We start from the raw sequence: 230,686 nt of genomic DNA, 5'->3' as shown, positions 1-230,686 counted from the left end.
CCGGACAATGCGTAGGGGAGGGCATTGTGGTGGATGTGAGCCGACACTTCACCAAAATCATCCATTTGAACAAGGAGAAAAAGCAAGTGACCGTTCAGCCTGGGGTGGTACGTGACGAGCTCAATCAGTACCTACAACCTTTTGGTCTCTTTTTTGGGCCAAACACCTCCACGTCAAACCGATGTATGATCGGTGGCATGGTAGGCAACAATTCTTCGGGAACCACTTCCATACAATACGGCGTTACCCGCGATAAGGTGGTTGCCATGCAATGCATTCTGTCCGATGGGAGCGATGCACACTTTACGGATATATCCAAAGAAATATTTGACCAAAAGCGGATTGGGGATTCTTTGGAAGCTAACATATACCAAAAACTTTACGAAGAACTTTCCAATCCGGAAACGCAGCAACAGATTGCCGATGAATTCCCGAAACCGAGCATTCACAGACGCAATACGGGTTATGCGGTGGACGAACTATTGAAGAACCGGATTTTTGGGGATGAAAAGGAGGACTTCAATTTGTGCAAGCTTTTATCGGGCAGTGAGGGAACTTTGGCCTTTACCACCGAAGTGACCCTTCAGCTTGATGATGTACCGCCTCCCTTTGCGGCCATGGTGGCTACCCATTACCATACCTTGGAGGATTGCTTGAGCGATGTGGCTCCCGTGATGCAGCACAGCCTGCACCTATGCGAGATGATGGATAAGGTAATTCTGGACTGTACCAAGAACAATCGTGCACAATTGGCCAATCGTTTTTTCGTGGAGGGCGACCCAGCCGGAATTTTGATGTTGGAGGTCAAGGCAACTACCACGGAAGATCTGGAAAAGCAGTTGGAAGCCCTGCTCAAAACCATTGAAAAGTCGGGATTGAGCTATGCCAGTCCTGTTTTGTACGGGGAAGACATCAACAAGGCCATCGAACTTCGTAAGGCCGGATTGGGATTGCTAGGCAATATGGTGGGAGACCGTAAAGCGGTAGCCTGTATCGAAGACACCGCAGTGGCCTTGGAAGACCTGAAGGATTTTATCGGGGAGTTTACCCAGATCATGAAAGAATATGGGCAGGATGCCGTGTACTACGCCCATGCAGGGGCTGGAGAATTGCATTTGAGGCCCATTCTGAATCTAAAAAAGGCAGAAGATGTGGTCTTGTTCCGGCGTATCACCACCGATGTGGCCCAACTCACCAAAAAATACCGAGGCAGTTTTAGTGGCGAACATGGAGATGGTATCGTCCGCGCTGAATTCATTCCATTGATGATCGGAGAGGCCAATTATGAACTCCTGAAACGCGTAAAAACGATTTTCGACCCCAATGGAGTCCTGAATCCGGGAAAGATAGTGGATGCCTACCCCATGGATGAGTCCTTGCGATACGAGGTAGACCGAAAAGAGCCCGAAGTTTCTACTGCTATGGATTTTTCGGATAGTGAGGGTATTTTAAAGGCTGCGGAAAAATGCAACGGAAGTGGTGATTGCCGCAAAAGCCACCACATGAGCGGTGCCATGTGCCCCAGTTATCAGGCGACCAAAAATGAGAAAGATACGACAAGGGCCAGGGCCAATGCGCTGCGGGAGTTTTTGACGCATTCCGAAAAACCGAACCGCTTCGACCATGAAGAGCTAAAGCAGGTCTTTGACCTTTGTTTGAGTTGCAAGGCCTGTGCCAGTGAGTGCCCGAGCAATGTGGACGTGGCCACCTTGAAGGCGGAGTTTCTGTACCATTATCAGGAAGCGAACGGCTATTCCTTGCGCAGCAAGCTGTTTGCCCACAATACCCAACTGAATGCCTTGGGCAGCAAGGTTTCAGGAGTAACCAATTGGATGTACGAATCCAAAACCATTGGGAATTTCATCAAAAAAGCTACTGGAGTGGCGCCTGAAAGGAGTTTACCACAAGTAGGACGCTTTAATTTTAACAATCACCTTAAAAAGCAGCGTGCAGCGCGTACGGAGCTTTCCAAAAAGCAGGTGGTGCTATATATCGATGAGTTTGTCCAATATTTGGATATCCAGATCGGTAAGGATGCCATCGAATTGCTGTGCAAATTGGGTTACGATGTGGAACTATTTTATGGGGAGAGCGGGAGAACCTATCTATCGAAGGGATTTTTAAAACAGGCCAAAAAATTGGTCGCCCGTAATTTGGAACGCCTCAAGCCCATTTTGGATGCCGGAACTTCCATTGTGGGACTGGAGCCTTCGGCCATACTCTCTTTTAGGGACGAATACCAACGGTTGCACGAGGATAAGGGCCAATTGACCAAACTGGCTTCGCAATCCTTTTTGATCGAGGAATTTTTGGCTTCGGAAATAGCAGTAAAACAAATTACTTCGGAAAGTTTCACCAAAGAAGAGCGGACCATAAAAATCCACGGACATTGCCATCAAAAAGCATTGAGCAACCAAAAAGTGACCTTTGATATGCTCAACCTGCCCGAAAATTACAAAGTAACCATCATCCCGTCGGGTTGTTGTGGCATGGCGGGTTCCTTTGGGTACGAAAAGGAACATTATGAGGTGAGTATGCAGGTTGGGGAGCTCAAATTATTTCCAGCAGTGAAGAAAAGTTCAACGGACACCATTATTGCGGCCAATGGAACCAGTTGTAGGCATCAAATCAAGGATGGGACGAAAAGGGAGGCATTGCACCCGGTCTCAATCTTGAGACAGGCCCTTGTTGTCTAAGAAATCAGGGTCGATATGCTCTTCGCTCTCACTGAATTGTTGTTCGGTAAGGTCTTCCATCTTCACTTCCTTGTCCGTAATGGATGCAATAAGGTCGTTCATATCCATTTCCTTTAGGTCTTCGTCCATAAAGAAAGGGGAGAGCCGGTCGTGATTGTAGTGGTAAATTTTCCAACGCTTAAAGGAATATTCCAGAGCGGTAAGGTTTTCCACCCAATCCCCGGAATTTAGATAGGTGCATCGACCATATTTGTTTTCGTAGATCTCTTTTTTAGGTTGATGGATGTGTCCGCAGACCACATAATCGTACTCGTTTTCTATCGCGAGTTCTGCAGCGGTTTTTTCAAAGTCATTGATATATTTGACCGCGCCCTTTACGCTGTTCTTTATTTTTTTGGACAAGGAATATTTTTCCCGTCCCATTTTGGCCAAGCACCAATTAAGGAAACTATTGATCAAAATAAGTAGGTCATAGCCATATCCTCCCAATTTGGCCAACCATTTGGCATTTTGAATAGAAACATCGAACACATCACCATGAAAGATCCATGCTTTTTTACCGTCGAGGTTCAACACCAATTTGTTCATGATCTTAAAGTTGCCCATTGAAGTATCACTGAACTTACGGAGCATTTCATCGTGATTTCCAGTAATATAGTACACTTCGGTACCCCTGGAGGCCATTCCAATGATCTTTCTTAACACTTTTAAATGGGAAGGAGGGAAGTATCGCTTGCTAAACTGCCAAATATCGATAATGTCCCCGTTTAAAATCAGTTTTTTGGGCTGAATGCTGTTGAGGTATGTGATCAGTTCGTCCGCATGGCAGCCATAGGTTCCTAGGTGAACATCCGAGATAACTGCCAATTCTATCTTCCTTCTTTTCAATCGAATAAGGTTTAGTACAAAATAAACTGGTAGGAATAAATTAGAAATCAATTCCAAATCATTAATTCATGAGGATATTGTTAAAATAATATCACCTTAAAGTGAATTATGTTACAATAACATTAAGCCAAAAGCCTGTTTTTGAATTAGCTTTGTATCCGCTACCTTTGGGGGCAATCTAATTTTATACCGAATGGCAGGAAATTCCTTTGGACAACTTTTTAGGCTCACCACCTTTGGTGAATCCCATGGAAAGGCTCTGGGCGGCATTATCGATGGTTGTCCCGCTGGGATAACGTTGGACCTCGAGAAGGTACAAGAAGAACTGAACCGCAGAAAGCCGGGGCAATCTGCCATCGTCACGCAACGCAAGGAGCCGGATACCGTGGAGATCTATTCCGGTGTATTCGAAGGAAAAACTACGGGAACGCCCATTGGTTTTGCCATTCACAATACCAATCAGAAGTCAAAGGACTATTCCCATATCAAGGATTCGTACCGACCTTCCCATGCGGACTATGTGTACGATAAAAAGTACGGTTTCCGTGATTACCGAGGAGGAGGCAGGAGTTCCGCACGGGAAACGGCAAGTCGAGTGGTGGCGGGAGCCATCGCCAAACAGTTTCTGAACGATATCAAAATCAACGCCTTTGTTTCGCAAGTGGGGGAGATGAAATTGGATAAACCGTATCAAGAATTGGACTTTTCCAAGATAGAATCCAATGCAGTGCGCTGTCCGGATCCTGAAATGGCCCAACAGATGGAGGCATACATCAAATCCATTAAAAAAGAAGGGGATACCATTGGTGGTGTTATCACCTGTGTGGCCCAAAATGTACCCATCGGTCTCGGAGAACCGGTTTTTGATAAGCTGCACGCCCGTTTGGGTGAAGCCATGCTTTCCATCAATGCCGTTAAGGGTTTTGAGTATGGAAGCGGCTTTGCAGGGGTTGCCATGAAGGGCAGTGAGCACAACGATGCCTTTAACCCCGATGGCACCACAAAGACCAATCGCAGTGGAGGTATCCAAGGGGGTATCAGCAATGGTATGGACATTTATTTTAGTGTTGCCTTTAAGCCTGTGGCCACTGTTCTGCAAGCCTACGACACCATCAACAAAGAAGGGGAGCAGGTGACCACCCAAGGCAAGGGAAGGCACGATCCCTGTGTGGTACCAAGGGCCGTGCCCATTGTGGAGGCCATGACGGCATTGGTGTTGGCAGACTATACGTTGCTGGCCCGTACCAACAAAATCTGATGAGCCGTTAGGTGGTTTCCATGCAATAAAGTATCTTTCCGTCCATAATTTTATTTTATGAAGAAATTGGAATTACACTGGCAAATCCTCATCGGGATGGCCTTGGGTGTTTTGTTTGCGTTGTTAATGGTTCAATTTGATTGGGGTCCCAAAATTGTTTCGGATTGGATCAAACCTTTTGGTAATATTTTCATCAACTCACTAAAATTGATTGCGGTGCCCTTGATTTTGGCATCGTTGATCAAGGGAGTGTCCGACCTAAAGGACATTTCGAAGCTCTCCAAAATGGGCGGTCGGACGATAGGGATTTACATCGTCACCACCATTATTGCGGTAACCATAGGTTTACTGGTCGTGAACGTGGTAAAGCCCGGTGGTTCCATTACAGAGGATACCCGGAACGAGCTTGTGGAGAACTACAAAGGCGATGCTGACAACATCAAAACTGCCGCCGACAAACAAAAGGAGGCGGGCCCCTTGCAGGCGCTGGAAGATTTGGTTCCGAGCAACATATTTAAGGCCGCGAGCGACAATGGAAACATGCTTCAGGTGATTTTCTTTGCCATATTCTTTGGGATTGGGCTCATTTTGATTCCAGAGAAAACCGCAGAACCCGTCAAAAAATTCTTCGATGGCTTTAACGAGGTCATTTTAAAATTGATAGATATTATTATGTTGGCCGCACCTTATGGTGTATTTGCGCTGTTGGCGGCCTTGGTGGTGGAGTCGCCAAGTTTGGACCTTTTCCAAGCCCTGGCATGGTATGCCTTCTGTGTACTGCTTGGTTTGGCGCTTATGCTATGTGTATATCTGCTGATTGCATGGATTTTCACCAAAACCAACCCCGCCTTTTTTATGAAAGGAATGTCCCCTGCACAATTATTGGCTTTTTCGACCAGTTCGAGTGCCGCTACCTTGCCAGTGACCATGGAAAGGGTAGAGGAGCATTTGGGCGTTGAGGAAGAGGTGACCAGTTTTGTGCTGCCCATTGGTGCCACTATCAATATGGACGGAACCAGTTTGTATCAAGCGGTAGCCGCCGTTTTTATCGCCCAAGCCTTTGGTATGGACCTGAGTCTTTCCGCTCAGTTGGGCATCATTGTTACGGCAACCTTGGCTTCCATAGGTAGTGCAGCTGTTCCCGGTGCCGGAATGGTAATGTTGGTCATCGTATTGGCACAGGCTGGGATTCCTGAGGCAGGACTTGCACTGATTTTTGCGGTGGATAGACCTTTGGATATGTGCCGTACCGTGGTGAATGTTTCCGGTGATGCCACCGTTTCTTTATTGGTTGCTAAATCCGTAGATAAATTGGGAGAGCCCAAGGTGAAGAATTGGGACGACAACTATCGGAAACAAAAAGAGAGTTAATCCAAAAACTTGGCTTTAAGTTCTGGGGTGGGTATCATGCAGGCGTCCTGCTTGCCGAACCATTTGTACCGATTTTTGGCCACAACGTCATAGATCCGATCGCGGATGGAGGAGGGAATCCAAGTAAAAATGGCCGAAAGCTTCCAGATGCCACCTAAATCTTGGGCAATTTCCAAGGCGGCATCCGATTTGGTAAAATAGGCTACTCCGGGCTCAATCAAAATAATGGAATCGATTTTGCTGGTATCGATTTGGCGTTGGGCCACCAACTCCTGTCCAATCTCACTTTGGAGCGCCGCGTAACGAAAAATATCCTTTTTGTCCCTTTTGATGACAAATTGGACCGCGTTGTTGCACAAATTGCAAACGCCATCGAACAGGATTATCTTTTTATCTTCCATAGTGCTGTCATTCCCGCGTAGGCGGGAATCCAATTTCTTTGCTACAAAGATACGCAGCAGTCCCCTCAAAGCCTAGCGATTTCTAATAGCCGGCCAATGTTAAAATCTCGTTGGGAGGGAGCTCGCTCAGTTCAAGGATGTTCTTGCCCGATGCTGCCAAGGCCTTGCGCACGATATAATTCCCCGTTCGGTAACCCACGGATTCCCTGCCGTCGGGATGCTGGAACATCCAGTGCTGGTAATTGGCATTGATGGGCAGGGCCAATATTTCGGTAGCCCATTCCTCGGCCACTGTGGCTTCGGGAGGGCTATCGGCTTCCATGGCGACGGTGTACACTTCCGAAAACACCACGGCAAGCCCCTCGTTCACCGACGCGATATCGATACCTGGTCCAAATTTATTGTCCTGTATGGCCCAACCTCGGTAAAGGTGGTGAAATTCATGAAAAATGGTATGCTCCAAGGCCGTTTCGGCCGCTTTGGCAACCCCACCGGGGTAGGTCTCGGATATTTGGATCACCACTTGGGGAGGGGAGTTGGTCTCCGTTCGGCCGGTAACCCCGCCGACCACATCGATGTTCCAATCCACAATCTCCACCGCTACGTTGATGCTGTCGGGCAGGTTGGGCAACAGTTTCCTAACCTTTAGTTCCGATGTGTGGACAATGTCTTGGATAAGTTCTTCCTGTGCGGGCGTAAAGCGCGATTTACTTTCGGTAAAGGTTACTACCGAGCTGGCTTGGACTGTTTTGCCGGGAGAAGGGTTGCAACTGGCAATGACGCTATATAATGCAAATAGCGCTAGGATTTTGATGGATTTCATGAATGTTCGTTTTTTTAAAGACTGATGAAATCCAAAATTGTTACATGAATAGAAAAGAGGTGTGGGTGGTTTTGACTAAGGAGTGTGAGTGGCACTATGGATTATAAGTGTATCCCGGTATTATTATTCTGCTATCTCTTTTAATAATTCCGCTGTTTTTGGTTCAATTTCCCCATTAAACTTTAGTTTAGAAGCTTTTTTACCCGTTAGCATTTGATAAAAAACGCACGCGTTTAAAAAAGCTCCATAGACATTGGGATGGATATTGTCTTCGTATACGTTGACTTCTGGATACTCCGTCAAAATTTGGTAGAATTTGTTCCCATTGTCCGATGCTGTGAGTCCATACTTCTGGGCCACCAAATCATACGATTCGTTGATCAAAGCAAACTCCTGTTCTAAATTCGCTATTTCTGGAGAGCAGTACTCATCATTTTCCAAGCTATGATCAATGGCCCATTTGGAATAGCAGTATTGTTTAGGATATTCCTTTTTTGAAGGCCAAGTTTTAAATAAAATGAACTTACAATCTTTATTTGAAATTCGATTCTTGATTTCTTCAATTGCGGTTTCAACTTTGTATTTTTTGGCCTCCGGAATTAATAGTCTGACGGTGCCTTCCTGCAGAATTATGACATCCCAATCCTTTTCGGATAGTTTAACCTCTGTTTTGGTTTTTTCACCATCTTCCTTTCTTCGCGTATTGATTTGATCCTCGGTTCTTAATTCAATGATGTTGTTCAAATGCGCATCCAATGACATTCCGGGAAATGTACTATGTTCAATGTTAAAATTAGAGGAAGTCTCGTTCAACATTTGTTGTAAAGTTTCCGGCATATCATGGTAATAGGTCAAACTATTTCCAATAAACAGTACGTCGATTTTTTCGGTTTCCTTTGTTTCCTGAGATTTACAATTAACAGCAATGAATAATAATAATGGTAATAGAATATGTTTCATGAATTATAGCTAATGGTCTCGGTTTTTCGTGTTTAGTCTTTTAAAAATAGGGAATTTAATTTAGGGGAGGAGGGAACAATGAATTATGGCCAGTATTGTGAGTAGTTTTTAATCTAACAGTATTTTGTCCATAACGAATGTCAAAATGATAAGTCCAACTGCTATCCACGAATTAGATGTCGGCTTATATTTTAATCTAATGGGTTTTGACAATAGTAACGAAGCAAAAATTAAGAATACGAATACAATAGACAGAATTATTGTATAATGAGTTTGACTTTCAATAAGTAATTTGCCACTCTGGTTCCCTTTCCAATAAACTATGATAATTCCAACCGCGTAAGAAATCCATGAAGCTAGGTTTGAAATCCAACCGCTTCTTTTGTTTTTTAATAGTAAAATTCCAGAAATAAGACCTAGAATGCCTAAGAACATGAAAAAGTGAGTGTTCTTGAAAATTTTAAAAAGGGACAAGTTGTCCCAAGTTGTTAATCCCGTGTCGAAATATCTCGATAGTATTACTTCCCAAGTATAAAATACCAGCAGGATAACTAATATTCCGAATACAATTGATAAAATGCTAAGCGATTTTTCAATTAATTTCCAGTTAAAATTCACATTTTTTAAGTTGCTTACAACGGTCTTGTGTATGAAAAGCAGCGGATTTTTAAGCACTAACTTTTCAGTTGATTACTGACCTTTCTTTTATTGTTTCTCTTTCGTTTAAACACCCAAACCGCTATTTTTTATATACGTTGTTGTGTGCAGTTATTTTATTCTTTCTTCAAATAATTTGTAACGAGTTATAGGAGCAAGTTCTTCTCTTGACTTTACTTTATTTCCCATCATGTCTTCATATTTGTCAATTATCGGTTTGTATGATTTACTTGAAATATATTTAGCAGATATTGTTTCAAGTATTAAAGAGCTTATCCAAACGATATTCTTAAGTGAATTATGGAAATCTTGTGAATGTGAATCAGGAATTGTTGAGAATATAAAAGTGTCCGCGTTTTCATAATTAGCACGTATTCGCAGTCTGTAAAGACAGTCGTAGATCGAAGTTGGCGGTGTGGATTCTATTATTTCAATTCTAGCGGCAGGAGATATTCGCTTTTTCTTATTTTCTTCTTTCCATTCTTTACATTTCCTTTCAATTTCTTTTTTTCGAGTCGTTTTTAGGAATTTGGCAAAATTGTCAATTGGGTTAAGTTTTGCTTCATTAGAAAGTTGATGCACGTCTCTGAAAGGTTCAGCTTTATTAACGAAGATGTTTTGCTCAGGGTCTTTGTCACATAGAATTCTCCAAGGTGAAGGGAAAAGTTGTCTTCTTCTTTTCAATTCTTCTGAGAATTGTCTCAATGTTGTCCTGTGTTTTGGATTGACATTTTGATTCTGGCTAATTAAATAAACTCTTATTTGTAGATAGCAACTATAATAGGCATATACTTGTCCCCAATGCAAGGAAAACCCTGCAAAATCAGAAGTAATGGATAGATTATTTAATTGAAATTCTGTGTACCAAGCATTACGAAGCAACTTGGAAATTTTATCAATGTCAACATCACTCTTGGCTTGTATTTTTCTGAAGGCTCTGTTTTTGGTTATCTCATCAAGAAAGTCGTCAATTGCTTCAACAGATGATTCAATACTTTTCGATATTCCTGTCAAATAACTTAAATAAGTATCGAAAGCTACTTGTTCTTTGTTGTCAAATCGATTTGTATTATTTGTACTGAACATCATTTTTTAATTGAACATGACTTGTTCGTGTAAACACAAAACACATCGCTATACCCCAAAATGGCTTATAACCGATGTATTTTACCATCGATCACTAATTTCACTGAAATTTCCTTCAAAAACAATAAAGTAATCTTCCTAGTTGTAAGAAAGTTATCAACTTGTCCAGTTTTCTATTTCGGAAAATAGGTGGGTGGACTATTCGGCTGTAATCATTTTTAAATGCTCCTTGGAGCCCGTCATCTGCCAATGGGTCAGTGATATAGGAATACAGCCCATGCTATTTAGGGTATCAAAAAAGTCCTGTAGTACAAAGTCCTCCCCGTTGGCCTCCTTTTGATGGGCGTATGCGGCCATGGCACTTTCCAATAGGTACTTTCCAGTAATGTAGCTGGTGCCATACCCGGGTTGGCGCAAATAGAGGTGCTGCTCAAAAATGAGCAGTTCCTTTTCGGTTTTCATCCAGCCCCTTGGGGTGTATTCGCTATGGATGCCACCGGCTTCTTCCATGGTCATTTCGTTGGCGTGGGCGTAAAGGGAGCCCAAGCCCCGTGCGGCACGTTGCGCAATCATGATGTACACGATCTCACGCGCCCTCGGACTGTCTTCGTACAGGCCCGCCTGCATAAACATTTCTTCCACGGCGGTTGCCGTACCTTCATTTCGGGAATCCCAAATGTTGTACAACAAAGGTCCTTTCCGGATTTCACTGGGGTGTGGCTCCGTATCCATACGCGCCAGTTCAAACCAATGGTAAAAATGGGAGTAGAGCGGTCTGGGGTCGTAATGTTCCCCTATGGTGAAGAAATTGCGCTTTTCCTCGGGGATGAACTCGCCCAAGTGCTCGCGAAGGGCGGTGTCAAAATAGGGTTTTACGGTTACGATGTCCTGTTGGTCCAGAAAAGTGATCAAACTTTTGGCGGCTTCATCGGCCATGGCATCATAGGCTTCGGGGGAATCCGCAGCGACCAGTTCGGGCAGGTTTCTGTTTTTGTGCTCCTCCAGTTTTAGGGAGGCCCACGCGCGGTCGAGTTCCCGCTTTAGGATCATGACCTCATCTTCCCAGGTCAAGGGCACCAAGTGGACATTTTGCAAATACCAGGTATAATTGTCCTTGCCAATGCCCGAGGGACCTGTTTTGGTCTCCGCTTCGGCGCGTAACCAAGTGGCAAATTCGTTGGTGGATGCAATGGCTTCATCGATTACGGAAACCAGTTCCGCATCATTGGCAAGACTTGGCCGCTGCTTTAGTTCGGACAACACCTCGCTTTGCGTTTCAATATCCCGAATCCCGGCAATCCATAAATCCTTGGCGTTTCCTGTCAGGTTTTTTTGTGCCTGTGCGTTCAGTGGCGCAATCACTTTTAAGTCATTTAAAAGTCTTTCCCTTTCCTCTTTTGAGAGGGGAAACCTGTAGGTCCATAGCTCCGTGGTGCCATGATGGGTGGGTCCTTCGTGGGCGGGCACATCGCTTCGGGCGGTCCAAACCGATTTGTAATAGGCGGGGTCGCGCACCCAAGGCTTCAAAATTCGATGGTTAAAGTCATAACCGTTCATTTCGGCCCATACGATCATCCAATCCACTTGGTTTTCCACCGACCAGTTGGTGGTGTCGATAGCTTGCAGTTTGGACTGTAACTCTTTAAATGTAGGCCAGCGCTTTTCAAAAGTTTCGGCGGTATAATCGGGAGCCCCGTCCAAAAGCGGAGGGGTTTCGAAGGCTCTCCATTCCTTGAACAGGGCAACGAGGTCCCCATAATCGTTGGAGGTGAATACGGTTTGGGTCTGATTCTCTTCTGAACCGTTTTTCTTTTCGGTCTGGCAGCCGACACAAAGTAAGGTCAATAACGTTAGGGTGATGGTTGTTTTCAAGAGGTTGCTATTTAGTAGGTCTCTAAGTTCGTTGAAATAGGGCTTAAAAACAACAACTAAAGGAGCGGATGGTGAATTTGACCTACAATGAGCTTAAGAACGCTACCAAATCCGTCTCCTTATCCAGTTCCAATTTCTTTTTTAGTCGATACTTTGATTTCAAGATACTGTCGGGCAACACATTCAGTGTGGCCGCAATTTCCTTGGTGGTCAGGTTCATACGCAAAAAGGCAGCCAACCGGATTTCTTTTTCGGAAATGTCCGGGTAAATGGTCTTTAGTTTCTGGTCAAAGTCATTATGTACTTCGGCAAAGTAGGTTTTGAACACTTCCCAGTCCTTATCGGAGGCATTTTCCTTTTTTAACAGCATCACGATACGCCGAAATTCCATTTTGAACTTTTCCGGGGAGTTTTTAATGTTCTCCAGGTTGTCCATCAACTCTTGGATAAAGGTGTTTTTCTGCACCAAATGCAGGGTCTGGCTGGCGAGTTCCTTTTTCTTGTGCTCAATTTCCTGTTTGTAGATTTCCTCCTGCTTTTCGCGAGCGATCTTGTTTTTCTTCATTTTCTGGCGGTAACCGAACACCAGAAGACCGGAAAGGGCTAGGGCAGAGGCCATACCTCCGGCATACAGACCTTTGGTGAGTCGGTTCACCTTGGCCTGTGCGTTCAAGGTGTTGATTTCCTCTTCTTGAAGGGCGATTTCAGCTTCTTTTTTTTCGGTTTCGTAAATGGTTTTGAGTTCTTCTATTTGCTGGGACTTTCTACTGTTGAAAATACTATCGTTTATGATTTGATATGTTCTTAGGTCCGCTATGGCATTGGTGTATTTGCCCAAGCTTTCGTGGATTTGACTGCGTTCCCTGTAGGATTGTCCAAGGATGGAAACGGCACCAATGCTTTCGGCCATTTCTATTACTCGGTCCATTTTTTTAAGGGCTTCGCTAAACTCATTGGATTGGTAATCAACTTGTGCAAGTTCTTTGAGCGAAGAAGCGATGTCCAGTTGTATGCCAGTACTTTCCGATACCTTATAAGATTCTTCCAAAAATGTTCTTGCATCATTCAAGAGCCCCTTTTTGGCATGGATTCGACCCAAATCCCGCAGCGCAGTGGATAAAGCTGATTTTACGCCCACTTCTTGTGCCAATGTCATGGCTGCTCTTTGGTACTCCTCGGCCTTTTGCATATCCCCAAGCGCTTCAGCGGCCAAGCCCGCATGGTTGGCGGCATAGGATTGGTATACCTTATCATCTTCATCGCGATAAATGGCAAAGGCTTCCTCCTCATAAGCAAGGGAAGCATTGAAATTCCCAAGCTTGTATTCAATCTGCCCCAATTGCAACAATGCATCTCCCTTTCGTACCTTGTCTCCCACCTCTTCAAAAAAACGTAGCGCATTTAGGGTTTCATTTAGGGCCAGGGTATAATTGCCCTTGTCCATGTAAACGCTTCCCAAAACTTCATATTCTGCACCGATCAGATTGAATTCCTTTAAATCGGTCTCGTTTCTGTTTTGATCATTGTAAAGTGCGATGTTTCGATTGGTAATTTCAATGGCCCTGTCGTAATTTCCTTTTTCACGTTCAATTCCGGCTAGGGAGTGGTTGGCGAAAATTTGTCCCCTTATGGACTTTATTTCCTTGAATTTCTCCAATGAAAGCTCATAGAAATAGGTAGCTGAGTCGTTCTCAGTTCGGTTGGAAAAATAATTCCCAAATTGAAGATAGCCATTGGCAATTCCCTTTTTGTAGTCCAGTTTTTCCGAAAGGTCAAACGCTTGTTGTGCGTAGTCTCGAGCCTTATCTGGGTCCGTGAACATCATCCTTTCATGTATTCGGGAAAGCACTTGGGCTTTTTCAATGGCTTCTGGAAGTTGTTCGGCGCGGGTGATCAAACTGTCCAATTCTTTTTCCCGGCCTTGGGCGTTTATGGATTGCCAAAAAAGGGAAAGCAAGCTTAAAATGACGATGTAGTGTTTCACGAGGTTATCCTTTATGCTTTCTAAAGTAATAAATAATCCAGAGCGCTGTAACCTCCCAATATATGGGCCCAAACCCCCTTGTCCATTCATTGTCCATGGATTTGAATGGGGCTTACTTCTTTATTTATGACATAAAACATTGATTATCAAATAAATATAATATTTATAAACATCCTGAGTACAATCAATGTCCATCTCCCTTTAACCGTATTAAATCCTTGTGTGTCCATACTTTGTCCATATCAGTAAATAGGTTGGTGACGGTTTGAAGTCTAATTTCGACAACGTTGAACCCTTTAAACCAATTAGTTATGAAATCAATTTCAAAAAAAATCAACTTATGGACCTTGTTGATATGGTCCATGACATTATGCCTCGCTGTTTCGTGCAGCAAGGATGAAGGAACGGATCCTCCCATTGACAAAGGGGGCGAAAATGGCGGTGAGGAAAATGATGACCTGGAGGCCATCAACGCATATATTGAAAATCTATCTTACAATCCCGATGAACTTTTAAATGTTCAAGATACGGGCGGAAGCGCCACGGAACGTACCGTAACCAATGATAATACCATAAATACAGGCCCCACATTGGGACAGCTTTTCGAATGCAGGACACAAGATTACAATTTGGAGTCCAATTTTGACGATGTGGCCATTTTGCGTCCGACCAATGGTATTGTTTTTCCCGGGGCCTTGGTCGTGGGCAACCAAGGTATGCTGGATGGCGCTCCAGACCCTTTGACCTTGGGTAGGGCTCCGGTAACGCTTCGGTTGGACCTACCGGGAATTGGATCGCAAGGGAACATTGTGGTGGACAATCCCACAAACTCCTCCGTACAGTCCAGTATTGACAATGCTTTGGAGTGGTGGAATGCCAATGCCTACCAAGAGGGGTATGTGAACGCTTCCAATTCTTCGTATCAAGCTTCCACTTCCTACTCTTCAAAGCAATTTAGTTTGGATGTTGGCCTGAATGTGGAATGGGCCACGGGATCATTGGCCTCACAATTTGATTATGAAAGCACAACGGAGAAGCGATATGCCGGGGTAGTGTTCAAACAAGTTTTCTACACGGTGACGATGGACACCCCAAGCTCCCCGGGCAGTGTTTTTGATACCTCTGTAAGCCAAGCCGCTGTTGCATCTGCCATGGATTCCGATACGCCGCCAGCCTATGTGAGTTCCGTTTCGTACGGACGCATCATTATGGTGCGTATGGAAACCACCAATACGAATACGTCGGTTGAGTTGGATGCAGTTTTGGAATACGCTGGAGGCGTTAGTGGTGTGGGAACGGTCAACTCGACCTATGATGAAATCTTAAAAACGTCCAACATAACGGTGGTTACCATTGGCGGAAATGCCGAAGCAGCCTCCGAAGCCATTAATTTAGCGGATATTGAATCGGGCTATGGTTCTTTGAACAGTGTCATTACGGGAGAGAATGCGGTATACAGTAGGGATAATCCGGGAGTACCCATTGCCTATACCATCCGATACTTAAAAGACAATACGCTGGCCAAAATGGGGTATACCACGGATTATCGCGTGGAAAGTTGCCAAACGTTTAGGTATGACCACGCCAGTGTTGACGTGGACAACAATTCAATTTTTGATGTGCGGTACAGGTTTATTTATAAAACCGCCGGAACCAACAATACGGTAATTGGTGGCTATAACACCGTAAACAATGGACAGCGCTCCGTGAAAAGTCCACCGGATGGAGCGCACGATGTGGAAGTGGAATTCCAGTTTCAGGATGCCTTTGTTTGGAGGGCATTGGGAAGTCCTAGGCCTTATGGGTATCTGAGCAGTCAAAAGTGCTTCGAAGTGACCAATAATCTACTCCTTCAGATTACACTTTCACCCATTAGCTGTAATTAATTAGTGCTGACAGTCGGCCGCTCAAGTGGGGTTCAACCATTTGATGCCGGCTGTTTTTATTCCCATCAAAGAGATTGACATAACCATTTCTCGTCGCTACGCTCACTCGAAATGACAGATAACCAGCTATTTTGGACAGTTGCTAAAACCCATGACCTAGTCCGGTGAATCCTTACATCTCCCAACCTTCCCGATAGGTACGGGTCACAAACTGGTTGGCATCCTCAAAATTGGTAATCTCCATGTTTTCCCCGTCCCACAATAGCTTTTTACGACCGTAGAACTCCATGTTGCCCTTGTCATTTTCCCTGCGCAACATATAGCTTCGTATGGCCAAGTTGCCCATCAGTACGGTTTCGGTCATAGGGCCGGCATAATCAAAGGAGGAGGTAAGGTTTTGGTGTTCGGTACTGCCAAATCCTGCTTTGCAGGCGTCCACCCATTGTCTTTGGTGACCATATTCAGGTTCGGTCATGTCCTCCACTTCGGAACCAAATTCGGTAACGCCATTGCTCATGTACAGCTTGGGCGTTAAGGGGGAACTGTCGTTGATATTGGTTGAGATGACCCCATGCTCCCCATGGATAAGCACACCATTATAGCTACCTGGTCCGCCAATATCGCTATCGGCCGGAATGATATCGGGATGCGAGGGACGGATACCGCCATCGCTCCACGTCATGACCAAGGGAGCGGCCGTTTTGTCCGTAGCCTCATAGTTCAAGGTAATGAAGGAGGAGGGCGGGCAGCCTTCGGGGTGGTAATCGGGATTCCACATTTGGGAGAAAACGGTGCCCACGCTGCACTCTGCGGCGGTAGGATAGCCCAATTTGAGGGTACGGTAGGGAATATCGATCAAATGACAGCCCACATCGCCCAGTGCACCAGTGCCATAATCCCACCACCCTCTCCAGTTGAACGGATGCAGATTAGGGGTGTAGGGGCGCATGGGTGCAGGGCCCAGCCATAGGTCCCAGTTCAAATCGTTGGGCTTGCCGGACGGGTCCGCTTGGGGCATGGCATTGCCTTGGGGCCATACGGGACGGTTGGTCCATATTTCCACCTTGGTGATGCGGCCCAGCGCACCGGAATCCACCCATTTTTGCACCAAGCCCAAGAGGGGGTTGGATGCGCCTTGGTTGCCCATTTGGGTCACCACTTTTTGGTCGCGGGCCATTTGGGTGAGCATACGGGCCTCGCGGATGTTGTGTGTCATCGGTTTTTGCACATATACGTGCTTGCCGCGCTCCATGGCATAGGCCGCAGCGGGTCCGTGGACATGGTCGGGCGTACTGATGGTTACCGCATCGATGTCTTTCACCGTATCCAGCATTTCGCGGTAGTCGGCAAACAACTGCGCTTTGGGAAAGCGCTTCACCGAGCGTTTGGCGGAGCCGGAAAAATCCACATCACAAAGTGCAACTACATTTTCACGTCCGTTGACGGAGGCATTGGCAATATCGCTCGCTCCTTTGCCGCCTGCGCCTATGGCGGCGATGTTCAAACGGTCGGATGGGGCCAAAAAGCCCTTACCGCCCAGCACATGGCGCGGGACAATAAAAATACTGGAGGCCAGTGCGGTGTTTTTTACGAAATTTCTTCTACTGGAAGAGGTTGGTGTTTTTTTCATTGTTTGTTTAGGTTGGCTTATTATTTAATTGCTAAACAAGATAGGGAAAATAACAAGTTTTCTCTACTTCTACGTATTAACTTTGAGCCCCAATTTTTGGCAGTTTTTGAGTTTGGAGTTTACATTTTTGTATGGGCGAAAGACTTATGTTGCATTTCTTTGAATGTATTTAAGAACTTAATTGCTTCGTAGTACTTCAATCTTATTTTTCATCTGTTCATTATAATTCCATTCATTGTCTTTATTTAAGAGTATGGCTTTTTGGTAATTTTTAATAGCACTGATGTTCTCGTTTTTTACTTCATGGATTTCTGCCAAACTCGCCAATGCAACCCACCAGTCTGGATTTGCCTCCGCATTGAATTTAAATACCTCAAATGCCTTTTCAGGGTTGTTCCCACTGTATAGATAAGCATTGCCTAAACTGTTGATATTCCATTTTAAATTGTCAAAATCCGAATCCTGGTTTTTTTCCTTCAGATTTTCAAATGCTAATGCAGCTTTATCAAATTCACTGTTTAAGACGAGCCTCATGACATCTTCTTCTAGGGTGGAACCTTTTAATTCAGGGATTATAATTCTAGCAATATCATTGACAATGATGTCATAGGCTGGAATTTCATATCCATTCGATAATAATATGATAGTTGTTTGTTGGTCCACGAACTTTCTAAAGGCAGCTAAGTTTCCGCCTGAAAACCCATAAGACGACAAGCTGTTAACAGGATAATTCCCCCATCCGTACAAAAAACTCTCTTTGTTATTGGTAAAATTGAATGGGGTCCACATTTTGGATTTGGTAGCTTCATCCAGTAGAGCATTCTTGTCCAATTGCCTGTTCCATTCAGTAAATTCACGGAGGGTAATATTCAATCCATTGCCAGAATGTCCTCTGGTCCCATTATTGTTGGTATCTTTTTCAAACACTTTGGCTTCGTCATTATATAAATATCTAGTGGCCCTGTTGGGAATAACCTCTTGTGAATTTGAAGAAAACAGAACACCTTTTTTGGAATTTTTAAATTGATTTTGAAGAATAAACTCATCAAAACTTAATCCGGTTATTTTCTCAATAATTTGGGCAAGCAACCAATAATTGGTTTGGTTGTACCTGAATTGATTTCCTGCAACAAATTCCATTTTGTCTTTGGACAGTTTATCCATTAACTCTTGGTCGGTAAGCGTGCTATTATATTTTACAATATCTGGTAATCCCGAAGAATGGCTCAAGAGGTTTCCTATTTTGATTTCTTGCCATTGTAGGGGTAAATCATTTAGATACTTTGAAATTTTATCCTCTAAACGTAGTTTTTCGTCTTGAATAAGTTGGAATACCCCCGTTGCGGTTATAAGTTTTGTTAGCGAGAAAACTCTGAACAATGTGTTCTTGTCAACAGCAACCTTACTATCTAAAGTAGCTTTCCCGAAGTAACCTTCATAAATAATGTTATCACCCTCAACAACGGCCAAGGCCAATCCGGGTATATTGTGGACCTCCATGGTTTTGGTCAGATAACGGTCGATTTCGTTTTTTAATTCGGCTGAATCAGTTTTCTTATCTGGGTTGGTACAAGAAATCGTAAAAAGAAAAAGAAATAGTACGGTCGGAAATTTGAATGTCTTCATTAGTTTGAATGTTCGTTTTAATAAAGACTGTTCCTATTGTTGGATGTGGCAACTATGATGCGATTTTAAACGATAGGGGTGTGGCTATGCTCGTTCTAAATGAAGGCCTTTTTACTTCTTCGCCTCCACCAGTTCCAGTTGGTCCACGCTCACATTGGTGGTGAACATTCCGTAGTTGACCACGGCCTTGCCTTTTTCCAAGGTATCGATACTGCCCACTGCCTTGCCATCCTGTAAGCGAACGCGGTCGCCCACCTTAAATACAGGTCGCGGTTTGTTCTTTTCGGCCTGGATTTCTTTCTTCTTTTTGATCTTTTTCTCTACCCGCACCTTTTTAATCTGCTGCTCCAGTTCTTGGGCTACCTGCTGTTGCTCCTGTTGCTTCTCCTTGGCTTTTTTGGCCGTAGTCTTTCTGCGTTTGCTGTTCTCAGTTTCCACAATGCGTAGCATTTCAGAGATCAAAGGGCGCTTTTTCTTGTCGATAAAGTATTTTTCGGCGACGGTATTCACCTTGTTGCCCAATTGGATCATACGTTGGTTATGGTCGTACATCTCCTGATAGCTCTCCAACTTGGACTTGATCTTGGAATTCAGCTTTTCCAAACGCTCGTTTTCTTCACGCGCCTTGATTTCCTCTTCCTTGAGCTTGGAGCCCGTCTCCACCATTTTGCTGCGCTCTTTCTGCAATTTGGCAATGGTGGCATCAAACCGGACCTTGCCGCGTTCAATTTTCTTCTTCGCCTTGTTGATCAAGGAATAGGGGATACCATTCTTTTGGGCCACTTCAAACGTAAAGGAACTGCCTGCTTCGCCCAAGACGAGTTGAAAAGTCGGTTCCAGCGTTTTGGCGTTGAACAGCATATTGGCATTGGTGGCATGGGGCAACTCGTTGGCCAAGGCCTTGAGGTTGGCGTAGTGGGTGGTGATTACCCCATAGGCTTCGCGCTCGTAAAAGACCTCCAAAAAGGCTTCCGCCAAAGCACCGCCCAATTCAGGGTCGCTACCCGTTCCAAATTCATCGATAAGGAACAAGGTGCGTTCGTTGCACTTTCGCAGAAAGCGATTCATGTTTTTTAGTCGATAACTGTATGTACTTAGATGATTTTCAATGGATTGATTATCGCCAATATCCGTTAAGATTTGATCAAAAAAGCAGACAGAGCTACGTTCATGCACGGGTATCAGCATCCCGCTTTGAAGCATGACTTGAAGCAGTCCAATCGTCTTTAACGTGATACTTTTTCCACCCGCATTGGGTCCGGAAATCACGATAATACGGTTTTCCGTATGCAGCTTAATGGTCTGTGGCCAGGTTTTTTCGTTCTTTCGTTTGTTGGACAGATAGAGCAGGGGGTGGAAGGCGTCCCTTAAGTACAGTTCGCGCTCCTCGTTGATGTCGGGCAGCATACCGTTCATTTCGTTGGCATACTTGGCCTTGGCTGCAGTAATGTCGGTTTCCGCCAAATAGGATTGGTAGGTCTTCAACAGTTCCAAATAGGGCCGAATCTGGTCGGTTAGCTGGTTGAGGATACGTTGGATCTCTTCCTTTTCCTCAAATTCCAGATTGCTCAGCTCGCGGGTGTACGAAAGCGTAGCTTCCGGCACTATGTAAACAATGCTTCCGGTTTTGGAGGTGCCCATCACCGTGCCTTTCACCTTTTTGCGGTGCATGGCTTTTACGGCCAACACCCTACGGTTTTCCATGACGGATTCCCGGATTTCATCCAAAAAGTCCAAGGATTGGTAACGGCCCAAGGCACTGCTAAAACTTTGATTGATCTTGCTCCGTACTTCGTTGATCTGCATTCGAATCAAACGGAGGTCGTTGGAAGCGGAATCCTTGACTTCACCGAATTTGTCGATCACCGCATCTATGGCATCCGGAATCTCGGGATGCAGCTCCAGTCCATTGACCTTATCAAAAAGCAAAGGATAGTATTCCTTGAATTTTTTAAAAAATTTCTGGTGGATTTCCACGGTTTTGCAAATCCCCCCGATTTTTCGGAAACCAGTGATTTCCAAAGTGCTGTTGTCAATTTTTAACAGGCCCAGTTCACTATTGATGTGGTCAAAACCATGATTGGGAATGCGGTTGTCGTTCGAAAAAGAGGCCAAATACTCAGAGGTTTGCCCCAATACGGCCATCAGTTCCTCTTTTTTTCGATAGGGTTGGATGTCCAACGCCCTTTCCTTGCCCAATTCGGTATTGCAGCGCGCAGCAAGTTGGGTCAATACGGTCGGGAATTCGAGGTCTTGAAGTGTTTTGGAGTGAATGTTTCGCATCTTTTTCTACTAGCAGCGCAAAGATAGGATTTTGAAGTGTTTTGTAACCGTAGTGCCTGTAAAAACAATCGGCATTACGTACTTTTGACATCCACTGAAAACGAATCAACCCATTACAAAGTGATGAGAGGCGATAACACGGTAATCTATATTATTGCAGCGGTGATTTTGTTGCATTTTGTAGCCGGCATTGGCTATTTGATCTATAAATTGACCAAAAAGAAGTAAGAAACGGCATGAACGTGAACATTGAACCCAGTTGGAAAGCGCAGTTGGACCGGGAATTTGAACAAGCCTATTTTCAGGATTTGGCAACATTCGTGAAGCAGGAATATCAAAATCATACCTGTTACCCAAAGGGTAAGGACATTTTTTCTGCTTTTGACCATTGTCCGTTCCAAGAAACCAAGGTGGTGATCATAGGGCAGGACCCGTACCATGGGCCCAATCAGGCCAATGGCCTGTGTTTTTCCGTGAAGGATGGCATCCCACACCCACCATCCTTGGTGAATATTTTTAAGGAAATCAAAGTGGATGTACAAAAACCTTATCCGAAAAGCGGCAATTTGGAACGCTGGGCGGAGCAGGGGGTACTGTTGCTCAATGCTACGCTAACGGTGCGGGCCCATGAAGCGGGCAGTCATCAAAATAAAGGCTGGGAACGCTTTACGGACGCGGTCATTCAAACGGTTTCCACCGAACTGGAAGGAGTGGTGTTTTTGCTTTGGGGCGGATTCGCGAAGAAAAAAGCAAAGCTTATCGACAAAACCAAGCATCACATCCTCACATCGGGACACCCGAGTCCTTTGAGTGCCAACCGGGGTCTATGGTTTGGCAATCAGCATTTTAGCGCTACGAACAAATTGTTGGCCCAAATGGGGAAAGAGCCGATTGATTGGTGACATCTGTCACCTCGTGCCTTTCGACTCCGATGGACCTGACATCACTTTTTGAAAAACTATTTCCAAAGGAAGTATGATGCATCCTGAATCTTCGCTATCAAATTCAGGTCGTGCAGTCTGGCCTGTACTTCATTGATGGTCTTTTCGGAGAGTTGTTCCTGTCCCCAGTGGGTTTTGGAAAGCCATTGTTGTATATACTCCAATTGCTGTTCGTAGCGGTTGGCCAAGGTTCTGTCGATACTGGGAATTTGTTTGAATTCCACGGTATAGGTATTGATCACTTCCAAAATGTGTTTTACCAAGCCCTCATTCGCTTGTAAAAAGCTATTGTTTGCTGCAATCACAAAGCAGGGCCATGGAGTAGGGCAGTCGCCAACGCGTTTGAAGATTCCTTTGTCCACCAACGGCTTTGTGGTAAAATGTTCCCACATAAAATAAGCGCCGGAACCCTGAGTTAAGCTTTCCACGGCACCATCGAGGTTGTTGATGATCTCAAATTGAAGGTTTCCTGTGTCCCAACCTTGGTTTTGCGCATTGATGTAGGCCATGAGATGGCTTCCACTTCCCATGCGGCTGATGGCTACTTTATCATGTTGCAATGAAGCAATCGAAGTTCTGTCGCTGTTGGCGGCTACATGAATACCCCAAAGCAAGGGGGACGACACGTAGGTTTGCACAATTTTACTTGGATTGCCTTGGGAGATGCTCTTGATGATGCCTTCGGTGAGAATAATGCCCATATCGGCTTCCCCATCTTGAAGCATTTGGGTCATTTTACCCGTTCCTTCGGGTATATCGGTCCATTGGAGCTCAATTCCCCTGTCTTCGAAAGCGTTGTCTTCCATAGCTAAATGCCAAGGCAGATTAAAATGCTCTGGAACCCCAATGATGCGTACCTTTTTCATATAGTTTTGTGCTTAGAAATTTAAAAATAGGATGCCGTTTGGTATCTGTCAAAAAAATCCATCCAAAAAATTATACCAGTTGACTTTTGGAGAGGTGTTCCAAGGTAAACTGTATCAGCTCATCAATGGTTCGATGTCCATTTTTGGAAAACTCCCCAGTGGCCCTGTTGGCCAAGATAGCATTGAGCGAAACAGCACGGTGTCCATGTAATTTAGCGAGGCCATACATACCGGATGTCTCCATTTCCAGGTTAGTAATCTGTCTCCCGTCATATGAAAAACCAGCTAATTTCTCATTGAAGTCTTTGATGGCGGGTGCTAGTCGCAACGACCTTCCTTGCGGACCATAAAAACCTGAATTAGTTGCAGTTATTCCAAATCGTATACGATTATCAATAAATTGATTGGCTAAATCTTGATCAAAATCAACGGCATAGGGGTGGATTTGGTAATGGCTCCAGCCCAAGTAATCGCTCAAGGCCTTTTCCAAGGCTTGGTTTTTGATGTGTCCACCATCGTAGAAGTGTAGTAAATTATCAAACCCGACACCTGTGCTGCTCATCAAAAAGGAGTCTACGGGAATATTGGCCTGCAGGGAACCAGATGTACCGACCCGTATAAAATTCAGTGTTCTTTTCTGTGGTTTGATTTCCCTTGACTTGAAATCGATATTGGCTAGCGCATCCAATTCATTAAAAACGATGTCAATATTGTCCGTGCCAATGCCTGTGGAGATCGCTGTAATACGTTTGCCGGCATAGGTACCCGTGTGAGTTACAAATTCCCGCTTTTGTTTCTTGATTTCTACCGTATCAAAGTATTTGGAAACCGCTTTCACGCGATCGGGATCTCCGACGGTGATAATGGTGTCCGCAATATCCTCTGGAAGAAGATTGAGATGGTAAATGCTCCCATCAGCATTCAGAATCAGCTCTGAATTGCCCAGTGAAGCATCCATAAATTAAAGTTTCAGGATTCGTTCGGTGTCCGTGTTGTATAGGAAGTTATACTTTAAGGAGCCGCCCAAATACATTTGATTATCACGTAGTTCCGAATAGTAGTTTGTCTCCTGTTTGAGTACATGCAATCCTTTTTTGGTCAACTTGACCGGATTAAAGGAGCTGAACAATGGCTTTAGGGAGGTAATCATTCGGTCGTATTGGGTGTCTCCAAATCCGTAATAGCCTTGGTTGGCCAAAAGGTTGCCCATCAATTCCTTTTTGGATTTTGGTTTTTGTTCCTTGGCTACTTCCAAGATGTGATTTTCCAAGTCGTTCAATCCATTTTTGATGGTAGGGAAGCGTTTTAAATGGGTTTTAAGCGCCTCTGAGAGGTATTCAAACTGGAAATCGTTGTTGGCCATTTGGTTTTCCAAACGGATTGGATTATCGCTGCAATAGAGTTGCCAAATGTAGTCGGCGTATTCAATATCGTCCTGGGAAAGCACCTTTCTGTTGTCGTACAGCTCCATCAATTTGGCATCACTAAGTTCGTTTAGGCCATATAGTTTAGTGGAGCCTTCCACTTTACCACTACAAACCAAGGATACTTCGGCATGTCTACGGTGGGTTTTGAGCCAACTGAGCACCGCCAGCATGTTTATCTGGCAAAAAAGGTCGTACTCGAACCACAGTACAATATGATCTTGCTGCTTGTGATTACAAAGTGATCGATATTCTTTGAGGGTTTTTTCGATGAACCACGATTTGGAAATCTTGTAGTTCTTGTTCAAAAATTCGAACCTAGTCTTCCAGAAGGATTCGCTACCTACTGTGGAGAGGGTCTTGCCTTCGCAAAGCATTTCCCTCCAGGTGATTACATCTCCCTTAAATTGCAAAGATTGTAACCTAGACGTGAAACTGTCCCCGTTGGTTATGTGCAACAGTGATTTCATTTTCAGTTTAGTTTTCGTTGGTTAGGAAGAATAAAAGTAATGTTTAAAGCAGGAATTCAAAAATTTTTTCACAAAACATTGGTCTGTAACGCAAGTTTTTAACATGAATTAAAAATGTAATCGTTTTTTTGTTAAATCCTTTGCTTATCCGCCCACGCGCTTCACCAAGAAGCCATTTTCCTTTAGAAAATCCATGATTTTGTCCCGATAATCCCCTTGAATGATGATGGATTCATTTTTGAAACTACCGCCCACACCTAGCAGTGTTTTTAGGTCTTTGGCCAGTTTTTTGAAATCGCTATCGGCCCCATTGTACCCTTCGATGATGGTGACGGGCTTCCCTTTGCGTTTTTCGTATTTACAGATAATCGGATCGTCCTGAAGCCAATAGGTAGACTTCTCTTCGTTGGTTTCCGGCGTTTCTTCCGGTTCGTGATCGGGAAAAAGGTTTTTTAACTGGTCTTTAAAGTCCATGCTTACTTTTTTACGAGTCCTAATTCAATCAAGCGCTCGTGCAAATACTCCCCAGCGGTAATATCTGCAAACCCTTTGGGGTTGTCCTCGTCAATGCAGTTTTCAAGACAATTTAAGGGCATATCGCTCACCGGATGCATAAAAAACGGCACAGAGTAACGGGAGGTGCCCCACAATTCTTTGGGAGGATTTACCACTTGGTGTATGGTCGATTTCAATTTATTGTTGGAAAGTCGTGACAGCATATCGCCAACATTGATCATCAATTGGTCCGGTTGCGCAATGGCATCCACCCAGTTGCCTTGGTGGTCCTTTACTTGTAATCCCTTCCCGTGGGCGCCCATCAGCAACGTAATCAGGTTAATGTCGCCGTGCGCTGCCGCTCTCACGGCATTTTTGGGCTCTTCGGTAATGGGCGGATAGTGGATGGGCCTCAAAATGGAGTTGCCATTTTTGATGTAGTCGTCAAAATAGGTTTCCTCCAAGTCTAAATGCAGCGCCAAGGCCCGGAGCACGTACTTGGCGGTTTTTTCCAGCATTTTATAAGTTTCTTTGCCTACTTCATTAAAATCGGGAAGCTCCTCCACGATGACGTTGTCCGGGTATTCCTCTTTTAATTGTGGATTATCCTCTACATATTGGCCAAAATGCCAAAACTCCTTGAGGTCACCCTCTTTTTTTCCTTTGGCATGCTCCTTTCCGAAGGAAGTGTAGCCGCGTTGCCCTCCAATACCTTCAATCTCGTATTTGTCCTTTACCTCTTGCGGAAGATGGAAGAACTTTTTGATTTCCGTGTACAGGTTGTCGACCAGCTCGTCCGATAAAAAATGTCCGCTTAGTGCCACAAAGCCAATATCTTCAAAAGCGGCGCCTATTTCTTTGACAAACTTTTCTTTTCTTTTGGGGTCGCCCGAGACAAAATCGCTCAGGTCTACGCTTGGAATCGCACTCATATCGTCATCTTTGATGTAGCGTCAAAAATAAGGAATTAAGCCGAGGGTTTTGGAATTTTTGAATGGTTTTGAACGCCTTTTTACTACTTTTAACCAACCTAATTTTTAAATATGAGGTATCATGTAGGCAACTTGGAACAAGAGAAGTTGCTGGAACTGTACAAAGGAATGTTGAAACCTCGAATGATCGAGGAAAAAATGTTGATTCTCCTCCGTCAGGGCAAAATATCCAAATGGTTTAGCGGTATCGGCCAAGAGGCCATTTCCGTTGGCGTGACCAACGCCCTAAAGACCAGTGAATATATTCTGCCCATGCACCGAAACTTAGGGGTGTTCACTTCCCGTAACATTCCATTGCACCGACTCTTTGCGCAATGGCAGGGCAAGCAAAGCGGCTTTACGAAAGGCCGGGACCGAAGTTTTCATTTCGGTACCCAGGAATATAAGATCGTGGGGATGATCTCCCACTTGGGGCCACAATTGGGAGTGGCCGATGGCATTGCCCTGGCCGATATGCTACGCAGGAAAAAGCGGGTGACCGCCGTGTTTACCGGGGAAGGAGCTACCAGTGAGGGGGATTTCCACGAAGCGCTCAACGTTGCCTCTGTTTGGAACCTTCCTGTGCTTTTTTGTATCGAGAACAATGGCTATGGACTGTCCACGCCCACCAACGAACAGTACAATTGTGAGCATTTGGCGGATAGGGCCAAAGGCTACGGTATTGAATCACGGATCATTGACGGCAACAATATATTGGAGGTGTATGCCAAGGTGGATGAGCTCTGCAAAGCTATCCGAAGAAGACCACGGCCAGTGCTCTTGGAATTCAAGACCTTCCGGATGCGTGGGCACGAGGAGGCCAGCGGCACCAAATATGTCCCGGATAAGTTGATGAAAGAATGGGCCAAAAAGGATCCCATTGCCAATTATGAAAGCTTTTTGTTGGAACAAGGTTTGATTTCCCAAGAGGATATCGATAGCATCAAGGAGGAAATCAGCGAGGAAATCAATTCAAATTTACAATTGGCGTTTGATGAACCTGAGATTTCATCAGATGAAAGTAAAGAATTAGAAGATGTCTATCAAAAATTTGAATATCAACCTATTGAACCTAAATCAAACACCAAGGAAGAACTGCGGTTTGTCGATGCCATTTCACAAGGTTTGGAGCAGTCCATGTACCGCCATAACGAACTCATCATCATGGGACAGGATGTGGCGGAATACGGCGGGGTTTTTAAAATAACGGAAGGATTTGTGCCCAAGTTTGGACGGAGCCGTGTTCGGAACACGCCCATTTGTGAATCCGCGATTGTCTCTACTGCCATGGGACTATCCATTAATGGGATGAAGGCCGTTGTGGAAATGCAGTTTGCAGATTTTGTGAGCTCTGGGTTCAATCCGATTGTCAATTATTTGGCCAAAACGCATTACCGTTGGAACGAAAAAGCGGATGTGGTGATACGAATGCCCTGCGGAGGTGGTGTAGGTGCGGGTCCGTTCCATTCCCAGACCAACGAGGCGTGGTTTACCAAAACCCCGGGGCTTAAGGTAGTCTATCCTGCCTTCCCCGATGATGCCAAGGGCCTTTTGAATACCGCGATCAATGATCCCAATCCCGTGTTGTTCTTTGAACATAAAGGTTTGTACCGTAGCGTAAAGGGAGAGGTGCCCACCGATTATTATACCTTGCCGTTTGGTAAGGCGAGGTTGCTCCAGAAGGGCGATTCCATTACCGTGGTGACCTACGGTGCAGGGGTACATTGGGCCTTAGAGGTCATGGACAAGCATCCCGAAATCGATGCTGACCTGCTAGATCTGCGCACACTTCAACCATTGGACACCGAAGCGATTTATGCTTCCGTGAAGAAAACAGGGAAACTCATCATACTGCAAGAGGATACCCTATTTGGCGGAATTGCCAGTGATATTTCGGCCATGGTCATGGAGCATTGTTTTGAATATTTGGATGCGCCTGTAAAGCGGGTAGGGAGTCTTGAAACACCTGTTCCGTTTGCCAAGTCGCTGGAATCCAATTACTTGCCTAAAAATAGGTTTGAGCAGGAATTACTCGAATTATATCGGTATTAAAATGAGCGACTTAGCTTTTTTTTTTATACTTTAACAACTATTCATACGTCCCCAATCGTATATTTTTTGAACATTAACTTAATTACTTATGATGAAACGATCACTTTTATTGATGACCTTGATGGGCTTATTGCTCTCATCGTGTTCCGTTTCCAAAAGTGCTAGAACGCAACGCAATCTGTTCAGCGGTTCTTGGAATTTGGACAATGTGTATTACCAAAACAATTCAGGAAACTTTAAATCCACCTTATTCAACGATGCAGAGGATATCTGCTTCGAAGGCAGTCAATGGTTTTTCCGGGACAACAACAGTACTGGGCGTTACACCATTGCCCAAAGTTCGCTCTGCCAAGGCGGAGACCGTTTTTTTAGATGGTCCGTGGTGGAACCGGAGCAAAACTATCAGAGCCAACTTCAGTTTAAATTTATCGATGAAAACCGGAAGGATATTTCAGGTGGTTATGGCTACCGTTTGAACATTGTTAGCCTGTCCGAGCAATCCATGACCTTGAACTCCAATGTCTCTGTGGATGGTCAGCCTGTGACCATTGTTTACGAATTCTCAAAAAGATAATTAGATGAAAAATATAGTTTTAAAAGGAGCAGCGGCTTTTATGGCGCTGTCCATGATCATTAGTTGCGACGCCGTCAAAAATGCAAACAACACCCAAAAAGGAGCTGCCATCGGCGCCGGAAGTGGCGCAGTGATCGGTGGTGTTATCGGCAATAATGTAGGAAAGGGCAATACCGCTTTGGGCGCCATAATCGGTGCTGTTGTAGGTGGTGCTGCCGGAGGTTATATCGGTAACCGAATGGACCGTCAGGCCGAGCGTATCGAGGAAGAAATCCCAGGCGCAGAGGTACAACGTGTCGGTGAAGGAATCAACGTGACCTTTAGTGGAGAAAACGGTGTCTATTTTGATACCAATAAAGCCGATATCAAGGGAGCCTCTGCCGCTACTTTAGATAAATTGGCAGGAATCTTTAAAGAGTATCCCAAAACCAATATTTTGGTGGAAGGCCATACCGATAGCGATGGGGCTGCGGAATACAATATGAGCCTATCCCAACGTAGGGCACAATCCGTAACCTCCTATTTGATTTCAAAGGGAATTTCCAGCGGACGCTTTACCACCAAGTGGTATGGGGAGGAACAACCTGTGGAAAGCAATGAGACCGCTGCGGGTAAAGCGGCAAACCGTCGCGTGGAGTTGGCCATTATTGCCAGCGAGGAGCTTAAGGAAGAAGCCCGCGAGCAAACTGGTAATTAAACAATTTCACCACATACAAATTGAGAAAGGTCCGGAAAATCCGGGCCTTTTTTTATGAATGTTAAATAAACCATTAAATGTTAGTTAAGTCCAGCAAGATTTAACGGATTTTGTTTAACTTAAAGGTTGTCAATTCATTAATGTTAAAATTTCAACCCCTATATGAGCCACTTGACCCACTATAGCACCAAAGAACAACAAGCATTGGTGATGCGGGTGGAACGCAATCATAGAATGGTGCAGCGACTCAACGAAAAGTTGAAATCCTATACCCACGAGCCCAAATGCCCCAAAAGGTTCGAAAAGTTTTACGAATTGAACAAAAGCATTCAGAACTTCAAAAAATACGATGCCCGTATCATGACCATCATTCGCCAGCGACATCTTGATTTTAGCGACCTCGACCAAAGCGAAGTGGAAAACCACATCAGACGCTTTAAAAAGTTGGAGAGTGATTTCGCCTCGTATTTGTTGGAGCTGGACAAGCCCCTTTAAAAATCTCCGATTTATTTTTGACCCAATTCGCCGTGCCATAGTAGTTTCTTTTTGAAACATGCGTAATATTGCAGCGCAGTTAAACCAGCTTGCTATGGGAAAATCCTCAAATTCCGCCTTGGTGATACTGGCATTTTTTGCCATTTACGTCATTTGGGGCTCTACCTATTTGTTGAACAAGATTGCGGTATTGGAACTGGAGCCATTTATGCTGGCGGGTTGCCGCTTTACCGTGGCAGGGCTTTGCATTTTCCTTTTGGCAAAAATCATGGGAATCAGCCTTAGCATCACCAAAAAACAACTCTGGAATACCATTATTGCGGGCGTACTTTTTTTAAGCATTGGAAACGGCTTTGTCGTTTGGGCATTGCGGTATGTGGATACCGGTTTTGCCGCTTTGGAAATCTCCGCTCAACCTCTGATTATTCTGTTATTGATGCGCATCTTGCAAGGTAAAAAGATACAGCCTATGTCCATGGTCGGGGTACTCCTGGGGATTTTGGGCATTTACCTTTTGGTAAGTCAAAAACAGATCATTGCGCAAGAAGAATCCATTTTGGGGATGGTGACCATCTTCTTTTGTTTGGTCTGTTGGGCCTATGCCAGTCTTTTTGTGGCCAAAGCGGACCTTCCCACCAATTATTTTGTGAACACCGGCTATCAGATGTTCTTTGCAGGCATCATTTTGGGGCTGATGAGCCTTGCCTTCGGCGAGGAATGGTCATCACCCTTGGGCTGGAGTACCGAAGTCCAAGTCTCCATGCTCTTATTGGTTTTTTTGGGAAGCATCGTGGCCTTTACCTCTTTTAACTACTTGCTCAAGGCCGTTTCCCCGGAAAAGGTGGCTACTTCCACCTACGTAAATCCCATTGTGGCCCTTTTGTTGGGATGGTATTTTTTGGATGAACAGATTACCCTGCAGTCCATAGTGGCGGCCGTGATCCTGTTAACGGGGGTGTACTTCATCAACACCAAGAAAACACTGGCCATCTTCGAGCGCTTCAAACGTTAAGACTGCGTTATTTTTTGAGGGATTGACACCGCTTTTTTGTATTTTCTATGGACTAAAAACCATAATGATGAAGACTACAGCAAAAATCGGGGCTTTTATGCTACTGCTGATGACCCTTGCCTGTGCATCCAACAAGAATAGTGCAACCCCAGAAGAAATAGCCGCACTGGACGATATGATAGAGAATCGAAATTTTGAAATTCAGGCCCTATGGGCACAGCCCATGCCGAGCCAAGGGATGAACAATATTACCAATGCCGGATTGCTGCCTTTTGGCAGTACGGCCAATCGTATCGATATTACCACAACGGGTGGATATTTCCGCATGGTAGGAGATACCGTTAAGGCCAATCTACCCTATTTTGGTGAACGGCAAATTGGTGGACATTATAACCCAAAAAAAGGCGGGAATCCGGTTTGATGGCGTGCCCAAGGAGCTTTCCTTTTCATCCAATAAAAGGGAGACCGGAAAAATTATGCGGTTTACCATTAATGACGATTTGGAGAACTACCAAGTGTACGCGCAGCTCTTCCCCAATGGAAATGCCTTGTTGACCATCTCAAGTTCACATCGCAGGAATATCGGGTATCAGGGGAACGTCTCCAAGTACGAGAAAAAAGAGTAGGAGGCTAAGTGCGTGGTAGCCATATTGGTGTACTGCATCAATATTTTAAATGCACCCATTCAATATCCAAATCCAAACCGCTTCCGCTTTCCATGATTTTATCATAGCTTTAAGCTTTCAGAAACCAAAACACCTAAAAAATCAAAATGAAAATGAATCAATTGACCTTCAGGTCTTTGTTGCTACTGATGTTTTCCGTAGTTATTCTTTCCTGTAAAGGCAACTCGGAAAACAAAGAAGAAGCTTCGGAAGAGAATGCCGAAACCACTACGGAAACAGAATACACGGGAAATTTACCATTGGATAGACTCAACCTTCCCGAAGGTTTCCATATTGACACTTATGTCGAAAACTTGGAGGGCGCCCGTTCCATGGCCATGGGGCCTGATGGCACCTTGTTCGTAGGAACCCGCAACGAAGGAAAGGTTTATGCCGTAAAGGATACCGATGGGGATTACAAGGCCGATAAAACCTACACCATTGCCACCGATTTGGAACAGCCCAATGGCGTAGCGGTGAAAGATGGCGCTCTTTATGTGGCCGCCGTAAGCCGTCTCTTCAAATACTCGGATATTGAATCCCAGCTGGAGAATCCACAAGAACCCGAATTGATTTACGATGACTATCCCACCGAATTTCATCATGGTTGGAAGTACATTGCCTTTGGACCCGATGATAAATTGTACGTGCCCGTAGGCGCTCCCTGCAATATTTGCGACAGTGCAACGGTGGACAAGCGTTACGCCTCCATCACCCGAATGGACCCCGACGGCAGCAATCGTGAAATAGTGGCCCATGGGGTTCGAAACACTGTTGGCTTTACCTGGCATCCCGAAACCCAAGAACTTTGGTTTACCGATAATGGTCGGGATATGATGGGTGATGATATACCACCTTGCGAATTGAACAAATTGACCGAAGTGGGCCAACACTTCGGCTATCCCTTCTGCCATGGCGGCACCATAAAAGATCCCGAATATGGGGACCAGCGTCCCTGTTCCGATTTTGTGCCACCAGTACAGCCCTTGGGTCCGCACGTAGCCCCCTTGGCGGTTAAATTTGCCAAAGGTCCCATGTTCCCCGAAGCGTACCGAGGACATGCGCTAATTGCAGAACATGGCTCTTGGAACCGTTCGTCGAAAATCGGCTACAGGATTACTATGGTAAAATTGGAAAATGGAAAAGCCGTAAGCTATGAACCCTTTATTGATGGTTGGTTGGACGAGGAGGCCCAAGAAGCCTTTGGGCGTCCGGTAGACCTGTTGTTCTTGGAAGATGGCTCCTTGCTCATCTCGGATGATGAGGGCAATGCCATTTACAGGGTCACCTATAAAGGATAAAACATAACGATTTTAGAGAAGGTACTTGGGAATGGACATTTGCTCCATTTTCCAAGTACTTTTTTTTTGGTCTGGGTCGGTCACCTCTACAAAGAACAAATCTGATCGGCCGTCGTCCGAACGAAGGTGCTCTACGGTATAGATGCATCCCCTGTAATGGAATACGTATTCAGCGCCAGCACCGTCCTCATTTTCAGTAATGGTTCCCTGGCGAAGAATCAAATTAGGTTTGGCCAAAATGCTGTTGCTCTTGTGCCAGCACAAATAACGGACTTCACCCGAGCACATAAGGTCGATACGAATGGTGAACTGATCATCGCCACAATAGGCCAAAATACGTTCAATGCTAGTGTCTCTCCAATAGATGGCTCAGTAGGTTTTAATAAGGTTTGGAGTCTTCTCGAACGGTCAAAAAATGACTGTATTGCTTCAAACGGGGTATTTTTTGGTAAAGATGGCCCCGAACATCCAACCGATCATGAAGATGATACAGCCCAACAGAATCAAACAAATAATTTGTAAGGTATTTATGGTATCAATTATAGTCATACTCTTTAAATTTTTATAAGCAAGCTACACAATATGCAATAATTTTTCGCAGCCAATTGACGGATGCCCCTTTTGATCTGACGAATGGCCCTTCCCGATCCATGGATGCGATTTTTGCCTCTTTCCAAAAGTGCTGAAAAAGGGAAAATTGTCCATTCACTAGCGAAGTCCGTCCATTTTTTCGAAACTGCGATTGCCCCAACTTTGTTCCATCAAAAATTAAGTTGAATCAGTAAAATAAAATACCATGAAAAATTTGATGCGAACAGTAACATTGTTCCTATTTACCATTACGGGTGTGTTTGCCCAATTACCAGAACCTGGATTCACTATTGACGGTTCCACCGCCATTGTAATCACCGACCCACAAAACGATTTCCTGAGTCCCGATGGTGTGGCCTGGGGTGCCGTGGGGCAAAGCGTGCAGGAAAACAACACCATTGAGAACTTGGAGACCATTTTTAAATTAGGGGAACAGTACAACATCCCCGTTTTTATCTCTCCCCATTATTATTATGAGCACGACCATGTGTGGAAGTTCGAGGGAACCCTCGAAAAATTGATGCACAACATCAGCATGTTCGATCGTGGGGACCAACTCAATGTGGAAGGTTTTGAAGGTTCCGGTGCCGATTGGTTGCCCCGCTACAAAAAATACATTGAAAAGGATAGGGTAGTGGTCACCAGCCCGCACAAAGTGTTCGGTTCCGAGTCCAACGATTTGGCCCTACAATTGCGCAAACAAGGCGTGGACAAGGTGATCTTGGCCGGAATGTCCGGTAACCTGTGTGCCGAATCGCACATGAGGGAATTGGTGGAGAACGGTTTTGAAGTGGCCGTGGTGGGCGATGCCACCGCTTCTGCCAAATTGCCCGGATTGGATGGCGACCAAGCTGCCCAAACCAATTATAAAATGATTTCCAGCCGGGTGTTTACCACCGACGAATTGGTGAAAGAGCTCAAAATGCATCCGGTAAAATAAGTTTTCATGTGGTTGATGTTGAAGTGGAGTGGCAAGGGGCCGGACCGTAGGTTCGGTCCTTTGTTTTTTTGTTGAAATACCTCATTCTGAATCCCATCCATTTTTGCAAATCGTTATGAGAAGCTGAAACCTACTTTTGCCGGCAGGCAGGCAAGTTCGGGTCGACGGAAACCAACTTTTTGCCCATGTAGGGAAAATTGTCCACGGACTTGCGCCATCTGTCCATTTTATCCCAGCGCACAGCGCCCCACCTTTGTCATGTCAAAAGTTGACAAGCAAATCATAAATCAAAAACAGAAAGTTATGACACGATTACAAGCATTAGATCCAAAGGAAGCAACTGGAAGATCCAAAGAATTATTTGAAGGTATCCAAGGCAAATTGGGCATGGTTCCCAATATGATGCGTACCATGGGGAACTCCCCAGCCGTTTTGGAAGGCTATTTGAACTTGAGCGAAGCCTTGGGCAAAGGGTCCTTGGGCGGTAGATTGGGCGAGCTCATCGCCTTGGCCGTTGCCGAGTCCAACGCCTGTAACTACTGCCTTTCCGCACACTCCTTTATCGGGGAAAAGTTGGTGGGCATCGACACCAGTACGCTCCAATCCGCTAGGGACGGCATCAACTCCGACCCTAAGGTGGCCGCAGCGCTTCAGCTTGCCAAGACCTTGATCTCCAAAAACGGACGGGTATCCTCCGAAGATGTGGAAACCGTAAAGGCTGCCGGTTTTTCCGATGGGGCCGTCGGCGAGATCGTAGCGCACGTAGCCTTGAACATATTGACCAATTATTTCAACAATACGGCCAATACCGATATCGACTTTCCCGTAGTGGAAGCCGCAACGGTCTAATCAGTAACAATTAAAAATCAGAAAAGATGAAAACAATCAAAAATGTAGTACTTCTAGGATTGATGTTCTTGGCTGTCATCAGCGTGAATGCCCAGACCCCTCCGGTAGATGATAACGGCCTTGCCATTGGCGGGTACGATGTGGTCGCTTATTTTTCCGGCGCAGCCCAAAAAGGGAGCAAGAGCTATGCGGTTAAGCACCATGGTGCTACCTATTATTTTGCCAGCAAGGCGAACCAAAGCGCCTTTAAACAATCGCCTAACCAGTATTTGCCCCAGTTCGATGGCTACTGTGCTTGGGGCGTAGGGGCCAAAGAGGCCAAGTTTCCCATCAACCCCGAAACCTATACGGTGATCGATGGCAAATTGTACCTCTTCTTCAATGGCCCGTTCAACGGGGAACCGTTCAACACATACGAAGATTGGGGGCAACGTACCACGGAGCTTAAAACGGCAGCACATGCCAATTGGCCCAAAGTAAAGAACAGTAAGTAGTTTTAATTAGCAGTAAGGGTAGGGTCCCGCCATAGGTCCTGCCCTTTTTTAATGCAAAAAAATAACAAGATGGACATCGAGAAAAAATATCCGCTGCCTCCCTTTACCGAGGCCAGCGCACGAGAAAAAGTACAATTGGCGGAAGATGCCTGGAACAGTCAAGACCCCGAAAAGGTGAGCCAGGCCTATACGGTGGACACCGAATGGCGCAACCGTTCCCAGTTTATCAACGGGCGCGAGGAAGTGGTCGCTTTTTTGACGGAAAAGTGGCAAAAAGAAAAAAATTACAAATTGAGAAAGGAACTATGGGCCTTTTCCGACAATAAGATTGCAGTTCGGTTTGAATACGAATACCAGAATGCCGAAGGAGCGTGGATACGCGCGTATGGAAACGAGAATTGGGAGTTCAACGAGCATGGGCTGATGCAGAAGCGCTATGCCAGCATCAACGATTTGCCGATAGCCGAATCGGAGCGAAGACTTTAGTCATTTTTGGAGTTATGTCACTTCGAGTCTTTCGACTTCGCTCAAGATAAACTAAAGTCGAGACCGCTTAAAAGTAATCGCGACAAAAGACTTCTCGACTGCGCTCGAAGTGACACAGCATTTTGAAACCCGTCAGTTCGAGTTTTTTCCGAAGGAAAAAGTATCGAGAACTAGGTTTTGTACGCAAGAAGGATTTCTCGATACAATTTTTGGACCCCGGTCCAAAAACCACTCGAAATGACATAGGATTGTAGATTGCAAAATGCAGACAATTGAAAACTGATTACTGACAACTGCCAACTGATAACTGATAACTAAACAAACATGGACATCTACAACACCAACACGCTCATCGACGAACAGACTGGAAACCTGGCCTTTAAGCTCTCCGAATTTGAGGATGGCTGCCAGTTTTGCGATCTGCACCGGTTGAATCAGTATTCCTTGATTTGGATCAAAAAGGGGAGGGGTACCGCCCAAGTGGACTTTTCGGAGTACACGTTTACGCCAAACACCCTAGTTGCCGTAACGCCCTATCAACCTTTTGCGCTAACCGAGGAAGAACCGTTGGAGGGCGTGGTGTTGCAGTTCCATCCCGATTTTTTCTGTATCCACAAGCACCACGAGCAGGTGGCCTGCCACGGAGTACTGTTCAACAATATTTACAGTCCGCCCATGCTGCAGGTTACGGCCGATATCCAAAACGAGCTCGAGCTGCTCATCCAGCAGATGTATGCCGAGGTACAAAAACCAGAACTGGCACAGTACGAATTGCTCGTCTCCTACCTAAAGATCTTTTTGATCACCACCTCCCGCGCCAAGGCCAAGCAACAGCCGGAGGCCTTGGAGGGAAGCCCCGACGAAAAGGAGCCCTTTATCCTGCAAAAGCTCAAAAACCTGATTGAGACGCACTACAAGACCATGCACTCTGCCGGGGAGTATGCCGATCTGCTCAACATAAGCCCCAAAGCCTTGGCGAAAATGACCAAGAACCACTTTAACAAGACCATGACCAACCTGATCAGCGAGCGGATCATTATCGAGGCGAAGCGCGAGCTGTACCTCACCAACAAGACCGTAAAGGAGATTGCCTACGATCTGGGGTATGACGATGAGCACTACTTTAGCCGCTTTTTTAAGAACAATGCAGATATCTCGCCCAGTACCTACCGCGAAAATGTGGGCTTTGCCCGCGCCATGGCCTAACCCCACCGCCCTATGAAAGCCCATGTGGAACACCAATTGCTGCCGCTGCCCTTTGGGCAGGTGTACGGCACCCTAAAGCAACGGATTACCGAACACGGCTTTTTGCTGCTGCACGAGATCGACACCCAGACCATAGTGGCCAAGCACGGGATTACCATACCGCCCTTGCGGCAATTGCTCTTTTTTGAGCCCAAATACATTGCCCAGATCATGGCGAACGATCCTTTGGCCATTAACGATATCCCCTTAAAACTGGTATTGCAAGAAATTGACGCCCATACCACCCAATTAAGCTTTAAAAACCCGGTGGGCAGCTTACAGGATTATGGATTGGAACCAGAAATGGCGGAGGAGTTGTTGGAACGGGTGCGGGGTATAGTGGCGTTTTAGGAGGGTTGGATTTTTAGACATTTTGGATGATTGATAAAGCCCTTTAGGGCTTTTTTTATTTTTTAGGTGATAATTGTAGTTGGTTTAAGTTGTTTTATAGACTATTTAGGGTTTAATATATTGCACTAAAATATATAATAATGACACATATAATACAAAATAAAGTATACATTATTTGTTATATAGTATATTTTTTCTATTTTTAACAAATCAAAAATATTTTAATATGAAAACATCCCCGAGAAGAGAAAGATTTGAAAGGATAGCGGCAAATAGAGTTGCGGGTGTATTAAAAGGTCTGGATAGTTTGGAAAAATGCTCCAATAGGAATAATTATGAATATAATGATGATGATGTAAAAAAAATGGAGCGTGCCTTAAAAGAAAAGGTGGCTGAGGTAATTAGGTCGTTTTCAAAAGAGCTAGACAGGGGGAAGGATATAGAATTTAAATTTTAACAATTTAAAGGTATAGAAGTACATAATTAAAAATATAACAAATTGATATTCAAATAATACTATAACACTCCATGAAAAAACATGACCCAATACTGGTGTTTCTTTTAGAAAAGGGAGTAATGTCAAACTTTATTTTTAAAAATTTATGAATAACAAAGATTTAGCTTTAAGCCTTGTTCATGCTGATACTGAAAATGAAATAATAAATATTCTTAAGAAAGAAGGTTATTGGGATAAGTCTGATGATTGGCAATTATATGGAGGTAAGGAAAATAATTTTGCAACAATTGGGAATCAAAAAAGCAGAGCTGAAGATGCTCTGGTTGAGAAAATAGTTAATTCTGTTGATGCGGTTTTGATGGCCGAATGTCTTAAAAGGGGTTTTAAGACAGATAGTAAAGAAGCACCTACTAGTATTGCTGATGCTTTAGAGAAATTTTATAACATCCATAATGGTAAACTATCGAATATAACACCAAATGAAAGAACCAAACTTGCCGAAAATATAGCACTTGTTTCTACGGGTTCAAAGTCTAATCCATGTTATTCTATTATAGATAAAGGTGAAGGACAATCACCAAATAGGTTACCTGACACAATTTTGTCGATAGATAAAAACAACAAATTAAGAACTCCTTTTGTTCAAGGCAAATTTAATATGGGTGGAACTGCAGTTTTACGTTTTTGTGGTCGAGAAAATTTGCAACTTATTATTTCTAAAAGGAATCCAAAAATTAAGATTCAAGATGCATCTGATGATTCAATCAATTATTGGGGAGTGACTATTGTACGAAGAGAAAATCCACCTCAAGGCGTTCGAAGTTCGATTTATAAATATTTGGCTCCAAATAATAAAATATTACGTTTTGAAAGTGATTCACTTAAGTTGATGCCTGGTAATTACCCGAATGCTTATCAAAATGAATTGTCATACGGAACTTTTATCAAGTTGTATGAATATCAAATGACAGGATTGAAAACAAATATATTGTTTGACCTTAATTATAAACTTTCCTTATTAATGCCAAGTATAGCTCTTCCTGTTCGGCTTTATGAACGTAGGAAAGGATACAAAGGACATACTCTGGAAACAACACTATCGGGTCTCTCTGTTAGACTTGATGAGGACAAAAAGGAGAATTTGGAAAGCGGGTTTCCCGTATCAGGTCCAATTACTGCTTTAGGTCAAAAAATGCGTGCTTCTATTTTCGCATTTAAAAGAGGTAGGTCAACTAATTACACGAGGGACGAAGGAATTATTTTTGTAATTAATGGACAAACACATGGCACACTTTCTAAATCATTTTTTACTCGAAATGCAGTGCGCCATAGTTATATAGCCGATTCCCTATTGGTGGTTGTAGACTGCTCTGAATTGGATGGAAGGGCAAGAGAAGATTTGTTTTTAAATAGTAGAGATCGTTTAGCCTCAGGTGAATTACGTTCTCAAATTGAAAGGGAATTGGAAATCTTATTGAGAGAGCATAAAGGTTTGAACCAATTAAGAGAAAGAAGAAGAAGGGAGGATATAGAGGATAAACTGGAAGATTCAAAACCACTTGCAGATGTTATTCAGGATATTCTAAAAAAGTCCCCAACTCTGTCAAAACTTTTTATTAAAGGAGTTAGGCTGCCAAACCCTTTTAATATAGTTAATGGTAAAAGAGAGGAGCAATATGAGGGAAAAAAATTCCCTACATTTTTCACTTTAATTAAGGAGTATCCAGAAATTGCTCCAAAAGATTGCCCTAAAAATGTTAGGTTCAGAGTACAATACAAGACAGATGCTGTTAATGATTATTTCGATAGAGATAATGATCCAGGTAAATTCTCGCTTTATGTAAATGGAACGGAAGTAGAGAATAAACAAATTAACCCATGGAATGGATATATTAACTTAAACGTTTTACTTCCTGATAATGTAACTGTTGGAGATGTTTTATGCTTTGAAAGTAAAGTTGAGGATGTAAGTCTAATTGAACCTTTTGTAAGTAGGTTTTATATTAGAGTTACTGATGCAGAAAAAAAGAATAATTCATCAAATGAAAAAAACAGGAAAAATCCCTCAACAGATAACAAAGGAAACGAAGGCGAGAATACTTCGCATCTAGATTTGCCAAATGTTATAGAAGTTTTCAAGAACGATAAAAACTGGGTTTCTAAAGAATTTGAAAACGAAACTGCATTGCATGTATTTGAAGATGGGCAAGGTGGCTATGATTTTTTCATAAATATGAATAATATTCATTTGTTGTCAGAGCAAAAATCAAATGGTAGTATAGATTCCAAACTATTGAATGCTAGGTATAAATATGGAATGGTGCTAATCGGTATTGCTCTTCTAAAAGAAAACAATGATAATACCGAAAAGTCAATTGAAGATTCCAAAAATCAAGTAGGAAATATTTTTACTCATATTAAATTTACCACAAAAGTCTTGTCTCCAATTCTTTTACCAATGATTGGAAGTCTAGGAAGCCTTAAGTTAGATGATGTTGAAATAGCTTTGGAACCTGAAGTAAATTGATTATTTAATTCATTTCAAATCCCCCCAATCTCCTTCTTACTTAACCCCGTAGCTTTTTTAATAATCTCAGTGTCTACACCTTGAGCCTTTAAATTTTTGGCAATTTCAAGCGAATTTTCTTTTTTGGCCCTTTTCCGTTCCGTTTCCAATTTAAAGGCTTCGAGCTCCTTTTTTTCGGGCCCGGTAACCTCGTAAAAGCCGCTTTTGCGCAATTGGTTCATGATTCCACGGTCCTCAAAACTGGTATAACTGGTTTCGGTGATCACCAAATGGTCCAGCACTTCCACATGGACCAGTTTGCCCACTTTTAGCATGTGGTCGGTAAAGTTAAGGTCGGCATCGGTCACCTCGTGCGAGCCGCTGGGGTGGTTGTGCACCAAGATCAACTTGCTGGCCAGTTTGTAGATCGCCATCCGGAAGACATCGGGCGGGTCGGCGTTTACCCGGTTGCTGGCCCCGAGGCCAATAAGCTCCACAAACAAGATCTTATTGTTGTTATTGAGCCCCACCACCCAAAAGTGCTCTTGGTTGCGGCGAATCTTGTTTTCGCGCAACAGAACCTGCTGCATGATCGCATATATGTCCGCAGAGTTGAGCACCTTGATCTTTTGTTCTTTGGTAAGCCGTACGTTCATGGTAGGTAAGTTATGTATTGGGATAGGAAATTTAGGCGAAGCACGCCAATAATGCAAACGGTGCCACAAAAGAAACCGATCGCCCCGCCCATGGTTTCCTAAAAAAGCAACATAAGCAACCCTAAAGTTTCGTACATTTAAAAAACTCAACTAAAACACACATTATGGACACTATAGCCGTTAAGGCCTTTGGAACCCAGTCTGCCGAAGCCGATTTAAAACAAATGCAGATCGACCGAAGAACGGTCCTCGAAAAGGATATTGAAATTGATATTATGTACTGCGGGGTCTGCCATTCCGACCTTCATTTTGCCCGCAACGATTGGGGCATGACCCAATACCCGGTGGTTCCCGGCCACGAGATTGTGGGCAAGGTTACCCAAGTGGGTTCCAAGGTTTCCAAGCACCAAGTAGGCGATATTGTCGCCGTAGGCTGTTTGGTGGATTCGTGCCGCAGCTGCCAAAGCTGTAAAAACGATGAGGAACAGTACTGCCCCGAGTGGGTGGGTACCTACGGGGGCTTCGACAAGCATTTGAACAGCCCCACCCATGGCGGCTATTCCGAAAAAATTGTAGTGGACGAGAACTTCGTGCTCCGCGTACCCAAAAATCTGGACCTGGCAGGTATCGCTCCGGTGCTCTGTGCGGGCATTACCACATGGTCTCCGCTGCGCCACTGGAAAGTGGGCAAGGGCAGCAAGGTGGCCGTGGTAGGCTTGGGCGGCTTGGGACACATGGCGTTGAAATTGGCGTCGGCCTTGGGTGCCGAGGTGACCTTGTTTTCGCGATCCACCAATAAAATGGACGATGCCAAGGCCTTGGGAGCGGACCATGTGGTGATATCTACGGACGAAGCCCAAATGGAACAGGCCGCAGGCCAGTTCGACCTGATCATCGATACCGTACCCTACGAGCACGATCTTAACCCTTACGTGGCCACTTTGGCCACCAACGGAACCTTGGTCGTGGTAGGCTATTTGGGGCCATTGGACCCCATGCTGGTCACCGTGCCCATGATCATGGGCCGAAAAAGCGTGGCAGGTTCTTTGATCGGGGGCATTGCCGAAACCCAAGAACTGTTGGATTTCTGTGGCGAGCACAATATTACTTCGGATGTGGAAGTGATCAACATCCAAGACATCAACACCGCCTACGAACGCATGCTCAAAAGCGATGTCAAATATCGTTTTGTCATCGATATGAAATCATTGAAGGAGTAGTTGGCACGGTACGATAAAATCAATAGGCCCACTGTAGGTAATCTTATATAAAAAACCGCCCTTTGCAAATGGTTTGCAAAGGGCGGTTTTGGTTTTGTAATCCCCCAATGATTACTTCTTCATTCCAGGCACACCAGCAGGTTTTTGGGTCTGCCAAGGAAACGGCTTCGCTGCTTTTTTCACAGGGGCCACTTCGTTCAAGCTCTCGGCATCATACACCCTTCCATTTTTGACCACATGGGTCAAAGTATTGGTGTTGCGGATATCTTCCAACGGATTTTGGTCCATAATCAGGATATCGGCCAATTTGCCTTCCTCAATACTGCCCAAATCACCGTCCAAACCAAGGGCTTCGGCCCCCAGAATAGTGGCGGTTTTTAAGGCATCCATATTCTTCATGCCGCCGCTGGCCACCGACCACAGTTCCCAGTGGTAACCCAATCCCTGCAACTGGCCATGGCTTCCTACGCCGCCAATACCATCAGCTTCTACCAAATCCTTCATAAACTCGGCGTGCTTTTGGAATACGTGCTCTTCGGGCATAAACCAGGCGGCTCTTCTGCGGGATTTCTGCGCCAACTCTTCGTAAGGCGTAAAATACTGCAGCTTTTGGTCGTGGTATACATCCTCGGTAGCATAATAGTAGTTTTCCGCCCAAGGTCCGCCATAGGACACCAAAAGGGTAGGGGTCACTGCCATTTTGGATTCTGCAACGGATTGCACCACATCCCTATAAATGGGATAAATGGGGAAGGAGTGCTCGTGCCCCGGGTAGCCGTCCAACAACTGGGTCATGTTGAGTTTAAAGTCCAATCCACCTTCTGTGGTGGGCATCAATTCCAGTTCTTTGGCTGCCATGATCACCCATTGGCGCATTTGGCGATTGCCTACCAGATACATTTTGATGCTCTTGGTGTTATAGTACTCACTGTACTGTTTGAGTACATCCTTCGCGTGCTCCAACGATTTGAGTTTGTACGACCAGTAGCCAACACCGGGACCTGTGCTGTACACACGGGGTCCGTGCATCATTCCGGCATCTACCATATCGGCATAGGTGAGCACATCGGTGGTTGCCGTTTGTGGGTCGCGCGTAGTGGTGACGCCATAGGCGAGGTTGGCGGAATAGATCCAGATCTGGTTTTTATGGATGCCCCAGTTGGGCCACATATGGGCGTGGGTATCCACAAAGCCAGGGGTAATCGTCTTTCCGCTGGCATCGATTTCCACGGTGCCTTTGGGCACTTCCAAACTACCTGAGGCTCCAACGCCTTTGATGCGGTTGTTCACGATCAGGATATCGCCATTCTCGATGACCTCGTCACCTTTCATGGTAATGATCCTGGCACCTTTGAGCAACACACTGCCTTCGGGAATATCCTTGGTATAATTGACCTTTACCTTGATTTCATCCGCTTCAAAGACCTTGTTCTCTTCCTTGTCCTTTTTATCCCCCTCTTTATCCTTGTCTTCTTCTTTTTGTTTCTCCTTTAGCGCTTCCGCTTCTTTTTTGGCTAAGGCCACACTATCTGCATAGGCTTCTGCCGCTGGAATATTGTAGATAAAATGACTGGCTCCGAGCGACCAGTGCACATTTTTACTATCGCTTCGCCACGCGGGAAACTCACCACCCATTACCGTTAGTTTTTTGGCAGGGAAAGCCGCTTTGTCGGCGTCGGCCACCGATATTTTCGGGGTCTGCCCGAATTTGGGAAGGGTCACGGTGTAAATATCATTGTTGATTTTGGCCAGTGCCGTAGTTCCGTCAGGCGATATTTTGATTTCTGAAGGTGCGGACGATTTATCCTCTGGAGCCTGATACTGTTCCGAACCGGGCAGGATATTGTGACCTCCGTTGTGATCATGGAATCCGAAGGAAGAAGAACCAAACGTAGTGATACCGCTCAATTTCAAATGCTCCTTTTGGTCGGTACCGTCCCAACGAATGGACAGCAACGATTTATCCTTGCTCAGGTAAATGCGCTCATCCACTTTGGTGAAATGTGGGCCGGAACGTCCTTCCGCCTTGTCGATGACAGTAATTTTTCCGCCCTCAGCGGGAATCCACGCCAAATCCTCTTCGGCACCACTGGCCCTTGGACCGATGGCATTACGGTATACCTGTGCAGGACCTTTTAGGAAAACAATCCTATTGCTGCTGTACGACCATGCTGGATTGCTGTAAATGGCAGCCTCATCCGTCAATTTTTGAACACCGCCACGCCCGTTGGCACTGACTTTGTACAAATGCCCGCCATTCGTCTCCCAAGTGGCAAACACGATACTTTTGCCATCGGGCGACCAAGCAGGTTGGGCTTCGGTAAAGTCGTTTTTGGTGAGCCTTTTTGGGGTTCCATTGGGCAAATCCATTACATAGAGCCTGTTCAATGCGGTAAAGGCCAACTGACTTCCATCCGGGGAAGGCACGCCATCACGGATTTGGGTGACCAAGGCTTCGGGTGTATCCTTGATGGGATATTTAAACTTGAGCTGTGGTCCCAGTTCCAAGTTCACATCCACTTCAAACGGTATTTCGGAAGCGGAATTGGAGGCAATGTCGATACTGTAGATTTTTCCACCGTAACTGGTCACTAAATTTTTACTGTCGGGCGTAAAGGCCATCCCCGGCAACACGCCCAAAGGGGCAATGGATTCCTGCTCATCACGTTGTACCGGATAGGCCAACCAACGTTCGTCCCCGTTTTCCAGATTACGTAGCACCAATCCGGTTTCGGTTTCAAAACGGCTACCGTACACCAACCATTTGCCGTTGGGCGAAAGGGTGGGGGTAAATGCGGAGCCGTAGCGGGAGGTAATGGTCGCCAAATCGCCATCTTCCATGTCGTACGTTCCCAATTGGTATTGTGGCAACTGCGCGTTGTAGTTCCAAGCACGCATTCTTCGGGAAAAATAAATCAGCTTTCCGTCGGGTGCGAATTCGGGGTCAATGGTCTTAAGGTTTTCAGGTTCATCGATCAATTGGGCGCCGCCGCCACCATCCTTATGGTACAGGTGCAGTTTGATGTTCCTTCGGCCACGGGCACCAACAATGTATTCCCCATCAGGACTCCAATCGGCCGAAAAGAAGTTCTGATTGTCGTCTTTTGTGATCTGTTTGGTTTCTTCGGAAGCCAATTCCATGGTCCAAATATTGTCAGAACCACTTTTATCAGAAATAAAGACGATGGATTTTCCATCGGGACTGAACCTGGGATGGACATCATACGCCATTCCCTCCGTAATTTGGGTGGCCTTGCCGCCTTGGATGGGAATCGTGTAGAGGTCGCCCATCATATCAAATATAATGGTCTTTCCATCGGGGCTCACATCAAGAGATAGCCATGTACCTTCCTTGGCGGTAAAGGAGATGCTGCGTTCCGGCTCCAAGGGCAGTTCTTTGGTTGCTTTTTTGGTAGTGTCGGCCTCCTTTTCCCCATTCTGTGCATTGAGGGACGAGAGCGCCATACATAGGGCCAGAGCCCAGAGATACTGATTTTTTTTCATATTCTTAGTTTATGCTTGACAGTAGCTAACAAGGTATGAAAAATCGGGATATGGCTTCTGTTTTTTTGAATAAGGAATTCTTGCGTTTTATTGGTGAACACTTGCAGTATTACAAACTGAGGCAGCCCAATGTTGAAAACCTCCAAACAAAAGAAGCAAATCAAAACAAATTCCATAAAACAAGGGGTTTTATAGTCCGCAAAGGGGAATTGGCTCGTACATAGCTATAAATATCAACCTCATGTTCCAGCCTTGTAAACAATGGCTTTTCTCGGTTTTTTTAGTGTTGGCGGTTATACTGCCATCTCTTGGGCAAGACCCAAAAACCTATGAAGGCCCACTTCAAGTGGGTGATTACTCCGGTCAGGCCGTTTATCAGTACATCATATCGGATTTGGACACCATTTATAATGGTGATTTTTTATGGCAACAATCCAACTTGGAGACCTTGGTGGAAAACGAGGATGCTTCCTTTCGTATTTCCGGTGCTTTTGACCAAGGCATAGCCCATGGCCCATGGCAATTTGAGTTTGGGGAGTATCAAACCAATAGTCAAAGTCAGGTAGTGGGCTATGAATACCGTGTTTTGGTGAGCGGGACCCAAGAAAAAGGGGAGGGGCGGCTCTCGGAGGGAAAGCCCGACGGAAACTGGACCTACACCATCAACCAAATCAAGGACTCCGAAATACAGCAGATTCTTTTTAAAAGTGATATCACATACGATAAGGGCGTTCCCCAACAAAATTTTCAGATAGAAAACGACAGCAGTGTCTTGGTCGGGAGGTTTTTACGTGATGGCTTGGCCCACGATGAATGGTCCTACTACGGCACCGAGCGCGTGGAGGATATGGAGGATTGGTTTTTTGATGACGGATTGCTGCGCAACATTCGGTTGACCACCGACCAAGTTTCCAAGGAAATTCAGGTTTTTGACACCAACGCGCCTAATTACAAGACCATCCCTTTGCATATGGGCTATATCGCGCTCCTGGAGGCAGTTTTACAAGAGCAAGAAGTGGAAAGTGGTATCGCCGGCATACTGTCCCAAAATCTTAGTTATTACCAAAAGATAGATAAGGTGCTGAGGCAATTGGGGTCTGATGGTTTTCAAATGGAAGCCAAAGTAAAAGTCCCATTTTATCCGCTGGATTCCCTTCAAACTAAGACCTTGGAGCAGATTGCTTCGGATTACCAAGTCGCTGCCAATTTGAGCCGGACCATTTTGCGAAACAGCCATTTGAATATCGTCAAACGGACCGACCCCGAAGCTTATTTCTACTACAATGTGGCCCAAAAAATCAGTACGGATTTTCTGGAGCCCTTAAAGGCATTGGTCAGTTACCAAGAAAATGACATTGTGGCCTATCAGGAAATTCCGGTGATGCTGCAACGGTTGTGGCCCAATGGAAAACCAGGCACCGAAATCACGGTAGCGGCCAACGAAGCTGGCGCATTACGGAGTTTTAGACTTCCCAGTTCGGAGGAGTTTGGATATGAGAGCAACGATTTGCTTTCCGTGGCTGCATTGGGTACCTACGCCCGAATGAGCTTGGAGTACATTAAAGGTTCTTTGGCATCCAGATTGACCAATGAGGAACAACTGCAAATGCTCAATGGTCTTGAAGAGGAGCTTATTCAATTGAACAATTTGTTGGAGCGTGAGGTGGACTCTGTTGACGGACTCGCCAACGATTACAAAAACGCACTTGCCCATCTGCAACAATTGGCGGATAGCTCACTGACTACCTATGCCGATATGAAGAACCCCAACGAGAAGTTGACGTATGGTAAGAGTATTAAAATCTGTTTGATGGAGCTGACCGACCTGGCCCAAAGCTTGAAAAATATACCCCAGCAGCAGGAAACCATCAAAAAGGAATATACCAATGCCGTTTGGAACCCCTTTATGGCCAATGTAATGGCAGAACAGGTCAAAAAACGAATCACCGAGAGCTACGAGGAGGTGCTGATACCCTATTTCCTGAAAGCCACATCATCCTTGGAGTGCGTAAATGTAAAGGCATTGAACGAACAAATCATTCAGACCCATAAAACCATTCTTGGCTTGCGGAACAAGGACACCCGAAAATTGGAACGTAAACTGCGAAGTGAAAAGCGGCCCATGGAAGTGCTACAACTTTTACAGGTGACATCAACCCCCAAAAACCAATAGGCATGACAGTAGTTGAAAAGAGCCTTTGGAGGGTCATGATGGTATGCATGTTTTGGGTTGGTGCCATTGGCCATGCCCAACAAGAAGACCCTCAGGTGTTACCGGAAACCTCCCAGTACAAGGAGCCCAAAACCAAGGTGTGGTTCAATACCTACGGTAATATTAGGATTGGAAAGCGTTTCTTTTGGGACGCACAGACGCATTTAAGGCTTGAGGAAACCAAAAACACTGCTTTTTTTGGGCAAGTGGGTCAGATCTACAATAGGCACGCCATTGGTTACATCTTCAACAAGAAGACCGATGTTCGATTGGGTGGGGTAGTGCGTATCAATTTTAACACTGACGAGGATTCGGTAGACCGAAATGTGGTTCCGGAATGGCGGATTTGGCACCAGTACCAATTTGCCATGCCCTTTTACTCGGCCATGCTCTATCACCGCATTCGAATAGAACACCGATGGACCCAAGGCTTTGCTGAAAACAGCGAGTATATTTTTAGAAACCGTTGGCGTTATATGTTCCGCGCCAAGATTCCGCTGAACGACACCAAATTACAGCCCAAAACATGGTATGTTTCCCCAGAGGCCGAGTTAATCATGCAAAGCGGTAAAGAAGTGGTGGCTAGCCCTATGGAGGACTTGCGTTTGACCACTACGCTTGGGTATATCGTAACCCCCAGATTGACCTTTGCCGCAGGGGTGATGTACTCCCAGGGTCAGGAAAGGCTTAATGGCGGATTTTACCAGCAGGGTTGGACATTGCGCTTCCACATGTACTTTTCCCCAGACTTTAGGAGGGTGAAAAACAAACTGCCCGACGTCCATTTAACGGATTGATACGTACCTATTAACGAACCATGTGATTGAAAATGAAACTTAAAAAATACACATTCTTCATATTATTGGCAGTCTTAGCGGTTGGAACGGTTTTCTTCGTTGCCAAATCCCTCAAATTAAAAAAAGAACTTGCCCTCACGAAGCAGCAAAATCAAACATTGACCAAAAAGCTGGAATCACACGAGCAATTGGCCAAGATAGATTCACTTTTATTGGAAGGCGATTACGATGGAGCCATTGCATCCTATCAAACCAACTTGCAAACCGCGGGCAAGGAAAACAATATGGTAATTCCGTTGCGCATTGCCCTGGCGGAAAAACTACGGAACAAGGATATAAGCTTAAACACGGCCGTGGTAGACGAAACGAAAAGGCAGGATTCTTTACCTGTTTCCCGTTGGTCCGAAGAGACGGCCATTAGAAAATACGATTCCCTTAATTTTTCGTTGGAAAAAACAAAAGTACAGTTGGCACGGTTGAAAAAGCAACTTCAGCAAAAATCCTATGGGGAATATTTGACCTTTACCAGCCAAAAAGGAAACCAGTTGCACTACATTGGCCAGGTTAAGAATGGAAAAGCCCATGGTTTTGGTGTGGCCTTGCTGGAAACGGGCAGCCGGTACGAAGGGGAATGGAAAAACAATCAGCGCCATGGCGAAGGTACCTTTTATTGGCCTGATGGTGAATACTACGTGGGCACCTATCAAAACGATAAACGCAGCGGTTACGGCACGTATTACTGGCCCAATGGTGAAAAATATACCGGGCAGTGGAAAGATGATAAGCGCAGCGGTACCGGGAAATTCTACGATGCCGAAGGCGAAATTGTGGCCGGTGGCGAATGGAGCGATGACAAACTGGTCGAGGTCAACGAAAAATAGGAAGCTAAATCACGTTGCCCCCCTTATCTTGCCCATCTTCCATCGTAATATGCATTATATCGAGGTTTTGTGAAATGCATCGTGATATCTGAAAGATTTTGTTAAATTTAGGGGAAACCAGTTATTGGTTTAAACTACATTAACTTAAAAATTGAGAACACGATTATGAAAAACCTCACAAGAACTCGACGCCATTCCCTTTGGATGGCAGCCGTGCTCGGTGCAATTGCATTTACCTCTTGTTCGGACGAAACAATTACCCAAGATGATGCCAATGCCATTTTAGAAACGGAGACAAGCTCATTATCATTGGTGGATCATGGTGACAAAATGATCATGCTTGATGACTTGATCGTAGGTGATGACCTGCTTACCGCCCGTGCAACAAATGCCGCTGGCAACGATCGAGGCCGTTTTAACATTACCCTTAATTTTTTATTGCCACCCACAGAACGGCAGGAACAGGTATTCAATGATGCCGCTGCCCGTTGGGAGCGTATCATTATCAAAGATGTACCTTCCATTACAGGTACTATCCCATCTGCATTTGAGGGGTTCCCTCCAGCTTCTGAAGGAACCTTGGACGATGTGGTGATTGAAGTCGCTTTGGCACCCATTGATGGCCCGGGCGGAATTTTGGGACAAGCAGGACCACGTTTTGTACGCACCAGCGATTACTTGACCATTTCAGGTATCATGTTCTTTGATGTGGACGATTTAGCCTTTTTGGAGAGTCTCGGACTCTTCGAAGATGTGATCGTACACGAAATGGGTCACGTTTTGGGAATAGGCACATTATGGAATATCTCAACACCTGATTTTGAACGTAATCTACTTTTGGGCGGAACAACCAATCCATATTTTGGAGGACGCAAGGCCAATGTATTTTGGAATGCCGAAGGAGGTACGGGAGAGCTACCCATTGAGAGCATGTTTGGACCAGGTACCGCTTTTGGCCACTGGCAAGAGTCTACTTTGAACAATGAGCTAATGACCGGCTTTTTGAATTTGGGAGAAAACCCGTTGAGTAGAATAACCGCAGGTTCCATGTCCGATTTGGGCTACGGAGCAGCCAGCGTAGGAGAGTCGTATGATTTACCACGAGGCACACCGGGTGTTAATTTGAGCACTTTGGAAGAGGCCGGTACAGCAGAAGGATTGAACATTGCCGCTATGGAAGAATTGTTGATGCCCATAGGCTTTATCAATACCGATAAAAAATAAAATCACGCTCTTTCAAAAATAATAAGCCTGCTTCCTTTGGGAGCAGGCTTATTTTTGTTCATGGACTAAAATTTTTCGGCAATAACGGCCTATGGCTAGAGTAATCCTTTGGCTTCCAGAGTTTTTTCCAAACGGTCATGGTTTTCCCAAAAACGATCGACTATTTTCTGCATCACCGCTTCATAGCCGGGGTGTGTTTCAAGTTTTTGGAATACGGGGTCTAATCCCATGAACAGCACAATCCAATACTGAAAGTGGTCTTTGGCCGCAAAAGCTTCCAATTGGGCAATGCCTTCGTCCAATTTGCCTTCGTAGGCATAAAGTACCGCCATGCTGGCTGGTTGATAGATGGACTGATCATGTTCGCAATAGTCGGCGTAAGCAGCAAATAGCTGGTCCGCTTCCTCCTGAAACCCCATTTTTTCATACGTGTAGCCTATTTTTATGTCCTCTTGCGGATATATGCCCAACCCCATTGCTTTCCTGATGTCGTTGAACGATTTATAATACTGATAGGCACTATCATATTCTTTTTGAAAATAGTGCAATTTGGCTACTTCCTGCAAAATGTCGAGTCGGGTGGTGTCCTTTATCAGTTCGCGTTTCAAACTGTTCAATGTTTGTTTGATGTCCTTGTTTTTGGCATATCGGATATACGCCTTTAAATAGGGAGCGTATTCATTGTCCGGATTGGTTTCGAGCGACTTGTTGATGTATAACAAGGCTTCATCCGTAAAACCGGATTGAGCAAGTGCATTGCTAAGGTGGAGATAGGTATAGCTTTGCGTAATATTGTTTTCCGACACATCCAACTGAATGCCCTTTAGGGCATATTCCAAATATTTTCCGGTATTGGGGAGGGCATTGGAGTAAATGGAAGATAAAATATTGATTACACCTGAAGCATTGGGGTTGTATTCCAAAGCTTTTTCCAAATGTGGGACCGCCAACCGATAATCCCCAATGTGCATATAATACAAGGCCTTTGCAATTAAGCTTTCTGTTAGTTTGGAATCATGTAGCAGGGCCTTGTCTGCATAATTATTAATGGTCTCTGTATATTGTTTTTGTTTTTTATACAGGTCGAGATAGTAATAAGCTATGGCCAAATCTGCATAAACCAAGGCAAATTCAGGGTCCTCTTCAACGGCTTTTTCAAATAGGGGAATGGCCTCCAGAAGACCTTCTACGGTTCCTCTGTTAAACGGCTCTTGTGCCTTTAGGTAATAATCGTAAGCCACCAAGTTCTCCGTAGGTTTTTTGTCAATCTGCTCCAACTCCGAAGGTGTTACTTGCGCTTTGATGGCATCTACTATTTTTTTGGCCACTTCATTTTGTATTGCGAAAATATCCACCAATTGATGGGTATATTGTTCGCCCCAAACCTGTGTGTCGGTTACCGCATCGATCAATTGGATGTTGAGCATGACTTGGTCGCCTATCTTCTGACCACTACCTTCCACAATATAATTCACGTTGAGCTCAGCGGCGATTTCTCCAATGTTCTGATTGGTATTCCGGTATTTTTCCACTGATGTACGGCTAATGACCCGTAAATCCTCAATTTTTTGAAGATTGCCCAAAGAGGCTTCCATCAAACCATTGACAAAATAAAGGTTGGTGGAATCACTGCTCTCATTTTTAAAGGGGAGTACGGCAATGGACTTTTCCAGCGAAACTGTTTCCACCCTTTTTTGGGAAGAAGAGGAGGGAATCAGTAACCAAATAAGACCGCCACCAATCACAAGTACCATGGCAAGGAGGGCCCAACGGTATCTTCTAAAAAAGGAGGGAGCGGCTATTTCGGTCCCTGCGTCCTGAAATCCATGTTTGCCAACTTCGCCCGGGGGATGACCGTAATGTTCGCGAAAACACTTGATGAAATAGGAGACACTTCCAAAACCTACTTGATATGAAATCTCGGAAACCGTCTGATCGTTTTCTTGTAGCAATCCCATTGCCTCTTCCAGTCTGATTTTTCGAATAAACTGGCTGGCCGATAACTGGGTCTGTTTTTTGCATTTCCGCAGCAAACTGGAACGGCTCATGTGCATGGCTTTGGCCAATTCCGAAACACCAAAGTGCTCATCGCTCAAATGCTCGAGTATGATGGCCTTGGCCTCATCGGTAAATTTCTGCCCTTTGGGTTTGTCTAGCATTTTGGTTTGCAGATTGATAGCTGCGCGGTCTGTACAAATATAAACGTTTCCTCCCCACGGGAAAAATGCCCCTTTTGCCGCATAGTTTATATCCATGCGCCATAATTTTTATGGACAGTGCAGGGGTTATATATATCGCAGCATAGGTGATTGGTACTGCATCAGGCTTTGGGGAATCTTTGTAATGTAAAAATTATTGTTCAACACTTAAAACGAAAAGTCATGAAAAATTTTAAAAACAATTCCATGAAACATCTAATGTATGCACTACTTATTGTATCGATAAGTTTATCTGCCTGCGGACAGCAAAAATCCAAACCGGAACAACAGGGTTCCATGAAAACACAAGTAAAGGCTCCCAAAACACCATTGTCGGCGGCTGTGGTTACTGGCGATTTGGAAGCCGTGAGACAGCATATCGAGGCAGGAACCGATATCAATGAAAAGGACCCACTTAGCGGGTCGACCCCATTGATTACCGCAATCACTTTTGACAAAAAGGATATCGCGAAAAGTCTGATCGATGCTGGAGCTGATTTATCCATCAAAAACAATGACGGTTCCACGGCACTGCACGTAGCTGCCTTCTTTTGTAAAGTGGAAGCGGTCCAAATGTTGTTGGATGCGGGTGCCGACAAGAATTTGAAGAACAATTATGGGGCCACCCCCCGAGAAACTATTGTGGGTTCTTTTGCCGAGGTGAAGCCTATCTATGAAATGATGCAGCAACAATTGGGACCTATAGGCCTTCAGTTGGACCTGGAAGAAGTGGAAGCCACCCGTCCCACCATCGCCGTAATGCTTCAATAATCCATCAAAAAAACGATAAGTCATGAAAACAGCACGTAGACACGATATTGATTGGTTGCGGGTAATCACAATTGCCTTGCTATTGATCTATCACATTGCCATTATATTTCAGCCTTGGGCCATGTTCGTAGGCTTTGTACGAAGCGAGCAATCTTTGGAAAGTTTGTGGACCCCGATGACCATGCTCAATGTTTGGCGTATTCCTATCCTATTCTTCGTATCGGGCATGGGGCTTTATTTTGCCATGCGAAAACGAAACTGGAAACAGTTGATCGGAGAGCGGACCAGAAGGATTTTGTTGCCGTTGCTTTTTGGTATTGTAGCTATTGCTCCTTTGCATATGTTCCTCTTCCAAAAATTCTACAAACTGCCTTTGGGATATTATCCACATATGGGCCACCTGTGGTTTTTGGGCAATATTTTTGTTTATGTGCTGATGTTTTTGCCCGTTTTCTACGTGTTGAAAGGTAACACAGAAGGTAGATTCCACCGATTTTTGAATCGAATGATGTCCCATCCCGGTGGACCCCTGTTGGTCTCCCTCTTTTTTATGCTCGAGGCCATTTGGGTCAAACCGCAGATATATTCCCTGTATGCGGAGACGTGGCATGGATTTGCCCTCGGAGCTTTGGCCTTCTTTTTTGGTTATCTGTTCGTTTACAGCGGGCGTGGATTTTGGGAAACCGTAAAAAAATGGAGATGGGCCTATATCGCTTTGGCCGCAGCATTATACCTATTGAGATATGTGGAGTTTCAATTGGAAGCTCCGGGATATCTGATGGCATTGGAATCCAATTGCTGGATATTTGGGGTGTTCGGTCTTGGTTATCGTTATCTGAATAAACCAAGTGCCTTATTGGTTTATTTGAGTCAAGCAGCGTATCCCGTTTATATCATCCATATGTTTGTGATGTATGGGGCGGCTTGGTTGATCTTGCCTATGGAGATGCATCCATTAGTACAATTTGTGGCCATTACCGTACTCACCTTTGCAATCTGCTACATCCTGTATGAGTTTGTGATCAGAAGAATAGGTTTCTTACGGCCATTATTTGGACTGAAAGGAAAGCAAATCCCTAAGATAACATCCAAAATGATGATAAATGAGGGCTAAGGTACGATTTTAACCTCCTTTTTGGAAAACCAATACGCCAGTCCTTCGTTTAACCATTTTATACCCTGTATATTTGCAACGTTTTGATTTTAAAACTATAAACAAAAATTATGAGTACAGTAAAAGAGAATGACACTGTAAAAGTGCACTACACGGGTAAATTGACCAATGGACAGGTGTTTGACAGTTCTTTGGAGCGTGAGCCTATGGAAGTAGCCTTGGGACAGGGTCAGCTTATACCTGGATTTGAAAAAGGGCTTATCGATATGGCCGTGAACGAAAAAAAGACCATTACCATCGATAAAAAAGATGCGTACGGCGAAGTGAATGAGTCCCTTTTCCAGAAAATATCAAAGTCCCAACTACCTGAGGACCTAAAGCCCGAAGTGGGCATGGGCTTGGTAGGTTCCAACGCTGAGGGACAGCAACAACAGTTTAGGGTGGCCAAAGTAGAGGAAAACGACATCATTTTGGATGCCAATCACCCGTTGGCCGGACACGATTTGGTGTTTGACCTTGAAGTGGTAGAGATTCTGTAAGCAAGAATTTCAAATAGCATATAAAAGCCTCGTCTGTTTGACGGGGCTTTTTTGTTTTGAGACAATAATCCGTAGTCTTTCAAAAAAGTTTTTCGGGTAACAAGCTATAAAATGTGGTACTTTAGGATAGGCGTCAAAAAAATGATATGAAAAGAAACCGCTTCCTATTCCTATTGCTGCTATTTTTGGGTTTACAATCCATACTGGCCCAGAAAAGAACATTTCAGCCAGGATATATCATCGAATTGGACGGCGATACCATCCAGGGACTCCTTAAAGACCGGTCTCCAGAGCCTTTTGTGTCCTTGTACAACAAGGTCAGGTTTAAAAAAGAGGGGAAGGGGAGGACCTTTAGGTACAGCCCTGATGATATTTTGGGATATGGATTTCAGGGCGAGCATTTTATTTCGATGCCGTTTCGGGAAGAAAGTCGCTTTTTTACCTTTCGATACTACGCAGATAAATCGTCACCACGAACCTTTTTGAAAGTCGTTCGCAGATCAGAGGAGTTGATGTATCTGGAACAGTATTTTGTTCATGACGATAATTCCTATTTGGACTTCATTCCCTTTTTTTACAAACCAGGATCCACACGATTGGTGAGAGTAACCCAAGGTATTCTCGGATTTAGAAAGAAGGCGTTGGCATCCTATTTTTCAGATTGCCCTGAAGTGGTAGAAGAACTTTATTCGGAAACCTCAGTAATACAAAGCGTTCCAGAGCTGTATGAGTTTTGTGTTGTCCATTGCACTCCATAGTCGGTTCAGCATGTCCCGTTTATGGGTCCAGGGCGGCATTATTGCCTTCAAATGAGTTGTAAACGTTCAATTTCCATATGGATTGGACACACAATCCTTATCTTTAGGGATGTAAACCAGTAATCAACCCAATGTCGCCTTTTGGATGATGTTGACCCACCAAATGACGGCGTCCTAAAAAAATGAAAATGAAATTTTTGTCATCCCTCATGCTCGTGGTCCTCATGGGCACCTGGGCACAAGCCCAAGACCGACTAACCGGCGAAACCTTTACCACCCGTTCCGAAATTTTGGCACAAAATGGCATGGCGGCCACAAGTCAGCCATTGGCCACCCAAGTTGCTTTGGATATTTTAAAAAAGGGGGGTAGCGCCATGGATGCCGCCATAGCGGCCAACGCTGTGCTCGGACTTGTGGAACCGGCTAGTTGTGGTATCGGCGGAGATGTATTTGCCATCGTTTGGTCGGCCAAAGAACAGAAATTATATGGCTTAAACGGAAGTGGGAGGGCGCCCCAATCCTTGACCATCGATTATTTTATGGATAAAGGCTTGTCCTACGTTCCTTTTTATGGCCCACTCCCAGTATCGGTTCCGGGCTGTGTAGACGGATGGTTCACCTTGCACGAAAAGTTTGGACGCTTACCCATGGAGGATATCCTGCAACCCGCCATCGATTATGGTAACAACGGATTTCCGGTATCCGAAGTGATCGCTTACGAGATGGCATCTAGCTATGAAGCGCTTAAAGACCAACCCGGCTTTGCCCAAACCTATATGCCCAAGGGAAGGCCGCCCGTAAAAGGCGAGGTATTTGTCAATAAAGATTTGGCCAATACCTACGAAATCATTGCCAAAAAAGGACGTGATGCCTTCTATAAAGGTTCCATTGCCAAGACCATTGATAGCTACATGAAAAAACACGGTGGATTTTTAAGCTATGAAGACTTGGCCAGTCACACCTCGAATTGGGTAACGCCGGTTTCCATAAACTATCGTGGGTACGATGTTTGGGAATTGCCGCCCAACGGACAGGGTACCGCTGCCTTACAGATGTTGAACATTCTCGAAGGCTTTGATATTGCCAAAATGGGTTTTGGTAGCGCTGAATATTTGCATGTACTCACCGAGGCCAAAAAGTTGGCCTATGAAGATCGGGCCAAGTTTTACGCCGACCCTGAATTCAACAATATTCCTTTGGAAACACTTTTGTCGGATGCCTATGCTGCTGAGCGGAGGAACCTCATAGACCTCAACAAGGCGGCTGATAGTTATCCGGCTGGCGATATGGAAATAGAAACGGGCAACACCACGTATTTGACCGTGGCCGATAAAGACGGCAATATGGTTTCCTTAATACAAAGTATTTATTCCGAATTTGCATCGGGTATGGTACCGGACGGATTGGGCTTTGTGCTTCAGAATCGTGGGCAAATGTTCAATGTGCAGGATAGAAGCCATGCGAATGCCTTGGAACCGGGCAAACGTCCGTTCCACACCATTATTCCAGCATTTATCACCAAAGATGGCAAGCCTTGGGTCAGTTTTGGGCTCATGGGAGGGGCAGTTCAGCCGCAGGGCCATGCACAAATTGTGGTCAATGTGGTTGATTTTGGCATGAACTTGCAAGAAGCAGGGGATGCACCACGAATGCGCCACCGTGGTAGCTCGCAACCCACGGGTTCCGTCATGACCAATGGCGGTACTTTGTACCTTGAAAGCGGTTTTACACCCGAAACCCTGAGGGAATTGAGCGAAAAAGGACATCGTATCGGCTTTGGTGTCGGGATGTTCGGTGGTTATCAGGCCATTGGGGTGGATTTGGAAAACAAAGTGTATACCGGGGCTTCGGAGTCCAGAAAGGACGGTCAGGCTGCCGGGTATTAATTCAAAAATATGTTCAGAAGTAAGTCAACCATAGTAGCAATGGTCACAGGACTGTTCTTGCTGTGCTCCTGTAACGGGCAAACCAAGAACGATTCCCAAGACTATGTGTATAAAAAAGGGGACCCAAACGGTATCGGAAAGTGGTATATGGGTCGTGAAATAGCCTATGTGATGGGCTACCAAGGGATGAACTGGTTGGAGCGACCAGAACGCGAAGAAGAGGAAAACACCGCTACGCTATTGAAAAACATGGACATACAGCCCACGGATCACATTGCCGATATCGGGGCAGGTTCGGGTTACCACGTTTTTAAAATGGCGCCCATGGCTCATCAAGGAACCATCTTTGCGGTGGATATTCAAGAGGAGATGTTGGCTGCGATACAGGAAAAAATGGAAGCAAAAAACGTTCAGAACATCCAAATCGTGAAGGGTGGCGAGCAAAGTGTGAACCTTCCCGAAAATTCGATGGACAAGGTGTTGATGGTGGATGTCTACCACGAATTCAACTTCCCGAAGGAAATGATCGCTTCCATCAAAAAGGCATTAAAACCGAAGGGTGAATTGTTTTTGATCGAATATCGTGGGGAAGATAGGTCGGTGCCCATTAAGGAATTACACAAAATGACCGAGGCGCAGGCCGTTAAGGAAATGAACGCGGCGGGCTTCATTTTGGAGCGAAATGTAGGTAACTTACCATGGCAACATTGCATGGTATTCATTAAACAGTAAGGCCGTCTGTGCCGAACATTGATTTTCCTTTGCTCAATAAACCCCACAAGTAACCCCTACGCTATCTTTTCTAATAGCTATGAACCACAAATCTTTAACCGAACACGTCAAATCACAGGTAAACCCCAGACCGGAGGACCTGCATCTGTTCACTTCAAAACTGCGGGAGGTCACGGTGGCCAAAGGCAAGTTTTTGCTGTATCCCAACACTTATGTCAAGCATGAGTATTTTGTGGTGAAAGGCTGTTTAACGGCCTATTATTTAGACAAAAAGGGAAATAAGAACATTGTGCAATTCGCCATAGAGAACTGGTGGTTGGGAGATTTTGACGCCTTTTACAATGGGGTGCCCTCCAAATTATACATTGAAGCCTTGGAGGATTCCACTTTGTTGGCCATCAATCATGATGATCTACAAAGGCTATTGGAAGAGGCTCCCATATTTGAACGCTATTTTAGGTTATTGGTCACCAGTGCCTTTATTTCGCTCCGCAAACGGATTTTGTCCTCCTTGGGAAAAACCGTAAAGGAGCGGTATCTGGAATTTTGCGAAGGCTATCCGAATATCGATGGCCGTGTTCCCAACTATCAAATTGCGAATTATTTGGGGATTTCTGCGGAGAGTTTGAGCCGTACGCGTAGAAAATTGCGAGCGTTAAAAAAAACCTAATTGATTTAGGTCAATCATTTTAGCCTTTCCAAATGGTATATTTCTGTAAATCAAAAACAGATATATGCAACAATTACTTACATCGTACAACAAGAACATTAGCCTAAGAAACCGAATCGTAATGGCACCCATGACGCGAAGTAGGGCCGCCAACGAGGACAACAAACCTACAGATGAACTTCATGGCTTGTATTATGAGCAACGTGCCTCCGCAGGTTTGATCATCACCGAAGGTTCCCAAGTTTCAGAACGTGCGGTAGGATACGTGAACACCCCGGGAATACACACCAAAGCCCAAGTGGAGGGCTGGAAAAAAGTGACCCAACGGGTACACGACAAGGGCGGAAAAATATTTATCCAATTGTGGCACGTGGGTCGGATTTCACATCCTGATTTCCATGATGGAGAATTGCCGTTGGCGCCTTCAGCGCTGAACCCGAACGAGCAATCGTACACGCCTGATGGTTTCAAGGATACCGTCACCCCAAAGGAAATGACCAAGGAGGATATCAAAACCACAGTGGAAGATTTCAAAAATGCCGCCAAAAATGCGGTGGAAGCTGGATTCGACGGCGTGGAAATCCATTCCTCCAACGGCTATCTGTTCCATCAATTTTTTAATAGCACATCCAATAAAAGAACGGATGAGTATGGTGGAAGCCATGAAAACAAAGCACGTTTCTTTTTTGAAGTCTTGGATGCGGTCAAAGAAGTGATTCCAGAAGAAAAAATAGGGGCCCGTTTCAATCCATCATTGCACGGCGTGTTCGGGATGACCATGGATGAAGATACCATCCCCACCTTTGAATACATCATCAAAAAATTGAACGATTACAATTTGGCCTACATCCATCTATCCGAACCCTTTACGGATGTGTCCGATATTCCTTTTGCGGTAACGGAAATTGCCAAACACTTTAGGCCGCTATATAATGGTACGTTGATGATCAATGGCGGATTTGACCAAGATTCCGGTAATAGGGTCATTGAGTCTGGAAATGCAGATTTGGTGGCCTATGGTAAGCCCTATGTCTCCAATCCTGACTTAGTAGAGCGTTTTGAACATAATTTGGAACTGGCCGATTGGGACAAGGATACGTTTTATACTCCCGGCAAAGAGGGGTATACCGATTATCCCAAGGCCGATATCAAGCAAGAGGCCTAATTAAAAATTCCAGAGGCTAAAACTATCAGTTCGATTTTCGATGGTTGAGCGTAGTCGAAACCGAAGAAAACTTTACTTGCCTGCCAGCAAACCGGGGGAGTAACTAAAAACCATCAGTTCGAGCGCAGTCGAGAACCAATTTTAGACTTGAAATTAAAGTTTTCGACCTGTCCGAAGATAGACAGACATAATTTTCATTCGGAAAATTCCTCGAGCTGACAAGTTTTAGTCACCACACACAACGAATTACAAACACAAAAAACAGCATACATGAAATTTACAAGAAAAGCAGAAGCCCAGTGGAAAGGCTCGGGCAAAGAAGGAAAAGGAACCCTAAGAACCGCCAGTGGCGTATTGGACGGTACACCTTACTCGTTCCATACCCGTTTTGAGGACGGCAAAAAAGGCACCAACCCCGAAGAATTGGTAGGAGCGGCCCATGCCGGTTGCTTTGCCATGCAGTTGAGTTTTTTACTGGGCGAGGAAGGATTTACACCCGATAGTTTGGATACCGCTGCTACCGTAACGTTTGAGGATGGAGCCGTTACCCAAGTGGCCTTGGACTTAAAAGGGGATATCCCCAATATCGATGCCGAGCAATTTCAGCAAATAGCGCACAAGGCCAAAGAAGTATGCCCCATTTCAAAACTATTGGATACAAAAATTGAACTCAAGGTAACCTTGAAAAAATAGGTCGGCGAAAGCCAATAGCTAAAAGCTATTGCAGAAATAAATCAAATCACAAAATTTTAAAAACAGTACATGCCACATCAAGTAAAGATTCAAGAAATAGGTTTTATCACACACGACGTGCTTCAAATACAAACGGAGCGACCTGCCGATTATCATTTTGAGCCCGGTCAGGCCACCGAAGTTGCCCTCGATAAGGAAGATTGGCGGGACGAAAAACGCCCGTTTACCTTTACGGGACTTCCCGAAGATGGCTTTTTACAGTTTACCATAAAGGTGTATCCCGACCACAACGGGGTAACCGATACCCTGCAAACCTTGGAGCAGGGCGACCATTTATTGTTGGAAGACGTTTGGGGCGCCATATCTTACCAAGGTCCCGGCGTATTTTTGGCCGGTGGGGCGGGAGTAACCCCCTTTATTGCAATATTTAGGCATTTGGCTGAGCAGGGCAAGCTCGAAGGCAATCGGTTGTTGTTTGCCAACAAGCGCGAAAAGGATATTATCATGCAATCCCAGTTTGAAAAATGGTTGGGCAAGGACTTTATCAATATTCTTTCTGAAGAGCAAAACAGCAAGTATGCGCATGGTATGATGGATTCCGAATTTTTAAAGGAACATATCCCAGATACAAATGCCAAATTTTATCTCTGTGGACCGCCACCTATGATGGAATCGGTACAAAAGGATTTGGAAAACCTAGGCATTTCCAAAGAACAAATGGTTGCTGAGGAACTCTCCTAAATGCTCAGTGATGTTTTTGTTTAGGTAAATTGTTCATTATCAAAAGGATATGAACACCTTCAAAAACAACATATTTACAATGCGATATCCCTTAATACACGTTAAAACCCCATTCTTTAAAAGGCAAACCTCTTTTTTGTTTAATATTTTGTTATATTAGTTAAACAATATGAGCGTTTTAGCACTACTATTATTTTTTACCGTCATGTCCCAAGACCGTTCATCCCTTATTTATGATTTTACCCAAAATGATAATAAGGGTCAATGGTTTATTGTGGATGACGGCGTTATGGGAGGTTTATCCCAAGGAAACATCAGCATCAACAGTAACGGCCATGGCGTTTTTAAAGGGTACGTTACTACAGAAAACAATGGCGGTTTTTCTTCCGTACATTATAAGTTGGACAATAAAGATGTCATGCCATTTTCCACTGTCGTTATCAAATTAAAAGGAGATGGTAAAAGGTACCAGTTCCGAATAAAGAGCAATCCTTATCAACGCTTTTCCTATATCAACAGTTTTGAAACGTCAGGAGATTGGGAAACTATAAAGTTAGCTTTTAATGATTTTGTACCGATGTTTAGGGGCTACAAGTTGAACGAACCCAATTATGCTGGTGAAGTAATTGCCGAAATTGCTTTTTTGATCGGAAATAAGCGTAATGAGTCATTCTCTCTGGAAATTGAAAGAATCTACTTGGAGTAACCAAGAATGAATTATAACTTATTTATTTAAAAGCATTTAAAAGCATTTAAAAGCATTTAAAAGAAATCACATGGATTATATTGCCATTATTTTACAATGTATTGTTGCCATCAGTATACTCAATGTTTGGCTGGTACAAAATAAAAAGCCCACACAATGGCGGGGAGGAAACGCTACCACGATTATTGAAGAATTTAAAGTGTACGGACTTCCCGTTTGGATGTGCTACCTTGTGGGTACGCTTAAAGTCATTTTGGCATTGGGACTTATAGCGGCCATTTGGTATCCGGTACTGCGTCAACCTGCTGCACTTGGCTTGGCCATTTTACTATCTGGCTCCGTGGCCATGCATTTTAAGATTAACGACCCTCTCAAGAAATCGTTTCCGGCATTCTTGTTTCTGTTGATGTGTTTGTACATCGCTTTCCCATTTTTATAACAGCGGCCAACAAGAAGTTTAAAATAGTTGGTAACAGATAAACGCATTCAACAATGCGTAGGCTAGGGAAGGGGTGGAAGGTAGAATGCCATCCCTGATTTTCAGCCGTACCAAAAAGCCCAAAAACATCAAAATGGATAACCCCAAGGCAGCAGAAAACTGTAGGGTAGTAGAATAGGTCAGACCAACGAGCAGCCCCAAGCCACCCAATTATTGAAGTGCCCCGATCAATTTTCGGTAGGTGGGCAGGCCGTATCTTTCAAATTCCACTTTCATTTTCTTCGACACAAAACAACCTAGACCAAAAAACAAAAAAGAAATTCCTGAGATGATGGTGGGAGACTCAATCAAAAGTAGCTTACCTGTTAAAGGTATGCTTGTAAAATCTCGTTGTGCGAACGTCTTCGCAACATTCGGATGGCTTTTTCCCTAATTTGTCGTACGCGTTCCCTAGTGATATCAAATAGTTCACCTATCTCACTTAAACTTTTTGGGCTTCGTTCACCAAGACCATAATGAAGACGTATAATTTCGCTTTCACGCTCCGGGAGGGTCTTTAAAGCTTGGTCAATATCGGCACTCAAGGAATCCTGAATCATTTTATCGTCGGGGCGCATACTGTCTTTTGATGCGACCACATGGTAAAGGTTGCCGGATTCACCTTGCTTAAAAGGCGCATCCATGGACAGGTGTCTTGCGGAGTTTTTCATGGCCAATTTCACTTTAGCAGAAGTCATATCGAGCTCTTTTGCTATTTCGGCAGCGCTGGGAGGCCTTTGGTGGGTTTGTTCCAAGGCCGAAAAGACTTTCTTTATTTTACTTATTTCACCAATTTTATTGAGCGGCAACCGGACCATACGGGAGTTTTGTGAAATGGCCTGTAATATGGATTGTCTGATCCACCAAACCGCATAGGAGATAAATTTAAAACCCCTAGTTTCATCAAAGCGTTTGGCAGCTTTTACCAAACCTATGTTCCCTTCATTGATCAAGTCGGAGAGCCGTAAGCCGCTTCCCTGGTATTGTTTTGCGGTAGATACGACAAAACGTAGATTCGCATTGACCAATTTGGTAAGGGCAGCTTGATCACCTTCACGAATTCTTCTTGCCAGTTCTACTTCCTCGTCCGCAGTGATCAATTCAATTTTGGAGATTTCTTGAAAATACTTTTCTAATGATTTGGTATCCCTGGTTGTAATTTGTTTGGTAATCTTTAGTTGCCTCATATATTATTTTTAGTGTAACATTCTTATTTACAATAAATTAAACATTTTTTGCAAAAATCCTAGTAAAAGTGGATTTTCTTTAAATAAAATATATAAAAAGACGTTTTTTTATCCTTTTTGGTGTTGATAATCAAGAAAACATACCATTTTATTAAAAATACACTGAATATTGACATCATCTGTTTTGAGGTATAAGGCTAATAAAATTATCTGGCAGATGATTTTATTTGACGGCGAAATGCTACTGTGGAAATAAAACAACGAATGTGTAAAGCAAATGGCTTTAACATAAAATCGGTATCGTTATGACGCTAAAGCATCAGAACTGATTTTATATCAAATAGCACAGCTATACGTAATTTGCTTTGATATTATCTGTACTATAATTTATATTATGTAAAATAGAATATTTCAAACCCTCCAGAATACTATAAAATAACCCCGCTCCCCATCTTTCCGTATAATTTATTTTTTTGTGTAATTAGGCCAAGGTTTCATCAAAACATATGCTTAATTTTCTTCGCGAGCTTTAAGGAAATCGAATACGGCGCGTAGCGCAATGGCACATCCAACCAAGTCGCACGTTTTACCATGGATTTTTTGTGGGAAAACAAATCGAACGTATGCCTGCCATGGTAACCACCAATCCCGGACTGGCCCACGCCACCAAATGGCAATTCCTTATTGCTGATATGTACCACGGTATCGTTTATGGTTCCGCCGCCGAAGGAATAGTGTCCCATCAAACGTTTCTGAAACTTTTTGTCCCTGGAAAACACATAGAACGCCAACGGATTCGGGTATTTGGAAATATAGGTGTCCAATTCGTCCTCTTCGGTATACGAAATCAAGGGTAAAATGGGGCCAAAAATCTCCCCTTCCATAATGGTACTGTCCAGCGCCGGCTCGTCCACCAATGTCGGCGCTATAAATAGGTCCTCATCCGTATAGCTGCCCCCAAACAGACAGGTCTGCCCTTCGAGCATGGATTTCAGCTCGTTGTAATGTTTTTCAGTAGCAATACGGGCAAAATCCGGTGATTTTTCCAATTCTGTACCATAAAATTCGGTAATCCGTTGCTGCAAGGCATCCACCAATGCCTGTTTTACAGAGGCGTGTACCAAAATATAGTCCGGCGCAATACAGGTTTGCCCCGCATTGATGAACTTCCCCCAGGCAATACGTTTGGCTGCCAGCGATATGTTGGCCGTAGCATCCACAATACAGGGATTTTTTCCGCTAAGTTCCAAAGTCACAGGGGTAAGATGTTCGGCAGCGCTTTTGTACACAATCCTGCCTACGTGGGTGCTCCCCGTGAAGAAGATATACTCCCATTTCTCGGACAATAATTGGGTGGAAACCTCTACTCCGCCCTCAACCACCGTTACATATTCGGGCTGGAACACCTTACGGATGATTTGTGAAATTATTCGAGAGGTATGCACACTGAACTCGGAGGGTTTCAGCAAGGCAGTGTTGCCCGCTGCCAAGGCACCAATCAATGGCGAAATGGCCAATAAAAACGGATAGTTCCATGGCGAAATGATGAGCACCTTCCCGTAGGGTTCGGGCTGTATCCACTCTTTGGACGGGAAATTAACCCATGCCCCCCCTACCCGTTCCGGCTCGCTCCATGAGCCCACATTTTTAATGGCATGTTTGAGCTCTGCCAAGGCCAATTGGGTTTCCGTGGCCAGACTTTCAAAAACCGGTTTTTTAAAATCGGCATACAGCGCGTCGCAAATGGCATCCTCCTGCTCCAAAATTTCTTGGTGCAGTTTTTTCAGATAGTGTTTCCGAAAGGTGACATCCTTGGTTTTTTGGGTATCAAAAAATTCCTGTTGCGCCTGTATCAGCTGTTTGACCATAGAAGTTTTGTTTCGCTAAATATAAGTAAACTCCGTAGCATGTAAACAAATAAGCACCGACATCAAATCGGTGCTTTTCTTTTTCATGCCCTGTGCTTAGGTAGTTTCTTATCGCAAAACCATCAATTCGAGTTAAATTCCAAAGGAATTTGGCCTGCCTGCGGTAGGCAGGTATCGAGAAATCGAAGATTCAGCGCAGCTAATCGGTTTTGGCTTGAAATATGGGTTCTCGCTACAATTTTTCTTCCGAAAAATCACTCGAACTGACAAGTTTCTTTACAGGCTAATCTCCTCGGTCGCTCCGTTCGGATAGATGATGGTGGCCACATCGTCACAGACTCCTTCACCAAAATCCACGATAACGGACAATCCGTTTTTGGAAACGCTCATGCTACCGGAGGTCAAATACTCACAGGCGGCACTTCCTTGCAAATCTTCCAAGGTTTCAACCGCGTAGGTATTGCCATCCGCAGCAACGGTCCAGTTGCCGGAAATGGAAATTTGTGTAGTTTCCAAGCTATCGCCAAATGCAATGATAAAGGTTTTGGTCCCGTTTTCGGAAATCACGGACTCGTCCTCCATTTCCACGGTCATGTCACTGACCACGGTAAAGGAAACACTGCTCTGTTCACCGTTTCCAGTAATTTCGAAGGTTCGTGTTCCGTTGATCTTTACGGTACCCACATAAAAATCTTGATAGGTGGCCGTAAAGGACGATGCCTCTTCCCCTACTTCGTAGGTTACGGTCACTGTTCCGTTTACATTGTCCGTTCCGTTGAGCACACAATTGTTAAAGGTTGCCACAAATCCGGTATCGGAATATTCGGCGCTGTAGCACTCCCCTTCTTTGGCAGTGGCTCCTTTTGCGACGGTCTCCCCGGCAAAAAGCTCAGCCAAGGCGGTGTCGGCGGCCCCGGCAATGTCATCGGTGCTCAAAATGGTCTGTAGTTCTTCCTGTGTAAGGGCCTCCCCTTCGTTGGGCATGCCATCCTCACTACACGATTGAAATCCGATCAAGGCTATCGCTATAAAAGCGGTCGATACAAATTTTAAGGTAAGTTTCTTCATGGTATTGGGTTATAAGATGTGTTAGCAAAACGTCGCACCCTAGGGTTTAGTGTAAAAAGGGGCTTCAAATCGATGAATTGCCCGCCCGGGCCACCATTATTCTTCAAATTGTGTTATTTTCAACCTATAAAAGCATAAAACGCATGAAAAAGACAACGAATTTCCTTTTGGGCCTAGCGAGTATGGTGTTGTTGACAGCCTGTAGTGATGACGATGGCAATGGCTCCGGCTTTTCCGCCGATGCACTCATTGGCACTTGGGATTTGACCGCAGTAAATGTCAGCAGCCAACTGGATTTGGATGATGATGGCACTTCCTCTGCCAATCTCATTGATGAACAGGACTGTATTTCTGGCACCATTACTTTCAATGCCGATAATACCTATCAATTCCAACAATCCAACTTTACCATTACCACCATTACCAACGGGCAGTATTTTGTGGACTGCAACGGTTCCATTCAGGCTACCGGTGCATGGGCCAGTGATGGTACACAGGTCGTTTTTCAAGGAAGCACAACGTTGGGCACCCTACAATTGAACGGCAACCAAATGACCCTGAACGAAGGACAGGATTTGCCGGATGTTCGGAGCTATGTGTATGTAAAGCGATAGGCTTTTCTTACTTCAAATAGGTAACAAAACACCATTATGGGACGACCATCCATTTTGCGGGACCGCATCAAGGACCATTTGCTGGAGCAAATCCAAAATGGCGGACTGCAAGTGGGCAAGACCATCAATTTGGCGGCACTATCCCGGGATACCGGTGTTAGTGTGACGCCCATTCGGGAGGCGTTGAGCCAATTGGAGCAAGCACAGGTACTCAAAGCGATTCCCAATCGTGGTTTTGTGGTAGCTCCCCTATCCAAGTCCGAAGTCAAGAATCTGATTGAAATTGTGGCTCAACTTGAAGTGATGGCCCTAGAAAACACTTCTTTTGGGACAGCTGATGTACAACGGTTGATGGCATTACAGAAACAAATGGAAAATGTGGGGAGTTTGACGGAAGGACTGGGCGTGCGCTTCCATTTTCACAACCACTTGGTGAAGGAGTGCTCCAATAAAGTGTTATTGAACATCTTGACGGATTTGAAGCTCAGGCTGCATTTTTACGAGCATGATTTTATCCAAGAGGGTGGGTTTTTCAAGAAATTGGCGGTACAGACCCGCTCCGTGGTCGAAGCCATTCAAGAAGATAACGTACCCACGGCCGCTTTGATCCTTCGGATGCATTGGATGTCCATTTTGGAGCATATCGAAGCGCAAATACGCTAAGCTACTGATTATCAAAATAAATTCATTGGGGTTTCGTTTTAAATCAAATTTGTCGCCATGAACTTTTTAAATAAGGAAATCGAATTCCGTGTCAAAAGAAAAAACGAACGATCCCTAGTGAAAAAACAGGTTTCCTGTGGTATTCTTCAGGATTTACAGTTGATGGATTTGGACCATCAAAAACGTCAAAGCCCCAAAAACTAGCTTCCCTCCCGCCCTTTCAAACGGTCTTTTGCCCATTGGTAATCTTCCACAGCATTCGCATTGAACAATAGCTGCTCATTGGATGGGAGAACCGTTTTAACATCAACTTCCAAAAGAAATCGTGATGGACTCTGCTTCCCCTTCGCCGATAAGTAGTTTTTAGCCTGTCGCAGTCCCTCAGGTTCCCAGATACAGGCCAAAGGTTCGGGATAAGCAGCATCTTTTCCCATAAAGGCCGTGGCATGTTTGGTTGTGTCCCGTTGCTGAACCAGAAATTGCAAAGCCTCCGTATCCATAAAGGGAAGGTCACAGGCTAACACCAACCAAGCGGCTTCTGGATATGTTTCGTGGGCACTCATGATCCCATTAAACGGCCCTTTATATGTGTTTTGATCCATAATAGAGGAAAATTCCTTTGGAATAGACCCCAATTGTTGCTCCTGTATTCCCAAAAATACGTTTTCGCAAACCTTGTTCAGAAGCTGGTAAACATAGTCCCGTTGCGGCATGCCGTGATACGCCAACGCCCCCTTGTCATGCCCCATCCGGAAACTGGAACCACCCGCCAATACCAAACCAAAAAGTTGGGGAGGATTGCTAGCGGATGATTCAGATTTTGTTTTCACGGACAATGGATGGTTTTAGACATTTGGTGGCGGAATCAACGCAATTTCGTCATACGAATTGATATTGTCGTGGTCCGAAGCATAATTTTGGTTCACGGCAACCGTCACTTTGGATATTTTTTTAAGCTCGGGATAGGTGCTTTCCAGAAATTTTTTGAGTTCCCCTACGGTGTTCGGTATTTTTTTCCCACTCAAACTGGCAGTAGGAACGGATAAGGTAGGTGTACCAATAATATCTTTGGTGGCACCAAACAAAAGGATAGTCATACAAATCAACCTGTTAGTGTTATTGTTTATTTGGGTCTTTGGTTAGATAGGCTGGTAGGTTTATGAGCGGTGAAAATATTAAAATTAGATGGGAACGGAACGATTTTAACACAGGCCTATTTCTTTTAACTTTTCTTTAATTGATTTTTGCAGGGAATACATACTTTTAGCTGCATTTCCACGTTGTGCATGCAGGACCTTAACTTATTAGAAAATGAAAAAAATACTTCAGCTTACCTTGCTTTTATCTATTGGCCTTACCTTGTTTTCTTGCGGAAACGCAGATGATGACGTGAGTTTGGACATCAACGACCGCGAATTGGGACTTGGCCAAGAACCGGATGATTGCTTGGGCTTTGGCGAAAACGAACTGCTACTTTCTATCCAAGATGAATTCACCACCCTGCCCGGAAAGGTTTCGGTGCTTTTCAGGGTTTCCGATTTAATGGGAAATCCCATTTCAGGGCTTTCGGCGGACCAGTTTTCCATATATGAGCAAGGCAGGAACGATGATTGTTTCAATTCCATTTCCTCTTCGGAGTCCTTTGCACGGATTTCGCCCAATTCGCAGGTATTTAACAACAATACCCTCTTGGTGCTGGATTTGAGCAATAGTGTTTTGGAAAGCAGCTTGGATGAACTAAAGGCTGCCACCACAAGCTTCATCAATAATGTGATGCCGGTTCCGGCAACGGATTCCTTCAAAATGGCCATTTATTGGTTTGATGGGGAGGATGAGCTCCACCTTCTAAATCCATTGACAACATCTGCAACGGAGCTGACCGCTTCCGTAGATGGAATTACTACCGATATCAGCAATGATCCTTCAACCGATTTGTACGGAGCGGTGATCAAGTCGACCGATATTGCCGAGAATTTGCTTCGTGAGAATTCCGAGGTTATCAATGCTGCATCTGTGGTACTGTTTACCGATGGAACCGACCAAGCATCGCGTTATCGGGAATCCGATGCCCTGCGTGCCGTTGCGGAAGCAGATAGGAACATTTCTTTCTTCACTATTGGACTTGGCGCGGAAATCGATACCGAAGTGTTGACCGAAATCGGGAAAACAGCCAGTGTTTTTGCCAGTAATTCCGAAGAGTTGGAAAATACCTTTAATGATATATCCCAACGTGTGGAAGAGCAGGCCGGCAGTTATTATCTTTTCGAATATTGTACACCCAAACGTGATGGCAGTGGCGAAAGCAATTTGGTAATCCGACTTTCCCACAATGGCCTTCAAGGCGCGGTACAGACCAAATTCAACGCCAAAGGTTTTACCGGAGGATGTGAGTAAACCAAGCATTTTGGAATAATACGTATCTTGGACTGCAACAAAACTAAACATACGTATGATTACCCAAAGAAAAACGATTTACACGCTTATTTGCACCCTGATGTTAGGGTTTGCCAGTAACATTTATGCACAGGATATCAGTCCGTTGGAAGGCAGGTGGGACCTGGAAATGGACTTTATGGGAAAGACCTCCCCTTCTTGGCTGGAAATACGCCATTCGGGGACCGCTACCTTGGTGGGACGCTTTGTATTTGCCTTTGGTAGTGCACGGCCTGTGTCAGAAGTGGAAACCTTTGGCGATAATCAATTCACTTTTAGCATTCCCAACCAATGGGAACCCAAGGGTAGTGACATGGTTTTTCATGGCCAATTGGAGGATGAAACCTTAAAAGGTACCTTGATCTATACCGATGGCTCCCTTATAGAATGGACTGGCGTTCGTGCTCCAAAATTGGAGTACACCGAAAATCCGAAATGGGGCAAAACAATCGATTTGTTCAATGGAAAAGACCTTTCGGGTTGGCATGTGGATGGAGAAAAGAACCAATGGGTCGTTAAAGATGGTATTTTGACCAGTCCAGAATCGGGTTCCAATCTCATCTCAGACAAAACTTTCCAGGATTTTAAGCTGCATGCCGAATTTCGTTTTCCCGAAGGAAGCAACAGTGGTATCTATCTCAGAGGGCGTTACGAAATTCAGATTGTGGACAGCGAAGGCTACGAACCTTCGGATATTTATATGGGAGGCATCTACGGATTTGTGGAGCCTAATGAGAATGCTTCCAAACCTGCTGGAGAATGGCAAACCTATGATATTACCTTTATTGGTAGAAGGGTCACTATTGTCTTGAACGGAAAAACAGTGATTTCCGATACTACGATTCCTGGAATCACAGGTGGTGCATTGGACAGCAAGGAAGGCGAGCCAGGCCCCTTTATGATTCAGGGAGACCATGGCCCGATTGAATTCCGGAGCTTTGTGGTGACTCCGCTAAAGAAATAATGTAACTATCAAAATAATGCAGTGGTCAGTGCTAAGGCGTTGTCATTCCGAACTTGTTACGGAATCTCATCCTACTGATAGAATTATAGTTGGCGTGCATTTAAAGCAACACTAAATTGAAGATTGTAACTTGGAATTGTAATGGAGCATTTAGAAACAAGTTTGAACACATTTCAGACTTCAATGCCGACATTTACATTATCCAAGAATGTGAAAACCCAGCTGAATGTAGACACCCTAAATATCAGGAATGGGCTGAAAACTACATTTGGATTGGCGACACCAAAAACAAAGGACTTGCAATTTTTGCCCGGCCAGAAATTGAATTAAAAAAACTCGATTGGTCCAACAAGTTTAAGGACCATTTTGTAAAACACTTTTTGCCTTGTAAAGTAAATCAAGACTTTGACCTGCTTGCTGTTTGGACTCACAGAAATAACTCACCAAACTTCGGCTATATTGGACAATTATGGAAATACTTGCAAGTCAATAAAGACAAACTCAATACAACAATTATCGCAGGAGATTTTAATAGCAATAAGAAATGGGACGAATGGGATAGGTGGTGGAATCACTCTGACGTTGTAGAAGAATTGAGAGACCTAGGCATAGAAAGCCTTTACCATAAATACAAAGGTGAACAACAAGGTGCTGAAACGGAACCGACTTTGTATTTCCAACGAAAACTTGAAAGACCATATCATATTGACTATGTTTTTGGTTCTAAAAGGTTTTCTGACCGAATAAAAAAAATTGAAATTGGAGACCCAGTTGAATGGTTGAAAATAAGTGACCATATGCCTATTATTTGTGATATTGACGAATAAAAAATAAAAAAATGACACGTCAAGATTAGATATAAAATATTAGTTATCATATGGTTGCGATAATTTAAACAAACTAAATCAGGTTTTAGTGGCAGGATAGTTTCGCTGCTTCCTATCCCCTAAAGTTTCTTAGCCGTAACCCGTTGTAAGAACCTTAAACCTGCCTTTGCCGCAGGCAGGCTAGTTCAGGTTGACGTAAATCAGCTTTGAGATGACTCCGCTAAAGAAATAAACAAAACCTTTTAAACTAAAAAAGCCCGATTCTAAAAATCGGGCTTTTTTGTGTTATTAATCCAAAGGAATCAGTTCAATGTTTCTCCATTTTACCTTTATGCCCCCACCATCGTGGATTTGTAACGCAATGGCACCTTCACCCTCTCCTATTTTTTCATCTTCCAGGTGCACCATTTCCGTTCCATTGAGCCAAGAGGTCACCTTGGGACCTTCCACCCGAATTTTCATGGTGTTCCACTCCCCCATTTTTAAGGCTTGATCTTTCTCGGGGTCTGGTTTTATAAGCCAACCACGTCCGTAGGATTCGTATATGCCGCCAGTATCCTTTCCGGGAGGTGCCACTTCCACTTGCCAGCCGCTGACCTTGGTCCCATCAAAAGTGGAGCGAATAAAAACGCCACTGTTGCCATCAGCCTCCTGTTTAAATTCTAGGGTAAGCTCGAAGTCCTTATAATTTTTTTCAGTACTCAAATAGCCGTATTCACCTTTGGGGCCACTTTCACAGATCAGTTCTCCATCTTCAACGTACCATTTCTCTTCGCCATGGTTGATCCAACCATCGAGATTTTTTCCGTTGAACAGTGAAATGGATTCTTGTGCAAAGGTCAATTGTGCCACAAAAAGGCATGCTACTACTACAATTTGTTTCTTCATTGGTATGTGCTATATAGGGTTAAATAGTTTGTTTACGATAGGTTATCGGGCAGTTTTGAGAATAAGTCCGTTGCCTGTTTTTTGTTCATCCAAGGGTTTGGACAGGTCAATCAAAAACCCATTGATAACGGCATGGGTCAACTTTTCTTCTTTCTTTAAAAAGAAAGTAGGATTCATGCCTGGTTGAAGCGTAAAGTTTTTGAGTTCGAATTTATCATCCACCAATAGCAATGGAAAACGGACAAAAGCACTTTTATCCTGTTGCTGTGTCTTTACATACGCCACGCCTTGTTTTAGTACCTGCATAGGGTTGTCGATACGTTCCATTTTTGCCACTTTTGGCGGCACAATGGTATATCCTTCAGCATCAAAGGTGTCGTAGCCGTAGTAAGTGGATAAATCCCCTTGGTCGCCTATGGTACTTTTGTAATAGAATTCATCATGGTCTTTTAGGTCCACTTCTTGGTTAAAAATCCCCAAATCCAAGATATAGTCATTGCCCATAAGTTCATAGGTCACGTTCTCAATCTTCAAATCGAAAAGTTTGCGGTCGTTTCGAGGGATTTTTTCATAATCTTCAATCGGAATATCATTGTAGGAGCCGTTGGCAATGGTGTACAATGCGGATAGGATGGAAACATAATTGAGTTTTCGGATTTCCTGTTTTTCGGGATCATCCGGGAAGCCTCCGGATTCTATCAAAATAAGGCTTGTTCCCCATTTAGCGATATTGTCGCCAAAGGCACGAGGTTCAAAATCATCGCTGTACCGTCCTACCTGCCCAGGTGCATAATTTTGGATGATGTTGTTCATGTACACAATCACTTTCATGGCGTTGGCACGGACTTCATTGATATCCTTCTCGTAATTGTAGGCCGTTGCCAAATAGGAAATCGTGGCCGGTTTTTCGGTACGCTCAGCATTATAATAGGTACTCTGGTCGTGCAGATTGAAGCCGAAATCGGCATCCAAACTGTCCCGAAGCCGTTTTAAGGTTTGCCCTTCGGGTGACTGAAGCCGCAGCGCATCCCGGTTGATATCGATTCCCAAGGCATTTCTTCTGGTGAAGACCTCTGCGCCATCGGGATTGAGCATCGGCAAAAAATGAAGTTTTAACTTGGAAAGGATGGCTTCTTTTTCGGCCTTAAAATCGGGGGCATCCAAGAAGTTCAAAATGTCAAAGATGGCTTGCGTAGCGGTAGGCTCATCCCCGTGCATTTGGGACCAAAGGAAAATATTCGACTCCCCTTCCCCTATACTTATCAGATGCAAGTCCCGTCCTTGAATCGACTCACCCACTTTTTGTACCTCAAATTTTGGGTTGGCCTTAAATTTTTGAAATCAATGGCTGGATATCGCCATGCTTTATGCGCCGTTCCCCCAAACTGGATTCTTTAAATTCCTCGTAGGTGTCATATAGTTGTGAGGTCAGTTTGTCTTGCGCCTGAAGGGAAAAGGTAAGTAAGGTGAATATAAAAAGTGGTATTCGTTTCATGTATTTTATGGTTTTGATGGAACGGGCTTAAAGTTAAATTTTTTGGTGGCTTTTCGGACTTTTTCTACAAAATCCATTCCCGGGTCCGTTTTTTCGGTACGGTATCCATCATCCACCTCCAACCAAAGCGGATGATTTTCAAAAAGGGTATATTCTTGATGCCCGATAACGTAGTCGATGTCGTATTTGGATGCCAAATAATTCACCAAATAAATATTCGAACGCAACTGCGCCTTGGTCAGGGGCATGCCTTCCGTGCCACCCACATTTTCAATGCCAATGGCGCAATGGTTGAGGCCAATGGTATGGCGTGCCATAAGGGTTTCGGGCATTAAACGGTAAATGGTGCCATCTTGGTCCACCAAAAAATGGGAGGATACATTTAATCCGCTTACATTCTCCAAATCGGGCCGCCAATTGGGCAGTGTGGAACGGTTGAAGGCTTCAAAGGATTTTTTCAGGGAAGGAATGGCTGTCCAGTGCAACACCACCATTTTCGGAGTAATTTCTGGGGTTTCTTGGTCCAGATTGTACCGATTGAGCAAATATTCCTTGGTCAGTTCCATCCGTTGTTCATCAAAAATAATGGGGATGTCCACAATTTCCCGCTGAACGGAACAGGCCACAAAAAGTGCTGCCAGAACTAAAAGTAAACTAGTTTTTTTCATTGTTGGTGTTTAAAACAGTGTCCAAAGGAACAGCATAGCAAATAATCAATTTCTTCTTACCCCACTCCCTTGCTTTTTTTACATCCTTACCCATGTAGATATCGATTCTATTCCTCCAACGCCAGTGCATTTTGTCCTTAACATAAAATGTATCGGGAAAGGTATCAATTTTTACCATGGTATTGTGCGTCAGTCCCATTTTGATAAGATCTCGGGACACCGCGATACTTTTCATCTCCGGTTTCAAGGTGTCTCCCCAAGCTGCGACTGCAGGGCTTATGCTGTCCGTTTGCCAAAATACCGAATTGTAGGCCGATGCCGTAACCTCATGGCCAAACCATTTGTATTTGGATGATGGCTCTTTGGGTTGTTCTTTCGTAGAACAACCCAAAACGACAGCGCATACTATGAAAGCCAATTTTTTCAATGCAATAGGTTTTCCAATAAAAGAAGGTCCACATTATTGGTATTCCATCTTTCGGTCAATATTTCGGGAACAGGTGTAAATCCAAAAGTTAAGGAACTTAGCACAATATCTTCGTCACCATCATTATCCACATCCGAAGCATCCATCAAAAACCATCGGGCCAAGGAAGGGTCTTCCAAAATGTTGGTGGTAAAATCGAAGTCAGCGCTATTGTTGTTTTCCAGGTAGACAAAACTTCGCTCGGGAAAGGTCGAATAATCCGGAAAGGTGCTGATTACGGCAAAATCGATGTCCCCATCCTGGTCAAAATCACGGGAGAGTACTCTTGTGGCACCATAAAGTGGGTAAAAATAGGCTTCTTCATATACATTGCCACCCTTATTCAGAAAGATGCGCATTCCATGATATGGTTTGTGCACATAGGAAATATCGGCGTTGTCGCCATGTACGGTGATAATATCGTCCAAGCCATCTCCGTTGTAATCCACCAACTCAAACCAACTGGTTCCATAAATGGGACTAAATTCCAAAATATTTCTCGGTTCAAAAACCAAATCTGCGGTCTGATAAAAAACAGTGATGCTTTCCCTGCTTTGGGTCATTAAGGCAACAATATCCAATTTCCCATCATTATCCATATCCTTTGCCACGGTTTTGATAGCTCCTGGTAAATTCAGCAGCACCTCTTTTTCGTATGCTCCACTCTTATTCAGCTTGAATAGGGACAGTTTACCGGTTTTGTTTCCAAATTCGCTCACGACCAATTCTTGATGTCCATCTCCATTTAAATCTTCCATCAAGGCGTGTACGGGTCGATGCAGGTCCTTGGTTATCGTTGTGGTGTCCGAAGGGATCTTCCGAAACAATATACCTTTTTTCTGTTCGGACGGATGAATGATACCAACTTCATTGATAAATTGGATAGAATCCTTTTCGTTAAACCATGTTACAGGACTTGCTCCTTGAAACATTTGGGTCACTTTTTTGGTGGTAAAATCAAAATAACCCAACCTACCCTCCAAATCCCCAAAATACACTTGATTTGGTTCATTTTTAAACTCTAGATAGGTTACCATCCCCCCATTTAGGGAATCTACCATAAAAGGTTGGGAAGCAAATTGCATTAGCGTATCGGCCTTGGGCATTGGTATGCTTTCCAATTGTTCAGGGGCGTTCGCCAAGATATAACGCTGTAGTTTGGCCCAGTCGCCCAAGCTTATTTGAGGCCGAAAACCCGTTGGCTCCCATTCCGGGTCTTGGTACATGCCCTCCACGTCCATGAGCTCCATCATGGCGGGCAACACCGAGTTTTTCCACATGTGCTTGGGCAATGCATCTATTTTGGGCGGCAGATGGCAGCTGGCACAGTAGGTTTGGTATAGCTGCTCTTCTTGACTTATAGGTCTCTCCTTTTTGCAGGACCCCAGCAATAAAACAAGAATCAAGCTTACAAGTTGATAAAATAAAGAATGGTTTGGCATTGGATGGTTTTGGTCTAGAGGTTGTGGCAATGGCACTAATTGGGCAAAGGGACGTAGGTGTCATCGTTTTCCATCATCGGAAAGGTTTTATTGGCCCATGCCTGTTTGGCCTGCTCCAATTTTTCCTTACTGGAAGAAACAAAGTTCCAATAGATGTGGCGTTCCTCTGGAAAAGGTTCACCCCCAAAAAGTAACAGGTGCGTGTTCGGATATAGTTTGATATTGCAAGTATCTTCCACTTTGGACACCAAAATATTGCCCTGGCCCACACGTTCACCGCAGGCTTCTATGCTTCCTTCTACAATGCAAATACCGATTTCTCCTTTCAGATGCCCATTGACATTGAGGGTATAGCTTTCTGGAGCTTTGACTTCGACCATAAATAGGTTGGAATGAACGGGAACAGGAGACTTTTTATCATAACCTTCTCCAGCTACCAGTTTGAACTCCGTTTGGCCATCCGTCCATTTAGGAATATCCTTCCCATCGATATGGTGGAATTGTGGTTCCATGTCCTCAAGTTCCTTGGGCAAGGCCACCCAAATTTGATAGCCATGGGCGGTGAAAGTGTTCCCATCCCTAAGGTCTTTTGGAGTTCGTTCGGTATGGGTTACCCCCTTGCCTGCCGTCATCCAGTTCACGGAACCCGGCCTAATTCTTTGGTGTGTTCCCAAACTGTCCTCATGGATAATCTCCCCTTCGAGCATAAAGGTCAAGGTAGAGAGTCCCATATGCGGATGTTGGTCTACATCCATATATTTTTTGGGTCCCAATTGCGTTGGGCCCATATGGTCAATAAAAATAAACGGGCCGATCATTCTTTTTTTGCGGAAGGGAATCAAGCGCCCGACCAAAAAATCACCGATATCCCTGCTGCGTTCCTCGATGATCAATCCGATGTTGGACATACATTTAATGTTTATATTTAGATGCAGAAAGTTACAAATACATCTGATAACCATGAAACTACTTAAGCGTGTTTTATTGCTCCTGATCATTGCCATCGGAGTGATTGTGTACCTGAATTATCCCAAATTGAATATGATTTCCGGCTATGCCGCCAAAAATGTGGCCTCCGGGGTGTATGTGGCGCACCGTTCGGCGGCCAGCATGAACCAAATTGACAACAAGGCCCCGCTGGTGGAACTGGCTTCCACCGAGGTTAAGGAAACTGAACGTTCGGCCACGGCTACTGTGTATGGCCTGATGGAGCGTACCGCTGTTTATCGCGATGGACTGGGTGCGGTATTGATCAACGAAGATTATGACCCGGAAGCCATGACCCTTCGTCCCAACCGAAATCAAGTTATGGATACTATTCCCTATCCTTATGGTCAGGCTGCGCCGAAGGACACCGTTTTTCCAGAGGTGGACATGGACCAAATCAACAAGGCCATTGCCATGGCGTTTGCTGAGCCCGAGACCCAAAAAACGCGCACCATGCTCATTCTGTACAAAGGACACCTGATTGCAGAACGCTACGTGGACAGTTTTGATCAAGACACACCCATATTGGGATGGTCTATGACCAAAAGTGTATTGGCCACCTGCTACGGAATATTGGAGCATCAAGGGAAACTGGAGATGGACTGGCCCGCCCCTATTCCCGAATGGAAGGATGATGAGCGAAAAAATATTACCCTGAACCATCTGCTGCGCATGCAAAGTGGATTGGAATGGGAGGAGGATTATACCAAGATTTCGGATGTTACCAAGATGCTGTTTCTGGACAGTGATATGACACAGCAGCCCAAAAAGAAAAAAGCAATCGCCAAGCCAACAGAGGTCTGGAATTATTCTTCGGGAACCACAAATTTATTATCGGGTATTCTTCGTCAGCAGTTTAGAACCCATCAAGAGTATCTGGATTTCCCATATTCCGCCTTAATTGATAAAATTGGAATGTACTCTATGGTGTTGGAAGCGGATATTGCCGGAAACTACGTGGGCTCTTCCTACGCCTGGGCCAGTACCCGTGACTGGGCGCGCTTTGGCCAATTGTATTTGGATAAGGGGAATTGGAACGGGGAACAATTGTTCGGTTCGGATTGGGTGGATTACATCACCACCCCGACCATTAACTCCGATGGTACCTATGGCGCCCATTTTTGGTTGAACGCAGAGGGCAAGTACCCCGATGTGCCTACGGACCTATTTTCATGCAATGGTTATGAAGGGCAATATGTGTTTATGATTCCATCAAAGGACTTGGTGGTGGTACGCACGGGATTGGCAGAAGAACCTCTATTTGATGTGAACGGGGTGTTGTCAAACATCGTAAAAGCAGTACCTTAAATCGATATGATATACTAAAATGCCCGAAAAACCACAGAATACGGGCACTTCACAACAATAATTTCATTTACGGTAACAGTGGTGGTACTTTTACTATGTAATAAAAAACGAAAGTAATTTTTTCATTTTCATATAGTGTTCTCGTAAAAGAGTCCTGACCCAAGTGGCAGGGCTCTTTTCAATTTTAGGCCATCCTGAAAGCTTTGTCTGCTTCCCTACAACTTGGTTGCACCAATCGCTGCAACCTCTTATGCTTCTTGAAGAGCATTGATTTTAATCCCATTATCAATCCTTGAATTACAAGAATCACATAGATGACAACAGCAAAAGGCTACTTGACAACAATAATTTCTTTTATGGGAACAGTGGTGGTACTTTTACTATGTAATAAAAAACGAAAGTAATTTTTTCATTTTCATATAGTGTTCTCGTAAAAGAGTCCTGACCCAAGTGGCAGGGCTCTTTTCAATTTTAGGCCATCCTGAATAATCCAAGACGCATCTCGACTTCGCTCGATGTGACAACTACAGTTGTTCATTTCTTGTCATTTCGAGCACAATCGAGAAATATAGATGTCTCAACCATTTCACTCCCTCAGAAAATGACAATGGGTAACTATAAATTGTTTGTTGGTAGCTGTAAATTGCCTTATGGAATCCACTTATCCTTGCCAAAATCGGGCTTGCGCTTTTCCAAAAAGGCATTCCTGCCCTCTTTGGCCTCGTCGGTCATGTACGCCAGTCGCGTGGCTTCTCCCGCGAACACTTGTTGACCCACCATACCATCATCGGTAAGGTTCATGGCAAATTTGAGCATTTTAATGGATGTTGGGGACTTGGCCAAAATTTCTTGGGCCCATTGGTAGGCGGTATCCTCCAATTCATCGTGCGGGATAACGGCATTCACCATTCCCATTTCATACGCTTCTTGTGCCGAGTAGTTCCTTCCCAAAAAGAAAATCTCCCGTGCTTTTTTCTGTCCGACCATTTTGGCCAGATAGGCAGAACCATACCCCCCGTCAAAACTGGTCACATCGGCATCAGTCTGTTTAAAAATGGCGTGTTCCTTGCTGGCAAGGGTCATATCACAGACCACATGAAGGCTATGCCCTCCCCCAACGGCCCAACCTGGCACCACGGCAATGACCACCTTGGGCATAAAACGAATCAATCGCTGGACTTCTAAAATATTCAACCTGTGGTAGCCATCCTCGCCAACATATCCTTTATGGCCCCTAGCTTTTTGGTCGCCACCACTGCAAAAGGCCCATTTACCATCCTTGGACGATGGCCCTTCCCCAGAAAGGAGCACAACCCCAATGGAGGTGTCCTCTTGGGCATCATAAAAGGCTTTGTAAAGTTCACTGGTCGTTTTGGGGCGGAATGCATTGCGTACATCGGGGCGGTTAAAAGCAATCCGGGCTACGCCATTATATTTTTTATAGGTGATATCCTCAAATTCCATGGCTGTCTGCCAGTTGGGTGATTCCATAAATGTCTGTTTTGTTTATCACAAAATAACGGAAATTCTACGTTATGACCGATTCTGATTTGGTTAATCAAACCTCTATTGTTTAAGATGTACAAAAAAGCTTGGATTTGGATGAATTTTGGCCAAATCACTTCATTCGTCAGATCAAACGGGGCATCCGTCAATTGGCAGCATTGTGTTTTAGGATTTCCATATACATTTACCACATGATGCGATTTAAAACTTTGGGAATACTCCTAGCTGTAGTATTCGGTTTGATAGTTCTGGGATATTTGGTGCTCAAACGGCATATCAATCCAGACCGTTACTTTGTAAAAAGGACTCCTTCACTATCTTTTGACCATATTCAAGTACAGAATTTTATAGGGGGCATTAACTTGAAACCTATTTTGGAAGAAACGACCTTTAATGTAGGGACTACTTATGATTTGGATGACCAATCATTTGGTTTTGAGGTGGATTCCAATGGTTTTTTTATTTTGACCGAAATCCCGACAGGTGTCACTTTTGTCTTGGGTAAGGTGGAAAACAGCATATTTGACGATAACATCAATGCGGAACGGTACACGATTGCGATACCGCGAAGCTACATCACAAAACATGAAGGTGTGCGTGGCCGAATCCCATTTTATGAATCTTCTCAATTTACCATGATGAGTAGCGGCGGATCAAAATACAGTTGGGCATATAAAACCATCATCCAAAACCCCAAAAGTGAATCACTTCTGCTGTATGCTGCCTCCAAATACATGCACGATGGCACCACCACAGGGATTGTGAGTATGGAGTAATTGATTTTTACCGGTTAAAGGAATTGCGTTAATTTTAGGTCAAAATCAACTTAAAGCATGCAAAACGACTGGCTTGAAATGTGGAATACCCGATTTGGGCAGCAAGAATACGTTTATGGAACCGCTCCCAATGCCTATTTGAAGGAAAAACTGAAAAATTTACAGCCTGGTTCCATATTATTTCCTGCCGAGGGTGAAGGTAGAAATGCGGTTTATGCCGCACAATTGGGCTGGAAGGTATCTGCTTTTGATATAAGCGAGGCAGGACAACGAAAAGCACTCCAATTAGCCGAAAAGAAAGGTGTTGAATTGGATTATGTGGTCGGTGAACTTCCGATGCTTCACTATCAACCCGAACAATTTGATGCCATAGCGTTGATATATGCCCATTTTCCGCCCCATATCCGCTCTAGGTATCATAAGTTGCTGAACAATTATCTAAAAAAAGGCGGCACCGTGATTTTTGAAGGCTTCAGCAAAGACCATCTAGCGTTTAAAAAGAAAAATCCGAAAGTAGGTGGTCCCAATAATGTGGATTATCTGTTTTCGTTGGAAGAATTGGAAACCGATTTCGCCAATTTTGAATTTTTGGAACTTAAAAAAATGACCATGACGTTGAACGAAGGAGATGGTCACGTGGGCAAAGGTTCGGTAATCCGTTTTTTAGGTCAAAAAAAATAAGGGACGCCACGTTTTGGTAAAACAGGCATCCCTCATCTAAACACACTATCCATGAATCAAGCGGTCCCACGATGTAAATGAGAACCAATTAAACTTATAATTCAATTTTTGTTGCCTTTTTGATGTCACGCGAAGAAGCGGCTGCCTGTATGGTGTAGCTTCCCGGTTCCAGCGACCATTGCGATTGATTCTTGTTCCAATACCTCAGATAGTTCACAGGAATGTTGACGCGAAGCGTATCTGTTGCTCCTGCACCGAGTAATTTTGTTTTGGCAAAGGCCTTAAGTTCTTGCTCGGGTCTATCGATTTGAGTGGAATCCTTGGAAACGTAGAATTGAACAATCTCTTTCCCTGCTGATTCCCCCATATTGGTTACGGGAACAGATACTTTAATGGTATCATTTTCTTGCCACATTTCCATATCGCCGTATTCAAAACTGGTATAGGAAAGCCCATAACCAAAGGGGTAGGAAACCTCCACACCTGCTTTGTCAAAATGACGGTAGCCCACATAAATCCCCTCCTCATAATTGGTATAATCGACATCCTTTACCATTTCATCTTCCGGAACTTCATCCTTGCCAAACAACATATCCGTTATTTGCATGGGCAAACCGTTTTGCGGGAAATTTGCATTGCTGGCATGATCTGCCACATCAACAGGGAAGGTCATGGTCAATTTTCCACTGGGGTTAACGTCTCCGCTCAAAATATCCGCTACGGCGTTACCACCTTCTTGCCCGCCTTGCCATGCGAGTACAATGGCATCCGGTTGGTTTTTCCACGAAGCTGTTTCGATGACACCACCAATGTTCAACACCACAATAACCTTTTTTCCTGCTTTTTGAAAGACCTCACAAGTCGTGCTCAGCATCTCCTTTTCCTTGTCGGACAACAGAAAATCGTTCGCAACGACCCTGTCACCGCCCTCACCGCTGTTTCGGCCAATGGTGATGATGGCCAAATCACTTTCTGCAGCGATGGTTTTCATTAAATCATTATCGTAGCTGATCTCGGGAGGAAGATATGGATTGAACATGGCCGACATGCCTTCGGGTTTTTCAAAGGCCTCTTCATTGGCTGCCCTGTGTTTTTGATAAGCCTGCTTTGCAGTGGGGCTCACACGGAATCCGGCATTGATGAGTCCCTCTTCCAAAGAAATCGTATAGGCTTCGTTTACATCGCCGGAACCTGTGCCTCCAGCAATAAAATCGTACGAATACACTCCGAGCAATGCTACATTCTGTCCTTTTTCCAAGGGAAGTGCATCATCATTTTTCAACAATACCATTCCTTCCGATGCTGATTTTCGCGTAATGGCCGCATGGGCTTCCAAATCGGGATTTTCACCAAAGGTAAAATCGGTCATTTTTTTACTCTTGAAAATCAATGTCAAAATACGTTTTACCGAAGTATCTACGGCATCCATATTCAAAGAACCGTCCTCGTAACCTGCCGTTAGGGCTTTCCATTGTTTTTTGGTGCCAGGCTCCAATAGGTCGTTCCCGGCATTGACCATAGCCACTGCATCGTTCCCTCCAAACCAATCGGACATCACCAATCCTTCAAATCCCCAATCGTTTCGTAATACATCGGTCAATAAATGCTTGCTCTCTGAGGTATAGGTGCCATTTACCTTGTTGTAAGATGACATAATGGTCCACGGTTGTGCATCTTCCACGATGATTTCAAATCCTTTAAGATAGATTTCACGCATGGCCCTGTCGGAAACCCTTGTGTCATTATAGTTTCTATTGGTCTCTTGGTTGTTGGCCACAAAATGCTTCACGGAAGTTCCAACACCGTTGGATTCTATGCCATTGACCATGGCAGCCCCAATTTTCCCGGTCACTAGTGGGTCTTCGGAATAGTATTCAAAATTTCGTCCACAAAACGGGTGTCGGTGAATGTTTGCTCCCGGGCCCAATATGACATCGATACCATATTCAAGTGCTTCATTGCCCATGGCATTGCCCACATTTTCCACTAATTCGGTGTTCCATGTTGATGCCAACAGCGTAGCTATAGGGAATGCGGTGCAGTAAAATGTTCGATCTATACCATCACGTTTAGGTTCTATTCTGAGCCCCGCCGGCCCATCGGAGAGATTGATACTCGGAATGCCGAGCCGTGGTGTGGACACAATGGTACCCACCACTCCGGGAATGCCTTCTCCCGGTTCCACCATTCCCATGCCGGAAGCCATTCCAGAACCCTTCAATAAGTGGATTTTCTCCTCCACAGTCATTTGGGAAAGTACATTCGCTACCCTAGCCTCAATAGGTTGACGGCTGTCTTCGTATACATCCAACTGGCCATTTCCATTTCGGTCCAGAAACGTGTAACCATCAATAGTCACTGACGGTATTTCTGTCCTTTCCGTGTAGTCATCCTCAAAATCCAGGAATTGTGAGCGTAAATACCACCATCCTAACAGTCCTCCTACTAAAACTAATAACAGAAGAACACCGATGGTTTTCAACGAAATACGGAGTGCTTTTTTCATAATATATAGTTTGTGTCAACTTGACACAAATATAAAAAAGATTTAATTGTGGCAAAATGACACAAATCATTATTTTTGCTGTATGGACATCAATACTTTTATCGAAAACGGTCAACAAGATTATTTGCCCAATCTTTCGGTGGACATGGTCATCATCGGATTTCATGAAGACCAACTCAAGTGTTTGTTGCTTCAGATTGGGGATAAGTGGCTATTGCCCGGTGGGTATATCCTACGTTCGGAATCTGTGGAAGCGGCCACGGTGCGTATCCTAAGGGAACGAACCGGGTTGGAAGACCCCCACTTTAAGTTTTTGTCCGTTTTTGGCGGTGAAGACCGTAAGTTTACAGAGGAATGGCAGCAATTTTTTAAGGAATTGGACTTTCCCTTTGAAGAAAATTCTTGGTTGAACGACCGTTTTGTGACCCTCGCCCACTATTCCTTGGTCAATTTTGAAGAGACCCGACCGGTAATCGGTAATTTGGACTCGGCTTTTGGTTGGTTCAACATGAATGACCTCCCTCCTATGTGGATGGACCATCGGGATATTGTACTAGAGGCCAAGGAGCGGCTGAAGGAAGATGTACAACAAGAACCATTGACCTATAATTTATTGCCTACGGAATTTACGATGCCACAATTGCACCAATTGCACCAAACCATTTTGGAGGAAACCTTGGACCGTAGCCGTTTTCAAAAGAAGATGATAGGTTCCGGTTTTTTTGAGCGTTTGCCGAAGCTCCAAACAGATGCACCTGGCCGGAAACCTTACCAATATCGGGTGAAAAAGGTATAGTGCAGGCAGGTTCTTTTTGGTTTGACATGGAAATGCTCTAATTTGGCGGCAACACTAAACCTCCATGTCATGAAAAGCCCTCTTTCTTTATTTTATAAACTACAGTTCAAAACGCTTTGGATTGTGGCCGTTCTTTTCCTTTTTACCGCTTCGTTATGGTCCCAAGAGTTTGATACCGTCAAATTGGATCAATACTTCGATCTTTTGGAAGAGAACAATAAGTTCATGGGCAGTGTTGCCGTTTCCCAAGCAGGTGAGTTGATCTATACACGTTCGGTGGGGTATTGTGACGTCACTTCCGAATCCAAAGCAACGGTGGCTTCCAGATATCGCATTGGTTCCATTACCAAAACATTTACAGCAGTATTGGCTTTTAAGGCCATATCGGCAGGAAAACTGTCTTTAGACCAGACCTTGGACCAGTTTTTTCCAGAGGTTCCAAAATCGGAAAATATTACCATCAAACAACTGTTGGGCAACCGAAGCGGTATTCACAATTTTACGGATGACCCTGCTTATGCCACCTATATGACCCAGCCAAAATCTGCATCAGAAATGGTGGAAATCATTGTAAAGGCGGGAAGTGATTTTGAGCCCGATAGCAAATTCCAATACAGTAATTCCAATTTTGTGTTGCTGACCTACATTCTGGAAAAAAGCATGGGAAAACCCTATCCCGAACTGCTTGAAGAATTCATTGCCAGACCCTTAGGGCTTGCCGATACCTATGTCGGTGAAAAAATTGGCACAAAGGCCAACGAATGTAAATCGTACATGTACCTGGATAAATGGCAAGAACATCCAGAAACCGATATGTCCATCCCTGTTGGTGCAGGCGCCATAGTTTCCAATCCAACAGATATTGTCAAATTTAGTGATGCCCTTTTTGGAGGCAAATTGCTTGATTTGGAGTATGTAGAAGCCATGAAAAAGATTACGGACGGCTATGGATTGGGATTGTTCAGCTTTCCTTTTCATGAGCGAACCAGTTATGGTCACACAGGAGGGATAGATGGATTCTCTTCTTTATTCGGTCATTTTGATGACGGCAATGTATCCTTTGCCCTTACCTCAAATGGCAACAATATGAATACCAACGACATTGCCATTGCCGTTTTGAGCACGGTCTACAATGAGCCTTTTGAATTGCCAAAATTCAATACTTACGAAGTATCACCCGAACAATTGGAGGTTTATGTGGGCAACTATACCGCCCCTGATTTTCCTTTGGACATAAGTATTTTCATTGAGGATGGGGTGCTTAAGGGCAGAGCTACGGGTCAGCCAGCATTTACTTTGGACCCTGTGGACAAGCATCAATTTGAATTTGTCTCCGCAGGCATCGAAATGACCTTTGATCCCGAAGAGAACACCCTACTTTTTAAACAACGAGGGGCAAGGGTAAATTTTACAAAGGAGTAACATCAACTTAACATGAGAAAGAAGAATAAATCTATCTTTAAGCTAAAAAAGCGATGAAAAAAGTATTTTTATTGATGCTCTTCCCATTTTTGATGTCATTTCAATGTGAGGACGATTTCGAAAACGCTGGATTTGAAACATCATACAAAATTCAAAACAACTCCAATGTGGATCTGTTCTACATTGATGAATCCAACCAAATTTCGCAAATAGCCAAACAGTCATCCAGTATCATTGGCTCTACACTGAACAATGAGACGATAGCGGTCATGCCAACAGCTTCTTTACGCTTTGAGGCCATTAAACTGTATGCTTCGGAAAATGGAGATTACGTATTGCGGTATCAGCAAACTCCTGTTGATGACGAATTGTGGGTGTTATCGGAACCTTTGGAAAATGTTTTTGAATACACTTTGATCATTACGGACCAGTTGCTGGATTAATATACTTTGGGCAGCATTAAAGGGTTTGATCTTTATGCTTCTCCTCAATCCATTTGGCCATATACTTGATAGTTGCTTTGCATACCTTCCAATTTCCATTTGGGAAATAATGCTTAGAATTCATGTACAGCTTCTTCTATTTTGGTTTCGCCTGTTAAAATTTCGAACGCTTGATTTGTGGCAATACCATCTTCAAGGCTTTTTACCAGGGTTCTGGCTACATCCCATCTTGGGATTTCACCCCGTTCGTTCATTTTTTCCGCAAGTTTGATATTTCCAGTTCCCTCCTCATTGTTCAATGTGCCTGGCCTCACTATTGTGAAGGTTAAACCGCTGATGTCTAAATATTGATCTGCATTTTGCTTGGCTTGTAGATATTCCTTGAGTTCACCGCGTGGATTATCCACGCCCATAGAACTTAGCATAACAAATTTACGAACACGTTCCTTTTTCGATGCGTCTATAAGCTTTTTGGCACCTTCTTGGTCCACATCGACTACGTTTTTGCCTCCAGAGCCTGCAGCAAAAACTACTTTATCTATACCCTTGGTGGTATGCGATACATCCTTGGTTAGGTCTCCCATTACAGTTTCTACCCCTTGGGACTCCCATTGCTCCTTTTGCTCTTTGTTACGTACCAAGGCTACCGCGCGATAATTTTCAGATTGGTTTACTAATTTGACAACTTTTTCTCCTGTTGCGCCAGTGGCACCTGCGACTAAAATACATTCCATAATTCATAAAATAAAACTATTTGGGAGCTATCCAAGATGCTTAACTCAGTTTTAACGCCTCTCATTATTTGGAACATTTTAAGGTCAAATGCGCAGAGAAGCTCATCTATTCATAGCCTTAATTATTTACGTTACTTCTCCTTATGCTTCTCCTCTATCCATTTGGCCATATATTTGGTGCTGCTCATGGTTTGATGCTGTAACAGTTTTCCAATGAAATTTTGTGAGCGATGGGCTTCCAGGTCCATAATCAAATATTCCAATCGTTCTTCCAAACTACTTTGTAGGCTTTGCCTATCATACAACTGTTGGAGCAATGCATTACCGTTGTATTGGGCACTTTCCCAACTTTTTTGGTCTTGATGCAATTTCACGGCAGCTTGGGCAAATGCTTCCCAATCGTCGGCAATAAATCCGTTCCATGCCAAGTCAGCATGCATGCCCTCGGCACCTATGGTGGTGGTTACACTTGGGGTTCCGGTTTGCATGGCATCCAACAACTTTCCTTTGATTCCTGCTCCAAATCGAAGTGGAGCCAACAACACCCTGGCAATTTGGAGCACCCTGAACGCATCTTCCGCCCATCCCTTAACGTAAAAACCTGTTATGGGATCGTGCATTTCGTTGACCTGTTGCGGTAGATATGCGCCATAAACTTGGATTTCAGCATTGGGCAGTTGATGGCGAATTCGGGGCCAAATTTCATTTTTCAAGACCTTTAGTGCATCCACATTGGGTGCGTGTTTGCCATTTCCGATACTGATGAAACCATTTCTGGCATCGAATGGAGGGTTTTTTGCAGCAGATATACTTCCAACATCTACCATAAACGGAATACACAGCAGCAAATCCGTAGGGACCTTCAACTTATGCTGTAAAATTTCCATTTCGTAGCTGGAAATCATAAACGTAAGATCACAGCGATAGATGCTCGCAATTTCCCGTAAGGTTGTTGGATGGTTTTTCCAATCTTCAATCTTAAAGACTTGGTTCTTTTTAAGTGCCTCTTCCCTACTCTTGCGCAGGGCATGTAAATCTTCGGTATTGATTATGCGCAAGGCACTTGGTGCGTGTTCCGCTACGCGCCACCCAAATTGTTCCTCTACCATAAAACGGTCGAACATCACCACATTGGGCTTCAATTGCTGTATAAAATCATCAAAACTCGAATGGTTGAGTTGGATGTGGACCATTGCAATGTCCATGGCTTCCAAATCCAGACTGTACTCGGTTTTACTTGCCGTGCTGGCAAATGTGATCTGATAACCAAATGTCAAAAATGCCTCCAACAATTGTTGCATACGACTTCCGGCCGCAGTTGTTGAGGGTTCTGGCCATACATAACCAATTACAAGTAGTTTTTTGGACATGGAGGTAAAAATACAAAGATGGCCGTATACTATTGGGGATTAAAACTCAAACTCAACTATCAAGTTCAAGCTCAAATCTCAAATGCAATGGTAAGTGTAAGTTGAAGCTCAAATCCAAAAAACGGAGCTACCAGCATTCCTGCCAACTTGATCTACATCCTGGCCGCAAACATTTTGGAGATACTGGAACGGAGTTTACGCTCATAATCTTCCTCCAGCCACTCCTTGTAGTTCTTGGTATTGTTCATGATGCAATAGGAATATTGCTTTACACGATACGAAATCTCATCCTTGAGCTCCTTGGCCAAGATTCGGGCATCAAAAACATCTTCACTGTTTTCCACACAGATTTTCGCGTGCTGTTCAATACTCTTCTCCAGTACAATTTTTGATTTTTTCCCCTGTGCAAATATCTTTTTGTACTCTTCCTTCACATCAAAGGTGATGTTCTCCGACTTGCTGAATTTGGCGCGAAGTTCTTCGGGCATCTCATAGACAAAATCCCGCTCGATTTCCTCATCATTTTTGATGTTTTCTAGGTAAAAATCAGGGAAATGAAAGATTTCTTGCCAGTCCACAGGTGCATCCCAAGGTCCGAAACGGGCAATATTATTTCCCATATCGATTACATTGAACTCATCTTTGTCAGGAAGCACCCTAGATCCCCTTCCGATCATCTGGAAATACAACGTGAGCGATCGTGTAGCCCTGTTCAAAATAATGGTTTCCACCGTAGGTTCATCAAAACCCGTGGTCAATATACTCACCGAGGTGAGAATGGCATCGGGTGTTTTGGCAAACCAATCCAGAATGTCCTTGCGTTCGGAGGCCGTGTTCTTGTTGTCGAGGTGCCGAACATTATACCCAGCCTTTTTAAACGTCTCGTATACATAAAGCGATGTATTGATTCCGTTGTTGAAGATCAGCGTTTTGGTCCCCTTGGCAATTTCCTCGTAGGCAGAGAGCAATTTCCCGAGCATGCTGTGTGCACTGTAAAACTCGTCCGAGGATTTTACGGTATAGTCACCATTAATGCCCAATTTAAGGGTGCGTAGGCTAACATCATAATTATACAGGTTGGCCCTGGCCAAAAAGTTCTTTTCAATTAATGATTTTATCGACTCCCCAATGATCAGGTGCTTGTAATTGTCCTTCATGGGAAGTTTGATGTTGGAGCTCAACGGAGTGGCCGTTACACCCAAGATGGTGGACTTCTCGAAATATTTGAACAGCTTTCGGAACGAGTTGTAGTGGGCCTCATCAATGATTACCAGGCCTACATTATTGATTTTTACTTTTTCTTCCTGAAGGCGGTTGTTCAAGGTTTCCACCATAGCCACAAAGCACATATAATCATCCTGGTCGTAGAGTTCCTTCACTTCACTATTGATGACTTTGTTGGCCACGCCAAACCCTTTGAGCATTTTGGAGGTTTGCTTGCTCAGCTCGATACGGTGGGTAAGTACCATCACCTTTTTTCCGGTCTGTTGGATAAACCTTCGTGTAATCTCCGAAAACACAACGGTTTTTCCTCCTCCCGTGGGCAATTGGTACAAGATATTACTGCCCGCAGGAAGCTTGTCCAGTTGCTCGAAGATTTTGTTCAGGTCTTCCTCCTGATAGCCGTAAAGCGTTTTCTTTTTGATTGAGTTGTTTACTTCCAAAGGGAAAATGGCATTTTGGATTCTTAAATAAAAAACCCTACAAAATTAGGGGTTTTTTGTACTTGTGACCAATCCCAGAGGTTAATTCTATCAAAATAGTATCAACAATTACCATTTGGCCCACAATTCAACTTTTTCGATGATTTACTCATAACATTTTGATAACAATAACAATTTCGACTTGGAAAAATGGAGATTATAATGTATAATAATAGCTTGTAACACTAGTAAACCAGATATAAGAATGAGGCAGCTTAAAATTATCAAACAGGTCACGAACCGCGAATCCAAATCTCTCGACAAATACTTGCAGGACATCAGCAAAATCGATTTGATCACCGCACAGGAAGAAGTTGAGCTAGCACAGAAGATCAGGGCCGGAGACCAAGCTGCTTTGGAAAAGTTGACCAATGCCAACCTCAGGTTTGTGGTCTCCGTGGCAAAACAATACCAAAATCAGGGCCTTAAACTCCCAGATTTGATCAATGAAGGAAACGTGGGTCTGGTAAAGGCCGCCAAACGCTTTGATGAAACCCGGGGGTTTAAGTTTATCTCCTACGCGGTTTGGTGGATCCGACAATCCATTCTGCAGGCCTTGGCAGAACAGTCACGTGTGGTACGATTGCCATTGAACAAAATTGGTTCCATCAACAAGATAAAAAAGACCTTTTCCTATTTGGAACAGGCACATGAGCGCCCACCATCGCCAGAAGAAATTGCCAAGGAGCTGGACATGACCGTTTCCGAAGTGAAGCAATCCCTCAAGAACACAGGGCGGCACGTATCTATGGATGCACCTTTAAAAGAAGGGGAAACCTCCAATTTATATGATGTATTGAACGCTGGGGATTCGCCAAAACCAGATAAGGGCCTTATGCACCAATCCCTGAACACGGAAATCAACCGAGCCTTGGATACGCTCTCCCCGCGGGAAGCCGATGTGGTTCGCCTGTATTACGGTATTGGAGACCAACCCTCCATGACTTTGGAAGAAATCGGCAGTACATTTGATTTGACCCGCGAACGCGTAAGACAAATACGGGAAAAGGCCATTAGAAAATTGCGACATACCTCCAAAAGCAAGATCTTAAAATCTTATTTGGGATAGGTTACCTCAAAAATATGTAATAGAAAAGGGGATGCTGATTTTATCAACATCCCCTTTTCCATGATAATCACTTAAATAATTAGGATCTGCTCAACAGACTGATATCAAAGTCCGTAAGCAAGTCTTTCAAATCTTGAATAAAATTCAAGTAGGCGGTGTTTTCTTTGTTCTGGTTGTTCATGGCAACAAATTTTGGGTTTGTTTGTTAACTATAGGTAATCAAGTTCAGCAAGTTGGTTTACTGTCAAAATTTCGTTGAGTTCTTGCAAAAAAGCCAAGTATTCCTCACCGTAGGTGTCGTACAACATCGTAATCTCAATTTAAGTTTGGGTCTTTGTATAACGTGATTTCATTTCAAAGATTATGTGCTTTCCTCAAATTGTGGTGAAACACCTGCTTCGGGTGGTGAAATCCTTTTTTATCTCATATTCAAAATGTCCAATGCTATCTCAAAATCCAACTCCTTGTCCACTTTACTGGGACGAATGTTGAACTCGTCGTAAATAAAGCAAAGGTTCATGGGCAATCTTCTTCGTTCGGTTTCTGTCATCAATCCCAATTTTTCCTGCAGTTCATTCTTAATTTGAAAGGCCTTGCTGCTAATTTTGGGATTGTCATGCGACTCCAGTTCCTTCAAAAAGGGTATTTCCTTATGGTCCCCTACTTCCAACATTTCATCCAACAGCAATAATTGGCACTCAAGGTCCGTAGTATGCTGAAACAAAGGGTAAAAAACACTTTGCAAGTATTTGGGAAGCTCATGGGTCGCCATCTTCACTTTTTCACAAGGTTCTGAATATCTCCATTTCAAAATCTATCTGCTCTTGAATCTTGGGATATTCCTGCAGAAATTGGTCGTATAAAAAATTCAAATGTCTTTCATCCCTATCCGTTTTGCAAAGCTTTGAAATCTGTTGGGCAACTTCCAGCAGCCCAAAAGTTTTCATCATGCGCAGGGATGGCATTATTTTTTGACAGGAAAGCTCCAGTTCCACAAAGTTTTTGTTGATTAGATTGACCTTGGCACTTCCGATAAACTCAAAAACATGCTGTTGGAACATGCGAACCAATTCTTCCAAAAGCTCCATTTGGCCCATGCAGTCTTCCAAAACAGGCTGAAGGTCAATTTTTTGGGAAGAGAAACCAGCTTGCAAGCTCTTTTCTATAAATTCAAAATCGGTGGACATACCGTCTACATTTTTATGTTGATTTTGTGTGCTTTTCTTCGGATGTTGGACCAGTTTTTTAAGTTCATTCACAAGTTCCTTTTGCTCTTGGGACAGTATTGTGGCTTCAAGTGCGCCAACAAGGGAAATCAATTTGTCCGGATTCACCTCGTTAAATTCCCTTTTGTCCAAGCTTTGGATACCCACTTTTTCGTAGATGTTTTCGAGCTGTTTCATTTCTGAGGCCCCAAAAACTTTGTTTTCCAGCCCCATTTTAAATACCTCAAAGGATTTTTTAAGCTTTCCAGCCTCTACCACGCCCAACTCTTCGTAGGAGAATGAGCTCAATCCGATTTCCAACTTTTCCAGATACGTTAATAGTTCTCGTGTTCCCAATGTCTTGTGCTAATGGTTATTATTACACTTAAAAGTGTTGATTATAGCCAGGTATTACAATTTATTGTTCCGTAGCATTCGGATTTTGTTGTCAAATTGCGTTATTTGTATGTGTAAAAAAACCAACCATGAAATATTTAAGTTTACTATTGACCCTTGCCTTACTTGTCTCCTGTGCGGAGAAAAAACCTGAAAAAACAGAAAGCTTGGAAGAAAAAGCACAACGGATTCATGATTCCGTGATCACTATCGATACGCATGACGATATCAACGTGCAAAACTTTACGGATAGCATTAACTACACCCAACGACTGGAAACCCAAGTCAACCTTCCCAAAATGAAGGAAGGTGGATTGGATGCCGTCTTTTTGATTGTGTACACAGGTCAGGATACGTTGACCACCGAAGGATATGCCAAGGCATCAGAAAATGCCATGGCCAAGTTCGATGCCATTCACCGACTCTGTGAAGAGATAGCACCGGACCAGATAGAATTGGCTTTAACTTCGGACGACGTAAGACGTATTGCCGCATCTGGCAAAAAAGTGGCCATGATCGGAGTTGAAAATGCTTATCCCATCGGTGAAGATCTATCCAAAATAGAGGAATACCAAAAAAGAGGAGCGCTTTACATGTCGCTTTCCCATAACGGTCACAGCCAATTCAGTGATTCGAACACAGGGGAAAGAGATAGCGTTTGGTTGCATAACGGCCTAAGCGAATTGGGCAAGAAAGCGGTAGCAGAAATGAACCGTGTAGGAATCATGATCGATGTATCCCATCCCTCCAAAGAAGCTATGAAACAAATGATAGCGCTGTCCAAGGCCCCCATCATTGCCTCGCATTCTTCTGCTAGGGCACTTTGCGACCACAGCCGAAACTTGGACGATGAACAGCTGATGCTGATGAAAGAAAATGGCGGTGTGGTGCAAACGGTGGCCTTTAGCTCCTATTTGAACACCGAAAAGCACGAAGCCCGATCTGCCTACATGACCGAAGTGTATAAAAAAGTAGCGGATTCCTTAGGGGTTGCGTGGTACGAGCGCTCACAATTTGCTACACTGACCGATGCGCAACGGGAGGAGTTTTTCGCAAACTATCGAAAAGTGATGAATATTGGCGAGGAATGGGCCGAAACAGATGCTTCTGCCCCACCAGCTGTCAATGTTGCCGACTTTGTGGACCACATTGACTATATGGTAGAGTTGATCGGTGTTGATCACGTTGGTATCAGTTCCGATTTTGATGGAGGTGGCGGTATCGAAGGCTGGTCCGATGCTTCGGAAACCTTCAATGTTACCTTGGAACTGGTCAAAAGAGGGTATACGGAGGAAGAAATTGCCAAATTATGGGGCGGTAACCTTTTGCGTGTCTTGGACGAAGTTCAGGCCGTGGCCCAAACCATGGATTAGGAAGCGGCTTTATCCTCTTCTTTTTCTTTTTTCGCCAATCGGTCCTTTACGTATTCGATCTTGGTTTTTCCATGGGCCTTCGGATTCCCGTTTTCGTCCAGGTTGACCATGATAATATTGTCTACGGTAACAATACTTTCGTGGGTCATCTTGTTTCGTACTTCACAGTTGAGTGAAATTGAGGTGACCCCGAACTTTATGACTTCTATCCCGATTTCAATGATATCTCCCTCATGGGCGGTACTCATAAAATTGATTTCGGACATATATTTGGTTACGATTTTCTTGTTCTCCAATTGAATGATGCTGTACAATACCGCTTCTTCGTCTATCCAGGCCAGCACCTTGCCCCCGAAAAGCGTTCCATTGGCGTTCAAATCTTCTGGTTTAACCCATTTTCTTGTATGAAATCGCATAGTTGAAATATTTTGAATTCCATTGCAAAGTTAGTCCAATCCCTATAAGAATATGCTGGCCAACCCTTTAAATTCGTGTGAATTGTGAATTTGAAACTTTTGGGTGGGAACAACTGTTGAGTGTGTAATTTTTGCCGTTTGGGATTTTTGACTTGATGAATTCGGCGATTTTTAATCGAACAGCCCTTTCTGCGGCGGCAGTGTCGTTTTGGGAATATGTAGGTCAAAACCCAATTTGGAGTTTAGTTGTTTTATAAAATAAGCCGATAAGAGGGGTGATTCTACCTCCATGTTTTGATGCACAAAAAAGTGAATGTGTTCAAGCCCCATGGCTATCCACGAAGACAATCGATCTATCCAGTCACCCAAACGGGGATAATCCGAAGGATGGTTGGCTCCTACATAACGAATAAAGGCCTCGTTAGTGGTCAATCGCATATGCATAAGGTCTCGCCTGCCTGCGGTATCCACCAAAACATTGGTGATGTTGTTTTCTTCCAATAAATGGAAAAGTTCCTGTGCCACTTTTTCATCATTGAACCAATCGGTGTGTCGAAATTCCATGGCCAGCGGAAATTCCTTGGGCCAATATTCCACAAACCGCACTACCCTATCCCAGTTTTTGGGGCCAAAGTTATTGTGCATTTGTAAAAAGATGGTGCCGAGTTTGTCCCCAAGCAAAGGGGTTATGGCCAAATACCGGTCCACCGCCTCGAGCGCCTTATCGTTCATACGGCGCAAATGGCTGACCTCATTGGTCATTTTTGGGAAGAATTTGAAGTCCTCCGGGGTTTTGTTGCGCCATTTTTCATAAGTATCCGTAGGAAAGATGCGGTAAAAGGTCGCATTCAGTTCAATACTGTTGAATTGGGTCGAGTAGTATTCCAGTTCATCTTTTGTGCCCCTTGGGTAAAAATTCTTCAGATCTTGCCTGTTCCATTTGGCACAGCCCACATATACCTTGGTTTTAGTGCCAGTCTTGGTTTTGGACAAAACAACTTGGGTGTCAGGATGGTCAGGAGGAATGGTAAAATCGACGTTTTCAGGATGGTCTACTTTTCCGAATTTCATGCTTGTAACTTTTACTCGCCCTAAAATAATCATTTAAAAGGGTGTTCATAACATCGTTGACAACTATTGCCCTATTTAAAAGTGTGCGGTGGTTGATTCTGTAATTTTATTAAAAATCACAGCAATGGATTCAACATCCGACCGCCGATTGGACATTCGTCCCACTATTTCATCCACACATTTTAACAGCCAAATGGGTTTTGACGAGCATTTTCAGAACAAGACTCTTCGCCCGGTGCTCAAACTCCAAAATTATTTGTTGGTAGAGGCCTTCAAAAATTATGCGAACAAGCATAAAGGTGTTTTCTACGAACTTTCCTTGGAGAAAAAGTTCCAGTATATTGAGCGGGCCATCCAAAAGGACATCAAGTTCCGAAATTCCCTAAAGGGAATGGTTATTGGCCAGTTTACGGTGGAAGAATATCGCGACTACATCACCAATTCCTCTGCGTTAAACAAGCGTATGATGAACATGGTGGTGGAGCGTCTCAAGGACCAAATACAGCTTTTAGAGGAAGAAACGTTATTCCAGAATTGACTCGCCGTTTAAATTAGTGGTGAGAATTTCGCTCATTAGATCAAAATAAGGGCGAATGGCCTTGTAGGACCTGTCCACTTCATCCAAAAAAGTGGGCGACAACACCTCCGAATCCTTGAAATTCCGCATAAAAACGAATTGCTTTTTTCGGATAAGGTCAATATCGGGGTGTTCTTTGTCAAATCCCTTGGGAGCCGTTTTCACTTCGTCGCCCTGTAGCTCGCCCCAAATCAATTTTAATTCGGGCTGGTTGATAACCTTGCGAAATTCATCCGCGTCCATCTCCAATTCTTTGCGTATACGAAAAAGATCTTCCTTCTCCGGAGCCCAAAACCCAACACCCAAAAAGGATTGACCAGGCTTTAGATGAATGTAGTATCCTCCTCGTAAATGTGCGCCCAATCGGGAAAAGAAACCAGCAAAATGAGCTTTATACGGACTTTTATCCTTGGAAAAACGTACATCCCTGTAAATCCGGAACAACTTCATTTTTTCAATCTCATCATGATGGCTCAAATTAAGTTTGGCCGCTTCCAGAAAATTTTTGACCTCCGATTGCCGTTTTTTGAAGGTTTTCTTGTTTGCTTCAAACCAATCCCGGTCATTATTTTTCTCCAATTCGGTCAAAAAATCAAAAACTTCCTTAGAGATGGTTACATTGGATGCCATATATCGGTAATATGTTATTTTTACTCTAAAGTTAGCCTTTTATACCGTTGGTTGGTAAGGTTTTGTCTAATTTTAGACTATAAACCGCAGTATGGACAAGGAGAGAATTATAGCCGAACTCATCAGGCACAAAAAGCTGCCTTACCTGGATTTTCGTTTGAAACAAGAGACCGAGGATTTCACGGATACGCTTTTTCACACCTTATTTGACGCCAATACCCCTGTAGCGGTCAATCTGGAATTATTGGAAAAAAAGTTCAATCGGCTGATGGACATGGCCTGTTGGGACTTAGAAAAGCCCAGTGAGGAACTCTGGAACGAATACGTGGAACATTTACCGCAGATTCTGGAAAACCTGATTTTGGATGCCGAGGCCATCTTAAATTGTGACCCAGCCTCCCTTTCCATCCAAGAAATCTACATGGCCTACCCAGGTTTTTATGCCATTGCCATCTATCGCTTGGCGCACGAGCTTTATGCGGAGGGTGTCCCTTTGATTCCACGAATGATGACGGAATATGCGCATAGACAAACCGGGGTCGACATCAACCCTGGAGCCACCATTGGTAAATCCTTTTTTATCGATCATGCCACAGGTGTGGTCATCGGGGAAACTGCCGTAATCCATGACAACGTTAAAATTTATCAAGGGGTGACCTTAGGTGCCTTGTATGTGGCGAAGAATTTGGAAAAAACAAAACGTCATCCGACCATTGAAAACAATGTGACCATATATGCCAACGCTACCATTTTAGGCGGTGAAACCGTAGTGGGGGCCAATTCCGTCATTGGTGGTAATGCATGGATTACTTCCTCCGTGCCGCCCAACTCAACTGTTTATCACAAGCCAGAAATTAAAATAAAGACAACCCCAAATGTCTAACAGCATACTAGACCTTATCGGAAACACCCCCATGGTGGAATCCAAAGTATTGAATACCAATCCTGACGTAAGACTTTTTTTTAAACTTGAGGGAAACAATCCCGGTGGAAGCGTTAAAGACCGTCCCGCCTACAACATGATCAAAAGTGGTCTGGAGCGCGGTGATTTTACCAAAGAAACCAAATTGATTGAGGCCACTAGCGGCAACACCGGTATTGCCTTGGCCATGATAGCTAGCCTTTTTGGCCTTGACATTGAATTGGTGATGCCCGAAAACTCTACAAAAGAACGGGTTCAGACCATGCGTGCCTATGGCGCAAAGGTGACCTTGACTTCTGCCGATGTGGGTATTGAAGGTGCCCGCGATTATGCCGAAACCAAGGTAAAGGAAGAAGGCTTTAAGATGCTCAATCAATTCTCGAACAACGATAATTGGAAAGCGCACTACAAAACAACGGGACCTGAAATTTGGAAGGATACCGATGGTCAAGTCACCCATTTTGTTTCCAGTATGGGAACTACGGGGACCATTATGGGCACTTCTACTTATCTGAAGGAACAGAATCCGGACATACAAATTGTGGGCGTACAACCCACGGATGACGCTAAGATTCCGGGCATACGAAAATGGCCCGAAGCATACCTGCCAAAAATCTTTAATCCTGAAAAAGTGGATACCGTAATGGAAGTCAGTGAGCAGGAAGCGATTGAAATGGCCAAGCGTTTGGCGCGAGAGGAAGGCATATTTTCCGGAATGAGCAGCGGAGGAGCCGCTACTGTCGCTTTGCGATTGGCAAACGCTTTGGAAAGTGGCACCATCGTTTCCATTGTTTGTGACCGCGGGGACCGGTATCTGTCATCAGACTTGTTTGACTGATTTCTTCAGGATGTTTTTATATCCATTTTTGTGCGTTTCATGACGGATTTTTCGCATTATCCAACATTGTTTGCGGGTCATCGATTTCTTTGAAATAGTACTCCAAAAACCCCGTTCTTTAAACTAGTATTAGTCCCAAATCGAAGTTAGACATGCATACAATATCAAAAATCATCACTTGGAAAAGGAATATCTTGGCCAGTGTAGCTGTTTTGGCAAGCCTTATAGTGTTGAGCTTTTATGGAGTGTACACCAATCAATTTTATTTTTTAAAGCCGGACAACTACATATTCCCACTATTGGCCTCCGTTCATTTTCTATACCTCTACGTGGTTTGGTTTAAAATTACCGAAGATGAACTTCCCGATCCGAAGATGCGCAATATCGAATATGTGCTCTATGCCATAATGATCGTATACCTTTTTAAAATATATGATAGCGTAGCTGTTTTAAATTCCATAGAACTCTACGGACAACACGTAATCCCAACTACTTTTAAGCCCATCGCGAAACTCTCCGTGGTACTCTACAGTATTTTACCGATTCTGACGCTTTACACCTTTTGGTTAAGGAAACGATTTGTGGGTGTCTATAATTTTGAGAACTACAACGACAACCTAAACATTTGGCAATAGCTTACAGGCCTCGGATATAGCTTCCATAAAGGTCCTTAAACTGATAACCTTGCTGAAAGCGGTGTTTGCTCAATTTTTTATAGGCCACCAAGCCCCAAAGCAGTAACTCTTTCAAGAAATATGCGTCCTCTCTTGAGGCATCGGGCTGGTACTCCTTTATCAGTTGGTTTAATGGGCCGATGGAATCCAATTTTGATTTATAATTGTGGTCTTTTTCATCATCCAATAAATCGAAACCTTCGCCGTCAAAGAACCAGCTCACCAATTCATCATATTCATTTTCTTCTTCCTTGCGCTGAAGCTTGTCGATTTTCGGGAAGTAATTTGGAAACAAGGATTTTATGGCATCTTCAATGAGGTTTTCGGCCACTGAGCCGGCTCCCTCCTGCTCTCCTTCATACACCAGTTCTATTTTTCCAGTAATTGAGGGCACCACACCCATAAAATCGCTCAAACGCAGTGTGGTCTTTTGGTCTCCAGCCATAATGGCCCTGCGTTCGGCAGTACTCAATAAATTTTCAAAAGCGGTGATGCTCATACGTGCACTTACGCCACTTTTAGCATCTACGTACTCACTTTTTCTAGCTTCAAAACTGATTTGTTCCAGCAAATCCATGGCGATTTCGGGAACATACACAAAATCAGACTGACGCTTATCTAGTTTTGCTTCCTGCTTAGTGATTTTTTTTGCCACCTCAATATTTTCAGGATAATGGGTCAATATTTGGGAACCAATCCTATCCTTCAATGGGGTGACAATACTGCCCCTGTTGGTATAATCTTCGGGGTTGGCCGTAAACACAAATTGAATATCCAAATGTAATCTAAGCTTGAAGCCTCTAATTTGTATGTCACCTTCTTGCAAGATATTGAACAACGCTACTTGAATCCTTGCTTGAAGGTCAGGAAGCTCGTTGATGACAAAAATACAACGGTTGGCCCTCGGTATCATTCCAAAGTGAATCACCCTGTCATCGGCGTAAGATAATTTTAGATTGGCCGCTTTAATGGGGTCTACATCTCCAATCAAATCCGCTACGGTTACGTCAGGAGTGGCCAATTTTTCATAGAAGCGCTCACTGCGATGCACCCAACTGATTGGCGTTTCATCCCCTTTTTCATTTATCAATTCGGTTGCAAATCGGGATATGGGCGCCAAGGGGTCGTCATGGATTTCGGAACCCTTCACAATGGGCATCCATTCATCCAAAAGCTGCACCATCAAGCGGGCCAAGCGTGTTTTGGCCTGCCCTCGTAGTCCCAATAAGTTGATATTGTGACGGGATAAAATCGCTCTTTCCAATTCTGGGATAACGGAATTCTCATATCCCCAAACCCCTTCGAAGACTTGTTCCTTTTTGGCTATCTTTTCCAAAAGGTTATCCCGAAGTTCATCCTTAATACTTTTACTGGTATAACCCGCCGCTTTTAGTTCGCCAAGCGTATTGATTTTGGTATGGTCCAAGTTCATATATTGTTTTATCCTTTTATTCTTCGTTTTCTATTCTGTTCGTAATCTTCAAAAATCATTTCGCCCAAACCTTTAAGGCCCGTGTAAAAGGCCTTTCCCTTGTTGGCTTTGGTAAATTCCCGTACAAACTGCATCAAATAAGGGTCTTCTGCGATCATAAAGGTAGTTATGGGAATATGGAGTTTTCGGGCCTGTTGTGCCATGGCATAGCATTTTTCAACAATGTATTCGTCCAATCCAACGCTATTTTTATAGTAGTCACCATTGGGAAGCCGCAGGCATGAAGGCTTTCCATCTGTAATCATAAATATTTGTTTGTTGGTGTTCCGTTTTCTGCGGAGCATATCCATAGCTAGCTGTAAACCGGCAACCGTATTGGTATGGTAAGGTCCCACCCTCAAATACGGCAAATCCTTGATGGGGATGGGCCATGCATCATTTCCGAACACCAAAATATCCAAGGTATCCTTTGGATATCGGGTTGTAATCAGTTCTGCCAGAGCCATCGCCACTTTTTTGGCGGGGGTAATGCGGTCCTCGCCATACAGAATCATACTATGGCTGATATCGATCATCAATACAGTACTCATCTGGGCCTTGTGCTGTGTGTCTTCTACCACCAAATCCTCCTCGCTCAAAGAAAAATTATCCAAACCGTGATTGACCTGGGCGTTTTTAAGGCTTTCCGTCATGCTAATATGTTCCAACGAATCCCCAAAACGGTACTCCCGGAACTCACCTGTATGCTCGTCGCCTTTACCGGATTTTCCTGTTTTATGGTTTCCGGAACCACTTCGTTTAATTTTTCCGAAGATTTGGTCCAAGGCCCGTTGACGCAGCATTCGCTCCAGTTTGGCGGTAATGGAAAGATTACCACCGCGACCACCGTTTTCCTCACCTTCTTCACCTTCGCCGCCTTGGGGATTATCCATATCGAATTCTTCACGGATATACCCCTTGGACTTCAAATCTTCTATAAAATCGTCGATGGTATAATCGTCGTCGGTAAGCTCGTATTCCTTGTCGAGTTCACGCAACCAGTCCAAAGCCTCCTCCACATCGCCCGAAGTATGGGTGACGAGTTCTTGGAAAATCTCAAATAGTTTTTCGAACGGAGTTTGGTCCGGAGCCTCGTATTTGGTAAAACGGAACCCTTTTCTTGTGTTCATAGCCATCACATAAATTTACGGTATTTCGCTGTAAAGGCTAAACGTTTAGAAAAAACTTAACGGATTTGTTTAATGCCGTTTTTCGAGGACTTGGGCGATATCGTTGAGCGAATAGCCCTTCGCCTGCAAAAGAATAAGGTAGTGAAACAACAAATCGGCACTCTCGTTTAAGAATAGCTCCTCGTTGTCGTCTTTGGCCTCTATTACGGTTTCCACAGCTTCTTCCCCCACTTTTTGGGCGATTTTATTGATGCCTTTTCGGAACAATGACGCTACATAGCTATCCGGATTCTCTTGGTCATTTTTCCTTGATTCGATCACAGCTTCCAAGGTGGATAAAAAACCATAACCTTGAACATTTTCCTCGGCCCAGCAGGTATCGGTTCCTTTATGGCAGGTAGGACCAACTGGATTCACCTTAACCAGAAGCGTATCGTTATCGCAATCCACTTGCATATCCACTAGGTTCAAAAAGTTCCCGCTTTCCTCACCTTTGGTCCATAATCGCTGTTTGGAACGGCTAAAAAATGTGACTTTCTGTGTTTCTTGGGTTTTTTCAAACGCTTCTTGATTCATGTAGCCGAGCATCAAAACATTTTTGGTTGTTGCATCTTGAACAATGGCCGGCACAAGTCCGTCTGAATTTTTATTGAAGTCTATTTGCATTTTGTATGTATTGTACGTGTCATATCGAGATGTCATCCTGAGCGCAGTCGAAGGAGCAGTCGAGATATGACAAACCTAATTTATATCCTTACCGGAATTCCTTCCTCCTTTAATTCTTGTTTGAGCGTATTGATTTCGATTTCCTTAAAATGAAAAACACTGGCAGCCAAAGCAGCATCAGCTTTCCCATCTTTGAAAGTGTCCGTAAAGTGTGAAATGGTTCCTGCCCCACCTGAAGCGATTACCGGAATATTAACCAATTCGGACAATTTGGCCAATGCGTGATTTGCGAAGCCATTTTTGGTACCGTCGTGGTCCATGGAAGTGAACAAAATTTCGCCTGCACCACGCTTTTCTACTTCCTTTGCCCATTCAAAAAGGTCCAATTCCGTGGGAACCTTCCCCCCTACCAAATGTACTTTCCATTGTCCGTTTATTTGTTTGGCATCAATGGCAACAACGATACATTGAGAACCGAATTTGGCGACCAATTCATTGATCAATTCGGGCCGTTTTACCGCTGATGAGTTGATGGAAACCTTATCGGCACCGTTTTTCAGCAGAATATCCACATCCTCTACAGATGAAATACCGCCACCTACCGTGAAGGGAATATTAATGGTCTCAGCTACATGATAGACCAGCTCTGCCAAGGTTTTTCTTTTCTCTTCGGTGGCCGAAATATCTAAAAAAACCAACTCGTCGGCACCTTCTTGGGCATAAATGGACGCCAGTTCCACAGGATCGCCCGCATCGCGTAAGTCCACAAAGTTGATTCCTTTTACAGTTCGTCCGTTTTTAATATCCAGACAGGGTATAATTCTTTTGGTGAGCATTTATTTTATATTTTTCACTATTATGAAAGGCTTGTCGTCACCCTGAACTTGTTTCAGGGTCTCACAGGTCATATATTAATGTGATGCTGAAACCTGCCTGCGGCAAAGGCAGGCGAGTTCAGCATGACGTGACGTTATTTATAATCAATAGTTTCTAAAGTTGGATTTTGTTCTTTAATCAAATTCATTTTCCAATCGTGATGCCAATTCTTCAACTGTTTTTCCCTTGCAATGGCTTGATTAATATCTGTATGAAGTTCAAAATAAACTAAATCAGTCAACTGATATTTGGCTGTAAACTTTGAACCCAAGCCTTCATAATGTTCTACAATTCTTTTCTTTAGGTTTGATGTTATGCCAATATAAAATGTGGTTCTGTATTTGTTGGTCATTATGTAAACATAACTATGTCTCATAGCATATCAGATTCCGAAACAAGTTCGGAATGACACTTTTTAAAGATATCGTCACCCTGAACTTGATTCAGGGTCTCACTTATATTTTTGATGAGATGCTGAAATGAATTCAGCATGACGTAATTCATCATTATATATTTTTAGTTTCATTCTTGGCATTTAGGTTGACACCTCCATAAAATGCCAAATCCTTATTTTTTAAAATCTTTGTCCAAAGCGCTATTTGCCCAGTGTGATAGGATAAATGTTCCGTGACGTGGATGATGTTCCCCACCCCGGAAAAGTTAAAGCCCTGAACATTGCGTTTGCGCAATAATTCATTGATGGGAGCATCATAAAACGCCCTTTTGGCATCGGACAACGTATCTTCCAATTTTTTCAACAATTCCGCTTTTGTGTAGCCCGATTCCGTTGAAAATTCCTCATCCCGTTTGCGCTCATCTTCCAAATTTTGAATGGACGCTATCCCATATTGGGTAATGTTTCCACACAAATGAAGGATAAGATTGGCAATACTGTTGCTCGATTCGTTCGGTTTTTCCCAAACCTGCTCTTCCGACAGTTGTTCCAAACAAATTTTGATCATGCGAAGGCTCTCGTTCATTCGATACCCTGCATTCCAAACCAATTCTTCCTGGAGTTCTTTTTCCTTATCCATTTTCAAGAATATAATGTTCCAATTGCTTTAAACTGATCTTGCCTTCATAAATGGCTTTGCCAATGATTGTGCCTTCACAACCAAGATCGGCAAGTTTGGGGAGTTCGTCAAAGGTGGAGATACCACCACTGGCAATTAAATTTAATCCTTTTTTGGTTTCGGACAGCATTTTTTGATACAAGTCAAAAGCAGGACCTTGCAACATGCCATCTTTGCTGATATCGGTACAGATTACATATTCAATTCCTTCGGATTGGTACTCTTGTACAAAAGGAATCAGCTCCAAGTCCGATTCTTCCTGCCAGCCCGATACGGCAACTTTTCCATGGTTCGCATCGGCTCCCAGAATAATTTTTCTGGCTCCGTAGGTCGACAACCAGCTCAAAAAGGTATCCCTATCCTTTACTGCAATGCTTCCACCTGTGATTTGATGTGCCCCGCTTTCAAAAGCGACGTGTAAATCATCTCCAGATTTTAGCCCACCCCCAAAATCAATTTGCAAATTGGTCTTTAGGGCAATGGTTTCCAGTACTTTGTAATTGACGATATGTTTGGACTTGGCCCCATCCAAATCCACCAAATGTAAATATTGGATTCCGTGGGCCTCAAATTCCTTGGCCACTTCCAACGGATTTTCATTGTACACTTTTTTGGTGCTATAATCACCTTTGGAAAGGCGAACGCATTTTCCATCAATGATGTCTATGGCCGGAATAATTCTCATACTTATATTTTTAGAAAATTTTGGAGAATCCCACTCCCCACCTCACTGCTCTTTTCTGGGTGGAACTGAACCCCATAAAAATTATCTTTCTGCAGCGCTGCACTGTATTCCACATCATATTCCGAAGTGGCAATGGTTTCCTTCCCAATCGGAGCATAAAAACTATGCACCAAATAGATATAGGATTTCTCTGGAATATTGGTGAACAATTTGCTGTTTAGATTTGAAATCTGGTTCCAACCAATTTGGGGCACTTTTACCTTGTTGGAAAATTTCACCACATCCAAATCAAAAATGCCCAAACCTTCGGTATTTCCTTCTTCAGAGGAGTGGCACATCAACTGCATACCCAAGCAGATACCCAAAACGGGCTGTTTCAGCGTTGGGATTAGCTTGTCCAATCCAGTAGCCCTTAACTTTGCCATGGCTGAACTGGCCTCCCCAACTCCGGGAAATATAACCTTGTCCGCATTGCGTATCTCTTCCGCATCATGGCTTAAAACCGCTTCAAAACCCAAGCGTTTTATGGCAAACATGATACTTTGGATGTTTCCTGCTCCGTAATCGATTATTACAATCTTCATTTATTCTATAATCTTTTGTCATTTCGAGCATAACTAGAAATCTGGATTTCTCAGTCGCAAGCTCCTTCGACATGACAGTTTTTATAGCATCCCTTTAGTGGAGGGCAGCACCATTTTTTCCGCATCTCGCTTCACCGCCATTTTAATGGACTTGGCAAAAGCTTTGAATATGGCCTCAATTTTATGATGCTCATTGGTGCCTTCTGCCTTGATGTTCAAATTGGCCTTGGCGCCATCTGTAAACGATTTAAAAAAGTGCATGAACATCTCAGTTGGCATATCGCCCACCTTTTCACGTTTAAACTCCGTATCCCAGACCAACCAGTTGCGTCCGCCAAAGTCTATGGCCACTTGTGCTAGGCAGTCGTCCATGGGCAAAGCAAATCCGTAGCGCTCAATACCAAGCTTGTTGCCCAATGCTTTGGAAAACAACTCGCCCAAGGCAATGGCCGTGTCCTCGATGGTGTGGTGTTCGTCCACCTCTAAATCGCCGTCCACTTTGATCTCCAAGTCCATTTGTCCGTGTCGGGCCAATTGATCCAACATATGGTCAAAAAAGGCTAAACCTGTATTGATATCACTTTTTCCGGTTCCATCGAGGTTGATTTTGATTTGGATGTCCGTTTCATTGGTTTTTCGGGATATTTCGGCTACCCGGTTTTCCAGTTTCAAAAATTCATAGATTTTTTCCCAATCGTTGCTTTCCAAAGCAATGTAGTCGTCCAATTCCCCGCGCTTTACAGTGATTTCATCGGTTCCTAAATGGGTTTCATCATTGATGAAGATTCCCTTGGCACCCAAATTTTTGGCCAATTCCACATCGGTCAATCGGTCTCCGATGACGAAAGAACTTTTCAAATCATATTCCTCTGAAAAATAGGCAGTCAGCAGTCCCGTGCCTGGTTTACGGGTGTTCGCATTATCTTTCGGAAACGTCCTGTCGATAAAAACGTTATCAAACACAACACCTTCATTTTCAAATGCTTTAATGATAAAGTTGTGAACGGGCCAAAAGGTATCTTCGGGAAAACTATCGGTTCCCAAGCCATCCTGATTGGTAATCATCACCAATTCATAATCCAATTCCTTGGCGATTTTACCCAAATACGTGAATACTTTGGGATAAAAAACCATTTTATCAAAGGCATCTATTTGCTCATCAACAGTTTCCTTGATGATGGTTCCATCACGATCAATGAATAGTACTTTTTTGCCCATCAGTTCAATTCTTTTAAAATAGCAATCAATTTTTTGTTCTCTTCTGGCGTTCCTACCGTAAATCGCAGTGTGTTTTCGCAGAGCGGTTGGGTACTTCGGTTTCGGACCACCACTTGTTTCTCTAAAAGTTGTTGGTAGCGTTTGTTGGCATCATCCACTTTGGCCAGTACAAAATTGGCGTCGGTAGGATACAATGCTGTCACAAATTCCAAATTTTTCAAGGCTTTGATCAATTCCTCCCTTTCGTCAAGGATTTGCTTCACCTCTTGTTTCACTAAATCCTGATGCAAAACGCGCTGTAAGGCTCGTTGCTGGGTCAATTGGTTGACGTTGTAAGGTGGTTTGATTTTGTTCAGTATTCCGATGATTTCTTCGGATGCATAGCATATCCCCAATCGGATGCCTGCCAGTCCGTATGCCTTGGACAAGGTCTGGGTCACGATTAAGTTGGGATACTGCTTGAGTTCGGATACCCAACTTTCATCGTTCGAGAAATCAATGTAAGCCTCATCAACCACCACCAAGCCATTGAACGATTCCAATAGTTCCTTGATTCCTTTTTTCTGAAAGGCATTTCCCGTAGGATTATTGGGCGAACAGATAAAAAGTAACTTGGAATTGGAATCCGCCACCTTCAAAATTTCAGTCACATTGGGTTCGAAATCCCGCGTCAACAACACTTCTCTGTTCTCCACCGCGTTTATACCTGCCAGCACCTTGTACATTCCATACGTTGGTGGCAAAGTGATAATATTGTCCTGATTCGGTTCGCAGAACGCCCTATAAATCAAATCCAATACTTCGTCACTGCCATTTCCCAATAAAATTTGCTGCTCCGTTAATCCTTTTTGTTCTGATAACACGGATTTCAGGCTCCGCTGATACGGGTCTGGGTAGCGGTTGACGCCATTATCGAAAGGATTTTCATTGGCATCCAAAAAAATCATCTCCGAGCCATCGGAAACGTATTCATCACGGGCCGAAGAGTACGGCTGTAGCTTACGAACCGATTCCCTCACCAATCTGTTTACATCGAAGCCTTCCATTATTTCAAACTTTTTAGTCTAAGGGTCACGGCATTTTTATGTGCCTGCAATCCCTCTGCTTCCGCCATCAATTCAATGGCACTTCCGATACCTTGGATGCCTTTTTCGGATATTCTTTGAAAAGTCATGCTCTTCATAAAACTGTCCAGATTCACGCCGCTATATTGTTTGGCGTAGCCATTGGTAGGCAGGGTATGGTTGGTACCCGACGCATAATCGCCTGCGCTTTCCGGCGTAAAGTTTCCGATAAAAACTGAACCGGCATTTATGGTGTTTTCCAAATAGTATTCCTCATTTTCCACACAAACGATGTAATGTTCAGGACCATAAGCATTGATGAGTTCCAAAGCTTCTTGGTCATTTTGGACCAAAATCAATCTGCTATTGCCTATGGATTTTCGTGCAATTTCTGCTCTTGGCAATTGTTCGATTTGGCTTTCAATCTCCTTTTCTACGGCTTCAATCAACTTTTCCGATGTGGAGACCAAAATCACCTGACTGTCAACGCCGTGCTCTGCCTGACTCAACAAGTCCGAAGCCACAAAGGATGCATTGGCAGAATCATCGGCAACGACCAACAGTTCACTTGGGCCGGCGGGCATATCGATTGCTACCCCGTATTTGGTGGCCAGTTGCTTTGCAACGGTTACATATTGGTTACCGGGGCCAAATATTTTGTACACCTTAGGAATGCTTTCCGTACCAAAGGTCATGCCGGCAATCGCCTGAATGCCTCCCACTTTAATGATTTGCGTTACGCCACACAATTGGGCGGTATATAAAATCGCTGGATTGATTTCCCCATTTTTATCCGGGGGGCTACAGAGCACAATTTCTTGGCAACCAGCCAATTTTGCCGGAATGGCCAACATCAAAATAGTGGAAAACAAAGGCGCCGTTCCTCCTGGAATGTACAATCCTACTTTTTGAATGGGACGCTTTTCCTGCCAACATGCTACGCCGGGCATGGTCTCAATTTCCAATTTGGGTGTTTTTTGTGCTGCGTGGAACTTCTCAATATTGGATTTGGCCAAATTGATAGCCTGTTTCAGTGCATCGGAGACCGCAAGGCTCGCTTTTTCCACTTCATCATCAGTTACCAACAGGGATTCCAACGTGACCTTGTCAAATTGGGCCGTATATTTTTTGATGACCGCATCTCCATCTGCCTGAACCTCTTTAAAAATACTGTTTACGATTTCCTCGATGTCGGTAACTGTCTGGGTGGGACGCTTTAAAACTTCATCCCATTCCATGGGTTGTGGATAGTTGATACGCTGCATTACAATACCATTTTTTCAATAGGACAAACCAATATTCCTTCTGCACCCGCTGCTTTCAGCTCGTCGATGACCTCCCAAAATGTTTCCCGATTGATTACGGTGTGCACCGAACTCCAACCTTCCTCGGCCAATGGCAATACCGTGGGGCTTCGCATTCCCGGAAGTATGGAAATGATTTGGTCGAGTTTGTCATTTGGGGCATTCATCAATACATATTTGTTCTGACGTGCCTGCAGCACCGATTTGATCCTGAATTGGATTTTTTTCAACAATTCTTTGCGCTCTTCCGAGATTGTGGGCGATACGGCCAAAACGGCTTCGCTGGTCAGCATCACTTCGACCTCTTTCAAATTATTTTTGAACAGGGTGCTTCCACTGGAAACGATATCGCAGATTCCGTATGCCAAACCTATGTTCGGGGCAATTTCCACCGAACCGTTGATGATGTGCAAATCTGCCGTAACACCTTTTGATGCCAAATACTCTTTCACTGTATTCGGGTAAGAGGTCGCAATCTTTTTACCTTCAAAATCCTTGATGGAATTGTAGGTTACACCCTTTGGGACGGCAAGGGACACACGACATTTGGAAAAGTTCAAACGTTCTGCGATGGAAATATCCTTTCCTTTTTCAATCAAAACGTTTTCCCCTATTATGGCGATGTCCACTACCCCATCCCTTAAGTATTGGGGTATGTCGCCATTGCGAAGGTAAAATACTTCTAAGGGAAAATTACGCGAGGTAGCTTTCAATTGGTCCTTCCCATTGTCGATGGAAATACCGCAATCTTTTAAAATGGCCAGGGAATCTTCATTTAAACGGCCACTTTTTTGAACAGCAATTCTAATTTTTGTCATTTTTCAATCGTTTTGTCCGAAAAACCAAAGGGGTGCAAAAAATAAACCCGTTTGATTTCTCAAACGGGTTAGAATATATTTTAAAAACAACAATACATTTCTACCTCGCTTGAGAGCAAGTGTAAAAATGATGATGTGTGTTTTTGTTTCTCATTACGCTTCAAAAGTAGGACATATTTTTATATCAAAAAAGCGAAAATTAGTTATTTCCCAAAATTAATGGAAGGCCATCATCACCGGAACCTACCACTACCACCTTGGCATTGGGAGATTGCGATAATTTTAATGTGGCTTCTATACCTTTGTCCTGCAATATCTTGTCCGTAAGCGATGCGCTCAAAATTCGGTTCGCATCCGCCTTACCTTGGGCCTCAATACGCTGCCGTTCCGCTTCTTTTTGTGCACGTTCCAATCTAAATTCATACTCCAATGATGCTTGCTCCTCTTTCAATTTACGCTCAATGGCTTCTTTGATAGTAGGTGGCAAGGTAACATCGCGGACCAAAATATCATCCAACTCAATATACTGCTCGCTCACAATTTTCTTAGTTTCCTCGAAAATCTCGTTCTGGATGGCATCCCTTTTACTGGAATAGAGCTGCTCTGGGGTATATCGACCCACTACACTACGCGCCGCAGATCGTATGGTAGGCAGAATTATACGATTGAGGTAGTCTTCCCCGATTTCTTGGTGCAGTTTCCCTAGCTCGTTGTACTTAGGCTTGTACCAAGCCGATGCATCCAATTGAATGTCCAGACCATTGGATGACAATACTTTCATTTTTTCAAATACTTCTTGTCTCCTCACTTCGTAGATATAGACCCTGTTCCAAGGTGCCACCAAATGGAAACCTTCGCTCAATGGAGGCTCCTCGGTAACCACACCGCCACCAAAGGTCTTGTAAAGCACTCCAGCTTCCCCGGAGCCAATGGTTATGGCCGATTTGGAAATGATGATAATCAAGAAAATAATCGCTGCCAAAGCCGGCAGCGCAATCTTTGGTAATTTATCCATGTTTAATCACTATTTATATTAATCCATTATATTTTCTGACAAACCACTCCGTAGCTAAGGAAAGTACCATTACTCCCAACAGAATACGGAAGTCTATCAAAGATACAACATTATCCCTGCTCTTTTGAACAGGGAGAAATTCTTGTGATGAAATCAAATTGGTTTCTAGTTCGTCCAACTGATCTAAAAAGTACAATCGCCCCTTATTGTTGTTGGCTAATCGATCCATTTTCTTATAATCTGAGGAAATGAGTTGCTTTTCTGGGTTAAAATCCAAGATTCGGAAAGAACCGGAACGACTCAAATTCTCGCCCTTTACGGTAACAGTGAAATTATACCCGCCAGCCTCCAAGTCACTCAAATCCACTTCGTAAAAAGCTCCTTTCAACAACATAGGCGCTTCTCTCGAAAAATCATTGTCTTTTCCCTTGATGGAAATGGACAGACTGGCATTGCCATCAAATTGGTAGGCTTCATCAAAGTAGGAAGCCCTGATTTTGGCCATGCTGGCGTTGTCGAACACCAGCTCATAGTCCAACTCCAATCGATTTCGCTGTTTGTTCGAGCCTAAATAGACCATCAAACTACCTATAAAATCATCAAATCTTTGAAAATTTTGGTCGTTACGATATACTTGTGCCCTCCATCGCCAGATATCTTCCCCAAAAAGTACGGCTTCCTTGGTGTTGGACGCAGTCAAAATTGCAAATAAAGGCTTGTCTAGTTGGACGCCCTGCAATTGTTGGAACATCAAAACTTCACTCTCTTTATTCAGTTCAATATCGCCCAGTGTACCTTTTAGTGGCGGAAACCCATCTACGGAAAAATCGCTTAGTCCAAAAAGCCCAAAGGCATTGTTCAAAACAGGGAGAATATCTTCGGGTTGCCTACTGCCAGATAACGAAAAGCTCTTCTGAATGCCATTCAAAAAATTCCAATCCGTTTCACTTCCTGTAATGGTAACATAATTGGCTCCTGAATTTTCCAAAAATGTGTACACATTTCTGAAATTACGATTAGGCTGATACAAAATAATCACTCCCATTTCTTCCAGTTGGGATTGGTCTGCGGTGGGTTTTAATAGTGTAACGGACCGTTGTTCGTTGGATTCAATGGATTTTTTTAACGTTCCAATATCCGGATGAAGTATATCGGAAACGATACCCACATTGGTTTTTTCGTCTATGACCTCAATAGCGGTTTCTTTGATATTATTAGAAGTATTTCGCTCTTTGTCCAAGGCCTCCACTTGAATGGTAATCGTTTTGACCCCCACACTTTGAGCCTCGACCAAAGTATTCAAGGTTTGACTGTTCTTGGTTGCGTTGAGATTCACACGTTCTTGGTGCACCCTACTCCCGTTGATGGAAATGGTCACCGTGCTCGAAATCGGCCGGGTACCTTGATACCGAATAGAAGTTTCTATCGGAAAACTATTTCGTAGAAAGGCGTATTTATTCACGTTGATGAGTCCAACCGCAATATCCTCGTATTGGGTGGTATCTCCCACAACTACTGGATGAACGCTCGTATTCTCGTTCAATTTTACATATCCATAATCCCTGCCCAAAGTTTGGTTCCCATCGGAAAATAGCAATATGGCATTGTTGCCATTTACAAAAACTTCGTTCAACGTGGAAAGTGCGTTGGAAACATCAGTATTTCCTTGGTTAAACCGTATGGAATCAGTTGCCGAGACGGTATTCCCAAATCCATATTGATGAATTTTGAACCTTTCGTTCACTGCATCATTCGCTTTCAGTTGTGTTATGGCTTGCGATATTTCGGATTCGGAAGTGGCATCCTCCATTGAGCTGGAATTGTCCACCAAAAAAATCAAGTTTGCTTTTTCCACAAAATAATCCTTGCTCACAAACTTAGGATTGATCAAAAGCAAAAGGCCGCAGAACAAGGTGACAAACCTCAATGCGGCCAATATTATATGCCTTGAACCCTTTCTAGGGTTTTTATAAAAATATTGAAAATAGACAAGCGTAAGCGCGGCAGCTACTGCTATAACAATAAGAAATACCGTGCTCAACTCCATTCATTTAGGTTAACATTCCACCGTCAACATTCAATACCTGCCCTGTTACGTAGTCGGAAAGGTCCGATGCCAAGAATACGCAAGCATTGGCCACATCCTCGGGGCTTCCACCACGTTTCAATGGAATGCCTTCCCTCCAACCTTGAACCGTTTTTTCGTCCAATTTCTCGGTCATCTCAGTTTCAATAAAACCTGGGGCAATGGCGTTGCAGCGAATGTTTCTGGAACCCAGCTCCAAGGCTACGGATTTGGTAAACCCGATCATTCCTGCTTTGGAAGCGGCATAGTTGGTCTGCCCCGCATTCCCTTTCACCCCTACCACGCTGCTCATATTGATAATGGAGCCCTTGCGTTGTTTCAACATGGTGCGTTGTACCGCTTTGGTCATGTTAAACACAGACTTTAAGTTGATTTCGATAACTTGGTCAAAATCAGCTTCCCCCATACGCATCAACAAATTGTCTTTGGTGATTCCAGCGTTGTTGATCAATACATCTATTCTACCATCAAAATCCTCTAGAACTTGGGCCACAAGGGCTTCAGAGTCTTCAAAACTGGCGGCATTACTTTTATAGGCTTTGGCTTTAACGCCCATTTCGGTCAATTCCTTTTCCAATTCCAAGGCAGGACCTTCGCTGGAACTGTAGGTAAATGCCACATTGGCACCATGTTTTGCAAATACTTCTGCAATTCCTTTACCGATTCCCCTACTGGCTCCTGTTATGATTACGTTTTTCCCTTCCAAAAGTTTCATCTGTGGATATTTATTTGTTTCTAACTATCAGATGCAATTCGCCAATAAACACTTTTAGTAGTGTCCAAAATTGTTATGGCTCATTTCATACTATGATTGTGTTTGAATGGTTGTTGACTAAATTATTGGTTATTTCCGTTTTTACTAAAATTCGTCATTTCGAGTCGATTTCACGACAGTGGAAGTGAAATTTGTATCGAGAAACAGAATTTTAATTTTAACGGTTCTCGATACGATTTTTCGTTCCTCAAAATCACTCGAACTGACACTTCAAGCTATTTTTAGGTTCAAAATCCAAAACTGGTCAAATATAGTTGTTGTTTTATGTTTAGACGAAAAAAAATCCCGCATAAAACGGGATTTAGTATGGTTTTAACGGTTGGTTACCCAACCACTTCTTTCACTTTTACGCCAATTTCAGCGGGAGAATCCACTACGTGGATACCGCAATCGCGCATGATTTTTTTCTTGGCTTGGGCCGTATCATCGCTACCGCCCACAATGGCTCCAGCGTGACCCATGGTACGTCCTGCAGGTGCAGTTTCGCCAGCAATAAAGCCAACAACGGGCTTTTTGCTGCCACTTTCCTTATACCATCTGGCTGCCTCAGCCTCCAATTGACCTCCAATTTCCCCAATCATCACCACACATTCGGTTTCTGGGTCGTTGATCAATAGTTCAACCGCTTTTTTGGTAGTAGTACCAATAATGGGGTCTCCACCAATCCCAATGGCAGTGGTAATTCCCAAACCTTGACGCACCACTTGGTCTGCAGCTTCATACGTTAGTGTTCCGGATTTTGAAACGATTCCCACTTTTCCCTTTTTGAAAACAAAGCCGGGCATGATGCCTACCTTGGCTTCTCCGGGAGTAATTACACCCGGACAGTTTGGACCGATCAAGGTGCAATCCATATCCTTGATGTAATCGTTGGCTTTTACCATATCGGCAACAGGAATACCTTCGGTAATGGTAATGATTACTTTGATTCCTGCATCGGCAGCTTCCATAATGGCATCCGCAGCAAAAGCGGGCGGTACAAAAATAATCGTGGTGTCGGCACCCACTTCTTTTACAGCTTCTTCCACTGTGTTGAAAACTGGTTTCCCCAAATGTTCTTGACCTCCTTTTCCAGGGGTAACGCCACCAACCACGTTGGTTCCGTATTCGATCATTTGTTCGGCGTGGAATGTTCCTTCACTACCGGTAAATCCTTGTACAATTATCTTTGAATCCTTGTTTACTAAGACGCTCATATATTTAACTTAATGTAGAAATACAAAAATATGGTTTACTAAAGTTTTTATCTATTGATTTTTTAAATCTTTTTGAGTTTTTGCAAGATTTCCGGTATCCTTTTGATGGATGCAATCTGTTTCAACTTTTCACGTGCTTCCTCGGCCGGGTAACCGAAGTACGTTTTACCTCCTTGGAGTGATTTTGAAATACCGGATTGGGCCAAAATCACCGCCTTTTTGCCAATAGTCGCTCCGCTGGTGATACCTACTTGCCCCCAAAGCGTTACTTCGTCCTCGATAATGCAACATCCTGCAATGCCTACGTGAGAAGCAATCAAACATTTTTTGCCTATTACTGTGTCGTGCCCCACTTGGATTTGGTTATCTAATTTGGAACCTCTACCAATGGTGGTTGACCCAGTAACTCCTCGGTCTATGGTGCATCCCGCGCCGATATCCACATGGTCCTCGATAACCACGTTCCCTCCAGAAAGCAATTTATCAAAACCTTCGGGGCGGTTTTTGTAATAGAATGCATCAGCACCGAGCACGGTTCCTGCATGGATGGTGACATGGTCACCAAGTACACATCCATCATAAATGGTCACATTGGGGTGAATGACGCAATTCTTGCCAATTTTTACGTGATTACCAATGAAAACATTCGGTTGAATCACAGTTCCCTCTCCTATTTCGGCTGTTTCAGCGATGGATGAAGCTGCACTTTTGAAGGGTTTAAAATGGCGGGTCAGTTTGTTAAAATCCCGAAAAGGGTCATCAGATACCAATAAAGCTTTGCCCTCTGGGCATTCCACTTCTTTATTGATGAGCACCACTGTGGCCTTCGATTGAAGCGCTTTATCATAATATTTGGGATGGTCCACAAATACGATATCGCCCTCCTCGACCACATGGATTTCGTTCATGCCCAGAACGGGGAAGTCATCAGGCCCTACAAAATCGGCTTTAATGATTTCCGAAATTTCCTTTAAAGTATAGGTTTTAGGGAATTTCATTCCATCTATTCTTTGGCACGTTCCAAATAGGCCGCTTTCTCCGTATCGATTTTGATCTTGTCACCCTCATTAATAAATAGGGGTACATTGATCGTTGCTCCTGTCTCCACAGTAGCAGGTTTGGTCGCGTTAGTGGCCGTATTTCCTTTCACTCCGGGTTCGGTGTGCGTTACTTCCAACACCACACTTGCGGGCATTTCCACCGAAAGTGGCGAATTGTCCTCTGCATTGAAAATAATGGTCACCACTTCGCTTTCCTTTAAAAGGTCAGATGCATCAAGTGCATCTTTTTGCAAAGCAATTTGGGTGTAGTCGTCCGTATTCATAAAATGATAGGTGTCACCTTCATTGTAGAGATATTGGTACGAACGAGTTTCTACGCGGACATCTTCGATTTTATGCCCAGCAGAAAACGTATTGTCGACCACTTTTCCAGTAGTCACACTTTTCAGTTTGGTACGGACAAAAGCAGGTCCCTTACCTGGTTTTACATGGAGAAACTCTATAATCTTATAGATGTCGTTGTTGTACCGGATGCACAACCCTTTTCTTATATCAGAAGTACTTGCCATAAATTTAATTTGAACTAAAATAACCTTTCATAATTCCTCGCTGCGAATCCCTTATAAATTGAAGGATTTCATCCCTTTCTGGAGTTGCCTCCATCTCCGCTTCAATGATGGATGCCGCCTGGGAATTGTTGTAGTTTTGTTGATACAGTATTCTATAAATGTTCTGGATTTCGCGAATCTTGTCCGATTCAAACCCTCTTCTTCGCAATCCGATGGAATTGATACCCACATAGGATAGCGGCTCCCGTGCTGCCTTTACATAGGGAGGTACATCTTTACGCACCAAGGAACCTCCTGTTACAAAAGCATGGTTGCCTATGGATACAAATTGATGAACCGCCACCATTCCCGCCAAAACCACATTTTGGCCAATGGTGACGTGACCTGCCAACGTGGAGTTGTTGCTGAAGATACAGCCATCCCCCACCAAACAATCGTGTGCTACGTGGCAATAGGCCATGATCAAGCAATTGTTTCCGATAACAGTCTTCATACGGTCGGAGGTACCTTTATTAATGGTGGCACATTCCCGAATGGTGGTATTATCACCGATCACAACGGTGGTGTCCTCTCCTTGATATTTTAAGTCTTGGGGCATGGCCGAAATAACAGCTCCTGGGAAGATGCTGCAGTTTTTTCCGATACGTGCTCCTTCCATAATAGTGACATTGGAACCAATCCAAGTGCCTTCCCCTATGGTTACATTATTATGTATGGTGGTAAAGGGCTCAATAACCACGTTTTTGGCGATTTTGGCCCCTGGGTGTACATATGCTAATGGTTGGTTCATCTACGAATCTGTATTTTTTGTTTTTACGATTTGTGCCATCAACTCAGCTTCGGACACCAATTTTCCATTGGCATACGCATACGCCTGCATGTGGCAAATACCTCGCCTGATGGGAGAAATCAAATCGCACTTAAATATTAAGGTATCCCCCGGCACTACTTGCTGTTTAAATTTCACCTTGTCAATCTTCATGAAGAAGGTCAGGTAGTTTTCAGGGTCTGGAACCGTACTCAGCACCAAGATTCCGCCTGTTTGGGCCATCGCCTCCACCTGCAGTACTCCTGGCATTACAGGTGCTCCTGGGAAGTGCCCTACGAAAAATGGCTCGTTCATGGTCACGTTTTTCACGCCCACTACGTGAGTGTCCGACAGTTCCAAAATCTTATCCACCAATAAAAAGGGTGGACGGTGTGGTAATCTGGCCATGATTTCGTTCACATCCATCAAGGGTTCTTGATTCAAATCATAGCTGGGAACCTTGTTCCTTTTTTCTATTTTGATGATTTTGGACAATTTTTTGGCAAACTGCGTGTTCACAAAGTGTCCGGGCTTGTTGGCGATTACCTTGCCTCGGATACGTGTTCCGGCCAAGGCCAAATCCCCAATCACATCCAAAAGTTTATGCCGAGCAGCCTCATTCGGGTGGTGCAAGGTCAAATTATCCAAGATACCGTTGGGCTTCACCGATAACTTTTCCTTTCCGAAGGCTTTCTCCAATTTTTTCATGGTGGATTCAGAAATCTCTTTATCCACATAAACGATGGCGTTATTCAAATCCCCACCTTTTATAAGTCCATTTTCCAACAACATTTCCAGTTCGTGCAAAAAACTGAAGGTGCGGGAATCGGCAATCTCCGTTTTAAAGTCGGACATGGTTTCCAAAGTGGCATTTTGCGTGCCCAACACCTTGGTACCAAAATCGACCATAGTGGTCACTTGGTACTCATCTGCGGGGATGATGGTGATTTCGCTCCCAGTGGTCTCATCCTTATAGGAAATAACGTCCTTTACCACATATTCCTCGCGTTCCTGTTCTTGTTCCACGATACCGGCCTCTTCCAAGGCTTCCACAAAAAATTTGGAAGAACCATCCATAATAGGCGGTTCAGGTGCGTCCAATTCAATGAGCACGTTATCTATGTCCAGCCCTACCAGTGCTGCCAACACATGCTCTGATGTATGGATTTTTACACCGTTTTTTTCCAGATTGGTCCCTCTTTGGGTATTCACCACATAATTGGCATCTGCCTCGATGATGGGTTCCCCTTCCAGGTCAATTCTTTTAAAGGCAAAACCGTGGTTTTCCTCAGCGGGAAGGAAGCTCATGGTCACATTTTCGCCTGTATGCAGTCCTACACCTTGTAGCGTTACTTTTTTGGCTATGGTGCGTTGTTTATTGCTTGGTTTGCTCACCTTTTACTCTTTTTTCGATGTTAGAGATTTGATTTGCCAGCTTGGGCAAATTCTTAAAGTGTACATATGATTTGTTGAAGTCGCCATAATTCAAGGCTGGAGAACCTTGCAGCACTTCATCATCTTTTACATTTCTTCCGATACCCGATTGGGCTTGGATACGGACCCTATCCCCTATGGTGATGTGTCCTACGATACCGACTTGGCCTCCGATCAAACAGTTTTTGCCGATTTTGGTTGAGCCAGCAACCCCCGTCTGTGCAGCAATGGCAGTGTTTTCTCCAATCTCTACATTGTGTGCAATCTGGATTTGGTTGTCCAATTTGACGCCTTTCCTCAAAATAGTGGAGCCCAAAGTTGCCCTATCGATAGTCGTTCCCGCACCAACATCTACATTATCTTCAATGATCACGTTTCCTGTTTGTGGCACCTTGCTGTATTCGCCGTTGGCATTCGGCGTAAATCCAAAACCATCGGCCCCGATAATGGCTCCGCCATGTATCACGCAATTGTTGCCGATAATGGTCTCTGAATATATTTTGGCTCCAGCAAAAACGATGACATTATCGCCAATACTTACATTATCACCAATATATGCGTTGGGATAGACTTTTACGTTATCCCCGATTTTTACATTGTCGCCCAAATAAGCAAAGGCCCCTAAGTAAAATTCATTACCGTAAGTGGCAGTCTCGGAAATGTAGCAGGGATTTTCAATCCCAACTTTGTTATTTTTTACTTGATTGTAATATTCCAGAAGCTTGGAAAAGGATTTGTAGGCGTCATCTACCTTTATCAAGGTGGTAGAAATGGATTGCTCCGGCACAAAATCCTTGTTCACAATGGTAATGGAAGCTTTGGTAGAATAAATATAAGAGGTGTATTTTGGATTGGCCAAAAAGGTCAAAGAGCCCTTTTCGCCTTCTTCGATCTTGGACAGTTTATGGACAGCGATTTGAGGGTTTCCCTCAACTTCCCCTTCTAAGATTCCGGCAATTTGGGTAGCTGTAAATTTCATTGGTGCAAAAGTAACAAAATTTGTTAAACGGCTTTCTTCGGATAGCAGCTGTAATATTTGGTGACCGTTTTTGCCAAAGCTTTCAAGCTAAGTTGGTCCGACTCCTTAAGTACATCCGAAATTTTTCCGTTCTTTTTCAAAATCTGAATTGCCTCGTCCCTACTGTAGGCCTTATTGGAAATCTCGCCCTCAAACACAAAATTGGAAGCTTCTTCAACGGAAAGATCATGCTTTTTGATGATCCAATCCAATTTTTCATTCAATTTTTCTTGCGCCATGGGCCGCTTTTTCACTTTTACGTGCAAAAGTCTTCGTTCCAGTAGCATTCCACACAATTTGGAAAGCACAAAATCTTCGTTGGACTGCCAGCCCTTTAATGCGCCCAGGATATCAATGTCATCCAATTTCGCAAATGTTTCCAGCACTTCCTTATCGAAGTTTAAGGTACCATTGTTCTTTAAAAAAAACAATAGCGGTTCACTGCCTGCCAAACTCTTCCCTTGGCTCAATAACCATCTGGCCCGTTGCATGATGCGCACCAGCAATTGTTCGGCCACCAATCCGGTTTTGTGGAGATATACCTGCCAATACATGAACCTTCGGGCCATCAAAAACTTTTCTACGGCATAGATTGCTTTTTCTTCCAAAACCAAATTGCCATCCACCACATTGAGCATGGAAATCAAACGTTCCGAATTGATATTTCCTTCGGTAACCCCAGAATAAAAGCTATCCCGTTTAAGGTAATCCAAACGGTCCATGTCCAGTTGACTTGAGACCAATTGGTTCAAAAACGGTTTTGGATAATCCCCTTTAAAGATGGAAATGGCGATATCCAGCTGACCATTGAATTCCCTGTTAAGCTCCATCATAAAGCGCAAAGAAATCTGCTCATGACTTATTTCTTTTGCCACAAAGCCTTCCAGAGCGTGGGAAAACGGGCCGTGCCCAATATCGTGAAGTAAAATGGCGCACAACAAACCTTTTTCTTCAGCCTCCGTGATCTCAACATTTTTTACTTTTAACACCTGAATGGCCTTCGTCATTAAATGCATGCTTCCCAAGGCATGGTGAAACCGGGTGTGGTGGGCTCCGGGGTAGACCAAATAAGAAAGCCCCATTTGGGATATGCGCCTCAACCGTTGGAAGTAAGGATGCGAGATGAGACTAAAAATTAGTTCGTTGGGAGTTCCAATAAAACCGTAAATTGGATCGTTGAAAACATGAAGCTTATTGGTTTTTACCAAAGTTTTTCGTTTTAATTCCCACAAAGATAATCACTATATGAACAAGATTACAATTCTTTGGGTCGATGATGAGATAGACCTTTTAAAACCCCACATCCTGTTTTTAGAGAGCAAAGGGTACAAGGTGGTCACCAGCCAAAGTGGCCAAGATGCGCTTGAGGAAATTCGGGAAGACTTTTTTGATATTGTTTTTTTGGATGAGAATATGCCAGGGCTTTCTGGCTTGGAAACCTTGACCGAAATCAAAAAATACGACGGCTCCATTCCCGTGGTGATGATCACCAAAAGCGAAGAGGAATATATTATGGACGAGGCCATCGGGTCCAAAATTGCCGATTACCTCATTAAGCCAGTCAACCCCAACCAGATTCTACTTGCCTTAAAAAAGAGTTTGGACAATTCCCGCCTCGTCTCAGAAAAAACCACGGCGAACTATCAGCAGGAATTTCGGAAAATTGCCATGGACCTTTCCATGATCAACTCCCAAGAAGAATGGGTAGAGCTATACAAGAAATTGATCTATTGGGAGCTCGAGCTGGAACAAATAGAGGATTCGGGGATGTTCGAGATATTGGAATCTCAAAAAGTGGAGGCCAATTCGCAGTTCGGGAAGTTTGTGGACAAGAATTATAAAAGTTGGTTCAAGGAAGGTGATGCCCCGGTGATGTCCCATACGCTTTTCAGAAACAAAATCCAGCCCGAACTGGAAGGCCACAAAACCCTTTTGGTCGTCATTGATAATTTGCGGTACGATCAATGGCTGGCGTTCGAGAAAACCCTATCGGTACATTATAAAAAGAAACAAGAGTGTGCCTATTTCAGTATTTTGCCCACCGCTACACAATATGCCCGTAACGCCCTCTTCTCTGGCCTGATGCCGGCCGACATGGAAAAACAATATCCTGATTGGTGGAAAAACGATACCGACGAAGGTGGCAAAAATCTTCGCGAATCCGAATTTCTGGGAGAGCAGCTCAAACGCTTGGGGCTCGACCTTAAATGGGAATACCACAAAATCAACAACCTAAAGCAAGGGAAACAATTGGCCCAAAACTTTAGGGCTCAAAAAGACAACGATTTGACCGTAGTGGTCTATAATTTCGTAGACATGCTATCCCACTCCAAAACCGAAATGGAAGTGGTAAAGGAACTGGCTTCCAACGACAAGGCCTACCGCTCCTTGACCTTGAGCTGGTTCAAAAACTCACCTTTGTTGGAAATCATTCAACAAGCGCAGGATTTGGGCATGAAGTTGATTTTGACCACGGACCACGGCACCATCAATGTGAAACAACCGTCCAAGGTAATCGGTGATCGCGAAACCAGTCTTAACCTAAGGTATAAGACCGGGAAAAGTCTTACCTATCAAGAAAAGGATGTGCTATCGACCAAAAATCCGCAAGAAATACATCTGCCCAACATCAATTTGAGCAGCAGTTATATTTTTGCCAAAAACGATCTATTTTTTGCCTACCCGAACAATTACAACCACTATGTGAGTTATTACAGGAACACCTATCAGCATGGTGGAGTCTCCTTGGAGGAAATGATTGTTCCCTTTGTAGTGTTGGACCCCAAATAAACAAAGCGTGAAGAGACAATTTCAGTTGGATGATATCCACCATATAGCCAAAGAGGTCCTTCAAAACGCACCCAACAAAGTGTTGTGCCTGTATGGAGATATGGGTGTGGGCAAAACGACTTTGGTAAAAGCAATGGTAAAGGAGCTCGGTGCCGTAGACATTGCCAACAGCCCTACGTTCGGACTTGTAAATGAATATTGCGATGCAAATGAGGTGCCCCTAGCCTATCATTTTGATTTTTATCGCCTTGAGGATGAAATGGAAGCCTTGGACATGGGCTTCGAGGATTATTTGAATTCCAATGCCTGGCTATTTATAGAATGGCCCAATAAGGTCGCCTCCCTTTTGCCCGAAGATGCTGTGGGGGTATTCTTGCACTTTATCGAAGAAAGCACGCGTTCAATCGAGTTAAATGTTTCTTAAAACACAATCGGTCTATCTTCAAAGAAATTATTGCACAGGGCAAGCCGATTTCGATGAAATGACATTTTTTTACGTTAAAAAACCAATTTTATCGATAAAAGGTATGGTTAGTTGAAATATTTTCCTACATTTGCTTTGTGAATGAATTCATTTATTAACCAAAAACTCTTTTACGATGAACACTAAAAAAGTTTTTTTTGGATTGCTAGCTGTTGCATTTTTGGCAATGACCGCTGTTTCAACAAGCGTTGTTAAAGCTGACAGTGACCAAACTACTAGCATTAAAAAAAGTCAGCTTAAGAAATTATAGTCGACTTTATCCTAATTGAAGCAATAATCCCTTTTTTCGAGAAGGGATTATTTTTTTTACAATAATCCGTCCTTTTTTTAGTTATCTACAACAATGAAGGACAAGGCCAGAATCAGAAAGAAGTTTGTTATTGAGGGTGTGGTAGCGTTATTTATCGCCATATCCCCTCTTTTATTTTATGGATACAAGTATTTACCCGTTGGTGCCGAAACATGGACATTCCTTGGTATAGACTTCGGTCACAATGGTTTCGATGATGTTAGTTTGGCATTTTATTACTATTTGAACAAAGTAGTGCCCTTACTCTTATTGGTCATTTGGTTCGTTACCTCCAAAAACTGGTGGTACCATGCCATTTTGATTCCCATAGCTATGTACAGCTTCCAGTTATTCACTGTACTGAATTATTCAAATAGTGAACGGATCGATGAAAACGAAATTCTGTACGTCATTGCAGTGACCATGGTGGTCATACCCATTGTGTATTTTATTAGGGTAAAATTGGTGGACAAACACGTGCACGGCATTGATTTGGATGCGATGGATACCGAGCTTCAAATTCTTAAGGAAAAAGAGGAATTGCGCAAAGAGCGCGAGAAATTGGAACAGCGCAGAAAGACTGCTTCAAAAAAAATGTAAATTTGCTCGAATACCTTTAGGTATCTTGAATAGATTTACTGCATATGAGCCAAGCTTCCTCTCCTTTTAGCAAACAACAACTGCTTCCCCAAGAAGAAACCCTGGAGGTCATCAAACAAAAGGGCGAGTTATTCATTGGAATTCCCAAGGAAAACCAATACCAAGAAAAACGGGTTTGCCTTACCCCAGATGCCGTAAACGCCATTACCGCCAACGGTCACCGTGTATTGTTGGAATCCGGAGCCGGCGAAGGGGCTAATTTTTCCGATATCGATTACACCAATGCAGGTGCAGAAATCACAAGGGACACCAAAAAAGTGTTTTCCTGCCCGTTGATTTTAAAGGTGGAACCCCCTACTCTTTCCGAAATAGATATGCTGAACCCGCAGACCATTGTAATTTCTGCGCTTCAAATAAAGACCCAGAACAAGGAGTATTTTGAAGTCATGGCCAAACGAAGGCTCACGGCCATTGCCTTTGAATACATCCGCGACGATGATGGCAATTATCCTGCGGTGCGCTCCTTGAGCGAGATTGCGGGCATCTCCTCTATTCTCATTGCTTCCGAACTGATGTCGAACCCATCAACAGGGAATGGATTGATGTTCGGTAACATTAGTGGTGTTCCTCCAGTGGAAGTCGTCATTATCGGAGCAGGAACCGTGGGTGAATATGCAGCACGGTCGGCCCTGGGATTGGGCGCCAATGTAAAGGTGTTCGACAATTCCATCAGCAAACTCAGAAAACTACAGACGAATCTGAACAGGACCTTATACACCTCTACCGTGCAACCCAAAAACCTATTAAAATCACTAAAACGCTGCGATGTGGCCATTGGTGCGACCCGTGGAAAGGATCGCTCCCCAATTGTGGTATCCAAATCCATGGTGGAGAACATGAAAAAAGGTTCCGTGATTATCGATGTAAGTATCGATATGGGTGGTTGCTTTGAAACCTCGGAAATCACTACGCACAGAAAACCCACTTTTGAAAAGTACGGGGTGGTCCACTACGGGGTGCCCAATATCCCATCGCGCTATCCGCGAACATCCTCCATTTCCATCAGCAACATCTTTACGCCTTATTTATTGAAAATCGGCGAGGAAGGGGGCCTTGAACATTCGCTTAGGTTTGACAAGGGATTGCGCAACGGACTCTACATGTACCACGGTATTTTGACCAACAAATCGGTAGGCGATTGGTTTGGGCTGAACTACAACGACATTAATTTTCTTATTTTTTAATTGAAATGGCATTTTTGAAACGATTGGGATGGTACTTGGTTGGCCTATCCATTGGATTGATTTTTTTGGTTTTTATACTGAAGAAAAAAACAGGGGAAGGTGGCTTGGATTTTTGCTATTTACCCAATTGTAGGGTACTCAAGGATATGCGCTCCAAACCCATCACCTTCACTGAGACGTTGCCCGAAGCCTACCGCGATACGCTCCTTATACAATCTTTTTTGAAAGATGGGGATGTGGATTTTGGAAAGAGCGACACCAAATCAGAACCGTGTAAAACCTACGTGATTTCACATGAGCACAAGGGGCAAGAATGGGAACTTACCGCCAAAAATTGTGAGGAGGAAGTATTGGTGGAACAATTAAATGCCTTGGACTAATCCTCCAACTTCCTACGTTTCCGTTCCTTTTCGATCAGGGCCAGTTCCCTGGAGGTTTGTCCGGCAACAGAGGTATTTTCTTCCGCCCTGCGGATCAAATAGGGCATTACATCCCGTACGGGTCCGTAAGGCACATACTTAACGGCATTGTACCCTTGCGCGGCCAAATTATAAGTGATATGGTCGCTCATCCCAAACAACTGCCCGAACCAAATACGGCCATCGTTGGATTCGATGCCCCGTTCTTCCATTAAATCCACCAGTTTCAAGGTACTTTTCTCGTTATGCGTGCCAGAAAAGATGGAAAAATCTTTCATATGCTCCATCATATAATCAATGGCAGCATCAAAATTTTCATCAGTCAGGCGTTTGTTTTTACAGATGGGGCTTTCATATCCTTTTTCCTCTGCCCTATCGTTTTCTTTCTCCATGTAAGCACCGCGCACTACCTTGGCGCCAATCTTAAATCCTTCTTCCTTGGCCATTTCGTGCAACTTCACGATATAGCCCATACGGTCCCAGCGGTACATTTGAAAGGTATTGTAAACAATCGCTTTTTCCTTGTTGTATTTGCGCATCATGTCGAGGACCAAATTATCCGCGGCATCCTGCATCCAGCTTTCCTCGGCATCAATCAGCAGGGCCACATCCAGTTGGTGTGCCTTTTGGCAGACCCTGTCAAAACGATTCACCAAACGGCCCCACTCTGCTTGTTCGTCTTCCGATAGCTGGCTTCCTTGGGACACTTTTTCAAATAACTTAAAACGACCAAAACCGGTGGGTTTGAACACCGCAAAGGGCATGGCATCCTTTTCCTTTACAAAATCGAGAATCTCCAAAGTCTTTTCCATAGCAAAGTCAAACTGATTGTCCACCGACTTGCCTTCCGCGGAATAATCCAAAATGGAGTACACCCCGTTACCATACATATTGTCAATAATAGGCAAACAGTCCTTTTCGTTGACCCCTCCACAGAAATGGTCAAAAACGGTGGCCCTGATCAATCCCTCTACGGGCAAATGGGCCTTTATGGCAAAATTGGTCACCGCGGTACCGATACGCACCAGGGGTTCCTTGGAAATCAATTTGAATAAGAAATAGGCTCGCTCCAACTGGGAGTCCGACTTTAGCTCAAAGGCTATTGCAGTATTCTCAAAATTTGGTCGCATTAATTATCATCCATTAAAGATTCAAAGATAAGTACGCAAACTAGAACCGTATATATAAAAATAGTCTTTATTTAGTGGTGTAATTAAAATTATGGAGTCGGTTAAATCACAGTCCTACGAGGTACACATCAACGAATTGGCCAAAGCTGCTCTGAACCAGCATGTTGGTCAAAAAAAGTATTCCAAGATCTTTCTTTTGGTGGATGAGAACACCAAACTGCATTGCAAGCCTTTGTTTTTGGTTATGTTCGAGCATGAGATCGATTCCATTTTAGAGATTCCTTCGGGGGAAGAACACAAGCACATCCACACGTGTTTGAAGCTCTGGGAAGAACTTTCCCATTTGGATGGTGACCGGAAAAGCTTGCTGATCAACCTTGGTGGCGGTGTGCTTACGGATATGGGCGGTTTTGTAGCATCTACCTTTAAGCGAGGCATCGATTTCGTAAATATCCCCACTACCCTGCTCTCTATGGTCGATGCTTCCATTGGAGGAAAAACGGGTGTGGATCTAGGGTCATTAAAAAACCAGATAGGGGTCATTAACCAACCACAAATGGTCCTTATTTTTCCAGAGTTTCTACAAACCCTTGATGAACGACAGACCAAAAGCGGTTATGCGGAAATGCTGAAGCATGGTCTCATTCAGGATAAAGACTACTGGAACGACCTGACGAACAATGGCAACTTTACCGACCCTGCCTGTATCCAAAAATCCATTGCCATTAAAAATGAAGTGGTGCTGCAGGATCCTACGGAACAAGGTCTGCGCAAAATCCTGAATTTTGGCCATACCCTTGGGCACGCCATCGAATCCTACTGTTTGGACAATCCCAACAAACGCACTTTGCTGCACGGTGAGGCCATTGCTGCCGGGATGATTTTGGAAGGCTACCTGTCCCACGAGCTCCGTGGGCTCTCCCGATTGGACGTGGACGATATCAAAAATGGTCTTTTGGCCCATTTTGACCGTGTGGAATTCACCTCGGAGGATATCGATGCCATTCTACAATTGTTGAAGTACGACAAGAAAAATTCCCATGGCAATGTGAATTTTGTGCTGTTGCAAGCCATTGGAGACGCCGTTACCGACATTAAGGTTCCGGAGGAATTGTTCCCAAAAGCTTTTGCTTACTACAGGGAATAGCCTTTTTATATACTCTTTTTTTGCGTTCGCAACTCTTTGGTCAAATCAAATTCGAAAATTCCTAGCTTAAGATTAATGTAATAACTGACCATTATGAAACGAATTTTGATTGACTACAAAAAACTGGATCACGCCGTAGCCGCCAGATTAATCGATGCCTATCCCTATGGTTATGGCGACGACGACATTACCACCATTAAAAAGCCGAATGGTGAAGTGCTGGAAGTAGTGGAAGTACGTACTGAGGATACCATCTATCTGGTAAAGATCAGTAAGAGCCTTTCCAACTTTATCGCCAATTTTGAAGAAACCATTGAAAAAGAGTTGGATAAGGAATTAGTGGCTTCAGAATTTGAGGAAGATTCTTTCGAGGCCTACGAGCCCACTTCCGATGAATTGGAAAGTGAGGACAGTTATTAGGCTATAAATATCTTTCCCTCAAAATGCGAACATGGTGCGCTTGGTGACCACTGGTGATAAAACCCAGTGCGCGAACACTCATTTTTGAGCCGCTGGCCACTCCCACCCTTTTGAGCGCTTCCTCGTCCAAAGAAGCAAAAAGCGTGATGGAGGAGTCCCGAACGGCCACATATTCATCGATCAAATCCTTTTTACTGCGATTATTGGCGTTCGAAACAGGAACATAGGCATCCTGATCAAAGCCAGGGAATTCACTTTTATCGTTTCTGGCAATACAGAGCGCCCGATATTGAAAAATTCGTTCCGTATCCAACATATGCACCAATGCCTCTGCCAAGGTCCATTTGTCCTCGGCATAGGCATAGGTAAGTTTTTCTTCGGGGATTTCTTCCAATAAGGATAGCAGAACCTGCTTTCCGTTCCGTAATTCATCCAACAAATCAACGTCTCCCAATGCCATCACGTAGGTATGGTAAAAAGGATTGTATTCCGAAGTGGGAAGTTCCGAAAGTAACATAGGTGTAAAAAAGGATTACAGCTCGTTGAAGATGGTATGCATCAACCGTCGCTTGTCGTTGATACTCTCCTCCAAGGATATCATGGTCTCTGTCCTGCTGATACCGTCGATATCATCAATCTTGAAGATGATGTTTTTCGCATGCGTGGTATCCCTAGCCCGGATCTTGCAGAAGATATTGAACTTGCCCGTGGTGATATGGGCCACGGTAACGTAGGGTATTTGGCTCAATCGCTCCAAAACGAACTTGGTCTGGTGCGTTTTCTCCAAAAATATCCCGACATAAGCTATAAAGGAATAGCCCAATTTAACATAATCAAGTGTTAGGGAAGAACCTTTGATGATTCCTGACTCTTCCATTTTTTTGACGCGGACATGAACCGTACCTGCGGAAATCAGCAACTTTTTTGCAATGTCCGTAAAAGGTGTACGGGTGTTATCGATCAGCATGTCCAAAATTTGGTGATCTATTTCGTCGAGTTTAACTTTGTTCATTACATTAAATTTTGCAGCAAAATTAGTTAAAAAAGGAAATTTACGTAATAAAATTGGTTATTTTTTAAATAAAACGCAAGAACCTCACCCAAACTACTTTAGATTCTTGAATTCTCGAAGCAAATCCAGTATTTCGTGCTGTTCCGGGGAAAAGCCAAAATCCTTGGAATCAATACATTCTATGGTCTGGTGCCCATAAAAGCCATTCAAATCGCCTATTTCCGCTATCTCGGGGCGGAAAATAATCTTTTTGTCTTGCAGCACTTCTTTAAACCGAATCCCAACGGACTGTCCGGTTTCAAATGCACCGTTCACCAGCTCTGGATGTTTCACCAATACATCAAAAAACAATTTGTGGTTATTGGGAATGGAAAAATAGTCTCCCGTATGAAACGCTTCGATGGTATCTTTCGCTATAGTATGCAAAGCTTCAACCAAGGCCACAAAAATAAGTTCACGTGTTTTCTCCCTTTCATAGTCATTGGGATAATGGCCAGATTCGAACAATACGGTGGGAATGCCGAGCATTTGGAACATATCCCCTACGCAATTATGGTTAAAGCCATCATCATACCTGCCAATCTGCCCGGGAATCAATGCTTGTAAACGATGGTTCATGGCAGCAATCAATTTCATGGCCAATTCCCTATTGGGCGTAATGTACCGCTCAGGACTGCTCGATGGAGACAAAAAGGAAACCGTAGCTGGTTTATTATTCTCACCTGCGCTAAATAAGGTACGTTGGTCATGAAGATTAAAACAATAATCGGGCTGAAACCGTTCGAACAAATCCCGCAGGGCAATGCTTTCTGGTTGGGATAGATTTTTAGCATCCCTGTTCAGGTCGATTTTGTTGCTATTTTCACGGGTATAATCGTCCGCTCCATCCGGATTTAGCATTGGAACCACCATAAGGGTGCATTCCTTTAAAATGTGCTTTGCATCTTCCAAATCGGACTGCAGGTAATTCACCATATCCCAGACCGCTTTGGTAGTTGTGGATTCATTCCCGTGCATTTGCGACCACATGAGGATTTTATTACCACCATCCCCCATGGTAAAGGCATGTATGGGATTCCCCCTAACCGAATCACCTATATGGATTAATGGGGAGGATACTTTTTCAAAACAGCCTCGAATGGAGTCCTTATTAATATATCGGCCTTTTATGGACTGTTCTTTAAACCGTGAATAATCTAGCATGGAACGGTGGAATTAAAGTTTACAAAAGTAACCATACCTATTTTTACAAATGTAAACATATGAATCAACCAAATAGTTACATTTGTGTCATTCGCAAAAGCTCATTTAAGGGTAAGGCTATACATTTGTAAACACTATTTTAATTAAACTGCTTATATATTAGTATATCAATACTATATATATTATAATCTGTACTATTACTTTATATACTTACACCCTCTGTAACGATTTTAATAGTGAATTCCGCATGAATAGATTATCTTTGAAACATATTAATTTACATTTGTGAACAAAGATATTGTCAAACGTATAGAGCAGGTTATTGAGTATTTGGAATTGTCCGTTTCAGCCTTCGCGGATGAGATTGGTGTACAGCGTTCCAGTATCTCCCATCTGCTGAATGGAAGAAATAAACCTAGCTTGGATTTTATTATGAAGTTGGTGAACACCTACCCCGAAGTGGATCTCTATTGGCTATTGAAGGGAGAAGGGAATTTTCCAAAAGATGAGGCTGTACCTGAGAAATCTAAAATTGAACATCGGAAGGATATTTTTCTGGAAAAATTGATTCCTGATAACCCACAACTTGAATTTCCTGCCCCTTCCCAAAAAAACATTTCAACTGGGCAACCTGATAAAATTGTGTTTTTCTACCCTGACGGAACTTTTAAAGCGTATCACACAAAAAAGGATTGATGCTTTCACGTTCTTTCCGTTACTTTGTATTTATGATAAAACGTTTATTTCCTACCCTGTCGATTTTTTTGATGTTTGCCTGTGGTCAACCTCCTGAGCGTAATTGTGAAGATTTTAAAACGGGTTCTTTCTCCTTTAAAGCAACCATTAACGGTGAAGAAAAGGAGACCGTCTTCCACAGAACCTTGGAAATGGAGATTGACGAATTTGAAGGTAAAGTGGATTCTTCTTCTGTTCGTTGGATCAACGATTGTGAGTACATCCTAAAAAATCTGAACCCTAAGAATAAGGCGGAGGAAAGACCGATCCACATTAAAATACTTACCACTTCGGAATCATCCTATACGTTTGAGTACAACATTGTGGGCGAAAACAAAAAATTTAAAGGTACCGCGGAAAAAATCGAAGATTAGAAAGCTGCTTTTCCCTACGATTGCTCTTAGCGCCTGCTAATTGGGCCGTTGGTAAGCCAACTCGGGACTGGATTCCTTATGCTTTTCAAATAATCGTTGCTGCTGTTTTACGGTAAGTGTGCTGCCGTCGTGGCTCCATCCGGGAGGTCCAAAGATATACATCAGTTTATGCGAGAGCTTTTTGGATTTTTTGACATCATTCCAAATATCCTTGAACTCGTGGGTCAATATTACCACGGGGTTGTATGAATTTGGCGCATGAATCACTCCGTATTTTACATCGATATCATCATCGAGTTCTTTCCAAGTACCGAACATCTTGTCAAAAATATTCAGGAATCCTCCGTGGTTTTTATCCAAATACTCTACATTCTGGGCATGGTGCACCTGGTGCATGGTGTGGGTGTTGAATATTTTTTCCAAAAACCCAAGCTTTGGAACGTAAACCGTGTGCAATTGAAACTGCCAAAGCGCTTCGATACCTAAACATACCAAAACCATTTCCGGAGGAAAACCGATAGCGGGCATCCATATATAGAAAAAGGGTTTGTACAAAATCGTAAACCAACCGTTGCGGATGGCCGTACCCAAATTGAAATTATCAGAGGAGTGGTGCACAATATGTGCAGCCCATAAAATACGGACTTCGTGGTTGGCCCGATGGAACCAATAATACGTAAAATCGTCTGCCAGTTGGCACAGAATCCAAACGTACCAAGCATAACCAAATGAGGCATAGCCCATAATATTGGTCCTTACCCCGTCAACTACTGGATTAAAGAGTTCGTAGGTTCCCTCAAATAGCAGAATGGCAAAAGCAACTTTGAACAAGGGCCCCAAAATAGCGGAACCTATTCCCATAAAACCACTGGCGGCCAAATCTTTCCAATTGTAAAGCTCGTCGTGATCGTGGGTTTTGCTGTATGTTAATTCAAGTAATATAAAGGCAATGAATACTGGCACGCCATAGACCAGGGGGTTTGTAAAGTCCATAAAGAAATTTTAAGCAATGTGTGCTTTTGACATGTGTTATTCTAAACGAGCAAATTAACTATAAAAAGGGTTAAAACAAAGTAGTTTGGTCGGAACCATCATTCTTTGTTTCAATATCAGTATCATCGTTGTCTATTTGTTCTTCGTCCACTACTTCGATATCCTCGGTCCTAGTTTCCTCCGGCTCTTCGTAAGGCAGTGGGCTTAAAACATTAATACTTTTTACTTTTTCCGGGGTCAGTTGATTTCCAATGGCCTTTATGCCCTTAACCGCAATAAATTCCTCAACATTCACCTCCAAATTTGGTTTGGGGTCTTTGCCGCGCGGTTTTATGAACTCTACTTCCAACATGGGTCTCCAATCGGTGGATACCAGTTCCAAGTAGGATTTCGGGTCTTCGTCAATGACTACTTCCTCTTTATTGGGATTTTCGATCAAGAATCGTTTCAGGTAAAAACGTTCTTTGTCCCCAACATAATGCACCACGGAAATCGGTTTGTCCGGATTCCATTTCTCCAGTACGATCATATCATCGCTAAATCGGGTGAGCAAATCAGGCGGAATGGTTTTGACAATCCCCTTTTGGTCGACCACCAAAAGCAGGTCATCCCCTTTAAATTCTCCAAGAAGCTCACCTCTTCCATCTACATTCAGGCGGTTGACCACATCATCGAACCAAATTTTTCTAGGTTTAAGAGTGGATACGCCCTTTTCTTTGAGTTCGATACGCTTCACGGCGTATTTGGTGACCAAATTTCCTTTGGAGCTTCGACCTTTGATCAATACATCAGAAAAGTCAAGGTCCCATTTCAATTTTTTGATGCTACCGGACTGACGCAGCATTATGGTAACCACTTCTGCCTCACCGTTGGGATTGGCAGAAAAGTACAAGACTTCCGAGGAGGCCTTGTCGCCGGCAAGCTCGTATATCTTGTCCCTCGTCATGCTGGTAACGTTGAATCGCTTCACATAACTGGGCCCACCTTTCATGCTTTTGTAAATCATATTGTAGGTGGTGCGCTTGTCCTTCTTTTTGAATACGGCCACGTGAATGATGTTTTTCCCAACAAACACCTTGGAGTCCACCTTGGTGACCATCATCTCCCCTTTTTGGGTGAATACAATTATATCATCGATATCGCTGCAGTCGGTTACGTATTCGTCCCGTTTCAAGGAGGTTCCAATGAAACCCTCCTCCCTGTTGACGTATAGCTTGGTATTTCTGATTACCACTTTAGTGGCCTCGATATCATCAAATATTTTGATTTCGGATTTGCGTTCCCGGCCTTCGCCATATTTCTTTTTGAGTTCTTTGAAATAAGCAATCGCATACTCCACCAAATGCTCCAAGTGATGCTTTGTCTCCGCAATCCTTTCCTCCAAACTATCAATAAGTTGTTGAGCCTTTTCCAAATCAAATTTTGAAATCCGTTTGATGCGAATTTCGGTCAGCCGAACGATATCATCTTTGGTGACTTCCCTTTTTAAATGCGAAATATGGGGCTTCAATCCTTTATCGATGGCAGCGATAACACCTTCCCAGGTCTCTTCCTCCTCAATATCCCGATAGATCCTGTTTTCAATAAAAATACGCTCCAACGAAGCAAAGTGCCACTGCTCTTCGAGTTCGCCCAACTGTATTTCAAGTTCTGCTTTAAGTAGTTCAACCGTATTGTCCGTTGAACGCTCCAACATTTCCTTTACCCCTATAAACAATGGCTTGTTATCCTCTATGACACAGCCCAGTGGCGATATGGAACTTTCGCAGGCCGTAAATGCATAAAGTGCGTCAATGGTTTTATCCGGAGAGATTCCATTGGGCAAATGGACCAAAATTTCCACTTCTGCCGCAGTATTGTCCTCTATTCGTTTAATTTTGATTTTCCCCTTGTCATTAGCCTTTAAGATGGAATCAATTAAAGAGGATGTGTTGGTGCCATACGGGATTTCGTTGATGACCAAGGTGTTCTTGTCCAAGGTCGATATTTTTGCACGAACCCTAATTTTTCCCCCTCGCATGCCATCATTATAATTGGTCACATCAATAATCCCGGCGGTGGGAAAATCGGGAACCAAGGTAAATCGCTTGCCTTTCAGGTGCTTGATGGATGCATCAATCAATTCATTAAAGTTGTGGGGCAATATTTTGGTGGACAGACCAACGGCAATCCCTTCTGCTCCTTGTGCGAGCAAGAGCGGAAATTTCACAGGGAGATGGACAGGTTCCTTTTTCCGGCCGTCATACGAAAGTTGCCACTCCGTAATCTTTGGGCTGTACACCACCTCAAGGGCAAATTTTGACAATCTGGCCTCGATGTATCGAGAGGCTGCAGCGCCATCGCCGGTTAAAATGTTTCCCCAGTTTCCTTGAGTGTCAATCAGCAGGTCCTTCTGCCCTAGCTGCACCATGGCATCGGCGATACTGGCATCACCGTGCGGGTGGTACTGCATGGTGTGCCCCACTACGTTGGCCACTTTGTTGTAACGGCCATCGTCCAGTTCTTTGAGCGCATGCATGATCCGGCGTTGTACGGGCTTAAATCCATCTTCGATGGCAGGTACGGCGCGCTCCAAAATTACATAGGAAGCATAATCCAAAAACCAATCCTTGTACATCCCGGTGACCTTCACCAGGCTATCTTGGGACTCGTCTTGGTTTTCTAAACTTTCATCGTTCAGTTCTTCGTTCTCTTCCATTTAGAAAGGCAGCATTTATTTGGGTTGTAGTTGGTTTTCTTCAACAAGATCAAGCTCCACTTTAAGGTTGTTGATGATAAAATCCTGTCTGTCCGGCGTATTCTTGCCCATGTAAAACTTCAGCAGGGCATCAATGCTCATGGCCTTGTCGAGCATTACAGGTTCCAGACGGATATCGTCACCAATAAAGTTTTTGAACTCGTCCGGGGAAATCTCGCCCAATCCCTTAAATCGGGTGATTTCAGGTTTTCCGGAGAGTTTCTCTATGGCTTGTCTTCTTTCCTCCTCACTGTAACAGTAAATGGTCTCTTTTTTGTTGCGCACCCGAAAAAGTGGGGTTTGGAGGATGTATAAGTGGTTTTCCTTGATCAATTCGGGGAAAAATTGTAAAAAGAAGGTAATCAACAGCAAACGGATGTGCATTCCGTCCACATCGGCATCCGTGGCGATTACGATATTGTTGTACCGAAGGTCTTCCATGGAGTCCTCGATGTTCAACGCCGCTTGCAACAGATTGAATTCTTCGTTCTCGTAAACGATTTTTTTGGACATTCCGTAGGAATTCAGAGGCTTTCCGCGGAGACTGAACACGGCCTGGGTATTCACATCACGTGATTTGGTGATGGAACCGGATGCAGAGTCCCCCTCGGTAATGAAAAGGGTGGTTTCCAATCGCCTGTCCTTTTTCATGTCCTGCAAATGAATACGGCAGTCGCGTAGTTTTTTATTGTGGAGACTGGCTTTTTTGGCACGTTCCCTGGCCAGCTTCCTTATGCCTGAAAGTTCCTTGCGTTCCTTTTCGGCCTGTACTATTTTTTTCTGTAGCGCTTCCGCCGTTTGCGGATTCTTATGCAGATAATTGTCCAGTTGTGTTCCGACAAAATCGTTGATAAAGGTCCTAACTGTGGGTAAATCTCCGCCCATATCGGTAGAACCCAATTTGGTTTTGGTCTGACTTTCAAAGACGGGCTCCATTACTTTGATGGAAACCGCAGAGATGATGGATTTCCTGACATCCGAAGCATCGTAATTTTTTCCATAAAAATCACGGATGGTCTTAACCACAGCTTCCCTAAATGCAGATTGGTGCGTTCCTCCTTGGGTGGTATGCTGACCGTTTACAAATGAATGGTACTCCTCACTGTATTGGGTCTTGCTGTGGGTCATGGCCACTTCAATGTCGTCCCCTTTCAAATGGATGATGGGATACAGGAAGTCGTCCTCATTATTATTGTCCTCCAATAAATCCTTAAGACCATTTTCCGAATAGAACTTTTCACCATTGAAAACGATGGTGAGACCTGGATTAAGGTAGACGTAGTTTCTGAGCATGCGTTCCACATACTCGTTTCGGTATTTGTATTTTTTGAAGATGGTTTCGTCGGGTGTGAAACTCACCTTGGTTCCCTTTCGGCGTGAAGATTCTTCCAACAGCTCTTCATTGATCAGGTTTCCGGTTTCAAATTCGGCCGACTTGGATTTTCCGTCCCGGTTGGACTCCACGCGAAAATAGGTAGAAAGCGCATTTACGGCTTTGGTTCCCACTCCATTTAGTCCCACGGATTTTTTAAACGCACGGGTATCGTACTTACCACCGGTATTCATTTTGGAGACCACATCCACCACTTTGCCCAAAGGTATGCCCCGACCATAATCCCTAACATGGACGGTATTGTCCTTGATATTGATCTCGATGGTCTTTCCGGCTCCCATCACAAATTCATCGATACAGTTATCGATCACCTCTTTGAGTAGGATGTAAATACCGTCGTCCGCAGAAGAACCATCGCCCAATTTTCCAATGTACATCCCCGGGCGCATGCGAATATGCTCCTTCCAATCCAGCGAACGGATATTATCCTCAGTATATTGGGTATCTGCCATTAGTAAAGGGTTAATCCTTGCAATATAAAATTTCGGAGCAAAAATAAAAGGGTGCGGATAAGAAAGTAATCAACAATGAAAAACAATAATTGTTAATATAAATCAGGCTTTAGCCCGCTTTTTACTTTGAACGGAGAGGTAAGTCACCCCAAAAATCACAATGGACATTCCGGCCAATTGCCAATAGGTCAGTTTTTCGTCCAAAAACACATAGGCCAACAAAATAGTGGAGACCGGCCCCAAACTTCCTAAAATGGAAAAATTGGAAGCGCCAAGCCGCTCAATGGCAGCAGATACCAAAAAAGAAGGAATCAACGTGGCAAAAATGGCCATGGCAACCCCGTAGGCATAGGCTTGCCAAGGATACCCCATAAGCCCCCAGTCACCAGCAAACAGATAGTGCACCACAATGCAGAGGGTAGAGACAATCATGGCGTAGCACGTAAATCGAAGCACGCCAAACTTGGGAATCAACCAGCCGCTGCCCACCAAATAAGAAGCATAGGTGATGGCGCTCAACAACACCAGAAAACCGCCCACCAAGACCTCATTTCCGCCTAGGTCCAGTTCGTCCCAAAAGGTAATGAGAACACCCAAATAGGTAATCAAAATGGCAATGGTCTGGACCTTGGTTATCCTTTGTTTGAAGGCTAGCCAACTCAAAAACACGACAATGGTAGGGTATACGAATAAGATGATGCGCTCCAGTCCCGCCTTGATGTAATTCAATCCCAAAAAATCAAAATAACTGGCCAGATAGTAGCCAACGAAGCCAAACACAAAGAGCCATGCATAATCTTTGATTTTGATTGTTGTGTTGGTAGTCTTTCTTCGAATCAAAAAGAGAATAAAAATGTAAAACGGTAGGGAAAAAAGCATGCGAAACAGGAGCAAATCCAAGGTGTCCACTTGGTAGCCGTAGGCCAACTTTACCATCACCGCCTTGGAAGAGAAGAGTACCACTCCCAAAACCCCGTACAAAACCCCTAAACCTTTACTGGACATAGCACAAAACTAGATTTTGTCCAAAAGGTAGAAAAACAGAACAATGGATGGATTACAACGCCCAAGGGCTACACATTAAACCTAAAGTGCATCACATCACCGTCTTTAACGATGTATTCCTTACCCTCTACCCTCATTCGGCCGGCTTCTTTTACTTTGGCCTCGCTACCGTATTTCACATAATCATCATAAGAAATGACCTCGGCACGGATAAAGCCTTTTTCAAAATCGGTATGAATGACCCCAGCGGCTTGCGGAGCTGTCGCCCCAACAGGTATGGTCCAAGCGCGGACTTCCTTCACCCCTGCTGTAAAATAGGTTTCCAAATTGAGCAGTTTGTAGGTGCCTCGGATCAATTTGGCGGAACCTGGCTCCGAAAGTCCCAAATCCTCCAAGAACATTTGGCGCTCTTCGTACGTTTCCAATTCTGTGATATCGGCTTCCGTACCCACGGCAAGGAAGATAACTTCTGCATTTTCATCAGCTACCGCTGCCTTCACTTTCTCCACGTAGGCGTTGCCATTTGTTGCGGATTCTTCGTCCACATTGCAGACGTACATCACAGGTTTGTCAGTAATCAACTGCATCGGCCTCACATATTCTTCTCGGTCGTCCTCGCTTAAAATAATGGCACGAACGGACTTTCCGGCCTCCAAACCTTCCTTAAGGGCAGTCAAGACCGCCTCCTCCTTTTGTGCTTCCTTATTCCCTGTTTTGGCTGCACGCTTTACCTTGTCCAATTTTTTCTCCACACTCTCCAAATCCTTCAATTGGAGTTCCATGTCGATGGTTTCCTTATCTCGAATAGGGTCTACGGACCCATCCACGTGCACCACATTATCATTGTCAAAGCACCGAAGCACATGCAGAATCGCATCGGTTTCGCGAATATTTCCCAAAAACTGGTTGCCCAATCCTTCTCCTTTGCTCGCTCCTTTTACCAATCCGGCAATATCCACAATCTCCACGGTGGCAGGCACCACACGTTCTGGGTTAACCAATTCTTCCAATTTCTCCAATCGCTGGTCGGGAACGTTTACCACGCCAATATTGGGCTCTATGGTACAAAAAGGGAAGTTGGCACTCTGCGCCTTTGCGTTGGACAAACAGTTAAAAAGAGTCGATTTTCCTACGTTGGGCAATCCTACGATACCTGCTTTCATCTAATTACATTGTATTTTGAGGGTGCAAATATAGGGTGAAGTTTTGTGACTGCCCATCAATAATTTTGCAGGAAGAGGTAGAAAATGACAATGAACACAGCCATCATGCCCAATATGGCAATCAATGACAGTGCACAGCCCAAGTGTCTCCAAATACCGTTATATTCTTTTTCGTTTTCTTGCATAAAAAACCCCGAACTAAGGTTCGGGGCTAAATTAGATCATTTTTATTTTTTATCCATCGGGATGCATAAACTTTTGCTTGCCCAACAGTTCTTCCTCGGTTTCCACATGGTCTTCATCCGGAACGCAACAATCCACCGGACAAACGGCCGCACATTGCGGTTCTTCGTGAAAACCTTGACATTCCGTACATTTATCCGGAACTATATAGTAGATTTCATCGCTTACAGGCTCTTGGACTTCGTCGGCATTTACTTCTTTCCCGTTCGGAAGCACCACATCGCCCTTCAATGAAGTTCCTTCACTATATCTCCATTCATCTGCACCTTCGTAAATAGCGGTATTTGGGCATTCTGGCTCACACGCACCGCAATTGATGCACTCATCTGTTATAATAATTGCCATAATTTTCTTTTCCTTTTGGGCTGAATTTTATCAGCATGCTTACTTTTGACAAAAATAAACCCTACTAAATTAGTGTACAAATTTAATGGCACCAGATACAAATACCATAAAAGCTTTTGTTAAACTTGGAGAATTCCTAACGGATTTTTGTGATACTTATTACGATAACCATCAGAATATCAATAAGGAATTGAAAGAGGTCGTTGTGGCGTCAGGTCATCAAAATGGTTGGTTTACCGAAGATAATGTGCTGTTCGCCCTACAGCAATGGGGTAAACTGCTGACCGAGAAAAACATTTTGGATTGGATGTCGCACTACAAGTTCAACAGCGATACTGAGCCCAAAAGCATCGGTATCGTGATGGCTGGAAATATACCATTGGTTGGTTTTCATGACTTTTTGTGCGTCCTGCTTTCGGGCCACAATGTTTTGGCCAAACAATCTTCCAATGATAAGCTCCTCCTACCCTATCTCGTTCGTTTTTTGATAGCACAAGAGCCATCACTTTCCGATAAAATCAACTTCGTTGACAATAAACTCACCGATTTTGATGCAGTGATTGCCACAGGAAGCAATAACACCAGTCGCTATTTTGAGTACTATTTTGGAAAAAAACCGAACATCATTCGAAAAAACAGAAATTCGGTGGCTATTTTGACTGGAAACGAGAGCCCTGAGGAATTGAATGCCTTAGGAGAGGATATTTTTCGGTATTATGGTCTAGGTTGCCGCAATGTATCCAAAATTTTTGTGCCCAAAGACTACGATTTTGATATGCTGTTCCAAGCACTGTACTCGTACAAGGACATCATCAACCAGCATAAATACGCCAACAATTACGATTACAACAAGGCTGTATATCTCATGAGCGAATTCAATATTCTAGACAACGGCTTTTTAATTCTGAAAGAGGATGAGGCCTTGGCATCCCCTATTTCGGCGTTGTTTTACTCTTATTTTGAGGAAGAATCCGAATTGTTGGCACAATTGGAAGAAATGGATGAACACATCCAATGTGTGGTTTCCAAAGGTATTCAAGGACACCATATCGGTTTTGGCGAGACCCAAAAGCCCAGTTTAACGGACTATGCGGACGGAATCGACACCATGGAGTTCCTACTTCAACTTTAATGAAATCCTAAGCTTGGAAATCGTTCCTATATCCAACAATTTTTAAGACCTTTACCCCTTAAACCAAGGAAATGAAAAAGCATAATTTTAGCGCAGGTCCCTGCATTCTGCCCGCAGAGGTCATGCAAAAGGCATCTGAAGCCGTTTTGGAACTTGACGGCATCGGACTTTCACTCATAGAAATCTCACACCGCAGCAAAGAATTTGTCGCCATCATGGAAAAGGCCCGTTCGTTGGCTTTGGAACTACTAGGTCTTGACGGGAAAGGGTATCGGGCACTGTTCCTCCAAGGTGGGGCAAGCATGCAGTTTTTAATGGCCGCCTATAATCTTTTGGATACCAAAGCTGGTTATGTGAATACTGGGACTTGGAGCCAAAAAGCAATCAAAGAAGCTCGTCTGTTCGGCGAAGTTATAGAGGTGGCTTCTTCACAGGAGGATAATTTTAAGTATATCCCAAAGGGATATGATATCCCCACCGACCTAGATTATTTGCATTTGACCTCCAACAACACCATTTATGGAACACAGATCAAGGACTTCCCTAAAACCAATGTGCCTTTGGTGTGCGATATGAGCTCCGATATCTTTTCCAGACAATTGGATTTCTCCCAGTTTGATTTGATCTATGCAGGGGCACAAAAAAACATGGGGCCCGCCGGAACCACACTGGTTGTGGTGAAAGAAGATATCTTGGGCAAAGTGTCCCGTAAAATCCCGTCCATGATGGATTATTCCGTGCATGTGTCCAAAGAAAGCATGTTCAACACCCCTCCCGTTTTCGCGGTGTATGTTTCCATGCTCACCATGCAATGGCTAAAGGATTTGGGCGGTATTGCCGCTATTGAAGAAATCAACGAACGTAAGGCCAATCTTATCTATTCAGAAATTGAACTCAATCCCATATTCTATGGAATTGCTGCCAAGGAAGACCGTTCCATCATGAACGCCACCTTTAATATTACCGATGATGAACTCAAGGATGTATTCGATGATATGTGCAAGGAAGCCGGAATAAGCGGAATCAATGGACACCGCTCCGTTGGAGGTTACAGAGCCTCCATGTACAATGCCTTGCCCATGGAAAGTGTTGGTGTTTTGGTGGACATTATGAGCGAATTGGAAAAGAAAGGATAATCTCGATGGTGAAAATTTTAGCAAACGACGGAATGGCCCAAGAGGGAATCGACCTTTTGGAAAAAGAAGGGTTTGAAGTAAAAACAACGCATGTGGCCCATGAACAGTTGGCCAATTATATCAACAAAAATAAAATTACCGGTCTTTTGGTGCGCAGTGCTACCAAGGTCGATAAAAAAATTATCGATGTGTGTCCAGACCTAAAACTAATTGGACGTGGTGGTGTTGGTATGGACAATATTGATGTGGCCCATGCCGAATCCAAAGGAATCATCGTTTTCAACACGCCCGAAGCTTCTTCCGAATCGGTTGCAGAACTAGTATTCGCTCATTTGCTCAACGGAGTCCGCTTTTTGCACGATGCCAACAGACATATGCCCCTGGAAGGCGACAGCCAGTTTAAACAACTGAAAAAAAGCTATGCGGCAGGTGTTGAGCTAAGGGGAAAAACCTTAGGGGTTATTGGTTTTGGCAGAATTGGTCAGGCCACGGCACGCATGGCCTTGGCCCTTGGCATGGAGGTACTTTTTACGGACCATACCACCAAGAAAGCTACCGTATCCATTCCTTTTTTTGATGGAAGGTCCATTGATTTCGAATTGCAAAGCAAAGATGTAAAAGAAGTGCTTTCCCAATCCGACTTTGTGAGTCTGCACGTGCCTTCGCAAGAAAACTACGTGATCGGAAAAAAGGAGTTGGGATTAATGAAACCTGGGGCTGGAATCATCAATACCTCACGTGGCGGGGTATTGGACGAAGTAGCACTTGTAGAAGCACTGGATAACGGCCATTTGGCCTTTGCTGGATTGGATGTCTTTGAATCCGAGCCCAAACCCGAGATACAGATTTTGATGAATCCGAAAATATCACTGAGCCCTCATATTGGTGGCTCCACCATAGAGGCCCAACAACGCATTGGTTTGGAATTGGCTCAAAAGGTCATCAATTCACTAAAATAAAAGGTTTGTGCGCAGAAATATCCGACCAAACCCCACTTTTTTGTACATTGCTCCCCTAACCTTAACACTAACACAATGTCAGGATTATTGGAATTGATCAACAGCCCCGTGGGCAAACAATTGGTCAGTGGTGTTGCCGGACAAACAGGGCAACCCGAAAATAAAACAGCCGAAGTATTGAGTATGGCAATGCCGCTTTTAATGGGAGCCATGAAAAAGAATGCAGCTACACCGGGCGGTGCGCAAGGACTTATGGATGCGCTTTCTTCCAAACACGACGGTGGAATTTTGGATGATCTGGGAGGTCTCTTTGGCGGCGGTGTAGACCAACACGTGATGGATGATGGTGCTGGGATTTTGGGCCACGTGCTCGGTTCCAAACAACCGCAGGTGGAAAATGCACTGAGCAGTAAATCAGGGCTTGACGCTGGAGCCATTTCACAGATCTTAAAAATTGCTGCCCCTATTCTATTGGGTTATTTGGGAAAACAGACCCGTCAGCAAAACGTCAGCAGCCCCGAAGGCTTAAATGGATTGCTTGGTGGATTGATGGGAGGCAACAAAGCGGCCGCTAAACAACAATCGCTTATTGAAACCTTTTTGGACAGTGATGGCGATGGTAGCGTTATCGATGACCTTGCCGGAATGGTATTGAACGGTGGAAACCAGAAAAAAAGCGGACTCGGTGGCGTATTAGGCGGACTTTTTGGAAAGTAAGCCCTAAGCTTAACGATATTTAACAAGGCCATTTGAAAGTTCAAGTGGCTTTTTTTGTATTTTAAGGGGTATGAAAAAGAATGCTCCCATTGCACTATTTGTCATTTTAATGCTCTGTGTCAGCTTCGTATCCTGTGGTTCCCAGAAGATGGCGTTGGACGTTTCGGAAGAAGAAAAGGCCATGTTCAACTCCGCGGATGAAGAACCTGTAGAAATTTCTGATGATAAGACGGAATACGAGATCATCATTATAGAACCCGGTTTTTATACTTGGTTGAATTCCATAGCCAGACCGGAAGGTTACTATTCACAAACCTTCTTGGAAACTCGAAATGCTGTTATGGTCATGAACTGGAACAATAGGGTTGTACAGCCCCAATTATGGAATCCCAATCTGTATGAGTTGCCCATCGATTATGACCCTAGCATCGACTATGGTTACGAGGTGAATTATAAGCTTTATAACTATTTCATCTACTTTCAACGGAAATACAACCAGCGATTGGGGCCCTTTATCCCAAGAATATAAATCCGTACTTTTGTGCTCAATTTATTGAGATGATGCAAAAACTAAAGCAGCGTTGGGAAATCCAAAAAGCCTGGCAAGTGCTATTTCCCGTTTTGGGCGCCCTTTTAGTCTTACTTACCGCTTACCTGATTGCCCGAAGCCTTTTGCACGCGTTTGGGCTAAACAACACCGTATATGAATGGTTCTTTACCATCGGGATTACACTGATGGGGTATTTTACGGCCGTAAAGTTTTTCTTGTGGTGCTTTAAAAAATTGGAAAACAAGTGGAAGGTGACCTATAAATGGGAAATGATCGCCATCTTTATCGTTTTTGCAATCACAGGGAGTATTTCCGGCAAACTGGCAGGCCCACTGGTCCAATGGCTCGGTTTGGATGGTGAAAACGTACATTCGGCGATTTATTGGACCTTTCGAATACTATTGATTTTTCCCATCTATCAGATTTTGTTGGTTTGTATAGGCTGGTTGTTTGGACAGTATCTATTTTTTTGGAATTTTGAAAAAAAGATGTTGAAACGCATGGGATTGGGCTTTATCCTCCCATAGTTTATAGTTTTTTTAACATATAAAGAGGATTCACCTTGTTTACTTTTGTGCTGTATGGTTATGAAACCTCATAAACACATTTTTATCATTGGTTCCCTTTTGATGGCATTGGCTGTTCTGGCCCCTTCGCTCATCAAGCTAGGACATAGCTTATATGAGCACCATAATGAAAAGAAATGTGTGGAATATGGCACCAATCATATCCATGATGGGCATTTGGATTGTGATTTTCATGATTTTACGCTTGCCAACAAAGTCCTGTTTTCTTCCACATTCGACTATACACCCGTAGCTACGCCAAACATAACGTATGTAACGGCCTACTACGCGTATATGTTCAAGCCTATTAAAGCATCATTTCAAAGCTTAAGGGCGCCACCGGTGGTAGCTTAGACCATCGTCGTTGTTCAATTCTCATAGGAGAAAATTCAATCTACTTAATTACATTCCATTGGTATTTAGCTACAAAGCAATGGCTATCATTGCGTTTATTTCGTTTTTCCCGGTTTTTGGTGTTTCCCAACAGTGTGATGATACACTGTCTGGACAGGTCATGGATTATCATCAAAAAACACCCTTGGAGGGTGCATCACTTTTAATCCTTGAAACCAAGACAGAGGTGACAACGGCTGCCAATGGTGCGTTTACATTTTCCAATCTCTGTTCGGGCACCTACACACTAGAGGTGTCACATCCTGAATGTTCGACCATTTTGATGAACGTTAGGGTCGAGGGGGACACGAAAATTGAAGTGAAATTGGAGCATCACTTGGAAGAATTGGACGAGGTCAAAGTGGTGGGAAACATTATTCGCGACAAGACCAATTCCGCCCAGGAGGAAACACTTAACCTAGATATGTTGGAAAACTATAGTGCCGGCAATTTGGGGGATGCCTTAAAGGAATTGGGCGGGGTTTCGTCCTTGAACACAGGCGCCAATATTGTAAAACCGGCCATCCATGGGTTAAATGGCAGTCGTGTTTTGGTGTTGAACGATGGTGTTCGGATGCAGGATATGGAATGGGGAGCAGAACACGCTCCTACCCTTGACATCAATTCGGCTGGCTCGGTTTCCGTCATCAAAGGTGCATCGGCTCTCCAGTATGGAGGTGATGCCATAGGCGGTGTCATTGTAGCGGAGCAAGCCCGAATTCCCCTGCGCGACAGTATTTATGGAAAAACCATACTCAGTGGTGTGTCCAACGGAAGGGGCGGAAATATCGTGTCCGAGTTGACGAAGTCCTACGCGAACGGATGGTTCATCAAAGGGCAGGGTTCCTATAAACGTTTGGGAGACCACGAAGCGCCTGATTATGTGCTGTCCAATACGGGTGTCCAAGAAATTGCAGCTTCCCTCCAATTGGGGAAACATCTGTTTTCTTGGGGATGGGATGCCCGGTATTCCTATTTTAATACGGAAATTGCCATTTTAAGGGCCTCGCATATTGGAAACGTGGACGATTTGATACGAAGTATCAATAGTGGGGAACCTACCATCATAAGACCTTTTACCTATGACCTTCAAAACCCTCGACAAAAAGTGACCCATCATTTGGGAAAGCTTAAGTTTTACAAACGCTTTGAGGGTCTTGGAAAGTTGAACGTACAGTACGATTTTCAAAGTAACCGAAGATTTGAGTATGACATCCGCAGAGGTGAAAGGGACAATATTCCATCCATTGATTTGGAACTGACCACTCACACCCTTTCCACTGATTTTAAGTGGGATACCAAGGACAATATCAACATTCTTGTAGGTCTTATGGGTAGATATCAAGATAATTTTGCGAATCCAGATACCGGAGTGCGCCGATTGATTCCCGATTATGAAAAAGTCGACTTTGGCAGCTTTTTGATAGGTGAATATCGCGTTACCAACCAATTATTGTTGGATGCTGGAATCCGTTATGATTACAACAGGATTGATGCCCAAAAGTTCTATCGTACCTCCCGTTGGGAAGAACGTGGATACGATGAGGAATTTCAAGACTTGGTCGTTGAGGATTTAGGCACTCAGTTATTGGTGAATCCAGTTTTAGATTACCATAATTTTTCAACGACGGTTGGCGGAAAATACCTGACCACAAATGGCCTTCAGTTAAAATTGAACTATGCCTTGGCACAGCGGGCACCCAATCCATCCGAACTTTTTAGTGATGGGTTGCACCACTCCGCTGCCAGGATAGAGCTAGGGGATTTGCGTATCGAAAACGAAACGTCGCACAAGATTACCACTACTTTGGAAAAGGATTTTTCCACTTGGGGAATTCTTTTGGAGCCTTATGCCAACTGGGTTCAAAACTTTATTGTTTTAGAACCGACAGGGGTTGAATTTACGGTTCGTGGTTCATTTCCAGTATGGGAATACCGCCAAACCAGTGCTCGGCTTTTGGGTGTTGACTTTTCGGCGTATTCCAATTGGACCGACCACTGGATCACGGAGCATAAGTTCTCCTTGGTGAAGGGACAGGATGCGGATACCGAAACCGCTTTGATCAATATTCCTGCAGCCAATTGGAGAAATTCAATCACCTTTTCCATGCCTGAATGGAATGGTTTTGAAGCCTCGCTGGAAAGTCAATATGTATTTCGTCAAAACGAGACACCGGATAACATCATGGTGTTTTCTCCACAACAACAGGAAGATGTGGTTTTGGAAATCAATACGGCTCCAGAGGCTTATCATTTGTTGGGGTTCCGATCAAAAATGGAATTTCCGTTTTCCAATAAAACCAAGTTGACCACCACTTTGGCCATAAGCAATCTTTTAAACACAAATTATAGGGACTACCTAAACCGACAGCGATTCTTCGCCGACGATTTGGGTCGAAACTTTACATTACAACTAAAGCTCAATTATTAATTTAATTAAACTAAAAATGAAAACAATCAAATCACTTTTATTATTCGCTTTTATCGGACTTACTTTTGTTGCCTGCTCTGATGACGATGATGCACCAGAGCAAATCAACGAAGAAGAGACCATAACTACCATGACGGTTTCTTTGGTTGCTCCGGGTGGTGGAACTACAATCACCCTTCAATCTCAAGATTTGGACGGTGACGGACCCAATGCCCCTGTGGTCACTGTTTCAGGAAACTTGGCTGCCAACACCTCTTACAGTGGGTCAGTAGTATTTTTGGACGAGACCGATTCTCCGGCCGAAGACATTACCGAAGAAGTAGAGGAAGAGGATGATGAACACCAAGTGTTTTATATCCCTACCGGAAATATCACGGATATCACTTATGATGATGTGGACGGCGACGGAAATCCTTTGGGATTGGCGTTTACTTTGGAAACCGGCGATGCTGGAAATGCGACCTTGGCCGTAACCTTAGTGCATGAGCCAAAAAAACCCAACGATGGAACATTGGCCGATGCTGGAGGCGAAACAGATTTTACTGAAACGTTCCAAATTACAATCGAGTAATAACCGAAAAATAATTGGTTTAAAAATGGAGTGCCAAATTACGTTTTGGCACTCTTTTTTTTGCTCAAAAGATAGGTATATATCCAAGTCAGTGTAAAAGTGGGAATCACATCCATTCCCGGAACCAACTCTTCGGCGAAGGTGATCAAACCAGCGGCCTGCCCTACCCGGCCCTTGTACAATCGGGTCATGAGCCATCCTGCAACGGGGGCCCAGATGACATCGGAAAACTCACCAATCCCCGGGATTACAAAGGATAACATACCAATGGCATCAAACAACAACCCTAAAAACAAGTTGCGGTATTTGTGGTTTTTTTCTTCTGACATAGGGGAAAAATAGCAATTCCCTCTTAATTGGAAAAGTAGTTTAGGACAAATCGGAGCTCACCAGCTTCAAAAATTCGTTACGGGTCTCAATTTTTTCAAATTGGCCACGGAATCCGGATGTAGTGGTTACCGAATTTTGTTTTTGCACACCGCGCATCATCATGCACATGTGCGAAGCCTCAATGACCACGGCAACACCCTTGGGCTGCAGTGTACTATTGATGCACTCCAAAATATCATGCGTCAAGCGTTCCTGTACCTGTAACCTTCTGGCAAAAACGTCCACAATTCTCGGAATTTTGCTCAAGCCTACAATATGCCCATTGGGAATATAGGCCACATGCGCCTTTCCGAAAAAGGGAAGCATATGGTGCTCACAGAGGGAATACAATTCAATATCCTTAATAATCACCATGTCGTCATAATCCTCCGCAAACATGGCGCCTTTAAGAATTTCTTGTGGGTCTTGTTTGTAACCTTGGGTCAAAAAAAGCATAGCTTTTGCGGCACGCTCAGGGGTTTTTAGCAGTCCCTCACGGGTGACATCCTCCCCAATGTCTTCCACAATTTTGGTAAAATGTTCCTTCACCTCGTTGGTGATTTCAATATTGTATTCCTCGAGGTTCCTATACGGTGCCATGCTTTAGCTTTTTTGAAAAATGGTTGTTCAGTTTTTTGATCTTTGGATCAATTATAAATTGGCAATAAGGTTGTTGCCGATTTTCGTTGTAATAATTATGATGCTCTTCCTCGGCCAAATAAAAAGGTTTTGCTTCGGATATGGCCGTCACAATGGGTGAAGAAAATATATTTTCCTTTTCCAATAATTGGATAAAATCTTCTGCCAATTGTTTTTGTTCCGGGGATGTGTAAAAAATTTCGCTTCGGTATTGCGTACCCACATCATTGCCCTGTCTGTTCAACGTAGTTGGGTCGTGCGTAGCAAAAAAGACCTCCAAAAGTTCAGGATAAGATATTTTTTCTGGGTTGAAGGTAATTTTTACACCTTCGGCATGACCTGTGCGTCCTGTGCAGATTTCCCTGTAGGCCGGGTTCTTGATAGTCCCTCCAGTGTAGCCTGAAACTACTTCCTCGACTCCATTCAATCGTTGAAAAACAGCTTCTGTGCACCAAAAACATCCACCTGCAAAAATTGCGGTCTCCAATTCGTTATTATTTTGTTTATTCATTTTGATTCAAAGTTAAACAATATTTGTCGTGGAAAACACATTCTAACAAATATTTATGGAATGATTGGTCGAAATAATACCTAAACCCTTTACTTAAAATGGTTTATAAATAATATCAATATTTTATAAAAGGTCGTTCTGGGAACTATTTCTTAAGAAATCCTATTGCTCCATTCAAAAAACCTTCCAAGTGATACATCCATATGTCGAAAATACCGTCTTTGTGATACGACAGTAATCCTTATCTTCGACCATCCAAGATGTACATATGATAAAGGCCACAAATATTCAAAAAAGTTACGGAGATCTCAAGGTATTGCAAGGGGTAAATCTGGACATACAAAAAGGAGAGGTCGTTTCGATAGTCGGAGCCTCCGGCGCAGGGAAAACCACGTTGTTGCAAATTTTGGGCACTTTGGACACACCGACGAATAAGGGAGAAAGTACGTTATTGATCAACGATACCGACGTGAACCAGCTCAATGATAAGGCTTTGGCACAATTTCGGAATGAGCACATTGGTTTTATCTTTCAATTTCACCAGTTATTGCCCGAATTTACTGCGCTAGAAAATGTCTGCATTCCAGCCTTTATCAAAAAAACACCAAAAGCGGAGGCGGAACAGCGCGCGAAGGAATTACTGGATTTTTTAGGATTGAAAGATCGCTATCACCATAAGCCCAATGCCCTATCGGGTGGCGAGCAACAGCGCGTGGCCGTAGCCCGTTCCTTGATGAACAATCCCTCCGTGGTCTTGGCCGATGAGCCTAGCGGAAACCTTGATTCGGAAAGTGCGGATAATCTACACCACCTATTCTTTAAACTGCGCGATGAGTTTGGGCAAACCTTTGTATTGGTCACCCATAATATGGAATTGGCCGATATGGCCGACCGAAAGCTCACTATGGTGGATGGTTTGATTGTTTCCAAGGATTGATATGACCAAAGCGGAGCTCAAGGTATTTTTGGATGCCAAAGTGGAGGAATATAACCATCCTCGATTTTTAGAGGATGACCCTTTGCAGGTTCCCCACAGGTTTACCCAAAAAGAAGATATAGAGATCAGTGCTTTTTTAACGGCGACGATTGCTTGGGGCAACCGCAAAAGCATCATCAATAATGCTACAAGATTGATGGAATTGATGGGCCATACACCCCACGATTTTATCATGAACCATTCCGAAAAGGATTTGGAGCACCTCTCCCCTTTTGTTCACCGTACATTCAATAACGTCGACCTTGGTTACTTTGTAACCAGTTTGCGCAATATCTATTCAAATCATGGTGGATTGGAAACCGTTTTTACCCGCCTCCAGACCAAAAATTCCATGCAACCGGCCATTTCAAGGTTCAAGGAGGTGTTTTTTGAACTACCCCATGAACAACGAACCCAAAAACATGTCTCAGACCCAAATAAAGGCTCTGCCGCCAAACGCATCAATATGTTTTTGCGCTGGATGGTGCGGAACAACAGCACTGGCGTAGATTTTGGGTTATGGAAGGGTATTGAACCGGCCAAACTCTCCTGCCCTTTGGATGTGCATTCGGGCAATGTAGCACGCAAACTAAAACTGCTCAAACGCAAACAGAACGATGCCAAAGCCTTGTTGGAACTGGACAAAAACCTCAGAAAGCTCGATGCCAATGACCCTGTAAAATATGATTTTGCATTATTCGGGTTGGGGGTTTTTGAGAAATTCTAATCCTAAGCATCAAGATACTTAAGGGCTGATGCCTTAAAAAAGCCTGCCGACTCCCCAGCAGGCTTCTATATCTCATGTATTATTTGGTGAAAGGGTATGTGGTACCCAAAATCGTAATGGTGGAGTTCGTGTAGTTCAGTTCGATATCTTTGATATCGCCCAGTTCAACGCTCAAAATCCCAGATTTTACGCCACGTGGCACTAGAACAAAGTGCAAGGGTTCAATAGTGCTCAACGAATAATCCAACCCGGACGAGCTGATTCCCGTTTGCAGTCCATTCAGCAAATATTCATCATCCCAAATGTTCAAGGGCGTTTCACTGCCCGAAATCCAGGTTCGCTTTGAATCTTCTTCATATTGAATGACATCCCCCGTTTTAGTGGTAATCTTTCCATCGGCAATTTCCACACTGTATTCCAAGTATCCATCTGCATTTGCGCCCAAATTTTCAACCACATGGGTACCTTCAACCTTGTAATCGTTATGGTAATAGGAATCAAAAGTAGCTGTGTGTTTACTTCCTGGCGCTCCATACCAATTTGTGGAAACGATGGTGACCACTCCTTTGCGAAGTACACCGTCTTGGCCTAAGGTGCCATCCTTGAAATCGACGGTAATTGTTTTGGGAAAATTAACAAAATCAGGAGGGGAAACGGTTATCTCCACTTGTGATGTCGTATTTGGCGTTGTTTTCGCTGCTGAACTTCCAGCACTGTTCTCGGCATCCAAAATGGCATCTCCATTACTATTGCCCACATCCTGGAATATCTTGTTGACCAGTACATACTCCGTAAGGGCATTAACAGCTGCGTCCTGTGTAGTGTCCGGTGTGGTATCTTCCTTGTCACATCCCATGACAAGAAGAACCAAAGTAGGTATGATAAGTTTTTTCATAATGTGTAAGATTTGTGATTACAAAAAAACAAAATTCAACCAATTACTATGTTAAAATTCCTTTCTTTTTTTTCGCTAAGTACTGATATTTAGTTTCTTACCATCATATTTCTCCCATTTAAAAAGAAAGAATCCCAACTGAAAGTGTTGATATGCCCAGAATCAAGAACCAATTGGATGGTTGAATAAAAATTGTAATTGATACGTTTTTGGTGTATTTTTACATCACATCAAATAATCAAATCATGGCACGTCAAAGTATTTCTTTTACCAAACCCAATGATGAATGGCTTAAATCGCAAGTAGATAGCGAAGAATATTCCAGTAAAAGTGAGCTTGTCAATGATTTGATACGCCAAGCTAGAAGGCAACAAGCGCAAATCGATTGGATAAAGGCAAAATTGGAGAAAGCCGAAAAAAGTGGATTCACTATGGATAGTAAGGAAGCTATTTTAGCCGAATCCAAGTCAAAATTGAATGGCAAAGTATAGGTTAAGTAATACCGCAAAAGAGGATTTAATAAGAATCCATCAGTTTGGTGTTCAAAAGTTCGGTCTTGCCCAAGCTGACTTCTATTTTGAGACTTTCTTTCAATATTTTGATATCATTGCCCAAAACCCCTATTCTTTCGAATCGGTCGATTACATCAAAAAAGGTTATAAACGCTGTGTTTGCGGTTCAGATAGCATTTATTATAGAATCAATGCGGATATGGTAGAAATAATGGCCATTATTGGACGGCAAGATGTAAATGATGTTTTATAAACCCGCAATCATCTTCAGCCCCCAAACCCAAAACCAGGCTCAAAATCCAAGGCAATTGTTGCTCCGTCATCGGCAATGGACCGGTAAATGGCCTCCACGATCATCATATCGCGTTTTCCCATTTCGCCAGGGGCTTTGTTGGGCTCACCAAACAACACATGGCGTGCAAAATCGTCCATTTGCAATTTTTGTTGACTCTCATGCGGAAATTTAATGACATCTCCCCTCGAAGTTTCACCACTCAGTGGACCGTAGTTATTGGCCGGCTGTAGTCGAAACCATCCTGAAGAACCCGAAACATACATGGCGTTTGCATTAAAATTATGGGATGTGGAAATATTCCCCACAGCTCCGCTCGGGAACTTGAACTGTGCCGTTATGGTTTCGTCGGTATCCTTAAAATAATCGGGGCGGGTACTAAATTCCTGTGCCGCTACCGATATGGGATTCTCTCCCGTACCATAAATAGTACTCTGAATGGCATAAACACCCATATTCACCAACGCACCCCCACCGGAAAGTGAACGGTCCAAGCGCCACTGGTCTGGATTACCGGTTGAGCGGTAGGCGGCATCGGCCGACACAAACAAGACATCACCAAAGGTCTTTTCACGAACAAACTCCTTAACCTGTTGGGTATACGGTTCGGAATGCAGGCGATAGCCCATACCTAGTTTTACGCCCGCGTCCTTGCAGGCATCAATGATTGCATCGCATTCGGCAACGCTGATTCCCATAGGCTTTTCGCAAATTACGTGCTTGCCGGCTTGGGCTGCACGTATGCTGAATTCAGCATGCATACTATTGGGGAGCACCACGTAAACTACATCAATATCCTCGTTGTTGGCGATATCATCAAAATTCTGATAATTGTAGATATTCCTTTTCGGGATTCCATACTTTTCGGCCCAGATTTTTTCTTTGGCCCGAGTTCCCGTTACAATTCCTGCCAAATAGCAATGTTGTGTATCTTGTAAGGCAGGTGCCAGTTGATAGGTGCTATAACTTCCCAATCCAACCAGCGCAATGCCCAATTTCTCCTTTTTCTGATTGACGCCCATGGCGCAGGCAAATGGAGCGGATGATAGCAAAGCAGCTCCACCAATTCCTTTTGCGGTGAGGCTGTTAAAGTTTCTTCGTGTTATGTTTTTCATGTTCAACCGATTTAAGAAGGTTCTTAAATGTACACATTGAAAAGCACTTTGCATCCAGAATTAGGCCTTGTGTTGGGCAAATCACAAATTTGAAGTACAATTCGACTATTTTTCGTTCAGAAACCGTTCATCTGTTAGAGACTGCATAAATGCTACCAATGCCTTTTGTTCCTTGTCGGTCAAGTGCAACGAATCTGATGGCAATGTTTGATAAGGCATCTCCAGTCCCATTCCCCGACCGCCCCCAACATTATAAAATTGGACTACTTCTTCCAAGCTCTCGTATACGCCATTGTGCATGTAGGGACCTGTCAATGCCACGTTTCTCACCGTCGAAGTTTTAAAGAAGTTCCTTTTTTCCTCTACCATGTAAGGATGGAATTGTCCCGGGTCGTCATCCAAAATAGGATGGTCAAAATCAGCGTTTTTTGGGACGCCCAAATTCTCGAATTCGGTTTCCATATATTTTGGGGGTACCGTACCATTGAAGGCTGGCGGAAAATGGCAGGTGGCACAGGCAGCCTTTCCCATAAAGAGATTGAATCCCAATTTCTCTTCGGAAGTGAGGGTATTTTCCGATCCTTGCATGTTCTTGTCAAATCTGGAATCGAAAGGGGCCAAACTTCGGATGTAGGTGGCGATGGCGTGCCTCACATTTTGGTTGGTTACCTCACCATCGTACAACTCGTCAAAAGATGAAGCGTACACATCGTCCTCCTTGATTCTTTGCTCCACTGTATTCAGGTCTAAATGGAATTCATTTTCATTGTTGACCACGTTCACGATCTGGTCTTCCAATCCATCTGCCCTTCCATCATAAAAAAGGCTGCGCTGATACACTGCGTAGGTAAGCGTGGGCGTATTGCGCTGGAGTTCGATGCCGTCTATCCCCAAGCCCTTTTTATGTCCATCTGTAAATGCTTTGCTTTCCAAATGACAGGTAGCGCAGCTCATGGTTCCCGTGCTGGAAAGGGAGGGGTCGTTAAAGAGTTTTTTTCCAAGGGCAATTCGCTCATCGGTAATGGCCGGGGAACCTTGGATGGTAAATTGGTCCATATTAAAAAAGTCCTTGCTGAAAAGGTTGTTGGCCGTGGGGTTTAGCGAACGGGAAGTATTTAACGCAATCCCCCAATCGGTTGCGGTTTGGTTGACAAGTTCCAATTGTTTGTTGGTATGATTTTTAATGAAGTCATACCTGTCAAAATCATCAAAAGTGCTCGCTTTTAAACTATTGATGGTTGCTTCAATTTCCATGGTCCATTGATGGTATAAATCTGGACTCTTAAATGCTTCCTGATAAATGGAAATCACCTTTGCAATGGTTTCGTAGTTATAGATGGCTTCGTTCAGGGAGTTCGACAACATGGGTGAATCAAATCCCGTAATGCCTTTGGTTGCAACGTTGACAATGGCATCCCGTATCATTTTTAGGTGATGTCTGTCTCGTTGGGTATAAATGATGTGGTTTCTGCGGATGTAGGGAATACGCACCTGAAGATAATCGAGCACCAATTGTAGCTCTTGCATGGGCACCTCCTCTTCGGCAAACAACAATTCTTCCAATACCTGAAAACTCCTTGGGCTCAATTTTTTTATGTCCGTATAATCATCTATCTCAATTTTGAGGATGTTTGGGGCGTTCATGGAGAGGTAGTTCTGATAATCATAGGCAATCATCATAGGCTCCGCCCTTTTGTACCATTCCCTGCTCTTTAAAAAATATGCCCTATTGTGAGCCAAGGAAGCGGAAGTATCCAATTTTTGCATGTAGTATGCGGCACTGTCCAGGGTTACAAAATAGTGGTTTCTGATTTCTTCGTTGAACATGGATTCAGCATTGGCACTGGTCTGCTTTTTGGGTGGGTTTTGCTGTTTGCAAGAGACGAAACTCAAAAAAAGAACACATATACCCGTGAAAAAAAAGGTGGGGAATCTCATTATCCAATAGTTTTAAAAATGAAGAAAAAGGCTCCCTTTTGACAGGGAACCCTTTAAAAATTTCTATTACGGTCGTCTTACCTAGGCAATCCAGTAATTTTGAACAAGAAGGAACCTTCCAAAGAAGCTGCTCCTTCATCAATGGCCGTCGGGTCCACGAACTTGGCACCATCGGCGCGGAAAGTGGCCGGATTGCCACTGTCGTATGACCATCCGTGTACCTGCGCACCACAAATAAAGGTGGGTTCGGCAGCCCCAATGATGTCGGTAACATCGATCATACCAGTAATTTCCCAGTAGTCATCTATGTTACCAATGCCCAATTGGGCAGCGGCAGCTTGGTTACACTCCATCACTTCTGTGAAATTTCCGCTCATGATATCATATTGCCATAGTTTGGCATACCCTTGAATATCGGAGTTCAAAGAAGCATAGCCATTCGGGTCTTCTTGCACGTAAACGTAATTTTCGGTAACTACAATGTTGTCGGGAGAGTGCATCCCATCTCCTTTTCCACCCTCCAAGTCACCATCTATCACTACGGTAAGTTTGGCATCTCCAGTTGGGTTATCGGGATTGAGTTCCAATTTATACACCCTTCCAAATGATGTTCCTCTGCTGGCCAAATCTGGGTTGTTGGAACGGATTCGCCCTGTTGCGTTAAAGAAAACCGTTCTGTTGTTTTCTGCTGAGCCTCTTCTCCAATCGATATCCTCTATACGCTGAAATCCGATGGCAACGGAATCAATTGCTTCTTGGTTCAGCTCTTCCAAGGTTCTTTCGGTCATTTCTACCCATTCCACATCATACTCGATGTCTTGGGCCATACCCATTTCAAATTTTTGTCCGCCTTCACCTATGCCGGTCTCTGCAGTGTTCTTTCCTCTAAGCACATACAGCTTTCCGCTGTTAAGGTCGCCCAAACCTCCAACATACATTCCGAAGTGTGCGGATGGGTATTCGTTTTGGCTATCATCATCGCCCATAAAAACAACAGTTTGACCGGGGTAAGCGTTTTTACCAATGGCAACGGCGTTTTCGGTCGACCATTCTCCCAAGGCTGGCAAACGCTCAGCTTCTACCCTATCATCGGGAGATCGGAACGGGTTGATTTTGTATACACCTTTGGCATTTCCGCCCCATTCACCCCCAGAAAGGTAAAGCGGTCCAAATCCATGCTCTTCCATCGTAATCGAAGAACCGGAACATTGAGCGGTGAATGCAGTAGCTGTAGCATTCACGATGTAATCTCCTTCCATTGGGCGTAAGTCGGAATTGACCCTAATCCTAGCAATGGAATAATCGGCCTCCAAATTATTGACCAAGGCGAAGGTACCATCTTCATATGGATAAAGGGCGGCACCATCGGTATAGGCTCCAAAAACAAATGTGGAATCAGATGGCAGAATATCGGCCGAAGTCATGATCATCTCCAACTGGGCTGTACCTGCAAAAGCACCTTTAAATTCAAATACGTTATTGGGAACCACGGAGCTGGTCAAAGGTGTAAGGTCTTCAAGGGTTAAATCCTCTCCGTCCTCTCCATCTTCTCCATCCACCCCATCTTGGCCGTCAATGCCATCGGTGCCATCAATACCGTCTCTTCCATCCTCACCTTCACAACTGGTGAGTCCAAAAGAAACCAAGGACATAATAACTAGTCCTAAAAATAATCTGTTCATTTTCATAAGTGTTCAGTTTTAATGTTATTAATGTTGTTGGGGTAAAACTAAACACCCTTGTTTAGGATAGGATTATCTGAAAATATGCATTGTTTTAAGTTACTTTTAACATAAGGTTACTATGTAAACTTAAGTGGAATTCAGTGTTTCAGCTTGATGAATTTAACGTTAACCGTTTTTTTGGTTTTACAAGGATGGTCTTATAACCCAAATTCCCTATTTTTATAAACAAGACTAATTCAACCAATTCATATGAAAAAATGCTTACTATTGGGCCTTGTGCTTTGCACATCGATGGCCTTTGCGCAAGAACGAAAAATTCCTGTCGACACTACGATTACCACACAGCATTCCGTAACCATTAATGGTGCGCGAATCGATTACACAGCTACCACGGGTACCCAACCTGTCTGGGACGAAATGGGAAAACCCATCGCTGCATTGCATTACACGTATTATACGAAAAACGATGTCCGGGATAGGGCGTCACGTCCTTTGTTGATTTCCTTTAATGGTGGTCCTGGTTCAGGATCGGTTTGGATGCACTTGGCCTACACCGGTCCACGTATCCTTAAAATCGATGACGAAGGTTATCCCGTACAGCCCTACGGAGTTAAGGAGAACCCTTATTCCGTATTGGATGTTACCGATATTGTTTACGTAAATCCGGCAAATACAGGATATTCACGAACCATCCCCGAAACAGGGAAAGAGGTGGACCGCGAAAAATTCTTCGGAATCAATGCGGACACCAAATACTTGGCCGAATGGCTTAATACCTTCGTTACCCGAAATAACAGATGGCGTTCCCCTAAATATATCGTGGGCGAAAGCTACGGAGGTACACGTGTCATGGGACTTTCGTTGGCACTGCAGAACCAACAGTGGATGTACTTAAACGGTGTGATCATGGTGTCTCCTGCCGATTACAAAGTGTTCCGTGACAACGACCCGGTCTCCAGCGCCTTGAACCTGCCTTATTTTGCAGCTGCAGCATGGCATCACAAGGCACTGCCATCCGATTTGCAAAGCAAGGACCTACTTGAAGTACTGCCAGAGGTAGAAGAATTTACCATCAACGAATTGTTGCCTGCCATCGCTAAAGGTGGCTTTATTCCAGATTCGGAACGTAAGGCCATCGCAGATAAGATGGCCAGATATTCTGGATTAAGTTCAAAAGATATCATTGATCACAACTTGGATGTGCCCACACAATTTTTCTGGAAGGCTTTGATGCGGGATAAAGGTGGTTACACCGTGGGACGTCTGGATAGCCGCTATTTGGGCATCGACAAAACCTTAGCAGGCACAAGTCCGGATTACTCGCCAGAGTTGACGTCTTGGTTGCATAGCTTCACTCCTGCCATCAACTATTATTTGCAAGAAGAATTAGGGTTTAAAACAGACATCAAATACAATATGTTCGGTCCTGTTCGGCCTTGGGATGATAGCAATGACAATGTTCGGGACAATCTTCGCCAAGCCATGGCGCAGAACCCTTATTTGAACGTTTTGGTGCAGTCTGGGTATTATGATGGTGCCTGTACCTACTTTGCCGCCAAATACACCATGTCCCAGGTAGACCCAAGCGGTAGAATGAAGGACCGCTTTGAGTTTAAAGGCTATCGCTCCGGACATATGATGTATTTAAGAAAAGAGGATTTAAAAACGGCCAATGAGGACATTAGGGCGTTTATTTTGCGTACCCAAGCCAACGGAAAGAGCGCGAAATATTAATTCAAAACATAATAAAGTACTTAAAAGCGGTGTGATATTTTAAGTCACACCGCTTTTTTATTGAATAATAATCAACAAAATTGATTTTATTGTAACAATTTCCCATAAAAGACCACTTATAAGGTAAATATTCTAATTATGGGCGGAGAAGGAAGTATGATGCATGCGATTAAAAGCCTAAAGGCTAACAGAAACATGCTAAAAAAAAGAAAGTTAAAATCTAAAAATGATGTTTATGGCACCAAAAGCGTCACAGAGTTAAATTTTAAAAAGGCTAGTCGACGTGATATAGTACGAATTCGTAAAAAGATGTTCATTCAAAGGGAAAAGGAAAAAAGAGCTATGTTTTACGCCGTACTGGCTACAGTCGTGCTATTTTTCATTTTATTTATGCTTTTGATACGATGATTATTCTCTATTTTTAACAAAACCCAACACCTGTGAAAAAACATACGCTATTCTGTATCATGTTATCATTCTTAGGACTGTCGAGCGCTTCAAAAATCAATGCCCAAGATTGGCCCAATTTGGAAAAGTATAAAACCGCAAATGCTGAACTTGCCGCTCCTACGGATGGGGAAAACCGTGTGGTTTTTATGGGCAATTCCATTACCGAAATGTGGAAGGATGCCAACCCTGACTTTTTTGAAGAAAATCCGTATGTGAATCGTGGCATTGGTGGTCAAACTACTCCACAGATGCTACTGCGTTTCCGTCAGGATGTTATTGACCTACACCCAAAAGCAGTAGTAATTTTGGCGGGCACCAACGATATCGCGGGCAATACCGGGCCGATGACCTTGGAGCAAATCCACGACAATATCCTATCCATGGTAGAATTGGCAAAAGCCAACGGTATCAAGCCTATTGTTTGTTCCGTACTTCCTGCTTTTGACTATCCATGGAGGCCGGGTTTACAGCCCAACATCAAAATACCCAAGCTCAACAGCATGCTCAAAGCCATGGCCGAATCGCAAGGAGTCATGTATTTGGATTATTTCTCGGAAATGGCGGACGACAGAAACGGACTGCCTTCAGCATTGACTACGGATGAAGTCCATGTGACCAAGGAAGGTTACTCGATTATGGAGCGTATGGTGAAAAATGCCATTGAACAAACCCTAGGTCAACCTTAATAGACTTTCTTTTCTGGCACTACGAAATGGAATTTAGTTAGCTTTGAACATGCAAAATGGCAAAGTCAGCATCATAATTCCATTTAAAAACACGGCAAATTTTCTTCCTGAATGTTTGGACTCCATCCGCAACCAAACTTATAGGGATTGGGAAGTGTTGGCTATCAACGACCATTCCACTGATGAAAGCTTTGACATCCTTAGCTCCTATGCTCAACAGGATGAGCGAATCAAACTATATCAAAACAAGGGAAACGGAATCATTCCCGCGCTACAAACAGGCTATGCCCCGTGCCAAGGTGATTTTATAACCCGTATGGATTCTGATGACATCATGAAACCCCATCGTTTGGAAGTCATGGTAAATTCATTGCAAAAACACGGAGCTGGGCATGTTGCTGTGGGCCAAGTCACCTATTTTTCGGATAGGGGCATCAGCAATGGATACGAACGTTATGAAACATGGCTGAACAGGTTGACCGCTACCGGGACCAATTTTGATGAAATCTACAAGGAATGCGTGATTCCCTCCCCTTGTTGGATGACATATCGGGAGGACTTTGAGCAATGTCAGGGTTTTGAGCCCAACCGCTACCCCGAAGATTACGACCTTACGTTTCGTTTTTATGAACAGGGATTCGCCATCATTCCCTGCGAGCAAGTGCTACATCTATGGCGCGATTACGATACACGCACCTCGCGTACCCATGAGCACTACGCCCAGAATTACTTTTTGGACATCAAACTGCACTACTTTTTAAAGCTCAATTATGACCCAAAACGACCTTTAGTGGTCTGGGGAGCGGGATTCAAAGGGAAAAAGATTGCCAAAGGCCTTAAAAAAAGAAATCTGGAATTTGTTTGGTTATGCGATAACCCCAAGAAAATCGGCAAGAAAATTTATGGTAAGCGCTTGGTCCACTTTGAGGCCTTGCAGGGACTCAACAACCCGCAGAGCATCATCACCGTGGCAAACGAACAGGCCCAAAAAGAGATTCGAAGCTATTTTTCTGACTTGCAACAATCCCCGATGCTGGATTATTTCTTTTTTTGTTGATTCAACCCTTCTTCAAAATAGATTTCTCGACTGCCTGCCTGCCACAGGCGGGCGCTGGAAATGACAATCGATAATATTCGTGAAATTCGTGTCAGAAAGAGAATCTTTGCTGCGCTCAAAATGACCGTTAATTTTTAATTGTTAATCGGTCATTGATCAGGGAAGTTTGAATTTGGAATGTTTTAATGCCTATCTTTGACCAAGCAATGATGGGAATGCAGTTTAAACATCCAGAAATTCTTTGGGCACTTTTTCTTCTAATCATACCCATTTTAATCCATTTATTCCAATTACGACGCTTTACCAGAACACCTTTTACCAATGTAGCCATGCTGCAAAAGGTGGTTTCGGAATCAAGAAAGAGCAATACCCTTAAAAAATGGTTGCTACTGTTCACCCGTTTATTGTTGTTGGCGGCTATCATTTTAGCGTTTGCACAACCATTCTCTTCTTCGAATACCGCACTTCAGGAAAAGGAAACCGTGGTGTACTTGGATGATTCCTTTAGTATGCAGGCCAAGAACAACGGTATTTCCCTTTTGGAAAAAGCGGTTCAGGATGTTGTAAAAAATATAGACGGGGAGCGTACGTTCAGCCTTTTCACCAACGAAAGAACTTTTGCCAATGTGAAACTGTCGGATGTGCAAAATTCCTTGTTGTCCCTTCCCTACTCCTACAAACAACTGAACCTGGACGAGATTGGCCTAAAGGCCAACAATCTATTTTCATCAAATAACGGGACCGTTAAAAACCTGATTGTACTTTCCGATTTTCAAGAAAGAATTTCCGAAGGGAACATCCAATTGGATACGACCATCAGGACCCACTTTGTACCGATGGAACCCGAGGAGATGATGAATATTTCTATTGATTCCGTTTTTGTACAGGAGGGACTGAACAACCAAAATACGTTAAAGGTTTTCTTGAGCGGGGGTACAACGGATAATCCCTTGCCCATTTCACTTTTTAATGACAATGAATTGATTGCCAAAACTGCGGCAAAATTCAATTCGGATGGCTCTGCCGAAGTGGAATTCACCATTCCTGCCAACCAAAGGCTGAACGGACGGCTGAGCATTATGGACAATGCTTTGGGGTATGACAATCGTTTTTACTTCAACATCAACGATAAGAAAAAGGTAAAGGTTTTGGCCATTAGTGAATCGGAAAGCGACTATTTGGACCGTTTGTTCCGTGATGAGGAGTTCGAGTTTCAAAAATATGGATTGGCCCAATTGGATTACAGTGTGCTGGATGATCAAAATGTGGTAGTGCTGGATAACTTGACTTCCATTCCCAATAGTCTTCAAAATGTTTTGCGCACCTTTAAAAATGAAGGAGGTTCGTTGATCATTGTGCCGGCAAGCACTGCCGATGTCGCATCCTATAATTCGCTTCTGTCCGCTTGGTCAGGTACACAATTGACCCAGAAAGTGGTTTCGGAAACACGATTGACGCAGATTACCTTTGACCATCCGCTGTATCGAAATGTTTTTGAACAACGGGTCACCAATTTCCAATACCCATTCGTTAAGGCCTATTATAATGTACAGACCAGTCTACCTATAGCCTTGGCTATGGACGGAGGAAATCCATTTTTGCTCGGTGATGATGGTTTTTATGTCTTTACTGTTCCGTTGGAATTGGAGAACTCCAACTTCATCAACTCACCGCTGATTGTGCCGACCTTTTACAACATGGCCCAATCGAGTTTACAGCAATCCAGGCCTTATCAAATCATTGGAGAGACTTCGGTGGTTGATGTCCCAGCAGAGATGGGCAACGACGAAATCTTGAAGGTTTCCAAGGAGGGGTATGAGTTTATTCCATTACAGCAAAGCTTTCCAAACCGGGTGCGGTTAACGTTTGACCAAAATCCGACCGAAGATGGGATTTATGGAATCGTACAAAATCAACAACTACTACAAAACATAAGTTTCAACTATCCACGAACGGAGAGCCAACTCAAATATTTGGACCTAGGCTCATTGGAAGATGTGAACACCATGGACTCCATCCCCGAGCTGTTCGAATACCTAAAAGCGGAAAATGACATTGCCGCTTATTGGAAATGGTTTGTTATTTTAGCGTTGCTACTGGCGCTCATCGAGGTACTCATTCAAAAATTTGTTACATGAACATTCTGCTGAAGTCTGCAAAAATTGTATGCCCAGAGAATAGGGAACTTCACTTGAAAAAACGTGATATCTTTATTAAAAAAGGGATTATCGAAAAAATTGGCGCCTCAGTGGAAGCCCCTGCGAATGTAAAAACAGTGGAGAAAGCCAATCTTCATGTTTCCTTGGGATGGTTCGATAGCAGTGTCTGCTTCGGTGAGCCGGGCTACGAGGAGCGGGAGACCATTGCAAACGGACTTTTAACGGCAGGTAAAAGCGGATTTACCGATGTGGTGCTCAACCCCAATACCTATCCTGTGCCGGATACCAGTTCCGATGTGGTGTTCCTAAAGGAACGTGGCCTTGGAAAAGCCACTAAACTACATCCCATGGGCACACTCACCAAGAATGCGGAAGGTATCGATTTGGCAGAGTTATACGATATGAAAAATGCGGGAGCCGTAGCCTTTTATGACTTCAAAAGGCAGATTTCCAATCCCAATTTGCTCAAGATTGCCCTGTTGTACGCCCAAAATTTCGATGGTTTGGTCTATTCCTTTCCACAAGATGGGAATATCAAGGGAAAAGGAGTGGCCCACGAGGGAGAAGTTTCCACAAAACTCGGACTAAAGGGTATTGCTGCTTTGGCCGAAGAGTTACAGATTGCAAGGGATTTGTTTATCCTGGAGTATGCTGGGGGCAAACTTCATATTCCCACCATTTCCACAGCGGGTTCGGTAAAACTTATCGCAGAAGCCAAGAAAAAAGGATTGGACGTGAGCTGCAGTGTGGCCATCCATAACCTGTTCTTTTCCGATGAGACCTTGGTCGGATTCGATACCAATTTTAAAGTTTCGCCACCTTTACGAACAAAATCGGATAGCAAGGCATTGATTAAAGGTTTAAAAAATGGTACCATTGATTTTGTGACTTCCGATCATGTCCCCGTGGATGTTGAACACAAGCGCGTGGAGTTTGACAATGCCAAAAATGGAAGTTTGGGGCTGGAATCGGCCTTCGGTGCCCTAAATACACTATTTGATTTGGATGAAACCGTAAAGTTGCTCACTAACGGCCGCTCCCGATATCAGATTGAAAGCCCAAAAATGGAAGAAGGTGCCAAAGCATGCCTTACCCTGTTCAATCCAGAAGGTGAATATGTGTTCGAGGCAAAAGATATTCGCTCTACCTCCAAAAACAGTATGTTTGTGGGCGCCTCCTTAAAGGGAAAAGTATATGGAATCATCCATAACGATTTAACTACTTTGTAATGAGCGATTCAACCCCAGGAAAAACCACTGCAATTGTTGCCTACATCACTATTATTGGCTGTTTGATTGCCATTACCATGAACATTGAACCAAAAAATAGCTTCGCGCGTTTTCATATACGGCAAGCCTTTGGAATTCATATCCTGTTTCACGCCTTGGCCATTCTACTCACTTACTCGGGCATCGTTTATTTATCCTTTTTTGTCTATGCCTTTTATCTTTTGATTTGGATTTTTGGATTCTTACAGGTATTGAATGAAAAGACAAAACCGTTGCCATTTATCGGCCCATTCTTTCAAAAATGGTTTACCTTCATATCCTAAATCAATAGCATGTCCCCAAAATCACTATCGCTTACGCATTTGGTGCGTCCATCATCCAAGGTTTCCGGTAAAATACCTGCCATTTTTATGTTTCATGGTTACGGCAGCAACGAAGAAGATCTATTTTCGTTTGCATCCGAGTTACCGGGTGAGTTAATGGTGATTTCCGTAAAGGCACCATACGACCTTGAACCTTTTGGACATGCATGGTATGCCATTAATTTTGATGCGGAACAAGGAAAATGGAGCGATGATGATCAAGCCAAGGAATCGAGGGAAAAAATCGTTGCTTTTATTGATGAGGCCATTAAAGCGTACGACCTTGATGCGGAAAACATTACCCTTTTAGGCTTTAGTCAGGGCACCATTTTGAGCTATGCGGTGGCCTTATCCTACCCTGAAAAAGTGAAAAATGTTGTGGCCCTCAGCGGCTACATCAATGAACGGATTCTAGTGGATAATTATTTCCAAAAGGACCATAGCAATCTCCATTGTTATGTTTCTCATGGACAAGTGGACCAAGTTATTCCTTTGGAATGGGCGGAAAAAGCCCCAGAATTCCTAAAAAAGCTAAACATCGACACCACCTACCATGAATTCCCGGTAGGACATGGCGTTTCACAACAAAACTTTTTTTCCTTTAAAAAGTGGTTGGAGGAGCATATTTAATGCCTTTCTCAGCTAAGTGCAGAACGTAATCTTGACCTAATCTCGCAATTAATACTCCTGCGGGGCGTAAAGTAAATGTTGGGCCAAGGTGAAGTCCACACTTAGGTCGTCCTTCAACTCATATTTTATGATAAGGTCGCCCCAGTACTTACCATCGGAGAAGTCGGCCAAAATCCACTTGTGGTTAAGCACTTTGATTTTGTTGATTTTAAAGTCACTTTCCATCCCTTCGTAGGGGATTAGAGGGTTGTCTCCTTTTTGTTCGTTGGTTTCCAGTAACTTATCCTGAATGTACAGCGATGGATTTTCCAAATTCAGATGGTCGTAGTACGCCAAGGCATCATCATTGTTTTCTAAGCTAAAGTATTGCATGTCCAGCACTTTGAGGTGCATGGTCTGAAGGGAATCTTCCAATGTCGTCACTTCATTTTTGAGCTGCTCAACATCGGAGCTTAGGGCTTTTTGCATATTATTTCCTGTGACGTATTGAAAAAGGGCCAACAGGGCTGCGAAAAGAAATAGGTATAGAAAAATTCTACTCTTCATGGATTTAAATCTTAATTTGTAGGTTATCGTAGGCCAAATGTATGTTTTCGGGCAGACTTTTTTCTACCTCGTCATGAAATCCCAACAAATGGCTAATATGCGTAAAATAGGTTTTGTCGGCGCCAACTTCCTTTGCAAAGGCGATGGCCTCATCCAAACTAAAATGGGAATGGTGCGGGTCTACACGCAGTGCGTTCACCACCAATACCTTGGCCCCTTTAATTTTTTTCACTTCCTCCTCTTCTACCCTTTTTACATCGGTCATGTATACGAACTCACCAAAACGGAAGCCAAACACTTTCAAACGGTTGTGGTACGCTTCAATGGGTATCACATTTAGTCCACCCAAAGGGATGCTTTTATCCTTTTCAATCGGATAGACCTGCACTGCGGGTGCCCCAGGGTATCTATCCTCATCGGCAAAAATATAATCAAACCGGCGTTTTAGGGAATCGATTACCCGTTGATGGGCATAAATGGGAATATCGCCCTGTCTAAAGAAAAAGGGGCGAATATCATCGATACCGGCGGTATGGTCTGCATGTTCGTGGGTAAACAGGATGCCGTCCAACTTATCGATGGGATTGGTGAGCATCTGCTGCCTAAAATCAGGTCCGCAGTCTACCACAAAATTGTAATTCTTCCACGAAACGAGCACGGAAACGCGCAAACGCTTGTCTTTTGGATTTGTGCTCAAGCATACGGGATGTTTGCTTCCGATAATGGGAATTCCCTGTGAAGTTCCTGTACCCAAAAAAGTAACGGTCATCTTATCGTCCATTAAAACCAAAATTATAACTTATTTATTTAATAGATTGCACGAAGAGTGTAACTTTGTCGTACACATAAAATATAGGATATGCCTAGCGTACCAAGCAACGAAAATGCTTTTGAAAATATACCGTCCATAAAGGCAAAAACCCTACGCATCAACTTGAACAGGGACATTTATGGAACTTTTGCCGAGATTGGTGCGGGACAAGAAACGGCCAGGCACTTTTTTAGGGCCGGTGGAGCTTCGGGAACCATTGCAAAGGCGATGAGCGCCTATGATAAATCGTTCAGTGATGCCATTTATGGTGTGGAAGAAGATGGACGATATGTGACCCAATCACGGTTAAAAAAGATGCTGGAATATGAGATGCAGTTGATCGAGGAACGCATCAGCCGTGAAAACAACCCCAACTATTTGTTCTTTAGTTACGCCAACACGGTGGCCACCATCGATTTTTCCAAACGTTACAAAGGACATGGATGGGTTGGTCTGAGGTTTCAGCTGGACCCCGACCAAAAGGAATATGACGAAATCATACTGCATATCCGTTTTAAACAAAACGAAGCTAGGTTACAGCAAGAGACTCTTGGTATTCTTGGGGTAAACTTGATCTATGGGGCCTTTTTTAAATTTCATAAGCCCAAAAAACTGCTAAAATATCTCTACGATCATATTGACCATGATACCTTGGAAATTGATATGATCAACTTTACAGGTCCCAACTTTGCTGATGTCGATAACCGTTTGATGAGCCTGCAGCTTATTAAGAACGATATGACGGATGCCGTAATGTTCGGTCCTGATGGGAACAACCTGTTGCCTGCGGCAGTGCTGTACAAGAAAAATATCTTGGCCCTTCGTGGTAGTTTCAGGCCAGTGACCAAGGTGAATATGGACATGTTCCAGAAATCCTACGATATTTTTGTACGGGAACAGACGGTGGAAATGGAAAACGCCATCGTGGTCTTTGAGATTACCCTGTCCAACCTAAAAGCCTCTGGCGAAATTGACGAGCAGGACTTTATGGACCGTGCGGAGCTGCTCTGCTCCCTTGGTCATACGGTGTTGATATCCAAGTTCCAGGAGTACTATAAATTGGTGGAATACTTTAATAATTACACCAAGGCCAAGATTGGTTTGACGATGGGCGTGAACAACTTGGTGGATGTTTTTGACGAAAAATATTACCGACACTTGAGCGGTGGTATCTTGGAAGCCTTTGGTAAATTGTTCTTCAAGGATTTGAAGGTATACTTGTACCCTATGAAGGATCCCGAAACTGGTCAAATTCTTACCAGCAACAACGTTAAGGTCCATCCCCGAATGAAGGAATTGTACAAGTTCTTTAAGTACAATGGTAAAGTGATGGATATTATCGATTACGACCCGGAGGTCCTCCATATTTTTTCGAGGGACGTCCTCAAAAAAATCATCAACAAGGATGAAGGTTGGGAAAAAGAACTTCCTGAAGGAATTGCCGAAATCATTAAAGAAAAGAACCTGTTTACCCGAAAGGTTCTGGAAGAGAAGGAATAAAATAAAAAAGGCGCTGACGGTAGCGCCTTTTTTATTTTAAATTGTCAGGTCGAACGTAGTCAAAACCCATTAATTATCAATGTGTCTTAAGTTCTCGATTGCGCTCGAACTGACAGACAAAAAGCTTTTTAGAAAGCTTTTTTAATTTGATACATTTTTAAAGCCTATGCCAAAATCTGTGCAGCGTGGTCTTTGGTCTTTACTTTCTCGATCACGTTTTCCACAACGCCATTACCATCCACAATAAAAGTGGTTCGGTGGATACCATCGTACTCCTTGCCCATAAACTTTTTTGGTCCCCAAACCCCAAAGGCATTGATCACTGTATGATCTTCATCCGCCAATAAAGGAAAGGGGAAATCGTACTTCTCCTTAAAATTGGATTGCTTTTTCTCCGAATCGGCACTCACGCCCAGTAATTCGTAACCCTGTGCTTGCAGTTCCTTGTAATTGTCGCGTAAATTACAGGCTTCTGCGGTACAGCCAGGAGTATTTGCCTTGGGATAGAAAAATACGACCAGCTTTTTTCCCTTGTAATCGCTTAGATTAATTGTGTTACCGTCTTGGTCTTTTGCAGAAAAATCAGGTACTTTATCTCCTACTTTTAACATATTCATTTGCGTTGCTATTAAGTTTATTGTTTAATACTTTCACTATCAAAGTTAAACAAATATGACCAAACAAGAAAAGGTTGATTTTGCCATCAAAACTTTGGACGAACTCTACCCTACCATTCCCATTCCATTGGACCATAAAGACCCCTATACCTTGTTGATTGCCGTTTTATTGTCCGCCCAAAGTACGGATGTAAGGGTAAACCAGATTACCCCACTCTTGTTTGCAAAGGCGGACAACCCATTTGATATGGTAAAACTCTCGGAGGAGGAAATTCGTGAGATCATCAAACCTGTAGGCCTATCCCCCATGAAATCGAAAGGGATTTATGGTCTTTCCAAAATATTGATTGAAAAATACAATGGTGAGGTCCCTCGTGATATTGCTTTATTGGAGGAACTGCCCGCGGTGGGACATAAAACAGCAAGTGTGGTGGTATCGCAAGCTTTTGGCATTCCTGCTTTTCCCGTGGATACCCACATCCACCGGCTCATGTACCGATGGGGCTTTAGTAATGGCAAAAATGTGGTGCAGACGGAGCGTGATGCCAAACGACTTTTCCCGGAAGAAATCTGGAATCGCTTGCACCTACAAATCATTTGGTATGGAAGGGAGTATTCACCTGCTAGGGGCTGGGACTTGGAAAAGGACATTATTACCAAGACCATTGGCCGGAAATCGGTAATCAACGAATATCATAAAAACAAAAAGAGCCGCTAATTGCGGCTCTTTTCGTCAGTTTGATCCTTAAATTAATTCAATGTTACTTCAAACTGGTGCGTTTTGTAGTCAACTACATGAATCGATTTTGAAAAGCTAAGTAAGAAATCAACAGTTTTCTGACTCGCTTTTACCGTTTTTACGGATTTTTGTTCTTCAGAGTAAATGTTTTCCATATTCTAGCGTAAGTAATTGTTTCCATTATATAACGACGCTAGAATTGAATTATTGCAGGCTTCGACGTATTGCTCGATTAATTCGTTAAAACGATATTCTTTCTTTCTACGATTTTTCTCAAATTGATGAGCGCGTAACGCATTCTACCCAAGGCTGTATTGATGCTAACGTTGGTATTTTCGGATATCTCCTTAAAGCTCATATCCTTGTAAATACGCATGATGAGCACTTCCCGTTGATCGTCCGGAAGTTCATCGATCAACAAGGTCAGGTCGCTTTCGATTTGATCTTTGATGATCTGCTTCTCGGCATTCAACTTTTCATCGTGGATTACGGAAAAGATGTTGAAGTCATCGCTGCCCTCGAATTTGGGCATTCTCTTGTTCTTGCGGAAGTGGTCGATGACCAAGTTGTGCGCAATACGCATCACCCAAGGCAAAAATTTGCCTTCTTCGCTATATCTTCCTTTTTTCAAGGTTTTGATGACCTTGATAAAAGTGTCCTGGAAGATGTCCTCTGCAACATCCCTATCCAAAACTTTGCTGTAAATAAAGCTGGTGATTCGTTGGTTGTGCCTGTTGATCAGTATTTCAAGAGCCTTTTCGTCTCCGTCAATATAATTCTTTACTAAAATCGAGTCTTTAATCTGTAGCTGTTCCATACAAATTACTTTTTTTGGGTTAAAATCACAGCCCTCCCTAAATCAAGGAAGACAGTGGTTATTCAGTTTTAATCTTTAAAAAAGTAATTATTCTGTATAGGCCTATCAGGATTTTAATTACACTTCAAATATAGATCAATAGATAGGCGATCTAAAAATCTATGTTGTGAGTTGACGATTTTTATATGTTAACTGGTGCAATATACGTATTAAGTGCAGTGTATCGTATCTTTGAAACCCTAATTTTAACAAATGGCAGTCAATATAAACGTCGATCCCAAACAAAATATTATCATAAAAGGTGCCAAACTGCACAACCTTAAAGATATTGATGTTGTTATTCCACGTAATAAATTGGTGGTAATCACTGGTTTATCCGGTTCGGGCAAGTCCAGCCTTGCTTTTGACACGCTCTATGCCGAAGGACAGCGCAGATATGTGGAAAGCCTATCCTCCTACGCACGCCAATTTTTGGGGAAGTTGGACAAACCCAAGGTTGACTATATTAAAGGTATAGCCCCTGCCATTGCCATAGAACAAAAAGTAAATTCCACCAACCCAAGATCTACGGTTGGCACCACAACAGAGATTTATGATTATCTGAAACTGTTGTATGCCCGTATCGGGAAGACCATCTCCCCCATTTCTGGCAAAGAGGTGAAAAAGCATACGGTCACCGATGTCATCAATCATATTAAAGGATTGAACGAAAGGGAGAAATTGCTGCTGTTGGCTCCCATAACCATTTCAGAAGATAGGGAAACTCTCAAATCCTTGGAACTTTTCTCCAAACAAGGCTACGCACGTATAAAATATAATGGAGAAGTCATTCGAATAGATGAGGCGCCAAAGGACATTGGCAAAACTTTTCATTTGGTGGTGGACCGTATCATTGTAAAAGATGATGAGGATTTCTACAATCGATTGGCCAATGCGGTAGACAATGCCTTTTTTGAAGGTAAGGGCGAATGTGCCATCGAGAACCTTCAAACGGGAGAAACCAAAACCTTCAGTAATCAGTTTGAGTTGGATGGGATGAAGTTTTTGGAGCCCAATGTCCACTTGTTCAGTTTTAACAATCCCTACGGGGCCTGCCCCAAATGTGAGGGCTATGGTGATGTAATTGGTATTGATGAAGATTTGGTGATTCCCAACACCGCCTTATCCGTCTACGAGAATGCGATTTTCCCTTGGCGTGGCGATAGTATGGGCTGGTACCGCGACCAATTGGTGAATGCAGCCTATAAATTTGATTTTCCTATCCACAAGCCATGGTTTCAGCTAACGGAGGAACAAAAACAATTGGTTTGGGACGGGAACGACCATTTTATAGGAATCCATAAGTTTTTTGAGCAACTGGAGGAAAAAAGCTATAAAATCCAGAACCGGGTGATGCTATCGCGCTACCGTGGAAAAACAAGGTGTTCCGTTTGTAAAGGAAAACGGCTCCGAAAAGAAGCCGACTACGTGAAAGTGGGCGGAAAATCCATTTCGGAACTTATCGAACTGCCCATCAAAGAATTGATGCTGTTTTTTCAAGAAATACAACTTAGCGAACACGATACCGCTGTAGCCAGTAGATTGCTCAAGGAAATCACCACCCGTTTGGATTTCTTGGACAAGGTAGGACTGAGCTATCTGACCCTCAACCGAAAATCCAATACGCTATCCGGTGGAGAAAGTCAACGTATCAATTTGGCCACGTCGTTGGGAAGTAGTTTGGTCGGTTCCATGTATATTTTGGACGAACCCAGTATCGGTCTCCATCCCAAGGATACCGAAAATTTGATAGGTGTGCTAAAATCACTGCGAGATTTGGGAAATACCGTAATTGTGGTGGAGCACGATGAGGACATTATGCAAGCCGCCGATGAAATCATCGATATTGGTCCAGAAGCAGGTACATTGGGCGGAAAAGTAGTCGCTACGGGCAATTGGGAACGTATCCTTACTTCAGATTCTTTAACGGCGCAATATTTGAACGGAAAGATGGAGATTCCTGTTCCGACAGAGCGCAGAACTTCAAAACATTACATTCAAATAAAAGGAGCACGGGAAAACAACCTCAAAAATATTGATGTGACCTTTCCTTTAAATATGTTGACGGTGGTCACTGGCGTATCAGGGAGCGGCAAAAGTACCTTGGTGAAAAAGATAGTCTACCCATCCATTTTAAAGGAAACAGGAGGGTATGGTGAAAAAGCAGGGCAATTTACAGCCATGGAAGGCAAGTATAGCCATATCAAGCATGTGGAATTTGTGGACCAAAACCCAATCGGGCGTTCATCGCGGTCCAATCCCGTGACCTATATTAAGGCATACGACGATATCCGAAGCCTCTTTGCATCGCAAAAACTGAGTAAACTCCGAGGATATCAGGCCAAACATTTTTCGTTCAATGTGGATGGGGGTCGATGTGAAAAGTGCAAGGGAGAGGGAGAAATCACTGTAGAAATGCAATTTATGGCCGATGTGCATTTAGAGTGTGATGCCTGTGGTGGCAAACGCTTCAAAAAAGACATTTTGGAAGTCCAGTTTGAAGGCAAAAATATAGATGACATCCTGAATTTGACCATTGATGAGGCCATTGCCCACTTTTCAGACCATCAACAGGATAAAATCGTTACCAAATTGAAGCCCTTGCAAGATGTAGGTTTGGGTTATGTAGCCTTGGGGCAGTCCTCCTCTACCCTTTCCGGTGGAGAGGCGCAGCGTATCAAACTGGCTTCTTTTTTGGTAAAGGGCCATACGAAGGAAAAAGCACTTTTCATTTTTGATGAGCCCACTACGGGACTTCATTTTCATGATATCAAGAAACTGCTCAAATCCTTTGATGAGCTTATAGCCAAGGGACATTCCATCATTGTTATCGAACACAATATGGAATTGGTAAAATGTGCCGATTACATCATCGATTTGGGTCCCGAAGGAGGTGCCTTGGGCGGCCATTTGGTAGTGGAAGGCACACCAGAAGAAATTGTGGGCAACACGGATTCGTATACAGCGGGCTATCTAAAGGAGAAGCTCTAATCTTAATGGTTGATATCCAATTGTGTTATCTGGATAACTTGTAATCCGAATTTTCTTATTTGCTTTTTAATGAAGTTGCTACAAATGCCATTTAGCTTCACTTCTTTGTATCTATATTCTTACAAATTAGATGCTGTAAAACGCATCCGTCAGATCAGAAGGGGCATTCGTTGATCCAAAAGGGGCATCCGTCAATTGGTGTCCTCAAAAAACCATGGTTTTCTTTCTTTTGTGCGGGAAATTGAAATACTTCCGCCCATAGTAATTAGGGTGGGTTTGAAGTTTAAAAATGTCCTACTGCTAAATCAAATCATTTTGTTCTGCATGCTCAAAAGTTCTACCCATGAAAAACCATGATTCAAAAAACCTACTTGTGTCAATAATCAAACGTAACACAATTGTTGCGGTTGCTTTAGTGCTTATGCTTGTTGCGACTGGCATACTAAGGGCTAACCGTAACTCAATCGAAAACGAACTATTTGTACCTTCCATATTACTTATAAAAACTGGTGTAGCAAGAGATGCCACTGGATCAGAAAATGGTTGTGCCATTATTGAGTACACCTTTACAGTGACCAATACCAGTACCAATGGGGAGATACTTACTGGAGTTCAGCTTACTGACCCTTCCTTGGGAGGACTTGTGGCAGGTCCAGCAGAAGGTGATGTCAATGTTATTGGCGAAATGGATCCTGGGGAAACCTGGATCTATCGGGCCAATTACATCATTCAACCAGCCGATATTGTGAATGGGTCTGTTACAAACCAGGCCAACGTGGAAGCTGATGTTCAGGGACAGCCAGGGGTAACAGTATTTGATCTTTCAGATGACGATGGAATAAATCCCGATGATGAAACTGTAACGGACCTTAGTTTTTGCCAAGGCAATATTGGACTTATAAAAACAGGTGTAGCCATTGAAGACATCGATGCTGGCCCTGGATGTAATTTTGTCCTCTACACATTTTTGGTGAGCAACGAAGGTGGGCAAGTTCTGGAGAATGTGGAACTTATTGATCCACTTATTGGGGTGGACCCAATAGCGGGTCCAATTGCTGGGGATACCAATGGGGATACTTTTTTGGACACCGACGAAGTATGGCAATATGCCGTTCTTTACGATATCACTCCCGAGGATATCAATAATGGTCAGGTAGTGAACCAGGCCGAAGTCACTGCGGATATACAAGGCTTTGGTACATCGGTTTCCGATTTATCGGATAATGATAGTTACTCCGAAGATGAAGCTACCGTGATAGATCTTACCCAATGCCAAGGTGACATTGCATTGGTCAAAACAGGTATTGCCATTGAGGATATTGATGCCGGAACTGGCTGTAACTATGTCCTTTATTCTTTCACCGTAACCAATGTAGGACCGCAACCCCTACAAAACGTTTCGATAGTAGACCCCTTATTAAATGGGGACACACCTACTTATCTTTCTGGTGACGATAACGATAATGATTTGTTGGATATAGATGAAAGCTGGTCGTATTTCGCTATCTATGATATTACGGCATCCGACATTTTAAACGGTCAGGTAGTTAACCAAGCCGAGGTGTCCGCCCATGTAGAAGGCGAACCTCTTAACACCGTATCAGATTTATCGGATGATGATAGCATATTAGAAGACGATTCAACAATCATAAGCCTTGCCGATTGCCAAGCAAATTTTGGTATTGCCCTTATTAAAACTGGTTTTGCAGTAAATGATGTTGATGCAGGTGCAGGGTGCAATTTTGTGCTGTACACTTTTTCCGTTACCAATGTTAGCGGCGAAACCTTAGAAAATATTACCATTACGGATCCCTTGTTGGAGGGTGTTCCGATAGACTTAGTTGCTGGTGACGACAATAGTAATAGCCAAATGGAATCTGATGAAGTCTGGTTATTTACTAGTGCCTATCCAATCCAACCATCAGATATTGCAAACGGTTCGGTCATAAATCAAGCCGAAGTTAGTGCAACTGTATTGAACGAACCAGATATCATCCTTACTGACCTTTCTGATGACGATAGCTTATTGGAAGATGACCCTACCGTAGTCGACTTGACCCAGTGCCAAGTACCAAATATAGGACTCATTAAAGAAGGTGTGGTTGTTGATGTCAATGAAGATGGCTGTTTAGAAAGTATTTTATACACCTTTACAGTTACCAATACCGGAAACGCAGATCTTGACGAGATTACCTTGGAAGATCCCTTGTTTGGAGGCAATATTCCTGGGCCAATAGATGGAACAGACGTAAACAATGATGGTATCCTTTCTGTAAATGAATCTTGGACCTATGAGGCATTGTATGCCATTACCCAACAAGATATCGATAATGCAGCCGTAGTAAATCAAGCTACTGTAACCGGGTATACCGTTGGAAATGTCATGGTTCAAGACCTTTCGGACGATGACAACCTCTTTGAGGACGAACCCACTAGAACTCCTGTTCCTGATGATGCTTGCACAGACGGCGCAGCGATTGGGCTGATCAAGCAGGGTGTATTGGTAGATAACAATGGCGACGGTTGTATAGAAAGTATTCTCTACACCTTCACCGTAACCAATACAGGAGGAATAGATTTGGATGAGGTAAGCTTAGAAGATCCATTGTTCGGAGGTCCGATACCAGGACCATTGGCGGGAACAGATACGAATGATGATGGTATTCTCTCTGTTGGCGAAACCTGGACCTACGAAGCCTTGCATGGCATCACACAAGAAGATATTGACAATGCAGCCGTAATCAATCAAGCTACTGTGACTGCTGAGCCGGTAGGCTTCGACAGCCAAGTTTTTGACCTTTCCGATGACGACAGTCTTCTAGAGGACGAGCCCACTAGAACGCCTGTCCCGGATGATGCCTGTACCGACGGAACAGCAAGCATAGGATTGATCAAAGAAGGTGTTTTGATAGATGCCACTGGTGATGGTTGTATAGATAGCATTCTCTACACCTTTACTGTTACCAACAACGGAGCTTTCGACCTTGACGAAGTAAACTTGGAAGATCCACTGTTCGGAGGTCCGATACCAGGACCAGTAGATGGTACCGATGTTAATAACGACAATATACTTTCTGTTGGCGAAACCTGGACCTACGAAGCTGTGTATGCGCTTGAACAAGAAGATATTGACAATGGTGCCGTGATTAACCAAGCCACTGTTACGGCAGAACGGATCAATTTTGAGCTTCAGGTGTTTGATTTGTCCGATGATGACAATTTACTGGAGAACGAACCTACCAGAACCCCAGTTCCAGACGACGCCTGTACCGATGGTGTGGCCAGTATCGCCATGATAAAGGAGGGAGTTCTGATTGATGTCAATGGTGACGGCTGTTTGGAAAGTATTCTCTACACTTTTACCATTACCAACAACGGTGCCTTTGACCTTGATGAGGTTATTTTGGAAGATTCCTTGTTTGATGGTGAAATTCCTGGACCTGTAGATGGTACGGATGAGAACAATGACGGTGTCCTATCGATAGGGGAGACATGGACCTATGAAGCCGTATATGCCATCACACAAAATGATATCGATAATGGGGCTGTGATAAATCAAGCCATTGTAACCGCCCAACGAATCAATTTTGACCTAGAAGTGTCGGACTTTTCAGATGATGACAATTTCTTGGAAGATAATCCCACAAGAACCCCCGTAACGGATGACACCTGTACCGAAGGAAGTGCCAGCATTAGTCTCATCAAAGAAGGAGCTTTGGCCGATATCAACGACGATGAATGCGTAGAGAGCATCTTGTACACATTTACCGTTACCAATAATGGTGGTGCAGACTTGGACACTGTGGTATTGATAGACCCTCTGATAGACGGTGAAATTAGTGGCCCAGTAAATGATACTGACATTAATAATGATGGTATACTTTCCGTAGGAGAGACTTGGACGTACCAAGCTTTGTACGCTATTACCCAACAGGATGTTGATAATGGAGCTGTCCTCAATCAAGCGACAGTAACTGCCGAACCATTGGGCTTTGACTTTGAAGTGTTTGATTTTTCCGATGATGATAGCTTTTTGGAAAATGAACCTACAGAAATTGCTGTTCCCAACGATGCTTGCACTGATGGTAGTAACGGAGGAGATGGCGGCGATGGTGACGGCCTTAATGGCATTGGCCTTATAAAGCAAGCCACGTTGTTGGACAGCAATAACGACAACTGTGTGGACACCATCGGATTCACCTTCACCGTGTTAAACGGTGGTATTGGGAATGTAGAAAATGTGGTACTCACCGATGGGTTATTGGGCGGCGTTATTTCCGGCCCTATAGAAAACAGTGATGAAAATGAAGATGGTATACTGTCGTCTGGAGAAACGTGGACCTACGAATTCTCCTATAGTCTAACGCAAACAGATATTGATACAGGTGTATTTATTAACCAAGCTACCGTGGTCGGTGATATTGTTGGTTTTGATTTCCAACTTCAGGACCTATCCGACAATAATAGCTATACCGAGGATGATCCAACAGAAATTACCATTCCAAACAATGCGTGTTCAGATGGTGGAGCTATAGGGTTCCAGATCTTCAATGGTATTACACCCAACGGAGATGGATTTAATGATTTCTTCAGAATCTTAGGCATCGAAAACTATCCAAACAACAACTTGAAGATTTTCAATCGCTGGGGTGTTCAGGTATACGAAGTAGATGGATACGGACAAGGAAACAATCTGTTTTATGGAATTTCTGAGGGAAGGGCCACTTTGCAGCAGGATAGGGAACTCCCGAGCGGAACCTATTTCTATATCCTAACCTTTACAGGCACAGAAAATCCAGGTGAAGAAAGTTATACAGGATATCTCTATATCAACCACAATTAAGACCAAAACAAAATCACAATAAAGAACCAAGAATAGTAATGAGGATGACGAATCTTAAAATAAATAGGAACCATTGCTTAGTGGCATTGACGTTTCTCTCAGCCATAATAACCTCCTATGGGCAGCAAGACCCCCAATTTACCCAGTACATGTATAATACACAGGTAATCAATCCTGCCTACGCAGGATCTAGGGAAGTACTGAGTTTTGGCTTCTTGGGTAGGACACAATGGGTTGGATTGGATGGTTCCCCTGAAACGGGAACCTTCACGGTAAACTCCCCAATAGGCTTGTATGATAATATGGGGCTAGGCCTTTCCATAGTCTATGACAAAATTGGTCCCGCGATGGAGTCAAACATAACGGCAGATTACTCATATTCAATCAATCTGTCATATAATTATAAATTGGCATTTGGTTTAAAAGCAGGTATGGACGTTTTGGATATCGATTACACAAGGCTTACATTATCTGAACAGTCTGACCCCTTTTTTCAGTCGAATGTGGACAATAGGCTTAGGCCCCAGGTTGGTGCAGGGCTTTACTTAAATTCTGATAGGTTCTATGCAGGATTGTCAGTACCCAATTTTTTGAACACTACACATTTTGATGAAAGTTCCCTACAAAATGCCAACACCAATGACATTGCCGTAGAACGTTTGCACTACTTTTTCATTACAGGTTATGTATTCGACCTAAATGAAAACTTGAAATTTAAGCCAGCAACATTGGTAAAATATGTAAGTGGCTCTCCACTGCAATGGGACCTCTCCGCCAACTTCTTGATCAATGAAAAGCTAACACTTGGAGCATCCTATCGCTGGAGCGCAGCCGTAAGTGCCCTTGCCGGATTTCAAATAACACCTGGATTCTTTGCAGGATTTGGTTATGACTATCAATCGACCAACATCGAACAGTATAGCAATGGATCTTACGAAGTGTTCCTTCGCTTTGATATTTTCAATAAAGCCAATCGTGTAATAACCCCAAGATTCTTCTAAAAATAGCACCATGAACTCAAAGAATATTATTTATATCCTTTACGCCATTTGTACCCTACAAGTAGGTTTGGCTCAGGAAAGCAAAATTAAAAAGGCCAACGAGGATTTCTTCAATTTTGATTACATAGATGCACGAAAAATATATCTAAGTGTTGTGGAAGATGGTTATTCTTCCGCTCAGGTCTACAAAAAATTAGGAGACACATATTATTTCAACAGTGAATACGCCGATGCGGCTACATGGTACTTGAAATTGGTGGACACCTACCCCAACGAAGTGGAATCGGAATACTATTACCGTGCCGCCCAAAGTTTAAAATCCATCGGGAAATTGGAAGAATCCAAATCCCTCATGGAAAAATATATGGAAACCTCGGGAGCTACCTACCCCAATTGGGATACCTATCAATATTTGGCGAGTACGCAAAATAACCAGTATCAAGTAAAAAATATCACCGATGGGATGAATGGGTCAGATTTTGGCCCCTCTTACTATGGTGACAAAATTGTGTTCGCTTCTTCTTCCATCGATACGGAAGGAAGCAAAATACACGATTGGAACGGCCTTCCCTATCTAGACCTGTTCGAAGCTGAAATTGATGAAAATGGTCAGCTGAAAAACATTAAAAAATTGGAGGGCGATATCAATTCCCCGTATCACGAATCGTCAGCGGTCTTCACCAAAGATGGCAAAACCATCTATTTTACCCGAAACAACTATATCAATGGTAAAAAGAAGCGTGGAAAGGAACGTTTAGTGACCCTTAAAATCTACAGGGCGAGTTTGCAAGAAGATGGTTCATGGGGCAATGTTGTAGAACTTCCCTTTAACGAGGATTCCTTCTCTACTGCACATCCAGCGCTTAACCCTGAAGAAAACCGACTATATTTTTCTTCTAACAGAAATGGAAGTTTAGGAGCCTCCGATATTTGGTATGTGGATATTCTGGGCAACGGCAACTATGGCCAACCCGTAAATCTTGGTTCAAAAATAAATACCAAACAGCGGGAATCGTTCCCATTTATAAGTAAAACTGGAGATTTATACTTTGCCAGTGATGGCCATACCGGACTGGGCGGTTTGGATATTTTTGTTGTCTCCTTGAACGAAACAGGCCCCTACCCTACAGTGACCAACCTTAAAAAACCCATCAACAGCAATTTGGATGATTTTGGTTATGTGATGGACGAGACGGGCAAAATAGGCTATATATCTTCCAATCGTTTCGGGGACCAAGGCAGTAGTTCCGATGATATCCTTGCCTTTACAGCAGATTGTAAGATTACGATTCATGGTATGGTAACAGATGCAAAGACTGGTGCACCCCTACAAGGTTCAGATGTCGTATTGCTTGACAGCAGTAGCAAAGTGGTTGCCCAAAAAGTGGTTGACGCCAATGGACGTTATGACTTTGGTCCCTTGGCGGATTGTAATGATCAATATGCCGTTAGGGCATCCTTCGCGGAAAAAGAATATGAGCCCTCCGAAACAGTCGTACAGACTCAAAGTGGTGTTGACAGCATGGAAGTCAATCTACAACTTACTCCTCCCGATTGCCCTGTGGACGATTTGGGATGTAGACTATCGCTACAGCCTATCTATTTTGATTTTGACAAGCATAACATCCGACCAGATGCGGAAGTGGAGCTGGCCAAAATCCTAAATGCAATGGAAGCATATCCGCAATTGAATATTCATATTGAGTCCCATACCGATTCCAGAGGAAACGATGCCTACAATATGCAATTGTCCGAAAGAAGGGCAAAATCCACTCTCGAATGGTTGGTAAGTAAGGGAATCGACAGAAACAGACTGTCCGCCAAAGGATACGGCGAATCCCAATTGATCAACAATTGTTCCAATGGTGTAAATTGCTCCCAAGAGGAACACCAATTAAACCGAAGATCAATGTTCATAATTAAATAAACAGTAATTTTCTTAATTCATGATTACTGAAAATCAGCGTGTTACATTTTGTGGCACGCTGATTGCATTATACAAGGTGGATGTAAATAGTTGCATCTAGAACTTAAAACCTTGTAGTATGAAAAAGTTAGTACTCCTTTTAGCAGCGGTTGTTCTTGGAATACCGAGTATCCAAGCCGAAACAATCAACCATGTAGCTACCACAACAAACTTTAGACATGGAAATTCATTCATTTTTGTGGAAGGTGGTGTAACGTTTTCCGTTTACCCCGATGGTGAGTTCGACTTCTACATGGATAATAGAGTAAATGTAGGCGTAGGTGCGCAAATAGGTAATGTTGGAGTCACATTTAACTCTGGATTCAATTATAACCCATTTGTACAATATGATGACTATGGAGCTGTAATTCAAATAGAGAACATCCCTATATTTTATGATTTCTATGGTCGTGTCTCACAAATTGGCAATGTAGATATCTGGTACAACAATGGAAGACTTCGTAGAATCGGTGGAATGCACATATTCTACAATAGAGGCGTTTTTAGTCACTATACAGGATTTATCAATATATACAACAGAAGGTATGTATATAGACCCTTCCATAGATTCTTTGTAAGACCAGCAGTTGGTTTCTGTAATGTGTATGCAAGACCTTATAGAAGGTATTACACACCTGTAAGATATACGTACTACGCTCCTTACCGACACAACACAAGAAGGGCATATGCCAGCTTGGGCAGGGTATATCGAAACGATAATAGATATAGAAGAGAGCATATCTATCGTAACGACAGAAGAGTATCGGTTAGGGACAATAACGTTAGAAGAGCTGATTACGGCCGAAGCAATGCAAGGGTTTCCAGAAATGATTCCCGAAGAGGAAATAGCATGGCGAACCGTTCCAGCAATTCGGTACAAAGACAAAGAGTTGAATCTCGAAATGATAGAAGCAATTCTTATAGAAAGTCAAATAATAATGTAAATAGACCGGGAAGAGCAACGGCTTCCAACAACAGAGCGAACCGTTCCTCTTACGAGAGAAGTTCCAACTCCAGAAAAGTGAGTCCAGCTGCCACGGGAAGAACCATCAAACGTTCTGAACAGAGCACCTATAGAAAACCAAAGACCGTATCGAGAACAACTAATAGGTCTGCGGTGAAAAGGGACAACTCTTCGAGAAGGGAAGTTGCCAGAAGTTCAAGGCCCAGTACGCGAAAAAGTACCGCAAGCCGTAAAGAAAGTTCTAGGGCAACCGTAAGCAGAAGCTCCAACGCTCGAAAAAGCAGTGCGAGAACATCGAGCTCAAGAGGTTCTTCCCGAAGAAATAATTAGATTGTTTTTTTAGGTTGGTTAGTTGTTTTACCCCGTAGTTGATTTATTCGCTACGGGGTATTTTTTTTAAGCCATTTGGATAAAAATCCCGTAACGTCCTCAGATATATTAAAGCGGTATAAAATCCCCACATACATCAGCACCACCAGAAAAGACTTGAATGCAATGTTCAGAATGGGATGGAACTGGAACTGGACGAAATCAAACAATACAGCCAATAAAACCAAAGTGGCAAATACCTTAAAGGTAGCCGAAGTAAAAGGCAAAATGCCAAATTTCATTTTCACAAAAACCACCTTTACCATATTAAAAATAAAAATGGAGATAAAACTGGCAGCCGCTGCGCCTTCCAGGCCCCATTTGGGAATCAACAGATAATTCAGGAAAATGGTCAGTGCCGCCAAACAGACCCCAAAGACCAGTACCGTTTTGTAATACTGTGAATTGTATAAAATAGAGTTGATATTGCCCAACAGGGAGTCCATCACCTTGGCCAACCCGATCAAAAACACAATCGTAAAGCCGTTTCGATAATTTTCGGGCAACATCAAATACAAATCGTTCAGATTTAGAATGATGAGTACAAACAAAATACCTGATGCAATAAAAAGCGTCAGCGATGTTTTTTTATATAAACTGTCCAATCCCACACTGTTTTGGGTATTGAGCAATTCGGCCGTAAGTGGATAGGTAATCTGGTGCATGGCCCGTGATGGCACAATAATCACCGTAGCGATGTAAACCGACACCCCATAATAGGCCACATTCTCTATGCTAATGAACTGATTGAGCATCACCTTATCGATTTCCAACAAGATCAAGGCGGCCGAACCTCCTAAAATAATCAGGAAAGAATAGGACAAAATTTCTTTGGTATATGGTGGAAATGTAAAAACCAATCGGGGCATTCGCAGTCGGAATGCATACAGTTTGATGATAAGAGTCCGTAACAGATAGAGTCCCACCAAGCATTTAAAAAACAGGTCCAGCGAAATCAATTCAAAATAGAAAAGAATCAATAATATGGAAACTCCAATACGGGCAAACACCTCCTTCATAAAATTCCCGAATACCGATTTGAGATGTACTTTGGCCCATGAATAAAATACCTCAAAATAGCCCATCGCCAGCCCTACAAAGAACACATACCAAAGGTAATCCTTCACCATGGGGTTTACTTGGGACACCCAATTCCCGATAGGTTCGTACCATATCAGTCCAATGAGGGCCACAGGAAGTATTCCCAACAATGGAATCAACAGCATCAAAGTAAAGAACCCATCCTTTTCCGTTTCCAGGTGATTACTGTAGTACTTCACCATCGTATTGTGCACCCCGAAAGCCATCAAAGGCATCAAAATAGCACCTGAGGCCAAAATGAAGGTAACCAGTCCATAATATTCATCTGGAAGGATTTTCGTGTACAAAAACAAGGTGTTGATGGCTCCAAAAAAGAACCCCAAATAGGTCACCACCGTATTTTGTATGGATTGTTTTAGTACAACGCCCATTAGATAAATTTAGCCAAAGATTCCGTTAACGCCTTTCTGTGGTAGTGCTCCACTCCTACCGAGTCACAGTTCAAATTCCCTTTTTCATATTTTTGAAATGCCTCCAAAACTACACGTTTTAAGGACGCTACATCCTGGTGCAGGCACATATGCCCAGCTTGGTGCTGCTCCACCATATTACCCGCTTCCCATCCTTTGGGCCCGATGGCCAAAATAGGACGCTTGGCGTTCAAATATTCAAATAACTTGCCCGGAATAATACCCCGGGTCTCTTCAGCATCAATTTCCAAAAGCAATAATAATTGCGACTTTTGTTGGGTTTCCAACACCTCGGGATGGGAAAGATAACCGAGTTGGGCCACATAAGCTGAAAGTCCATATTCCTTGATGGATTGGAGCACTTCCTCTCCCACTACTCCGGCCAATTGTACCTTGAGCGACTTTTTGAAGCTTTCGTTTTCGGCAATCAATTCCTGTAACGCTTGCCACAACCCCAAGGGATTCCGGCCCGTCAATAAAGAGCCCACATGCGAAATAGTGAAGTCGGCATCCTGTTCCACGGGCTGCAGTTCATCATCAAAACCATTGGTGATTACCTTAATGGGTTTGGGCGTTATGGCTTCAAATTCTGATTTTGTGGTGTTACTGGTCACCACAATTTTATCCGCTTTCACCAATACAGACCTTTCCAGGGCTTCGTGTTTTAAGCGGGATGATTCGGTCAATCGTAGCTTTTTATGATATCCAATCGAAGTCCACGGATCTCGAAAATCCGCAATCCATTGAATGTTGTATTTCTTTTTGAGTCCCAGTCCGATCAAATGCAGACTGTGCGGTGGTCCCGTAGTAATGATGGTCTCAATACCCTCGTCTGCAATCACCTTGGCCAGATAGGAAATGGATGGTTTTACCCAGAGTTTGCGGGCATCCGGAATGAAAAAGTTCCCCCGAATCCACAACAGGAGCTTTTCCATAAAGGAAGGATTCTTTTCCTTGATGATTCCAGAACTAATGGTCTCAGTCCTCTTTTTGGATAACAGCGAAGCCCACCCATAAGGCTCTTTGATGGGCTGTTTCAGAATTTTGATGTCCGCTGGAACCTCATCTACCAATTTGTCATCCACCAATGGATAACTTGGATTTTCAGGAACATACACGATGGGCTGGATACCGAAATCTGGGAGGTATTTGGTGAACTTTAGCCAACGCTGTACCCCTGGTCCCCCTGCTGGTGGCCAATAGTACGCTATGACCAAGATTTTACGCATCTGTCTTTTCCTTTTTTCTGCGGAACAGGGTGAAACCAAGTCCCCCAACAACAATCAGACCGAGCAGTGCATTCGCCGCCAACGTAATTTGGCTTCCCGTTTCCACCACTTCGGGCTCAAACCTGAACTCGATGTTATGCTGACCTGCCGGAACCTTCATGCCGCGAAGGGCATAATCCACGCGATAATGCTCCTGTGGTGTACCATCGATAAACGCATGCCAGCCCGAAGGATAATGCATTTCGGAAAAGACCGCAAAACCATCATTTGGGTTGTTGGTGGTGTAGGTAATATTGTTCGGGCGATAATCCACCAAATCGATACGGGCCAAAGAATCCACTGAATACCGAAGTTTGGTCAATTCGGGATATTCCGAAGTGTTCACCACGGCCTGCGTTTTGGAATTGAAATCTTTTAGCTTAAGAATTTCTTCGTTGGCAGATGAAACCGGTAGCAATTGGTCCACAAACCACGCATTGCCGTTGGCGTCGGGGTTAACAGCGGGATAGCTGTTTCCCTCCTCATCTTGCTGAATGATGTATTTGACGTTCAGCATGTTCAACACCTGAAGGTTGTTTTGGTAGAGATGGTATTCAAACAAATTTTGCAGCGCCCTTGGTTTAGCGGCATGATAGCCTCCAATGGATTTATGGAAATAGGACGTTCGCGCTCCGTTGATTCCTTCTTGTGGGTCGAACACCCGGTAAATGGAATCGTCCTGCTGGATCATTTGGTCGATTTGATTGGCCTGGAATGGTTGGTTGACCTGTCGCTGGCGTACAAAATCCCCCTCATTCACATACCTCAGGTCCACACCTACCAAATCAAACAGAATCAAGGCGCCCAAGGCAAAAACCAGTATATTTTTATTGATTTTATCTTTGATAAAGAACCAAAGTACCGCCGCGGCCAATGCCACATAAATAATGGAACGGATGGTGTCGTTGATGTATACCGCTTCGCGATCCCGCTGGATCATGGTCATCAATTCGTCGCCAAAGTACCCGCGATAAGTTTCATCACGGAGCCCTTCAAAATCAAAGAAGCCTTTTAGCAAGAAAATCAGAATACCAAGTCCCAAGGAAATAAAGAAGCTCAGTTTTAAAGCTTTTAGCTTTTCTTTTTTATCAACGGAAGATTTGAATAACTCGCGAATCCCCAAAATTCCCAAAACGGGCAAACAAAGTTCCAATACCACTTGAATCGAAGAAACCGCCCTGAATTTATTGTACAACGGGAAATAGTCGATCATAAAATTGGTGAGCAACGGAAAATTTTTACCCCAGGAAAGTAGGAGCGATAAAATGGCGCCTGACAACAACCACCATTTCTTTTTACCATCCACCAAGAAAGCACCCAAAACGAACAGGAAAAATACAATGGCACCCACATAGGCCGGTGCTGCCACGATGGGCTGGTCGCCCCAATATAAGGGCAGTCCACTGGAAAATTCCAGTGCTTTGGTAGGCGATAGCCCTTGGTCGGTCAAATACTCATAAGCCTTGGAATCCCTTCCTAAATCCTCATTACCCGACCCGCCGAACAAGCGAGGTGCGAACAAATTGAGCGACTCGGCGATTCCATAGCTGTACTGGGTAATGTATTCGTAATCCAACCCGGTGGACACGGCTTTTTCACTTCCATCCGGATTAATGGTGAGTTCCGATGTGCCCCGAGTACTCCAATCGGCATATTCTTTGGTTGCCATCAGACTGGTCGCATTCGTGAAAATGGATAGGGCCACGGCCAGTATCAAAATGCCCACGGAGACAAAAAAGTGCTTTAATTCCTTTTCCTTGATGGCATAAATCAGATAAACAAGGCCCATCACCAGTACCAAAAGCATAAAATAATAGGTCATTTGGTAGTGGTTGGCACTGATTTCCAATGCCATGGCCAAGGCCGTCAAAATAAAACCGAGGATATATTTTTTTCGGAAGACGAGGACAATCCCGCCTAAAACCATCGGAATATAGCCCATTGCATGTGCCTTGGCATTATGGCCTACTCCAAGAATAATGATCAAGTAGGTGGAAAAACCAAAAGCTACGGCACCCAAAGCTGCCAATCGAAAATCGACCTTCAAACACAGCAAAAGGATATAGAAACCAATCAAATAGAGAAAAAGATAGTCGGCAGGCCGCGGTAAAAACCGAATCAAGCGGTCCAGTTCCTTGATGTAATTATGTGGATAATTGGCACCCAGTTGATAAGTGGGCATACCGCCAAAGGCACTATTGGTCCAATAGGACTCCTCTCCTGTCAAATCTTTGTACGCATCCCGTTCTTGGGACATGCCCTTGTACTGGGCAATATCGGACTGAAAAATGGCTTTTCCCTGCAAAACCGGATAAAAATAGACCAGTGAGGCAAGAATGAACAAAGCGATAACACAAATGTGGGTGATAATGGCTTTTGGAGAAAGAGTCATGGATAGGTTTTGATTCGGCAAATATTAATCAATTTCCTCAAAATCTATGTATTCTCCAACTTTTTTTGAGGAGTTGGAACGTCGGGGCGGCTTTTTGGAAATAATGGTCTCTCCTTCCTTAGGTTGCCCAGTATCAAAATCTTGTCGGTTCCCAAACTGCTCATTAAAGCGTTCATTGGTCTTTTTTACCGCATAATTCAAGAGTTTTGGCGCCAACCACTTCAACAGGAATTTAAGCCCGTAGTATACTAATATGACAATTAAAATCGTTTGTAATAAAACCATATAACCTCAGTTATCGAATCAAAGTTACACTGTTAGTCCCTTAAACCCATCAAACGTATCTTAAAATAGTATTAAAAACCCAGTTATATGGACCTTTCCATGATCAAAAAGTCACTTTTTCTTTTCGTTCTGTTACCCACTTTTTTATCCGCCCAATATACCGATGTCATTAATTCCAACCGACCCGGTAGGGCCGCCAGTGCCTATTCCGTTGGAAAAAACGTGATTCAGGCAGAGATTGGGATGCTCTACGAGCAGCAGGACAACGCCGACCTTAACTCGGACTCGAATATTTTTGGGGCAGACTATGCTTTTAGATATGGGTTGCTTTTTGAGGAACTGGAGGTTATTGCCGAGGGGTCTTTTATTACCCAGAACATTACATACCCTGATTTTGGGATTGAGGGAAAACTGACCAATTTTTCCAGAAACCGCGTAGGACTGAAATATCTGGTGTACGATCCTTATAAAAATCCCGAACGTAACAAGCCCAATTTATATAGTTGGAGGGCCAACAACCTATTCCAATGGAAAAACTTGATTCCTGCCGTTTCGGTGTACGGAGGGGCCAATTTTGTGGTAGGAGACAATCCCTTTTATCCCGGCGAGCCCAAGGTTTCGTACCGAGGCGGCATTCAAACACAAAGTAGGCTTTCCCCAAGGGTGGTATTAATTTCCAACATTGCGTACGACCGTATCACCACCGATTTCCCGGAATGGCGATACGCCCTATCGGTCACCCATGCTTTTCGTGACCCACGTTGGAGTGTTTTCTTTGAAGGGCAGGGTATTTCCGGCGAACGCTATTCGGATATCATTTTGAGAACAGGAGTAGCTCGTTTGATCAATCCTAATTTTCAGGCGGATTTTCATTTGGGTTCCGGCTTTAACAACGACCCTTCCCGCATTTTTGTAGTACTTGGTTTTTCCTACCGATTGGATTTTCATAAGGATGAAATGATTCCAGTTGTTGAGCAACAATCGGGTATGAATGGGAAGATTAAAAAGAACGCCAACAAGCGAAAATCCAAAAAACGCAGAAAAAGCCGCAACGGACCCATCGATTTTTAAGTTTTGTAACAACTTCATTTTTCTACTGCAAGTAATATTCATAATATTGGGGATTAATTTGCAACTATGGTTACCGTTCAGCAGGTTCAGTCCAAATCCGACCTTAAGCGCTTCGTAAAATTTCCGTTCAGCCTGTATAAAGGTTCCCCCTATTGGGTACCGCCCATCATCAAAGATGAGATGGCCTCCTTTGACAAAGATGTCAACCCGGTTTTTAAAACCGCCGAGGCCCAATTCTTTTTGGCCCTTAAAGATGGTAAGGTGGTTGGACGCGTAGCGGCCATCATTAATTGGTTGGAAGTCAAGGAACAGAGACTCAAAAAGATGCGCTTTGGATGGTTTGATTTTATTGATGACCTTGAAGTTTCCAAAGCCTTGTTGGACAAAGTCAAGGAAATTGGACAAGCCAATAATTTGGAATTTATGGAAGGTCCTGTGGGCTTTTCCAATTTGGATAAGGTCGGCGTGCTCACAGAGGGTTTTGACCACATTGGTACCATGGTGACGTGGTACAACCATCCCTACTACCAATCGCATTATGAACAGCATGGTTTTACCAAGGAAAAAGAATACCGGGAGAGCAAATTCCCTGCAGCCAATGCAGACCCAAAACTGTTCGCCAAAGCCAATCTGTTGATCAAAAAGCGATACGGCCTCCGCGAAATGAACTTTGAAAAAAGCGCGGACATTATGCCGTGGGTGGATAAGATGTTCGACCTCTTCAACGAGACCTACGCCAAATTGTCCTCTTTCGTAAAGATTACCGATATCCAAAAGGAGTATTTTAAAAAAAAATACATCAGCTTCATCAACCCGGAGTACATCAAATTTGTGGTGGATGCAGAAGATAATTTAGTGGCTTTTGCCATTGTGATGCCCTCTTTTTCCGAAGCCTTGCAAAAGGCCAACGGAAAGTTGTTCCCCTTTGGGATTTTTCACTTGCTCCACGCCCGAAAGCACAGTAAGGACGCTATTTTCTACTTGATCGGCATCCATCCTAAATACCAAAACAAAGGCGTTACTTCCATTATTTTCAATGAGTATTACCACGCTTTCAAAAAGCGCGGGGTGGTGAACTGCATCCGTACCCCGGAATTGGAGGACAATATCGCCATCCAACAAATGTGGAAGCATTTTGATCCCAAGGTCATTAAGCGCCGTAGGACGTATGTGAAGGATATTTAGCAAACACTCAACCTTTATAAGTTAGCCTAAATTCATTGAAGTGTAGATTAAATCGGCTATCAGTTTAAAAATGAATGGCCAACCTATTGGCGAGCTAGAAGGCTTTCCAATGGGCAAAAAAGAATCCATATCCATAAAAATTTAATGAATCGAGGAATCTTATTTATCCAAATAAATGGTAAGGTCCATAAAGTTTTATGACAATAATTAAAAGGTTTTAAGTTACCTTTAATGGATAGCGTGGCATCTTAACTATAACAAATAAGGGTATTATGTTTACAATAGGTCAAATTCATGAGGCCTTTGCCAAGGTCAAAAGTGGCTCAGACTTTCCTACCTTTGTACAGGACCTAAAGAAAATTGGAATAACACATTACGATAATTTTGTTTCGGATGGGCGAACCATATATTATGGTCAAGATGAATTTTTGCTCAACGTCGATGCCAAATATCCAGAAATCCAGGTCAGCAAAGTTGGTTCTCCCGAAGATTTGAAACAAGCCATACAAATCCATCAACAAGGTCAAACGGATTATCCGACTTTTTGTACACAGGCTGCGGATGCTGGCGTACATAAATGGACCACCGATACGATTAAAATGACAGTGACCTATCTGGATATAACCGAACGAGCGTTGGTGGTTGAGCCTATTCCGGTTTCTTAGATCAGAAAAAACAGCATAAATCCAAAACACCAATGCAATTGCAACTACCATCAAATTGTGGGAACTCACCCAAAAGCGAATTGATAAAAAATCTCACCGTCCATTTCGCAGCCTACCAACTAGATCAAGTGTTTCAATTCTTGGACGATAACATCAGTTGGACCTTGGTTGGCAATACCCCTATATCTGGAAAAGCGGCGTTTAGATCAGCATTGGAAAATATGAGCGGGAATAAAGTTTCAAAGCTCACCATAAATGATATTGTTACCCACGGCAAAGAAGCAGCGGTTCACGGTGAAATGATCATGGAAGATGGCGGTGTTTTTGGATTTGCGGATTTTTATGGGTTTACCAGTGCCAAAGGGGTCAAAGTGAAAGCTATTACCTCATATGTAATTCAGAAAACTCAAAATTGACTTTTACAGATTATCACTTTTGTTCTATCGCAGCCCTTATTTAATCGAACTACCATTAATGTCTTCAGTATTCATGTAAGATTTTACCTATATTTTGTAAATTAGGCCTGAAATCAGTACGTAATCAAATAAAGTTCTATGATTTATCTTTTATGGTCCTTAATCAATGTTTTCTTACCTCTCTATTTTTTCTATTTGCATGTCAACTTTCTTGCTAAAGGAAAGCGGTTTTTTAACCCCAAGTATAAAACCTTTCAGATTCTCTTCTTGGTCATTGGAGTCACACAGATTATTGTAGCATCCAGTACGGAAAAGGCAAATCAAAACATCTATCTAAAGGACGACCATGCTAATTTTAATAGTTCCAAAATGGTACATCATATGGTGGAGGACAATTGGACTATGAACATCCATTTCCTTTTGGAGTATTCAGTTCAAGGAAATAAATACATTCCGCTTAAAAGTAGTAGTTTTTTAAGTGGATTTGTCAGCGGATATGACTGGGAGCTCCTATCTGTCGATGGCGTTGGGATAGAGGACGGTCGTGGCACTGTTTGGTATGTCAGCAGTAATTTACAATGGAAGCTTTTGGGATTACCATTTACAGTCAGAACAAAATATTTCAAGTAAAGACTGAGCTAGACTAAATTGGAGCTATGGGAGTCAAAAATAAGATGTTTAATTCGTTACGTGGTCAAACTTCAGTTTCTCCATGGACAGTTTAGGCTCGTTTTGATTGTTTTCTATAGTGAAACCATTAATCAAGTAAAACTCATTATTGTAAGTTACCAAGCTTGCGTTCATCCGTCCTTCATAAAAAGAGGATGGAATATCTAAAAATTTATCATTGACCAAATCGTAGGAATAAAATCTTCGGTCAGACCTCAAAAAAGTTACTGATAGGTCTTCGTTTAAACTGGAAGTCCCTCCCAATCCAAAAATAATATAGTCTCCAAATAGCATAGCAACACCATTGTCCAAAGAATGACCAACATTGTAGCTGTTTACCATTTCGAGCTTGGTAAAATCACTACTGAACTTATACACCTCAAAGACTTCTTCGTCTGTAACATAAGTGATATAATGTCCATTGTTGTAAACAAAGGCGTTGGGATTTACTAAGCTGAACCTACCCTTGAGGCCATAACCCCCTTGGGCAATTGACTCATTGGTATCCAAAAGGTATTTATAAATGGTTCGATTTCCGTTGGCTGGGTCAACATAATAAATGGCATCCTGTTCTTCAATGTAAAAGGCAGAAATATAAAAATTCTCATTTAGTGGAAATACATCAATGGCCTTCCAATCTTGAAGACTAAAATCGAACTCGTATAAACCTCTTGATGTGAAAATGGTCCATAGTCCATTTCTCAGAAAACTGATACCGGATGCAATAAAATTGGGTAAATCTGGATCAGAGCCTAAATAGGTCCAAACCGTTGTATCGAAATTAAAAACATAGGTGTCCTGCCCCTTAATGGAATACAACGAATTCCCTAAGACCATGTGCAAGTCCATGGCTAGCTTTGGAGTGTCGGCTAAATACTGGACATTAACCAAATCCAGTACACTTTCGTTGCTTGGGTCAGGATTCTCTGTAGGGGACTCAGTATCTTCTTCAGCTGCATCCGAATTTGCTATTTCGTTGCTGTCAACGCTTGAACACCCTATGAAGAATAAAATAAGTGCATAGCATGAACAATTTTTAAATAGGGTCATAATTAGGTTGTTGGATTTACCCCATACTTGGTAAATCGTATTCGATTTTATAATAATAAGCTGTTTGGTTTTTTGTAAGCAATAATTCCGTTGATACGCCTAAAAATTAGACTTAATCAAAAAGCACTCACCAATATTAATTTCCTTGGTTTAACTTAAATATAGCTTACCCCATCTTCGGAAACTCCCAACCATTATGATATTGGGGCACCAATAAGGCATCTGCTTCCGTATGGTTGAATCTGTTATTCGCTGTATCCCAAAACAAGCGTTCCCCTGTTTTGTAGGCGATATTGCCCAAATGGCTTACCATGGCGGCATCGTATCCCACTTTGATAGGAGCTTTTAAAATGGATGCATCACGTTTTTTAACCGCTTCCAAAAAGTTTTGGGTATGCAGGTCCAAACCGTTCCCGCCACCTGTTTGCAAAGGGACAGCCTCAATTTTTGGTCCTAAATCTTGGTCCCAATTGGGACGGTCCCGTTCTGGAATCACCTCCCAGCCACCACGGTCCACCACCAAGGTGCCATTATTCCCGATAAAGGCGATACCATGATTTCGTCCGTAGTTTCCACCATCAATTCCGGTGGCATGTTCCCATAACAGGGAAAATTCACCAAAATCGTACACCGTTTGCAGGGTATCGGGTGTTTCGGCTGCATCGTTGGGGTAGGCAAACTTGCCTCCCATGGCCATTACGGATTTAGGAGCAGAGGCTTTCATCCCGAAAAGTGCGTAGTCAATCAAATGCACGCCCCAATCCGCCATTAAACCACCCGCATAATCCCAGAACCATCTAAAGCTAAAATGAAATTTATTTTTATTGAACGGTCGGTTTTCGGCCGGTCCCAGCCACATATCATAGTCCACACCACTGGGCACGGGACTGTTGGGCAACACGGGTACGGACTGCATCCATCCTTGATAAGCCCAAGTCTTCACCAAACGAATCTGTCCCAATTTTCCGGAATGCACGTAGTTAATGGCATCCACAAAATGGGGCTCGCTACGTTGCCACTGCCCTATCTGTACCATTCGGTCACTACCGTTCACCTTGGCAAGCATGGCCTGGCTCTCTGCCACGGAGTTGGCAATCGGCTTTTCACAATACACATCCTTGCCGGCATCAATGGCATCGGTAAGCTGAAGACAGTGCCAATGGTCCGGGGTGCCAATAATGACCATATCGATATCGGTATCCTCCAATAATTTTCTGTAATCCGAGTACCATTTAGGCTTTTTGATGCCTGCCTTTTCCAAATCCGAGGTTCTTTCCCGAAGTACATTTTCATCCACATCGCAAAGGGCGACCACATCTACCTCGCTATTTTTTAACAGGGAAGTCAAATCCGTAAAACCCATGCCCTTGCAACCGATCAAACCTACCTGTATTTTGTCGTTGGGGCTTATGGTTTTTCGAATGGTGGCCAACAGCTCGGTGGGAAATACCATGGAGGCTCCCATTCCCGCTACGTACAATCCACTGCGTTTTACAAATTGTCTTCGTGTTCCCATCTTGTTCAAATTTGGGATAAGATACAAAAAAACGTCCCTTGAAGTTGTTGCTCCAAGGGACGCGAATTGATTTATTTCTAAAAACGCTTACTTCTTTGTCGCAGGGGCGTTCAACTTTTGGCTCATTTCCATGGAAATGGCAGAGCGGTCGAACTTTAAACGGCCGGCCATGGTTTCGATGACACACGAAAAATCGTTGTCGTTCAATTCCACGATTTTGCCGTGAAGCCCACTTTTGGTGATGATTTTATCACCTTTTTTCAATTCTGAAGCGAATTTTTTCTCATCCTTCTGACGTTTGATCTGGGGGCGAATCATAAAGAAGTACGCCACGGCAAAAATCAAGATCAGCGGTAAAAATTGTCCTAGGTTTTCCATTGAGGTCTTTTAGTTATTTTACAGGACCTGCTGGTGTAGCTCCTGGTGCTTGCACAAATGCCTTGATTCTCAAAAGTTCGGAACCTTTGGCAGTATTTGCGGTAACGGTAATCGTTTTGGTCACCTGGTTTTGTCCGGAACCGTTAAATTTTACCAACAATTCTCCTTTTTCTCCTGGTGCAATAGGATCTTTTGGAGGATTCGGCACGGTGCAACCACAGCTACTTTTGGCATCGGTAATGATCAAGGGAGCGTTTCCTGTATTGGTAAAGGAGAAAACAGTTTCTTGCGCTTCACCTCTTTGGATGGTTCCAAAATCGTGCTCTACTCTATCAAAGGTCATTACGGGTACCATTTTGGCGGCCTCATCCCTGTTTACAGCACTTTCAACATTGTCAGCAACTATCTTTTCAGATGCTTTGTCCTTGCATGATACGCCCATGATGGCGACTACCATGATCAAACTTAAAATTGTTGTTATTCTTTTCATGATTAAAATTTGTTTTCCCAAAATTACGGAATAATTGTTTATTGCAAACCCCTTCCTATTTTTTGAAGCCTTCCGTCGGCTTTATACTCCTTTGCCAACTTGTCCAACACCCCATTGATAAAGATACTGCTCTTGGGCGTGGAATACTCCTTCGCTATCTCCAAATATTCGTTCAGCGTTACTTTTTCTGGAATTGAAGGGAAATTGAGCAGCTCGCAAATGGCCATCTTCAAAACGATGGAATCGATTTCGGCGATTCGGTCGTTGTCCCAATTGGGCGTTTTGCCCTCAATTTCCTTTTCCCATTTGGCATCATTGAGCAAGGTCTTGGTCAACAGGCTATTGGCAAAATCCATATCCTGCTGGTCCTTGAGCAGGGCCGGCAAAAAGAAACGGTCTCCAGAATCGGGCTTGGCCTTTTTGAGGCGCTTTACCAAAAAGGTGTTCACAATGGGGAAATCATCCACCCAGGTCAATTTATCGTCCTCGAAGTAATCATAGATCTTTTCGTTCGGTGCAATGATTTCCTTAAAAAGTTGAATCACCATATCCCTGTCCTCCGCATAATCACTATCCGCAGTGGACATATACTTCTTGTAGATGTCACTGGATACCATGGCCTTATGAATAATCTTAACGTACTCGTCGTTCAAATACCAATTGTCCAACTTACGCTTGGAAAGTTCATCTTTCAACGCTTGATTGTTCACCAATTGCAACAACAATCGGTTTTTGACGAATTTTTGTGGGTCGGGATATTTGTCCTCCTCCGTGGCCACGTACTTTTTGGAGGAGTGGCTGACATGTTTTTCGGCCAAACGGTGCAATTCCGCCAAAAGGCTTAAAATTAAAAGGTAAAGTACATACATGTTTTCAATACTTACCCTTAGGAATTTTTCCTGTTTTTGCAAGGAGTCGTCCTTGGATTGCACCAATGCATAAATACATTGCATCACTTTTACCCTAATGTGCCTTCTGGTTAACATGTTTAAAGAACTTTTAAAGTCATTGTTTGGCTTTCACAGCGCAAAAGTAATCTTATATTTGATTCTTACCTACCAAACTTGCTTTCTTATCAGTTTTATAACGTTTACTTTGTTTGGTATGGTATATATTTGCGGGATTGTCGGCATATATCTCAGCAAAAACCACCTTTTTCCCCTTTTATGAAGGAACTGAAACACCTAAATAAATACTTCAAAAAATATTGGCTCAAACTGCTTTTGGGCATATTGATTACCATAATCGCCCGTGTTTTTTCCTTGGTGATGCCATCGTATGTGAACAAATCCATACAGGCAGTCGAGGATTTTATGTCTGATGTGATCACCCTTTCCGACGCCAAAGGATTGCTGCTCCAATATATTTTGATCATCATCGGGGCGGCCTTGTTATCGGGACTCTTCACTTTTTTGATGCGGCAGACCATCATCAATGTATCCCGCTACATTGAGTATGATCTAAAAAATGAGGTTTTCGACCATTATCAGTTATTGAGCCTCAATTTTTATAAAAAGAATAGGATCGGTGATTTGATGAACCGAATCAGTGAGGACATCAACCAGGTACGTTTGTACGGCGGCCCGGCCATTATGTACGGCATACAGACCTTGACGTTGTTCGTTTGTTTGGTGCCCTTGATGTTCATTAAAGCCCCTACATTGGCGGCCTACACCTTGCTCCCACTTCCCGTTTTATCGGTTTTGATTTATCAGATCAGTAAAATCATCCATAAAAGAAGTACCGAAGTGCAGGAGTTTTTATCCACACTGTCCACCTTTACACAGGAATCGTTTTCCGGGATTTCAGTCATCAAGGCATACAGTATTGAACCTAGGATAAACGCCGAACTGCGGACGTTGGCACAAGAGGGCAAGGATACCAGTATGTCCCTAGCCAAGGTGAATGCCTGGTTTTTCCCTTTGATGCTCCTATTGATTGGTATCAGCAACGTATTCGTTATCTATATCGGGGGGCGACAGTACATCAACGGAGAGATTGAGACCATAGGAATCATTGCCGAATTTATCCTGTACGTAAACATGCTCACCTGGCCCGTTGCCGTGGTGGGGTGGTTAACTTCCATCGTACAACGAGCGGAAGCCTCCCAAAAACGAATCAATGAATTCTTAAAGGAGGAACCTTCCATACAGAATCAGGTAAAAGAACCAACGCCCATTGAAGGAAACATTGAATTTAAGCATGTAACCTTTACCTACGAAGATACCAATATCACCGCGCTGAAAGACGTATCTTTTAAAGTGGAAGCAGGACAAACCGTAGCGATATTGGGGAAGACCGGATCGGGGAAATCGACCATTTTGGATTTAGTGGCGCGTTTGTACGATACCACATCGGGAGAAGTGTTGATAGATGGCGTTCCCGTGCAACAGTTGAATTTGGACAGTCTTAGAAGCTCCATAGGCGCGGTACCACAAGATGCCTTTTTGTTTTCCGATACCATAGAGAACAATATTCGTTTTGGCGATGAAAACGCCACCCATGAAGAGATTGTGGAAGTAGCCAAAAAAGCCGTAGTTCATAAAAATATCGAAGGCTTCGCCAAAAAATACAACACTATTCTTGGCGAAAGGGGAATCACCCTTAGTGGTGGCCAAAAGCAGCGGGTTTCCATTGCAAGGGCACTATTAAAAGATCCCAAAATCTACTTGTTCGACGATTGCCTTTCCGCAGTGGACACAGAAACAGAGGAAGAGATTTTGAACAATCTAAAACAATTATCCGAAAGCAAGACCACCTTGATTGTGAGCCATAGGGTCTCTTCGGCCAAGAATGCGGATAAGATCATTGTGCTGGAGGAAGGAAAAATCATCCAAGAAGGTACCCACGAAGAATTGAACAATACCGATGGGTATTACAAGGAGCTCTACATCAATCAGCTTTCGGGTAAAGAATCATAAAAAAGTTGCTGAATTAGCTTTTTTTTTACATTTTTGGTGACATAATTCATCATTAGCACCAAATACACTATACCATATGGGCCAGAAAGATACAATGGATCAGGAAGAGATTTATTCGAAAGTCTTAAGAGCAGGAAGAAGAACCTACTTTTTTGACGTAAGGAGCACCAAGGCCGGAGATTATTACCTCACTATCACCGAAAGCAAAAAATTTACCCACGATGACGGGTCTTTCCATTACAAAAAGCATAAAATTTATCTGTACAAAGAAGATTTTAGCGCCTTCCGGGAAATTATGGAAGAAATGATGGACTATATCATCGACGAAAAAGGCAGTGAAGTGATTTCTGAGCGCCATCAAAAAGACTTTAAAAAGGAAGAAGACAGCTTTAGTGAGAACGGAACTGCATCGGACAATAGCTTTACCGATGTGAGCTTTGATGATATCTAATAGCACTTCTTTAAAAAAATAAAGCGGCCTGTATTTTTGCAGGCCGTTTTTTATTTTTATCCTTTGGAAGATGACAACCTTAAAAAAGTATAAAAATGGCGAGGACACCGAGTAATATGCTTCCCTTGGGCACCAAGGCACCAGATTTTGAACTTTTGGATACGGTTTCGGACAACACCATGGTTTTACAAGAGCTTACGGGAGAAAAAGGCACCGTTGTGATGTTTATTTGTAACCACTGCCCTTTTGTGATCCACGTTAACCCTATGATCGTAAAGCTGGCCAAGGATTACCAGGCCAAAGGCATAAACTTTGTGGCCATATCGAGCAATGATGTGGAAAACTACCCCCAGGATGCGCCGCATTTAATGAAGGAAAAGGCCAAAGAGGAAGGTTACACCTTTCCGTATCTGTACGATGAGACCCAAGATGTGGCCAAAGCCTACGATGCAGCCTGCACCCCAGATTTTTATCTGTTTGATGTTCAGATGGAATTGGTGTACCGTGGCCAACTGGATGATTCAAGGCCAGGAAACGGGATTCCGCTTACCGGTACAGATCTCAAAAATGCCATGGAGGCCGTTTTGCAAGGAAAGGAAATCAGCACCGACCAAAAACCAAGTCTTGGGTGCAACATAAAATGGAAGGCCAATTAACCTCTTTTTTTTTTGATGGAAACTACTTTACCCAACACTACTTTGGTCTTGGAACCGGTAACGGAATCGAATTTGGATATCTATTTGACGGTCGGGGTGCGCTCCTACTGCCAACACTATCTGCATTTATGGGAAAACAATGACCCTAACCCGTATATTTCCCATGGGCTCACCAAGGAAGTTGTACAGCCGGAACTAAAAAACCCAAATGCGCTCCACTTTTTGGTTCAATGGGAAAATAATACGGTCGGCATCTTAAAATTGGTAAAGGATTGCGGCATTGACGAACTATCCGACCACGACACCCTTAAGGCCGAAAAAATATATTTGTTGAAGGAATATGCAGGCAAGGGTATCGGTAAAGCGGTGCTTGGTTTTGTGGAAGAAAAAGCTCGGGAACTCAACAAGAAAACCATATGGCTGGATGCGATGCAAAAAGGAAAACCTGTTCTTTTTTACCAAAAAAACGGTTTCAACATCAAACGGGAGAGCGAAGTAACCTTGCCTCACGTCCTACCGAGCGAGAAAGCCATGTGGATTTTGACCAAGGACCTTTAAACTACCATCCTTCGCGTTTCAACAAATTTTCGATGTGCGCGTAATGATGGTTGCTGTGCCAGGCGTAACGCGCTATATTTTCTTTAAGGGTCGTTTTCTGGTTGCCATCGGGGTGGACAAAACTTCGCTGCAATTGCGCTTCGGAAAGCCCTTTCAACAAATAGACCAGTTTCGCATGGACCGCACGTAAATGGTCCAACGATAGCTGTATAGGTGCCGTACGTGTATCAAAAAGTTCGGCCCATGCCTTTTCATTATAGGGTTTTATGGTGGGCGTATCTTCGGTAAGTGCCCATTTGAAGCGAATGTAACTGTTGTGATGGCTGTCGGAAATGTGGTGCACCAATTGGCGTACGGTCCAGCCTTCGGGCCGGTAAGGCGTATCCAATTGCGCATCGGTCAATGGGCTTACCGTTCGGGATAAACGCTCCGGTAGTTGCTCCAATACCATGATCCAAGCATCCATATCCTTTTCACTGATTTCTTCGGGGAGTTCAAACTTTCCGATGGGGTACCGTAGTTGTTCCAATGTATCTTTTTCCATAAGCTAAAAGTAACAAGTTTTAAGGATTAGCCATCCATCCGACCGGCTGTATTTTTAATACACTTTTAACTGATTTTCCCATATTAAACCAAATAATCTAGTAATTTTGTAGGGTATTAATTTTCAAACCTAAAAATCAGAACATATATGGCGACTTTACGATTGGGAGATACTGCTCCCGACTTTACAGCAGTGACTTCGGAAGGCACATTGAACTTTTACGAGTACCTTGGCGATAGCTGGGGAATCCTATTTTCCCACCCTGCGGATTTTACCCCGGTGTGCACTACAGAGTTGGGCACAGCGGCCAAGTTTAAAGACGAGTTTGACAAACGAAACGTAAAGATGATGGCCCTCAGTGTGGATGGTGCTGCATCTCACGTAGAATGGATCAAGGATATCAACGAAACACAGGGAACCGAGGTGAATTTTCCGATTGTGGCAGATGTGGAACGTAAGGTGTCCGACCTCTACGATATGATCCACCCCAATGCCGATGATACGCTTACCGTCCGTTCCGTGTTTATCATCGACCCCAACAAAAAAATAAAGCTTACCCTTACCTATCCCGCCTCAACGGGACGTAATTTTTACGAACTGTTGCGGGTCATCGATTCGCTACAATTAACGGCCAACCACAAAGTGGCCACGCCAGCAAACTGGAAAAATGGTGAAAAAGTGGTGGTAAGCCCTGCCATTCCTACCGAAGAGGCGAAAGGCATCTTTACCAAAGGAGTGGAAGAAATCAAACCGTACCTGCGTTTGACCCCCGATCCGACTGCATAATCAATTTATTTTGAAGAAAAAAACTGATTCCCAATAAATTAAACGTACCTTTGGACTCAATTTAATTTTTTTAATTTATATTATGAGTAAAGGAACAGTAAAATTCTTCAATGATTCTAAAGGTTACGGATTTATCACTGAAGATGGTTCAAACACAGATCACTTCGTACACATTTCTGGTCTTATTGACGAAATCAGGGAAGGTGACGTTGTAGAATTCGAGCTACAACAAGGTAAAAAAGGATTGAACGCCGTTAACGTACAAGTTGCGGAATAGACGATATATACTTTTTTTCTAGATGAGCCCGGGCAATTGCCCGGGCTTTTTTTTGGTCAATTTTTTTTACTCGCTACGCAACCCTTTCGATTTTTGTTTATCTACGAAGTGAACACTGTTTCCCCATAACCATTAAAACCGTATAAATGAACACCTTTTTTGGAGTACTTTCGTTTTTATTGATCGTTAATGCCATGCTATTGGTTTGGAGCGTTAACGGTTCCAAAAAATAATTTTAAATAACGTAAGGGCAATAGGTAGGGTTTTTTATCGTTGGATTGTTAAGCAATAAACACGTAACGACCATGACCACTTTTTTAAGCATTCTTGTTACCTTACTCGCCCTTAACGCCTGCTTATTGTTTTTGAGCGTTAACCGGGCCAAATAAAAAAAGCCTTCATTGCTGAAGGCTTTCTGTTTTTTTAACTGCGTGGGATTGTCTTATTTCACGTTCATCAACTCCACATCAAAAATCAATGTTGCGTTGGGTGGTATCACCCCTCCGGCACCTGTGCTTCCGTAGGCCAAGTGTGATGGGATCACAAAACGGGCCTTATCGCCCACTTTCAAAAGTGAGATTCCTTCGTCCCAACCAGGAATTACCTGTCCAATGCCCAATACAAAGTCAATAGGCTGCTTTCTTTTGTAGGAAGAATCGAAAACCTGACCATTGACCAATGCGCCTTCGTAATGTACGGATACCGTTTTGCCCTTTTGCGCTTGGGTTCCATTGCCTTTTTGGATGATTTTGTACCGCAATCCGCTATTGGTCTTCTCAAAACCGGCAGCCAATTTTTCCATTTCGGCTTCTGCCCTCGCCTTCTGCTCCGCAATTCGTTTTTCACGGGCACCTTCAAAACTTCTAAACGCTTCGATGGCGTTCCATTTTTTGGCTTCATCCCCTACCCTAACGATTTCCAAGGTTTCTATGCGGTCGCCCTGTGCAATGGCATCCACAACATCTTGACCTTCCTGTACATGCCCAAATACGGTATGCTTATTGTCCAACCAAGGAGTGGCCACATGGGTGATAAAAAACTGGCTACCATTGGTTCCCGGCCCAGCATTGGCCATGGAGAGCACTCCAGGGGTATCGTGTACTAAATCGGGGTGGAACTCATCATCAAATTTATAGCCAGGGTCTCCGGTCCCTGTTCCGGTGGGACATCCGCCCTGGATCATAAAATCGGCGATTACCCGATGGAATGTTAAGCCATCGTAATAGGGTTTTCCCTGTGGTTTTACGCTGTTTTCCATATTCCCTTCGGCCAAGGCCACAAAATTCCCCACGGTACCTGGGGTTTTGTCGTGGGTAAGTTTTACCAATATGTCACCTTTGGTGGTATTGAACTTTGCATAGATTCCGTCTTGCATGGTATGTCTGTTAATCGGTTTGTAAAAACTTTTCTGGTGAAATTCCAAGACTGCAAAGATAGGCGTTTATGCGAAAGCCGGAAAGCTAGGGAATACGACCCGATTCATTTATATGTAAGCGATTTGTACCAAAATAGGGGAATACCAAAACAATAACGCTTTTAGATGGATAACAGATGTCAATCATTTAAAAATGGGAAGCCGCCCAAAAACATGGCAGCCGAGAACAGGAATGTGTTTATACTAGCACGAAGGTTTCCATGGCTATTGAAACTGATGCTCAACCAACAAAAATACTTGATCAACAAAAAACCTGACCAATATATGGCGGCAATCATGTCAAACACAAAGCACCTTTGTGATTCTGACAGAAAGATTATGGAGAAAAAGGAAAATGCCGAATTTATGTTGACCCACATGGGGGAAGCATTTAAAAAAGGGGTCAAAGAAACCGTTAATGAAGCTAAACTATTCTGTACAGATTGGGGCTTTGATGTAAAGGCAATCGATGTCCCTGTTGAAATTTGGCACGGAACCGAGGATACCTTGTCCCCCATAGAACCTATACGGAAACTGGCCAATAATGTTCCTCGCTCCCAAAAAAACTTCATTTCGGGCAAAGGTCATTTTTTAACGGAAGAAAAAGATATCTGGGAAAAAATACTGTTGTCCCTCAAAACAGAGTAACCCTATTAATGATTCTAGTGCTAAGGCTTCCATAAAGTGTTTACCCCATTTCAATTACTACTACCAAGGGATTAGTTCCCCTCTTCTTGTTAAATTTAAAACGGACAAGCCATATAGGGTTCAGATTAAATATTGTATTTTTCGTCATAGACGTCTACAACGATTGTGTCACTAACCAATACAAATAAATAGAATGGGGAAATCATTTTTCAATTTTAAGCACCTAAAAGGGGATTTTACGGGCGGCTTGGTGGCTGGGGTGGTAGCTTTACCGCTTGCCCTTGCGTTTGGAGTACAATCGGGAATGGGCGCTACGGCAGGTCTGTACGGTGCAATAGCCGTAGGTATTTTTGCCGCATTGTTCGGCGGTACCGAAACACAGGCCAGTGGTCCTACCGGCCCTATGACGGTGGTATCGGCGGCAGTGGTCGCCTTCGGTATTCAAATGAACGGTTCCTTGGACAATGGAATGCATATCATCCTGCTGACCTTTTTGTTGGCCGGATTGTTTCAAGTGGTTTTCGGTTTTTTGAATATTGCCAGTTATGTAAAGTACTTCCCCTATCCTGTAATATCAGGCTTTATGAGTGGTGTGGGACTTATCATTGTAATTCTCCAGATATTTCCGTTGGTCGGGCTGGATTCGGCCAAATCCACCTGGGCCGTTATTCAAGATGTGCCCCGCCTTTTTGAAGAAGCAAATCTATCTGCATTGCTCTTGGGCGCTATAACGATTGTCATTTATTTCCTGTTCCCAAAAATAACCAAGGCCATTCCAAGTGCTTTGGTCGCCTTGATTGGGGCTACGTTGGTTGCCTATTTCATGAAAATGGATGTGCCGCTGATTGGTGAGATTCCGGCAGGTCTACCCGCCTTTCAACTTGGGGGCATCTTAAGTGTAGACCCAAGCTACTTCCCTAAAATCATCGAATACGGTCTGGTGTTGGCCGTTCTGGGAAGTATTGATTCTTTGTTGACATCGGTTATTGCTGATAATATGACCAAAACCAAACATAACAGTAATCGAGAGCTCATCGGACAAGGTATTGGAAATATGTTGGCCGCAGCAATCGGCGGGATACCCGGTGCAGGAGCCACCAAAGGAACCGTTGTCAACATCAATGCAGGCGGAAAAACAAGATTGTCAGGCATTATTCATGGGTTGTTCCTGCTTACCGTTTTGCTGGGACTTGGAAAGTTGACCGCCTATATACCACTTTGTGTATTAGCCGGTTTGCTTATTCCCATTGGCTTTAAGATTGTTGACTTCAAGGGCTTAAAACACCTATTAAAAGTTCCTAGAGCAGATGCCGTTGTACTGTTTTTGGTACTGACCGTAACCACCTTTGGAAGCTTGATTCATGCTGTGGGCATAGGTATCGCCTTGGCTTGTCTGTTGTTCATGAAAAAGTCCGGCGATATCGGAGAAAAAGGTCTCCAAGTGGAACGATTGTCAGATTTGGAAGATGAAAAACCGTGGCAGGATGAAATTGAAATCTACGAAAAGTATAAGGACAAAATCGTTATCAAACACTTGTACGGACCGCTGTTTTTTGGTTTTACATCCTACCTGAAAGATCAGGTAAAAGCACTGCCGGACGATATCGAATCCGTTATCCTGAGAATGGACCGGGTACCTTACATTGACCAATCTGGACTATACACCTTGGAGGATATTATTTTTGACCTTCGTTCCAAAAACATTGAAGTTATTATTGTTGGACTCAAAGAGCAACCTTGCGACATGCTCAAAGCCATTGATATTATTCCCGATTTGATTCCAGAAGAAGACCTGTTTAAAAATATTGATGATAGTTTCTCCCATTTACGGGAGCAATTCAAATCCTGATGGAAGATTTCCGAATGATGGATAGCAGTATCATTTATTGGCAATAGCCTTTTCATAGCTATAAGAATCAGTTTTAGAAAACTACCAGATGTAACATTTTTTGATTTCTGCATCTAAAGCGCAAATTAAATACAGAAATCATGAAAAAAATCTATCTTCTTTTTACGATCTTACTTTCCTGTGCTACCCAAGCACAACAGACCCACCAACCCATTCACGCGCAGGTCAGCGGTAGTGGCGCACCTATTTTGCTCATCCCCGGTTTTACCGTTCCAGGCGATAGTTGGGAGGCTACCGTCAATCAATTGGAGGAAAACTACGAATGCCACGTACTTACCCTCGCAGGCTTCGGAGGAAAAAGTCCCATCGAATTCCCTTGGCTGCCAAAAGTGAATGCATCCATCGAAAACTACATCCAAGAGAACCAGCTCAACGATTTGATCGTTATCGGGCATAGTTTGGGAGGGACCATAGCAACTTGGCTCGCCAGTAGGGAAAACAGCCAGATTGCAAAGCTCATATTGGTAGACGCATTGCCGGCAGCCGGTGCGATGATGATACCGAACTTCGACCCTGAAAACCTAGCCTATGAAAGCCCGTATAATAACCAATTGCTGTCCATGACCGATGCTGATTTTGAAAAAATGGCCCAAGGGATGGCCCAAGGCATGAGCTTACACCCCGAAGCACAAGAAAAGATTAAGGACTGGATACTATTATCCGATAGAAAAACCTATGTGTACGGCTACACGGATTATTTGAAGCTGGATATGAGGGAGGATCTCAAGAATATTTCCATTCCGGTGACCATCATCGCGGCCGACAAACCCTATGGCAAGGAAATGGTGACACAAACCTACAAAAATCAATACGCTAATTTAGCCCAATATGATTTGATCATCGCCGAAAATGCCGCGCACTTTGTAATGTTTGACCAGCCGGAATGGTTCATGGAACAAATCCAAAACATAATAGCAGCCCACTAAATGGATATAACAAATCAATTTTCCCAAATATATGAGATGCATGCCCCTAAAGTGTATCGGCTATGCCTGGGGTATGCATCGGGGGACGAAGATTTGGCCAAGGAGTGGCAACAACAAACGTTCATAAAGGTGTGGAACCATCGAAATGCCTTTAAGGGCGACTCGTCCCTGAGCACCTGGATTTATAGAATTGCCGTAAATACCTGTTTAAGCGATTTGAGAAAACCAAAGAAACACGTTCCCATCAACGAAGCCATTTTGGAAAATGATGTAACCGATGGGAATTCCGAACAGCGGGACACGCAAATCAAGAAAATGTACCAATGCATCCATAAACTTACCCCAAACAACAAGGCCATCATCCTTCTGGAACTGGAAGATGTACCTCAATCCGAAATTGCTGAAATACAAGGAATTGCATATGGGGCACTTCGAACACGATTGAGCAGAATTAGAAATTCACTTTTAAAATGTATCACCAATGAAAAACGATAATTTATCCCAAATATGGAAAAGTCAAGAAAATGACTTATCCCTCGATAAGCCTGACTTCATCATTAAAAAGGCCAAAAAACAACGCAACGGACAATTCATCACCATCGCAGTGCTATCGGTGACCCTGATAATTTTGATAAGCTTTACCATCACATACGCCAACAGTAACTGGAATAATTTTACGCTCGGCCTTTTATTGATGATTTCCAGTCTCGCTTTTAGGGTCATCATTGAGTTTATAAGTATGTACCGCAAAGAAAGTCGGCTCATTGCCCTGGACAACGTAGCCTATCAAAAATACCTAAAAACGTATTATCGAATGAGATTGAGGGCAAATTACATCATCACACCCCTTTGTTTTGGCGTGTATATTTTCGGGTTTACCCTGCTGCTGCCCTATTTTAAAAAAGAATTTTCTGTAGGGTTTTATAATTATATTCTTATTTCTGGAATAGTCTCGCTTGTTATTGTAGCTTTGATTATCATAAATAGTATTGCAAAAGAACACCGTTTTTTAAGGCAATTGAAAGGAAAGTAGGCAAAAACCGTATGGAAAAGACAAAAGGCAGCGCGTATGCACCCCATAAACATAGAGAGCTATTTTGGTTGCTAGGAACCATAACATTGGTACTCTTGGGACACTTCCTCCTTTTTGGAAAACAGGGGTTCGTGGAAGGTGGGACGGCCGATATCAATATTCACGATACCTATCTCATTTTTCCAAATGTGGATATGATATTACTACTGGGCGTTTTCCTGTTTTTGATCGTGTATTCGGTGCGAACTGTTGGTAGTGCCTTCAAAAATAGAATTGCCAGTCTTATTTGCATGGCAGCTATTATAGGGTTTATAGCATTATTGACAGGGATTCATTCCATAGCACAATCCATGCTTTTTGAAACTTTGGCAACCGCACTTATTTATGTTCAATTGGCATTATCGGTTTTCTTGGTCTTTATCGGTTTTAAAACTGGGCAACACAGCAGAAAATGACTTGACCCTTGAATGTGGCTCAAATCAGGTTTATATCGATATATATCAGATAGTTTCTTATTGCTTTTTCTTTTCCTCAGGTATTCACTACCTTATCCATACGGGTTCAGGTAATTTTTTGTCCAAAACAACACCTATTCCATGGGATCATTTCCTGAATCCGCCCTACACCGTTTTTCAAGATGACTTTGGAATAGCTAAAAAACTATAATGAATCAATTTTTACAACAATGGGGCGATGCTGCATACACCACTGTTGGCTTTTTTTGGATGGCCTTATGGGCTTTCGTTTTGGGGTACGCCATCAGTTCACTCATCCAGATATTTTTAACAGAAAAACGTATGCAGCAAACCATGGGAGACGCTGGCGGAAAAAGTGTGCTGCTCGGTACGTTCTTTGGTTTTATAAGTAGTTCGTGTAGTTTTTCGGCCTTGGCCACTTCCAAGTCGTTGTTTCAAAAAGGGGCAAGTTTTATATCCTCCATCGCATTTTTGTTGGCCTCCACCAACCTTGTGATTGAGCTCGGCATCATCATCTCAATTTTTCTGGGATGGCAATTTGTAGTGGGCGAATACCTCGGCGGAATATTGTTGATTCTTTGCAGTTGGTTGCTCATTCGGTTAATCAACCCCAAAAAACTCATCAAAAAGGCCAGGGAACATTTGGAGGCATCCAGTTCATCATCCATGTCCGATAAGCCCTTAACGGAAAAACTTCGGTCCCAGGAAAGTTGGGCCAAGGTAGGCAAACAATATGCCATGGAATGGAAAATGGTATGGAAGGATGTTACCGTTGGTTTCACCATTGCCGGGATGGTCTCCGCCTTTGTTCCCGATTCGTTTTTTCAAACACTTTTTATCAACACGAGTAACGGAGAGCAGGCATTTTCATTTCTCACCTTGCTGCAACACGTTGTTGTGGGACCTGTCGCGGCCTTCCTTACTTTTATTGGCTCCATGGGCAACATTCCCTTGGCTGCCCTTCTATTTGGAAAAGGAGTCAGTTTTGCCGGGGTCATGGCCTTCATTTTTAGTGATCTTGTGGTTTTTCCCGTGCTTCGCATCAATGCGAAATATTATGGCTGGAAAATGTCATTATTCATCCTCTTTCTCTTGTTTACTTCATTGATAGGCGCATCCCTCCTACTGCATTACGGTTTTGACTTTTTCGGTCTAATCCCAGAGAATGTTGGCGAGCAAATCACAGAAAAGGAACATTTTAAAATCAATTACACTTTTTGGCTCAACTCTGCATTTCTACTGGTTACGGGGCTTCTGGTTTACCTCGGATTTGTGAAAGGCAAAAAGGTGAAGCACCACAAAGAGATGGCGCCCAAAAGTCCTCTTCTGGAAAATATATTGAAATGGGCCGCCCTGATTTGTTACGTTTGGTTGATTTTTGGTATTCTTTTAAAATTTGGACTTTCGTCATATATTTAAATATTGACCTAAGAACCAATGAACCGTCCAAAAATCAATATTAAAAAAAACCGTTTGGACAAGTCCATTGAGTTTTTGACCTTTTTTCTCCTTCTTGGTGCTGCCTTACTTCTTGCCATTTGGTATGCACAACTGCCGGAAAGGGTTCCAATACATTTTAATTGGCCCACAAAAGATCGGAACGGAATGGACTCAAAAGATGTGCTTTGGGCTGGCCCCGTGATTCTTGGTGCCCTTATCTTGGGGATCTTTAAACTCAACCAATATCCATGGATTTTCAACTACCCTTTTGAGATACATGAAGGTAATGCGGAACGTCAATATCGGATTGCTACGCGGCTACTTCGATGGCTAAACCTGCTATTGGCCATTTTGTGTATTGTTTTGACCGTCCTATCCCTTCTCGATGGCCTTGAGCTATCGAAACATCAATAATATGCAGTACATGTTATATAAAATCTTGAAGACACTTAAATCGAATTTGAAGAAAATTAGAAGTAAATAAAACTAAGGTCGTATCTTGACCATAGCTAGAAATGGTTGCCCAATGAAGAAAATCCGTAGCCTCATATTTGAATACCTACAAATAGCTTTAGCTATTTTGTTGGCCAGTATCGGGTTGAAAGCCTTTTTGCTTCCCAACGGCTTTTTGGACGGTGGGGTTACCGGTATCGCCATTTTATTGGGTGAATTTGTTCCCATCGAAATCTCCTATATTCTCCCGATCATTTCCATTCCTTTCTTTATTCTGGGCTGGCTTACCTTGACTAAAAGGGTGATGATCAAATCCGTAATTTCCGTTTTGGTGCTGGCCGTCGTTATCCATTTTGAAAATTTTGAAGCGGTGACGAACGAAAAGTTGCTTATTGCCATTTTTGGGGGCATTTCTCTAGGAGCGGGCATTGGATTGGCCATAAAAAATGGTGCTGTGTTGGATGGCTCCGAAATATTGGGCATTTACTTGCATGACAAATTCGGTATTCCCATCGGAACCATCATCTTGCTCTTCAATACCGTGCTTTTTGCGATTACGGCATGGCTTATCTCCATAGAAATTGCACTTTATTCCATATTGACCTTTATCATCACGGGAAAAGTAATCGATTTTGTCTTTGAGGGCTTTGAGGATTACATTGGTTTATTGATCGTGAGCCACAAACAAAAGGAAATTCAAGATGAGCTTTTGAACCAAGTGGGATTGGGGATGACCATTTACGGAGGCGTACGTGGATTTGGGAGCCGGGGTGAAATCAATAACGTGGAAGTAATACAAACGGTGCTCAACCGTATTGATTCCAAAAAGGTACATCGGATAGTGGATACGATTGATGAAGATGCGTTTATCATCGAGTTTGAAGTGAACAGCGTAAAAGGCGGAGTTCTTAGAAAATATCTGAGTCGAGAGAAAACCAGAACCTTGTCACCCGACCTTTACAATAAAGATCTGTAAATCCGTCCCCGCTCCATCAAGACTTTTCAAAAAACCAAGAGTGACGGTAGGCAGCTGGCTAAATTCCATAATTTTTATTGTATTTTTCTACCAAGAACAATTGCCCATTGAAACCAGAGCATCAAAAATACCTGGAGAATTACCTTCAACAATTTTCACATCTAACGGCAGAAGAACTGGAATTACTCCAGTCGCAATTATCCATCAAGGAGTATGGCCAAAAAGAGTTTTTCTTTGAAAGCGGAGAGGTTCAGACCACCATGGGCTATGTAAGTAAGGGATTGCTTCGCAGATATTATATTAACGATAAGGGAAAGTCCATTACCACTGGATTTGTAAAAGAAAACGAATACGCAACCGACTACCCTGCCTTTATCCGCCAAAAACCTTCCAAATATCACATGGAATGCCTGGAACCTTGCACCATCATTTTACTATCATACAAAGATATTCAGCAAGGCTACGAACAATTTAAGAGCAATGAAAGATATGGCCGGCTCATTGCCGAGCAAGTGCTCACCATTCAGACCGATCGTACGGAGAGTTTTCTGTTCGAAACTGCGGAGGAGCGCTATCTTAATTTTGTAAAGGACCATCCCGAGCTACTCAATCGGGTAAGCCTCACCCATTTATCATCCTTCTTGGGGATAGAACGTCAATCCTTGAGTCGAATCCGAAGTAAAATTGCCAAAAAGTAAGTTTGTCACATATGTGTCAGGTTAGGCCGAGCATTGCATCGCATCTTTGCTGCATCAAACAAAACAAGATTAACATGATGCCAAGAAATCCATCCTACACATTAACCTTATTTTTATACGTACTCTTCTCCATAGCAGCGTTCAGTCAACAAAACATCCACAAGGATGTACAAGAACATACTGAGATGATATTTGACAGCCTTGTAAAGATTCGTCGGGACTTTCACCGACATCCTGAAGTTGGTGGAGAGGAACAGCGTACCTCGCAAAAGGTAATCGAATATCTGAGCTCACTTGGTTTGGAAGTTAAAACTGGAATTGGTGGCTATGGGGTTGTTGGTATTTTAAAGGGAGGCAAACCCGGTAAAAAGATAGCATGGCGGGCCGATATGGACGCTATGCCATCCAATGCGCCCGATGTGGTAGCTTTTGCATCGGAAACTGAGGGGGTTCGTCATATCTGCGGTCATGATGTACATACTACCGTAGCACTTGGGATGGCCACTGTTTTGGCAGCGCAAAGGGAACGGTTGGAAGGAACCATCTATTTTGTCTTTCAGCCTTCCGAAGAAAATATAAAAGGAGCCTTGGCCATGATGGACGATGGATTGTTCCAGTTGATCGACCCCGAAGAAATGTATGCCATGCATGTAACGCCATTCCCTGCCGGTACCATTGCCGCAAAACCAGAGGAAATGTTCTCCGACTACAAAAGGGTGGATCTCAGATTCAAGGACATTGGCAATACCGAAGCTTTGACGGAATTCGTCAAAAAGCAGGTCCATGGTCTTGAAAATGTTCCCAAAGACAGTAAATTTTGGAACATGCAGAATATGGGCGACCCAGAAATTGGTATTGCGGGCCCCAAATCCATTTACACCGATTACACTACCGTAGATAACAGAAATTTCAAGGTTAAAGAAACGGAGGAAGGTGTTAAAATCAGTGCTTTTTTAAGTTTTAGCGACAAAAAACAGCGGGATGCGGCCTTGCCCGAACTTAAAAAGCAAATTGGCCAATCGGATTTTACCAATGATTTTTTGGGAGCAGAATTGGTACATGTATTTCCCACGCTGGACAACAACGAAAGACTTGTAAACGAAAGCTTGGAACAATTATCAAGTATCTACGGTGAAGATAGGGTGCTTCGCCTGCATGGGGTGGTAGCTGATGGAAGGAGTGATGATTTTGCATTTTTTCAGCCCAAAGTGCCCAGTGTGTACTTTTTTATGGGCGGCTCCAACTACGAAAAGGGTATCATCGCACAAACACATTCACCAAATTTTGCGGTTGATGAAAGCTGTATCCGAACTGGGGTCAACCTATTCGCTTCATTGATGGTGGAACGTTTGGAACAATAAGATTGAAGCATACCGAATATCTAATTTAATTGTGGGATAAGCATCTTTTTGATAGCTTTAGAACTATTATCGCTGCCTATGAAAAAGATTACACTGCTTTTTAGTATCCTTGTCTTAACCGTGTTTGCTGCTTTTGGGCAAAGTTCCAACTTTGTAGGGACTTTCATAAACACTTCGGAAAGTATTTCCATACAATTTAAACGGGTGGGCGATGAATACCACGGTATGCTGGCCGCAGTGGGAGCAAGTTTTGCTATAAGGGCCACGGGTACCGACACTCGGCTGAACGGTCAAATCTACGGTTTGGATGGGCCTGTTCCGTTTGAAGCCAATCTCTCCGGTTTGCAAATGAGCGTTCGTGCCACGGGATACAATGAACCCTTTTACAAGTATTCTGATCTTCACAATTTGGGCAGTTTCGATTTGACCCCCTACATGAGGGATAATAGCGGTGTTTCGGGGAATACTATAAATGGAACCCCCAATCCACCATCCCCTGTAAATACTGATGGTCAATACCCTGAACTTGACAACCAAGGGTTGCTGAACATCATTTCCGGGAGTCAGTTGGTTTTTTACCAGCGTACCTCATACGTAAACGATAGCATGGCCAGTTCCATTACCTATGTGAATTTTTGTGCCAATGGTACTTTTTCAATGAACACGGATGGTTCGTTCAGTGTGGAAGGGGATTATGGTGGCAATGCCCAGGGAGCTTCCTACGGAAATAGCTCTGGAACATGGCAACTGGTGTCGTACCAAGGTTCACCAGCGGTTTATCTTCAATATTATAACGGTGATACCAGCATAAATCCCTTCAATGAAAACGAGGTAAGGCAGGGAAGATGGCGGCGAGGAAACACCCAATACGCATTGCAGCGGAACAAAGTCCGCTGCAATTAAGATTTTTAAAGTGAGCCCATAAAGAAATTACTCTCCCATGGCCGCCGCTACGGCAGCAGAAAGTCTTTTGTAGGTTCCATTTTGCAAGCGCTCCCTGATTGCTGAGAAAGCGTCCAAGGTTTCCTCGATATCTTGCATGGTGTGTGTTGCGGTTGGAATCAAACGAAGCAAGATTAACCCCTTCGGAATTACGGGATATACCACAATAGAACAGAAAATCCCATGGTTTTCACGGAGATCCTTCACCAAGGCCATCGCTTCGGGAATACTACCATTTAAGTAAACGGGAGTAACGCAACTGGTCGTTGTACCAATATCGAACCCTCTCTCCTTTAATCCATTTTGGAGTGCGTTCACATTCTCCCAAAGCTTAGCTTTAAGCTCTGGCATGGTACGCAACATATGTAATCTTTTTAAGGCGCCTTTTACGTAAACCATAGGTAATGACTTAGCGAACATTTGCGACCTTAAATTATATTTTAAGTATTCCACGATTTCCTTTTGAGCGGCAACAAAAGCACCGATTCCGGCCATTGACTTGGCGAAAGTGGCCAAATAAACATCAATATCATCCTGAATGCCTTGCTCCTCGCCTGCTCCGGCCCCTGTTTTACCCAAGGTTCCAAATCCGTGGGCATCATCTACCAACAATCGGAACTTAAATTTTTTCTTGAGCGCTACAATCTCCTTAAGGATACCTTGCTCACCGCGCATTCCAAAAACTCCTTCAGAAATAACCAAGATACCGCCACCGGTCTCGCTGGCCAATTTGGTGGCACGCTCCAAATTCTTCTCCAAACTTTCAGCATCGTTATGCTTAAAGGTGAAGCGCTTGCCCATGTGCAAACGAACACCATCAATAATACAAGCATGGCAATCCACATCGTATACAATGATATCGTCTTTGGAAACTAAGGCATCCACCACGGACATAAATCCTTGGTATCCAAAATTGAGCAAATAAGCAGCTTCCTTGTTCACGAACTCGGCCAATTCCTTTTCCAATTGTTCGTGATAATCGGTGTGGCCGCTCATCATACGTGCGCCCATAGGATAGGCGGCTCCGTGCTCCATAGCGGCTTCCCCGTCCACTTTCTTGATTTCAGGTAGGTTGGCTAAACCTAGATAGTCATTGATACTCCACGTTATAACGTCCTTTCCTTGAAACTTCATTCTGTTGGAAATTGGTCCTTCCAACTTGGGAAAAACAAAATAGCCTTCAGCCTGTGAGGCCCATTTTCCCAAAGGTCCTTTGTTCTCAATGATTCTATCGAATAAATCTCTCATCTACCTTAATGTTAATTCATCTGCAAAAGTATAGATTTTTACGAACCTTGCATAACGAAATTTTCAGATAAAAAAAACGGCGATGAAATTTCATCGCCGTAGTTGAGGTATTATAGGGTACTGGTTTATTTAATATACTTGATTTCCTCGGGTATTTCGGCGTTCTGGATATCAAAGAAGCCTTGATTCTCCATCCATTCGTTACTATAAACTTTGCTCATGTACCTGGAACCGTGGTCTGGGAAAACTACCACCACATTGCTATCTTCGGTAAATTCTCCTTCGGTATTCAACTGGTACAGGGCTTGGGTCGCTGCACCACTGGTGTAACCGGCGAAAATACCTTCGGTATGGGCCAATTTGCGGGCCATGTGCGCACTTTCACCATCGGTTACCTTAACATACCTGTCAATGGCGTTGAAATCGGTAGCGGCAGGTATCAAGTTTTTACCTAGTCCTTCAATTCGATATGGGTATACTTCGTTGTGGTCGAATTCCCCTGTTTCGTGATATTTTTTCAAAACGGAACCGTATGCATCTACACCCAAAACCTTGATGTTGGGGTTTTGCTCTTTCAGATAGCGTGCAATTCCCGAAATAGTCCCTCCTGTTCCGCTACATGCTACCAAATGGGTAATTTGACCATTGGTCTGCTCCCAAATTTCAGGTCCAGTGCTGGAATAATGGGCATCAATATTGAGCTCATTAAAATATTGGTTGATGTATATGGAATTCGGTGTTTCACTGTGCAAACGTTTGGCCACCTCGTAGTAGGAACGGGGGTCATCTGCGCTCACGTGCGCTGGACATACATAAACATTGGCTCCCATGGAACGCAACATATCTATTTTGTCCGGTGATGACTTTGAACTTACGGCCAAAATGCACTTATACCCTTTCACGATACTTACCATGGCCAGGCTAAAGCCTGTATTCCCTGAGGTAGTCTCAATAATGGTGCTGCCAGGCTTTAAGATGCCCTTTCGCTCTGCCTCCTCGATGATATGAATCGCAATTCTATCTTTTGCGGAATGTCCCGGATTGAAACATTCCAATTTCGCATAGAAGTTTCCGGTTAGGGGGGCAGTAATTCTGTTTAGCTTAACTAAGGGGGTACTTCCAATTAGGTCTAGGATATTGCTGTGCGCATTTATCTGTTTCTTCATAACTGGTATTAGGTAGGGAACAATACCCTCAAAGATAAGGCATTTGTTCGGTGCAAATGTAACATTTTATTTTTAAAGGGCTTTTCCTTCCAAGTCCAAAATGAAGGCATACTCCTTTGCTGTTTCCTTCAAGGCCTCAAAACGGCCCGATGCCCCGCCATGTCCTGCATCCATATTGGTATCCAAAAACAGGAGGTTGTTATCTGTTTTGTATTCTCTTAATTTAGCCACCCATTTGGCAGGTTCCCAGTACTGTACTTGGGAATCGTGCAAACCCGTGGATACGTACATATGCGGATACGCCTTGGCCTCCACATTATCGTATGGCGAATAGGATTTCATGTAATCATAATATTCCTTTTCGTTCGGATTACCCCATTCGTCGTACTCGCCCGTGGTCAATGGAATGGTATCGTCCAACATGGTGGTGACCACATCCACAAAAGGTACCGCAGCAATGATACCATGATAAAGTTCCGGCTCCATATTAATGATGGCTCCCATCAAAAGTCCACCGGCAGAACCACCCATGGCATATAAATGCTCGGAACTGGTATATTTTTGTTCTATCAAAAATTTACTGACATCAATAAAATCAGTGAAGGTGTTTTTTTTCTGCAATAATTTTCCATCCTCGTACCAAGGTCTTCCCAAATATTCGCCGCCACGCACGTGTGCGATGGCATAAATAAAGCCACGATCCAACAAACTCAATCGGATGGACGAAAAATACGGGTCCATGGTAGCTCCATAGGAACCATATCCATATTGCAACAACGGACTGGTACCATCCAAAGGAGTATCCTTGCGATAGATAATGGAAATGGGTACTTTTTTACCATCCCTTGCGGTAGCCCATAACCGCTCTGTTTTGTAGTTGTTTTTGTCGAATTTGCCTCCCAAGACTTCTTGCTGCTTCATCACAGTCTTGGTTCGTGTTTCCATGTCAAAATCAATAACGGCGTAAGGCTCGCCCATTTCATTGTAGTAATACCGAAGCACTTTGGTATCAAAATCCAAATTCACCGAAGGTCCTGCTACATAGGTTTCGCTTTCAAAAGGCAAATAATAACTGTCCGAACCGTCCCATTTGGCAATTTTCATTTGGCTGAGCCCGTTCCTGCGCTCGGTGACCACATAATAGTCCCTGAAAATTTCAACATCTTCCAACAATACCTCTTCATCATGCGGAATAAATTCTTCCCAATGTTCTGATGAGGTGTTGTTTTCACTCGTTTTCATCAATTTAAAGTTGGTCGCACCATCCCTATTCGTCAACACGTAAAAATCATCCTCAAAATGGGAAATGGAATATTCCACGCCTTTTTCACGTGGCGAAAACACCTTGAATTTTCCATTGGGATCATCGGCATCCAAAAAGCGATATTCGGAAGTAAGCGTACTACTGGAACCGATAACAATATAATCACGGGATTTGGTCTTGTACACAAAAGTGTTGTAAGTGGAATCCTTTTCGTGAAAAACCAGCTCATCTTCATCAGCTGAGGTACCCAAAACGTGCTTAAAAATTTTATCTGACCGTAGAGTTACCGGATCTTTTTTGGTGTAGAAAAGCGTTTTGTTATCATTGGCCCAGACGGAACTTCCGGTAGTGTTCTCAATGATATCCGGGAATATTTCGCCCGATTCCAAGTTCTTTATTTGAATATTGTATTGCCTTCTGGATATGGTATCCGTTCCAAAGGAAGCCAATTTGTTATCTGGACTGATGGAAACGCCCCGAAGGTTGAAATATTCGTGTCCTTCGGCCATTTGGTTGCAATCGAACAACAACTCTTCTTCGGCTTCCAAGCTCCCCTTTTTTCTGGAATAAATGGGATACTCTTTGCCTTCTTCGTAACGGGTAATGTACCAATAACCGTCCAATTGGTAGGGGACGGATTCATCATCTTCTTTGATTCGGGCCTTCATTTCCTGAAAAAGTTCCTCCTGGAATTTTTGGGTATGGGCGGTCATTTTTTGGAAATAGTCGTTTTCCGCATTCAGGTAATCGAGCACCTGTTGGTCTTCCCTATTGTTCATCCAATAGTAGTCATCGATTCTAACATCACCGTGTTTTTCGAGCTTTGTTGGATGCTTTGGGGCTACAGGCGGAGTAATATTCATGGCTTCGTCTTTGTTGTTCTTGCAAGCGGTGGCAAAAATAAGGCATAAAACCAGAACAGATATTCTTGAAATCATTTGTTTCATGGAAAGTGTTTTGGCCAATTTACTACTTTTGTCCTTACGTTTGACAAATAGTAAAACACGGCTTGTTTTGATAGTGAACGGACAAGCGAAAATTGTAAAGATATGTTTGGAGATTTAATGGGAATGATGGGCAAAATCAAGGAGACCCAAAAGAAAGTGGAAGCGACCAAGGAGCGATTGCATACGGTAATGATCGATGAGGCGTCCTCTGATGGATTGCTCAAAGTGACCTTGACGGCGAATCGTGAGATTAAATCCATTAGTATTGACGATTCTTTATTGGAAGACAAGGAACAACTTGAGGATTATTTGGTGTTAACCCTAAATAAAGCCATTGAAAAGGCTACTAAAATCAATGAAGCTGAATTGGCGGCTGTAGCCAAGGAAGGCATGCCCAACATTCCGGGAATGGATGCTTTTATGAAATAATCCTCGTGAGATATTAGTATTGAGACACTAGATTTTAGAATTCAGTCGTCCGTTCGAGTGTTTCCGAAGGAAATGTATCGAGAACCTTTGACTGCAACACTTTTTTAATAAAAAGAAAACAAATACACTTCTCGATACACTTTTGGCTTCGCCAAAACCACTCGAAGTGACAATTCAGCCCTATCATGTCAGTTCGAGTGTTTCCAAAGGAAACGTATCGAAAACTTTTTACTGCAACACTTTTTTGATCACAAGAAACCAAATACACTTCTCGATACACTTTTGGCTTCACCAAAACCACTCGAAGTGACAATTTAGCCCTATCATGTCAGTTCGAGTATTTCCGGAGGAAATGTATCGAGAACCAATCATTTTTTGAAGCTTTTCTTTGATAAATTAGGAAGTTTGTCAAATTCACCTGCTATTAAAGCTTGTTTTTTACTTTTAGACCACTTTTTTATTTGCTTTTCCGTGAGAATAGCTTTGTTCGGGTCTGTAAACTCACAATAATAAACCAATTCTACAGGTCTCCGGGAATACGTGTAGCTATTTTGATATTTTCCTTGTTGATGAGATTCCAACCTACCCGTTAAATCTGAAGTTATTCCAGTATAAAACGTATTGTCAGAGCATTGTAGGATATACACAAAATAGGTTATCATTATGGTTGCTAATTTCTCGATAGAATTTGGGACTTTCTAAAATAGTTAAAATAATCATTCCAAGAAATCGTGTCAGTTCGAGTGTTTCCAAAGGAAACGTATAGAGAACCTTTTACTGCAACACTTTTTTGATGACAAGGAAACAAATACACTTCTCGATACAATTTTGGCTGCGCCAAAACCACTCGAAGTGACCATACGATCATCCTATACTTTTCAAAACCTTTAAGAAATGCTGGTGCATGCCATCGGTGTAATCCAAATGGGTGACTATCCTCAGTTTGCCCTGACCCATCCCAATGATGGAGACCTTATGTTTGGTCAACTGCTCCAAAAATGCTTCGGATGACATTTTATGCTCGTTGATTTCAAAAATGATGATATTGGTCTCGATGGGCTCCACCTTTTTGATAAAATCCAGGGTCTGGAGTACCTCCCCTATTTCTTTCGCCTTTTGATGGTCTTCCGCTAGTCGGTCTATATTGTTGTCCAAAGCATAGATGCCTGCCGCCGCCAAATAGCCCGATTGGCGCATACCTCCCCCAAATACTTTTCGGATGCGAAGCGCTTTGTCGATATGGTCCTGACCCCCTACCAATACAGAGCCAACAGGGCACCCCATACCCTTGCTCAAACATACACTAATGGTATCGAACAACGAGCCGTAGGCTTTTGGGTCTTCTCCTTTTTTTACCAAAGCGTTCCAAAGTCGGGCACCATCCAGATGGTATTTTAGATTATGCTTATCACAAACGCTGCGGATTTTCCTCAATTCCTCAAAATCCCAACAGGCTCCGCCTCCTTTGTTGGTGGTATTCTCGATACAGACCAAAGTGGTCAATGGGCTGTGATAAAAATCTGGTGGATTGATGGAGGCTTCCACCTGTTCGGCTGTCATCATGCCGCGATGACCGTCCACCAACTTACAGGAAACCCCACTGTTGAAACTAACGCCTCCTCCCTCGTAATTATAGATATGGGCATACTTGTCACAAATCAGCTGATCTCCGGGCTGGGTATGTAGTTTTATTGCTGTTTGATTGGTCATAGTGCCACTGGGAAAAAAGAGCGCAGCTTCCATCCCGAAATAAGCGGCAACCTTGGTTTCCAATTCATTGACCGTAGGGTCGTTTTTAAACACATCATCCCCTACTTTTGCATTCATCATGGCCTCCAACATTCCTGCCGAAGGTCGAGTGACCGTGTCACTTATTAAGTTTATTTCCATAAAATTGTTTAGTCCATACAGTCCATTCCAATAGGTGACCCATCGGGTATTGTGGACACTGGAATAAGTTTGAATTCTGAAGGTTCTTTCATAAAGGCATCAATACGCCTTACCATTTCCGCTGAAATTGCATTTTTCCCATCTGTCAGCAATTGGGTCTTAAGATTGTCCAACGCTTCATTGGCGACGGCATTAACCTGTGGATGAACGGCATTGTGAGCCGCAAGATTCATTAGATGATATAACACCCTAAAATTAATGGTATGCTGAACTTCTTCTTCGTAGTCATCCCGATGCGAGCGATCTATGGTCGCTTTAATTGTTTCATCCAACACCTCCTTAAGTCCCATTTGATTTTTATCCAAACTCTTTTGCTGAATCAATCGGGAAGCCCGTTCTGGGTGCAACAATAATTCCAACGTCATGTCGGCCGCTGTCTCGGCCACAGAAAGTGCATCAAAACTAACGCCGGTGCGACCCTTGAAAGACTCTCTTGAACGGTCAAAACCGATGGCACGTGGCGGAAAGAGGTCCAGTTTATCCTTGGGTACCGCAATGACTTCGGCATCCAACGTTTTTAATATGGACTCCAAAGCTTTCTCCTGAACCGCTTGGTTAACTGGTTTTACCGGGGTTTGTCCACCTCCTTTTACGGCATAGTTATAATCCAATCCGCCGATGACTTTGGAAACTGCTTCGGTTTGGTACCTGTGGAAAAAGTAAATTGGTACGAATACATCTTCGAGTACCGAATACGTCTCTCCAGTCCTTATGTTGTCCACAGAAAAGTTTTGGATCGCCTTTTTCCGGATTTCCAACATTTTTTCCAGTTCTTCACTGGCAATTTTACCATTGTCCCACAAATGGGCCAAGGCGTGGGCACCTCCTTGTGGACGCGCATCCTGATCGGAAATATAGCGCAGTCCTTCCTGCTGTGCTTTCTCCAAAATAGCGTTCAGAGCTTCCTTCTCGTTGGTGCCACTTGGGAAATCGGAATAGGCATAGGCTACAGTTACTTTGTCCCACTCTCCAATACCGGTATCGTAGGCGTTTTCAAAACTGATGTCTCCTCCTTTGAGCTCAAATTGTGGATGTGGATAATCCATTACAGAAGCCCTATTATTGGTACTTGCCGCAAAGTTATGGGCAAACCCGAGGGTATGTCCTATCTCGTGTGCGGAGAGTTGGCGTATTCTTGCAAGGGCCAACTCCAACATGGGTTGATAATTATCATCCCTTTCCGCAAATGGTTGGTTCATCAAAGCTTGTGCGATCATAAAATCCTGACGGATTCGAAGACTTCCCAAGCTCACGTGACCTTTCAGGATTTCTCCTGTTCGTGGATCTACCACGCTGGCTCCATAGCTCCATCCCCTTGTGGAGCGGTGCACCCATTGCACTACATTGTAGCGAACATCAAGAGGGTCGGCATCATCGGGCAATATTTTCATTTGAAAGGCATCCTTATAGCCAGCAGCTTCAAAGGCCTGATTCCACCATTTTCCACCATCCAATAGTGCGGAACGTATGGGCTCCGGTGTCCCGTTATCCAAATAATAAATGATGGGCTCAACAGCTTCGCTAATTTCGGCATTGGGGTCTTTCTTTTGCAAACGGTGTCTTCTAATGAATCGCTTCACCAAGGATTCCTGAACCGGTGTCGCATAATCATAATACGAAAAAGGATAACCTCCACTTCGTGGGTCGTATTCCCTTTTTTCAAAATTTTCATCCGGTAATTCAATCAAGGAATGGTGCTGCGCCACGGTGACCAAGCTGGGCGTTGGTGTCACGGAACGTATCCATGCACCTTCTGGTTCGCCTTTAAAGGTAAGGGTAACATCGAACTCCACATTTTTTGGAAATGCCTTGGTACGGTCAAAGGCCCAAGCACTTTTGGATTTATCCAAGCTGTACGAACCCTGTTTGCCCCGTTTCAATCGGTTGGAAACCCCATGGGCATCGCGCATCAAAAAGTCCGTAAAATCTATGAGATAACTGCCCTTGGATTCCTCCACGATTTCAAATCCCTCCAAAATGGATTTGGCAAAAGCCTGCTCCACCGATTTTCTTTCCAGTTCATTATCGGTAATGGCCCGGAACTCCAAATTAGGCTGTACCAGTAGGAGTTTTTTGCCTGCCTTGCGGAAGAAAACCACCTGTTCGTTGCCCAACTGACCGCGATCTAGGCCAATATCATTACTGCCGATACCGCTACTGAGGGAATACACATATAAAAAATCCTTCTCCAGATTATCCACTTGCAGATAAATCTTGTCGGTGGAATCATCATAATAAAAATCAAAATAGCCCTTGAATTTCTGAAAATCCTTGGTCTTTTCGAATGTTTGGGCCCCGAGGGAGGCACAAATAAAGTAGCAAAGGGCGATGAGTGTAGTAGTGTTCTTCATGAGCTGGTTGAATTAGTGCCTTAAAAATATGGAAATCATTTTAAAATTCACCTGCCAAAAAATAGTACTGCGATTAAAAAGGGAAATTCATAAAATCTACCCTGCCCTATTGGAGATTTTTATTTTTTGTGACTTTACTGTTCCCTTTTTCTATTCGAATAGTATTGAAGATATCTTAAGGTCATGTGCCGAAAGAAACTTATTTTTACCTCAAAATAGATTACATGGTAACCACAGATCAGCAGAAAGATCTTATTGAGCGCCTTGGTGCGTTAAGGAGGTATCTTTGACATCGATGCCAAACGTATTGAAATAGAGAACGAGGAAGAAAAAACCCTCGCTCCCGGTTTTTGGGACAATCCGCAAGAAGCCCAAAAACAAATGCAGTCCATCAAATCCAAAAAGAAATGGGTAGAAGACTTTGAGGAGGCCAAAACTCTGGTCGGCGACCTTGAGGTCCTTATGGAGTTCCTACAAGCTGGGGAGGTTTCCGAAGAGGAGGTCTCCAAGCAGTTTGATAAGGCCACTGACGCCATTGAAAAATTGGAGTTCCGTAACATGCTTTCGGAAGAAGGTGATGAACTTACCGCCGTGCTTCAAATCACCGCTGGTGCCGGGGGAACGGAAAGTTGCGACTGGGCATCCATGCTCATGCGCATGTACATGATGTGGGCCGAAAAGAACGGTTATAAAATCAAAGAACTCAACTACCAAGAGGGTGATGTGGCGGGTATAAAAACGGTAACCCTTGAAATTGAAGGGGAATACGCCTTTGGGTGGCTAAAAGGAGAAAACGGGGTGCATCGTTTGGTGCGCATTTCCCCTTTTGATAGTAATGCGAAGAGACACACCTCCTTTGCATCGGTGTATGTGTACCCACTAGTGGACGACAGCATTGAAATTGAGGTGAATCCTTCCGAAATCGAAATCACAACGGCACGTTCCAGTGGTGCGGGCGGACAAAATGTGAACAAGGTGGAAACCAAGGTGCAGTTGGTGCACAAACCTACCGGAATCCAAATATCCTGTTCCGATTCCCGTTCGCAACACGATAACAGGGCAACGGCCATGAAAATGCTGAAATCGCAGCTCTATGAAATCGAACTGCGCAAAAAGCAAGAGGCCCGGGCCGAAATCGAATCCTCTAAAATGAAGATTGAATGGGGATCGCAGATTCGTAACTACGTGATGCATCCGTACAAATTGGTAAAGGATGTGAGAACCGGGGAAGAGACCGGTAATGTGGATGCCGTCATGGATGGCGATCTAGATGCATTTTTAAAGGCCTATTTAATGATGATGGGGCAAAAAGAAGAACAAGATTAAAATAAAGACATGATTAAGATTTATCATAATCCAAGATGTAGAAAGTCCCGAGAAGGTCTGGCCATTTTGGAAAAGTCAGGCAAGGCATTTGAAGTGGTCAAATATCTAGATGATGTACCCAGTAAAGAGGAGCTGAAAACCTTGATTGCGTATCTGGGCATTGCTCCAATTGACCTAGTTCGAAAAACCGAGGCGATTTGGAAGGAAAAGTTCAAGGGAAAAACGTTGACGGACGAGGAAGTGATCACAGCGATGGCAGAAAATCCAAAACTGATTGAACGACCCATTGTTGTAAATGGAAAAAAAGCGGTTGTTGGCAGACCGCCAGAGAACATTTCCAACTTACTATGAGCTTGATAGCCAGTTACATTTAACACCGTTTCCACGGGTTTTTTCAACCTAAATACTATCTTTATCCCATGAAAAGAAAACAAATCCTCTTCTACATTACTCTTTTGACGGGTATGCTTTGTGTAAACGATTTGTCCGCGCAATTTGGCTATGGGTCGCCTTATGGCAACCGCAGTATGTACGGCAGGGGCAGAACCTCAATACCCCAAGCGGGACCTGTGGAAACCCAAAAGGAGGAGACACCCCCAACAGCAGAAGAAATTGTGGATTCGCAAATGCCTTCCATCACGGAAGCCCTTGAATTGGACCCTTTTGAACAGGCCGTGGTACGCACCTCATTGGTTCAATCCGTACAACAACGTATCGAACTTCAAATATTGCAATTGGAACCTCTTAAAATGAAAGAAGAGGTAGAAAAAATCAAAAGGCGCCAAGATGCGGAACTGAAGGCCGGACTTCCCGAAGATAAATTCGAGGCCTTTATGGAACTACAGGAAAACCAATTCAAGGCCAAGAGGAAAAAGAAGAGAAAAAAGGACAAAAAAGACAAGGGTTAACAATTCTTTAAGGTCATTCGCAGGCTCAATTCCGTTGTTGAGGGATTAATATTTTATGTGCATTTATTTTCTGTCAATTTTGTGGCATAAAAATCAAACTATGCACAGGATATTTATCCCGTTATTGCTTCTGACCCTTACCACTTTTCAAAGTGTAGCACAGCAAAATCAATCATCCATTACCCTTTCTGGGAAGGTTGTCGATTCCGAATCAGGTCAACCCTTGGAGTATGCCACCTTTGTGCTGCAAAATGCGGACAGTCCAGATCAAGTTACCGGAGGTATTACCGACCTTTCGGGTGAGTTTGAAATCGAAACTGCTCCCGGTAAATACAATATTCGTGTAGAATTCATTTCCTACAAAACCTATTCCCTTCAAGCACAAACCTATAATTCAGATACCAACTTGGGCACTATCACCCTATCGCCAGATGTGGCACAACTGGCAGAGGTAGAAGTAGTAGGTGAAAAAACCACTGTTGAGGTGCGGTTGGACAAAAAAGTATATAACATAGGTAAGGACATCACCACTAGCGGTGGTAACGTCAGTGATGCACTCGGGAACATTCCTTCGGTGTCTGTTGATGTTGAAGGAGGCATCAGCCTTCGTGGAAATGATAACGTACGTATTCTTATCAACGGTAAGCCATCTGCCTTGGCAGGTTTTGGGTCTACCGATATATTACAGCAACTACCTGCCGACGCCATTGAAAAGGTCGAAGTAATTACCAGTCCTTCGGCCCGTTATGATGCAGAGGGTACGGCAGGTATTCTTAACATTGTCCTTAAAAAGGAGAAAACCCTTGGAATCAATGGTTCCATCAATGCAACTATTGGTGATCCGTTGAATGCCAGGGTAACCTCCAATTTTAATATTCGGACAGAAAAATTCAATATTTTCAATA

The 230,686-nt window shown here is 43.5% G+C and carries 223 protein-coding genes (2 of these 223 only partly in view); 122 read left to right on the top strand and 101 right to left on the bottom strand.

Going from position 1 to position 230,686, the window contains the following annotated elements:
* Positions 1-2,696: the 3' portion of an FAD-linked oxidase C-terminal domain-containing protein gene (locus ABNE31_RS11730; protein WP_349351270.1), read on the top strand. The gene continues 220 nt to the left of window position 1, outside the view; 2,696 of the gene's 2,916 nt are visible here — the last part of the coding sequence; its start codon lies off the left edge, out of view; it ends in the stop codon at positions 2,694-2,696.
* On the opposite strand, the gene ABNE31_RS11725 is transcribed toward ABNE31_RS11730, so the two are convergent.
* Positions 2,667-3,584 (bottom strand): UDP-2,3-diacylglucosamine diphosphatase, encoded by a 918-nt coding sequence (locus tag ABNE31_RS11725; protein ID WP_349351269.1) that lies wholly within the window; start codon positions 3,582-3,584, stop codon positions 2,667-2,669. The two genes, ABNE31_RS11730 and ABNE31_RS11725, sit on opposite strands and share 30 nt — an antisense overlap.
* 193 nt (positions 3,585-3,777) lie before the next feature.
* On the opposite strand from ABNE31_RS11725, the gene aroC reads away from it, so the two are divergent.
* Together aroC and ABNE31_RS11715 are read left to right on the top strand one after the other, a co-directional pair.
* A complete protein-coding gene (aroC, locus tag ABNE31_RS11720; protein ID WP_349351268.1) occupies positions 3,778-4,842 on the top strand; it encodes a chorismate synthase in 1,065 nt (354 codons plus the stop codon).
* Between the two features lie 57 nt (positions 4,843-4,899).
* Positions 4,900-6,213, top strand: a complete 1,314-nt coding sequence (locus ABNE31_RS11715) for a dicarboxylate/amino acid:cation symporter (RefSeq protein ID WP_179383772.1) — start codon at positions 4,900-4,902, stop codon at positions 6,211-6,213.
* Here ABNE31_RS11715 and ABNE31_RS11710 read toward each other — a convergent pair.
* From ABNE31_RS11710 to ABNE31_RS11685, 6 genes are all read right to left on the bottom strand, one after another.
* Positions 6,210-6,614 carry a thiol-disulfide oxidoreductase DCC family protein gene (locus ABNE31_RS11710; protein WP_349353047.1) on the bottom strand — a complete coding sequence of 135 codons (405 nt, stop codon included), beginning with the start codon at positions 6,612-6,614 and terminating at the stop codon, positions 6,210-6,212. The genes ABNE31_RS11715 and ABNE31_RS11710 overlap by 4 nt on opposite strands.
* A gap of 82 nt (positions 6,615-6,696) precedes the next feature.
* A complete protein-coding gene (locus tag ABNE31_RS11705; protein ID WP_349351267.1) occupies positions 6,697-7,437 on the bottom strand; it encodes a DUF2268 domain-containing putative Zn-dependent protease in 741 nt (246 codons plus the stop codon).
* A gap of 123 nt (positions 7,438-7,560) precedes the next feature.
* The gene (locus ABNE31_RS11700; RefSeq protein WP_349351266.1) at positions 7,561-8,397 is read right to left on the bottom strand and encodes a DUF4886 domain-containing protein; all 837 of its coding nucleotides are present in this window, start codon (positions 8,395-8,397) and stop codon (positions 7,561-7,563) included.
* A gap of 768 nt (positions 8,398-9,165) precedes the next feature.
* Positions 9,166-10,143 carry a hypothetical protein gene (locus ABNE31_RS11695; RefSeq protein WP_349351265.1) on the bottom strand — a complete coding sequence of 326 codons (978 nt, stop codon included), beginning with the start codon at positions 10,141-10,143 and terminating at the stop codon, positions 9,166-9,168.
* A 195-nt stretch (positions 10,144-10,338) separates the two neighbouring features.
* On the bottom strand, positions 10,339-12,012 hold the full coding sequence (locus ABNE31_RS11690; protein WP_349351264.1) for a hypothetical protein: 1,674 nt from the start codon (positions 12,010-12,012) through the stop codon (positions 10,339-10,341).
* A gap of 82 nt (positions 12,013-12,094) precedes the next feature.
* Positions 12,095-13,996 (bottom strand): tetratricopeptide repeat protein, encoded by a 1,902-nt coding sequence (locus ABNE31_RS11685; protein WP_349351263.1) that lies wholly within the window; start codon positions 13,994-13,996, stop codon positions 12,095-12,097.
* A 311-nt stretch (positions 13,997-14,307) separates the two neighbouring features.
* Between ABNE31_RS11685 and ABNE31_RS11680 the strand changes: the two genes are divergently transcribed.
* Positions 14,308-15,882, top strand: coding sequence for a thiol-activated cytolysin family protein (locus ABNE31_RS11680; protein ID WP_349351262.1), 1,575 nt, complete (start codon positions 14,308-14,310; stop codon positions 15,880-15,882).
* A gap of 172 nt (positions 15,883-16,054) precedes the next feature.
* Here the strand turns inward: ABNE31_RS11680 and ABNE31_RS11675 are convergent, their stop codons facing one another.
* The 3 genes from ABNE31_RS11675 to ABNE31_RS11665 form a co-directional block, all read right to left on the bottom strand.
* A complete protein-coding gene (locus tag ABNE31_RS11675) occupies positions 16,055-17,512 on the bottom strand; it encodes a Gfo/Idh/MocA family oxidoreductase (RefSeq protein WP_349351261.1) in 1,458 nt (485 codons plus the stop codon).
* A gap of 177 nt (positions 17,513-17,689) precedes the next feature.
* Complete coding sequence (locus tag ABNE31_RS11670) at positions 17,690-19,138, bottom strand: serine hydrolase (protein WP_349351260.1); 1,449 nt, start codon at positions 19,136-19,138, stop codon at positions 17,690-17,692.
* A 111-nt stretch (positions 19,139-19,249) separates the two neighbouring features.
* The gene (locus ABNE31_RS11665) at positions 19,250-21,421 is read right to left on the bottom strand and encodes a DNA mismatch repair protein MutS (RefSeq protein WP_349351259.1); all 2,172 of its coding nucleotides are present in this window, start codon (positions 21,419-21,421) and stop codon (positions 19,250-19,252) included.
* A 236-nt stretch (positions 21,422-21,657) separates the two neighbouring features.
* Here ABNE31_RS11665 and ABNE31_RS11660 point away from each other — a divergent pair, with 236 nt between their 5' ends.
* Entirely contained in the window at positions 21,658-22,323 is a 666-nt protein-coding gene (locus ABNE31_RS11660; protein ID WP_179385884.1) for a uracil-DNA glycosylase, read from the top strand.
* A 56-nt stretch (positions 22,324-22,379) separates the two neighbouring features.
* Here the strand turns inward: ABNE31_RS11660 and ABNE31_RS11655 are convergent, their stop codons facing one another.
* From ABNE31_RS11655 to ABNE31_RS11635, 5 genes are all read right to left on the bottom strand, one after another.
* Positions 22,380-23,228: a substrate-binding domain-containing protein gene (locus ABNE31_RS11655; protein ID WP_349351258.1), complete on the bottom strand. Its 849-nt coding sequence runs from the start codon at positions 23,226-23,228 to the stop codon at positions 22,380-22,382.
* 70 nt (positions 23,229-23,298) lie between these two features.
* On the bottom strand, positions 23,299-24,186 hold the full coding sequence (locus tag ABNE31_RS11650; protein ID WP_349351257.1) for a nucleoside phosphorylase: 888 nt from the start codon (positions 24,184-24,186) through the stop codon (positions 23,299-23,301).
* Positions 24,187-24,189: 3 nt separating this feature from the next.
* The gene (locus tag ABNE31_RS11645) at positions 24,190-25,122 is read right to left on the bottom strand and encodes a DUF1835 domain-containing protein (protein WP_179385881.1); all 933 of its coding nucleotides are present in this window, start codon (positions 25,120-25,122) and stop codon (positions 24,190-24,192) included.
* Between the two features lie 144 nt (positions 25,123-25,266).
* On the bottom strand, positions 25,267-25,596 hold the full coding sequence (locus ABNE31_RS11640; protein WP_349351256.1) for a translation initiation factor: 330 nt from the start codon (positions 25,594-25,596) through the stop codon (positions 25,267-25,269).
* A gap of 2 nt (positions 25,597-25,598) precedes the next feature.
* Positions 25,599-26,549, bottom strand: coding sequence for a 2-oxoglutarate and iron-dependent oxygenase domain-containing protein (locus ABNE31_RS11635; RefSeq protein ID WP_349351255.1), 951 nt, complete (start codon positions 26,547-26,549; stop codon positions 25,599-25,601).
* Between the two features lie 111 nt (positions 26,550-26,660).
* On the opposite strand from ABNE31_RS11635, the gene ABNE31_RS11630 reads away from it, so the two are divergent.
* The 8 genes from ABNE31_RS11630 to ABNE31_RS11595 all read left to right on the top strand — a co-directional run bounded on the left by ABNE31_RS11630 (position 26,661) and on the right by ABNE31_RS11595 (position 33,384).
* Positions 26,661-28,640 (top strand): dehydrogenase E1 component subunit alpha/beta, encoded by a 1,980-nt coding sequence (locus tag ABNE31_RS11630; RefSeq protein ID WP_349351254.1) that lies wholly within the window; start codon positions 26,661-26,663, stop codon positions 28,638-28,640.
* A gap of 88 nt (positions 28,641-28,728) precedes the next feature.
* Positions 28,729-29,214 (top strand): lipocalin family protein, encoded by a 486-nt coding sequence (locus tag ABNE31_RS11625; protein WP_349351253.1) that lies wholly within the window; start codon positions 28,729-28,731, stop codon positions 29,212-29,214.
* A 4-nt stretch (positions 29,215-29,218) separates the two neighbouring features.
* Positions 29,219-29,911 carry an OmpA family protein gene (locus ABNE31_RS11620; RefSeq protein ID WP_306012951.1) on the top strand — a complete coding sequence of 231 codons (693 nt, stop codon included), beginning with the start codon at positions 29,219-29,221 and terminating at the stop codon, positions 29,909-29,911.
* A 162-nt stretch (positions 29,912-30,073) separates the two neighbouring features.
* Positions 30,074-30,406: a hypothetical protein gene (locus ABNE31_RS11615; protein WP_179385875.1), complete on the top strand. Its 333-nt coding sequence runs from the start codon at positions 30,074-30,076 to the stop codon at positions 30,404-30,406.
* Between the two features lie 94 nt (positions 30,407-30,500).
* Complete coding sequence (locus ABNE31_RS11610; RefSeq protein WP_293289286.1) at positions 30,501-31,418, top strand: EamA family transporter; 918 nt, start codon at positions 30,501-30,503, stop codon at positions 31,416-31,418.
* A 64-nt stretch (positions 31,419-31,482) separates the two neighbouring features.
* Positions 31,483-31,839: a DUF4251 domain-containing protein gene (locus ABNE31_RS11605; RefSeq protein ID WP_349351252.1), complete on the top strand. Its 357-nt coding sequence runs from the start codon at positions 31,483-31,485 to the stop codon at positions 31,837-31,839.
* Positions 31,799-32,044 (top strand): DUF4251 domain-containing protein, encoded by a 246-nt coding sequence (locus ABNE31_RS11600; RefSeq protein ID WP_349351251.1) that lies wholly within the window; start codon positions 31,799-31,801, stop codon positions 32,042-32,044. The genes ABNE31_RS11605 and ABNE31_RS11600 overlap by 41 nt, the downstream gene beginning before the upstream one ends.
* 146 nt (positions 32,045-32,190) lie before the next feature.
* Positions 32,191-33,384 (top strand): sorbosone dehydrogenase family protein, encoded by a 1,194-nt coding sequence (locus ABNE31_RS11595; RefSeq protein WP_349351250.1) that lies wholly within the window; start codon positions 32,191-32,193, stop codon positions 33,382-33,384.
* 12 nt (positions 33,385-33,396) lie between these two features.
* On the opposite strand, the gene ABNE31_RS11590 is transcribed toward ABNE31_RS11595, so the two are convergent.
* On the bottom strand, positions 33,397-33,717 hold the full coding sequence (locus tag ABNE31_RS11590) for a hypothetical protein (protein ID WP_349351249.1): 321 nt from the start codon (positions 33,715-33,717) through the stop codon (positions 33,397-33,399).
* A gap of 463 nt (positions 33,718-34,180) precedes the next feature.
* Between ABNE31_RS11590 and ABNE31_RS11585 the strand changes: the two genes are divergently transcribed.
* The 8 genes from ABNE31_RS11585 (at position 34,181) to ABNE31_RS11550 (ending at position 41,324) form a co-directional block, all read left to right on the top strand.
* Positions 34,181-34,915 (top strand): cysteine hydrolase, encoded by a 735-nt coding sequence (locus tag ABNE31_RS11585; RefSeq protein ID WP_179385870.1) that lies wholly within the window; start codon positions 34,181-34,183, stop codon positions 34,913-34,915.
* 303 nt (positions 34,916-35,218) lie between these two features.
* Entirely contained in the window at positions 35,219-35,764 is a 546-nt protein-coding gene (locus ABNE31_RS11580) for a carboxymuconolactone decarboxylase family protein (protein WP_349351248.1), read from the top strand.
* Between the two features lie 26 nt (positions 35,765-35,790).
* The gene (locus tag ABNE31_RS11575; protein ID WP_349351247.1) at positions 35,791-36,258 is read left to right on the top strand and encodes a YHS domain-containing (seleno)protein; all 468 of its coding nucleotides are present in this window, start codon (positions 35,791-35,793) and stop codon (positions 36,256-36,258) included.
* Between the two features lie 69 nt (positions 36,259-36,327).
* Positions 36,328-36,744, top strand: a complete 417-nt coding sequence (locus tag ABNE31_RS11570) for a nuclear transport factor 2 family protein (RefSeq protein WP_349351246.1) — start codon at positions 36,328-36,330, stop codon at positions 36,742-36,744.
* A gap of 324 nt (positions 36,745-37,068) precedes the next feature.
* The gene (locus ABNE31_RS11565; protein ID WP_293282551.1) at positions 37,069-37,950 is read left to right on the top strand and encodes a helix-turn-helix domain-containing protein; all 882 of its coding nucleotides are present in this window, start codon (positions 37,069-37,071) and stop codon (positions 37,948-37,950) included.
* A 12-nt stretch (positions 37,951-37,962) separates the two neighbouring features.
* On the top strand, positions 37,963-38,340 hold the full coding sequence (locus tag ABNE31_RS11560) for a DUF302 domain-containing protein (protein ID WP_349351245.1): 378 nt from the start codon (positions 37,963-37,965) through the stop codon (positions 38,338-38,340).
* A gap of 226 nt (positions 38,341-38,566) precedes the next feature.
* Positions 38,567-38,797 carry a hypothetical protein gene (locus ABNE31_RS11555; RefSeq protein ID WP_349351244.1) on the top strand — a complete coding sequence of 77 codons (231 nt, stop codon included), beginning with the start codon at positions 38,567-38,569 and terminating at the stop codon, positions 38,795-38,797.
* 145 nt (positions 38,798-38,942) lie between these two features.
* Positions 38,943-41,324, top strand: a complete 2,382-nt coding sequence (locus tag ABNE31_RS11550; RefSeq protein WP_349351243.1) for a hypothetical protein — start codon at positions 38,943-38,945, stop codon at positions 41,322-41,324.
* 14 nt (positions 41,325-41,338) lie between these two features.
* Here the strand turns inward: ABNE31_RS11550 and ABNE31_RS11545 are convergent, their stop codons facing one another.
* On the bottom strand, positions 41,339-41,959 hold the full coding sequence (locus ABNE31_RS11545) for a JAB domain-containing protein (protein ID WP_349351242.1): 621 nt from the start codon (positions 41,957-41,959) through the stop codon (positions 41,339-41,341).
* A 164-nt stretch (positions 41,960-42,123) separates the two neighbouring features.
* Between ABNE31_RS11545 and ABNE31_RS11540 the strand changes: the two genes are divergently transcribed.
* A complete protein-coding gene (locus tag ABNE31_RS11540; RefSeq protein WP_349351241.1) occupies positions 42,124-43,179 on the top strand; it encodes an NAD(P)-dependent alcohol dehydrogenase in 1,056 nt (351 codons plus the stop codon).
* 111 nt (positions 43,180-43,290) lie between these two features.
* Here ABNE31_RS11540 and ABNE31_RS11535 read toward each other — a convergent pair whose 3' ends face one another.
* Positions 43,291-46,683, bottom strand: a complete 3,393-nt coding sequence (locus ABNE31_RS11535; RefSeq protein ID WP_349351240.1) for an amidohydrolase family protein — start codon at positions 46,681-46,683, stop codon at positions 43,291-43,293.
* 241 nt (positions 46,684-46,924) lie between these two features.
* Here ABNE31_RS11535 and ABNE31_RS11530 point away from each other — a divergent pair, with 241 nt between their 5' ends.
* The 4 genes from ABNE31_RS11530 to ABNE31_RS11515 all read left to right on the top strand — a co-directional run bounded on the left by ABNE31_RS11530 (position 46,925) and on the right by ABNE31_RS11515 (position 51,797).
* Entirely contained in the window at positions 46,925-48,856 is a 1,932-nt protein-coding gene (locus tag ABNE31_RS11530; protein WP_349351239.1) for a hypothetical protein, read from the top strand.
* A gap of 2 nt (positions 48,857-48,858) precedes the next feature.
* Positions 48,859-49,692, top strand: coding sequence for a DUF2490 domain-containing protein (locus ABNE31_RS11525; protein WP_349351238.1), 834 nt, complete (start codon positions 48,859-48,861; stop codon positions 49,690-49,692).
* Positions 49,693-49,724: 32 nt separating this feature from the next.
* Positions 49,725-50,573, top strand: a complete 849-nt coding sequence (locus ABNE31_RS11520) for a hypothetical protein (RefSeq protein WP_349351237.1) — start codon at positions 49,725-49,727, stop codon at positions 50,571-50,573.
* A gap of 165 nt (positions 50,574-50,738) precedes the next feature.
* Positions 50,739-51,797, top strand: coding sequence for a hypothetical protein (locus tag ABNE31_RS11515; RefSeq protein ID WP_349351236.1), 1,059 nt, complete (start codon positions 50,739-50,741; stop codon positions 51,795-51,797).
* A 95-nt stretch (positions 51,798-51,892) separates the two neighbouring features.
* Here the strand turns inward: ABNE31_RS11515 and ABNE31_RS11510 are convergent, their stop codons facing one another.
* On the bottom strand, positions 51,893-54,052 hold the full coding sequence (locus ABNE31_RS11510) for a helix-turn-helix domain-containing protein (RefSeq protein ID WP_349351235.1): 2,160 nt from the start codon (positions 54,050-54,052) through the stop codon (positions 51,893-51,895).
* A 126-nt stretch (positions 54,053-54,178) separates the two neighbouring features.
* Between ABNE31_RS11510 and ABNE31_RS11505 the strand changes: the two genes are divergently transcribed.
* The 12 genes from ABNE31_RS11505 (at position 54,179) to ABNE31_RS11450 (ending at position 64,209) form a co-directional block, all read left to right on the top strand.
* Complete coding sequence (locus ABNE31_RS11505; protein ID WP_349351234.1) at positions 54,179-54,766, top strand: ankyrin repeat domain-containing protein; 588 nt, start codon at positions 54,179-54,181, stop codon at positions 54,764-54,766.
* A 22-nt stretch (positions 54,767-54,788) separates the two neighbouring features.
* Positions 54,789-55,880: an acyltransferase family protein gene (locus tag ABNE31_RS11500; RefSeq protein WP_349351233.1), complete on the top strand. Its 1,092-nt coding sequence runs from the start codon at positions 54,789-54,791 to the stop codon at positions 55,878-55,880.
* 110 nt (positions 55,881-55,990) lie between these two features.
* Entirely contained in the window at positions 55,991-56,419 is a 429-nt protein-coding gene (locus ABNE31_RS11495) for a peptidylprolyl isomerase (protein ID WP_179385816.1), read from the top strand.
* A gap of 146 nt (positions 56,420-56,565) precedes the next feature.
* A complete protein-coding gene (locus ABNE31_RS11490; protein WP_349351232.1) occupies positions 56,566-57,177 on the top strand; it encodes a hypothetical protein in 612 nt (203 codons plus the stop codon).
* 188 nt (positions 57,178-57,365) lie between these two features.
* Positions 57,366-59,063 carry a gamma-glutamyltransferase gene (ggt, locus tag ABNE31_RS11485; protein ID WP_349351231.1) on the top strand — a complete coding sequence of 566 codons (1,698 nt, stop codon included), beginning with the start codon at positions 57,366-57,368 and terminating at the stop codon, positions 59,061-59,063.
* A gap of 9 nt (positions 59,064-59,072) precedes the next feature.
* Positions 59,073-59,795, top strand: coding sequence for a class I SAM-dependent methyltransferase (locus ABNE31_RS11480; RefSeq protein WP_349351230.1), 723 nt, complete (start codon positions 59,073-59,075; stop codon positions 59,793-59,795).
* A 79-nt stretch (positions 59,796-59,874) separates the two neighbouring features.
* The gene (locus tag ABNE31_RS11475) at positions 59,875-60,465 is read left to right on the top strand and encodes a Crp/Fnr family transcriptional regulator (RefSeq protein WP_349351229.1); all 591 of its coding nucleotides are present in this window, start codon (positions 59,875-59,877) and stop codon (positions 60,463-60,465) included.
* Positions 60,466-60,529: 64 nt separating this feature from the next.
* Positions 60,530-61,630, top strand: coding sequence for an alkene reductase (locus ABNE31_RS11470; RefSeq protein WP_349351228.1), 1,101 nt, complete (start codon positions 60,530-60,532; stop codon positions 61,628-61,630).
* A gap of 270 nt (positions 61,631-61,900) precedes the next feature.
* Entirely contained in the window at positions 61,901-62,323 is a 423-nt protein-coding gene (locus tag ABNE31_RS11465) for an OsmC family protein (RefSeq protein WP_349351227.1), read from the top strand.
* Positions 62,324-62,392: 69 nt separating this feature from the next.
* Positions 62,393-63,064: a flavodoxin reductase gene (locus ABNE31_RS11460; protein WP_349351226.1), complete on the top strand. Its 672-nt coding sequence runs from the start codon at positions 62,393-62,395 to the stop codon at positions 63,062-63,064.
* Positions 63,065-63,233: 169 nt separating this feature from the next.
* A complete protein-coding gene (locus tag ABNE31_RS11455) occupies positions 63,234-63,770 on the top strand; it encodes a CIA30 family protein (RefSeq protein ID WP_349351225.1) in 537 nt (178 codons plus the stop codon).
* Between the two features lie 70 nt (positions 63,771-63,840).
* The gene (locus ABNE31_RS11450; RefSeq protein ID WP_349351224.1) at positions 63,841-64,209 is read left to right on the top strand and encodes a DoxX family protein; all 369 of its coding nucleotides are present in this window, start codon (positions 63,841-63,843) and stop codon (positions 64,207-64,209) included.
* 365 nt (positions 64,210-64,574) lie between these two features.
* On the opposite strand, the gene ABNE31_RS11445 is transcribed toward ABNE31_RS11450, so the two are convergent.
* The 3 genes from ABNE31_RS11445 to ABNE31_RS11435 form a co-directional block, all read right to left on the bottom strand.
* A complete protein-coding gene (locus ABNE31_RS11445) occupies positions 64,575-65,435 on the bottom strand; it encodes an RNA polymerase sigma factor RpoD/SigA (protein ID WP_349351223.1) in 861 nt (286 codons plus the stop codon).
* Positions 65,436-65,932: 497 nt separating this feature from the next.
* A complete protein-coding gene (locus tag ABNE31_RS11440; RefSeq protein WP_349351222.1) occupies positions 65,933-67,303 on the bottom strand; it encodes an aldehyde dehydrogenase in 1,371 nt (456 codons plus the stop codon).
* A gap of 276 nt (positions 67,304-67,579) precedes the next feature.
* On the bottom strand, positions 67,580-68,371 hold the full coding sequence (locus tag ABNE31_RS11435) for a hypothetical protein (protein ID WP_349351221.1): 792 nt from the start codon (positions 68,369-68,371) through the stop codon (positions 67,580-67,582).
* A 143-nt stretch (positions 68,372-68,514) separates the two neighbouring features.
* Between ABNE31_RS11435 and ABNE31_RS11430 the strand changes: the two genes are divergently transcribed.
* The 3 genes from ABNE31_RS11430 to ABNE31_RS11420 are packed head-to-tail and all read left to right on the top strand — an operon-like array spanning position 68,515 to position 69,852.
* Entirely contained in the window at positions 68,515-68,985 is a 471-nt protein-coding gene (locus tag ABNE31_RS11430; RefSeq protein WP_349351220.1) for a DUF5004 domain-containing protein, read from the top strand.
* 36 nt (positions 68,986-69,021) lie between these two features.
* Complete coding sequence (locus ABNE31_RS11425) at positions 69,022-69,648, top strand: GntR family transcriptional regulator (protein WP_349351219.1); 627 nt, start codon at positions 69,022-69,024, stop codon at positions 69,646-69,648.
* Positions 69,649-69,705: 57 nt separating this feature from the next.
* On the top strand, positions 69,706-69,852 hold the full coding sequence (locus ABNE31_RS11420) for a hypothetical protein (protein WP_349351218.1): 147 nt from the start codon (positions 69,706-69,708) through the stop codon (positions 69,850-69,852).
* On the opposite strand, the gene ABNE31_RS11415 is transcribed toward ABNE31_RS11420, so the two are convergent.
* Together ABNE31_RS11415 and ABNE31_RS11410 are read right to left on the bottom strand one after the other, a co-directional pair.
* Positions 69,849-70,478, bottom strand: coding sequence for an NTP transferase domain-containing protein (locus ABNE31_RS11415; protein WP_349351217.1), 630 nt, complete (start codon positions 70,476-70,478; stop codon positions 69,849-69,851). The two genes, ABNE31_RS11420 and ABNE31_RS11415, sit on opposite strands and share 4 nt — an antisense overlap.
* A 15-nt stretch (positions 70,479-70,493) precedes the next feature.
* Complete coding sequence (locus tag ABNE31_RS11410; RefSeq protein ID WP_349351216.1) at positions 70,494-70,745, bottom strand: MoaD/ThiS family protein; 252 nt, start codon at positions 70,743-70,745, stop codon at positions 70,494-70,496.
* A 214-nt stretch (positions 70,746-70,959) separates the two neighbouring features.
* Between ABNE31_RS11410 and ABNE31_RS11405 the strand changes: the two genes are divergently transcribed.
* The 3 genes from ABNE31_RS11405 (at position 70,960) to ABNE31_RS11395 (ending at position 73,872) form a co-directional block, all read left to right on the top strand.
* Entirely contained in the window at positions 70,960-72,042 is a 1,083-nt protein-coding gene (locus tag ABNE31_RS11405) for a VWA domain-containing protein (protein WP_179385800.1), read from the top strand.
* Between the two features lie 55 nt (positions 72,043-72,097).
* Positions 72,098-73,045 (top strand): DUF1080 domain-containing protein, encoded by a 948-nt coding sequence (locus tag ABNE31_RS11400; protein ID WP_349351215.1) that lies wholly within the window; start codon positions 72,098-72,100, stop codon positions 73,043-73,045.
* A gap of 116 nt (positions 73,046-73,161) precedes the next feature.
* Entirely contained in the window at positions 73,162-73,872 is a 711-nt protein-coding gene (locus ABNE31_RS11395; RefSeq protein ID WP_349351214.1) for an endonuclease/exonuclease/phosphatase family protein, read from the top strand.
* A gap of 288 nt (positions 73,873-74,160) precedes the next feature.
* Here ABNE31_RS11395 and ABNE31_RS11390 read toward each other — a convergent pair whose 3' ends face one another.
* From ABNE31_RS11390 to ABNE31_RS11360, 7 genes are read right to left on the bottom strand one after another with little or no spacing between them, the layout of a single operon-like run.
* Positions 74,161-74,760, bottom strand: coding sequence for a DUF1080 domain-containing protein (locus tag ABNE31_RS11390; RefSeq protein WP_349351213.1), 600 nt, complete (start codon positions 74,758-74,760; stop codon positions 74,161-74,163).
* A 42-nt stretch (positions 74,761-74,802) separates the two neighbouring features.
* Entirely contained in the window at positions 74,803-76,059 is a 1,257-nt protein-coding gene (locus ABNE31_RS11385) for a M14 metallopeptidase family protein (protein WP_349351212.1), read from the bottom strand.
* 28 nt (positions 76,060-76,087) lie between these two features.
* Positions 76,088-76,255 (bottom strand): hypothetical protein, encoded by a 168-nt coding sequence (locus ABNE31_RS11380; protein ID WP_349351211.1) that lies wholly within the window; start codon positions 76,253-76,255, stop codon positions 76,088-76,090.
* 5 nt (positions 76,256-76,260) lie between these two features.
* Positions 76,261-76,923: a peptidoglycan recognition family protein gene (locus tag ABNE31_RS11375; protein ID WP_349351210.1), complete on the bottom strand. Its 663-nt coding sequence runs from the start codon at positions 76,921-76,923 to the stop codon at positions 76,261-76,263.
* Positions 76,910-77,350: a hypothetical protein gene (locus tag ABNE31_RS11370; RefSeq protein ID WP_349351209.1), complete on the bottom strand. Its 441-nt coding sequence runs from the start codon at positions 77,348-77,350 to the stop codon at positions 76,910-76,912. The genes ABNE31_RS11375 and ABNE31_RS11370 overlap by 14 nt, the downstream gene beginning before the upstream one ends.
* Positions 77,347-78,831: a VCBS repeat-containing protein gene (locus tag ABNE31_RS11365; RefSeq protein ID WP_349351208.1), complete on the bottom strand. Its 1,485-nt coding sequence runs from the start codon at positions 78,829-78,831 to the stop codon at positions 77,347-77,349. Before ABNE31_RS11365 ends, ABNE31_RS11370 begins: the two co-directional genes overlap by 4 nt.
* Before the next feature lie 35 nt (positions 78,832-78,866).
* A complete protein-coding gene (locus tag ABNE31_RS11360; RefSeq protein ID WP_349351207.1) occupies positions 78,867-79,739 on the bottom strand; it encodes a pirin family protein in 873 nt (290 codons plus the stop codon).
* A 52-nt stretch (positions 79,740-79,791) separates the two neighbouring features.
* Between ABNE31_RS11360 and ABNE31_RS11355 the strand changes: the two genes are divergently transcribed.
* Complete coding sequence (locus ABNE31_RS11355; RefSeq protein ID WP_349351206.1) at positions 79,792-81,126, top strand: serine hydrolase; 1,335 nt, start codon at positions 79,792-79,794, stop codon at positions 81,124-81,126.
* A 648-nt stretch (positions 81,127-81,774) separates the two neighbouring features.
* On the opposite strand, the gene ABNE31_RS11350 is transcribed toward ABNE31_RS11355, so the two are convergent.
* Entirely contained in the window at positions 81,775-82,617 is an 843-nt protein-coding gene (locus tag ABNE31_RS11350; protein ID WP_349351205.1) for a 1,4-dihydroxy-2-naphthoyl-CoA synthase, read from the bottom strand.
* A 107-nt stretch (positions 82,618-82,724) separates the two neighbouring features.
* Between ABNE31_RS11350 and ABNE31_RS11345 the strand changes: the two genes are divergently transcribed.
* The gene (locus ABNE31_RS11345) at positions 82,725-83,408 is read left to right on the top strand and encodes a hypothetical protein (protein WP_349351204.1); all 684 of its coding nucleotides are present in this window, start codon (positions 82,725-82,727) and stop codon (positions 83,406-83,408) included.
* Positions 83,409-83,465: 57 nt separating this feature from the next.
* Positions 83,466-84,089: a methyltransferase domain-containing protein gene (locus ABNE31_RS11340; RefSeq protein ID WP_349351203.1), complete on the top strand. Its 624-nt coding sequence runs from the start codon at positions 83,466-83,468 to the stop codon at positions 84,087-84,089.
* A gap of 94 nt (positions 84,090-84,183) precedes the next feature.
* On the opposite strand, the gene ABNE31_RS11335 is transcribed toward ABNE31_RS11340, so the two are convergent.
* Positions 84,184-86,595: a glycoside hydrolase family 3 N-terminal domain-containing protein gene (locus ABNE31_RS11335; protein ID WP_349351202.1), complete on the bottom strand. Its 2,412-nt coding sequence runs from the start codon at positions 86,593-86,595 to the stop codon at positions 84,184-84,186.
* 82 nt (positions 86,596-86,677) lie between these two features.
* Here ABNE31_RS11335 and ABNE31_RS11330 point away from each other — a divergent pair, with 82 nt between their 5' ends.
* The 3 genes from ABNE31_RS11330 (at position 86,678) to ABNE31_RS11320 (ending at position 89,256) form a co-directional block, all read left to right on the top strand.
* Entirely contained in the window at positions 86,678-87,391 is a 714-nt protein-coding gene (locus ABNE31_RS11330) for an NUDIX domain-containing protein (RefSeq protein ID WP_349351201.1), read from the top strand.
* A 69-nt stretch (positions 87,392-87,460) separates the two neighbouring features.
* Positions 87,461-88,813 carry a serine hydrolase domain-containing protein gene (locus ABNE31_RS11325; protein ID WP_349351200.1) on the top strand — a complete coding sequence of 451 codons (1,353 nt, stop codon included), beginning with the start codon at positions 87,461-87,463 and terminating at the stop codon, positions 88,811-88,813.
* Between the two features lie 53 nt (positions 88,814-88,866).
* Entirely contained in the window at positions 88,867-89,256 is a 390-nt protein-coding gene (locus ABNE31_RS11320) for a hypothetical protein (protein WP_349351199.1), read from the top strand.
* A 113-nt stretch (positions 89,257-89,369) separates the two neighbouring features.
* Here the strand turns inward: ABNE31_RS11320 and ABNE31_RS11315 are convergent, their stop codons facing one another.
* The 3 genes from ABNE31_RS11315 to ABNE31_RS11305 all read right to left on the bottom strand — a co-directional run bounded on the left by ABNE31_RS11315 (position 89,370) and on the right by ABNE31_RS11305 (position 93,024).
* Positions 89,370-89,990 (bottom strand): SDR family oxidoreductase, encoded by a 621-nt coding sequence (locus ABNE31_RS11315; protein ID WP_349351198.1) that lies wholly within the window; start codon positions 89,988-89,990, stop codon positions 89,370-89,372.
* A 131-nt stretch (positions 89,991-90,121) separates the two neighbouring features.
* Positions 90,122-91,360: a glycosyltransferase gene (locus ABNE31_RS11310; protein ID WP_349351197.1), complete on the bottom strand. Its 1,239-nt coding sequence runs from the start codon at positions 91,358-91,360 to the stop codon at positions 90,122-90,124.
* A 152-nt stretch (positions 91,361-91,512) separates the two neighbouring features.
* Entirely contained in the window at positions 91,513-93,024 is a 1,512-nt protein-coding gene (locus ABNE31_RS11305; protein WP_349351196.1) for a DEAD/DEAH box helicase, read from the bottom strand.
* Positions 93,025-93,268: 244 nt separating this feature from the next.
* Here ABNE31_RS11305 and ABNE31_RS11300 point away from each other — a divergent pair, with 244 nt between their 5' ends.
* Entirely contained in the window at positions 93,269-94,132 is an 864-nt protein-coding gene (locus ABNE31_RS11300) for an RNA polymerase sigma factor RpoD/SigA (RefSeq protein ID WP_100818963.1), read from the top strand.
* 418 nt (positions 94,133-94,550) lie between these two features.
* Here ABNE31_RS11300 and ABNE31_RS11295 read toward each other — a convergent pair whose 3' ends face one another.
* Together ABNE31_RS11295 and ABNE31_RS11290 are read right to left on the bottom strand one after the other, a co-directional pair.
* The gene (locus tag ABNE31_RS11295) at positions 94,551-94,904 is read right to left on the bottom strand and encodes a hypothetical protein (RefSeq protein WP_349351195.1); all 354 of its coding nucleotides are present in this window, start codon (positions 94,902-94,904) and stop codon (positions 94,551-94,553) included.
* Between the two features lie 10 nt (positions 94,905-94,914).
* Positions 94,915-95,694 (bottom strand): hypothetical protein, encoded by a 780-nt coding sequence (locus ABNE31_RS11290; protein ID WP_349351194.1) that lies wholly within the window; start codon positions 95,692-95,694, stop codon positions 94,915-94,917.
* 128 nt (positions 95,695-95,822) lie between these two features.
* On the opposite strand from ABNE31_RS11290, the gene ABNE31_RS11285 reads away from it, so the two are divergent.
* Complete coding sequence (locus ABNE31_RS11285; RefSeq protein ID WP_349351193.1) at positions 95,823-97,106, top strand: dipeptidase; 1,284 nt, start codon at positions 95,823-95,825, stop codon at positions 97,104-97,106.
* On the opposite strand, the gene ABNE31_RS11280 is transcribed toward ABNE31_RS11285, so the two are convergent.
* Positions 97,103-97,522 carry a hotdog domain-containing protein gene (locus ABNE31_RS11280; protein WP_293282623.1) on the bottom strand — a complete coding sequence of 140 codons (420 nt, stop codon included), beginning with the start codon at positions 97,520-97,522 and terminating at the stop codon, positions 97,103-97,105. The two genes, ABNE31_RS11285 and ABNE31_RS11280, sit on opposite strands and share 4 nt — an antisense overlap.
* 171 nt (positions 97,523-97,693) lie before the next feature.
* Positions 97,694-98,593, bottom strand: a complete 900-nt coding sequence (locus ABNE31_RS11275; RefSeq protein WP_349351192.1) for a DUF72 domain-containing protein — start codon at positions 98,591-98,593, stop codon at positions 97,694-97,696.
* A 124-nt stretch (positions 98,594-98,717) separates the two neighbouring features.
* Between ABNE31_RS11275 and ABNE31_RS11270 the strand changes: the two genes are divergently transcribed.
* Complete coding sequence (locus ABNE31_RS11270) at positions 98,718-99,131, top strand: glyoxalase (RefSeq protein ID WP_349351191.1); 414 nt, start codon at positions 98,718-98,720, stop codon at positions 99,129-99,131.
* Here the strand turns inward: ABNE31_RS11270 and ABNE31_RS11265 are convergent.
* A complete protein-coding gene (locus tag ABNE31_RS11265; RefSeq protein WP_349351190.1) occupies positions 99,117-99,800 on the bottom strand; it encodes a DUF2461 domain-containing protein in 684 nt (227 codons plus the stop codon). The two genes, ABNE31_RS11270 and ABNE31_RS11265, sit on opposite strands and share 15 nt — an antisense overlap.
* A gap of 91 nt (positions 99,801-99,891) precedes the next feature.
* Between ABNE31_RS11265 and epsC the strand changes: the two genes are divergently transcribed.
* The 3 genes from epsC (at position 99,892) to ABNE31_RS11250 (ending at position 102,195) form a co-directional block, all read left to right on the top strand.
* Entirely contained in the window at positions 99,892-100,683 is a 792-nt protein-coding gene (epsC, locus tag ABNE31_RS11260) for a serine O-acetyltransferase EpsC (protein ID WP_293289115.1), read from the top strand.
* Positions 100,676-101,560 carry a cysteine synthase CysM gene (gene cysM / locus ABNE31_RS11255; RefSeq protein WP_349351189.1) on the top strand — a complete coding sequence of 295 codons (885 nt, stop codon included), beginning with the start codon at positions 100,676-100,678 and terminating at the stop codon, positions 101,558-101,560. Before epsC ends, cysM begins: the two co-directional genes overlap by 8 nt.
* A gap of 152 nt (positions 101,561-101,712) precedes the next feature.
* Positions 101,713-102,195, top strand: a complete 483-nt coding sequence (locus tag ABNE31_RS11250) for a hypothetical protein (protein ID WP_349351188.1) — start codon at positions 101,713-101,715, stop codon at positions 102,193-102,195.
* 1 nt (position 102,196) lies between these two features.
* Here ABNE31_RS11250 and ABNE31_RS11245 read toward each other — a convergent pair whose 3' ends face one another.
* From ABNE31_RS11245 to ABNE31_RS11140, 22 genes are all read right to left on the bottom strand, one after another.
* A complete protein-coding gene (locus ABNE31_RS11245) occupies positions 102,197-103,666 on the bottom strand; it encodes a magnesium chelatase (protein ID WP_349351187.1) in 1,470 nt (489 codons plus the stop codon).
* An 8-nt stretch (positions 103,667-103,674) separates the two neighbouring features.
* Positions 103,675-104,841 (bottom strand): VWA domain-containing protein, encoded by a 1,167-nt coding sequence (locus ABNE31_RS11240; RefSeq protein ID WP_293284763.1) that lies wholly within the window; start codon positions 104,839-104,841, stop codon positions 103,675-103,677.
* Between the two features lie 63 nt (positions 104,842-104,904).
* Positions 104,905-105,501 carry a bifunctional phosphoribosyl-AMP cyclohydrolase/phosphoribosyl-ATP diphosphatase HisIE gene (hisIE, locus tag ABNE31_RS11235; RefSeq protein ID WP_179385770.1) on the bottom strand — a complete coding sequence of 199 codons (597 nt, stop codon included), beginning with the start codon at positions 105,499-105,501 and terminating at the stop codon, positions 104,905-104,907.
* 80 nt (positions 105,502-105,581) lie between these two features.
* The gene (gene hisF, locus ABNE31_RS11230) at positions 105,582-106,337 is read right to left on the bottom strand and encodes an imidazole glycerol phosphate synthase subunit HisF (RefSeq protein ID WP_349351186.1); all 756 of its coding nucleotides are present in this window, start codon (positions 106,335-106,337) and stop codon (positions 105,582-105,584) included.
* A 134-nt stretch (positions 106,338-106,471) separates the two neighbouring features.
* Positions 106,472-106,753 carry a GIY-YIG nuclease family protein gene (locus tag ABNE31_RS11225; protein WP_349351185.1) on the bottom strand — a complete coding sequence of 94 codons (282 nt, stop codon included), beginning with the start codon at positions 106,751-106,753 and terminating at the stop codon, positions 106,472-106,474.
* Between the two features lie 130 nt (positions 106,754-106,883).
* Entirely contained in the window at positions 106,884-107,411 is a 528-nt protein-coding gene (locus ABNE31_RS11220; RefSeq protein WP_293284768.1) for a DinB family protein, read from the bottom strand.
* The gene (gene hisA / locus ABNE31_RS11215) at positions 107,404-108,135 is read right to left on the bottom strand and encodes a 1-(5-phosphoribosyl)-5-[(5-phosphoribosylamino)methylideneamino]imidazole-4-carboxamide isomerase (protein ID WP_349351184.1); all 732 of its coding nucleotides are present in this window, start codon (positions 108,133-108,135) and stop codon (positions 107,404-107,406) included. The genes ABNE31_RS11220 and hisA overlap by 8 nt, the downstream gene beginning before the upstream one ends.
* Positions 108,136-108,137: 2 nt before the next feature.
* Positions 108,138-108,719, bottom strand: coding sequence for an imidazole glycerol phosphate synthase subunit HisH (gene hisH, locus ABNE31_RS11210; protein WP_349351183.1), 582 nt, complete (start codon positions 108,717-108,719; stop codon positions 108,138-108,140).
* A gap of 81 nt (positions 108,720-108,800) precedes the next feature.
* A complete protein-coding gene (gene hisB / locus ABNE31_RS11205) occupies positions 108,801-109,937 on the bottom strand; it encodes a bifunctional histidinol-phosphatase/imidazoleglycerol-phosphate dehydratase HisB (protein WP_349351182.1) in 1,137 nt (378 codons plus the stop codon).
* Entirely contained in the window at positions 109,937-110,983 is a 1,047-nt protein-coding gene (gene hisC / locus ABNE31_RS11200; RefSeq protein ID WP_349351181.1) for a histidinol-phosphate transaminase, read from the bottom strand. Before hisC ends, hisB begins: the two co-directional genes overlap by 1 nt.
* Complete coding sequence (hisD, locus tag ABNE31_RS11195; RefSeq protein WP_349351180.1) at positions 110,983-112,266, bottom strand: histidinol dehydrogenase; 1,284 nt, start codon at positions 112,264-112,266, stop codon at positions 110,983-110,985. Before hisD ends, hisC begins: the two co-directional genes overlap by 1 nt.
* Positions 112,266-113,123, bottom strand: coding sequence for an ATP phosphoribosyltransferase (gene hisG / locus ABNE31_RS11190; RefSeq protein ID WP_179385762.1), 858 nt, complete (start codon positions 113,121-113,123; stop codon positions 112,266-112,268). The genes hisD and hisG overlap by 1 nt, the downstream gene beginning before the upstream one ends.
* Positions 113,124-113,322: 199 nt before the next feature.
* On the bottom strand, positions 113,323-114,138 hold the full coding sequence (locus ABNE31_RS11185) for a prohibitin family protein (protein WP_293284781.1): 816 nt from the start codon (positions 114,136-114,138) through the stop codon (positions 113,323-113,325).
* A 13-nt stretch (positions 114,139-114,151) separates the two neighbouring features.
* On the bottom strand, positions 114,152-116,185 hold the full coding sequence (locus ABNE31_RS11180; protein WP_349351179.1) for a vWA domain-containing protein: 2,034 nt from the start codon (positions 116,183-116,185) through the stop codon (positions 114,152-114,154).
* 4 nt (positions 116,186-116,189) lie between these two features.
* Positions 116,190-116,939: a 3-oxoacyl-[acyl-carrier-protein] reductase gene (fabG, locus tag ABNE31_RS11175; protein ID WP_179385759.1), complete on the bottom strand. Its 750-nt coding sequence runs from the start codon at positions 116,937-116,939 to the stop codon at positions 116,190-116,192.
* A 383-nt stretch (positions 116,940-117,322) separates the two neighbouring features.
* Positions 117,323-118,195 carry a succinate--CoA ligase subunit alpha gene (sucD, locus tag ABNE31_RS11170; RefSeq protein ID WP_179385758.1) on the bottom strand — a complete coding sequence of 291 codons (873 nt, stop codon included), beginning with the start codon at positions 118,193-118,195 and terminating at the stop codon, positions 117,323-117,325.
* A gap of 62 nt (positions 118,196-118,257) precedes the next feature.
* Positions 118,258-119,193, bottom strand: coding sequence for a UDP-3-O-(3-hydroxymyristoyl)glucosamine N-acyltransferase (locus ABNE31_RS11165; protein ID WP_349351178.1), 936 nt, complete (start codon positions 119,191-119,193; stop codon positions 118,258-118,260).
* A gap of 5 nt (positions 119,194-119,198) precedes the next feature.
* A complete protein-coding gene (gene efp / locus ABNE31_RS11160) occupies positions 119,199-119,765 on the bottom strand; it encodes an elongation factor P (protein WP_349351177.1) in 567 nt (188 codons plus the stop codon).
* A gap of 4 nt (positions 119,766-119,769) precedes the next feature.
* On the bottom strand, positions 119,770-120,555 hold the full coding sequence (gene lpxA, locus ABNE31_RS11155) for an acyl-ACP--UDP-N-acetylglucosamine O-acyltransferase (protein ID WP_179385755.1): 786 nt from the start codon (positions 120,553-120,555) through the stop codon (positions 119,770-119,772).
* Positions 120,556-121,968, bottom strand: coding sequence for a bifunctional UDP-3-O-[3-hydroxymyristoyl] N-acetylglucosamine deacetylase/3-hydroxyacyl-ACP dehydratase (locus ABNE31_RS11150; protein ID WP_179385754.1), 1,413 nt, complete (start codon positions 121,966-121,968; stop codon positions 120,556-120,558).
* A complete protein-coding gene (gene lpxD / locus ABNE31_RS11145) occupies positions 121,949-122,986 on the bottom strand; it encodes a UDP-3-O-(3-hydroxymyristoyl)glucosamine N-acyltransferase (RefSeq protein WP_349351176.1) in 1,038 nt (345 codons plus the stop codon). Before lpxD ends, ABNE31_RS11150 begins: the two co-directional genes overlap by 20 nt.
* Before the next feature lie 23 nt (positions 122,987-123,009).
* Entirely contained in the window at positions 123,010-124,233 is a 1,224-nt protein-coding gene (locus ABNE31_RS11140; protein ID WP_349351175.1) for an HD domain-containing protein, read from the bottom strand.
* Between the two features lie 37 nt (positions 124,234-124,270).
* Between ABNE31_RS11140 and ABNE31_RS11135 the strand changes: the two genes are divergently transcribed.
* From ABNE31_RS11135 to ABNE31_RS11110, 6 genes are all read left to right on the top strand, one after another.
* Positions 124,271-125,815, top strand: a complete 1,545-nt coding sequence (locus ABNE31_RS11135; RefSeq protein ID WP_349351174.1) for a PglZ domain-containing protein — start codon at positions 124,271-124,273, stop codon at positions 125,813-125,815.
* Between the two features lie 7 nt (positions 125,816-125,822).
* Positions 125,823-126,239 (top strand): tRNA (adenosine(37)-N6)-threonylcarbamoyltransferase complex ATPase subunit type 1 TsaE, encoded by a 417-nt coding sequence (gene tsaE / locus ABNE31_RS11130; RefSeq protein ID WP_293284797.1) that lies wholly within the window; start codon positions 125,823-125,825, stop codon positions 126,237-126,239.
* 175 nt (positions 126,240-126,414) lie between these two features.
* Positions 126,415-126,549 (top strand): hypothetical protein, encoded by a 135-nt coding sequence (locus ABNE31_RS11125; RefSeq protein WP_257024048.1) that lies wholly within the window; start codon positions 126,415-126,417, stop codon positions 126,547-126,549.
* A 93-nt stretch (positions 126,550-126,642) separates the two neighbouring features.
* Positions 126,643-127,188, top strand: a complete 546-nt coding sequence (locus ABNE31_RS11120) for a hypothetical protein (RefSeq protein ID WP_293284800.1) — start codon at positions 126,643-126,645, stop codon at positions 127,186-127,188.
* Between the two features lie 44 nt (positions 127,189-127,232).
* Entirely contained in the window at positions 127,233-128,432 is a 1,200-nt protein-coding gene (locus ABNE31_RS11115; protein ID WP_127141945.1) for an alanine dehydrogenase, read from the top strand.
* A 5-nt stretch (positions 128,433-128,437) separates the two neighbouring features.
* On the top strand, positions 128,438-128,812 hold the full coding sequence (locus tag ABNE31_RS11110; RefSeq protein WP_349351173.1) for a DUF4258 domain-containing protein: 375 nt from the start codon (positions 128,438-128,440) through the stop codon (positions 128,810-128,812).
* Here the strand turns inward: ABNE31_RS11110 and ABNE31_RS11105 are convergent.
* On the bottom strand, positions 128,809-129,981 hold the full coding sequence (locus tag ABNE31_RS11105; protein ID WP_349351172.1) for a proline dehydrogenase family protein: 1,173 nt from the start codon (positions 129,979-129,981) through the stop codon (positions 128,809-128,811). The genes ABNE31_RS11110 and ABNE31_RS11105 overlap by 4 nt on opposite strands.
* A gap of 91 nt (positions 129,982-130,072) precedes the next feature.
* Between ABNE31_RS11105 and aroB the strand changes: the two genes are divergently transcribed.
* Together aroB and ABNE31_RS11095 are read left to right on the top strand one after the other, a co-directional pair.
* Complete coding sequence (aroB, locus tag ABNE31_RS11100) at positions 130,073-131,128, top strand: 3-dehydroquinate synthase (RefSeq protein ID WP_349351171.1); 1,056 nt, start codon at positions 130,073-130,075, stop codon at positions 131,126-131,128.
* Between the two features lie 93 nt (positions 131,129-131,221).
* Positions 131,222-131,548, top strand: coding sequence for a hypothetical protein (locus tag ABNE31_RS11095; protein ID WP_349351170.1), 327 nt, complete (start codon positions 131,222-131,224; stop codon positions 131,546-131,548).
* A gap of 1 nt (position 131,549) precedes the next feature.
* Here ABNE31_RS11095 and ABNE31_RS11090 read toward each other — a convergent pair whose 3' ends face one another.
* From ABNE31_RS11090 to ABNE31_RS11080, 3 genes are all read right to left on the bottom strand, one after another.
* Complete coding sequence (locus ABNE31_RS11090) at positions 131,550-132,065, bottom strand: DinB family protein (protein ID WP_349351169.1); 516 nt, start codon at positions 132,063-132,065, stop codon at positions 131,550-131,552.
* Between the two features lie 15 nt (positions 132,066-132,080).
* The gene (locus ABNE31_RS11085; RefSeq protein ID WP_127141951.1) at positions 132,081-132,560 is read right to left on the bottom strand and encodes a winged helix-turn-helix transcriptional regulator; all 480 of its coding nucleotides are present in this window, start codon (positions 132,558-132,560) and stop codon (positions 132,081-132,083) included.
* A 93-nt stretch (positions 132,561-132,653) separates the two neighbouring features.
* Positions 132,654-133,763, bottom strand: a complete 1,110-nt coding sequence (locus ABNE31_RS11080) for a M14 metallopeptidase family protein (RefSeq protein WP_349351168.1) — start codon at positions 133,761-133,763, stop codon at positions 132,654-132,656.
* A 285-nt stretch (positions 133,764-134,048) separates the two neighbouring features.
* On the opposite strand from ABNE31_RS11080, the gene ABNE31_RS11075 reads away from it, so the two are divergent.
* Both ABNE31_RS11075 and ABNE31_RS11070 read left to right on the top strand, forming a co-directional pair.
* Complete coding sequence (locus ABNE31_RS11075; protein ID WP_349351167.1) at positions 134,049-134,459, top strand: helix-turn-helix transcriptional regulator; 411 nt, start codon at positions 134,049-134,051, stop codon at positions 134,457-134,459.
* Between the two features lie 32 nt (positions 134,460-134,491).
* Complete coding sequence (locus tag ABNE31_RS11070) at positions 134,492-134,872, top strand: DNA topoisomerase IV (protein WP_179385522.1); 381 nt, start codon at positions 134,492-134,494, stop codon at positions 134,870-134,872.
* Positions 134,873-134,908: 36 nt separating this feature from the next.
* Here ABNE31_RS11070 and ABNE31_RS11065 read toward each other — a convergent pair whose 3' ends face one another.
* The 6 genes from ABNE31_RS11065 to ABNE31_RS11040 form a co-directional block, all read right to left on the bottom strand.
* Positions 134,909-135,865, bottom strand: a complete 957-nt coding sequence (locus ABNE31_RS11065) for a sterol desaturase family protein (RefSeq protein WP_179385523.1) — start codon at positions 135,863-135,865, stop codon at positions 134,909-134,911.
* Between the two features lie 70 nt (positions 135,866-135,935).
* On the bottom strand, positions 135,936-138,563 hold the full coding sequence (locus tag ABNE31_RS11060) for a DNA gyrase/topoisomerase IV subunit A (protein WP_349351166.1): 2,628 nt from the start codon (positions 138,561-138,563) through the stop codon (positions 135,936-135,938).
* Positions 138,564-138,578: 15 nt separating this feature from the next.
* Complete coding sequence (locus ABNE31_RS11055; protein ID WP_179385525.1) at positions 138,579-140,447, bottom strand: DNA topoisomerase IV subunit B; 1,869 nt, start codon at positions 140,445-140,447, stop codon at positions 138,579-138,581.
* A gap of 102 nt (positions 140,448-140,549) precedes the next feature.
* Positions 140,550-141,452 carry a DMT family transporter gene (locus ABNE31_RS11050; RefSeq protein WP_349351165.1) on the bottom strand — a complete coding sequence of 301 codons (903 nt, stop codon included), beginning with the start codon at positions 141,450-141,452 and terminating at the stop codon, positions 140,550-140,552.
* A 68-nt stretch (positions 141,453-141,520) separates the two neighbouring features.
* A complete protein-coding gene (gene ychF, locus ABNE31_RS11045; protein WP_349351164.1) occupies positions 141,521-142,615 on the bottom strand; it encodes a redox-regulated ATPase YchF in 1,095 nt (364 codons plus the stop codon).
* A gap of 234 nt (positions 142,616-142,849) precedes the next feature.
* Positions 142,850-143,203 (bottom strand): 4Fe-4S dicluster domain-containing protein, encoded by a 354-nt coding sequence (locus ABNE31_RS11040; RefSeq protein ID WP_127141959.1) that lies wholly within the window; start codon positions 143,201-143,203, stop codon positions 142,850-142,852.
* A gap of 85 nt (positions 143,204-143,288) precedes the next feature.
* On the opposite strand from ABNE31_RS11040, the gene ABNE31_RS11035 reads away from it, so the two are divergent.
* From ABNE31_RS11035 to ABNE31_RS10995, 9 genes are all read left to right on the top strand, one after another.
* Entirely contained in the window at positions 143,289-144,335 is a 1,047-nt protein-coding gene (locus ABNE31_RS11035; RefSeq protein WP_349351163.1) for an acyl-CoA reductase, read from the top strand.
* 71 nt (positions 144,336-144,406) lie between these two features.
* Positions 144,407-145,471: a 3-phosphoserine/phosphohydroxythreonine transaminase gene (serC, locus tag ABNE31_RS11030; RefSeq protein ID WP_349351162.1), complete on the top strand. Its 1,065-nt coding sequence runs from the start codon at positions 144,407-144,409 to the stop codon at positions 145,469-145,471.
* Between the two features lie 8 nt (positions 145,472-145,479).
* Positions 145,480-146,430, top strand: a complete 951-nt coding sequence (locus ABNE31_RS11025) for a D-2-hydroxyacid dehydrogenase (protein ID WP_349353046.1) — start codon at positions 145,480-145,482, stop codon at positions 146,428-146,430.
* A gap of 75 nt (positions 146,431-146,505) precedes the next feature.
* Positions 146,506-147,147, top strand: a complete 642-nt coding sequence (locus ABNE31_RS11020; protein ID WP_293284832.1) for a DUF937 domain-containing protein — start codon at positions 146,506-146,508, stop codon at positions 147,145-147,147.
* A 70-nt stretch (positions 147,148-147,217) separates the two neighbouring features.
* A complete protein-coding gene (locus tag ABNE31_RS11015) occupies positions 147,218-147,676 on the top strand; it encodes a DUF6146 family protein (protein WP_349351161.1) in 459 nt (152 codons plus the stop codon).
* 29 nt (positions 147,677-147,705) lie between these two features.
* Positions 147,706-148,224, top strand: coding sequence for a DUF6787 family protein (locus tag ABNE31_RS11010; protein WP_349351160.1), 519 nt, complete (start codon positions 147,706-147,708; stop codon positions 148,222-148,224).
* A gap of 60 nt (positions 148,225-148,284) precedes the next feature.
* Positions 148,285-148,617, top strand: coding sequence for a hypothetical protein (locus tag ABNE31_RS11005; RefSeq protein ID WP_179385534.1), 333 nt, complete (start codon positions 148,285-148,287; stop codon positions 148,615-148,617).
* A 79-nt stretch (positions 148,618-148,696) separates the two neighbouring features.
* Positions 148,697-151,087, top strand: coding sequence for a TonB-dependent receptor (locus tag ABNE31_RS11000; protein WP_349351159.1), 2,391 nt, complete (start codon positions 148,697-148,699; stop codon positions 151,085-151,087).
* A gap of 16 nt (positions 151,088-151,103) precedes the next feature.
* Entirely contained in the window at positions 151,104-151,658 is a 555-nt protein-coding gene (locus ABNE31_RS10995; protein WP_349351158.1) for a type 1 periplasmic binding fold superfamily protein, read from the top strand.
* Between the two features lie 38 nt (positions 151,659-151,696).
* Here ABNE31_RS10995 and ABNE31_RS10990 read toward each other — a convergent pair whose 3' ends face one another.
* From ABNE31_RS10990 to msrA, 3 genes are read right to left on the bottom strand one after another with little or no spacing between them, the layout of a single operon-like run.
* A complete protein-coding gene (locus ABNE31_RS10990) occupies positions 151,697-151,987 on the bottom strand; it encodes a hypothetical protein (RefSeq protein WP_293284844.1) in 291 nt (96 codons plus the stop codon).
* Between the two features lie 40 nt (positions 151,988-152,027).
* Positions 152,028-152,627: a GTP cyclohydrolase I FolE gene (folE, locus tag ABNE31_RS10985; RefSeq protein ID WP_293284846.1), complete on the bottom strand. Its 600-nt coding sequence runs from the start codon at positions 152,625-152,627 to the stop codon at positions 152,028-152,030.
* Positions 152,614-153,177: a peptide-methionine (S)-S-oxide reductase MsrA gene (msrA, locus tag ABNE31_RS10980; protein WP_179385539.1), complete on the bottom strand. Its 564-nt coding sequence runs from the start codon at positions 153,175-153,177 to the stop codon at positions 152,614-152,616. Before msrA ends, folE begins: the two co-directional genes overlap by 14 nt.
* A 268-nt stretch (positions 153,178-153,445) precedes the next feature.
* Here msrA and ABNE31_RS10975 point away from each other — a divergent pair, with 268 nt between their 5' ends.
* Both ABNE31_RS10975 and ABNE31_RS10970 read left to right on the top strand, forming a co-directional pair.
* Positions 153,446-154,114 carry an ABC transporter ATP-binding protein gene (locus tag ABNE31_RS10975; protein WP_349351157.1) on the top strand — a complete coding sequence of 223 codons (669 nt, stop codon included), beginning with the start codon at positions 153,446-153,448 and terminating at the stop codon, positions 154,112-154,114.
* A 1-nt stretch (position 154,115) separates the two neighbouring features.
* The gene (locus ABNE31_RS10970; RefSeq protein WP_349351156.1) at positions 154,116-154,880 is read left to right on the top strand and encodes a TIGR02757 family protein; all 765 of its coding nucleotides are present in this window, start codon (positions 154,116-154,118) and stop codon (positions 154,878-154,880) included.
* 79 nt (positions 154,881-154,959) lie between these two features.
* Here ABNE31_RS10970 and ABNE31_RS10965 read toward each other — a convergent pair whose 3' ends face one another.
* Positions 154,960-155,775, bottom strand: coding sequence for a hypothetical protein (locus ABNE31_RS10965; RefSeq protein WP_349351155.1), 816 nt, complete (start codon positions 155,773-155,775; stop codon positions 154,960-154,962).
* Between the two features lie 245 nt (positions 155,776-156,020).
* On the opposite strand from ABNE31_RS10965, the gene ABNE31_RS10960 reads away from it, so the two are divergent.
* Both ABNE31_RS10960 and ABNE31_RS10955 read left to right on the top strand, forming a co-directional pair.
* Positions 156,021-156,266, top strand: a complete 246-nt coding sequence (locus ABNE31_RS10960; RefSeq protein ID WP_293288661.1) for a type II toxin-antitoxin system ParD family antitoxin — start codon at positions 156,021-156,023, stop codon at positions 156,264-156,266.
* Entirely contained in the window at positions 156,253-156,540 is a 288-nt protein-coding gene (locus ABNE31_RS10955) for a type II toxin-antitoxin system RelE/ParE family toxin (protein WP_293288659.1), read from the top strand. The genes ABNE31_RS10960 and ABNE31_RS10955 overlap by 14 nt, the downstream gene beginning before the upstream one ends.
* A 14-nt stretch (positions 156,541-156,554) precedes the next feature.
* Here ABNE31_RS10955 and ABNE31_RS10950 read toward each other — a convergent pair whose 3' ends face one another.
* The 3 genes from ABNE31_RS10950 to ABNE31_RS10940 form a co-directional block, all read right to left on the bottom strand.
* Entirely contained in the window at positions 156,555-157,694 is a 1,140-nt protein-coding gene (locus tag ABNE31_RS10950) for a Gfo/Idh/MocA family oxidoreductase (protein ID WP_349351154.1), read from the bottom strand.
* A 105-nt stretch (positions 157,695-157,799) separates the two neighbouring features.
* Positions 157,800-159,632, bottom strand: coding sequence for a cytochrome c peroxidase (locus ABNE31_RS10945; RefSeq protein WP_349351153.1), 1,833 nt, complete (start codon positions 159,630-159,632; stop codon positions 157,800-157,802).
* A gap of 77 nt (positions 159,633-159,709) precedes the next feature.
* On the bottom strand, positions 159,710-161,314 hold the full coding sequence (locus ABNE31_RS10940) for a phosphatase (protein WP_349351152.1): 1,605 nt from the start codon (positions 161,312-161,314) through the stop codon (positions 159,710-159,712).
* A gap of 252 nt (positions 161,315-161,566) precedes the next feature.
* Here ABNE31_RS10940 and ABNE31_RS10935 point away from each other — a divergent pair, with 252 nt between their 5' ends.
* The 8 genes from ABNE31_RS10935 (at position 161,567) to ABNE31_RS10900 (ending at position 169,624) form a co-directional block, all read left to right on the top strand.
* A complete protein-coding gene (locus tag ABNE31_RS10935; RefSeq protein ID WP_293290155.1) occupies positions 161,567-163,051 on the top strand; it encodes a carboxypeptidase in 1,485 nt (494 codons plus the stop codon).
* Between the two features lie 138 nt (positions 163,052-163,189).
* A complete protein-coding gene (locus ABNE31_RS10930; RefSeq protein WP_349351151.1) occupies positions 163,190-163,459 on the top strand; it encodes a hypothetical protein in 270 nt (89 codons plus the stop codon).
* 32 nt (positions 163,460-163,491) lie between these two features.
* Entirely contained in the window at positions 163,492-164,187 is a 696-nt protein-coding gene (locus ABNE31_RS10925) for an SGNH/GDSL hydrolase family protein (RefSeq protein WP_349351150.1), read from the top strand.
* Positions 164,188-164,236: 49 nt separating this feature from the next.
* Positions 164,237-165,244 (top strand): glycosyltransferase family 2 protein, encoded by a 1,008-nt coding sequence (locus ABNE31_RS10920; protein ID WP_349351149.1) that lies wholly within the window; start codon positions 164,237-164,239, stop codon positions 165,242-165,244.
* A gap of 215 nt (positions 165,245-165,459) precedes the next feature.
* Entirely contained in the window at positions 165,460-167,382 is a 1,923-nt protein-coding gene (locus ABNE31_RS10915; protein WP_349351148.1) for a BatA domain-containing protein, read from the top strand.
* Positions 167,379-168,632: a dihydroorotase gene (locus ABNE31_RS10910; protein ID WP_349351147.1), complete on the top strand. Its 1,254-nt coding sequence runs from the start codon at positions 167,379-167,381 to the stop codon at positions 168,630-168,632. Before ABNE31_RS10915 ends, ABNE31_RS10910 begins: the two co-directional genes overlap by 4 nt.
* Positions 168,632-168,955 carry a hypothetical protein gene (locus tag ABNE31_RS10905; protein ID WP_179385550.1) on the top strand — a complete coding sequence of 108 codons (324 nt, stop codon included), beginning with the start codon at positions 168,632-168,634 and terminating at the stop codon, positions 168,953-168,955. The genes ABNE31_RS10910 and ABNE31_RS10905 overlap by 1 nt, the downstream gene beginning before the upstream one ends.
* A 9-nt stretch (positions 168,956-168,964) precedes the next feature.
* Positions 168,965-169,624, top strand: coding sequence for an alpha/beta fold hydrolase (locus tag ABNE31_RS10900; protein WP_349351146.1), 660 nt, complete (start codon positions 168,965-168,967; stop codon positions 169,622-169,624).
* A 48-nt stretch (positions 169,625-169,672) separates the two neighbouring features.
* Here the strand turns inward: ABNE31_RS10900 and ABNE31_RS10895 are convergent, their stop codons facing one another.
* Together ABNE31_RS10895 and ABNE31_RS10890 are read right to left on the bottom strand one after the other, a co-directional pair.
* Entirely contained in the window at positions 169,673-170,170 is a 498-nt protein-coding gene (locus ABNE31_RS10895) for a hydrolase (protein WP_349351145.1), read from the bottom strand.
* A 4-nt stretch (positions 170,171-170,174) separates the two neighbouring features.
* Positions 170,175-170,939 carry an MBL fold metallo-hydrolase gene (locus ABNE31_RS10890; protein WP_349353045.1) on the bottom strand — a complete coding sequence of 255 codons (765 nt, stop codon included), beginning with the start codon at positions 170,937-170,939 and terminating at the stop codon, positions 170,175-170,177.
* A 90-nt stretch (positions 170,940-171,029) separates the two neighbouring features.
* Here ABNE31_RS10890 and ABNE31_RS10885 point away from each other — a divergent pair, with 90 nt between their 5' ends.
* A complete protein-coding gene (locus ABNE31_RS10885; RefSeq protein ID WP_349351144.1) occupies positions 171,030-172,481 on the top strand; it encodes a TonB-dependent receptor in 1,452 nt (483 codons plus the stop codon).
* A 164-nt stretch (positions 172,482-172,645) separates the two neighbouring features.
* Here the strand turns inward: ABNE31_RS10885 and bcp are convergent, their stop codons facing one another.
* On the bottom strand, positions 172,646-173,098 hold the full coding sequence (gene bcp / locus ABNE31_RS10880) for a thioredoxin-dependent thiol peroxidase (RefSeq protein WP_179385554.1): 453 nt from the start codon (positions 173,096-173,098) through the stop codon (positions 172,646-172,648).
* Between the two features lie 55 nt (positions 173,099-173,153).
* On the opposite strand from bcp, the gene nth reads away from it, so the two are divergent.
* Positions 173,154-173,816, top strand: a complete 663-nt coding sequence (gene nth / locus ABNE31_RS10875; protein ID WP_179385555.1) for an endonuclease III — start codon at positions 173,154-173,156, stop codon at positions 173,814-173,816.
* Positions 173,817-174,069: 253 nt separating this feature from the next.
* Here the strand turns inward: nth and ABNE31_RS10870 are convergent, their stop codons facing one another.
* Positions 174,070-174,654, bottom strand: coding sequence for a sigma-70 family RNA polymerase sigma factor (locus ABNE31_RS10870; RefSeq protein WP_014034330.1), 585 nt, complete (start codon positions 174,652-174,654; stop codon positions 174,070-174,072).
* A 252-nt stretch (positions 174,655-174,906) separates the two neighbouring features.
* On the opposite strand from ABNE31_RS10870, the gene uvrA reads away from it, so the two are divergent.
* The 5 genes from uvrA to ABNE31_RS10845 all read left to right on the top strand — a co-directional run bounded on the left by uvrA (position 174,907) and on the right by ABNE31_RS10845 (position 186,788).
* Positions 174,907-177,684 (top strand): excinuclease ABC subunit UvrA, encoded by a 2,778-nt coding sequence (uvrA, locus tag ABNE31_RS10865; RefSeq protein ID WP_349351143.1) that lies wholly within the window; start codon positions 174,907-174,909, stop codon positions 177,682-177,684.
* Between the two features lie 373 nt (positions 177,685-178,057).
* Complete coding sequence (locus tag ABNE31_RS10860) at positions 178,058-182,527, top strand: gliding motility-associated C-terminal domain-containing protein (protein ID WP_349351142.1); 4,470 nt, start codon at positions 178,058-178,060, stop codon at positions 182,525-182,527.
* Between the two features lie 38 nt (positions 182,528-182,565).
* Positions 182,566-183,528 carry a type IX secretion system membrane protein PorP/SprF gene (locus ABNE31_RS10855; protein ID WP_349351141.1) on the top strand — a complete coding sequence of 321 codons (963 nt, stop codon included), beginning with the start codon at positions 182,566-182,568 and terminating at the stop codon, positions 183,526-183,528.
* Positions 183,529-183,538: 10 nt separating this feature from the next.
* Complete coding sequence (locus ABNE31_RS10850; RefSeq protein ID WP_349351140.1) at positions 183,539-185,455, top strand: OmpA family protein; 1,917 nt, start codon at positions 183,539-183,541, stop codon at positions 185,453-185,455.
* A 118-nt stretch (positions 185,456-185,573) separates the two neighbouring features.
* Complete coding sequence (locus tag ABNE31_RS10845) at positions 185,574-186,788, top strand: hypothetical protein (RefSeq protein WP_349351139.1); 1,215 nt, start codon at positions 185,574-185,576, stop codon at positions 186,786-186,788.
* 50 nt (positions 186,789-186,838) lie between these two features.
* Here the strand turns inward: ABNE31_RS10845 and ABNE31_RS10840 are convergent, their stop codons facing one another.
* Genes ABNE31_RS10840 through ABNE31_RS10825 form a run of 4 tightly spaced genes read right to left on the bottom strand, consistent with a single transcriptional unit; the run spans position 186,839 to position 192,283 of the window.
* Positions 186,839-188,299 carry a polysaccharide biosynthesis C-terminal domain-containing protein gene (locus ABNE31_RS10840; RefSeq protein ID WP_349351138.1) on the bottom strand — a complete coding sequence of 487 codons (1,461 nt, stop codon included), beginning with the start codon at positions 188,297-188,299 and terminating at the stop codon, positions 186,839-186,841.
* Positions 188,299-189,567, bottom strand: a complete 1,269-nt coding sequence (locus ABNE31_RS10835; RefSeq protein WP_349351137.1) for a glycosyltransferase — start codon at positions 189,565-189,567, stop codon at positions 188,299-188,301. Before ABNE31_RS10835 ends, ABNE31_RS10840 begins: the two co-directional genes overlap by 1 nt.
* Positions 189,560-191,998: a YfhO family protein gene (locus tag ABNE31_RS10830; RefSeq protein WP_349351136.1), complete on the bottom strand. Its 2,439-nt coding sequence runs from the start codon at positions 191,996-191,998 to the stop codon at positions 189,560-189,562. The genes ABNE31_RS10835 and ABNE31_RS10830 overlap by 8 nt, the downstream gene beginning before the upstream one ends.
* A gap of 24 nt (positions 191,999-192,022) precedes the next feature.
* Positions 192,023-192,283, bottom strand: coding sequence for a DUF4834 family protein (locus tag ABNE31_RS10825; RefSeq protein ID WP_349351135.1), 261 nt, complete (start codon positions 192,281-192,283; stop codon positions 192,023-192,025).
* A gap of 87 nt (positions 192,284-192,370) precedes the next feature.
* Between ABNE31_RS10825 and ABNE31_RS10820 the strand changes: the two genes are divergently transcribed.
* From ABNE31_RS10820 to ABNE31_RS10800, 5 genes are all read left to right on the top strand, one after another.
* Positions 192,371-193,354, top strand: a complete 984-nt coding sequence (locus tag ABNE31_RS10820) for a transporter (RefSeq protein ID WP_349351134.1) — start codon at positions 192,371-192,373, stop codon at positions 193,352-193,354.
* 66 nt (positions 193,355-193,420) lie between these two features.
* Positions 193,421-194,539, top strand: a complete 1,119-nt coding sequence (locus tag ABNE31_RS10815) for a GTP cyclohydrolase (protein WP_349351133.1) — start codon at positions 193,421-193,423, stop codon at positions 194,537-194,539.
* 272 nt (positions 194,540-194,811) lie between these two features.
* Entirely contained in the window at positions 194,812-195,204 is a 393-nt protein-coding gene (locus tag ABNE31_RS10810; RefSeq protein WP_349351132.1) for a DUF1398 family protein, read from the top strand.
* A 32-nt stretch (positions 195,205-195,236) separates the two neighbouring features.
* Positions 195,237-195,620: a nuclear transport factor 2 family protein gene (locus ABNE31_RS10805; protein ID WP_349351131.1), complete on the top strand. Its 384-nt coding sequence runs from the start codon at positions 195,237-195,239 to the stop codon at positions 195,618-195,620.
* Positions 195,621-195,758: 138 nt separating this feature from the next.
* Positions 195,759-196,250, top strand: a complete 492-nt coding sequence (locus tag ABNE31_RS10800) for a hypothetical protein (RefSeq protein ID WP_349351130.1) — start codon at positions 195,759-195,761, stop codon at positions 196,248-196,250.
* Between the two features lie 48 nt (positions 196,251-196,298).
* Here ABNE31_RS10800 and ABNE31_RS10795 read toward each other — a convergent pair whose 3' ends face one another.
* The 5 genes from ABNE31_RS10795 to nusB all read right to left on the bottom strand — a co-directional run bounded on the left by ABNE31_RS10795 (position 196,299) and on the right by nusB (position 200,709).
* A complete protein-coding gene (locus ABNE31_RS10795; RefSeq protein ID WP_349351129.1) occupies positions 196,299-197,339 on the bottom strand; it encodes a hypothetical protein in 1,041 nt (346 codons plus the stop codon).
* Between the two features lie 166 nt (positions 197,340-197,505).
* On the bottom strand, positions 197,506-198,855 hold the full coding sequence (locus tag ABNE31_RS10790; RefSeq protein WP_349351128.1) for a Gfo/Idh/MocA family oxidoreductase: 1,350 nt from the start codon (positions 198,853-198,855) through the stop codon (positions 197,506-197,508).
* 87 nt (positions 198,856-198,942) lie between these two features.
* Complete coding sequence (gene yajC / locus ABNE31_RS10785) at positions 198,943-199,233, bottom strand: preprotein translocase subunit YajC (protein WP_293284933.1); 291 nt, start codon at positions 199,231-199,233, stop codon at positions 198,943-198,945.
* Between the two features lie 13 nt (positions 199,234-199,246).
* Positions 199,247-199,723, bottom strand: a complete 477-nt coding sequence (locus tag ABNE31_RS10780) for a DUF1573 domain-containing protein (protein ID WP_179385569.1) — start codon at positions 199,721-199,723, stop codon at positions 199,247-199,249.
* 38 nt (positions 199,724-199,761) lie between these two features.
* Positions 199,762-200,709: a transcription antitermination factor NusB gene (gene nusB / locus ABNE31_RS10775; protein WP_349351127.1), complete on the bottom strand. Its 948-nt coding sequence runs from the start codon at positions 200,707-200,709 to the stop codon at positions 199,762-199,764.
* 180 nt (positions 200,710-200,889) lie between these two features.
* On the opposite strand from nusB, the gene ABNE31_RS10770 reads away from it, so the two are divergent.
* The 4 genes from ABNE31_RS10770 to ABNE31_RS10755 all read left to right on the top strand — a co-directional run bounded on the left by ABNE31_RS10770 (position 200,890) and on the right by ABNE31_RS10755 (position 204,309).
* Positions 200,890-202,644 (top strand): ABC transporter ATP-binding protein, encoded by a 1,755-nt coding sequence (locus ABNE31_RS10770; RefSeq protein WP_293289412.1) that lies wholly within the window; start codon positions 200,890-200,892, stop codon positions 202,642-202,644.
* Positions 202,645-202,720: 76 nt separating this feature from the next.
* Positions 202,721-203,095 (top strand): PUR family DNA/RNA-binding protein, encoded by a 375-nt coding sequence (locus tag ABNE31_RS10765; RefSeq protein WP_293284940.1) that lies wholly within the window; start codon positions 202,721-202,723, stop codon positions 203,093-203,095.
* 95 nt (positions 203,096-203,190) lie between these two features.
* Entirely contained in the window at positions 203,191-203,751 is a 561-nt protein-coding gene (locus ABNE31_RS10760) for a thioredoxin family protein (protein WP_349351126.1), read from the top strand.
* 15 nt (positions 203,752-203,766) lie between these two features.
* Positions 203,767-204,309 (top strand): GNAT family N-acetyltransferase, encoded by a 543-nt coding sequence (locus ABNE31_RS10755; protein WP_349351125.1) that lies wholly within the window; start codon positions 203,767-203,769, stop codon positions 204,307-204,309.
* Between the two features lies 1 nt (position 204,310).
* On the opposite strand, the gene ABNE31_RS10750 is transcribed toward ABNE31_RS10755, so the two are convergent.
* Positions 204,311-204,853: a YfiT family bacillithiol transferase gene (locus ABNE31_RS10750; RefSeq protein WP_349351124.1), complete on the bottom strand. Its 543-nt coding sequence runs from the start codon at positions 204,851-204,853 to the stop codon at positions 204,311-204,313.
* Positions 204,854-205,000: 147 nt separating this feature from the next.
* Between ABNE31_RS10750 and ABNE31_RS10745 the strand changes: the two genes are divergently transcribed.
* Both ABNE31_RS10745 and ABNE31_RS10740 read left to right on the top strand, forming a co-directional pair.
* On the top strand, positions 205,001-205,639 hold the full coding sequence (locus ABNE31_RS10745; RefSeq protein WP_293289422.1) for a peroxiredoxin: 639 nt from the start codon (positions 205,001-205,003) through the stop codon (positions 205,637-205,639).
* 82 nt (positions 205,640-205,721) lie between these two features.
* On the top strand, positions 205,722-205,916 hold the full coding sequence (locus ABNE31_RS10740) for a cold-shock protein (protein ID WP_127142008.1): 195 nt from the start codon (positions 205,722-205,724) through the stop codon (positions 205,914-205,916).
* A 442-nt stretch (positions 205,917-206,358) separates the two neighbouring features.
* Here ABNE31_RS10740 and ABNE31_RS10735 read toward each other — a convergent pair whose 3' ends face one another.
* A complete protein-coding gene (locus tag ABNE31_RS10735; protein ID WP_179385577.1) occupies positions 206,359-207,291 on the bottom strand; it encodes a peptidylprolyl isomerase in 933 nt (310 codons plus the stop codon).
* Positions 207,292-207,456: 165 nt separating this feature from the next.
* Here ABNE31_RS10735 and ABNE31_RS10730 point away from each other — a divergent pair, with 165 nt between their 5' ends.
* The 12 genes from ABNE31_RS10730 (at position 207,457) to ABNE31_RS10675 (ending at position 218,153) form a co-directional block, all read left to right on the top strand.
* Complete coding sequence (locus ABNE31_RS10730) at positions 207,457-207,978, top strand: hypothetical protein (RefSeq protein ID WP_349351123.1); 522 nt, start codon at positions 207,457-207,459, stop codon at positions 207,976-207,978.
* 193 nt (positions 207,979-208,171) lie between these two features.
* Entirely contained in the window at positions 208,172-209,827 is a 1,656-nt protein-coding gene (locus ABNE31_RS10725; RefSeq protein ID WP_349351122.1) for a SulP family inorganic anion transporter, read from the top strand.
* Between the two features lie 140 nt (positions 209,828-209,967).
* On the top strand, positions 209,968-210,813 hold the full coding sequence (locus ABNE31_RS10720) for an alpha/beta hydrolase (RefSeq protein ID WP_349351121.1): 846 nt from the start codon (positions 209,968-209,970) through the stop codon (positions 210,811-210,813).
* Complete coding sequence (locus ABNE31_RS10715; protein ID WP_349351120.1) at positions 210,814-211,308, top strand: RNA polymerase sigma factor; 495 nt, start codon at positions 210,814-210,816, stop codon at positions 211,306-211,308.
* Positions 211,295-211,846, top strand: coding sequence for a hypothetical protein (locus tag ABNE31_RS10710; RefSeq protein ID WP_349351119.1), 552 nt, complete (start codon positions 211,295-211,297; stop codon positions 211,844-211,846). Before ABNE31_RS10715 ends, ABNE31_RS10710 begins: the two co-directional genes overlap by 14 nt.
* 11 nt (positions 211,847-211,857) lie before the next feature.
* The gene (locus tag ABNE31_RS10705; protein ID WP_349351118.1) at positions 211,858-212,301 is read left to right on the top strand and encodes a hypothetical protein; all 444 of its coding nucleotides are present in this window, start codon (positions 211,858-211,860) and stop codon (positions 212,299-212,301) included.
* A 210-nt stretch (positions 212,302-212,511) separates the two neighbouring features.
* Positions 212,512-213,741 (top strand): permease, encoded by a 1,230-nt coding sequence (locus tag ABNE31_RS10700; RefSeq protein ID WP_349351117.1) that lies wholly within the window; start codon positions 212,512-212,514, stop codon positions 213,739-213,741.
* An 18-nt stretch (positions 213,742-213,759) separates the two neighbouring features.
* A complete protein-coding gene (locus tag ABNE31_RS10695) occupies positions 213,760-214,176 on the top strand; it encodes a hypothetical protein (RefSeq protein WP_349351116.1) in 417 nt (138 codons plus the stop codon).
* A 112-nt stretch (positions 214,177-214,288) separates the two neighbouring features.
* Positions 214,289-215,191, top strand: a complete 903-nt coding sequence (locus ABNE31_RS10690; protein ID WP_349351115.1) for a YitT family protein — start codon at positions 214,289-214,291, stop codon at positions 215,189-215,191.
* A gap of 107 nt (positions 215,192-215,298) precedes the next feature.
* Positions 215,299-215,889, top strand: a complete 591-nt coding sequence (locus tag ABNE31_RS10685) for a Crp/Fnr family transcriptional regulator (protein WP_349351114.1) — start codon at positions 215,299-215,301, stop codon at positions 215,887-215,889.
* Between the two features lie 74 nt (positions 215,890-215,963).
* A complete protein-coding gene (locus ABNE31_RS10680) occupies positions 215,964-217,250 on the top strand; it encodes an amidohydrolase (protein WP_349351113.1) in 1,287 nt (428 codons plus the stop codon).
* 78 nt (positions 217,251-217,328) lie between these two features.
* Positions 217,329-218,153, top strand: coding sequence for a hypothetical protein (locus ABNE31_RS10675; RefSeq protein ID WP_179385589.1), 825 nt, complete (start codon positions 217,329-217,331; stop codon positions 218,151-218,153).
* Positions 218,154-218,180: 27 nt separating this feature from the next.
* Here the strand turns inward: ABNE31_RS10675 and ABNE31_RS10670 are convergent, their stop codons facing one another.
* From ABNE31_RS10670 to ABNE31_RS10660, 3 genes are all read right to left on the bottom strand, one after another.
* Complete coding sequence (locus ABNE31_RS10670) at positions 218,181-219,440, bottom strand: aminotransferase class I/II-fold pyridoxal phosphate-dependent enzyme (protein ID WP_179385590.1); 1,260 nt, start codon at positions 219,438-219,440, stop codon at positions 218,181-218,183.
* A gap of 125 nt (positions 219,441-219,565) precedes the next feature.
* On the bottom strand, positions 219,566-220,606 hold the full coding sequence (locus tag ABNE31_RS10665) for a cysteine synthase family protein (RefSeq protein WP_349351112.1): 1,041 nt from the start codon (positions 220,604-220,606) through the stop codon (positions 219,566-219,568).
* A 72-nt stretch (positions 220,607-220,678) separates the two neighbouring features.
* The gene (locus tag ABNE31_RS10660; RefSeq protein WP_349351111.1) at positions 220,679-222,817 is read right to left on the bottom strand and encodes a S9 family peptidase; all 2,139 of its coding nucleotides are present in this window, start codon (positions 222,815-222,817) and stop codon (positions 220,679-220,681) included.
* A gap of 102 nt (positions 222,818-222,919) precedes the next feature.
* Here ABNE31_RS10660 and ABNE31_RS10655 point away from each other — a divergent pair, with 102 nt between their 5' ends.
* Complete coding sequence (locus ABNE31_RS10655; RefSeq protein ID WP_179385593.1) at positions 222,920-223,246, top strand: YbaB/EbfC family nucleoid-associated protein; 327 nt, start codon at positions 222,920-222,922, stop codon at positions 223,244-223,246.
* Positions 223,247-223,614: 368 nt separating this feature from the next.
* On the opposite strand, the gene ABNE31_RS10650 is transcribed toward ABNE31_RS10655, so the two are convergent.
* The 3 genes from ABNE31_RS10650 to ABNE31_RS10640 all read right to left on the bottom strand — a co-directional run bounded on the left by ABNE31_RS10650 (position 223,615) and on the right by ABNE31_RS10640 (position 227,547).
* Complete coding sequence (locus ABNE31_RS10650) at positions 223,615-223,908, bottom strand: GIY-YIG nuclease family protein (protein ID WP_179385594.1); 294 nt, start codon at positions 223,906-223,908, stop codon at positions 223,615-223,617.
* Between the two features lie 202 nt (positions 223,909-224,110).
* Positions 224,111-225,136 carry a GntG family PLP-dependent aldolase gene (locus ABNE31_RS10645; RefSeq protein ID WP_349351110.1) on the bottom strand — a complete coding sequence of 342 codons (1,026 nt, stop codon included), beginning with the start codon at positions 225,134-225,136 and terminating at the stop codon, positions 224,111-224,113.
* An 8-nt stretch (positions 225,137-225,144) separates the two neighbouring features.
* On the bottom strand, positions 225,145-227,547 hold the full coding sequence (locus ABNE31_RS10640; protein ID WP_349351109.1) for a zinc-dependent metalloprotease: 2,403 nt from the start codon (positions 227,545-227,547) through the stop codon (positions 225,145-225,147).
* Positions 227,548-227,771: 224 nt separating this feature from the next.
* On the opposite strand from ABNE31_RS10640, the gene prfB reads away from it, so the two are divergent.
* The 4 genes from prfB to ABNE31_RS10620 form a co-directional block, all read left to right on the top strand.
* Positions 227,772-228,873 (top strand): peptide chain release factor 2 gene (gene prfB, locus ABNE31_RS10635; RefSeq protein ID WP_179385597.1). Its coding sequence is split into 2 segments (ribosomal slippage): positions 227,772-227,834 and positions 227,836-228,873, totalling 1,101 coding nucleotides; the frame shifts between segments, so codons are not numbered across the junction.
* A gap of 9 nt (positions 228,874-228,882) precedes the next feature.
* Positions 228,883-229,224, top strand: coding sequence for an arsenate reductase (glutaredoxin) (gene arsC, locus ABNE31_RS10630; protein ID WP_179385598.1), 342 nt, complete (start codon positions 228,883-228,885; stop codon positions 229,222-229,224).
* Between the two features lie 68 nt (positions 229,225-229,292).
* On the top strand, positions 229,293-229,781 hold the full coding sequence (locus ABNE31_RS10625) for a hypothetical protein (protein WP_349351108.1): 489 nt from the start codon (positions 229,293-229,295) through the stop codon (positions 229,779-229,781).
* A gap of 100 nt (positions 229,782-229,881) precedes the next feature.
* On the top strand, positions 229,882-230,686 hold the start of the coding sequence (locus ABNE31_RS10620; protein WP_293284994.1) for a TonB-dependent receptor. 1,679 nt of this gene lie beyond the right edge of the window; the window shows 805 of its 2,484 coding nt (coding positions 1-805); it begins with the start codon at positions 229,882-229,884; its stop codon lies off the right edge, out of view.

The organism is Flagellimonas sp. MMG031 (genome assembly GCF_040112705.1).
Classification (GTDB): Bacteria; Bacteroidota; Bacteroidia; order Flavobacteriales; family Flavobacteriaceae; genus Flagellimonas.
Note: the sequence above shows the minus strand (reverse complement) of the source record. Positions and strands in the feature narration are given on the sequence as shown.

Bases quoted from the DNA above. Each gene is read 5' to 3' on its own strand.
- aroC (WP_349351268.1), top strand. From the start codon at position 3,778: ATGGCAGGAAATTCCTTTGGACAACTTTTTAGGCTCACCACCTTTGGT.
- ABNE31_RS11715 (WP_179383772.1), top strand. From the start codon at position 4,900: ATGAAGAAATTGGAATTACACTGGCAAATCCTCATCGGGATGGCCTTG.
- ABNE31_RS11710 (WP_349353047.1), bottom strand. From the start codon at position 6,614: ATGGAAGATAAAAAGATAATCCTGTTCGATGGCGTTTGCAATTTGTGC.
- ABNE31_RS11705 (WP_349351267.1), bottom strand. From the start codon at position 7,437: ATGAAATCCATCAAAATCCTAGCGCTATTTGCATTATATAGCGTCATT.
- ABNE31_RS11700 (WP_349351266.1), bottom strand. From the start codon at position 8,397: ATGAAACATATTCTATTACCATTATTATTATTCATTGCTGTTAATTGT.
- ABNE31_RS11695 (WP_349351265.1), bottom strand. From the start codon at position 10,143: ATGATGTTCAGTACAAATAATACAAATCGATTTGACAACAAAGAACAA.
- ABNE31_RS11680 (WP_349351262.1), top strand. From the start codon at position 14,308: ATGAAATCAATTTCAAAAAAAATCAACTTATGGACCTTGTTGATATGG.
- ABNE31_RS11675 (WP_349351261.1), bottom strand. From the start codon at position 17,512: ATGAAAAAAACACCAACCTCTTCCAGTAGAAGAAATTTCGTAAAAAAC.
- ABNE31_RS11670 (WP_349351260.1), bottom strand. From the start codon at position 19,138: ATGAAGACATTCAAATTTCCGACCGTACTATTTCTTTTTCTTTTTACG.
- ABNE31_RS11665 (WP_349351259.1), bottom strand. From the start codon at position 21,421: ATGCGAAACATTCACTCCAAAACACTTCAAGACCTCGAATTCCCGACC.
- ABNE31_RS11660 (WP_179385884.1), top strand. From the start codon at position 21,658: ATGAACGTGAACATTGAACCCAGTTGGAAAGCGCAGTTGGACCGGGAA.
- ABNE31_RS11655 (WP_349351258.1), bottom strand. From the start codon at position 23,228: ATGAAAAAGGTACGCATCATTGGGGTTCCAGAGCATTTTAATCTGCCT.
- ABNE31_RS11650 (WP_349351257.1), bottom strand. From the start codon at position 24,186: ATGGATGCTTCACTGGGCAATTCAGAGCTGATTCTGAATGCTGATGGG.
- ABNE31_RS11645 (WP_179385881.1), bottom strand. From the start codon at position 25,122: ATGAAATCACTGTTGCACATAACCAACGGGGACAGTTTCACGTCTAGG.
- ABNE31_RS11640 (WP_349351256.1), bottom strand. From the start codon at position 25,596: ATGGACTTTAAAGACCAGTTAAAAAACCTTTTTCCCGATCACGAACCG.
- ABNE31_RS11635 (WP_349351255.1), bottom strand. From the start codon at position 26,549: ATGAGTGCGATTCCAAGCGTAGACCTGAGCGATTTTGTCTCGGGCGAC.
- ABNE31_RS11630 (WP_349351254.1), top strand. From the start codon at position 26,661: ATGAGGTATCATGTAGGCAACTTGGAACAAGAGAAGTTGCTGGAACTG.
- ABNE31_RS11625 (WP_349351253.1), top strand. From the start codon at position 28,729: ATGATGAAACGATCACTTTTATTGATGACCTTGATGGGCTTATTGCTC.
- ABNE31_RS11620 (WP_306012951.1), top strand. From the start codon at position 29,219: ATGAAAAATATAGTTTTAAAAGGAGCAGCGGCTTTTATGGCGCTGTCC.
- ABNE31_RS11615 (WP_179385875.1), top strand. From the start codon at position 30,074: ATGAGCCACTTGACCCACTATAGCACCAAAGAACAACAAGCATTGGTG.
- ABNE31_RS11610 (WP_293289286.1), top strand. From the start codon at position 30,501: ATGGGAAAATCCTCAAATTCCGCCTTGGTGATACTGGCATTTTTTGCC.
- ABNE31_RS11605 (WP_349351252.1), top strand. From the start codon at position 31,483: ATGATGAAGACTACAGCAAAAATCGGGGCTTTTATGCTACTGCTGATG.
- ABNE31_RS11595 (WP_349351250.1), top strand. From the start codon at position 32,191: ATGAAAATGAATCAATTGACCTTCAGGTCTTTGTTGCTACTGATGTTT.
- ABNE31_RS11585 (WP_179385870.1), top strand. From the start codon at position 34,181: ATGAAAAATTTGATGCGAACAGTAACATTGTTCCTATTTACCATTACG.
- ABNE31_RS11580 (WP_349351248.1), top strand. From the start codon at position 35,219: ATGACACGATTACAAGCATTAGATCCAAAGGAAGCAACTGGAAGATCC.
- ABNE31_RS11575 (WP_349351247.1), top strand. From the start codon at position 35,791: ATGAAAACAATCAAAAATGTAGTACTTCTAGGATTGATGTTCTTGGCT.
- ABNE31_RS11570 (WP_349351246.1), top strand. From the start codon at position 36,328: ATGGACATCGAGAAAAAATATCCGCTGCCTCCCTTTACCGAGGCCAGC.
- ABNE31_RS11565 (WP_293282551.1), top strand. From the start codon at position 37,069: ATGGACATCTACAACACCAACACGCTCATCGACGAACAGACTGGAAAC.
- ABNE31_RS11560 (WP_349351245.1), top strand. From the start codon at position 37,963: ATGAAAGCCCATGTGGAACACCAATTGCTGCCGCTGCCCTTTGGGCAG.
- ABNE31_RS11555 (WP_349351244.1), top strand. From the start codon at position 38,567: ATGAAAACATCCCCGAGAAGAGAAAGATTTGAAAGGATAGCGGCAAAT.
- ABNE31_RS11550 (WP_349351243.1), top strand. From the start codon at position 38,943: ATGAATAACAAAGATTTAGCTTTAAGCCTTGTTCATGCTGATACTGAA.
- ABNE31_RS11545 (WP_349351242.1), bottom strand. From the start codon at position 41,959: ATGAACGTACGGCTTACCAAAGAACAAAAGATCAAGGTGCTCAACTCT.
- ABNE31_RS11540 (WP_349351241.1), top strand. From the start codon at position 42,124: ATGGACACTATAGCCGTTAAGGCCTTTGGAACCCAGTCTGCCGAAGCC.
- ABNE31_RS11535 (WP_349351240.1), bottom strand. From the start codon at position 46,683: ATGAAAAAAAATCAGTATCTCTGGGCTCTGGCCCTATGTATGGCGCTC.
- ABNE31_RS11530 (WP_349351239.1), top strand. From the start codon at position 46,925: ATGTTCCAGCCTTGTAAACAATGGCTTTTCTCGGTTTTTTTAGTGTTG.
- ABNE31_RS11525 (WP_349351238.1), top strand. From the start codon at position 48,859: ATGACAGTAGTTGAAAAGAGCCTTTGGAGGGTCATGATGGTATGCATG.
- ABNE31_RS11520 (WP_349351237.1), top strand. From the start codon at position 49,725: ATGAAACTTAAAAAATACACATTCTTCATATTATTGGCAGTCTTAGCG.
- ABNE31_RS11515 (WP_349351236.1), top strand. From the start codon at position 50,739: ATGAAAAACCTCACAAGAACTCGACGCCATTCCCTTTGGATGGCAGCC.
- ABNE31_RS11510 (WP_349351235.1), bottom strand. From the start codon at position 54,052: ATGGATATAAACTATGCGGCAAAAGGGGCATTTTTCCCGTGGGGAGGA.
- ABNE31_RS11505 (WP_349351234.1), top strand. From the start codon at position 54,179: ATGAAAAATTTTAAAAACAATTCCATGAAACATCTAATGTATGCACTA.
- ABNE31_RS11500 (WP_349351233.1), top strand. From the start codon at position 54,789: ATGAAAACAGCACGTAGACACGATATTGATTGGTTGCGGGTAATCACA.
- ABNE31_RS11495 (WP_179385816.1), top strand. From the start codon at position 55,991: ATGAGTACAGTAAAAGAGAATGACACTGTAAAAGTGCACTACACGGGT.
- ABNE31_RS11490 (WP_349351232.1), top strand. From the start codon at position 56,566: ATGAAAAGAAACCGCTTCCTATTCCTATTGCTGCTATTTTTGGGTTTA.
- ggt (WP_349351231.1), top strand. From the start codon at position 57,366: ATGAAATTTTTGTCATCCCTCATGCTCGTGGTCCTCATGGGCACCTGG.
- ABNE31_RS11480 (WP_349351230.1), top strand. From the start codon at position 59,073: ATGTTCAGAAGTAAGTCAACCATAGTAGCAATGGTCACAGGACTGTTC.
- ABNE31_RS11475 (WP_349351229.1), top strand. From the start codon at position 59,875: ATGAACCACAAATCTTTAACCGAACACGTCAAATCACAGGTAAACCCC.
- ABNE31_RS11470 (WP_349351228.1), top strand. From the start codon at position 60,530: ATGCAACAATTACTTACATCGTACAACAAGAACATTAGCCTAAGAAAC.
- ABNE31_RS11465 (WP_349351227.1), top strand. From the start codon at position 61,901: ATGAAATTTACAAGAAAAGCAGAAGCCCAGTGGAAAGGCTCGGGCAAA.
- ABNE31_RS11460 (WP_349351226.1), top strand. From the start codon at position 62,393: ATGCCACATCAAGTAAAGATTCAAGAAATAGGTTTTATCACACACGAC.
- ABNE31_RS11455 (WP_349351225.1), top strand. From the start codon at position 63,234: ATGAGCGTTTTAGCACTACTATTATTTTTTACCGTCATGTCCCAAGAC.
- ABNE31_RS11450 (WP_349351224.1), top strand. From the start codon at position 63,841: ATGGATTATATTGCCATTATTTTACAATGTATTGTTGCCATCAGTATA.
- ABNE31_RS11445 (WP_349351223.1), bottom strand. From the start codon at position 65,435: ATGAGGCAACTAAAGATTACCAAACAAATTACAACCAGGGATACCAAA.
- ABNE31_RS11440 (WP_349351222.1), bottom strand. From the start codon at position 67,303: ATGGTCAAACAGCTGATACAGGCGCAACAGGAATTTTTTGATACCCAA.
- ABNE31_RS11435 (WP_349351221.1), bottom strand. From the start codon at position 68,371: ATGAAGAAACTTACCTTAAAATTTGTATCGACCGCTTTTATAGCGATA.
- ABNE31_RS11430 (WP_349351220.1), top strand. From the start codon at position 68,515: ATGAAAAAGACAACGAATTTCCTTTTGGGCCTAGCGAGTATGGTGTTG.
- ABNE31_RS11425 (WP_349351219.1), top strand. From the start codon at position 69,022: ATGGGACGACCATCCATTTTGCGGGACCGCATCAAGGACCATTTGCTG.
- ABNE31_RS11420 (WP_349351218.1), top strand. From the start codon at position 69,706: ATGAACTTTTTAAATAAGGAAATCGAATTCCGTGTCAAAAGAAAAAAC.
- ABNE31_RS11410 (WP_349351216.1), bottom strand. From the start codon at position 70,745: ATGACTATCCTTTTGTTTGGTGCCACCAAAGATATTATTGGTACACCT.
- ABNE31_RS11405 (WP_179385800.1), top strand. From the start codon at position 70,960: ATGAAAAAAATACTTCAGCTTACCTTGCTTTTATCTATTGGCCTTACC.
- ABNE31_RS11400 (WP_349351215.1), top strand. From the start codon at position 72,098: ATGATTACCCAAAGAAAAACGATTTACACGCTTATTTGCACCCTGATG.
- ABNE31_RS11390 (WP_349351213.1), bottom strand. From the start codon at position 74,760: ATGAAGAAACAAATTGTAGTAGTAGCATGCCTTTTTGTGGCACAATTG.
- ABNE31_RS11380 (WP_349351211.1), bottom strand. From the start codon at position 76,255: ATGAAACGAATACCACTTTTTATATTCACCTTACTTACCTTTTCCCTT.
- ABNE31_RS11375 (WP_349351210.1), bottom strand. From the start codon at position 76,923: ATGAAAAAAACTAGTTTACTTTTAGTTCTGGCAGCACTTTTTGTGGCC.
- ABNE31_RS11365 (WP_349351208.1), bottom strand. From the start codon at position 78,831: ATGCCAAACCATTCTTTATTTTATCAACTTGTAAGCTTGATTCTTGTT.
- ABNE31_RS11360 (WP_349351207.1), bottom strand. From the start codon at position 79,739: ATGTCCAACATCGGATTGATCATCGAGGAACGCAGCAGGGATATCGGT.
- ABNE31_RS11355 (WP_349351206.1), top strand. From the start codon at position 79,792: ATGAAACTACTTAAGCGTGTTTTATTGCTCCTGATCATTGCCATCGGA.
- ABNE31_RS11350 (WP_349351205.1), bottom strand. From the start codon at position 82,617: ATGGAATCACCCAACTGGCAGACAGCCATGGAATTTGAGGATATCACC.
- ABNE31_RS11340 (WP_349351203.1), top strand. From the start codon at position 83,466: ATGCAAAACGACTGGCTTGAAATGTGGAATACCCGATTTGGGCAGCAA.
- ABNE31_RS11335 (WP_349351202.1), bottom strand. From the start codon at position 86,595: ATGAAAAAAGCACTCCGTATTTCGTTGAAAACCATCGGTGTTCTTCTG.
- ABNE31_RS11330 (WP_349351201.1), top strand. From the start codon at position 86,678: ATGGACATCAATACTTTTATCGAAAACGGTCAACAAGATTATTTGCCC.
- ABNE31_RS11325 (WP_349351200.1), top strand. From the start codon at position 87,461: ATGAAAAGCCCTCTTTCTTTATTTTATAAACTACAGTTCAAAACGCTT.
- ABNE31_RS11320 (WP_349351199.1), top strand. From the start codon at position 88,867: ATGAAAAAAGTATTTTTATTGATGCTCTTCCCATTTTTGATGTCATTT.
- ABNE31_RS11315 (WP_349351198.1), bottom strand. From the start codon at position 89,990: ATGGAATGTATTTTAGTCGCAGGTGCCACTGGCGCAACAGGAGAAAAA.
- ABNE31_RS11310 (WP_349351197.1), bottom strand. From the start codon at position 91,360: ATGTCCAAAAAACTACTTGTAATTGGTTATGTATGGCCAGAACCCTCA.
- ABNE31_RS11300 (WP_100818963.1), top strand. From the start codon at position 93,269: ATGAGGCAGCTTAAAATTATCAAACAGGTCACGAACCGCGAATCCAAA.
- ABNE31_RS11295 (WP_349351195.1), bottom strand. From the start codon at position 94,904: ATGGCGACCCATGAGCTTCCCAAATACTTGCAAAGTGTTTTTTACCCT.
- ABNE31_RS11285 (WP_349351193.1), top strand. From the start codon at position 95,823: ATGAAATATTTAAGTTTACTATTGACCCTTGCCTTACTTGTCTCCTGT.
- ABNE31_RS11280 (WP_293282623.1), bottom strand. From the start codon at position 97,522: ATGCGATTTCATACAAGAAAATGGGTTAAACCAGAAGATTTGAACGCC.
- ABNE31_RS11275 (WP_349351192.1), bottom strand. From the start codon at position 98,593: ATGAAATTCGGAAAAGTAGACCATCCTGAAAACGTCGATTTTACCATT.
- ABNE31_RS11270 (WP_349351191.1), top strand. From the start codon at position 98,718: ATGGATTCAACATCCGACCGCCGATTGGACATTCGTCCCACTATTTCA.
- ABNE31_RS11265 (WP_349351190.1), bottom strand. From the start codon at position 99,800: ATGGCATCCAATGTAACCATCTCTAAGGAAGTTTTTGATTTTTTGACC.
- epsC (WP_293289115.1), top strand. From the start codon at position 99,892: ATGGACAAGGAGAGAATTATAGCCGAACTCATCAGGCACAAAAAGCTG.
- cysM (WP_349351189.1), top strand. From the start codon at position 100,676: ATGTCTAACAGCATACTAGACCTTATCGGAAACACCCCCATGGTGGAA.
- ABNE31_RS11250 (WP_349351188.1), top strand. From the start codon at position 101,713: ATGCATACAATATCAAAAATCATCACTTGGAAAAGGAATATCTTGGCC.
- ABNE31_RS11245 (WP_349351187.1), bottom strand. From the start codon at position 103,666: ATGAACTTGGACCATACCAAAATCAATACGCTTGGCGAACTAAAAGCG.
- ABNE31_RS11240 (WP_293284763.1), bottom strand. From the start codon at position 104,841: ATGGCTATGAACACAAGAAAAGGGTTCCGTTTTACCAAATACGAGGCT.
- hisIE (WP_179385770.1), bottom strand. From the start codon at position 105,501: ATGCAAATAGACTTCAATAAAAATTCAGACGGACTTGTGCCGGCCATT.
- hisF (WP_349351186.1), bottom strand. From the start codon at position 106,337: ATGCTCACCAAAAGAATTATACCCTGTCTGGATATTAAAAACGGACGA.
- ABNE31_RS11225 (WP_349351185.1), bottom strand. From the start codon at position 106,753: ATGAGACATAGTTATGTTTACATAATGACCAACAAATACAGAACCACA.
- ABNE31_RS11220 (WP_293284768.1), bottom strand. From the start codon at position 107,411: ATGGATAAGGAAAAAGAACTCCAGGAAGAATTGGTTTGGAATGCAGGG.
- hisA (WP_349351184.1), bottom strand. From the start codon at position 108,135: ATGAGAATTATTCCGGCCATAGACATCATTGATGGAAAATGCGTTCGC.
- hisH (WP_349351183.1), bottom strand. From the start codon at position 108,719: ATGAAGATTGTAATAATCGATTACGGAGCAGGAAACATCCAAAGTATC.
- hisB (WP_349351182.1), bottom strand. From the start codon at position 109,937: ATGGGCAAAAAAGTACTATTCATTGATCGTGATGGAACCATCATCAAG.
- hisC (WP_349351181.1), bottom strand. From the start codon at position 110,983: ATGGAAGGCTTCGATGTAAACAGATTGGTGAGGGAATCGGTTCGTAAG.
- hisD (WP_349351180.1), bottom strand. From the start codon at position 112,266: ATGCAGCGTATCAACTATCCACAACCCATGGAATGGGATGAAGTTTTA.
- hisG (WP_179385762.1), bottom strand. From the start codon at position 113,123: ATGACAAAAATTAGAATTGCTGTTCAAAAAAGTGGCCGTTTAAATGAA.
- ABNE31_RS11185 (WP_293284781.1), bottom strand. From the start codon at position 114,138: ATGGATAAATTACCAAAGATTGCGCTGCCGGCTTTGGCAGCGATTATT.
- ABNE31_RS11180 (WP_349351179.1), bottom strand. From the start codon at position 116,185: ATGGAGTTGAGCACGGTATTTCTTATTGTTATAGCAGTAGCTGCCGCG.
- fabG (WP_179385759.1), bottom strand. From the start codon at position 116,939: ATGAAACTTTTGGAAGGGAAAAACGTAATCATAACAGGAGCCAGTAGG.
- sucD (WP_179385758.1), bottom strand. From the start codon at position 118,195: ATGAGCGTCTTAGTAAACAAGGATTCAAAGATAATTGTACAAGGATTT.
- ABNE31_RS11165 (WP_349351178.1), bottom strand. From the start codon at position 119,193: ATGAAATTCCCTAAAACCTATACTTTAAAGGAAATTTCGGAAATCATT.
- efp (WP_349351177.1), bottom strand. From the start codon at position 119,765: ATGGCAAGTACTTCTGATATAAGAAAAGGGTTGTGCATCCGGTACAAC.
- lpxA (WP_179385755.1), bottom strand. From the start codon at position 120,555: ATGAACCAACCATTAGCATATGTACACCCAGGGGCCAAAATCGCCAAA.
- lpxD (WP_349351176.1), bottom strand. From the start codon at position 122,986: ATGAAATTTACAGCTACCCAAATTGCCGGAATCTTAGAAGGGGAAGTT.
- ABNE31_RS11135 (WP_349351174.1), top strand. From the start codon at position 124,271: ATGAACAAGATTACAATTCTTTGGGTCGATGATGAGATAGACCTTTTA.
- ABNE31_RS11125 (WP_257024048.1), top strand. From the start codon at position 126,415: ATGAACACTAAAAAAGTTTTTTTTGGATTGCTAGCTGTTGCATTTTTG.
- ABNE31_RS11120 (WP_293284800.1), top strand. From the start codon at position 126,643: ATGAAGGACAAGGCCAGAATCAGAAAGAAGTTTGTTATTGAGGGTGTG.
- ABNE31_RS11115 (WP_127141945.1), top strand. From the start codon at position 127,233: ATGAGCCAAGCTTCCTCTCCTTTTAGCAAACAACAACTGCTTCCCCAA.
- ABNE31_RS11110 (WP_349351173.1), top strand. From the start codon at position 128,438: ATGGCATTTTTGAAACGATTGGGATGGTACTTGGTTGGCCTATCCATT.
- ABNE31_RS11105 (WP_349351172.1), bottom strand. From the start codon at position 129,981: ATGCGACCAAATTTTGAGAATACTGCAATAGCCTTTGAGCTAAAGTCG.
- aroB (WP_349351171.1), top strand. From the start codon at position 130,073: ATGGAGTCGGTTAAATCACAGTCCTACGAGGTACACATCAACGAATTG.
- ABNE31_RS11095 (WP_349351170.1), top strand. From the start codon at position 131,222: ATGAAACGAATTTTGATTGACTACAAAAAACTGGATCACGCCGTAGCC.
- ABNE31_RS11090 (WP_349351169.1), bottom strand. From the start codon at position 132,065: ATGTTACTTTCGGAACTTCCCACTTCGGAATACAATCCTTTTTACCAT.
- ABNE31_RS11085 (WP_127141951.1), bottom strand. From the start codon at position 132,560: ATGAACAAAGTTAAACTCGACGAAATAGATCACCAAATTTTGGACATG.
- ABNE31_RS11080 (WP_349351168.1), bottom strand. From the start codon at position 133,763: ATGCTAGATTATTCACGGTTTAAAGAACAGTCCATAAAAGGCCGATAT.
- ABNE31_RS11070 (WP_179385522.1), top strand. From the start codon at position 134,492: ATGATAAAACGTTTATTTCCTACCCTGTCGATTTTTTTGATGTTTGCC.
- ABNE31_RS11065 (WP_179385523.1), bottom strand. From the start codon at position 135,865: ATGGACTTTACAAACCCCCTGGTCTATGGCGTGCCAGTATTCATTGCC.
- ABNE31_RS11060 (WP_349351166.1), bottom strand. From the start codon at position 138,563: ATGGAAGAGAACGAAGAACTGAACGATGAAAGTTTAGAAAACCAAGAC.
- ABNE31_RS11055 (WP_179385525.1), bottom strand. From the start codon at position 140,447: ATGGCAGATACCCAATATACTGAGGATAATATCCGTTCGCTGGATTGG.
- ABNE31_RS11050 (WP_349351165.1), bottom strand. From the start codon at position 141,452: ATGTCCAGTAAAGGTTTAGGGGTTTTGTACGGGGTTTTGGGAGTGGTA.
- ychF (WP_349351164.1), bottom strand. From the start codon at position 142,615: ATGAAAGCAGGTATCGTAGGATTGCCCAACGTAGGAAAATCGACTCTT.
- ABNE31_RS11040 (WP_127141959.1), bottom strand. From the start codon at position 143,203: ATGGCAATTATTATAACAGATGAGTGCATCAATTGCGGTGCGTGTGAG.
- ABNE31_RS11035 (WP_349351163.1), top strand. From the start codon at position 143,289: ATGGCACCAGATACAAATACCATAAAAGCTTTTGTTAAACTTGGAGAA.
- serC (WP_349351162.1), top strand. From the start codon at position 144,407: ATGAAAAAGCATAATTTTAGCGCAGGTCCCTGCATTCTGCCCGCAGAG.
- ABNE31_RS11020 (WP_293284832.1), top strand. From the start codon at position 146,506: ATGTCAGGATTATTGGAATTGATCAACAGCCCCGTGGGCAAACAATTG.
- ABNE31_RS11015 (WP_349351161.1), top strand. From the start codon at position 147,218: ATGAAAAAGAATGCTCCCATTGCACTATTTGTCATTTTAATGCTCTGT.
- ABNE31_RS11010 (WP_349351160.1), top strand. From the start codon at position 147,706: ATGATGCAAAAACTAAAGCAGCGTTGGGAAATCCAAAAAGCCTGGCAA.
- ABNE31_RS11005 (WP_179385534.1), top strand. From the start codon at position 148,285: ATGAAACCTCATAAACACATTTTTATCATTGGTTCCCTTTTGATGGCA.
- ABNE31_RS11000 (WP_349351159.1), top strand. From the start codon at position 148,697: ATGGCTATCATTGCGTTTATTTCGTTTTTCCCGGTTTTTGGTGTTTCC.
- ABNE31_RS10995 (WP_349351158.1), top strand. From the start codon at position 151,104: ATGAAAACAATCAAATCACTTTTATTATTCGCTTTTATCGGACTTACT.
- ABNE31_RS10990 (WP_293284844.1), bottom strand. From the start codon at position 151,987: ATGTCAGAAGAAAAAAACCACAAATACCGCAACTTGTTTTTAGGGTTG.
- folE (WP_293284846.1), bottom strand. From the start codon at position 152,627: ATGGCACCGTATAGGAACCTCGAGGAATACAATATTGAAATCACCAAC.
- msrA (WP_179385539.1), bottom strand. From the start codon at position 153,177: ATGAATAAACAAAATAATAACGAATTGGAGACCGCAATTTTTGCAGGT.
- ABNE31_RS10975 (WP_349351157.1), top strand. From the start codon at position 153,446: ATGATAAAGGCCACAAATATTCAAAAAAGTTACGGAGATCTCAAGGTA.
- ABNE31_RS10970 (WP_349351156.1), top strand. From the start codon at position 154,116: ATGACCAAAGCGGAGCTCAAGGTATTTTTGGATGCCAAAGTGGAGGAA.
- ABNE31_RS10965 (WP_349351155.1), bottom strand. From the start codon at position 155,775: ATGAAAAAACTTATCATACCTACTTTGGTTCTTCTTGTCATGGGATGT.
- ABNE31_RS10960 (WP_293288661.1), top strand. From the start codon at position 156,021: ATGGCACGTCAAAGTATTTCTTTTACCAAACCCAATGATGAATGGCTT.
- ABNE31_RS10955 (WP_293288659.1), top strand. From the start codon at position 156,253: ATGGCAAAGTATAGGTTAAGTAATACCGCAAAAGAGGATTTAATAAGA.
- ABNE31_RS10950 (WP_349351154.1), bottom strand. From the start codon at position 157,694: ATGAAAAACATAACACGAAGAAACTTTAACAGCCTCACCGCAAAAGGA.
- ABNE31_RS10945 (WP_349351153.1), bottom strand. From the start codon at position 159,632: ATGAGATTCCCCACCTTTTTTTTCACGGGTATATGTGTTCTTTTTTTG.
- ABNE31_RS10940 (WP_349351152.1), bottom strand. From the start codon at position 161,314: ATGAACAGATTATTTTTAGGACTAGTTATTATGTCCTTGGTTTCTTTT.
- ABNE31_RS10935 (WP_293290155.1), top strand. From the start codon at position 161,567: ATGAAAAAATGCTTACTATTGGGCCTTGTGCTTTGCACATCGATGGCC.
- ABNE31_RS10930 (WP_349351151.1), top strand. From the start codon at position 163,190: ATGGGCGGAGAAGGAAGTATGATGCATGCGATTAAAAGCCTAAAGGCT.
- ABNE31_RS10920 (WP_349351149.1), top strand. From the start codon at position 164,237: ATGCAAAATGGCAAAGTCAGCATCATAATTCCATTTAAAAACACGGCA.
- ABNE31_RS10915 (WP_349351148.1), top strand. From the start codon at position 165,460: ATGCAGTTTAAACATCCAGAAATTCTTTGGGCACTTTTTCTTCTAATC.
- ABNE31_RS10910 (WP_349351147.1), top strand. From the start codon at position 167,379: ATGAACATTCTGCTGAAGTCTGCAAAAATTGTATGCCCAGAGAATAGG.
- ABNE31_RS10905 (WP_179385550.1), top strand. From the start codon at position 168,632: ATGAGCGATTCAACCCCAGGAAAAACCACTGCAATTGTTGCCTACATC.
- ABNE31_RS10900 (WP_349351146.1), top strand. From the start codon at position 168,965: ATGTCCCCAAAATCACTATCGCTTACGCATTTGGTGCGTCCATCATCC.
- ABNE31_RS10895 (WP_349351145.1), bottom strand. From the start codon at position 170,170: ATGAAGAGTAGAATTTTTCTATACCTATTTCTTTTCGCAGCCCTGTTG.
- ABNE31_RS10890 (WP_349353045.1), bottom strand. From the start codon at position 170,939: ATGACCGTTACTTTTTTGGGTACAGGAACTTCACAGGGAATTCCCATT.
- ABNE31_RS10885 (WP_349351144.1), top strand. From the start codon at position 171,030: ATGCCTAGCGTACCAAGCAACGAAAATGCTTTTGAAAATATACCGTCC.
- bcp (WP_179385554.1), bottom strand. From the start codon at position 173,098: ATGAATATGTTAAAAGTAGGAGATAAAGTACCTGATTTTTCTGCAAAA.
- nth (WP_179385555.1), top strand. From the start codon at position 173,154: ATGACCAAACAAGAAAAGGTTGATTTTGCCATCAAAACTTTGGACGAA.
- ABNE31_RS10870 (WP_014034330.1), bottom strand. From the start codon at position 174,654: ATGGAACAGCTACAGATTAAAGACTCGATTTTAGTAAAGAATTATATT.
- uvrA (WP_349351143.1), top strand. From the start codon at position 174,907: ATGGCAGTCAATATAAACGTCGATCCCAAACAAAATATTATCATAAAA.
- ABNE31_RS10855 (WP_349351141.1), top strand. From the start codon at position 182,566: ATGAGGATGACGAATCTTAAAATAAATAGGAACCATTGCTTAGTGGCA.
- ABNE31_RS10850 (WP_349351140.1), top strand. From the start codon at position 183,539: ATGAACTCAAAGAATATTATTTATATCCTTTACGCCATTTGTACCCTA.
- ABNE31_RS10845 (WP_349351139.1), top strand. From the start codon at position 185,574: ATGAAAAAGTTAGTACTCCTTTTAGCAGCGGTTGTTCTTGGAATACCG.
- ABNE31_RS10840 (WP_349351138.1), bottom strand. From the start codon at position 188,299: ATGGGCGTTGTACTAAAACAATCCATACAAAATACGGTGGTGACCTAT.
- ABNE31_RS10835 (WP_349351137.1), bottom strand. From the start codon at position 189,567: ATGCGTAAAATCTTGGTCATAGCGTACTATTGGCCACCAGCAGGGGGA.
- ABNE31_RS10830 (WP_349351136.1), bottom strand. From the start codon at position 191,998: ATGACTCTTTCTCCAAAAGCCATTATCACCCACATTTGTGTTATCGCT.
- ABNE31_RS10825 (WP_349351135.1), bottom strand. From the start codon at position 192,283: ATGGTTTTATTACAAACGATTTTAATTGTCATATTAGTATACTACGGG.
- ABNE31_RS10820 (WP_349351134.1), top strand. From the start codon at position 192,371: ATGGACCTTTCCATGATCAAAAAGTCACTTTTTCTTTTCGTTCTGTTA.
- ABNE31_RS10815 (WP_349351133.1), top strand. From the start codon at position 193,421: ATGGTTACCGTTCAGCAGGTTCAGTCCAAATCCGACCTTAAGCGCTTC.
- ABNE31_RS10810 (WP_349351132.1), top strand. From the start codon at position 194,812: ATGTTTACAATAGGTCAAATTCATGAGGCCTTTGCCAAGGTCAAAAGT.
- ABNE31_RS10805 (WP_349351131.1), top strand. From the start codon at position 195,237: ATGCAATTGCAACTACCATCAAATTGTGGGAACTCACCCAAAAGCGAA.
- ABNE31_RS10800 (WP_349351130.1), top strand. From the start codon at position 195,759: ATGATTTATCTTTTATGGTCCTTAATCAATGTTTTCTTACCTCTCTAT.
- ABNE31_RS10795 (WP_349351129.1), bottom strand. From the start codon at position 197,339: ATGACCCTATTTAAAAATTGTTCATGCTATGCACTTATTTTATTCTTC.
- ABNE31_RS10790 (WP_349351128.1), bottom strand. From the start codon at position 198,855: ATGGGAACACGAAGACAATTTGTAAAACGCAGTGGATTGTACGTAGCG.
- yajC (WP_293284933.1), bottom strand. From the start codon at position 199,233: ATGGAAAACCTAGGACAATTTTTACCGCTGATCTTGATTTTTGCCGTG.
- ABNE31_RS10780 (WP_179385569.1), bottom strand. From the start codon at position 199,723: ATGAAAAGAATAACAACAATTTTAAGTTTGATCATGGTAGTCGCCATC.
- nusB (WP_349351127.1), bottom strand. From the start codon at position 200,709: ATGTTAACCAGAAGGCACATTAGGGTAAAAGTGATGCAATGTATTTAT.
- ABNE31_RS10770 (WP_293289412.1), top strand. From the start codon at position 200,890: ATGAAGGAACTGAAACACCTAAATAAATACTTCAAAAAATATTGGCTC.
- ABNE31_RS10765 (WP_293284940.1), top strand. From the start codon at position 202,721: ATGGGCCAGAAAGATACAATGGATCAGGAAGAGATTTATTCGAAAGTC.
- ABNE31_RS10760 (WP_349351126.1), top strand. From the start codon at position 203,191: ATGGCGAGGACACCGAGTAATATGCTTCCCTTGGGCACCAAGGCACCA.
- ABNE31_RS10755 (WP_349351125.1), top strand. From the start codon at position 203,767: ATGGAAACTACTTTACCCAACACTACTTTGGTCTTGGAACCGGTAACG.
- ABNE31_RS10750 (WP_349351124.1), bottom strand. From the start codon at position 204,853: ATGGAAAAAGATACATTGGAACAACTACGGTACCCCATCGGAAAGTTT.
- ABNE31_RS10745 (WP_293289422.1), top strand. From the start codon at position 205,001: ATGGCGACTTTACGATTGGGAGATACTGCTCCCGACTTTACAGCAGTG.
- ABNE31_RS10740 (WP_127142008.1), top strand. From the start codon at position 205,722: ATGAGTAAAGGAACAGTAAAATTCTTCAATGATTCTAAAGGTTACGGA.
- ABNE31_RS10735 (WP_179385577.1), bottom strand. From the start codon at position 207,291: ATGCAAGACGGAATCTATGCAAAGTTCAATACCACCAAAGGTGACATA.
- ABNE31_RS10730 (WP_349351123.1), top strand. From the start codon at position 207,457: ATGGATAACAGATGTCAATCATTTAAAAATGGGAAGCCGCCCAAAAAC.
- ABNE31_RS10725 (WP_349351122.1), top strand. From the start codon at position 208,172: ATGGGGAAATCATTTTTCAATTTTAAGCACCTAAAAGGGGATTTTACG.
- ABNE31_RS10720 (WP_349351121.1), top strand. From the start codon at position 209,968: ATGAAAAAAATCTATCTTCTTTTTACGATCTTACTTTCCTGTGCTACC.
- ABNE31_RS10715 (WP_349351120.1), top strand. From the start codon at position 210,814: ATGGATATAACAAATCAATTTTCCCAAATATATGAGATGCATGCCCCT.
- ABNE31_RS10710 (WP_349351119.1), top strand. From the start codon at position 211,295: ATGAAAAACGATAATTTATCCCAAATATGGAAAAGTCAAGAAAATGAC.
- ABNE31_RS10705 (WP_349351118.1), top strand. From the start codon at position 211,858: ATGGAAAAGACAAAAGGCAGCGCGTATGCACCCCATAAACATAGAGAG.
- ABNE31_RS10700 (WP_349351117.1), top strand. From the start codon at position 212,512: ATGAATCAATTTTTACAACAATGGGGCGATGCTGCATACACCACTGTT.
- ABNE31_RS10695 (WP_349351116.1), top strand. From the start codon at position 213,760: ATGAACCGTCCAAAAATCAATATTAAAAAAAACCGTTTGGACAAGTCC.
- ABNE31_RS10690 (WP_349351115.1), top strand. From the start codon at position 214,289: ATGAAGAAAATCCGTAGCCTCATATTTGAATACCTACAAATAGCTTTA.
- ABNE31_RS10680 (WP_349351113.1), top strand. From the start codon at position 215,964: ATGATGCCAAGAAATCCATCCTACACATTAACCTTATTTTTATACGTA.
- ABNE31_RS10675 (WP_179385589.1), top strand. From the start codon at position 217,329: ATGAAAAAGATTACACTGCTTTTTAGTATCCTTGTCTTAACCGTGTTT.
- ABNE31_RS10670 (WP_179385590.1), bottom strand. From the start codon at position 219,440: ATGAGAGATTTATTCGATAGAATCATTGAGAACAAAGGACCTTTGGGA.
- ABNE31_RS10665 (WP_349351112.1), bottom strand. From the start codon at position 220,606: ATGAAGAAACAGATAAATGCGCACAGCAATATCCTAGACCTAATTGGA.
- ABNE31_RS10660 (WP_349351111.1), bottom strand. From the start codon at position 222,817: ATGAAACAAATGATTTCAAGAATATCTGTTCTGGTTTTATGCCTTATT.
- ABNE31_RS10655 (WP_179385593.1), top strand. From the start codon at position 222,920: ATGTTTGGAGATTTAATGGGAATGATGGGCAAAATCAAGGAGACCCAA.
- ABNE31_RS10650 (WP_179385594.1), bottom strand. From the start codon at position 223,908: ATGATAACCTATTTTGTGTATATCCTACAATGCTCTGACAATACGTTT.
- ABNE31_RS10645 (WP_349351110.1), bottom strand. From the start codon at position 225,136: ATGGAAATAAACTTAATAAGTGACACGGTCACTCGACCTTCGGCAGGA.
- ABNE31_RS10640 (WP_349351109.1), bottom strand. From the start codon at position 227,547: ATGAAGAACACTACTACACTCATCGCCCTTTGCTACTTTATTTGTGCC.
- arsC (WP_179385598.1), top strand. From the start codon at position 228,883: ATGATTAAGATTTATCATAATCCAAGATGTAGAAAGTCCCGAGAAGGT.
- ABNE31_RS10625 (WP_349351108.1), top strand. From the start codon at position 229,293: ATGAAAAGAAAACAAATCCTCTTCTACATTACTCTTTTGACGGGTATG.